At 63.7% G+C, this 162,620-nt stretch carries 152 protein-coding genes, 2 tRNA genes, 1 other RNA gene and 2 pseudogenes; 94 read left to right on the top strand and 63 right to left on the bottom strand.

All coding sequences use genetic code 11. The features are described 5' to 3' along the window. Window positions 1–49: 49 nt before the first annotated feature. Both ACIQ3Q_RS00785 and ACIQ3Q_RS00780 read right to left on the bottom strand, forming a co-directional pair. Complete coding sequence (locus ACIQ3Q_RS00785) at window positions 50–232, bottom strand: hypothetical protein (protein WP_396267040.1); 183 nt, start codon at window positions 230–232, stop codon at window positions 50–52. Further along, window positions 232–1,809: a benzoate-CoA ligase family protein gene (locus tag ACIQ3Q_RS00780; RefSeq protein WP_396267038.1), complete on the bottom strand. Its 1,578-nt coding sequence runs from the start codon at window positions 1,807–1,809 to the stop codon at window positions 232–234. Before ACIQ3Q_RS00780 ends, ACIQ3Q_RS00785 begins: the two co-directional genes overlap by 1 nt. A gap of 135 nt (window positions 1,810–1,944) precedes the next feature. Between ACIQ3Q_RS00780 and ACIQ3Q_RS00775 the strand changes: the two genes are divergently transcribed. The 4 genes from ACIQ3Q_RS00775 (at window position 1,945) to boxA (ending at window position 7,578) form a co-directional block, all read left to right on the top strand. Further along, window positions 1,945–2,907, top strand: coding sequence for a helix-turn-helix transcriptional regulator (locus ACIQ3Q_RS00775; protein ID WP_396267037.1), 963 nt, complete (start codon window positions 1,945–1,947; stop codon window positions 2,905–2,907). Window positions 2,908–3,027: 120 nt separating this feature from the next. Further along, entirely contained in the window at window positions 3,028–4,710 is a 1,683-nt protein-coding gene (gene boxC, locus ACIQ3Q_RS00770) for a 2,3-epoxybenzoyl-CoA dihydrolase (RefSeq protein WP_396267036.1), read from the top strand. Between the two features lie 27 nt (window positions 4,711–4,737). After that, window positions 4,738–6,165, top strand: coding sequence for a benzoyl-CoA 2,3-epoxidase subunit BoxB (boxB, locus tag ACIQ3Q_RS00765; RefSeq protein ID WP_396267035.1), 1,428 nt, complete (start codon window positions 4,738–4,740; stop codon window positions 6,163–6,165). A 123-nt stretch (window positions 6,166–6,288) separates the two neighbouring features. Then, on the top strand, window positions 6,289–7,578 hold the full coding sequence (gene boxA, locus ACIQ3Q_RS00760; protein WP_396267034.1) for a benzoyl-CoA 2,3-epoxidase subunit BoxA: 1,290 nt from the start codon (window positions 6,289–6,291) through the stop codon (window positions 7,576–7,578). Here boxA and ACIQ3Q_RS00755 read toward each other — a convergent pair. After that, window positions 7,575–8,120, bottom strand: a complete 546-nt coding sequence (locus tag ACIQ3Q_RS00755) for a carboxymuconolactone decarboxylase family protein (RefSeq protein WP_396267033.1) — start codon at window positions 8,118–8,120, stop codon at window positions 7,575–7,577. The genes boxA and ACIQ3Q_RS00755 overlap by 4 nt on opposite strands. Before the next feature lie 133 nt (window positions 8,121–8,253). On the opposite strand from ACIQ3Q_RS00755, the gene ACIQ3Q_RS00750 reads away from it, so the two are divergent. The 7 genes from ACIQ3Q_RS00750 to ACIQ3Q_RS00720 are packed head-to-tail and all read left to right on the top strand — an operon-like array spanning window position 8,254 to window position 13,238. Further along, window positions 8,254–9,111, top strand: a complete 858-nt coding sequence (locus ACIQ3Q_RS00750) for an AraC family transcriptional regulator (RefSeq protein ID WP_396267032.1) — start codon at window positions 8,254–8,256, stop codon at window positions 9,109–9,111. 60 nt (window positions 9,112–9,171) lie between these two features. Continuing rightward, complete coding sequence (locus ACIQ3Q_RS00745; protein ID WP_396267031.1) at window positions 9,172–9,966, top strand: enoyl-CoA hydratase-related protein; 795 nt, start codon at window positions 9,172–9,174, stop codon at window positions 9,964–9,966. Between the two features lie 16 nt (window positions 9,967–9,982). Next, complete coding sequence (locus tag ACIQ3Q_RS00740) at window positions 9,983–11,515, top strand: 3-hydroxyacyl-CoA dehydrogenase (RefSeq protein ID WP_396267030.1); 1,533 nt, start codon at window positions 9,983–9,985, stop codon at window positions 11,513–11,515. 9 nt (window positions 11,516–11,524) lie between these two features. After that, entirely contained in the window at window positions 11,525–12,088 is a 564-nt protein-coding gene (locus ACIQ3Q_RS00735) for a GNAT family N-acetyltransferase (RefSeq protein WP_396267029.1), read from the top strand. Window positions 12,089–12,101: 13 nt separating this feature from the next. Continuing rightward, window positions 12,102–12,359, top strand: a complete 258-nt coding sequence (locus ACIQ3Q_RS00730; protein ID WP_396267028.1) for a DUF2007 domain-containing protein — start codon at window positions 12,102–12,104, stop codon at window positions 12,357–12,359. 13 nt (window positions 12,360–12,372) lie between these two features. After that, window positions 12,373–12,972, top strand: coding sequence for a GNAT family N-acetyltransferase (locus ACIQ3Q_RS00725; protein ID WP_396267027.1), 600 nt, complete (start codon window positions 12,373–12,375; stop codon window positions 12,970–12,972). Next, entirely contained in the window at window positions 12,969–13,238 is a 270-nt protein-coding gene (locus tag ACIQ3Q_RS00720; protein ID WP_396267026.1) for a cysteine-rich CWC family protein, read from the top strand. Before ACIQ3Q_RS00725 ends, ACIQ3Q_RS00720 begins: the two co-directional genes overlap by 4 nt. Here the strand turns inward: ACIQ3Q_RS00720 and ACIQ3Q_RS00715 are convergent. The 8 genes and pseudogenes from ACIQ3Q_RS00715 to ACIQ3Q_RS00680 all read right to left on the bottom strand — a co-directional run bounded on the left by ACIQ3Q_RS00715 (window position 13,129) and on the right by ACIQ3Q_RS00680 (window position 22,003). Beyond that, complete coding sequence (locus ACIQ3Q_RS00715; protein ID WP_396267024.1) at window positions 13,129–13,659, bottom strand: MaoC family dehydratase; 531 nt, start codon at window positions 13,657–13,659, stop codon at window positions 13,129–13,131. The genes ACIQ3Q_RS00720 and ACIQ3Q_RS00715 overlap by 110 nt on opposite strands. A 58-nt stretch (window positions 13,660–13,717) precedes the next feature. Beyond that, window positions 13,718–15,502 (bottom strand): acyl-CoA dehydrogenase family protein, encoded by a 1,785-nt coding sequence (locus tag ACIQ3Q_RS00710; protein WP_396267023.1) that lies wholly within the window; start codon window positions 15,500–15,502, stop codon window positions 13,718–13,720. Between the two features lie 16 nt (window positions 15,503–15,518). Next, a complete protein-coding gene (locus tag ACIQ3Q_RS00705) occupies window positions 15,519–16,283 on the bottom strand; it encodes an SDR family NAD(P)-dependent oxidoreductase (protein WP_396267021.1) in 765 nt (254 codons plus the stop codon). Between the two features lie 148 nt (window positions 16,284–16,431). Further along, a complete protein-coding gene (locus tag ACIQ3Q_RS00700; RefSeq protein ID WP_396267020.1) occupies window positions 16,432–17,571 on the bottom strand; it encodes an ABC transporter substrate-binding protein in 1,140 nt (379 codons plus the stop codon). A gap of 77 nt (window positions 17,572–17,648) precedes the next feature. Beyond that, window positions 17,649–18,068 (bottom strand): annotated as a pseudogene (locus ACIQ3Q_RS00695) (acyl-CoA thioesterase). Beyond that, window positions 18,065–19,333 (bottom strand): thiolase family protein, encoded by a 1,269-nt coding sequence (locus tag ACIQ3Q_RS00690; protein ID WP_396267019.1) that lies wholly within the window; start codon window positions 19,331–19,333, stop codon window positions 18,065–18,067. The pseudogene ACIQ3Q_RS00695 and the gene ACIQ3Q_RS00690 overlap by 4 nt, the downstream one beginning before the upstream one ends. Further along, a complete protein-coding gene (locus tag ACIQ3Q_RS00685) occupies window positions 19,330–20,154 on the bottom strand; it encodes a crotonase/enoyl-CoA hydratase family protein (protein ID WP_396267018.1) in 825 nt (274 codons plus the stop codon). Before ACIQ3Q_RS00685 ends, ACIQ3Q_RS00690 begins: the two co-directional genes overlap by 4 nt. A 25-nt stretch (window positions 20,155–20,179) precedes the next feature. Beyond that, window positions 20,180–22,003 (bottom strand): feruloyl-CoA synthase, encoded by a 1,824-nt coding sequence (locus ACIQ3Q_RS00680; RefSeq protein ID WP_396267017.1) that lies wholly within the window; start codon window positions 22,001–22,003, stop codon window positions 20,180–20,182. Between the two features lie 135 nt (window positions 22,004–22,138). Here ACIQ3Q_RS00680 and ACIQ3Q_RS00675 point away from each other — a divergent pair, with 135 nt between their 5' ends. The 7 genes from ACIQ3Q_RS00675 to ACIQ3Q_RS00645 all read left to right on the top strand — a co-directional run bounded on the left by ACIQ3Q_RS00675 (window position 22,139) and on the right by ACIQ3Q_RS00645 (window position 27,675). Then, window positions 22,139–22,777 (top strand): TetR/AcrR family transcriptional regulator, encoded by a 639-nt coding sequence (locus tag ACIQ3Q_RS00675; RefSeq protein WP_396267016.1) that lies wholly within the window; start codon window positions 22,139–22,141, stop codon window positions 22,775–22,777. A 32-nt stretch (window positions 22,778–22,809) separates the two neighbouring features. Then, window positions 22,810–22,886 (top strand) — tRNA-Met (locus ACIQ3Q_RS00670). Between the two features lie 160 nt (window positions 22,887–23,046). Beyond that, entirely contained in the window at window positions 23,047–23,301 is a 255-nt protein-coding gene (locus ACIQ3Q_RS00665; protein WP_396267014.1) for a helix-turn-helix transcriptional regulator, read from the top strand. An 18-nt stretch (window positions 23,302–23,319) separates the two neighbouring features. Beyond that, entirely contained in the window at window positions 23,320–24,519 is a 1,200-nt protein-coding gene (locus ACIQ3Q_RS00660) for a type II toxin-antitoxin system HipA family toxin (protein ID WP_396267013.1), read from the top strand. Between the two features lie 243 nt (window positions 24,520–24,762). Further along, window positions 24,763–25,200, top strand: coding sequence for a hypothetical protein (locus ACIQ3Q_RS00655; protein WP_396267012.1), 438 nt, complete (start codon window positions 24,763–24,765; stop codon window positions 25,198–25,200). 13 nt (window positions 25,201–25,213) lie between these two features. Further along, window positions 25,214–26,566, top strand: coding sequence for a tRNA (N6-isopentenyl adenosine(37)-C2)-methylthiotransferase MiaB (gene miaB / locus ACIQ3Q_RS00650; RefSeq protein WP_396267011.1), 1,353 nt, complete (start codon window positions 25,214–25,216; stop codon window positions 26,564–26,566). A 161-nt stretch (window positions 26,567–26,727) separates the two neighbouring features. Beyond that, window positions 26,728–27,675: a hypothetical protein gene (locus tag ACIQ3Q_RS00645; RefSeq protein ID WP_396267010.1), complete on the top strand. Its 948-nt coding sequence runs from the start codon at window positions 26,728–26,730 to the stop codon at window positions 27,673–27,675. Window positions 27,676–27,691: 16 nt separating this feature from the next. Here the strand turns inward: ACIQ3Q_RS00645 and ACIQ3Q_RS00640 are convergent, their stop codons facing one another. Next, window positions 27,692–27,979 (bottom strand): hypothetical protein, encoded by a 288-nt coding sequence (locus ACIQ3Q_RS00640; protein ID WP_396267009.1) that lies wholly within the window; start codon window positions 27,977–27,979, stop codon window positions 27,692–27,694. Between the two features lie 142 nt (window positions 27,980–28,121). On the opposite strand from ACIQ3Q_RS00640, the gene hemA reads away from it, so the two are divergent. From hemA to ACIQ3Q_RS00610, 6 genes are all read left to right on the top strand, one after another. Next, entirely contained in the window at window positions 28,122–29,450 is a 1,329-nt protein-coding gene (gene hemA, locus ACIQ3Q_RS00635; protein ID WP_396267008.1) for a glutamyl-tRNA reductase, read from the top strand. 149 nt (window positions 29,451–29,599) lie between these two features. Then, window positions 29,600–30,682 (top strand): peptide chain release factor 1, encoded by a 1,083-nt coding sequence (gene prfA, locus ACIQ3Q_RS00630; RefSeq protein ID WP_396267006.1) that lies wholly within the window; start codon window positions 29,600–29,602, stop codon window positions 30,680–30,682. A 5-nt stretch (window positions 30,683–30,687) separates the two neighbouring features. Then, window positions 30,688–31,533, top strand: a complete 846-nt coding sequence (gene prmC / locus ACIQ3Q_RS00625; protein ID WP_396267044.1) for a peptide chain release factor N(5)-glutamine methyltransferase — start codon at window positions 30,688–30,690, stop codon at window positions 31,531–31,533. Window positions 31,534–31,694: 161 nt separating this feature from the next. After that, window positions 31,695–32,276 (top strand): hypothetical protein, encoded by a 582-nt coding sequence (locus ACIQ3Q_RS00620; RefSeq protein WP_396267005.1) that lies wholly within the window; start codon window positions 31,695–31,697, stop codon window positions 32,274–32,276. A gap of 119 nt (window positions 32,277–32,395) precedes the next feature. Next, window positions 32,396–32,707, top strand: coding sequence for a Grx4 family monothiol glutaredoxin (gene grxD / locus ACIQ3Q_RS00615; protein ID WP_396267004.1), 312 nt, complete (start codon window positions 32,396–32,398; stop codon window positions 32,705–32,707). A gap of 30 nt (window positions 32,708–32,737) precedes the next feature. After that, entirely contained in the window at window positions 32,738–33,313 is a 576-nt protein-coding gene (locus ACIQ3Q_RS00610) for a UbiX family flavin prenyltransferase (RefSeq protein WP_396267003.1), read from the top strand. 1 nt (window position 33,314) lies between these two features. On the opposite strand, the gene ACIQ3Q_RS00605 is transcribed toward ACIQ3Q_RS00610, so the two are convergent. Both ACIQ3Q_RS00605 and ACIQ3Q_RS00600 read right to left on the bottom strand, forming a co-directional pair. Next, window positions 33,315–33,983, bottom strand: coding sequence for a lytic transglycosylase domain-containing protein (locus ACIQ3Q_RS00605; RefSeq protein WP_396267002.1), 669 nt, complete (start codon window positions 33,981–33,983; stop codon window positions 33,315–33,317). Beyond that, the gene (locus ACIQ3Q_RS00600; RefSeq protein WP_396267001.1) at window positions 33,980–35,725 is read right to left on the bottom strand and encodes a proline--tRNA ligase; all 1,746 of its coding nucleotides are present in this window, start codon (window positions 35,723–35,725) and stop codon (window positions 33,980–33,982) included. Before ACIQ3Q_RS00600 ends, ACIQ3Q_RS00605 begins: the two co-directional genes overlap by 4 nt. Window positions 35,726–35,842: 117 nt before the next feature. On the opposite strand from ACIQ3Q_RS00600, the gene ACIQ3Q_RS00595 reads away from it, so the two are divergent. Continuing rightward, complete coding sequence (locus ACIQ3Q_RS00595) at window positions 35,843–36,436, top strand: RNA pyrophosphohydrolase (protein ID WP_396267043.1); 594 nt, start codon at window positions 35,843–35,845, stop codon at window positions 36,434–36,436. Here ACIQ3Q_RS00595 and proB read toward each other — a convergent pair. From proB to rplU, 4 genes are all read right to left on the bottom strand, one after another. Further along, window positions 36,402–37,547: a glutamate 5-kinase gene (gene proB, locus ACIQ3Q_RS00590; protein ID WP_396267000.1), complete on the bottom strand. Its 1,146-nt coding sequence runs from the start codon at window positions 37,545–37,547 to the stop codon at window positions 36,402–36,404. The two genes, ACIQ3Q_RS00595 and proB, sit on opposite strands and share 35 nt — an antisense overlap. 7 nt (window positions 37,548–37,554) lie before the next feature. Continuing rightward, window positions 37,555–38,652: an Obg family GTPase CgtA gene (gene cgtA / locus ACIQ3Q_RS00585; protein ID WP_396266999.1), complete on the bottom strand. Its 1,098-nt coding sequence runs from the start codon at window positions 38,650–38,652 to the stop codon at window positions 37,555–37,557. Between the two features lie 88 nt (window positions 38,653–38,740). Beyond that, window positions 38,741–38,998: a 50S ribosomal protein L27 gene (gene rpmA, locus ACIQ3Q_RS00580; RefSeq protein ID WP_210808415.1), complete on the bottom strand. Its 258-nt coding sequence runs from the start codon at window positions 38,996–38,998 to the stop codon at window positions 38,741–38,743. An 18-nt stretch (window positions 38,999–39,016) separates the two neighbouring features. Beyond that, complete coding sequence (gene rplU, locus ACIQ3Q_RS00575; protein ID WP_210808413.1) at window positions 39,017–39,328, bottom strand: 50S ribosomal protein L21; 312 nt, start codon at window positions 39,326–39,328, stop codon at window positions 39,017–39,019. Window positions 39,329–39,549: 221 nt separating this feature from the next. On the opposite strand from rplU, the gene ACIQ3Q_RS00570 reads away from it, so the two are divergent. The 11 genes from ACIQ3Q_RS00570 to ACIQ3Q_RS00520 all read left to right on the top strand — a co-directional run bounded on the left by ACIQ3Q_RS00570 (window position 39,550) and on the right by ACIQ3Q_RS00520 (window position 51,040). Further along, window positions 39,550–40,542 (top strand): polyprenyl synthetase family protein, encoded by a 993-nt coding sequence (locus ACIQ3Q_RS00570; RefSeq protein ID WP_396266998.1) that lies wholly within the window; start codon window positions 39,550–39,552, stop codon window positions 40,540–40,542. A 21-nt stretch (window positions 40,543–40,563) separates the two neighbouring features. Further along, a tRNA-Pro gene (locus ACIQ3Q_RS00565) sits at window positions 40,564–40,640 on the top strand. Between the two features lie 199 nt (window positions 40,641–40,839). After that, complete coding sequence (gene pilB, locus ACIQ3Q_RS00560) at window positions 40,840–42,558, top strand: type IV-A pilus assembly ATPase PilB (protein WP_396266997.1); 1,719 nt, start codon at window positions 40,840–40,842, stop codon at window positions 42,556–42,558. A 56-nt stretch (window positions 42,559–42,614) separates the two neighbouring features. Continuing rightward, entirely contained in the window at window positions 42,615–43,835 is a 1,221-nt protein-coding gene (locus ACIQ3Q_RS00555) for a type II secretion system F family protein (protein WP_396266996.1), read from the top strand. 6 nt (window positions 43,836–43,841) lie between these two features. Next, window positions 43,842–44,780, top strand: coding sequence for a prepilin peptidase (locus tag ACIQ3Q_RS00550; protein WP_396266995.1), 939 nt, complete (start codon window positions 43,842–43,844; stop codon window positions 44,778–44,780). A 7-nt stretch (window positions 44,781–44,787) separates the two neighbouring features. After that, window positions 44,788–45,405, top strand: a complete 618-nt coding sequence (gene coaE, locus ACIQ3Q_RS00545) for a dephospho-CoA kinase (protein ID WP_396266994.1) — start codon at window positions 44,788–44,790, stop codon at window positions 45,403–45,405. Window positions 45,406–45,460: 55 nt separating this feature from the next. Next, window positions 45,461–46,216 (top strand): cell division protein ZapD, encoded by a 756-nt coding sequence (gene zapD, locus ACIQ3Q_RS00540; RefSeq protein ID WP_396267042.1) that lies wholly within the window; start codon window positions 45,461–45,463, stop codon window positions 46,214–46,216. Between the two features lie 24 nt (window positions 46,217–46,240). After that, a complete protein-coding gene (locus ACIQ3Q_RS00535) occupies window positions 46,241–46,444 on the top strand; it encodes a DNA gyrase inhibitor YacG (protein ID WP_396266993.1) in 204 nt (67 codons plus the stop codon). Between the two features lie 214 nt (window positions 46,445–46,658). After that, entirely contained in the window at window positions 46,659–46,949 is a 291-nt protein-coding gene (gene groES, locus ACIQ3Q_RS00530) for a co-chaperone GroES (RefSeq protein WP_396266992.1), read from the top strand. A 122-nt stretch (window positions 46,950–47,071) separates the two neighbouring features. Next, window positions 47,072–48,715 (top strand): chaperonin GroEL, encoded by a 1,644-nt coding sequence (gene groL / locus ACIQ3Q_RS00525; RefSeq protein WP_396266991.1) that lies wholly within the window; start codon window positions 47,072–47,074, stop codon window positions 48,713–48,715. Between the two features lie 87 nt (window positions 48,716–48,802). Next, on the top strand, window positions 48,803–51,040 hold the full coding sequence (locus tag ACIQ3Q_RS00520) for a patatin-like phospholipase family protein (RefSeq protein WP_396266990.1): 2,238 nt from the start codon (window positions 48,803–48,805) through the stop codon (window positions 51,038–51,040). Between the two features lie 8 nt (window positions 51,041–51,048). Here the strand turns inward: ACIQ3Q_RS00520 and ACIQ3Q_RS00515 are convergent, their stop codons facing one another. Then, window positions 51,049–51,930, bottom strand: coding sequence for an alpha/beta fold hydrolase (locus ACIQ3Q_RS00515; protein ID WP_396266989.1), 882 nt, complete (start codon window positions 51,928–51,930; stop codon window positions 51,049–51,051). A 68-nt stretch (window positions 51,931–51,998) separates the two neighbouring features. After that, window positions 51,999–52,727: a ribosome biogenesis GTP-binding protein YihA/YsxC gene (gene yihA, locus ACIQ3Q_RS00510; protein WP_396266988.1), complete on the bottom strand. Its 729-nt coding sequence runs from the start codon at window positions 52,725–52,727 to the stop codon at window positions 51,999–52,001. A gap of 115 nt (window positions 52,728–52,842) precedes the next feature. Between yihA and ACIQ3Q_RS00505 the strand changes: the two genes are divergently transcribed. The 8 genes from ACIQ3Q_RS00505 (at window position 52,843) to ACIQ3Q_RS00470 (ending at window position 62,741) form a co-directional block, all read left to right on the top strand. After that, a complete protein-coding gene (locus ACIQ3Q_RS00505; protein WP_396266987.1) occupies window positions 52,843–53,496 on the top strand; it encodes a c-type cytochrome in 654 nt (217 codons plus the stop codon). Between the two features lie 117 nt (window positions 53,497–53,613). Continuing rightward, window positions 53,614–55,749 carry a cytochrome c biogenesis protein ResB gene (locus tag ACIQ3Q_RS00500; protein ID WP_396266986.1) on the top strand — a complete coding sequence of 712 codons (2,136 nt, stop codon included), beginning with the start codon at window positions 53,614–53,616 and terminating at the stop codon, window positions 55,747–55,749. Next, on the top strand, window positions 55,746–57,098 hold the full coding sequence (gene ccsB, locus ACIQ3Q_RS00495) for a c-type cytochrome biogenesis protein CcsB (protein WP_396266985.1): 1,353 nt from the start codon (window positions 55,746–55,748) through the stop codon (window positions 57,096–57,098). Before ACIQ3Q_RS00500 ends, ccsB begins: the two co-directional genes overlap by 4 nt. An 85-nt stretch (window positions 57,099–57,183) precedes the next feature. Continuing rightward, window positions 57,184–57,531, top strand: coding sequence for a hypothetical protein (locus ACIQ3Q_RS00490; RefSeq protein WP_396266984.1), 348 nt, complete (start codon window positions 57,184–57,186; stop codon window positions 57,529–57,531). Window positions 57,532–57,674: 143 nt separating this feature from the next. Then, complete coding sequence (gene msrP, locus ACIQ3Q_RS00485) at window positions 57,675–58,667, top strand: protein-methionine-sulfoxide reductase catalytic subunit MsrP (protein WP_396266983.1); 993 nt, start codon at window positions 57,675–57,677, stop codon at window positions 58,665–58,667. Between the two features lie 85 nt (window positions 58,668–58,752). Then, window positions 58,753–59,349: a sulfite oxidase heme-binding subunit YedZ gene (locus ACIQ3Q_RS00480; protein ID WP_396266982.1), complete on the top strand. Its 597-nt coding sequence runs from the start codon at window positions 58,753–58,755 to the stop codon at window positions 59,347–59,349. A gap of 132 nt (window positions 59,350–59,481) precedes the next feature. Further along, on the top strand, window positions 59,482–60,384 hold the full coding sequence (locus ACIQ3Q_RS00475; RefSeq protein WP_396266981.1) for an Ig-like domain-containing protein: 903 nt from the start codon (window positions 59,482–59,484) through the stop codon (window positions 60,382–60,384). Then, a complete protein-coding gene (locus tag ACIQ3Q_RS00470; protein WP_396266980.1) occupies window positions 60,342–62,741 on the top strand; it encodes an Ig-like domain-containing protein in 2,400 nt (799 codons plus the stop codon). The genes ACIQ3Q_RS00475 and ACIQ3Q_RS00470 overlap by 43 nt, the downstream gene beginning before the upstream one ends. An 18-nt stretch (window positions 62,742–62,759) precedes the next feature. Here ACIQ3Q_RS00470 and ACIQ3Q_RS00465 read toward each other — a convergent pair whose 3' ends face one another. Then, window positions 62,760–63,305 (bottom strand): adenine phosphoribosyltransferase, encoded by a 546-nt coding sequence (locus ACIQ3Q_RS00465; RefSeq protein WP_396266979.1) that lies wholly within the window; start codon window positions 63,303–63,305, stop codon window positions 62,760–62,762. Between the two features lie 252 nt (window positions 63,306–63,557). After that, window positions 63,558–69,209 (bottom strand): excinuclease ABC subunit UvrA, encoded by a 5,652-nt coding sequence (uvrA, locus tag ACIQ3Q_RS00460; protein WP_396266978.1) that lies wholly within the window; start codon window positions 69,207–69,209, stop codon window positions 63,558–63,560. A 149-nt stretch (window positions 69,210–69,358) separates the two neighbouring features. Here uvrA and ACIQ3Q_RS00455 point away from each other — a divergent pair, with 149 nt between their 5' ends. The 5 genes from ACIQ3Q_RS00455 (at window position 69,359) to ACIQ3Q_RS00435 (ending at window position 74,035) form a co-directional block, all read left to right on the top strand. Beyond that, window positions 69,359–69,919, top strand: coding sequence for a lipocalin family protein (locus tag ACIQ3Q_RS00455; protein WP_396266977.1), 561 nt, complete (start codon window positions 69,359–69,361; stop codon window positions 69,917–69,919). A 5-nt stretch (window positions 69,920–69,924) separates the two neighbouring features. Then, complete coding sequence (locus tag ACIQ3Q_RS00450; RefSeq protein ID WP_396266976.1) at window positions 69,925–70,620, top strand: SDR family NAD(P)-dependent oxidoreductase; 696 nt, start codon at window positions 69,925–69,927, stop codon at window positions 70,618–70,620. Window positions 70,621–70,629: 9 nt separating this feature from the next. Then, window positions 70,630–72,222 (top strand): deoxyribodipyrimidine photo-lyase/cryptochrome family protein, encoded by a 1,593-nt coding sequence (locus ACIQ3Q_RS00445; protein WP_396266975.1) that lies wholly within the window; start codon window positions 70,630–70,632, stop codon window positions 72,220–72,222. 104 nt (window positions 72,223–72,326) lie between these two features. Further along, window positions 72,327–72,485 (top strand): DUF2256 domain-containing protein, encoded by a 159-nt coding sequence (locus tag ACIQ3Q_RS00440; RefSeq protein WP_396266974.1) that lies wholly within the window; start codon window positions 72,327–72,329, stop codon window positions 72,483–72,485. Further along, the gene (locus ACIQ3Q_RS00435; RefSeq protein WP_396266973.1) at window positions 72,482–74,035 is read left to right on the top strand and encodes a cryptochrome/photolyase family protein; all 1,554 of its coding nucleotides are present in this window, start codon (window positions 72,482–72,484) and stop codon (window positions 74,033–74,035) included. The genes ACIQ3Q_RS00440 and ACIQ3Q_RS00435 overlap by 4 nt, the downstream gene beginning before the upstream one ends. 28 nt (window positions 74,036–74,063) lie before the next feature. Here ACIQ3Q_RS00435 and ACIQ3Q_RS00430 read toward each other — a convergent pair. The 6 genes and pseudogenes from ACIQ3Q_RS00430 to yiaA form a co-directional block, all read right to left on the bottom strand. Then, window positions 74,064–75,062: pseudogene (locus ACIQ3Q_RS00430) on the bottom strand (GNAT family N-acetyltransferase); the annotation flags it as partial. A gap of 8 nt (window positions 75,063–75,070) precedes the next feature. After that, window positions 75,071–75,469, bottom strand: a complete 399-nt coding sequence (locus ACIQ3Q_RS00425) for a VOC family protein (protein ID WP_396266972.1) — start codon at window positions 75,467–75,469, stop codon at window positions 75,071–75,073. 222 nt (window positions 75,470–75,691) lie between these two features. Then, on the bottom strand, window positions 75,692–76,798 hold the full coding sequence (gene fic, locus ACIQ3Q_RS00420; protein ID WP_396266971.1) for a protein adenylyltransferase Fic: 1,107 nt from the start codon (window positions 76,796–76,798) through the stop codon (window positions 75,692–75,694). A 399-nt stretch (window positions 76,799–77,197) separates the two neighbouring features. Next, on the bottom strand, window positions 77,198–78,052 hold the full coding sequence (locus tag ACIQ3Q_RS00415) for a hypothetical protein (protein WP_396266970.1): 855 nt from the start codon (window positions 78,050–78,052) through the stop codon (window positions 77,198–77,200). A 93-nt stretch (window positions 78,053–78,145) separates the two neighbouring features. Then, window positions 78,146–80,308 (bottom strand): 3-hydroxybutyrate oligomer hydrolase family protein, encoded by a 2,163-nt coding sequence (locus tag ACIQ3Q_RS00410; RefSeq protein WP_396266969.1) that lies wholly within the window; start codon window positions 80,306–80,308, stop codon window positions 78,146–78,148. A 103-nt stretch (window positions 80,309–80,411) separates the two neighbouring features. After that, the gene (yiaA, locus tag ACIQ3Q_RS00405; protein WP_396266968.1) at window positions 80,412–80,840 is read right to left on the bottom strand and encodes an inner membrane protein YiaA; all 429 of its coding nucleotides are present in this window, start codon (window positions 80,838–80,840) and stop codon (window positions 80,412–80,414) included. Window positions 80,841–81,295: 455 nt separating this feature from the next. Between yiaA and ACIQ3Q_RS00400 the strand changes: the two genes are divergently transcribed. The 7 genes from ACIQ3Q_RS00400 to ACIQ3Q_RS00370 all read left to right on the top strand — a co-directional run bounded on the left by ACIQ3Q_RS00400 (window position 81,296) and on the right by ACIQ3Q_RS00370 (window position 89,354). Beyond that, window positions 81,296–81,982, top strand: a complete 687-nt coding sequence (locus ACIQ3Q_RS00400) for a GntR family transcriptional regulator (protein ID WP_396266967.1) — start codon at window positions 81,296–81,298, stop codon at window positions 81,980–81,982. Continuing rightward, on the top strand, window positions 81,972–83,303 hold the full coding sequence (locus tag ACIQ3Q_RS00395) for a malonyl-CoA decarboxylase (RefSeq protein WP_396266966.1): 1,332 nt from the start codon (window positions 81,972–81,974) through the stop codon (window positions 83,301–83,303). The genes ACIQ3Q_RS00400 and ACIQ3Q_RS00395 overlap by 11 nt, the downstream gene beginning before the upstream one ends. Window positions 83,304–83,325: 22 nt before the next feature. Next, a complete protein-coding gene (locus ACIQ3Q_RS00390) occupies window positions 83,326–84,306 on the top strand; it encodes a Bug family tripartite tricarboxylate transporter substrate binding protein (protein WP_396266965.1) in 981 nt (326 codons plus the stop codon). 14 nt (window positions 84,307–84,320) lie between these two features. Then, a complete protein-coding gene (locus ACIQ3Q_RS00385; RefSeq protein ID WP_396266964.1) occupies window positions 84,321–85,097 on the top strand; it encodes an enoyl-CoA hydratase/isomerase family protein in 777 nt (258 codons plus the stop codon). 27 nt (window positions 85,098–85,124) lie between these two features. Then, a complete protein-coding gene (locus tag ACIQ3Q_RS00380) occupies window positions 85,125–86,663 on the top strand; it encodes a malonyl-CoA synthase (protein WP_396266962.1) in 1,539 nt (512 codons plus the stop codon). A gap of 152 nt (window positions 86,664–86,815) precedes the next feature. Next, on the top strand, window positions 86,816–88,570 hold the full coding sequence (locus tag ACIQ3Q_RS00375; RefSeq protein ID WP_396266959.1) for a M14 family metallopeptidase: 1,755 nt from the start codon (window positions 86,816–86,818) through the stop codon (window positions 88,568–88,570). Window positions 88,571–88,661: 91 nt separating this feature from the next. After that, the gene (locus ACIQ3Q_RS00370; RefSeq protein ID WP_396266958.1) at window positions 88,662–89,354 is read left to right on the top strand and encodes a hypothetical protein; all 693 of its coding nucleotides are present in this window, start codon (window positions 88,662–88,664) and stop codon (window positions 89,352–89,354) included. 12 nt (window positions 89,355–89,366) lie between these two features. Here ACIQ3Q_RS00370 and ACIQ3Q_RS00365 read toward each other — a convergent pair whose 3' ends face one another. Further along, a complete protein-coding gene (locus ACIQ3Q_RS00365; RefSeq protein ID WP_396266957.1) occupies window positions 89,367–89,891 on the bottom strand; it encodes a hypothetical protein in 525 nt (174 codons plus the stop codon). Between the two features lie 162 nt (window positions 89,892–90,053). Here ACIQ3Q_RS00365 and gspG point away from each other — a divergent pair, with 162 nt between their 5' ends. The 14 genes from gspG (at window position 90,054) to ACIQ3Q_RS00295 (ending at window position 103,109) form a co-directional block, all read left to right on the top strand. Next, the gene (gene gspG / locus ACIQ3Q_RS00360; protein ID WP_396266956.1) at window positions 90,054–90,497 is read left to right on the top strand and encodes a type II secretion system major pseudopilin GspG; all 444 of its coding nucleotides are present in this window, start codon (window positions 90,054–90,056) and stop codon (window positions 90,495–90,497) included. An 11-nt stretch (window positions 90,498–90,508) separates the two neighbouring features. After that, a complete protein-coding gene (locus ACIQ3Q_RS00355; RefSeq protein WP_396266955.1) occupies window positions 90,509–90,991 on the top strand; it encodes a Tfp pilus assembly protein FimT/FimU in 483 nt (160 codons plus the stop codon). Then, the gene (gene gspI / locus ACIQ3Q_RS00350) at window positions 90,988–91,362 is read left to right on the top strand and encodes a type II secretion system minor pseudopilin GspI (protein ID WP_396266954.1); all 375 of its coding nucleotides are present in this window, start codon (window positions 90,988–90,990) and stop codon (window positions 91,360–91,362) included. Before ACIQ3Q_RS00355 ends, gspI begins: the two co-directional genes overlap by 4 nt. Then, window positions 91,362–92,105: a type II secretion system protein J gene (locus ACIQ3Q_RS00345; protein ID WP_396266953.1), complete on the top strand. Its 744-nt coding sequence runs from the start codon at window positions 91,362–91,364 to the stop codon at window positions 92,103–92,105. The genes gspI and ACIQ3Q_RS00345 overlap by 1 nt, the downstream gene beginning before the upstream one ends. Window positions 92,106–92,116: 11 nt before the next feature. Further along, entirely contained in the window at window positions 92,117–93,067 is a 951-nt protein-coding gene (gspK, locus tag ACIQ3Q_RS00340) for a type II secretion system minor pseudopilin GspK (protein ID WP_396266952.1), read from the top strand. Between the two features lie 89 nt (window positions 93,068–93,156). Beyond that, window positions 93,157–94,629, top strand: coding sequence for a type II secretion system protein GspL (gene gspL / locus ACIQ3Q_RS00335; protein ID WP_396266951.1), 1,473 nt, complete (start codon window positions 93,157–93,159; stop codon window positions 94,627–94,629). Then, complete coding sequence (gene gspM / locus ACIQ3Q_RS00330) at window positions 94,626–95,117, top strand: type II secretion system protein GspM (protein ID WP_396266950.1); 492 nt, start codon at window positions 94,626–94,628, stop codon at window positions 95,115–95,117. The genes gspL and gspM overlap by 4 nt, the downstream gene beginning before the upstream one ends. Then, window positions 95,117–95,926 (top strand): type II secretion system protein N, encoded by an 810-nt coding sequence (gspN, locus tag ACIQ3Q_RS00325; RefSeq protein ID WP_396266949.1) that lies wholly within the window; start codon window positions 95,117–95,119, stop codon window positions 95,924–95,926. Before gspM ends, gspN begins: the two co-directional genes overlap by 1 nt. A gap of 2 nt (window positions 95,927–95,928) precedes the next feature. Then, entirely contained in the window at window positions 95,929–98,121 is a 2,193-nt protein-coding gene (gene gspD / locus ACIQ3Q_RS00320; RefSeq protein ID WP_396266948.1) for a type II secretion system secretin GspD, read from the top strand. 4 nt (window positions 98,122–98,125) lie between these two features. Continuing rightward, window positions 98,126–99,559 (top strand): type II secretion system ATPase GspE, encoded by a 1,434-nt coding sequence (gene gspE / locus ACIQ3Q_RS00315; RefSeq protein WP_396266947.1) that lies wholly within the window; start codon window positions 98,126–98,128, stop codon window positions 99,557–99,559. 1 nt (window position 99,560) lies between these two features. Beyond that, window positions 99,561–99,830: a DUF2164 domain-containing protein gene (locus tag ACIQ3Q_RS00310; RefSeq protein ID WP_396266946.1), complete on the top strand. Its 270-nt coding sequence runs from the start codon at window positions 99,561–99,563 to the stop codon at window positions 99,828–99,830. 6 nt (window positions 99,831–99,836) lie between these two features. After that, window positions 99,837–101,051, top strand: a complete 1,215-nt coding sequence (gspF, locus tag ACIQ3Q_RS00305; protein ID WP_396266945.1) for a type II secretion system inner membrane protein GspF — start codon at window positions 99,837–99,839, stop codon at window positions 101,049–101,051. 165 nt (window positions 101,052–101,216) lie between these two features. Further along, a complete protein-coding gene (locus tag ACIQ3Q_RS00300) occupies window positions 101,217–102,410 on the top strand; it encodes an SGNH/GDSL hydrolase family protein (protein ID WP_396266944.1) in 1,194 nt (397 codons plus the stop codon). Window positions 102,411–102,434: 24 nt separating this feature from the next. Next, a complete protein-coding gene (locus ACIQ3Q_RS00295; protein ID WP_396266943.1) occupies window positions 102,435–103,109 on the top strand; it encodes an OmpW family protein in 675 nt (224 codons plus the stop codon). Window positions 103,110–103,182: 73 nt separating this feature from the next. Here ACIQ3Q_RS00295 and ACIQ3Q_RS00290 read toward each other — a convergent pair whose 3' ends face one another. Continuing rightward, window positions 103,183–103,758, bottom strand: a complete 576-nt coding sequence (locus ACIQ3Q_RS00290) for a DUF3299 domain-containing protein (RefSeq protein ID WP_396266942.1) — start codon at window positions 103,756–103,758, stop codon at window positions 103,183–103,185. Between the two features lie 86 nt (window positions 103,759–103,844). On the opposite strand from ACIQ3Q_RS00290, the gene ACIQ3Q_RS00285 reads away from it, so the two are divergent. From ACIQ3Q_RS00285 to ACIQ3Q_RS00265, 5 genes are read left to right on the top strand one after another with little or no spacing between them, the layout of a single operon-like run. After that, the gene (locus tag ACIQ3Q_RS00285; protein WP_396266941.1) at window positions 103,845–105,071 is read left to right on the top strand and encodes a GTP-binding protein; all 1,227 of its coding nucleotides are present in this window, start codon (window positions 103,845–103,847) and stop codon (window positions 105,069–105,071) included. Window positions 105,072–105,093: 22 nt separating this feature from the next. Next, the gene (locus ACIQ3Q_RS00280; protein ID WP_396266939.1) at window positions 105,094–106,401 is read left to right on the top strand and encodes a hypothetical protein; all 1,308 of its coding nucleotides are present in this window, start codon (window positions 105,094–105,096) and stop codon (window positions 106,399–106,401) included. Between the two features lie 10 nt (window positions 106,402–106,411). Next, entirely contained in the window at window positions 106,412–107,551 is a 1,140-nt protein-coding gene (locus tag ACIQ3Q_RS00275) for a hypothetical protein (protein WP_396266938.1), read from the top strand. Further along, window positions 107,532–108,422, top strand: a complete 891-nt coding sequence (locus ACIQ3Q_RS00270; RefSeq protein ID WP_396266937.1) for a metal ABC transporter substrate-binding protein — start codon at window positions 107,532–107,534, stop codon at window positions 108,420–108,422. Before ACIQ3Q_RS00275 ends, ACIQ3Q_RS00270 begins: the two co-directional genes overlap by 20 nt. Continuing rightward, window positions 108,419–109,177 (top strand): metal ABC transporter permease, encoded by a 759-nt coding sequence (locus ACIQ3Q_RS00265; protein ID WP_396266936.1) that lies wholly within the window; start codon window positions 108,419–108,421, stop codon window positions 109,175–109,177. Before ACIQ3Q_RS00270 ends, ACIQ3Q_RS00265 begins: the two co-directional genes overlap by 4 nt. On the opposite strand, the gene ACIQ3Q_RS00260 is transcribed toward ACIQ3Q_RS00265, so the two are convergent. The 11 genes from ACIQ3Q_RS00260 to ACIQ3Q_RS00210 form a co-directional block, all read right to left on the bottom strand. Continuing rightward, window positions 109,135–110,397 (bottom strand): ABC transporter permease, encoded by a 1,263-nt coding sequence (locus ACIQ3Q_RS00260; protein ID WP_396266935.1) that lies wholly within the window; start codon window positions 110,395–110,397, stop codon window positions 109,135–109,137. The two genes, ACIQ3Q_RS00265 and ACIQ3Q_RS00260, sit on opposite strands and share 43 nt — an antisense overlap. Beyond that, a complete protein-coding gene (locus tag ACIQ3Q_RS00255) occupies window positions 110,388–111,122 on the bottom strand; it encodes an ATP-binding cassette domain-containing protein (protein ID WP_396266934.1) in 735 nt (244 codons plus the stop codon). Before ACIQ3Q_RS00255 ends, ACIQ3Q_RS00260 begins: the two co-directional genes overlap by 10 nt. Window positions 111,123–111,126: 4 nt before the next feature. Further along, window positions 111,127–111,651 (bottom strand): DUF2796 domain-containing protein, encoded by a 525-nt coding sequence (locus ACIQ3Q_RS00250; protein ID WP_396266932.1) that lies wholly within the window; start codon window positions 111,649–111,651, stop codon window positions 111,127–111,129. Between the two features lie 20 nt (window positions 111,652–111,671). Continuing rightward, on the bottom strand, window positions 111,672–112,568 hold the full coding sequence (locus ACIQ3Q_RS00245; RefSeq protein ID WP_396266930.1) for a metal ABC transporter solute-binding protein, Zn/Mn family: 897 nt from the start codon (window positions 112,566–112,568) through the stop codon (window positions 111,672–111,674). 14 nt (window positions 112,569–112,582) lie between these two features. Continuing rightward, on the bottom strand, window positions 112,583–113,440 hold the full coding sequence (locus tag ACIQ3Q_RS00240; protein ID WP_396266929.1) for a metal ABC transporter permease: 858 nt from the start codon (window positions 113,438–113,440) through the stop codon (window positions 112,583–112,585). Then, window positions 113,440–114,195 carry a metal ABC transporter ATP-binding protein gene (locus tag ACIQ3Q_RS00235; RefSeq protein WP_396266928.1) on the bottom strand — a complete coding sequence of 252 codons (756 nt, stop codon included), beginning with the start codon at window positions 114,193–114,195 and terminating at the stop codon, window positions 113,440–113,442. Before ACIQ3Q_RS00235 ends, ACIQ3Q_RS00240 begins: the two co-directional genes overlap by 1 nt. Before the next feature lie 156 nt (window positions 114,196–114,351). After that, window positions 114,352–114,732, bottom strand: coding sequence for a Fur family transcriptional regulator (locus ACIQ3Q_RS00230; RefSeq protein ID WP_396266927.1), 381 nt, complete (start codon window positions 114,730–114,732; stop codon window positions 114,352–114,354). A gap of 122 nt (window positions 114,733–114,854) precedes the next feature. Then, window positions 114,855–117,179, bottom strand: coding sequence for a penicillin-binding protein 1C (pbpC, locus tag ACIQ3Q_RS00225; protein WP_396266926.1), 2,325 nt, complete (start codon window positions 117,177–117,179; stop codon window positions 114,855–114,857). A 74-nt stretch (window positions 117,180–117,253) separates the two neighbouring features. Then, entirely contained in the window at window positions 117,254–117,895 is a 642-nt protein-coding gene (locus tag ACIQ3Q_RS00220) for a hypothetical protein (protein WP_396266924.1), read from the bottom strand. 65 nt (window positions 117,896–117,960) lie between these two features. Continuing rightward, window positions 117,961–118,569, bottom strand: a complete 609-nt coding sequence (locus tag ACIQ3Q_RS00215; protein WP_396266923.1) for a PH domain-containing protein — start codon at window positions 118,567–118,569, stop codon at window positions 117,961–117,963. A 67-nt stretch (window positions 118,570–118,636) separates the two neighbouring features. Beyond that, on the bottom strand, window positions 118,637–124,573 hold the full coding sequence (locus ACIQ3Q_RS00210; protein WP_396266921.1) for an alpha-2-macroglobulin family protein: 5,937 nt from the start codon (window positions 124,571–124,573) through the stop codon (window positions 118,637–118,639). Between the two features lie 202 nt (window positions 124,574–124,775). Between ACIQ3Q_RS00210 and ACIQ3Q_RS00205 the strand changes: the two genes are divergently transcribed. Genes ACIQ3Q_RS00205 through ACIQ3Q_RS00185 form a run of 5 tightly spaced genes read left to right on the top strand, consistent with a single transcriptional unit; the run spans window position 124,776 to window position 129,136 of the window. After that, window positions 124,776–125,771 carry an AAA family ATPase gene (locus ACIQ3Q_RS00205; protein WP_396266919.1) on the top strand — a complete coding sequence of 332 codons (996 nt, stop codon included), beginning with the start codon at window positions 124,776–124,778 and terminating at the stop codon, window positions 125,769–125,771. 32 nt (window positions 125,772–125,803) lie between these two features. Further along, a complete protein-coding gene (locus ACIQ3Q_RS00200) occupies window positions 125,804–126,697 on the top strand; it encodes a 5'-nucleotidase (protein WP_396266917.1) in 894 nt (297 codons plus the stop codon). A gap of 6 nt (window positions 126,698–126,703) precedes the next feature. Then, entirely contained in the window at window positions 126,704–127,273 is a 570-nt protein-coding gene (locus tag ACIQ3Q_RS00195; RefSeq protein WP_396266915.1) for a GNAT family N-acetyltransferase, read from the top strand. A 37-nt stretch (window positions 127,274–127,310) separates the two neighbouring features. Beyond that, window positions 127,311–128,354 carry a dihydroorotase gene (pyrC, locus tag ACIQ3Q_RS00190; protein ID WP_396266913.1) on the top strand — a complete coding sequence of 348 codons (1,044 nt, stop codon included), beginning with the start codon at window positions 127,311–127,313 and terminating at the stop codon, window positions 128,352–128,354. After that, window positions 128,336–129,136 carry a DUF3025 domain-containing protein gene (locus ACIQ3Q_RS00185; protein WP_396266911.1) on the top strand — a complete coding sequence of 267 codons (801 nt, stop codon included), beginning with the start codon at window positions 128,336–128,338 and terminating at the stop codon, window positions 129,134–129,136. Before pyrC ends, ACIQ3Q_RS00185 begins: the two co-directional genes overlap by 19 nt. Here the strand turns inward: ACIQ3Q_RS00185 and cysK are convergent. Further along, window positions 129,078–129,998 (bottom strand): cysteine synthase A, encoded by a 921-nt coding sequence (gene cysK / locus ACIQ3Q_RS00180; protein ID WP_396266909.1) that lies wholly within the window; start codon window positions 129,996–129,998, stop codon window positions 129,078–129,080. The two genes, ACIQ3Q_RS00185 and cysK, sit on opposite strands and share 59 nt — an antisense overlap. A gap of 173 nt (window positions 129,999–130,171) precedes the next feature. On the opposite strand from cysK, the gene ACIQ3Q_RS00175 reads away from it, so the two are divergent. The 3 genes from ACIQ3Q_RS00175 (at window position 130,172) to ACIQ3Q_RS00165 (ending at window position 133,105) form a co-directional block, all read left to right on the top strand. Next, window positions 130,172–131,374: an MFS transporter gene (locus ACIQ3Q_RS00175; RefSeq protein ID WP_396266907.1), complete on the top strand. Its 1,203-nt coding sequence runs from the start codon at window positions 130,172–130,174 to the stop codon at window positions 131,372–131,374. Between the two features lie 30 nt (window positions 131,375–131,404). Continuing rightward, an RNA gene (gene rnpB / locus ACIQ3Q_RS00170) (RNase P RNA component class A) lies at window positions 131,405–131,735 on the top strand. Window positions 131,736–131,896: 161 nt separating this feature from the next. Continuing rightward, window positions 131,897–133,105: a multidrug effflux MFS transporter gene (locus tag ACIQ3Q_RS00165; protein WP_396266905.1), complete on the top strand. Its 1,209-nt coding sequence runs from the start codon at window positions 131,897–131,899 to the stop codon at window positions 133,103–133,105. A gap of 14 nt (window positions 133,106–133,119) precedes the next feature. On the opposite strand, the gene ACIQ3Q_RS00160 is transcribed toward ACIQ3Q_RS00165, so the two are convergent. After that, the gene (locus ACIQ3Q_RS00160) at window positions 133,120–133,740 is read right to left on the bottom strand and encodes a GNAT family N-acetyltransferase (RefSeq protein ID WP_396266903.1); all 621 of its coding nucleotides are present in this window, start codon (window positions 133,738–133,740) and stop codon (window positions 133,120–133,122) included. Window positions 133,741–134,201: 461 nt separating this feature from the next. On the opposite strand from ACIQ3Q_RS00160, the gene rplM reads away from it, so the two are divergent. The 5 genes from rplM to erpA all read left to right on the top strand — a co-directional run bounded on the left by rplM (window position 134,202) and on the right by erpA (window position 136,726). Next, a complete protein-coding gene (rplM, locus tag ACIQ3Q_RS00155) occupies window positions 134,202–134,630 on the top strand; it encodes a 50S ribosomal protein L13 (protein ID WP_210808278.1) in 429 nt (142 codons plus the stop codon). Between the two features lie 11 nt (window positions 134,631–134,641). After that, window positions 134,642–135,034: a 30S ribosomal protein S9 gene (gene rpsI, locus ACIQ3Q_RS00150; protein ID WP_396266901.1), complete on the top strand. Its 393-nt coding sequence runs from the start codon at window positions 134,642–134,644 to the stop codon at window positions 135,032–135,034. 110 nt (window positions 135,035–135,144) lie between these two features. Next, window positions 135,145–135,858 (top strand): DUF6776 family protein, encoded by a 714-nt coding sequence (locus tag ACIQ3Q_RS00145; RefSeq protein ID WP_396266900.1) that lies wholly within the window; start codon window positions 135,145–135,147, stop codon window positions 135,856–135,858. A 66-nt stretch (window positions 135,859–135,924) separates the two neighbouring features. Next, window positions 135,925–136,326, top strand: coding sequence for a polymer-forming cytoskeletal protein (locus ACIQ3Q_RS00140; RefSeq protein ID WP_396266898.1), 402 nt, complete (start codon window positions 135,925–135,927; stop codon window positions 136,324–136,326). A gap of 25 nt (window positions 136,327–136,351) precedes the next feature. Then, entirely contained in the window at window positions 136,352–136,726 is a 375-nt protein-coding gene (erpA, locus tag ACIQ3Q_RS00135; RefSeq protein ID WP_396266897.1) for an iron-sulfur cluster insertion protein ErpA, read from the top strand. 72 nt (window positions 136,727–136,798) lie between these two features. Here erpA and ACIQ3Q_RS00130 read toward each other — a convergent pair whose 3' ends face one another. Further along, window positions 136,799–137,932, bottom strand: a complete 1,134-nt coding sequence (locus ACIQ3Q_RS00130; RefSeq protein WP_396266896.1) for an anhydro-N-acetylmuramic acid kinase — start codon at window positions 137,930–137,932, stop codon at window positions 136,799–136,801. A gap of 29 nt (window positions 137,933–137,961) precedes the next feature. Further along, the gene (locus ACIQ3Q_RS00125; RefSeq protein ID WP_396267041.1) at window positions 137,962–139,320 is read right to left on the bottom strand and encodes a peptidoglycan DD-metalloendopeptidase family protein; all 1,359 of its coding nucleotides are present in this window, start codon (window positions 139,318–139,320) and stop codon (window positions 137,962–137,964) included. Window positions 139,321–139,676: 356 nt separating this feature from the next. Here ACIQ3Q_RS00125 and tyrS point away from each other — a divergent pair, with 356 nt between their 5' ends. From tyrS to dtd, 3 genes are read left to right on the top strand one after another with little or no spacing between them, the layout of a single operon-like run. Beyond that, complete coding sequence (gene tyrS, locus ACIQ3Q_RS00120; protein ID WP_396266895.1) at window positions 139,677–140,927, top strand: tyrosine--tRNA ligase; 1,251 nt, start codon at window positions 139,677–139,679, stop codon at window positions 140,925–140,927. A gap of 22 nt (window positions 140,928–140,949) precedes the next feature. After that, window positions 140,950–141,393, top strand: a complete 444-nt coding sequence (locus ACIQ3Q_RS00115) for an FKBP-type peptidyl-prolyl cis-trans isomerase (protein ID WP_396266894.1) — start codon at window positions 140,950–140,952, stop codon at window positions 141,391–141,393. 6 nt (window positions 141,394–141,399) lie between these two features. After that, a complete protein-coding gene (dtd, locus tag ACIQ3Q_RS00110; RefSeq protein WP_396266893.1) occupies window positions 141,400–141,855 on the top strand; it encodes a D-aminoacyl-tRNA deacylase in 456 nt (151 codons plus the stop codon). Window positions 141,856–142,015: 160 nt separating this feature from the next. On the opposite strand, the gene ACIQ3Q_RS00105 is transcribed toward dtd, so the two are convergent. Next, complete coding sequence (locus ACIQ3Q_RS00105) at window positions 142,016–142,996, bottom strand: tripartite tricarboxylate transporter substrate-binding protein (RefSeq protein ID WP_396266892.1); 981 nt, start codon at window positions 142,994–142,996, stop codon at window positions 142,016–142,018. 143 nt (window positions 142,997–143,139) lie between these two features. On the opposite strand from ACIQ3Q_RS00105, the gene ACIQ3Q_RS00100 reads away from it, so the two are divergent. Next, window positions 143,140–143,487, top strand: a complete 348-nt coding sequence (locus ACIQ3Q_RS00100; RefSeq protein WP_396266891.1) for a cupin domain-containing protein — start codon at window positions 143,140–143,142, stop codon at window positions 143,485–143,487. Here the strand turns inward: ACIQ3Q_RS00100 and ACIQ3Q_RS00095 are convergent. The 8 genes from ACIQ3Q_RS00095 to ACIQ3Q_RS00060 form a co-directional block, all read right to left on the bottom strand. Next, window positions 143,481–144,749: a phenylacetate--CoA ligase family protein gene (locus ACIQ3Q_RS00095; protein WP_396266890.1), complete on the bottom strand. Its 1,269-nt coding sequence runs from the start codon at window positions 144,747–144,749 to the stop codon at window positions 143,481–143,483. The genes ACIQ3Q_RS00100 and ACIQ3Q_RS00095 overlap by 7 nt on opposite strands. Beyond that, complete coding sequence (locus ACIQ3Q_RS00090) at window positions 144,742–145,041, bottom strand: hypothetical protein (RefSeq protein WP_396266889.1); 300 nt, start codon at window positions 145,039–145,041, stop codon at window positions 144,742–144,744. Before ACIQ3Q_RS00090 ends, ACIQ3Q_RS00095 begins: the two co-directional genes overlap by 8 nt. 33 nt (window positions 145,042–145,074) lie before the next feature. After that, window positions 145,075–145,884, bottom strand: a complete 810-nt coding sequence (locus ACIQ3Q_RS00085; RefSeq protein WP_396266888.1) for an ABC transporter ATP-binding protein — start codon at window positions 145,882–145,884, stop codon at window positions 145,075–145,077. Window positions 145,885–146,081: 197 nt separating this feature from the next. Then, window positions 146,082–147,419, bottom strand: a complete 1,338-nt coding sequence (locus ACIQ3Q_RS00080) for an ABC transporter substrate-binding protein (protein WP_396266887.1) — start codon at window positions 147,417–147,419, stop codon at window positions 146,082–146,084. Window positions 147,420–147,533: 114 nt separating this feature from the next. Next, complete coding sequence (locus ACIQ3Q_RS00075) at window positions 147,534–148,610, bottom strand: branched-chain amino acid ABC transporter permease (protein WP_396266886.1); 1,077 nt, start codon at window positions 148,608–148,610, stop codon at window positions 147,534–147,536. A gap of 95 nt (window positions 148,611–148,705) precedes the next feature. Beyond that, window positions 148,706–149,635, bottom strand: coding sequence for a branched-chain amino acid ABC transporter permease (locus ACIQ3Q_RS00070; protein ID WP_396266885.1), 930 nt, complete (start codon window positions 149,633–149,635; stop codon window positions 148,706–148,708). 16 nt (window positions 149,636–149,651) lie between these two features. Beyond that, window positions 149,652–150,434, bottom strand: a complete 783-nt coding sequence (locus tag ACIQ3Q_RS00065; protein ID WP_396266884.1) for an ABC transporter ATP-binding protein — start codon at window positions 150,432–150,434, stop codon at window positions 149,652–149,654. A 1-nt stretch (window position 150,435) separates the two neighbouring features. After that, window positions 150,436–152,385 carry an AMP-dependent synthetase/ligase gene (locus tag ACIQ3Q_RS00060; protein WP_396266883.1) on the bottom strand — a complete coding sequence of 650 codons (1,950 nt, stop codon included), beginning with the start codon at window positions 152,383–152,385 and terminating at the stop codon, window positions 150,436–150,438. A 168-nt stretch (window positions 152,386–152,553) separates the two neighbouring features. Between ACIQ3Q_RS00060 and ACIQ3Q_RS00055 the strand changes: the two genes are divergently transcribed. Then, entirely contained in the window at window positions 152,554–153,285 is a 732-nt protein-coding gene (locus ACIQ3Q_RS00055) for a Crp/Fnr family transcriptional regulator (RefSeq protein ID WP_396266882.1), read from the top strand. A 343-nt stretch (window positions 153,286–153,628) separates the two neighbouring features. On the opposite strand, the gene ACIQ3Q_RS00050 is transcribed toward ACIQ3Q_RS00055, so the two are convergent. The 6 genes from ACIQ3Q_RS00050 to ACIQ3Q_RS00025 all read right to left on the bottom strand — a co-directional run bounded on the left by ACIQ3Q_RS00050 (window position 153,629) and on the right by ACIQ3Q_RS00025 (window position 159,791). After that, window positions 153,629–154,363, bottom strand: coding sequence for an amino acid ABC transporter ATP-binding protein (locus ACIQ3Q_RS00050; RefSeq protein WP_396266881.1), 735 nt, complete (start codon window positions 154,361–154,363; stop codon window positions 153,629–153,631). A gap of 12 nt (window positions 154,364–154,375) precedes the next feature. Further along, window positions 154,376–155,041 (bottom strand): amino acid ABC transporter permease, encoded by a 666-nt coding sequence (locus tag ACIQ3Q_RS00045; protein ID WP_396266880.1) that lies wholly within the window; start codon window positions 155,039–155,041, stop codon window positions 154,376–154,378. Beyond that, window positions 155,038–155,781, bottom strand: coding sequence for an amino acid ABC transporter permease (locus ACIQ3Q_RS00040; protein ID WP_396266879.1), 744 nt, complete (start codon window positions 155,779–155,781; stop codon window positions 155,038–155,040). Before ACIQ3Q_RS00040 ends, ACIQ3Q_RS00045 begins: the two co-directional genes overlap by 4 nt. A gap of 114 nt (window positions 155,782–155,895) precedes the next feature. Next, window positions 155,896–156,795 (bottom strand): amino acid ABC transporter substrate-binding protein, encoded by a 900-nt coding sequence (locus ACIQ3Q_RS00035; RefSeq protein ID WP_396266878.1) that lies wholly within the window; start codon window positions 156,793–156,795, stop codon window positions 155,896–155,898. A gap of 233 nt (window positions 156,796–157,028) precedes the next feature. Further along, a complete protein-coding gene (locus tag ACIQ3Q_RS00030) occupies window positions 157,029–157,946 on the bottom strand; it encodes a LysR substrate-binding domain-containing protein (RefSeq protein ID WP_396266877.1) in 918 nt (305 codons plus the stop codon). A 3-nt stretch (window positions 157,947–157,949) separates the two neighbouring features. Beyond that, the gene (locus tag ACIQ3Q_RS00025; RefSeq protein ID WP_396266876.1) at window positions 157,950–159,791 is read right to left on the bottom strand and encodes an ABCB family ABC transporter ATP-binding protein/permease; all 1,842 of its coding nucleotides are present in this window, start codon (window positions 159,789–159,791) and stop codon (window positions 157,950–157,952) included. A gap of 75 nt (window positions 159,792–159,866) precedes the next feature. On the opposite strand from ACIQ3Q_RS00025, the gene ACIQ3Q_RS00020 reads away from it, so the two are divergent. Then, the gene (locus ACIQ3Q_RS00020) at window positions 159,867–160,322 is read left to right on the top strand and encodes an acyl-CoA thioesterase (protein ID WP_396266875.1); all 456 of its coding nucleotides are present in this window, start codon (window positions 159,867–159,869) and stop codon (window positions 160,320–160,322) included. A 235-nt stretch (window positions 160,323–160,557) separates the two neighbouring features. On the opposite strand, the gene ACIQ3Q_RS00015 is transcribed toward ACIQ3Q_RS00020, so the two are convergent. The 3 genes from ACIQ3Q_RS00015 to ACIQ3Q_RS00005 all read right to left on the bottom strand — a co-directional run bounded on the left by ACIQ3Q_RS00015 (window position 160,558) and on the right by ACIQ3Q_RS00005 (window position 162,437). Then, a complete protein-coding gene (locus tag ACIQ3Q_RS00015; RefSeq protein ID WP_396266874.1) occupies window positions 160,558–161,115 on the bottom strand; it encodes a hypothetical protein in 558 nt (185 codons plus the stop codon). Window positions 161,116–161,273: 158 nt separating this feature from the next. Then, on the bottom strand, window positions 161,274–161,537 hold the full coding sequence (locus tag ACIQ3Q_RS00010; protein WP_396266873.1) for a hypothetical protein: 264 nt from the start codon (window positions 161,535–161,537) through the stop codon (window positions 161,274–161,276). Between the two features lie 456 nt (window positions 161,538–161,993). Then, the gene (locus tag ACIQ3Q_RS00005) at window positions 161,994–162,437 is read right to left on the bottom strand and encodes a DUF2784 domain-containing protein (protein ID WP_396266872.1); all 444 of its coding nucleotides are present in this window, start codon (window positions 162,435–162,437) and stop codon (window positions 161,994–161,996) included. Window positions 162,438–162,620 lie beyond the last annotated feature (183 nt).

Raw genomic sequence — 162,620 nt, 5'->3', positions numbered from 1 at the left:
CGCCCTCAACCACCAGACCCCCATCGAGGCCCTGAAAAAATGGCACGCCTCACACCCCAAGCTCTTCACAAAACGTGTGAATGATCTCCCGGGGCTTGACAGCCAGCGAGCCCAGGCCCTCGTGCAGAAACACCATCAGCGGGGCGGCGGGGTCGTCTTGCACGCCCACCCAGGCCAGCTCGATCTGCAGGGGCGCGCCAGCGATGTCCAGCGTGCAGAACTCAGCTGCCATCAGCCTGCGGCCTTTTCTTGGTCGCGCAGCTTGAAGCGCTGGATCTTGCCAGTGGCGGTCTTGGGCAGGTCAGGCACAAAGCTGATCTGCCGGGGGTATTTGTAGGGCGCCAGGCGGTCTTTGACAAAGGCCTTGAGCTCGTCTTCGGTGGCCTGTCCACCGGCCTTCAACACCACAAAGGCCTTGGTCTTGGTCAGTCCCTCGGCGTCGGGCACACCAATGACAGCGGCCTCCAACACGGCCGGGTGTTGCACCAGCGTGGCTTCCACCTCAAAGGGGCTGACGTAGATACCGCTGACCTTGAGCATGTCGTCGCTGCGGCCGCCGTAGGTGTAGCTGCCGTCGCTGTTGCGGATGTATTTATCGCCGCTCTTGGTCCAGCCGCCCTGGAAGGTCTCACGCGTCTTGGCTTGGTTGGCCCAGTACATCATGGCCGCCGACGGGCCTTGGATGTAGAGGTCGCCCGGTTCGCCATCGGGCACCGGCAGGCCATCGTCGCCGCGCAGCTCCACCACGTAGCCCGGCACCGGCCAGCCGGTGGTGCCATAGCGCACGCGCTCAGGCCGGTTGCTCAAGAAGATGTGCAGCATCTCGGTGGAGCCAATGCCGTCGACGATGTCCACGCCAAAGTGCGCCTTGAAACGCTCACCCAACTCGGCCGGCAGGGCCTCACCCGCTGAAGACACCAAGCGCAGAGACACCTCTTGCCGCGCAGGCAGATGGGGGTGGGCCAACATGCCGGCAAAGCCGGTGGGAGCGCCATAGAACACGGTGGGCTTGTGCCCTTGAACCTCGCCTCGCCAGCGCTTGAAGGTGGCGTCCGGTGTGGGCCGCTCGCCCATCAGCAACACGGTGGCCCCCACACTGAGCGGGAAGCTCAGCGCATTGCCCAGGCCATAGGCAAAGAAGAGTTTGGCGGCCGAGAAACAGACATCGTCTTCGCGCAGTTGCAGCACGGCCCGGCCATACAGCTCCGCCGTCCAATACGGGTTGGCGTGGGAATGCACCGTGCCTTTGGGGCGGCCGGTGGAACCGGAGGAGTAGAGCCAAAAGCCGACATCGTCGCCGCGTGTGGGCGCGGGCCTGTCCAGAGGTGCTTGGGCCGCACAGAAAGCTTGGAACTCGACCTCGGCCGGATGCAAAGGAGCGACGGGGCGGGACACCACCACCTTCTGCACCTCATGGTCAGACTTGACCAAGGCTGCATTCAGGACCGGCAACAGCGCCCCCGAGCACAGCACGGCCTGCGCCCGCGAGTGTTCCAGCATGTAGGCATAGTCGTCGGCCGTCAGCAAGGTGTTGACGGCCACCGGCACCACGCCGGCATACATCGCGCCCAAAAAGGCCACAGGCCAATCCAGGCTGTCGAGCATCAGCAGCAGCACCCGCTCTTCGCGCTTCACACCGGCCGCCTTCAGCGCAGCGGCCATGCGGCGGACTTGCTCGTCCAGTTGGCCGTAGGTCAACACGCCCAGTTCATCGACAAAGGCCGCCTTGTCGGCGCGGCCGGTGTTGAGGCTCAGCAGGTGCTGGGCAAAGTTGAAGGATTCAGGGGGCGGCAAAGGGCTCAAGGTCATCTCCAAACGCACTGGATTTCTTGATTAACCCCAAGCAACACCGCTTGTGGAAATCTAGTGCATGGCCGAAACTTAGCCCTCGGCGCCACCAGCGTCAAGCAATATAGTGCATATCTACGGGAAACCACGGACTTCATGAGCGCCCTTGATGAACCCGCCGCCAATGCGGCCTTGCCCCCCGCCGCCGATGCGGCCGATGCAGCCACAGAGGACGACACCCCCGCCCCAGCCGCCGACCCGCGCGATCCTTTTTTGACGGCGTTGGGCGAGCGCGTGCGCTCTTTGCGTGCGCGCCGAGGCATGACCCGCCGGGTGTTAGCGCGGGCCTCTGAGGTCTCTGAGCGGCACCTCGCCAACCTGGAGTTGGGCGTGGGCAATGCCTCGGTGCTAGTGCTGCGCCAAGTCAGCCGTGCACTGGATTGCCCGCTGACCGAGCTGCTGGGCGACGAGAGCAGCCAGTCGCCGGAATGGATGCTGATCCGCAACCTGCTGCAGGGCCGCAGCGAGGCGGAAATGCGCAAAGGCCGCGAGGCGCTGTCGCAGTTGTTTGGCGCCCCGGCGCCCGATGCCCGCCTGCAGCGCATCGCGCTGATCGGCCTGCGCGGCGCAGGCAAATCCACCCTGGGCCGCCGCTTGGCCGAGCATTTGAATGTGCCCTTTGTCGAGCTGAACCAAGAGATCGAGCGCGTGGCCGGCTGCTCCTTGGGCGAAATCCACAACCTGCTGGGCTCGGCCGCCTACCGCCGCTATGAGCGCCGAGCCCTGGAAGAGACGATTCAGCTCTACCCCGATGCCGTGATCGCCACACCGGGTGGCGTGGTGGCCGACCCGGCCAACTTCAATCTGCTGCTGACGCATTGCTACACCGTCTGGCTGCAGGCCACGCCCGAGGAGCACATGGCGCGCGTCATGGCCCAGGGCGACTTGCGGCCCATGGCTGGCAACCGCGAAGCTATGGACGATCTCAAGCGCATCCTGGCCGAGCGGGCTGCCTTTTATGGCAAGGCCGACGCCCAGGTCCACACCGGCGGCTTGAGCCTGGAAGAAGCTTGGCGGCAGCTTCGCCAAGTCTGCCCTCAAAGCCGCAGCCTGGGATAAACCCGCAAACGAGCACTAAACTGCATCTTTTCGTTGACAGGTCAAGTTGATGCACGATAATGCAAACCAAGTCACCCACCCTCATGGGCACCATGTTGCATCTGATCGACGGAGACTGGCATGAACGCACCGCAACCCCAAGGCAGCTTGGCCCCCGCACTGGTGGACTACCGTACCTCTCCCGAGGCCTATCAGCACTGGACCTTGAGTGTGGACGGCGCCATCGCCACGCTGACCATGAATGTCAACGAAGACGCAGGCCTGCGCCCGGGCTACAAGCTCAAGCTCAACAGCTATGACCTGGGCGTGGATGTGGAACTGCACGACGCCATCAACCGCATCCGCTTCGAGCACCCCACCGTCAAGACCGTGGTGTTGACCTCCAGCCGCGACCGCATCTTCTGCTCGGGCGCCAACATCTTCATGCTGGGTGTCTCCAGCCATGCTTGGAAGGTCAACTTCTGCAAGTTCACGAACGAGACGCGCAACGGCTTTGAGGACTCCTCCACCCACAGCGGGCTGAAGTTCCTGGCCGCCGTCAACGGGGCCTGTGCAGGCGGCGGCTATGAGCTGGCCTTGGCCTGTGATGAGATCCTGCTGATCGACGACCGCAGCTCGGCCGTCAGCCTGCCCGAAGTGCCCCTGCTTGGCGTGCTGCCCGGCACCGGCGGCCTGACCCGCGTGACCGACAAGCGCAAAGTGCGCCATGACCTGGCGGACATCTTCTGCACCACCACCGAAGGCGTGCGCGGCCAAAAGGCCAAGGACTGGCGCTTGGTGGACGAGGTTGCCAAGCCCGCCGTCTTTGCACAAAAAGTGCAAGAGCGTGCCCAGGCCCTGGCCGCCACCAGCATCCGGCCCGCCCAAGCCCAAGGCGTCGCCCTGAGCCGCCTGGAGCGTCAATTTGAGGGCGACCACCTGCGCTGGGAGCATGTGCAGGTGCAGATCGACCGCGCCCGCCGCCAAGCCCAGATCACCGTGCAGGCCCCGCAAGGCAGCCAGCCCAACACCGTGGCCGACATTGAAGCCGCCGGTGCCCACTGGTACCCGCTGGCCATGGCACGCCAATTGGAAGACGCCATCCTGCACCTGCGCACCAACGAGCTGGACATCGGCACCTGGGTGCTGCGCACCGCCGGTGACGCGGCGGGTGTGCTGGCCCTGGACGCCACCTTGCTGGCCCACGCCGACCACTGGCTGGTGCGCGAAACCGTGGGCCTGCTGCGCCGCACCTTCTCGCGTCTGGATGTGTCCTCGCGCTCGCTGTTTGCGCTGCTGGACCAAGGCACTTGCTTTGCGGGCACTCTGGCCGAGTTGGCCCTGGCCTGCGACCGCAGCTACCACTTGGCCCTGCCGGACGACGAAGCCGCAGCGCCCAAGCTGACGCTGACGGAAGCCAACTTCGGCCTCTACCCCATGGCCACCGGCCAGTCGCGCCTGGGCCGCCGCTTCTATGACGAAGCCGCCCCGCTGGCCGCCGTGCGCGAAGCCTTGGGTCAGCCGCTGGATGCAGACGCCGCCTATGCGCTGGGCCTGGTCACCGCCAACCCCGACGACATCGACTGGGCCGATGAGGTGCGGATGGCCCTGGAAGAGCGCGCCGCCATGTCGCCCGACGCCCTGACCGGCATGGAAGCCAATCTGCGCTTCAACGGCCCCGAGAACATGTTCACCCGCGTCTTCGGCCGCCTGACCGCTTGGCAGAACTGGATCTTCCAGCGCCCCAATGCCGTCGGCGAAAAGGGAGCTTTGAAGCTCTACGGCAAGGGCGAAAAAGCTGCCTTCGACTTTAATCGTGTCTGATCAATAGTGAGCGACCAGGAGACTCCCATGTCCAGCATCAACTACAGCGAAAAGATCCCCAATAACGTCAACCTGAGTGAAGACCGCACGCTGCAGCGCGCGTTGGAGCACTGGCAGCCCAACTATCTGAACTGGTGGCAGGACATGGGGCCGGATGGCTCGCATGGCTTTGATGTCTACCTGCGCACCGCCGTGAGCGTGGAGGCCGATGGCTGGGCGCAGTTTGGCCATGTGAAGATGCCCGACTACCGCTGGGGCATCTTCATGAACCCCAAGGAAGAAGGCCGCCAGGTCAACTTTGGTGAGCACAAGGGCGAGGCTGCTTGGCAAGACGTGCCTGGCGAACACCGCGCCAACCTGCGCCGCATCATCGTCACCCAGGGCGACACCGAACCCGCCAGCGTGGAGCAGCAGCGCCACCTGGGCCTGACCTGCCCCAGCCAGTACGATCTACGCAACCTCTTCCAAGTGAATGTGGAAGAAGGCCGCCACCTCTGGGCCATGGTCTATCTGCTGCACAAGCATTTTGGCCGCGACGGCCGTGAAGAAGCCGAAGCCCTGCTGGACCGCCGCTCGGGCGACCAAGACAACCCGCGCATCTTGCAGGCCTTCAATGAGAAGACGCCCGACTGGCTGTCCTTCTACATGTTCACCTACTTCACCGACCGTGACGGCAAGTTCCAGTTGTGCGCCCTGGCCGAAAGCGGCTTTGACCCGCTGGCCCGCACCACCAAGTTCATGCTGACCGAAGAGGCCCACCATATGTTTGTGGGCGAGTCGGGCGTGAGCCGCGTGATCCAGCGCACCTGCCAGGTGATGAATGAGTTGAAGACCGATGATCCGGCCAAGATCCGTGCCGCCGGTGTGATTGATTTGCCCACGCTGCAGCGCTATCTGAACTTCCACTTCTCGGTCACCATCGACCTGTTTGGTGCCGATGAGTCCAGCAACGCGGCCATCTTCTACAACAGCGGCTTGAAAGGCCGCTATGAAGAAGCCAAGCGCGGCGACGACCACCGCCTGCAAGGCCAGCATTACACCGTGCTGGGCCTGAAGGACGGTCAGTTGATCGAGCGCCAAGTGCCCATGCTCAATGCCCTGAACGAAGTGCTGCGCGATGACTACATCAAGGACAGCATTGGCGGCGTCGGGCGCTGGAACAAGGTGATTGAGAAGGCCGGCATTCCGTTGCGCCTGACCACGCCGCACAAGGCCTTCAACCGCAAGATCGGCACGCTGGCCAATGCCCACATCACGCCGGAGGGCCGCGCTGTGAGTGCGGCAGAGTTTGCCGCGCGTGAGAACGAGTGGCTGCCCAGCGCCGAAGACCGGGCCTTTGTAGCATCGCTGATGGGCCGGGTCACCGATGCGGGCCAATTCGCCAATTGGATTGCGCCGCCGGTGATGGGCATCAACCGCCAGCCCGTCGACTTCGACTACGTCCGGTTTAACTGACGCCAAGGTGGACGCCCGCAGGGCGCCGCCTTGGCGCCGGCGGGTTCGAGTCGACGGGTTTCACCCGCGACACAAGCCGCCGCAATGCTTCGATACTTCGCATCTCTCTTCGAGGCTTTTTCAATGAACGCTGCGCTGCCCCAGTTGCTCAAGCAACATCTCATCGACCCCGAGATCTGCATCCGCTGCAACACCTGCGAGGCCACCTGCCCGCAGAACGCCATCACCCACGACTCGCGCAACTACGTGGTGGATGTGAGCCTGTGCAACTGGTGCAATGCCTGCATCTCGCCCTGCCCCACCGGCTCCATCGACAACTACCGCACCGTCACACGGGCCAAGCCCTACACGCTGGAGGAGCAGCTCAGTTGGGATGAACTGCCGGCTGAGCTGAGCCGAGACCAACTGGCGGCCTCCGCCCCAGACGCTGCCCCCGCTGCTGAGCCCGAAGCCGCAGCCGCTGCCCCCACCGACCCCACCGGCGAGCAGCCCTTCCGCAGTGCCGACTGGGGCGCCACGCTGCCGCCTTGGTCGGCCGCGCATGCCTATGTCAACCTGTACGGCCCCAGCGCCAAGAATTCGGCCACGCAGAAGTTCATCACCGCCACCGTGGTGGGCAATGTGCGGGTGACGGAAGTGGGCAAGGAGTACGACACCCACCATGTGATGCTGGACTTCGGTGCCATGCCCTTCCCCGTGCTGGAGGGCCAGAGCATAGGCATCATCCCGCCCGGGGTGGACGAACACGGCAAGCCCCACCATGCCCGCCAATACAGCATTGCCAGCCCACGCAATGGCGAGCGCCCCGGCTACAACAACCTGTCGCTGACCATCAAACGCGTGCTGGAAGACCACCAAGGCCGCCCGGTTCGCGGCGTGGCCAGCAACCACATGTGCGACCTGCAGGTGGGTGACAGGTGCCAAGTGATCGGGCCCTTTGGCAGCAGCTTCCTGATGCCTAACCACCCGCGTTCGAACATCATCATGATCTGCACCGGCACCGGCAGCGCGCCGATGCGGGCGATGACGGAGTGGCGCCGCCGCTTGCGCGCCTCCGGAAAATTCGAAGGCGGCAAGCTGATGCTGTTCTTCGGGGCACGCACACCCGAAGAACTGCCCTACTTCGGCCCCTTGATGAACCTGCCCAAGGACTTCATCGACATCAACTTCGCGTTCTCGCGCGTGGCGGGCCAGCCCAAGAAGTATGTGCAAGACGCCCTCAAAGAGCGGGCCAGCGACCTGGTGCCCTTGCTCAAGGACGCCAACACCTATGTGTACGTCTGCGGGCTCAAGGCCATGGAAGAAGGCGTGGTGATGACCTTGCGCGACTTGGTCGAGCAAGTTGGCGGAGACTGGACCCAACTCGGAGCCCAGCTCAAGTCAGAGGGGCGGCTGCACCTGGAGACTTGTTAATGCGCAGTGCGCAACGCCACCTTGGGGAAGTCCAGCGGTACGTCGAACACCACGTTGACGTAGTTGGTGAACAGGTTCAGCGCCACATGGGCGAGCAGCTCCATCATGGCTTCATCGCTGAAGCCTGCCGCGCGCAGGGCCTCCAGATGGGCGGGTTGCACCTGTCCTCGGCCTTCCACCACAGCCAGCGCAAAGCCCAGTGCGGCCAAGGTCTTCGGGTCTTCCGACTGTGCCACCTGGGCGGCCGACATCGCCTCTGCGCTGGCCCCGACCTTGCGGCCCAAGGCGGTGTGGGCGGCCAGGCAGTAATGGCAGCTGTTGCGGTTGGCCACCACCACGGCGACTTGCTCGGTCAACTGGGCCGGCAGCGTGCCTTGACCCAGCGCCTTGAAGGCGCCCCACATGCTTTGAAGGGCGGCGGGCGAATTGGCCACGGCCTTGAACATATTGGGCGTGGCGCCAAAGGCGCCGTGAATCTCGGCCAAGAGACTGGCGGCTGGGCCACGAGCTTGTTCGGCAGAGACGAGGGGCAGATGAGACATGGTGAGCTCCGGGTGAGCGCCTGGCGGCGCGGTGATAAGGACGTTGGAATGCGAGCCAACACCCACACAGTGCGCGAATGATTCGAATGATTGGGACCATAATCGCCACTAAACATATCTATTCGTACAAGCTATGACCCCGTCGCTGGACCGCCTGTCACCGCTGTTGGAACGCTTCCGCGTGCAGGCGCAGCTCTTCCACCAGGGGCCGCTGTGCGGCATCACCCACTTTGATGCCCGCCCGGGGCGTGCCTTTTTGCATGTGCTGCGGCAAGGCGATGTGGAGATTCGCCATCCCGCACGCAGCGGCCTGCCACGCCGCCAGCGGGTGACCGAACCCACGCTCATTTTTTACCCCCAGCCCTGGGTGCATGACTTTCACAATGCCCCAGCCGAGGGTTCAGACTTTCTGTGTGCCACCGTTGAGTTTGAAGGCGGAGGTGACCATCCCTTGGTGCGGGCCCTGCCGCCACTGGTCTTGCTGCCCCTGCACGAGGTCGAGGGCTTGAGCGACACCCTGAACCTGCTGTTCCGAGAAGCCGAACAGGTGCGCTGCGGTCAACGCCTAGTGGCCAATCGCCTGTTCGAGGTGGTGTTGATGCAACTGCTGCGCTGGATGATCCAACACCCCGAACGCCTCGGCCTGAAGGTCGGCCTGCTGTGCGGCCTGGCCGACCCCAAACTCGCCCCTGCCCTGGTGGCCCTGCATGAGCGGCCCGGCGAGGCCTGGCGGGTCGAGGCCATGGCCGAGCTGGCCCATTTGTCGCGCAGCGCCTTCATGACGCGCTTCAAAGCGGTGCTGGGAGAATCACCCGCTGAATACCTGACCCAATGGCGCTTGGCCATTGCTCGCCAGCGTTTACGGCAGGGCGATGCCGTCAAGCGCATCTCGGATGAGCTGGGCTATGCCAACCCTTCAGCGTTTTCACGGGTGTTTGCCCAAAAGGTCGGAGCTTCCCCCCGCGATTGGTTGGGCCAGCAAGGCGAATAGACTTCAGCCCATCCATCGACAGAATCAAGAATCTAAGTCCACGAGCACATCAACATGACCATGAACTTCAGTACCCTGGAGGTTTCCAGCGGCCCGGTGGCCCGCGTGCGCATGAACCGCCCGCAGGTGTTCAATGCCTTTGACGAGGCCATGATTGGCGAGCTGGATGCCGCTTTTGCGCAACTGGCCGACGACGATCAGGTGCGTGTCATCGTGCTGGAAGGCGCAGGCAAGGCCTTCAGTGCCGGGGCTGACTTGCAGTGGATGCAACGCGCAAGCCAAGCTTCACTGGAATGGAACCAAGCCGATGCGCGCCGCTTTGCGGGCATGCTGCACCGCATTGCCCATTGCCCCAAGCCCACCATCGCCCGTGTGCAAGGCGTGGCCTTGGGCGGCGGTGTGGGCCTGACCTGTGCCTGCGACATTGCCGTGGCGGCCGAGACCGCCAGCTTTGCCGTCAGCGAGGCCAAGTTCGGCATCCTGCCCTCCGTCATTGGGCCTTACCTGACCAACGCTGTGGGCAAGCGCCAAGCGCTGCGCCTGGCCCTGACCACCGAGCGCATCTCCGCTGCCCAGGCGTTGGACATGGGCATGGTGCATGAGGTCGTGGCTGCCGATCAATTGGATGCCGCCGTGCAAGGCTGGGTGGACGAGCTGCTGGTCGGTGGCCCGCAAGCCCTGCGCGAAATCAAAGCCCTGTTTGCACAATTGGCGGTAGGCCCTGTCACCCCCGAGGTGCAGGCCTTGACCGCCAACACCATTGCCCGCGTGCGCGGCACCGACGAAGCCCGCGAAGGCTTTGCCGCCTTTTTGGCCAAGCGCCCTGCCGCTTGGATCGCCCCGAATAACGACTGACTGAAGAGACTTGATGATGAGTATAGTGAATCTCCAGAACGCCAATGTCTTGGTGGTGGGCGCGGGCATCATGGGTGCCGGCATTGCGCAGGTCGCCGCCTTGGCCGGTCATCATGTGTTCTTGCACGACGCCCGTGAAGGCGCGGCCCAAGAAGCCAAAGACCAGCTCTCGGTGGCCCTGCATGTGCTGGTCAGCAAAGGCAAGCTGAGCCACGAGGTGGTGGAAGCCGCGCTGACGCGCATCACCCCTTTGAGCGCGCTGCGCTACGGCAAGACCGCCACGCTGGTGGTGGAAGCCATCGTTGAGAACCTCGACGTCAAGCGCAAATTGTTTGCTGAACTGGAAGCCCTGCTGCCCGAAGACGCGGTGCTGGCCACCAACACCTCGTCCATCTCGGTGACAGCCTTGGCCAACGGCCTGAAGCGGCCCGAGCGCCTGGTGGGCATGCACTTCTTCAACCCCGTGCCCTTGATGAAGCTGGTGGAAGTGGTGTCGGGCCTGCACACCGCGCCCGAGGTGGCCGAGGCCATCTTCAGCCTGGCGCAAGCCTGGGGCAAGACGGCGGTACATGCCAAGTCCACACCGGGCTTCATCGTCAACCGCATTGCCCGCCCCTACTATGCCGAGACCCTGGCCCTGTTGGCCGAACAAGCGGTGAGCCCCCCCGTGGCCGACGCCTGCCTGCGCAGCGTGGGCTTTCGCATGGGGCCGTGCGAGCTGATGGACCTGATCGGCCACGACACCAACTTTGCCGTGACCCGCTCAGTCTATGAAGCCAACTTCTATGACAAGCGCTATGTGCCCAGCGGCGTGCAGCGCGACCTGGTCGACGGTGGCCTGCTAGGCCGCAAGAGCGGCCGTGGTTTCTACCGCTACCCCCAGAGCGAGGCCGACAAGGCCTTGCCCGCCGCCGCCCCGCAAAGCGCAGTGGCCGCACTCACGGTGAGCGGCCAGGGCGACCTGGCCCAGCGCCTGGCCGACGCCTTGACGGCCCAAGGCGTGAGCGTGGCCCGTGACACGGGCACGGCCGCCGTCGGCCTGCACTGGAGTGGAGACGCGGCAGGCCGCCTGCTGCTGACAGATGGCCGCACTGCCCTGCAACAGGCGCTGCAAGACGGCCAGCCTCAAACCGCCGTGTTCGACTGGAGCGTGACGGCCACCGTGGCCCCCGACACGCCCTTGGCGTTTGCCGTGGCGGAAGGCGCCTCTGAAGCCTTTGCCCAAGCCGCCGCCGGTGTGCTGGCCCGTGCAGGCTTTCACCCCCTGCGCATGGCCGACGCGCCCGGCTTGGTGGTGGCCCGCAGCATCGCCATGCTGATCAACGAAGGCGCCGACGCCGTGCAGCAAGGCGTGTGCAACCCCGAGGGTGCCGACGCCGCCATGAAGCTGGGCGTCAACTACCCCGCCGGCCCCTTCGAGTGGCTGCAGCGCGTGGGCGTGAGCGCCGTGGTGACCCTGCTGGACGCCCTGGACGCCCACTACCGAGGTGAGCGCTACCGCGTCAGCCCGTGGCTGCGGGTGCGGGCCGGAACACGGGTGGTGGGCTGAGGGCCGCGCATGCTGTTCACCCAACGCCCTGTGCTGCAGCACCCACAGGCGGTGCTCAGACAGTTGCGTGAGGCTGACCTGCCCCACTGGCTGGCGGCGCTGCGCTCACCTGCCGTGTTTGAGCACACCAGTTGGAACCTGCCTGCAGAAGACGCGGACGCGCTTGAACGGCTCGCGGTGTATGTGTGGGACGAGGCGCGTTTCACGTCGTCTTCCTTGCTTCGCTTCGTGATTGCTGACCGCGACACCGACCGCTTCTTGGGCACCGCTGGGTTCCACACCGTCCAACCCGACAACCGCAGTGCCGAGCTGGCCTATGACCTCTGCCCCGAAGCCTGGGGCCGGGGCTTGGCCAGCGCAGCAACACGCAGCTTGACGGACTGGGCGCACACGCATGTGGGGCTAGTCCGCGTTCAAGCCACCGTCATGGACAGCAACGCACGCTCATTGCAAGTGCTGACGCGCTGTGGGTTCGAGCGCGAGGGTTTGCTGCGCAGCTACCGACAAGTCCGGGGGGTGGCCCGGGACTTTTGGATGCATAGTCATGTGAGCGACACCGCCACCCAAGACTAAGCGAGCCCCATCCATGCAAACCGCCTATCACGCCGCCCATCTTGCCGATGCTCAAATGGTGTGCGACGTGCTGCGCCAAGAAGGGGTGGAGTGCCACATCCTTGGCGAGTATTTGCAAGGCGGCATGGGGGAGTTGCCTGCGCATGCCATGGTGAGGGTGCAAGTTCCTGCAGAGCAACTCAGCCAAGCGCGGGCCTTGATTGCCGCCTGGGAGGCGGCCGCCCCGATGCTGGATGAGTCGTTTGATGTGAGTGGCAACGCTGCTCCGTGACGGAAGCCTTGCCATGCCACTCATTCCCATCACCCCGCTGCACACGCCGCGCCTGACGGTGCGCGGCGTCACCGCGGCTGACTTATCCCAACTGCTGCCCATCAACGCCGACGACCGTGTCACGCATCATCTGCCTTATGCCTCTTGGCAGAGCATGGCCGATGCCGAGGCATGGCTCGCTCGCATTGAAGGGCTGCAAGCGGCAGGCGGCACTCAGCAGTGGGTCTTGACGCTGTGCGAGACCGAGGCGGTGATCGGTGCTGCCGTGATCTTCAAGCATGACGAAGCCAGTGCGCGCGCCGAACTGGGCTACCTGATGAGCCCGGCCTGCTGGGGCCAAGGCCTGATGCGTGAAGCTGTAACCGCCCTGCTCGACCACGCCTTCGGATTCAACGCTGGCATTGAGCGCACCGACGGCCTGAGGCGCATGGAAGCCGAGGTGAACCCCCTCAATGCCCCCTCCAACGCACTGCTGCAAGGCCTGGGCTTTACGCTGGAAGGCACTTTGCGCCAGCGCTGGACCGCCAAAGGGCGGACCTATGACACCCACCTCTGGGGCCTGCTTCGCGACGAGTGGCTGGATAGGGCGCAGACACCAATCAACGTACCATGACACCTCCACCAGACCCCAGCGCAGCCGCGTGCACAGCGCAGCCCTCTGACGCATTGCAGCCCACCTGCGCCCCCACCTGCCCCTTGTGCGGCCAGCCCAACCGCTGCGCCCCGGCCGCTGCGGGCAGCTTTGAGGTGCTGTGCTGGTGCACCAGCGTCAAGATCGCGCCAGAGGTGTTGGAGAGGGTTCCGGTGGAGAGCCGGGGGAAAGCGTGTTTGTGTGCGGCGTGTGCGGCGGGCGGTGCAGGCCCTCCACCACCAACTTGAACAAACTCGTCGCCTCCAAGTCCAGCACCTCGACCTCATGCTGGTTGTAGAGCTGCCAGCGCCAGCGCAAGATGCCGAGGTCCGGCTTGCTGGCTGAGCTGCGGGTTTGCAGCACGGTGGCTTTAACGCTCAGCGCATCACCCGGGCGCACGGGGTGCAGCCATTTGACGTAGGCCAAACCCGGCGAGGCAAAGGACTCGGAGTCTTGCAGCGCGGCTTGGGCCACCAAGCGCATGGCAATGCCGCAGGTCTGCCAGCCGCTGGCGATCAGGCCGCCGTGGATGCCTTGGGCAGCGGCCTCCGGGTCGGTGTGGAACCACTGCGGGTCGTAGGTGTTAGCGAACTGCAGCACCTCGTCTTGGCTGAGGTGGTAGGGGCCGGCGGTGATGACCTGGCCTTGGTGGAAGTCGGCGAATTTCATGGGTGCGCAAGCTTTTGGGGTGGCACGTGGGCAAGCCTTGGGCCCAACCGTGCGGAGATCACTCCGGCTGAGCCAAAGCAGGCAAGGGCAAGGAAGCCGCCGTGACCCGGTGCCAGTGCACCTGGGCCATGGGCAGCAGCCAGTCCACACCATAGCGCATGCGCTCGGTCTTGGCTTGGGCCCAGGCGGCATCGGGCTCTTGCAGCGCGGCGCGGGCGCTGGCGGCAAAGGCCCAGGCGTAGAGGGTGTGGGTCAGGCCCCAGAGGTAGTCGTCGGCCACACGCAAGGCGGCTTCGGGGTCGGCTGCGGTGGCGGTGCTCTCCATCAGGGCGGCGGTGGCCGCGCGGGCCTGTTGTGTGTGTTGGCGCAGGGCTTGGGCAAAGGCAGTCAAGGTGGGAGCAGCGTCACAGCGCTGAGCTTCGGCGTCTAGGTCGTCGAGCAGCAGGCCTAGGCCCAAGCCACCGTCAGCCAACACTTTGCGTTGCAGCAGGTCGATGGCCTGGATCTCGTTGGTGCCCTCATAAATCATGGCGATGCGGGCGTCGCGCAACGACTGCTCCACGCCCGTCTCCACCACAAAGCCGTAGCCGCCAAAGACTTGCAGCGCGTCGCTGGTGCCGTGAAAGCCGTTGTGCGTGAGCGCGGCTTTGACCACCGGCGTCAACAAGGCCGCCACTTTGAGGGCCCGGTCACGCACGGTGGCGTCGGGGTGGTGGTGGCCTTCGTCAATGCACTGGGCTGCGCGGTAGGCAATCACGCGCTGGGCTTCGGTCAAAGCCTGTACCTTGAGCAAGGCATGGCGCATGGCGGGGTGCAGGGCGATGGGGTCGGCGGCAGCCTTGGCACCCTCTGGCCGGATGGCCGCCCGCATTTGCAGGCGCTCAAAGGCATAGCGCAGCGCGTTCTGGCCGGCCATCTCCAGATGCGCCAAGCCTTGCAGGCCCACATGCAGGCGTGCTGAGTTCATCATCAAGAACATCGCGCCCAAGCCCTTGTGCGGCGCGCCCACCAGCCAGCCCTGTGCGCCTTCATATCGCATGGCGCAGGTGGCACTGCCGTGGATGCCCATTTTGTGCTCTAGGCCGGTGCAGCTCAGGGTGTTGGGCTGGCCGTCGGGCAGCAGCTTGGGCACCAAGGCCAGCGAGATGCCACGAGTGCCAGGCGGCGCATCAGGCAGGCGGCACAGCACCAGGTGGATGATGTTGTCGCTCAGGTCGTGGTCGCCACCCGAGATGAAGATTTTGTCGCCCGTCACGCGCAGCGCGCCGTCAGCCTCGAAGCTGGCCTCAGGCACGGCGCGGGTGCTGAGCAGGCCCAAGTCGCTGCCCGCCTGGGGCTCGGTCAGGGCCATGGCGGCCAGCCACTCGCCGCTGACGAGCTTGGCCAAGCACCAGTCTTGCTGGGCCGGGCGGGCATGGCCTTTGATGGTTTCATAAGCGCCATGCAGCAGGTCGGGGTACATCTCCCAAGCTTGGTTGCAGGCGATGAGCATTTCGCGCACGGCTGCGTCCAGCAGCAGCGGCAGGCCTTGGCCGCCCCATTCGGGCGCGCAGGGCAAGGCGGGCCAGCCACCTTCTACAAACGCACGGTAGGCGGCCGGGAAGCCCTGGGGCGTGCGTACACAGCCATCAGCCTCGCGGGTGCAGCCTTGCGCGTCGCCGCTGGCGTTGAGGGGCAGCAAGACCTCGCGCGCAAAACGGGCGCCTTCTTGCAGGATGGCACTCGCGGTGTCTGCATCCAGCTCTTGCCATTCGGGGCAGGCCTGCCAGCCCTGGGGGGCTTGCAGCACCTGCTCCATCACAAAGCGCATGTCGCGCAGCGGCGCACGGTAGTCCCAGCTCATATGGTGGTGTAGTCGTTCAGCGAGGGGCCAAGCGCACGGCGCCGTCCAGGCGAATGGTTTCGCCGTTCAGGTGCACATTGCTCACGATGTGGGTGGCCAAGGCTGCAAATTCTTCCGGGTGGCCCAAGCGCTTGGGGAAGGGAATAGAGGCGCCCAAGGCGTCTTGAATGTCTTGCGGCAGACTCTTCATCAGCGGGGTGCTGAAGAGGCCGGGCGCCACCGTCATGACCCGAATGCCGTGCTGGGCCAAGTCGCGCGCCAGCGGCAGGGTCATGGCGGTGATGCCGCCTTTCGAGGCGCTGTAGGCCTCTTGCCCGACCTGGCCGTCAAAGGCAGCCACCGAGGCCGTCATCAACATCACACCGCGCTCGCCGTCTTGCAGCGGCGCCAGCTTGGCGATGCGGGCCGCCGTGAGGCGGATGACGTTGTAGGTGCCGATGAGGTTGATACGGATGACGCGCTCAAAATCTTCCAGCGGCGCGGGCTCGCCATCGCGGCCGATCACGCGCTTGGCCGTGCCAATGCCCGCGATGTTCATCACGATGCGGGCCGGGCCGTGCGTGGCCTCCGCCGCATCCAGTGCGGCCGTCAGGCTGGCGGTGTCGGCAATGTCGGCCGTGGCGGCAAAGCCGCCAATGTCGGCCGCCACGCGTTGGGCACCCGCCGTGTTCACGTCCAGCACGGTCACGCGCGCGCCTGCGGCGGCCAAAGCACGCGCGACGGCTTCACCCAGCCCAGAGCCACCGCCGGTGACCAGGGCATGTTGTCCATCAATTTGCATCTCACTCTCCAAGGGGGCGTGGCCCACCGGCCAATTCACGGCGACAGGCGGGTGGGGGAGGCGCTCCACCCACCCGCTTGCTTCTCCCACAAGCTCTCTGTGCCTCTGTGTCTCTGTGGCGGTCTTCACCAACTGCCACAGGCGCCATTCAGTTCTCCAACTTCCACTCGCCGTTGACCACCTTCATCACCACGCCGGTGTCGGGGCGGAAGCCCCAGTGGTCGGTGGGCGTGTAGTCCAGCACGCCATGGGTCACGGCCAAGCCCTTGGCGGTCTCCAGCGCTTCCTTCAGCGCAGCGCGGAACTCGGGCGTGCCGGGCTTGCCTTTCTTCAGGGCCACGGGCACCACTTGCTCCAGCATCAGGTAGCCGTCATAGGAGTGCGCGGCAAACTGGTTGCGGCTGCCCGGGCCATGGATCTGCTCATAAGCCGCGTTGAACTTCATGCCCAATTCGCGCGAGGGATGGCCTGCGGGCAGTTGCTCTGCCACGACCACCGGGCCGGCGGTCACAAAGGTGCCTTCGACGGCTTTGCCACCCACGCGCATCAGGTCTTTAGACGCAGCCGCATGGGTTTGGTAGATGCGGCCCTTGAAGCCGCGCTCCAGCACGGCCAATTGCGGCATGGCCGCGCCGCTTCCCGAGGCCACCACCACCACCGCATCGGGGTTGGCGCCGGCCACCTTCAGGGCTTGGGCGGTGACGCTGGTGTCGGCACGATTGAAGCGCTCGGTCACCAACAGTTTGATGCCGGCCTTTTCTAGGCGCGGCGCCAACTCTTGGAGCCAGCCTTCACCATAGGCGTCGGCATAGCCAATGAAGGCCACGGTCTTGACACCGCCCTTGAGCATGTGGCTCACCATGGCGTTAGCCATCACACCGTTGGACTGCGGCAGGCGGAAAGACCAGGTGTCTTTGCCCGGCGGCAACTGGATGGGCGAGAGGGCCAACTGCGGTGTGCTGGTCTCTGCCGCCACGGCCGCCATGGCAATCGCCACCGGGGTGGCGCCTGAGCCCATGATCAGGTCGACCTTGTCTTCGGTGGTCAGGCGCCGCACGTTCTGCACGCCCTTGGAAGGGTCGGTCGCGTCGTCCAGGATCACCAGCTTGATCTTCTCGCCTGCCACGGTGGCCGGCCACATCTTCAGGCCGTTGTTCATCGGGATGCCCAGGCCCGACGCTGGGCCGGTCATGGGGATGCTGACGCCCACCGTGATCTCGGCCAAGGCCTGGGTGGTGACGAGCACAGCGGCCGAGGCCAGCAGGGTCTTGAGGAAAGCAGTCTTCACGGTTTGTCTCCTGAAATGCGGGGTGACGGGGAGGAAGGAATGAAGCGGCCCGATGCATCGGGCTCTGTGGAATGGGGTCAGCTGCACAGCGCCTTGATGTCCTCGGGCACTGGGATGGCCTGCAAGCGGTTCGGGTCTTCGGGGTGCTTTTGCACAAAGGCGCGCACCTCGGTGCCCTCGCACAGCAAGGTGTCACCGCGCATCACACGGTGGCGGTGGGTAAAGGTCTTGCCGGCCCAGCTCTCCACCGTGGTGTGCACCTGGATGCGCTCGCCATAGGTGGCTGATTTTTTGAACTGGGTGTGGATCTCCAGCAGCGGCGTGCCGACGATGCCGCGCTTCTTGACCAACTCGCGCTAGGGCGGCACGCCGCAGGCCATGAAGAAGGCCAGCGAGGAGCAATCCATCCACTTCAGAAAGTTGGGAAAGAAAACGATGCCTGCCGGGTCGCAGTCACCGAACTGGATGTCGATCTCCCAGATGTGGGTCCGGCTCATGCAGCGCTCCCCAAGCCTTCGCCCTGCGGGTTCTCAATCAGCAGCGCAATGCCTTGGCCGCCACCCACGCAGGCCGAGGCAATGCCCCAGCGGGCGCCGATGGCTTTGAGCTGGCGCGCCACCGTCAGCGTCAGCCGCACGCCGGTGGCGGCCAACGGGTGGCCCAGGGCAATGGCGCCGCCATGCACGTTCAAGCGGTTCACATCCAGACCCAGCTCGCGCTGCACGGCCAGGGTTTGTGCGCCTTGGGCTTCGTTGATCTCGAAGCGGGCAATGTCGGCCAGCGTCAGGCCTGCGCGCTCCAGCAATAAGCGGATAGCCGGCGCCGGGCCAATGCCCATGATCTCGGGCGGCACGCCCACCACGGCGGCCGCCGCCACGCGGCCCAGCGGCGCTTGGCTCCAGCGCTTGGCATACGCACCGCTGGCCACCAAGGCGGCGCCTGCGCCGTCTGTCAGGGCCGAGCTGTTGCCGCCCGTTTGCACCCCTTGCGCAAACACGGTGCGCAGCTTGGCCAGCACCTCCACCGGCGTGGGGCGCGGGTGGGTGTCTTTGTCGGCCACGGTGGCTTTGCCGCTGAGGCGCAGGTGGCGCGGCTTGTAGCCGCTCAATTCAAAGGTTTCGGTGCTGACGGGCACGATCTCACCGGCCAGCCAGCCGCCCTCTTGGGCGGTCACGGCACGCTCAAACGACAGCGCCGCAAAGGCGTCCACGTCTTCACGGCGGATGTCATAGCGCTGGGCCAGGTTCTCGGCCGTCTGGATCATGTTGATCCCCGCCGCGCAGTCCGTCAGTGCCTCCCACATATAGTCTTTGAAGCCCAGCGGCGCACCCAGGCGGAAGCCCTGGCGGTGATCAAAGGCGGCGATGGGGTTGCGGGTCATGGACTCGGTGCCCACCACCAGCGCCAGCTCGGCCGCACCGCTGCTGATCTGCTCACCCGCTTGGCGGAAGAGCTCAAAGCCCGTGCCGCAAATGCGCTGGGCCATTTGCGCCGGCACCTCGGTAGGCACCCCGGCATAGAGGCCAATGTGGCGCGGCACGTAGAACTGGTCAAAGCCACCGGGCGCCATGTTCCCGGCGATCACAGTGTCCACATCCTCAGGCGCAATGCCCGTGCGGGCCAGCACCGAACGTGCGACCTTGATGCCCATGTCAATCGGGTTGGCATCGGCCAAGGCGCCCATGTAGTCCACCTGCGGCGTGCGTACGCCGTCTAGCATCCACACATCCTCAAAGCGGTTGAACAAACCTTTGGCCATCATGCGGCTCCTGACCCTGTCTCTTGTTTCTTGACCTTGCCTGCGCGCTTTTCCAAGAAGGCGCGCACGCGTTCTTTGGCGGCCTCGTCGCCTTGCGCGATGGAAGAAATGAGCGACTCCATGAACAGGCCGTCGCTGTGCGACAGGTCGGCAATGCGGGGCAGCGCCTGGGTGATGGCGTAGTTGGACAGCGGCGCATTGGCCGCGATCTTGACGGCCAGCTCATAAGCCTTTTCCAAACCCTGCTGGGGCTCGACCAAGTAGTTCGAAAAGCCCATGGTGTAGCCCTCGGTGGCGTCAAACACGCGGCCGGTGAGCATCATGTCCGTCATGCGCGAGGTGCCCACCAGGCGCGAGATGCGCACCGAGCCGCCACCGCCCACAAAAATGCCACGCGTACCTTCAGGGAGCGCATAGAAGCTGCTGCGCTCGGCCACCCGCAAGTGGGCGGATGAGGCCAGCTCCAGCCCGCCACCCACCACGGCGCCGTGCAGCACCGCGATGACCGGCACCGGGCCAAACTGAATCGCGTCAAAGGCCGCATGCCAGGCGCGCGAGTGGCTCATGCCCTCGGTGACATTGCGCTCGGTGACTTCTGTCAGGTCCAGCCCCGCACAAAAATGGTCGCCGGCGCCGCTGAGCACCGCCACGCGGATGTCTTTGGGCATGTTGACAAAGACGGTGTGCAACTGGGCTAGCAGCTCGTCGCTGATGGAGTTGCGCTTGGCGGGGCGGTTGAGGTGGATGTGCAGCACCGGCCCGTCGGTCTCGACGCGCAGCAGTGGCAACTGGCCCAGCAGGCCGGTAGCAGCTTGAAAATTCATGAGGCCTTGTCCCTGAATGAATGCGTTAAATCGTGATGCGTTGAGTAGCGGGCTCGCTGCCATAGAGCGCGGCCACCGCGTCGGCGCGCAGGCTCAGCACCGCACGCTGGTTGATGTAGCCCTTGTCGGTGATCTCGCCTTGGGCCATATTGGGTGAATCGGGCAAGACCCAGGCCCGCGTGGGCGACTGCGAGCTGGACGCCCCGGCATGGGCCTTGAGATCGGCCAGCGCCTCGCGCAAGCGGGTCTGCAGGGCCTCGGGCGTGGCCCTGCGTCCGTCTTCGCTCAAGAACACCAGTGCGCCCACTTCGGCGCGGTCGTGCCCGGTGATGACCACGTCTTGCGCATAGGGCGCCATGGCCGCCACCACCTTGACCCGCAGCGTGCCCACCGACACCCAGGTGCCGGTGGTGAGCTTGAAGTCCTCGGCCACGCGGCCGTTGAAGACCACGCCTTGGGCTGGGTCGGACTCGTCCAGCAAATAGCCGGCGTCACCGATCTTGTAGTAGCCCTCGTCATCAAAGGCGTCGCGTGTGGCCTGCTCATTGCCCCGATAGCCGGGGAAGACATTGGGCCCGCGCACCCGCATCTCCAGCTTGCCCGCGTTGGGTGTGAACTTGAGGTCGATGCCGGGCAGGGGCACGCCGATCACACCGGCGCGGTCCAGCGCCCAGTTGGGCAGGGTGATGGCGGGGGCGGTCTCGGTGGCGCCCCAAGACGTCGTCATCCACAGGCGCTCGGTGCGCACGGTGGCCGCCACTTTCTCCAGGCGCTCCCAGGTGGTTTGGGGCATGCCCGCACCGGCGTAAAAAAGCATCTTCAAGCGGCCAAAGAAGTTGCGAGCCAGCGTCTCATCCGCCTCCAAGTAGGGCAAGAGCATGTCGTAGCCCTTGGGCACATTGAAGTAGGCGGTGGGCTGCACCTCGCGCAGGTTGGCCACGGTGGCTTCAATGGCGCCGGGCAGGGGCTTGCCGGTGTCGATCACCATCTGCCCACGATTGCGCATGACGATGCCGATGTTGTGGTTGCCGCCAAAGGTGTGGCTCCAAGGCAGCCAGTCCACCAACACCGGCGGCTCGGCTTCAAAAAAGCGGCAGACCTGGGCCAACTGTTGCTGGTTGGCGCACAGCATGCGCTGGGTGTTGATGACCACCTTGGGCGTGCCCGTCGAGCCGCTGGTCAGCAGGTACTTGGCATGGGTGTCGGGCGTGATGGCGGCAAAGGCCTGCATCACGGCCGGGGTCTCCACGGCGCTGCTGAGCTGGGTGAAGCTGAGCGCCCCGGGCACACTCTCGGCCCCCTTCGAAAACACGACCTTGGGGTGCAGGCCCAGGCGCTCCAACGCCGGGGCATAGACGGTGGCATCCGACGCATAAACCAAGGCCGGGTCCAAGGCATGCAAGATGCCGTGGATGCGGCTGAAGTCGCCTTGCGCCAAGCGGCAATAGCCGCTGGACACCGTGCAAACCGGGCGGCCAATGTGTTGGGCCGCCAGCACCAAGATGAGGTGATCCAGCGCGTTGTCAGACAGGATCACCACCGGCTTGCCCGGCGGCAGGTTCAAGTCCAGCAGGCCTTGGGCCACTGCACCCACCAGGGTGCGGGTTTGCTGCCAAGTCAGACGCTGCCAGCCACCGGCAGCGGCAGGGTCACGCTCAGCAAAGGCCGGAGCGTCGGGGGTCTCATGCGCCCAGCGCTCCAGCCATTCGCCACTGCAACGGGCAAAGGGCGCCAGCGGCTCGGGCGAGCGCAGCACAAAACCGCTGCCGTCCAAGTCTGCCTTGGTGGTGGCGCGTGGGGCCAGCATGCGCGGGTCGTCGAAGAAGTTCGTCGTCACCGTTGTATCCATACATATGTGTATGTTGTGTGCGCTGATGCTAAGAGTCCTAAGCGGCAAGAGCATCGGTACTTACACCATGAACCGTACACAACTGTCTGTTTGGAACCTTGATGAGCGCACCACCGGCCTTGATACAGTTGCACCATGACTGCAGACGTGGCCCCCCTCGCCCCCAAGCGCCGCACTGCCAAGGCCAAAGCGCCCGCCGCAGAAGCCCCAGTGCGCACCCCCCTGACCCCTGAGACCTGGATTGACGCGGCCACCGACGTGTTGGTGAGCCACGGCATCGACAGCGTGCGCGTGGATGTATTGGCCAAGCGCTTGCAGGTCACACGCGGCAGCTTCTACTGGCACTTCAAAGACCGCAACGACCTGCTGGCCCAAGTGCTGCAAACCTGGCGCCGCAAGTCGACCGAAGAGCTGACCCGCCGCCTGGAAACCGCCCACACCGACCCGGCCGAGCAGGTGCGCGATGTGCTCTCCCTGCCCTTCCGGGGCCGCTCGGCCGTGCGCGCCGCGCAGATCGAGCTAGCCCTGCGCGACTGGGCCCGCCGCGACCCGGTGGCCCGCCAAGTGATGGACGAGTCCGACGCCAGCCGCCTGGCCTATATCTCCCAGATCTTTTCTTCCCTGGGCTTTGGCGTGATGGAAGCGCGCAGCCGCGCCTTTCTGCTCTACAGCCACGTGGTAGCCGCCTCACAGATGACCGGCGCCGAAGCCGCCCTGCCCCGCGAAGAGCGCAACCGCTTTGTCGAACAACTGATTCAGACACCTTTGCGCTGAACGCAAAATTTCGGTTATAGTAGCGGGCTCAAGGCGCTTTAGCTCAGCCGGTTAGAGCGACGGAATCATAATCCGCAGGTCCGGGGTTCGAATCCCTGAAGCGCCACCAAAATCAATAGCCCTTGTAGGTCAACGACCTACAAGGGCTTTTTGTCGTTTGGGGCCGCGCGCGAGGTCTGCATCGCTTGGCGGACCTACATTTCGGCGTCAGACTGGCGCCATAGTCACGTTTGCGATACATTATATTCAAAAGGTATCGTAAACGTGACATGGACAATCAAACCATCCTCTGTCGCATCGGCAGCGCTCTGCAGCAAGCCAGGGCTCAGCGCGGGCTGACCCAAGGCCAGTTGGCTAGCCGCGCCGGGGTCACTCGGCAGAAGGTCGTTCAGGTCGAAGCGGGTTTGGGCACGGTGGGCGCGGAGTACTACGCCAAGCTTGCTGGCGCCATGGGCTTGGAGTTTTCGCTGACGCCAGCGCGCAAACCAACGCTGGATGAACTCCAAAGCATGGATCTCACCTGACGCGATGGGCTCACCACCATGATGCGCGTCCACACCCCTGAGGGCATCTCTGGCCTGCTGGCCAAGGAAGAGGTTTACCGCTTTGCCTACAGTGCGCAGCGCCCTCCCAACACAGACATCTCGCTGACGATGCCTGGCCGACTGCAGTCCTACGACAGCCCGCAGTTGCACCCCATCTTTCAGATGAACATGCCCGAGGGCTATCTGCTGGAGCGGCTGCGCCATCGGCTGGCCAAGCTCACAGGCACTGACCCACTGCAGTTGATCTCGGCCATGGCGTGCGAGACATCGATTGGCCGCGTGCGGCTGACACCCGCAGAGCGCGACCAGCCTGAGCCCAGCAGCCCGCCGATGCGCCTGGACGCCATCCTCACCTACCGGGGGGCGGAGGGCCTGTTTCAAGACCTGATGGACCGCTACATGATGCGCGCGCCACTGAGCGGCGTGCAGCCCAAGGTGTTGGTGCCAGAGGCTGTGACGGCTGACACTATGGCCGCACCGGCCCCGAAGGCTGCCGCGCTGACACCCGACTTGATCGTCAAGTCTGGCCTGTCGGACTTCCCTGGCCTCGCCATCAATGAGTTTGTGTGCATGTCCATCGCCCGCGCTGCGGGCATGCCGGGGCCAGAGTTCTATCTGTCTGACGACAGGCAAATCTTTGTGATTCGTCGGTTTGACCGAGACGAGGCCGGGGCTCCCTTGGGCTTCGAAGACATGGCCGTGCTGAGCGGCCGAGGCGCCGACCAGAAGTACACCGGGAGCTACGAAATGCTCGCCAAGCTGGTGCGCATGTTTGCATCGGAAGAGCGGGTGGAGCAGTCATTGCGCGAGCTGTTCGACATCGTGGCACTCTCTTGCATCGTCGGCAACGGCGACGCCCACCTGAAGAACTTCGGCATGCTCCATTCGGCGGGCGGCACGGACGTGCGGCTAGCACCCGCCTATGACATCGTCTGCACCACCTGCTACCTACCAGACGATGCCCTGGCCTTAAACCTGGACGGCAACAAGTCCATCTTCGCAGCTCGCTTGGGGCTGTTGAAGTACATGGAGACCTGCGGCCTGACCCGCAAGCAAGGGGCTCTGCGCATTGGTGAGATTGCCGATGCCGCATTGAAGACCCTGTCACTGCATGGAGACCTGGCCGGTGAGGTCTCTGGGCTTGCCAAGCGTATCAAGAGCAGCGCAGAGACTTACCGCATGGCCTTTGCGAAGTAGGCCCAGGCAGACCGAAGCGTCGTTTCACGTGATGCCTGGGTGAGGCTGAATGAGGTGCCGAAGCACTGACGTGCAAGTGACGGCTCCAAGCTGAGCATTCCGCCCCACCCCTGGGCGTGCACTTCGGCCTACTACGCAGCCCCGCCTTTCTGGAGACGCTAAACTCACGCCTTAGCTTCCTCCAAGGCCCAGGTGCCCCGGCATCTCGGCCTTTTCGTTTTCCACAGCCCCTGGAGACATACCATGAACCGCTGTGCGCCTTTGGCCCAGACCTCCCGCCGCGCTGTAATGCGCGCGCTGGCCATCAGTACCTTCGCCCTCCCGCTCGTCGCCACCTTGCTGCCCCTTGAAGCGCAAGCGCAGGTCCAGCGCAACTTCCCCGCCAAGGCCTTGCGTGGCGAGGTCACTTTTGGTGAGCCGCCGCAGGCGCAACTGAACCGCAAAGCCACGCAGTTGGCGCCGGGTGCGCGCATTCGCGACACCAACAACATGATGGTGGTGTCAGGCAGCTTGGTGGGCCAGCGCGTGGTGGTGAACTACACGCTGGACTCGCTGGGTCAGCTGCATGAGATCTGGATTTTGCGCGAGGAAGAGACGCGCAGGCTGCCCTGGCCGCGCACAACGGCCGAGGCGCAGAGCTGGGTCTTCGACCCTGTCGCCCAGACCTGGACCAAGCCTTGAGCGAGCACGCACGATGACCACCGCAACCACGAAGAAAGTATTCATCCGCACCTTTGGCTGCCAGATGAACGAGTACGACTCGGACAAGATGGCCGACGTGCTGAATGCCGCCGAAGGCTATGAGCCGACCGACGATGTGGAGCAAGCTGATCTTGTGCTGTTCAACACCTGCTCGGTGCGTGAGAAGGCGGCCGAGAAAGTGTTTTCAGACCTGGGCCGCATCAAGCACCTGAAGCAAAAGGGCGTGATCATCGGCGTGGGCGGCTGCGTGGCCAGCCAAGAGGGCGCCGCCATTGTGGACCGCGCGCCCTATGTGGACATTGTGTTTGGGCCGCAAACCCTGCACCGCTTGCCGCAGATGATTGCGCAGCGCCGCGCGCTGAATAAGCCGCAGGTGGACATCAGCTTCCCCGAGATCGAAAAGTTCGACCACCTGCCGCCGGCGCGGGTAGAGGGCGGCAGCGCGTTTGTCTCCATCATGGAAGGCTGCTCCAAGTACTGCACCTATTGCGTGGTGCCTTACACCCGGGGTGAAGAGGTTTCGCGGCCATTTGAAGACGTGCTGACCGAAGTGGCTAACTTGGCTGACCAGGGCGTGAAAGAAGTGACGCTGCTGGGCCAGAACGTGAACGCCTATCGCGGCAAGATGGGCGACACCGCCGAGGTTGCCGACTTTGCGCTGCTGCTGGAATATGTGGGCGAGATCCCGGGCATTGAGCGCATCCGCTACACCACCAGCCACCCGAATGAGTTCACCCAGCGGCTGATTGATGTGTACGCCCGCGTGCCGCAATTGGTGAACCACCTGCACCTGCCGGTGCAGCACGGCTCGGACCGCATTCTGTCGGCCATGAAGCGCGGCTACACCGCGCTGCAGTTCAAGAGCATCATCCGCAAGCTCCGCGCCGTGCGGCCCACCATCAGCTTGTCCTCTGACTTCATCGTGGGCTTCCCCGGTGAGACGGACGATGACTTCGCCAAGATGATGCAACTGGTGCAGGACGTGGGGTTTGATGCCTCGTTCAGCTTCATCTTCAGCCCCCGGCCGGGCACCCCCGCCGCCGCGCTGCACGATGACACGCCTTATGAAGTGAAGCTGGCGCGCTTGCAAACTTTGCAGGCCCACCTGGAAGACAACGTCAAGCGCTTTTCAGACGCCATGGTTGGCAGCACCCAACGCATCTTGGTGGAAGGCCACGCCCGCAAAGACGCCAGCGAGCTGATGGGCCGTACCGAGTGCAACCGCATCGTTAACTTCCCCGGGCCTGCGCGCCTGATCGGGCAGATGATTGATGTGGACATCACCTTGGCCTACCCGCATTCGCTGCGGGCGGCAGTGCGCACGCAGGACAGCGTTCTGGCTTAACGCTGAAATTGTGTGAGTGCCCCTGCAGCGCAGCAGGACCAACACCAGGGCAGAGGCGAGGTATCCGGTAGAGCAGCCGCTGTGTGCGGCGCCAGACCGACACAGGCGCGCGGCGCAGGCTGAATAGGGCGACACCACCGCCACAGCCTGAAGGATTCGCCATGCCCAGCTTGCCCACCTTGGGGTCCATCGCCACATCATGGGGCCGGCGCGCGTTTCCCGCGTCCAGGCCACCCACCATGACGGTGGTGCCGTGGATGGGCTTGGCAGTGTTGGTGGGCCTGTTGCTGCCCGCTTCCGCCGACGCGCAGATCTCGGTGTTGATCAAGCTGGCGCCACCGCCGCTGCTGGTCTATGCCCAGCCGCAGGTGCCGGGGGATGACTACATCTGGACGCCCGGCTACTGGACATGGAGTGCCGAGCAAAACGCTTACTTTTGGGTGCCGGGGACTTGGGTGATGGCACCCAACAAGGGCTATTTGTGGACGCCCGGCTATTGGGCGTTTGAACGCGTGGGCTACCGCTGGCATAGCGGCTACTGGGGCGTGCGGATCGGCTTTTATGGGGGCATCAACTACGGCTTCGGCTATCACGGCTCAGGCTACGACGGCGGGCGCTGGGACCGCGGGGTCTTTCGCTACAACCGTGCGGTGAGTAACGTCAACCGGCAAACCGTTCACCTGACCTACAACGCCCCGGTCATGGTCCACAAGCAGGTCACCCGGGTCAGCTTCAACGGGGGTCGGGAAGGCACTGCGGCACGGCCTACCGTCAGCGAACGGCGCCTTCAAGCTGCAGAGCACACCGCGCCGCGCGCCGAGCAGGTGCAGCACGAGACCGCCGCACGCGGCATGGTCACGCAGCGTCACACGGGGGCCCATGAAGCACCCCAAGTGGCCGCCACGCCCAAGCCCTCGGAGTTTGTGGCGTCGGCCGTGGAGCGGGTGAGACCCGCGCCAGACGTGCGGCCCAAACATGATCGAGCCAAACCGGACAAAGCCACGCCTGTACAGGCTGCGGCGAGTGCGCCACACCGACCCGACAAGAAAGCCTCCGAGGCACACCCCGAGAAACCTCGACGGGAGGACCCGCCACGCAAGGACCGCTGAGGGCTGGGACAGCCGTTCAGGCGGCGCGCCGGGACGCCCTCAGCAGTTGCCACCACAGGCTTGAGGCGACCGCCAACACCAACAAGGCATAGGTGGCCATGCGCCCGTCTCGCTGCCACAGCCACAAGCCCAGTAGCAAAGCAGCGGCGCCGCCCAGCGCCGCCCGGTAGAACAGCCGCCACCATGGTGTGGAGCGCAGGTCGGCCCGCCAGAAGAGCTTGGCCAACCCACTGGCCAAAGCGGCCACGCCCAGCGCGGGGGCGACAAAGTTCACAAGGTGCCAGAAGGCGTCGAAAGGTCCCACAGGGGCTCCGGAAGTGGGCAAGGCGGTGGGGCATGGGGTAGGCCCAGCCGCCATCGAAGCTTGACATTGATCAATCAGCGCGGTGTTGCAAGCGCAGTTTATTCAGCGCCAGCCCAGGGATGCAATTTTATAATCGCGGCCCATGACTGTTTTCTCGCTGGGTTTGAACCACACCTCGGCACCGCTGGATTTGCGGGGCCGGTTTGCGTTCGCCCCCGAGCAGCTCACTCCAGCCCTGCGCGCTTTGCACGAGCAACTTCGCCGCGCTGCGCCCGAAGCCGCCATTCTCTCCACCTGCAATCGCACCGAGCTGTATGTGGCGGCCCAGGTGCCGCGCCCACAAGAAATTGTGCGCCCCGCCTTGGAGTGGCTGGCCGCCCATGGTGGGGTGAGCAGCGAGCAACTGCTGGCCCACACCTATGTGCGCGAGGACCGCGAGGCCGCCCGCCATGCCTTCCGCGTGGCCTCAGGTCTGGACTCCATGGTGCTGGGCGAGCCGCAGATCTTGGGCCAAATGAAGCAGGCGGTGCGCGGCGCTGATGAAGCCGGCACTTTGGGCACCACCCTGCACCAGTTGTTCCAGCGCTCGTTTTCGGTGGCCAAAGAGGTGCGCACCAGCACCGAGATTGGCGCGCACTCCATCAGCATGGCGGCCGCCGCGGTGCGCCTGGCTTCGCAGTTGTTTGAAGACCTGCGGGAGATCAAAGTGCTGTTTGTGGGCGCGGGCGAGATGATTGAGCTCGTGGCCACGCACTTTGCCGCACGCGAGCCCAAGAGCATGACGCTGGCCAACCGCACCCTAGAGCGCGGTGAAAAGCTGGCCAGCCGCTTTGGCGCTCAAGCCATCCGCCTGGCTGACCTGCCCACGCGCCTGCATGAGTTTGACGCAGTGATCTCCTGCACCGCCAGCACCTTGCCCATCATTGGCTTGGGCGCTGTGGAGCGAGCTTTGAAGGCACGGCGCCGCAAACCCATGTTCATGGTCGACTTGGCCGTGCCGCGCGACATTGAGCCCGAGGTGGGCCAACTCAGCGATGTGTATCTCTACACCGTGGATGACCTCACCGAGGTGGTGCAAACCGCCGGTGAAAAGCGCCAAGCGGCCGTAGAGCAAGCCGAAGCCATCATCGACGCCGGGGTGCAAAGCTTCAGCCATTGGCTGGACCAGCGGGCCAGCGTGCCCTTGATCCAAGCCCTGCACAAACAGGCCGACACCTGGCGTGAGGCCGAGTTGGCCCGTGCCCGCAAAGCCTTGGCCAAAGGGGCTGACCTGGACAAGGTGATGGACGCCCTGACCCGCGGCCTGACGCAAAAAATGCTGCATGGCGCGATGGCTGAGCTGCATGCCAGCGAAGGCCCGCAGCGCCAGCATTTGGCCGAGACCGTCTCGCGCCTGTTCTTGCGCCAAGCACCGCTGGACCCCGCAGGCGAGGCCGCTTCGCCACCTAGCCCTGAGCCCGGCTCGCGCTAGCGACGCTGCTTGTTGCAGGCGCTGCAGGCCGATGGCCCAGAGCGCGGCAAACCTGACGTCAGGGCGTTTTGGCGCCCTCACCTTTTGCACTCACAGGCCGCGGCCCGCCCCCTTCTCAGCCGCCGCCTCAAACGCCCGACGGAGCCCCCATGAAAGACGCCATGCGCGTGCAATTGCAGCGGCTGGAGATGCGCCTCTCTGAGCTGGATGCCAGCCTCGCCGACCCGCGCTTGGCGGCCGATATGCAGCGCTTTCGCGCCCTGGCGCGCGAGCAGGCCGAAGCGGCCGAGGTGGTGGGCCTGTTCAGGCGCTATGAGCAGCGCGAGCGCGACCGGGCTGCGGCCCAAGAGATGCTGGACGACGCCGACATGGGTGAGATGGCGCGAGAAGAAATCAAAGAAGCCGACGCCGACATGGTGGACTTGCTGGAGGCCTTGCAAACCGCGCTGCTACCCCGCGACCCGGACGACGACCGCAATGCCTTTGTGGAAATCCGTGCGGGCACGGGGGGTGATGAGTCCGCCTTGTTTGCCGCCGACCTGACGCGCATGTACCTGCGCTATGCCGAAGGCCAAGGCTGGCGGGTCGAGGTGATGAGCGAGAACGCCTCGGACCTGGGCGGCTACAAAGAAATCGTGTTGCGCTTTGAAGGCAGCCGGGTCTATGAGCGCATGAAGTTTGAGTCCGGCGGCCACCGCGTTCAGCGCGTGCCGCAGACCGAAAGCCAGGGGCGCATCCACACCAGCGCTTGCACCGTGGCGGTGATGCCCGAGCCCGACGAAGCCGCCGAGGTCACCCTGAACCCGGCCGATCTGCGCATCGACACCTTCCGCGCCAGCGGCGCGGGCGGCCAGCACATCAACAAGACCGACAGCGCGATCCGCGTGACCCACCTGCCCACCGGCTTGGTGGCCGAGTGCCAAGACGACCGTTCGCAGCACCGCAACAAAGCCAAAGCCTTGGCGGTGCTGCAGGCCCGTCTGCAAGACAAAGAGCGCAGCGAACGCCAGGCCAAAGAGGCCGCCACCCGGCGGGAGCTGGTGGGCTCGGGCGACCGAAGTGACCGCATCCGCACCTACAACTTCCCGCAAGGGCGGCTGACCGACCACCGCATCAACCTGACGCTCTACAAGCTGGACCAGATCATGAACGGCGATCTCAGCGACGTGATGGCGGCTCTGCAAGCGGCCCGGGCCCAGCAGCAATTGGCGGCCTTGGAGAGCGGGCAGTGAGCGGGATCAGCATCGCCCAGGCGCTGAAGCAAGCGATGAGCGCGGCACCCGGGCCCGCGCTGGACCGGGTCGATGCCTTTGCGCTGCTAGGGCATGTTGTGCAGCGCGAGCGGGCTTGGCTGATCACCCATGACGAGCAAACCCTGACGCCCCAGGCAGCGGCTCAGTTTGAACAGCTCTGTGCGCGCCGCCAGCGCGGCGAGCCGGTGGCTTACCTCGTGGGGGAGCGCGAGTTCCATGGCCTGCGGCTGGCGGTCAACCCCGCTGTGCTGGTGCCCCGCCCGGACACCGAGACCCTGGTGGACTGGGCCCTGGAGTGGCTGGCGCAGGCCGATGCGGCGCGTCCAGCCCAGGTGCTGGACCTGGGCACCGGCAGCGGCGCCATCGCGCTAGCCGTGCGCCAGGCCTGCCCCCACTGCCACATGACGGCCGTGGACCTCAGCCTAGCTGCGCTGGCCCAAGCTCAAACCAACGGAGAGCGCCTGGGCTTGCCGGTGCACTGGCGCCAAGGTTCATGGTGGGACGCCGTAGCCGGGCAGCGCTTTGACCTGGTGCTCTCCAACCCGCCCTACATCGCCGAAGGTGACCCCCATTTGGCGGCCCTGCAGCATGAACCGAAGATGGCCTTAACCTCGGGTGCCGACGGCCTGGACGACCTGCGGCGCATCATCGCTCAGGCGCCTTCGCACCTGAACCTGGGCGGCAGTCTGCTGCTGGAGCATGGCTGGGACCAGGCTGATGCCGTGCAAGACCTGCTGCGCCAAGCGGGCTTTGAGAACATCAGCAGCCGGGCTGATTTGGGCGGACAGTGGCGTTGCACGGGTGGGCAGAATTTAAGGGTTAACACTTAAATCCGCGAGTGAAGCTGTGGGATAGAGGGTACTTTGCCGCGTTGTTAACACCCTGTTTCGAGAGCATCGCAGTAGGATGCGCTTCAGGGACGGTGAACTGCCGATATCCAGACAGTGTCGTCCAAGGGCTGAACTGCCCTGCCAATCTTGGGAGAGTCATCATGCGCCCCTCTAGCCTCACAGCCGCTGTACTTTGCGCCCTGCTGGTGCTTGTGCCCGCTGCTCAGGCGGCGGGGGAAGGGCTGCGCCCGGACCCTCAACGCGATCCTTGGCCACAGTGGCAGAACCGGCTGGCGAATTTGAATAGCCCAGCAGCGACGGCTGGCCTGGGCTTGGGCAATCACCTCCCGCTGGGGTCGGCCCGCTGGAGCGGAGACCATTATTTCAGCTGGGGTCGCTTGAGCGACGCTGGCGGCCTGCGTGCCACCGGGGCTTTGCTGTGGCCGAGTGCCAAGTCGCAGCTCGACAGCAACCCCTTCAGCAGCCCATGGTGGCGGCAGGCCACAGCCAGTGGCACCGCCTGGGCAGCGCATGACCCAGACGCCCCCAGCACGCCCGCAGCCTATGTGGGCTTGGGCTACAGCGCCTACTGGGCCAAGCTGGGTATCGGCCTAAGTGCTGACCTGGGCATGGTCTCTCAGCGCCCCAGCCAATTGCTGCAAATGGGCCGCGGCAATGAGAGCCTGTGGCGCAGCCTGCAGGTCTCGCCCATGCTGCAAGTGAACCTCTCCTACGCGTTCTAGCGCCTGTTCACGGCATACTCAGCACTACAAACCAGCGGGGTTTGAGACGCTCGGCGAGCGCTCCAACCCCGCTTTGCCGTATAAACCCGGCTTCACTTCTTGAATTTGCAGAGCATTCCATGGACGACGTACAGCAACGCATCGATCAACTCGTGAAGAGCAACAAAGTGGTGCTCTTCATGAAGGGTACCGCGCAGTTCCCCCAGTGCGGCTTTTCGGGCCGTGCGGTCCAGGTGCTCAAAGCCTGCGGCGTGAGCAATCTGGTGACCTTCAATGTGCTGGAAGACGAAGGCGTGCGCCAGGGCATCAAGGACTATGCCAATTGGCCCACCATTCCCCAGCTCTACATCAATGGGGAGTTCGTTGGCGGCTCGGACATCATGATGGAGATGTACCAGTCGGGCGAGTTGCAGCAAACGCTGTCTGCCTGAGCCTTCTGACCCTACCTGCGTTAGCGCACCATGGCGACCCCCAGCGCACCGCGCATCATTGTCGGGATCACGGGGGCCTCCGGTGCGCTGTATGGCGTGCAACTGCTGCAGCGCCTGCGCGAGGTGGGCGCGCACACACACTTGGTGGCCACACCGGCCGGCATCTTGAATGTGCACCATGAGCTGGGGCTGGACCGCGCCGGGCTGGAAGCCCTGGCCAGCGAAAGCCATTCGCCGGGCGACATCGGTGCCTGCATTGCCAGCGGCAGCCACCGCACCCAGGCCATGGTGGTGGCGCCTTGCACCATGAAGACCTTGGCCGCCCTTGCGCATGGCTTTGGCGACAACCTGCTGACGCGTGCCGCCGATGTCACGCTCAAGGAGCGGCGTAGGTTGATCCTGATGGTGCGTGAAACGCCCTTCAACCTGGCGCACCTGCGCAATATGACGGCGGTGACTGAGATGGGCGGTGTGATCTTCCCGCCGCTGCCCGCCTTCTATCACCGCCCTCAAACCATCGAAGCGCTAGTGGCCGACACGGTGGAGCGGGTGATGGAAATGCTGGGCGTGGCTGAGGCCCAGCCGCAGCGCTGGACGGGGCTTTGACTCAGTCCGGCGGCAGCCACAGCCGCCGCGAGGCCATCACCGCATTCGGATATTCGGCCCTGCCCCGGCTGCCGTTGTAGCGGCCCAGGCCCATGAAGAGATCGCCCTTTTCGCGATCTAAGTAATGGCGCAGGATCACGCAGCCAAATCGCATATTGGTCTGCATGTGAAACAGCTTGGCGGGGTCGCCATCACCAATCAGTCGAGCCCAAAAAGGCATGACTTGCATATAGCCGCGCGCGCCCGCCACGCTAATGGCGTACTTGCGAAAGCCGCTTTCCACCTGCACCAGGCCCAGCACCAGCGCCGGCTCCAGGCCTGCACGCTTGCTTTCGTACCAAAGCGTCTCCAAAAACTCCAAGCGGGTTTGGGTTTCTGATTTGCGGCGCTTGAGCCGGTCGCTCATGGCGCCCAGCCATTTCAGGTAGACCAAGCGGTCTTCCACCCGGTCGAACTGAACCTTGGGCGGCGAGCCATCGGCCACCGCAGCCGCCAAAGCACCCCGCACGGAGTCTGCCAAAGGCTCTTCCGCTTGGCGGCCGGCCCAAGCCGGAGCGCCCAAGCCCATGCCCGCCAGCCCCGCCGCCGAGGCCAGCACACTGCGCCGAGACAGGCCAAGCTGCGCAGCACGGCTGTGCAGTGGCAGGGAGTCAGGCGCAGCCAGCGTCATGCGGCCAAACGCGTGCGAACCAGGGCCAGCACATCCGCCACGGCCACTTTGCTGGCCTCTGCATCCCGGCGGCCTTGCAGCTCCAGCTGGCCTTCCTTCAAGCCACGGTCGGAGATGACCACGCGCAGCGGCACGCCGATCAACTCCCAGTCGGCAAACATGGCACCGGGGCGCTCGCCACGGTCATCCAAGATGACATCCACGCCGGCGGCTTGCAGCTCGGCATACAAGCTGTGCGCCGCTGCCTTGACCTCTTCGGAGCGGTCCATGCCGATGGGGCACAGCGCCACTTCAAAGGGGGCAATGGTGGAAGGCCAGACGATGCCACGCGCGTCATGGTTTTGCTCAATGGCCGCGCCCAAGATGCGGGTGACGCCAATGCCGTAGCAGCCCATCACAAAATGCTGGGGCTTGCCGTTCTCGTCCAGGAAGGTGGCGTTCATGTCCTTGGAGTATTTGGTCCCCAGCAAGAACACATGGCCCACTTCGATACCGCGCTGAATGGCCAGCACGCCTTGGCCATCCGGTGAAGGGTCACCCTCCACCACGTTGCGTAGGTCGGCCACGGCATCGGGTTCGGGCAGGTCACGACCCCAGTTCACGCCAGTCAGGTGGAAGTCCACCTCATTGGCGCCGCAAACGAAGTCACTCATCAAGGCCACGGTACGGTCTGCGACCACCTTGACGGGTTTCTTCAAGCTCACAGGGCCTAGGTAGCCTGGCTTGCAGCCGAAGTGGTCTTCGATCTCCGCCAAGGTGGCAAATCGGAAACCAGCCTTGAGGCCCTCGACCTTGCTGGCCTTGACTTCGTTCAAGTCATGGTCGCCGCGCAGCAGCAGTAACCAGACGGTGGACTTGGCGATCTCGCCGTGCTCATTGAGTTCATCCGTGGCAAGAGCCAAGGACTTCACCGTCTGAGCCAAAGGCAAGGCCAGCAACTCAGCCACGTCAGCGCAGGTGCTCTTGCCAGGTGTCGGCGTCTTGGCCAGCGCTTGTGAGGCTGCGCCACGCGCCGGTAGCAGAGCCACGCCTTCAGCCAACTCGATGTTGGCGGCGTAGTCACTGGTCGGGCAGTAGACGATGGCGTCTTCACCCGTGTCTGCGATCACTTGAAACTCATGCGAGATTTCGCCACCGATGGCGCCGGTGTCCGCCGCCACGGCACGGTACTGCAGACCAAAGCGGTCGAAGATGCGCTTGTAGGCATCGAACATGCCTTGATAGCTGACGGTGGCGGCTGCCACATCGCGGTCGAAGGAGTAAGCGTCCTTCATGGTGAACTCGCGTCCACGCATCACGCCAAACCGGGGGCGACGCTCATCGCGAAACTTAGTTTGGATGTGATAGAAATTCTTGGGCAACTGCTTGTAGCTGCGCAGCTCTTGGCGCGCCACATCGGTGATGACCTCTTCCGAGGTGGGCTGGATGATGAAGTCACGACCATGGCGGTCTTTGACGCGCAGCAGCTCCGGCCCCATCTTGTCAAAGCGGCCGGTCTCCTGCCACAGCTCGGCCGGCTGGACCACCGGCATCAGCATCTCCAACGCACCCGCGCGGTTCATCTCTTCGCGGATGATGGCTTCGACCTTGCGAATGACCCGCAGGCCCATGGGCATGTAGTTGTAGATGCCGGCGCCCAAGCGCTTGATCATGCCGGCCCGCATCATCAGCTTGTGGCTGACCACTTCGGCGTCGGCGGGGGCTTCTTTGAGGGTGGAGATGAAGAACTGGGAGGCTTTCATGGGCGCAGCTTTGGGAAGGCAACTGAACAGCAGAGGCCCTGTTCGGGTAAGCGAGAGACTGCTCACCCTGGCCTCGCGGTGCTATATTGGTTTCAGTTCAAAAATTGGGGTTTGATTATGCTCGACCGCGAAGGCTACCGGCCTAACGTCGGCATCATCCTGCTCAACTCGCGCAACCAGGTTTTCTGGGGTAAGCGCTTGCGTACCCACTCCTGGCAGTTCCCGCAAGGGGGCATCAAGTATGGCGAGTCGCCTGAGCAGGCGATGTTCCGCGAATTGCATGAAGAAGTCGGCCTGCACCCGGAGCACGTCCAAATCTTGGCGCGCACCCGCGACTGGCTGCGCTACAACGTGCCCGATCACTTCATCCGCAAGGATGCGCGCGGCCACTACAAAGGCCAAAAGCAGATTTGGTTTTTGTTGCGGCTGCTGGGCCGCGACAGTGACATGAACCTGCGTGCCACCAGCCACCCAGAGTTCGACGCTTGGCGTTGGAACGATTATTGGGTACCGCTGGACGTGGTGATCGAGTTCAAGCGCGGGGTCTATGAAATGGCGCTGACCGAGTTGGCGCGCTATCTACCGCGCCCGCACCATCACAACCGCTATCTGCGCAGCGGCATGCGCAGCGGTGAGCGACGCGAGCCCCATGACGAGGCCCCACCCATTGCAGAGGTCAGCCCTGAGATGACGGGGCAGCCGCCCCCGTGATGACTAGGTTGTCGCGGTGAATCAGCTCGGGCTCGTTGGTAAAGCCCAGCAGCGCTTCAATCTGCGATGAAGGCTTGCGGGCAATGAGCCGAGCCTCGGTGCTGGCGTAGTTGGCCAGGCCTCGGGCAATCTCAACCCCACCGCCGGAGCGCACGGCGATCACATCCCCGCGGTGGAAGTCACCCTCCACGCCCACCACGCCGATGGGCAGCAGGCTCTTGCCCTCGTCGCGCAGCTTGATGACGGCACCGTCGTCTACCGTAACGGCGCCGCGCAGTTGCAAGTGATCGGCCATCCATTGCTTGCGGGCCGCCAGTTTGGCGGTACCTGCCAGCAGCGCGGTGCCAATGGATTCGCCTTGGGTCAGGCGCAGCAGCACATCCGGCTCGCGGCCCCAGGCGATGACGGTGCTGGCACCACTGCCAGCGGCGCGCTTGGCCGCCAAAATCTTGGTGATCATGCCGCCCGTGCCCACGCCGGAGCCGGCACCACCGGCCATTTGCTCTAGCACCGGGTCGCCGGCCTGTGCCACGTCGATGAAGCGGGCGTCGGGGTTCTTGCGGGGGTCGGCGCTGTAGAGGCCACGCTGATCGGTCAGGATGACCAGCGCGTCGGCTTCCACCAAATTGGCCACGAGTGCGCCCAAGGTGTCGTTGTCGCCAAACTTGATTTCATCGTTGACGACAGTGTCGTTCTCGTTGATCACCGGAATGACATGCAGACCCAGCAGCGTCAACAAGGTGGAGCGGGCATTGAGGTAGCGCTCTCTGTCGGCCAAGTCGGCGTGGGTGAGCAAGACTTGCGCGCTGCCAATACCGTGCTCGGACAGCTTGCTTTCGTACATCTGCACCAAGCCCATTTGACCCACGGCCGCAGCGGCTTGCAGCTCGTGCAACTCTTTGGGGCGGCTGGCCCAGCCCAGGCGCTTCATGCCTTCGGCAATCGCACCGCTGGAGACCATGATGACCTCTTTGCCTTGGCTGGCCAGTGCCGCCAACTGACGGCACCAGGTGCCAATGGCTTCAGCGTCCACCCCCCGGCCCTCGTTGGTGACCAGGCTGGAGCCCACCTTCACGACAATGCGGCGGGCGTTCTTGAGGGCGTCAGTCATCCGAGGCTCACTGGTCAGCAGAGCGATCAAAGCGGGGGTCGAGGTCGACATCGGTGCGGTCGAAGCGCGGATCAGGCTCGGGCGGTGGCGGGGTTTGCTCGGCCGCCACATGCGCCCAAATGGCGTGAATCAAGGGCTGCAGGCCTTCACGCGCCAGGGCCGAGATCTCGAACACCGGGCCCTTCCATTTGTAGCGCTTCACAAAATCTTTAATGCGCTTGACCCGCTCGTCCTCAGGCACCATGTCGAGCTTGTTGAGCACCAACCAGCGCGGCTTGCTGTGCAGCTCTTCGTCGTACTTTTTCAGCTCGGCTACGATGGCTTTGGCCTGCGCAACCGGGTCGACCGCATCATCAAACGGTGCCAAGTCCACGATGTGCAGCAACAAGCGCGTGCGCTGCAAGTGGCGCAAGAAGCGATGGCCCAAGCCAGCACCTTCCGAGGCGCCTTCGATCAAGCCCGGAATGTCGGCGACGACAAAGCTTTTTTCGGGGCCGACACGCACCACCCCCAGGTTGGGGTGCAAGGTGGTGAAGGGGTAATCCGCAATCTTGGGCCGGGCATTGGAGATGGCCGAAATCAAGGTGGACTTGCCTGCATTGGGCATGCCCAGCAGGCCCACGTCGGCCAGCACGCGCAGCTCCAGCTTAACCTTGAAGCCCTCACCAGGCCAGCCTGGGGTGTGCTGACGTGGCGCCCGGTTGGTCGCCGTCTTGTAGTGCAGGTTGCCAAAGCCGCCGTCACCGCCCTTGGCCAGCAAGGTGGGGGTTTCCGGGTCCAGCAACTCGGCCATCACGCGGCCGGTTTCGACGTCGGTGATGATGGTGCCCACCGGCATGCGCAAAATGATGTCGTCGGCGGCAGCACCAAAGCAGTCCGCGCCGCGACCCGACTCGCCGTTGCGCGCTTCGTGGCGGCGCGCATAGCGATAGTCGATCAGGGTGTTGAGGTTGCGGTCTGCCACAGCGTAAACACTGCCGCCACGCCCGCCATCACCCCCATCGGGGCCGCCGAACGGGATGAATTTTTCGCGGCGAAAGCTCGCGCAGCCCGCGCCGCCGTTCCCGGCAGCGATGTCGATGGTGGCTTCGTCAACGAATTTCATGATGTTCAGCGCCAAAAAGGAAAAGCCCCGGATGGCCGGGGCTTTGAGCCGCCCCCGAGTTTGGGGAGCGAATCGGGACCTGCTGGGATTACAGCGGAGTCACGATGACGGTGTGGCGATTCAGCTCGCCCTGCACCTTGAAGGACACGGTGCCATCAACCAGTGCAAACAGCGTGTGGTCACGGCCCATGCCGACATTGGTGCCAGCGTGGAACTTGGTGCCGCGCTGACGCACGATGATGGACCCTGCCGAGATGGCCTGGCCACCGAAGGCCTTCACACCCAGCATCTTTGGTTTGGAGTCGCGGCCGTTACGCGTTGAGCCGCCGCCCTTTTTCTGTGCCATGGATCAGTACTCCTTGGATCAGCCGTTGACCGCGCTGATTTCCAGCTCGGTGTAGTTCTGGCGATGACCGCCATGCTTCTGGTAGTGCTTACGGCGACGCATCTTGAAGATGCGAACCTTGTCATGACGACCATGCGCCACGATAGTGGCCTTCACGCTTGCACCGCTCACCAGGGGAGTCCCGACCTTCAGTTCAGCGCCGTTTCCGACAGCCAACACCTGATCAATCACGATTTCCTGGCCAACGTCCGCAGCAATCTGTTCTACCTTGATCTTTTCGCCGGCTGCAACTTTGTATTGCTTGCCACCGGTTTTTATGACCGCGTACATATATGACCTCTCAAGAACAATGCTCTGAAACCTGTTTCCAGAGCTTCTTTACCTCGCACCTCCAAAGCCCACCACTCCCGGCAGACCCATTACGGGCGAGCCAAAGATTCTAGCACGACCTACAACTGACCGCAAACACCCCAAGATAGCCAGGCGTAGCGCCGTGCGACAGGCTTCTTATAATCAGCCGCTTTGCCGCCCGCCCGCCTGCGCACATCATCATGTCGTCCGCCACCACCACTGCTACAGCCGCCCCCCGCCCGCAGGACCCCATGGCGGCCCAGATGGCGAAAGTGGATGACGTTATTCGCGCGCGCCTATCTTCCGATGTGGCGCTGATCGAGCAGATTTCGCACTACATCATCGGCGCAGGGGGTAAGCGCATTCGCCCGCGCTTGGTGCTGCTGTTTGCGCAAGCACTGGGTTATGAAGGAGAGCACCAGTACGAGTTGGCCGCCATCGTGGAGTTCATCCACACCGCCACCTTGCTGCATGACGATGTGGTGGATGAGTCCTCGCTGCGCCGCGGACGTGAAACTGCCAACGCCTTGTTCGGCAATGCTGCGTCGGTGCTGGTGGGCGACTTCCTGTATTCCCGCGCCTTCCAGATGATGGTGTCGGTGAACCGCATGCGGGTGCTCGAGGTCTTGGCCGACGCCACCAATGTGATCGCTGAAGGCGAAGTGCTGCAATTGCTGAACATGCACGACCCTGACATTGCGGTTGAGCAATATTTGCGGGTGATTCGCTTCAAGACAGCCAAGCTGTTTGAAGCCAGCGCGCGCTTGGGCGCCGTGATCGCCGATGCCTCCAAAGAAGTGGAGGACGCCTGCGCCGCCTATGGCCGCTCACTCGGTACAGCCTTCCAGTTGGTGGACGATCTGCTGGACTACGAAGGCCACACTGAAGCACTGGGCAAGAACGTGGGCGATGACCTTCGTGAAGGCAAACCCACGCTGCCACTGCTGGTGGCGATGGAGCGCGGCAGCGCCGAAGAGCGACAGCTCATTCGCCACGCTATCGAGCATGGCGAGGTTGAGCGCCTGGCCGAGATTGTGGAACTAGTACGGCGCACAGGCGCTCTGGACGCCACTCGCGACGCCGCCCGTCTGGAGGCTCAGGAGGCCAGCGCCTGCATTTCCACTTTGCCCCCCTCAGCGGCTTCGCGGGCTCTGCTAGAATTATCGGCTCGATCGGTTGAGCGCTCGTCCTGAGCGCTGGCAACTTTGGTCGCACGGGGTGTAGCTTAGCCTGGTAGAGCGCTACGTTCGGGACGTAGAGGCCGGAGGTTCGAATCCTCTCACCCCGACCACTTTGGAGTTGGGTGACTGCAATGGTCACCAGTTTGATGCCTGCTCCTCCCTCCCCTTTCTCCGACGCTCAAGTCCTCAGTTAATGGCACTGTGTGCGCAGTCTGTCACTGCACAGGGTCACTCGTGTTTACAGGCCCGAGCGCATCGGCGATGATGCTCCATTGTGGATTTTTTGCGCGCTGAACTAGCTGCCCTGCCGTGGATACGCTGAACGAACTCCCCTCCGCTGCCCTCTCTGGCGTTGCCCGAGTCTTGGTGCATGGCGGTCGCCTCACGGCCAAAGCTGCAGAGGAACTGACGCTTCAAGCCAAAGATCGCAAGGTCAGCTTTGTGGAGGCGCTGATCAGCTCCAACACCATGACGCCGGTGTCCTTGGCGCACTCTCTGGCTCATGCCTTGTCAGTACCCCTGCTGGACTTGGACGCGATTGACGCCCAGAGAATCCCTCGTGGTTTTTTGGATAGCAAGCTGATTGCGCAGTACAAGGTGCTGCCTCTTGGCAAGCGTGGCAGCCGCCTGTTTTTGGCCTGCGCCGACCCCACCGACCAAGAAGCCAGTGAGCGCATCAAGTTTGCGACGCAGCTTTCACCAGAATGGATTCTGGTGGAGCATGACAAGCTCAGCATGCGCCTTCAGGAGCAAAGTGCCAGTGCCGCTCAGGCGCTTGAGGCCATCTCCACCACCGATTTCGACTTTGAAGTCTCAGCCGAAGAAGAGGCCGCCCCCGCCAATGCAGAGGCCGTGGCCGAGGTGGAAGACGCACCGGTCGTGCGCTTTCTTCAGAAGATGCTGGTAGACGCCATCAATATGCGGGCCTCGGACTTGCACTTCGAGCCTTATGAGTTCAATTACCGGGTTCGCTTCCGTGTGGACGGCGAGCTCAGAGAAATTACCCAGCCACCGATTGCCATCAAGGACAAGCTGGCCTCGCGCATCAAGGTGATTTCGCGCTTGGATATTTCCGAGAAGCGTGTTCCCCAAGACGGCCGGATGAAGCTGCGTTTCGGCACCAAGTCCATCGATTTTCGGGTCAGCACACTGCCAACGCTGTTTGGCGAGAAGATCGTGATCCGTATCCTGGATTCGTCCAGCGCCCGGCTGGGCATTGAGGCACTGGGCTATGAGCCGGTCGAAAAAGAGCGGCTGATGCACGCCATCCGCAGACCTTACGGCATGGTGCTGGTGACTGGCCCCACAGGTAGCGGCAAAACGGTGTCGCTCTATACCTGCCTGAATATCCTGAACCAGCCAGGCGTCAACATCTCGACCGTGGAAGACCCGGCTGAAATCAACTTGCCCGGTATCAACCAAGTCAATGTCAATGACAAGGCAGGGCTGAATTTTGCCTCTGCACTGAAAGCCTTCCTGCGGCAAGATCCAGACGTGATCATGGTCGGCGAAATCCGAGACTTGGAAACTGCGGACATTGCGATCAAGGCCGCGCAAACCGGGCACTTGGTGCTGTCCACCTTGCACACCAACGATGCGCCCTCAACCCTGAATCGTTTGTTGAACATGGGCGTAGCGCCCTTCAATATCGCCGCCAGTGTGCTGTTGATCACGGCCCAGCGCTTGGTTCGCAAGCTTTGTGAAAACTGCAAGTCCCCTACTGAATATCCTCGCGAAGCCTTGCTCAAGGCTGGTTTTCGGGAAGAAGAGTTGGATGGCACCTGGAAGCCGTACAAGGCTGTGGGCTGCTCGTCTTGCAACAATGGTTACAGAGGTCGGCTTGGGATTTACCAAGCCATGCCGATATCGGATGAGATAGAACGCCTGATCATCACGCAGGGCACCGTGGCAGAGATCGCCGCCCAAGCCCAGCGGGAAGGCGTTCGCGATCTGCGTCAGTCGGGTCTGGTCAAGGTCACGCTCGGGGCAACCACCCTGGAAGAGGTGATCTCCGCCACCAATGAATGAGATCTGCAGCACTGTTGCAGATCAGTTAAATCACCGTGGGAGCGCTTGGAGGCTCAATGGCAACAGCAACAGCGGTTAAAGGCATCAAAGATTACATCTTTGAATGGGAAGGTAAGGACCGCAACGGCAAGATTGTGCGGGGCGAGCAGCGCGCCGGTGGCGAAGCGGCCGTCACGGCCAGCTTGCGTCGTCAAGGCGTGCTGGTCACCAAGATTCGCAAGCGCCGCACCTCGGGCGGGCGCTCGATCGGTGGCAAAGACATTGCCATTTTCACCCGCCAGTTGGCGACCATGATGAAGGCTGGCGTGCCCTTGCTGCAGGCTTTTGACATCGTGGCGCGCGGGAGCGCCAACCCTCGGATGACGCGCCTCTTGACCGAGATTCGGTCCGAAGTGGAAACCGGCACCAGTTTGTCAGCCGCCTTCAGGCGTCATCCCAAATACTTCGATACGCTTTACTGCAATTTGGTGGAAGCCGGTGAGGCCGGCGGTATCTTGGAGGAGTTGCTGAGCCGCTTGGCGGTCTACCAAGAAAAGACCTTGGCCATCAAGCAAAAGGTCAAGTCGGCACTGATGTACCCCACCGCAGTGTTGGTGGTGGCCTTCATCGTCGTGGTCGTGATCATGCTGTTTGTGGTGCCAGCCTTCGAGAGCGTGTTCAGCAGCTTCGGTGCGCAATTGCCCACCCCCACCCTCATGGTCATCGCCATGAGCAAGTTCTTTGTCAATTACTGGTGGGCCATGTTGCTCGTGCTGGGCGGCGGCGGCTATATGTTCGTCCAGACGTGGCGGCGCTCAGAGCACATGCAGTTGGTCATGGACCGCTTCATGTTGAACATGCCCATTTTTGGCGACTTGGTCCGTAAGTCCGTCATTGCGCGCTGGACGCGCACCCTGTCCACCATGTTCGCAGCCGGCGTTCCCTTGGTCGAAGCCCTGGATTCGGTGGGGGGCACGTCGGGCAATGTGGTGTATGCCAAAGCCACTGAACAGATCCAGCGTGATGTGGCAGCTGGTGGCGGCTTGACACTGTCCATGAATGCTTCGGGCGTGTTTCCGAGCATGGTGCTTCAAATGGCGGGCATCGGCGAAGAGTCTGGCGCCTTGGACGATATGTTGGGACGCGCTGCCGAGTTCTATGAAGAGGAAGTCGACGAGATCGTCAAGGGTCTTTCCAGCCTGATGGAGCCCATCATCATTGTGGTCTTGGGTACCATCATTGGCGGCATCGTGGTCGCCATGTACCTGCCCATCTTCAAGCTCGGCCAAGTGGTCTAAGCAGCGATGTTCGACCTGACCGCCCTGCAGTGGCTGATCGCCCCTGCACCACTGCTGGTGCTGGGCCTGTTGATTGGCAGCTTCTTGAATGTGGTGATCCACCGCATGCCGCTCATGCTGGAGCGTGGCTGGCTGGGTGACATTGCCGATTTTCTGCAAGACCGCAAGACGCTGGATCGCGTGTTGGGAGATCAAGCGGTCAAGCGCTTGGGCGACCCTGCCGGCCAAGGCCAACGCTTGGCGGCAGAACTGGCGCAACTCCCGCGCCTGGGTCTCTCAAAGCCTCGTTCACGCTGCCCGCATTGTGGGCATCAGATCACCTGGCACGAGAACATTCCCCTGCTGAGCTGGCTGATGCTCAAAGGCCGTTGCTCGGCGTGCAAGGCCCCCATCTCGGTGCGCTATCCGCTCATTGAGCTGCTCACTGGCCTGCTGTTTGGCGCAGTGGCTTGGCGCTTTGGCGCCAGTGCTGCCACCATCGTGTATTGCACCGCCACCGCCGTCATGGTGGCAGCCGCCTTCATTGACCTGGATACCACCCTGCTGCCCGACAACCTGACCTTGCCGCTGATCGCGCTCGGCCTGATTGCCGCCTGGCTGAAATGGACTCCCGTCTCCCTGCCCGATGCAGCACTGGGTGCGGTATTTGGCTACCTCTCGCTTTGGTCCGTGTCCACCGTCTACGGCTTGATCAAAGGCCAAGTCGGCATGGCCGAAGGCGACTTCAAGCTCTTGGCGGGTCTGGGCGCCTTGTTGGGTTGGCAGGCCTTGCTGCCCATCATCCTGATGTCCTCGGTGGTGGGGGCAGCGATCGGCATTTTTCTGATCGTGGCCAAGGGGCATAACCGCGAGGTCCCGATCCCCTTCGGCCCTTATCTGGCCGGCGGTGGCATGGTCGTAATCTTGATGGGGCATCAGGCCGTGATGAGCCTCATCAACATTTGAGACCAAGATGCCGGCAGCCCTGCGCATCGGCCTGACCGGCGGCATCGGCAGTGGCAAAAGCACCGTCGCCGCTCTGCTGGCTAGCCGAGGCGCACTGGTGGTCGATACCGACGCCATCGCACGCAGCCTGACAGCCCCGGGCGGTGCAGCGCTCCCGGCCATCGCTCAAGCCTTCGGACAAGACGCCATCGGCCCAGATGGCGCACTGGATCGCGCGAAGATGCGCGAGCGCGTTTTTGGCAATGTCGAGGCGCTCAAGCAGCTAGAAGCCATCTTGCACCCCCTCATCCAGGCACAGGCGCAAGCCCAGGCCCAGGCGGCGCGGGCGGGTCAAACCGTGGTGTTTGATGTACCGCTGTTGGTCGAATCTGGCCACTGGGTCAGCCGAGTCGACAAAGTGTTGGTGGTGGACTGCAGCACCGAAGAACAAGTGCGCCGCGTGATGGCGCGCAGCGGCTGGACCGAGGCCGAGACCCAACGGGTGATCGCCAAGCAAGCCAGCCGCCAAGCACGCGCTGCTGTGGCCGATGCGGTGATCCTTAACGACGGCATCAGCCTGTCAGCCTTGGCGCAGGAGGTAGATGCCGTGTGGGATCGTTGGCATCCACCTGATTCAACAGATTGAAACCTCCGCGCTGTGGAACAATCCACGCTCACCGCACTTGGGTCTGGACATCATCTTGGTTCTCTACGAATACCCGTTCAACGAAGGCATCCGCACCATGCTGCGGCTCGAACACCTGTTCGGGCGCCTGGAGATGCTGGTGGCCCGGGACGATGCGGTCGACCACCACTTTGCCTTGGTCACGCTGTTCGAGATCATGGATGTGGCCTCGCGAGCGGACTTGAAGTCCGACGTACTCAAAGAGTTGGAACGCCATCGCAACCAGTTGCAGAGCTACCGCGGCCATCCCGGTGTGTCCGAGAAGGCCCTGGATGAGGTCATTGACCGCATCGACCACACCCACGGTGCGCTCAATCAAGTTTCCGGCAAGGCTGGGCAGGCCCTGACCACCAACGAATGGCTGATGAGCATCCGCAGCCGCATCAGCATTCCGGCCGGCACTTGCGAGTTTGACTTGCCCGCCTACTTTGCTTGGCAGCAGCACCCGGCCACGGCCCGGCGTGCCGACTTGGGCAAGTGGATCGCCTCGCTGGTGCCTTTGGCCCAAGCCCTGCAGTTATTGCTGCGCCTGCTGCGCGATGCCGGCGTGCCCCACCGTGTGGTGGCCAAGGGCGGGCAGTATCAACAAAGCTTGCCCCAAGGCAAGACCTACCAACTCTTGCGCGTTCGCATCGACCCGAATTGCGGTTTGGTGCCGGAGATCACCGGCCATCGCCTGATGGTGTCCGTGCGTCTGATGCGCCCCGATGCCGACGGCCGCCTGCGCCCCGCCACCGAAGAAACGGCGCTGGACCTGGCGCTGTGCGCCTGATAGCGCCCTTGATCTGTTGCGACGATGACCGCCCCCACCCCTACGCCCGCCTTGACCAAGGCCATTGAAGTGGCTTGCCCCGGCTGCGGCGAAGCCACGTGGTATTCGGCCCAAAACCCCTACCGGCCTTTTTGCAGTGCGCGCTGCCAGGGCCATGATTTCGGCGCCTGGGCGAGCGAGCACTACCGCGTCAACGCCGCCCCCACAGCAGCACAAGACGAAGAGTAAGTAGCCACTCTCTGTAGTGGGTACAGCATGGGCTATGTCTGCCCTCTTGAAACCGCACAAGCCGCCCCTATAATGCTTGTTAGCACTCGATTGAGTGGAGTGCTAACAAGCATTCGTCACCGCTGCTGAGGTGGTGACTCCCAAGGTGAATGGGTGGCGTGCACTGCGCAACCCCACCCTCTTTGTCTGACCCTTATCCGTCTTAGGAGACGCAATGAAACTCCGTCCGTTGCATGATCGCGTGATCGTCAAGCGCCTGGAACTTGAAACCAAGACCGCTTCCGGCATCGTCATCCCCGACAACGCCGCAGAGAAGCCTGACCAGGGCGAAGTCTTGGCTGTGGGCCCCGGCAAGCGCAACGACAAGGGCGATTTCGTGGCCCTGAACATCAAGGTCGGTGACCGCGTGCTGTTCGGCAAATACTCTGGCCAGACCGTCAAGGTCGACGGCGAAGAGCTGCTGGTCATGAAAGAAGACGACCTGTTTGCCGTGGTGGAAAAGTGAGTCGCCCAGCGATTTACTTTCGTCAAAGGCTCTCTGGGCAGCGCCGAGAGATCGGGCTGAAGCCCCGCCTAAGACAGCCGCCGCACACTTCACATTGAACACCTGAATTCGGAGAAATCAACATGGCAGCAAAAGACGTCATCTTTGGCGCAGACGCCCGTCACCGCATGGTCGAAGGCGTGAACATCTTGGCCAACGCGGTCAAGGTCACCCTGGGCCCGAAGGGCCGCAACGTGGTGCTCGAGCGCTCCTTCGGCGCCCCCACCGTGACCAAGGACGGTGTGTCCGTGGCCAAAGAAATCGAGCTGAAAGACAAGCTCCAGAACATGGGCGCACAGATGGTCAAGGAAGTTGCTTCCAAGACCTCTGACAACGCTGGCGACGGCACCACCACCGCGACCGTGCTGGCTCAGGCCATCGTGCGCGAAGGCATGAAGTACGTGGCCGCCGGCATGAACCCGATGGACCTGAAGCGCGGCATCGACAAGGCGGTCACCGCCTTGGTGGCTGAGCTGAAGAAGGCCTCCAAGGCCACCACCACCTCCAAGGAAATCGCGCAAGTCGGCACCATCTCTGCCAACAGCGACGACTCCATCGGTGAAATCATCGCCTCGGCGATGGACAAGGTGGGCAAGGAAGGCGTCATCACCGTTGAAGACGGCAAGAGCCTGAACAACGAGCTGGACGTCGTCGAAGGCATGCAGTTCGACCGCGGCTACCTGTCGCCCTACTTCATCAACAACCAAGAAAAGCAATCCGCGATTCTGGACAACCCCTTCGTGCTGCTGTACGACAAGAAGGTGTCCAACATCCGTGACCTGCTGCCCACGCTGGAAGCCGTGGCCAAGGCTGGCCGTCCGCTGCTTATCATCGCTGAAGAAGTCGAAGGCGAAGCCCTGGCGACTCTGGTGGTCAACACCATCCGTGGCATCCTGAAGGTCGTGGCTGTCAAGGCTCCGGGCTTTGGCGACCGCCGCAAGGCCATGCTGGAAGACATCGCCATCCTGACCGGTGGCAAGGTCATCGCTGAAGAAGTCGGCCTGTCCCTGGAGAAGGTCACCCTGGCCGATCTGGGCCAAGCCAAGCGCGTCGAAGTGGGCAAGGAAAACACCATCATCATCGATGGCCATGGTGCTGCTGCCGACATCGAAGCCCGCGTCAAGCAAGTTCGCGTGCAAATCGAAGAAGCCACCTCTGACTACGACCGCGAAAAGCTGCAAGAGCGCGTGGCCAAGTTGGCTGGCGGTGTGGCCGTCATCAAGGTCGGTGCTGCCACCGAAGTCGAGATGAAGGAAAAGAAGGCCCGCGTTGAAGACGCCCTGCACGCCACGCGCGCTGCTGTGGAAGAAGGCATTGTGGCTGGTGGTGGCGTGGCGCTGCTGCGCGCCCGTCAAGCCGCTGGCCACATCAAGGGTGACAACGCTGACCAAGACGCCGGCATCAAGCTGGTGTTGAAGGCCATCGAAGCCCCCTTGCGTGAGATCGTGGCCAACGCCGGTGGCGAGCCTTCGGTGGTGGTCAACGCCATCCTGGCGGGCTCGGGCAACTACGGCTTCAATGCGGCCAACGACACCTATGGCGACATGATCGACATGGGCATTCTGGACCCCACCAAGGTGACCCGTACAGCCCTGCAAAACGCTGCTTCGGTCTCCAGCCTGATGCTGACCACCGAGTGCATGATTGCCGAAGCGCCTAAGGATGACGCTCCCTCTATGCCCGGCGGCGGCATGGGTGGCATGGGCGGCATGGGCATGGACATGTAATTTGTCTGGCCCAGGCTTCACAGCCTTCAGCCAAAAGGCCACCTTCGGGTGGCCTTTTTTCGTTCCAGCCCATGGACAATGCATCGCATGTTCGCGCGACTGATTTATCTGTTATCTGGCCTGCTGCTGGCTCTGCCCCCCCTGTATGCGGCTGACGTGGCCGCCGCTACCCAAGCCCATACCCGGCCGCGCATTGGCCTGGTCTTGTCAGGTGGCGGCGCCCGAGGCTTTGCCCACATCGGGGTGCTCAAGGCCTTGGAGCGCCAAGGCATCGTCATCGACGCCATTGCCGGCACCTCCATGGGCGCTATCGTCGGTGGGCTCTATGCCAGCGGCATGTCCGCCGATGAGATTGAGCGCGAACTGCTGTGGGTGAACTGGAACCTGCTGTTCGCCCCTCGCGTCAGCCGTCAGCAGTTGTCCCAGCGCCGCAAAGAAGAAGACTTTGAGATCGCCACCGCCGTCGAGCTGGGCTTTCGCGACGGCGAATTCCGAGCCCCGCAAGGCACCGTCTCCAGCCGTGGCCTGGAAACCCTGCTGCGGCGCTACACCCTGCCCGTTCGCGCGGTGCAGCACTTCGATCAACTGCCCATCCCCTACCGTGCCGTGGCCACGGACATGGAGACCGGTGACGCCGTGATCCTCGACAAGGGCGACCTCGCCACCGCCATGCGCTCCAGCATGAGTGTGCCCGGCGTGTTCCCACCCATTGAGGTCGATGGCCGCGTTTTGGGCGATGGCGGTTTGGTCAACAACCTGCCCGTCGATGTGGTGCGCGCCATGGGCGTGGACGTGGTGATCGCCGTCAACATCGGCACGCCGCTCTCTGGCCGAGACACTTTGAACTCCGTCATCGGCCTGACCGCTCAAATGGTCAACATCCTGACCGAGCAAAACGTCAAGCGCAGCCTGGCGACCTTGGGCGCCTACGACGTGTTGATCGCCCCGGACCTGGGCAGCTTGACCGCCGCAGACTTTGACCGCACCAAGGACTTCATCGCCGCTGGCGAGCAAGGCGCGCAGGCCCACCAGGCGCGCTTAGCGGCACTGGGGCGCCCTTCTGCACAGTATGCTCAATGGCGCCAGGCACGCAAAGTGCCTGAGCCTCCGCCCGTGGTCTTGGACTTCGTGGCCTTTGAAGGCACGGAACTCACCAACCCCGCACGCTTTGCCAACCAAATGCAGTCTCGCCCCGGCGAGCTGTTTGACCCCGCCGCTGCCGCCCGCGATGTGCGGGCCTTGGCCGCCACGGGTGACTATGTGCGCGTGGACTACCACCTGGCCCACACCACGGATGGCCACGGCCTGGTGTTGGACATGGAAGACAAGCACTGGGGGCCTAACTACCTGCGGGTGGGCCTGGACTTGTCCACCGACTTCAGCGGCCGCAGCGCCTTCAACATCAAATTGAGCCACAACCGCCACTGGCTCACGGCCAATGGCACGGAGTGGCGCAACCGCGTGCAGATCGGCGAGACACCCCAGGTGTTCAGCGAGATTTATCACCCTTTAACCCGCACCATTGGCACCACCAACGACTGGTTTGTGTCTGGCCATGTGCTGGGCGAGAGGCGCCTGCAAACGCTGTTTGATGCGCAGGGCGTAGCGTCCAGCGAATGGCGCCGCAGCAGTGGCCGCCTGGGGCTGGATGTCGGCCAACCCTGGGGCAGCTTCGGAGAGTTCCGCCTGGGCCTGATGCTGCAAGGCGGGCACAACAGCCCCTTGCTCTTGGGCGCCAACTTCAAGGGTTCAGCTCAAAGCGACTCCTGGCGCGAGACCGGCCTGCGCCTGCGTGCCGTGGTCGATCAACTCGACTTTGCCAACTTTCCCCAAAGTGGCTATCGCCTAGAAGGCGAAGCCGTGCTGGGCCGCCGCACCACCGAGCAAAGCAGCCGCATGGCCCGCCTGGAAGGACAGGCCACGCTAGCTTGGACACGGGGGGCCCACACCCTCAACCTGCATGGCGTGATCAAGGCAGCCGATGCTCAATCTGACAGCCTCGTCGGGCCCTATACGCTTGGGGGCTTCCAACAGCTCTCCGGCTACCGACCTGGACAGGTCGCGGGCAACGCCCTGATGCTCGGTCGTTTAGGTTGGTACATGCGCGTCGCCCAACCCCCCATCTTTGCCCGCGCCTTGTTTGTCGGGGCATCGGCCGAGTTGGGGCAAGCCTGGGCCAGCCGCCGCGACATGACATTCAGCGGGCTGCGCGGTGGTGGGAGCCTTTACCTCGGCGCCGACACCGGCATCGGCCCCATGTACCTGGGCCTGACCTGGGCGCCAGACGGTGAGCCGGGCTTAGCCTTGTTCATCGGCAGACCCTGAGCTCCGGGTCAGTCAAGCAGAGCAGAGATCTCCGCCACGATCAACTCGGGCTGCTCATGAATGATCCAGTGGCTGGCGCCCGCCACGCGCCGCAGAGACATCTGCGGCACGAAGCGCTCCAGGCCCTGCAGCAGGCCCACCGGCAAGGCCGCATCGGCCTCGCCCCAGACCACACGCGTGGGGCAGCGCACCGTCACCGCCTCGTCAGGCAATTGCACCTGCCAAATGGGGTCTTGCTCGGACAAAGGTGGCCGCAGCGGCGAGGCGCGGTACCAGTGCAGAGAGGTCTCCAAACTCTGCGACCACACGGCCCGGTACTGCTGGCGCATCGTTGGCGTCAACCAGTCGCTGCACGAGGGGCTCATGCCCTCAAAAAAGTCCCACAGTCCCTGGAAGTCGTGGGCCGCTAGGCGGGCCGCCATATCGGGCTCACACAGACGGTTCATGTAGGCGCTGGCGGCCTGCTGAGCCGGGTCGTGCTTGAGGGCGTGCAAGAACACCCTAGGGTGCGGTGAGTTGATGATGAGCAGGCGCTTCAACAGATCAGGCCGTTGGGCCGCCAAATTCCAGGCCAAGGCGCCGCCCCAGTCGTGGGCCACCAGCAGGTCCAGCGAGCCGCCCATGGCCTCGATCAGCGCCGCCACGTCGGCCACCAAAGCACGGGGTCGATAGGCGGCAAGCTCGGTAGGCGCGCTGGAGTCGGCAAAACCCCGCAAATTGGGGGCCCACAGCAGCGCCCGGTCCGCTAAACGCTGCTGGACGGGCTGCCAAATGAATCCGGCTTCTGGGAAGCCATGCAAGAGCAGCACGCGGGGCTGGCCCACCGAGCCCGCCTGATGGCAGGTCAGCGTGATGCCATGGGGTAAAGCCACTGGCTGGGTGCTGATCATGCGGGGCTCCTGCTCACCACGCCACGCGGCGCGGGGTGAGTATCAGCCGCCCCACATGCAGCCTGATGTCAAGTGGGGGACACGGGGTCCGCCGCGGCCGGCTCGGGCGCCGCCGCAGCCGGGTGCGTCCAGTCATACAGCGTGGTGGCCATGTCGTCCAAGCCAATCCGCTTGGGGGCCGAGAACAACAGCATGCTCACATCTGCCGCCTCGGTGGTCAGCTCACCCAACACCGTAGAAGCTCCCTCCAAAGAGGCCTGCTGCTCCTTGCGGTTGAGCTTGTCGGCCTTGGTCAGTGCGACCAGCAACTTGACCTCGCCATTGGCCACGCGCGGTGCCACAAACTCCAGCAGTTGGCGGTCCAGCGGTGTGAAGCCCAGGCGGCTGTCCACCAGCAAAACCACGCCACCCAGATTGCGGCGGATCAGCAAATAGTCCGCCATCACCTGCTGCCAGCGCAACTTGGCATTGCGTTCCACCGTGGCATAGCCGTAGCCGGGCAAGTCAGCCAAATAGGCATCCGGCTCGTCTTTAGGCCCTAAGGCAAACAGGTTGATGTGCTGGGTGCGCCCGGGCGTCTTGGAGGCGAACGCCAACTGGCGACGCTGCGCCAAAGCATTGATGGCAGTGGATTTACCGGCGTTACTGCGGCCCACAAAGGCAATTTCCACCAGGTCGCCCTGGGGGAGTTGGTCCAGCTTGCTGGCCGTGGTGAGGAAGCGGGCGTTGTGCGCCCAAGCGAGGGCTGTGCGGGCGTCTTGCGACACGGCGGCAGCATTGCGAGAAGATTCGGCCATGGAGCATTGTAAAATCTGTCGGTTAAGCGAAATGCAGGGCCATCCGTCTATTTGCAGATGGCCGCACAAATCCCGCGCTGTTTCACGCACCCACTTACGCTGAAGGCCCTTCGAGATGACGTCTCTTGCCACCCGCGCACCCCGCTCCCTGATCGGCGCAAGCACGGTCGCTTTGCTCGCCAGCCTGACCATGGCCCAAGCCTTTGCGGCCGATGCCAAGGCTCCAGCCAAGCCTGATCTGGCCCGTGGCCAAGAGATTGCAACCCAAGCGTGTGTGGCCTGCCACACCGCCGACGGCTCGCGCGGCAGCCCAGCCAATCCCATTTTGGCCGGCCAGCACGCTGATTACCTGACCAAGCAATTGCTGGAGTTCAAGTCAGGCAAGCGCGCCAACCCCGTGATGAGCGGCTTGGCCGCCCCGTTGACAGAAGCGGACATGAAGAACGTGGCCGCTTTTTACGCGTCCAAGACCGCCAAACCCGGCGCCGCCAAGAACAAAGACACCGTTTTGTTGGGCGAAAAGATCTACCGCGGCGGCATCGCTGCCAAGCAAGTGCCAGCCTGCGCAGGTTGCCACAGCCCCAATGGCTCAGGCATTCCGGCTCAATATCCCCGCCTGAGCGGCCAGCATGGTGACTACGTAGAGGCCCAAATGGTGGCATTCCGCCAAGGCACTCGCAACAACAGCACTCAAATGACCACTATTGCGGCCAAGATGAGCGACAAAGAAATCAAGGCTGTGTCGGACTACATCGCCGGCTTGCGCTGACCCTGCCACCGGCGGGCCTCCTGACCGGGGCTGAAGCCGGACTTAACACACCTCAAAGGGCTGGTCATTGACCAGCCCTTTTCCATGTTGGGCCACTTGGCCCGGATAATCCGCGCCATGACGACTGCGACATCGACCCCGACCCACCCAGAATCCCGCCTTGGCCGAGATGTGCTGGAGCTGCTGGCCTCGATGCGCTTTGCCATCTCGCTGCTGTGCATCATCTGCATTGCCTCGGTGATCGGTACCGTGGTGCGGCAAAACGAGCCCTACAACAACTATGTCAACCAGTTCGGGCCGTTCTGGGCGGAGGTGTTCGCCAAGTTCGACCTCTACACGGTCTACAGCGCCACCTGGTTCTTGGTGATCTTGGCTTTCTTGGTGATCTCCACCAGCCTGTGCATCGTCCGCAACGCGCCCAAGATCCTGGCCGATCTGCGCAGCTACAAAGAACACATCCGGGAACAATCCCTGCGCGCCTTCCACCACCGCGCCGAAGGCAGTGTGCCGCTCGACCGCGCGGGCACCCTGGCCCACCTGACGGGCGTCTTGGCCGCCCGCGGCTGGCAGGCCAAAGCCCAGGTGCGCGACACCGGCACCATGGTGGCCGCACGCAAAGGCAGCGCCAACAAACTGGGCTATCTGGCCGCACACTCGGCCATTGTCTTGATTTGCTTGGGCGGCCTGCTGGACGGCAACCTGATCGTCCAAGCCCAAATGTGGTGGCAGGGCAAGAGCGTGTTTGAAGGCGGCGGCATGATCCGCGATGTGCCGGACAAGCACCGCCTCTCCGAGAACAACCCCACCTTCCGAGGCAATCTGTTCGTGTCGGAGGGCACACGCGCCGGCATCGCGGTGCTGTCCACCCCAGACGGCTCGGTGCTGCAAGACTTGCCCTTTGATGTCGAGCTGAAGAAGTTCAAGGTGGAGTATTACGACACCGGCATGCCCAAGCTGTTTGCCAGCGACGTGATCATCCACGACCGCGACACGGGCGCCAGCACCCCGGCGACCATCAAGGTCAACGAGCCCACCCACCATCGCGGCATCGCCATCTACCAAAGCAGCTTTGACGACGGCGGCTCCTTGGTCAAGCTCAAGGGCTTGCCGCTCAATGGCAGCACTGAGCCCTTGGCGCTGGAGTTGCGCGTCGGCGAGAGCACCCAACTGAGCAAAGGCGCGGAGACCTTGGGGCTGGAACTTACCGGCCTGAAGGTCATCAACGTCGAGAACATGAGCGCGACGGGCTCGGCCACTGAGAGCACCGATGTGCGCAAGGTCGACCTGACAGACAGCCTCAACAAGCACCTGGGCTCGGGTGCCAAGGGCGACCGCAACAAGACCCTGCGCAATGTCGGGCCTGCCGTGACCTACAAGCTGGTGGACGCCGCCGGCCAGCGCCGTGAGTTCCACAACTACATGGTGCCGGTGGAGTTGGACGGCCAGCGCCTTTATCTCTTTGGCGTGCGCGAAAACGTCAACGAGGCCTTCCGCTACTTGCGCATCCCGGTGGATGAGCAAGGCGACATCGCGGGCTGGGTGCGCCTGCGTCAGGCCTTGATGGACCCGGCCCTGCGCGACAAAGCCGCCCAGCGCTTTGCCGCCATCGCCACACCGCCCAACAACCCGCAAATGGCTGAGCAACTGCGCCAAAGCTCGCGCCGCGCCCTGGCCTTGTTTGCGGGCCAAGATGCCTCGGTCAAGAAAGACGCGCCCGGCGGCTTGGCAGCCTTGAGCCAATACATAGAAGCCACCGTGCCTGAGGCCGAGCGCTCGAAGTTCTCGGAGGTGCTGCTGCGCATCCTCAACAGCTCGCTGTTCGAGCTGAACCAAACTGCACGCGAGCGTGACGGCCTCAAGCCCCTGGAAGCCAGCGACGACACCTCCCGCTTCATGACCCAGGCGGTGATGTCCATCTCGGACAGCTTCTTCTACCCCGCGCCCATGGTTCTGCAGCTCGACAACTTCGAGCAAGTGCAGGCCAGCGTCTTCCAAGTGGCCCGCGCACCGGGCAAGACCCTGGTCTACCTGGGCGCCATTTTGCTGATCGTCGGCGTCATCATGATGCTGTATGTGCGTGAGCGCCGCTTGTGGATCTGGCTCACCGACACCCCTGACAAAGCCACCCAGGTGCTGACCGCGCTGTCCACGCCGCGCCGCACCCTGGACGCTGATGCTGAATTCGAGGCCCTGCGCCAAGAGATTTTGGCCCCCGGTCTGAAGACCCAAGCTGCACACGGAGACTCTGCATGACCACCACCACCATGACCCTCGGGCGGCCCAGTCCCTGGGCTCGCATCGGCCTGTCAGAGGCCTTGTTTGCGCTGCTGATCATTGGCGGCGCCGGCTATGCCTTCAGCCGCTATGGCAAATCCATGGACGGCTATGAGCTGGGCATTCTGGCCTGCGCCGTGCCCAGCTTGATTGCGCTGGGTTGGTTCTGGAAGCCCTTGCGCGCCTTGACCGTGGTGGTCGGCGCTGCCAGCCTCTTGGCCATCAACCTGTATGTGCGCCAGACCGACAGTTTTGGCGCCGACCTGGCCGCCGCAGAAAACGTCTTCCTCCTGAAGTACATGCTCTCCAGCCAGAGTGCGATTCTCTGGATGGGCGTGCTGTTCTACATGAGCACCATCTCGTACTGGATCGGCTTTGCACGGTCTGGTCCCAAGGCCGATGGTGCCGCCCTGCGCATTGGCTCCGGCTTGGCCTGGGGTGCGGTGATCATGGCCCTGATCGGCACCTTTGTGCGCTGGTTTGAAAGCCATCAAATTGCCCCGGACATCGGGCACATTCCCGTCAGCAATCTCTACGAAGTCTTCGTCATGTTTTGCTGGATGACCACCCTGTTCTACCTCTACTACGAGCAGCGCTACCAGCAGCGCAGCTTGGGCGCCTTTGTGATGCTCATCATCAGCGCCGCCGTGTCCTTTTTGCTCTGGTACACGGTCACCCGCGGCGCGCAAGAAATCCAGCCCCTGGTGCCCGCGCTGCAAAGCTGGTGGATGAAGATCCACGTGCCGGCTAACTTTGTGGGCTATGGCACTTTTGCCGTGGCCGCGATGGTGGGCCTGGCCTATGTGCTCAAGAGCGCCAGCCGCAACGCCCTGCTGACGGGCTTGGTCTATGTCCCGGGCAGCATTCTGCTGGCCCTGGGCGCGTACTGGCTGCTGGGCAGCCCAGACGCGGGCATGCAGACGGCTGTGGTCAAAACCGCCCGCCTGCTGGGTGGCCTGATCGTCATGTTTGGCCTGATGATTGCGCTGCGCGGCCCCATCAATGCCCGTTCGCCCTCCTTGGAGCTGATGGACGACCTGATGTACCGCGCCATCGCCGTGGGCTTTGCCTTCTTCACCATCGCCACGGTGTTGGGCGCCTTTTGGGCCGCTGAGGCCTGGGGCGGCTACTGGAGCTGGGACCCCAAAGAAACCTGGGCCCTGATCGTCTGGCTGAACTACGCCGCCTGGCTGCACATGCGGCTCATGAAGGGCCTGCGCGGCGCGGCTTCGGCCTGGTGGGCCTTGGTCGGCTTGGTCATCACCACATTTGCCTTCCTGGGGGTCAACATGTTCCTCTCAGGCTTGCACTCCTACGGCGAGCTCTGAGGCAACGCCGCAAACTGAAAAACAGCCCGGCCCCTGCTGGGCTGTTTTGCTTTTCAGCCTGGCACTTTGGGCCTACAGTCTGGCCATGCCCTACATCAGCCGTGACTCCAGTGGCGCCATCGCCAGCCTGCACCGAGACGCCCCCGAGCCCTCGGCCGAGTTTCTGCCTGACAGGGCGCCCGAAGTGCGCGCCTTCCTGGGCATTGACGATGAGGCCGAAGAGTTCGCCAAGCTGGACGCAGGCTTTGTGCGCGTGCTGGAAGACGTGATCGACACGCTCATCGCCAAGCACATCATCAACATCACCGACCTGCCCTCAGAGGCCCAGGCCAAGCTCTTCTCGCGCAAGAGCTTCCGCGAGCGCCGGGGCAGCCAGGCCCTCAGCCTGTTTGGTGATTTCGACCCCACCTTCCCCTCGGGCAACAGCGAGTAAACCTCGCCTTTGGGCCTGCCCTTCGGGCGCTAAGGCCCGAAGACGCGTAAGGTTTTGCCGGATGGATCGACTCACTGTTACGCTGAGTCGAAAGAGCGCATGCGCCCGCACGCTCAGCACCTTTGCCTCCACCGGACCTTGCCATGCACCTGCTGAAATCGCACCGCTTCAACCACACCCCAAGCTCTGAGATCACGCCGCCCGAGGTCTACCACGGCCGCCGAGAGTGGCTGCAGCATCTGGCCCTGGGGGCGGCAGGCACCGCACTGGCGGGATGGGCCGCGCGTGAGGCCCATGCCCAAGTCGCCGCGCCGGGCAAGCTGGCACGCTTGCCCGCTGCCCGCAGCGCCGTGGCCGGCGCCCAGGTGATGGACAAACCCACCGCCTATGGCGACGTCACCAGCTACAACAACTTCTATGAATTCGGCACCGACAAAGCCGACCCCGCCCGCAACGCCCACACGCTGAAACCTCGGCCCTGGACGGTGACGGTCGAAGGCGAATGCAAGCGCCCCCAAACCTTTGACCTCGACGCTCTGCTCAAGCTGGCGCCCATGGAAGAGCGGATCTACCGCCTGCGCTGTGTGGAGGGCTGGTCCATGGTCATCCCCTGGGTGGGTTGGTCCCTGGCCGAGCTGATCAAAAAAATCGAGCCTACCGGCAATGCCAAGTATGTGCAGTTCATCACCTTGGCTGATAAGGCGCAGATGCCCGGCATCCGCTCCAGCGTGCTGGACTGGCCCTACACCGAAGGCCTGCGCCTAGACGAAGCCCTGCACCCCCTGACCCTGCTGGCCTTTGGCCTCTACGGCGAGGTGCTGCCCAACCAAAACGGCGCGCCCGTGCGTCTGGTGGTGCCCTGGAAGTACGGCTTCAAGAGCGCCAAGTCCATTGTCAAGATCCGCCTGGTCGAGAAGCAACCCCTCAGCAGTTGGGAGCGGGCGGCCGCGCAAGAGTACGGCTTCTTCTCCAACGTCAACCCCGCCGTGGACCACCCGCGCTGGAGCCAAGCCTCAGAGCGCCGCATTGGTGAAGACGGCTTGTTCGCCAAAAAGCGTCCGACCCTGATGTTCAATGGCTACGAGGCCCAAGTCGGCCAGCTGTATGCCGGCATGGACCTGAAAAAGTTCTATTGAAATGACCGCCCGCAGCGCGCTGAAGGCCAGGCCTCACGGCGGCGGGCCTGCGCCCACTCGCCCACCGGCGTCGCCCTTCTTGTCCATGAACAAACTCCTGCTCCACCCCCTGGCCAAGCCCGTGCTGTGGCTGGCCCTGGCCTCGCCCTTGGCGTGGCTGGTCTGGGGCGCGGCGCAAAACACCCTGGGCGCCAACCCCGCCGAGGCCCTGATCCGCGCCCTAGGCGACTGGACCTTGCGCCTCCTGGTGCTGACCCTGGCCATCACCCCGGTGCGGCACTGGACGGGCTGGCACGCGCTGGCACGCTTTCGGCGCAATCTGGGCGTGGCCGCCTTTCTCTACGCCACCCTGCACTGGCTGGCTTATGCCTGGCTAGACCAAGGGCTCGATGTCGCCGCACTCTGGCAAGACGTGCTCAAGCGCCCCTTCATCCTGGTGGGCACCCTGGCTTGGCTGATGCTTGTGCCCCTGGCCGCCACCTCCTTCAATGCAGCCATGAAGGCCCTCGGCGGCCGCGCCTGGCAACGCCTGCACCAACTCAGCTACGCCATCATCCTCTTGGGCCTGCTGCACTTCTTCTGGATGCGCGCCGGCAAGCAAGACTTTGCCGAAGTTGCGGTGTATGCGGCGGTGGTGGCGGTGCTGCTGGGGTGGCGGCTGAAGCGGTCACAAAGCCGCTGAGTGAACATCAGCCATTCGTGCGACTTCATTGAGGGGAAGCCACCGCCTTGACATCTGAATAGCCGCTCTCGCCTGATAGAGTTCTGGCACCGCAAAAAGGTGATCAAAACAATGAACTCAGGAGAGAGAACCATGGCCGTCCCACGTGTCAGCGACGAGTACGTGACCCTCGTCACCGGAACCACCGTCTTCGGCACCTTGGCCATGTTGCTGGCCAATGATGCCGACCCAGAGGGTGGTCTGCTGGAGGTAGTGCAAATCGGGCCAGCCACTCATGGCATCTTGAGCCAAGACTCCGCCGGCAACCTCAGCTACACCCCGGTACCAGGCTATACCGGCGCCGACGAATTCACCTACCTCGTCCGAAATGAGCGTGGCGAATTGAGCCAGGGCAAGGTCCACTTGACCATCGTGGCTGCCACTGATGCACCGCCAGTCGTCCAGGATGAGCAGGTCTCCGTGCTGGCCGGCACACCCGTGTCCGGCCACGAGAACGATTTGCTGGCCAACGACGTCGACCCCCAAGGCGGCGCGCTCAAGATCGTGAGCATCGGCGAGGCCCAACATGGCACCTTGACCCGCGACTCCACCGGGCAGCTGACCTACGTGGCCGGCAAGGATTTCGTCGGCCAAGAAGTCATCAGCTACACCGTCGAAAATGCCCAAGGCCTGCGCTCGGAAGGCAAGCTGATCATCAATGTGGCGGCGCCCGTCAACTCAGCTCCGGTTGTGCAAGATGAGTGGATCACCATTGAAACGGGGACGACCGTCACCGGAACGGTGGACCAACTTCTCGCCAACGACACGGACCCGGACGGTGAATCCCTGACGGTTGAATTGGGCAGCTTATTGTCGGCGGGCATCCTCACGCAACTGCCCGATGGCCGCATCCAGTTCACGGCACCTGAGCGCTTTGGCGGTGACACCGGCTCACCTACACCGTCAGCGATGGCAAGGGGGGCACGGCCACCGCAACGGTTCACATCCATGTGGTGGACTCATCCAACACCGCCCCCGTGGCGCAAGATGATGTGATCCACGTGTATGCGGGACAGGCCATAGGTTCACTGGTGCTCAACAACGATCGAGACGCCGATGGGGATCTCATTTCCGTCATGAGCTTGGGGAAGCCCGCCCTTGGAACGGCCTCCATCGCCACCAACGGCGGTATGTGGATTGATTACCGCGCCCCGGAAAAGGTCGATGACCGAACGATCACGGGATTCAGCTACACCATCTCGGACGGCCGTGGCGGCACCAGTGAGGCTTGGTGCCAAGTCATCATCGAACCCCACCCTACACAGCCATTGATCTTGCTGCCAAGCAGCGATACCGGGGACTCAGACGATGACGGCGTGACCGCCGACAACAGGCCCAAATTGCAACTCCCGGTGGATGCGTTCATCACTGGCCAGTCGGTGTTGCTGATCGTCAACGGCGTGCTTGTCGGCTTTGACTGGGTGGACGTGAAGCAAGGCATTGTTCAGGTTCGGGCTCCCTTGCCAGATGGTGAATGCCAGATTGCCTACGGTTTCAGCACTTGGCACGGTTCGTTTCCAAGCGTCATTTCGCCTGTCCTCACCATCCAGGTCGACACTGGCGCAGAACCTCCCGGGCCTGCTCCCGTACTCCTGCCTGAATTTGATGATGGCGGCCAGGGCAGCGCGCTGATCATTGGCCAAAGTGCTCGACCGGTGTTCGACATCGGCCGCTTGGGCACGGATGAAACCGCCCGCCTCTATGTCGATGGCAAGCTGGTGAGCTCCAGCTACAACGCCCAAACGGGCCAGCTCCAAATGGAGCAGGCTTTCAGTCCCAACCTTCAGAACCACGCTTGCCAAGACCACCAAGTTGCTTGGACGCGGGTCAATCAGCACGGGGTGGAGTCTGCGTTGTCGGCCAGCACGGTGGTCGGTGTGGTGGCCTCTTGGCGGCCTGAACGACTGGACCTCTTGGACCGAGATGATGAAGGCATCAGCAACACCGATGGCCTGACCCGAGTCAACACCCCTCGCTTTTTTGTGGGGCACCCTCCGCTGCCAGATGGTTACAGCCTCGGATTGATGGTGGATGGTCAAGTCGTAGCCAGCCAATGGGACGCCGCCTCGGGCTTGATTCAAGTCTCCACGCCATTGAGCGACGGTGAGCATCGCATCGTGGTGGGCGCCGTGAAGGGCAATGAATTCGCACCGATGCTGTACGAGGAGCGCCTGACCATCGACACCCAGGGTCCGGTTCAGTTCCCACTGCCGCCACTACGCTTAGACGCGGCTTCAGATCTGGGCTATCAGGGTGACAACCTGACCTGCATCAACAAGCCCTCGATGTTCCATCCGGAATTGATCGTCGGTGGCAGGGGTCACGCGTCGGCACAGTTGTTCGTGGACGGCGTGGCTGTGGACTCGGTGTGGGACAAACAAAAGGGCACCTTAACTCCGGTGAACCCACTCACCGATGGGCGGCATTCCTTCAACTTCTACGTGAGCGACTCGGCAGGTAACAACAGCGCAAAGGCCTGGGCGAATTTGGAAGTTGACATCGACACACGGGTTCCTGATGTGATCCCTCCAAAGCCTCAACTCGGCGCCTTCAGCGACAGCGGTCCTACATGGGTCGCCTCCCCTGCCCACTCCGACTACCCTCGCGGATGGTCGGACGACAATGTCACAAACTCCCATTCACAACTCGAGTTTGTCGTTTCACCTTCCAACACCTCGAGCGCGGAATTGGTGATTGACGGACAGATGGTCGCATCGATGCGCAGCTATTGGGACCTTGAGGGCACACGGCTTTCACCCCTCATCGACCTGCAGGATGGCTGGCACGATGTGGCCGTTCGGTACCGTAGTGCTTCAGGCGCTTTGTCAGAGGCCTCAGAGAGCCTGCGCATCTTGATCGACAACACCCGGCCTGATGCACCGACTGCGGCCCCTTCGCTCCGGGCCATCGATGACGACGGCATCCGTTCTGACGATGGCATCACCAGCATCAAGCGGCCAGAGTTTCTCTTTGCAGCGCCGCCGGAGGGCCACTTTGTGAGTCTATGGGTCGATGGGGTACCGGTCGTATCCACGCTCAGCGCCGATGGCAGCACCGTCAAACCCTACTACGAATTGAGCCTCGGTCGGCACGAGGTGATGATCACCTACAGCGACCTCGCGGGGAACGAGTCGCCACTTTCCAAGGCCATCAGCATCTCAATCGTGGAACCTGTGGCCTTGAATGACTTGATCCAAGACACCAACCTGTTTGCCCAGGCCGACACCTCAACCCAGCTTGAGGCCGCCGCCACGCTACCAGGCCAAAGCTCGCTTGAGCTGCTGAGCTTTGCGGCAGCAGAGAAAGTTCATGTCTGGCGGGGCGTCGAGGACGCTGTGTGGCTGGCGGCCTGACGTCCCCCACAGGGCCGCTCAGTGGCCCGCAAAGTCCAACAGCGTGAACAGCGGCAAGCCCGCCGCCTTGAGGCGGGCTGAGCCGCCCAGTTCGGGCAAATCGACAATGGCGGCACCTTCGGTGACGATGGCGCCCAGCTTCTCCAGCAGCTTTTTGCCGGCCATCATGGTGCCACCGGTGGCGATGAGGTCGTCGATCAGCAGCACGCGGTCGCCGGGCTTGACGGCGTCGGTGTGCAGCTCGACGGTGGCGCTTCCGTATTCCAGCTCGTAGGTCTCTTCCACGGTGGTGAAGGGCAGCTTGCCTTTCTTGCGGATGGGCACAAAGCCCAGCGCCAGCTCATAGGCCAGCACCGAGCCGATGATGAAGCCGCGCGCGTCCAGCCCGGCCACCACCGTGGGGCGCAGGGCCGGGTCCATGTAGCGGTGCACAAAGCTGTCGATCAGCACCCTGAACACTTTCGGGTCCTGCAGCAGCGGGGTGATGTCGCGAAACTGGATGCCCGGCTCGGGCCAATCCGGCACGGTGCGGATGTGGTCACGCAAATAACGTTCGATGTCCATGTCTTGATCCTTTCAACCTAGATCCGGCAGTTGGGCGTGGCCGAGGGGCTGCCGAGGCAGGGTTCTGGCTAGGCGAGAGCGCCTGCTGGACTCTCTGTCCAGCAGGTGGGAGCAACGACGCCGGGAGCCTGAAGCGGCAGCCCAGCGGCCACGCAGCGTGGTCACCTCATGGGTGACAGACGTCGTGAGCACAAGCGGTTGATGCCACAGAGATTTCATGCGGAACAGAGCGGTCAACTGCCGGATCTAGGTTCAACGCGCCAGCACTGGCTTCAACGCCACGCCCGTGTGGGTGCCCAGCTTCACCAAGGTCTCAGGCGTGCCCGCGCACACCACCCGGCCACCGCCGGTGCCACCCTCGGGCCCCAGGTCCAGTACCCAGTCGGCCTCGGCGATCACGTCTAAATCATGCTCGATCACCACCACGCTGTGGCCGCCATCGACCAAGCGGTGCAGCACATGGATGAGCCGCTCCACGTCGGCCATGTGCAGGCCCACGGTGGGCTCGTCCAGCACATAAAGCGTGTGCGGCGGCTTCTGGCCGCGCCTTGTGATGTCGTCCCTCACCTTGGAGAGTTCGGTCACTAATTTAATGCGTTGCGCCTCGCCGCCACTCAGCGTGGGGCTGGGCTGGCCCAGCGTCAAATAACCCAGGCCCACGTCCTTGAGCAATTGCAGCGGGTGGGCGATGGTGGGCATGGAGGCAAAGAAGTCCACCGCCTCGTCCACCTCCATGTTCAGCACGTCGCCAATGCTTTTGCCACGCCAGGTGACGGCCAGAGTCTCGGCATTGAAGCGCTGGCCGTGGCAGACATCGCAAGGCACTTTCACATCGGGCAAAAAGCTCATCTCGATGGTGCGCATGCCTTGCCCCTCGCAGGCCGGGCAGCGGCCCTGGCCGGTGTTGAAGGAGAAGCGCGCGGCCGTGTAACCCCGGGCCTTGGCCTCCAGGGTTTCGGTGAAGAGCTTGCGGATGGTGTCCCAAAACCCGATGTAGGTGGCGGGGCAAGAGCGCGGAGTTTTGCCAATCGGCGTTTGGTCCACCTCCAGCACCCGGTCCACCGTGCCCCAGCCCGTCAGGCTGCTGCAGCCGCTCAGCAGCACCGAGGCTGCGGCGCTCTCGTCCGGCTTGCGGCCCTTGGCCGCCACCAACGCGGCCACATTGGCCAGCAGCACATCCCGCGCCAAGGTCGATTTGCCCGAGCCCGACACGCCCGTCACCACGACCAGGCGTTGCAGCGGCACGGCCACGTCCACCTGCTGCAGGTTGTGCAAGTGGGCGCCGCTGAGTTGCATGGCCGGCGTCTCGGTGCTCACCTCGCGCCGTGCATGCAAAGGGTGTTTGAGCGGATGCTGCAAGAAGCGCCCGGTCAGCGACGCAGGGTTGGCGGCCACTTCGACGGGGCTGCCTTGGGCCACCACTTCGCCACCCCGGCGGCCCGCGCCGGGGCCAATGTCGATGAGATGGTCGGCACGGCGAATGGTGTCTTCGTCGTGCTCCACCACCACCAGGGTGTTGCCCTGGTCGCTCAGGCGCTGCAAGGCCTTGAGCAAGATGGTGTTGTCACGCGCATGCAAGCCAATGGTGGGCTCGTCCAGCACATAGCAAACGCCCTGCAAATTGCTGCCCAACTGCGCGGCCAGGCGGATGCGCTGCGCCTCGCCACCCGACAAGGTGGGCGCGGCGCGGTCCAGCGTCAAATAGCTCAGGCCCACTTCTTCGAGGAACTCCAAGCGCCCTTGGATCTCGGTGATCACATCCCGCGCAATGCCCGCGTCTCGGCCTTCCAAGTGAAGAGACGCCACCCAGGCGCGGGCTTCTTGCACCGACCAGGCCGCCACTTCATGGATGCCTTTGCCATTGAAGCTCACGCCCCGCGCCGCAGGGTTCAGGCGGGCGCCGTGGCAGTCGGGGCAGGGTTCGCCGGCAATGCCTTCGACTTCGGGCTCTTCGGCCGCAAAGCTTTGTTCCCGACCTTTGTTGTCGTCGTCGCGCACGCTGTCGTCAAAGGCCTTGCGTTGTTCCCGCGTCAGCGCCAAGCCGGTGCCCACGCAGGTGCCACACCAACCGTGCTTGGAGTTGTAGCTGAACATGCGCGGGTCCAGCTCGGGGTAGCTGGTGCCGCACTGCGGGCAGGCCCGCTTGGTGGAGAAGACCTTGACCTCGCCCAAGCCCGCCGTGCTGGCCCCTGCGGCCAGCTTGCCCGCCAAGCCATCCAGCGGCGAGAGCAGGTGCATCACGCCCTTGCCCACATCCAGCGCCAGTGCCAGCAGATGGCGCAACTCGGCCTCGTTCTCGGAGCGCACTTGCAGGTCGCCCACGGGCAGCTCCAGCGTGTGCTCCTTGAAGCGGTCCAGCTTGGGCCAAGGCGCCACCGCGGTGAACTCGCCATCCACGCGCAAATGCGTGTAGCCCTTGCCCTTGGCCCATTTGGCCAGGTCGGTGTAGAGGCCCTTGCGGTTGACCACCAGGGGTGCGAGCAAGCCGATGTGCTGGCCTTTGTGGTCGCGCAGGATCTGCGCCGCAATGCTCTCCACCGACTGCGGGCGCACGGGTGCGCCGTCATGCACGCAGTGTTGCAGGCCCAGCTTGACCCAGAGCAGGCGCAAGAAGTGCCAGACCTCGGTGGTGGTAGCCACCGTGCTCTTGCGGCCCCCGCGTGAGAGCCTCTGCTCAATGGCCACCGTGGGCGGGATGCCCCAGACCGCGTCCACCTCGGGCCGCCCAGCCGGCTGCACGATGGAGCGGGCATAGGCGTTCAGGCTTTCCAGATAGCGGCGCTGGCCCTCGTTGAACAGGATGTCAAACGCCAAGGTCGATTTGCCCGACCCCGACACGCCCGTGACCACCGTGAACTTGCCGCGCGGGATGTCCACGTTCAGGGCTTTGAGGTTGTGCTCGCGGGCGTTGACGATGCGGATCGCGTCGTCGGCCACCGCACGCTCGCGCACCACGGCGCCCAGGTAGGCGCCCTCCGGCGTTTTCTCGGCCGCGTGGAGTGCGCCGTCGTACTCTCGCAGCGCCTTGCCGGTGTGCGAGGTGGGGTGCTCGCGCATGGCCTCGGGCGTGCCTTCAGCCACCAGGGCGCCGCCTTCGTCACCGCCCTCAGGCCCCAGGTCGATCAGCCAGTCAGCCGCGCGGATCACGTCCAGGTTGTGCTCAATCACCAGCAGCGAATGCCCCGCCTCCAGCAGCTTGCGCAGCGCGCGCATCAACTTGGCAATGTCGTCAAAGTGCAGGCCGGTGGTGGGCTCGTCAAACACATAGAGCACGCCCTTCTTGGCCACGGCTTGGCGCGGCCAAGCTGCCGCCTCGGCCAAGAAGCCGGCCAGCTTCAGCCGCTGGGCTTCACCGCCCGACAGCGTGGGCACGGGCTGCCCCAGGCGCACATAGTCCAGGCCCACATCCACAATGGGTTGCAGGGTGCGCAGCACTTCGCGGTCGGCCGCAAAGGCCTTCACCGCTTCAGAGACCGTCAGGTCCAACACATCGGCGATAGACAGGCTGCGATCCCCGCGCTCGATCTTGACCTCCAGCAGCTCCGCCCGATAGCGGCGGCCGTCGCAGTCGGGGCAGCGCAGGTAGACGTCGGAGAGGAACTGCATCTCCACATGCTCAAAGCCCGAGCCCCCGCAGGTGGGGCAGCGGCCATCGCCCGCATTGAAGCTGAACATGCCGGCCGTGTAGTTGCGCTCTTGGGCCAGCGGTGCCACGGCAAAGAGCTTGCGGATCTCGTCAAACGCGCCCACATAGCTGGCCGGGTTGGAGCGGGCCGTCTTGCCAATCGGGCTTTGGTCCACAAACACCGCATCCGCCAGGTGGTCGGCACCCAGCAATTGGTCAAAGCTGCCCGGCGTTTCGGTGGCATGACCAAAGTGGCGGAACAGCGCGGGCACCAGCACGTCTTGCACCAAGGTGCTCTTGCCCGAGCCGGACACGCCCGTCACCACCGTCAGCCGCTGCAGCGGGAAGGCCACGTTCAAGTTGCGCAGGTTGTTTTGGCGCGCGCCCTGCAAGATCAGCTTGGGCGTGGCCTCATCGACAAAGCGCTTGAAACCCAAACCCACCACCTTGCGCGCGCCCAGGTAGGCGCCGGTCAGGGTGTCGGCATCGCGGGCAGCTTCGGGGCTGCCGTCAAACACAATCTGGCCGCCCTTCTCGCCCGGGCCTGGGCCCATGTCGATCAGGCGGTCGCCGGCCAGCATCACGGCCGGGTCGTGCTCCACCACCACCAAGGTATTGCCGGCATCGCGCAGGCGGTGCATGGCCTGCACGATGCGGCTCATGTCGCGCGGGTGCAGGCCAATGCTGGGCTCGTCCAGCACAAACAAGGTGTTGACCAGCGAGGTGCCCAAGGCCGTGGTCAGGTTGATGCGCTGCACCTCGCCGCCGCTCAGGGTGCGGCTTTGGCGGTCCAGTGTCAGATAGCCCAGGCCCACGTCGCAGAGGTATTTGATGCGGGTGCGCACCTCTTCTAACAACAACTTCAGGGCCTCGTCGCGCAACACATCGGGCAGCGTCAATTCATCGAAGAAGCGACGCAGGCGGCTGATGGGCAGCAGCATCAAGTCGTGCAGGTTCAAGCCGGGCAAGGCCTGCAACTGCTCCGCAGTCCAGGTGGCGCCCAGCGGCAGCTTGCGCTGCTCGGGCGGCAGCACCGCGTCGGCATTGGCTTTGGAGCCCAAGCGCCACAGCAAGGCTTCGAGCTTGAGCCGTGCCCCGCCACAACTGCCACAGGGCGTGTAGCTGCGGTACTTGGACAGCAGCACCCGGATGTGCATCTTGTAGGCCTTGCTCTCCAGGTACTCGAAGAAGCGGCGCACGCCGTACCACTGCTTGTTCCAGTTGCCTGTCCAGTTGGGCGAGCCTTCCAGCACCCACTCGCGCTGGGCGGCCGTGAGCTGGGCCCAAGGCGTATCGCGCGGAATGCCGGCCTCGCCCGCGTACTTCACCAGGTCGTCCTGGCACTCCTTCCAGGCCGGGGTTTGCAGGGGCTTGATGGCGCCGTTGCGCAGGGTCTTGCGCGCGTCGGGGATCACCAGGCCAAAGTCCACCCCGATCACCCGGCCAAAGCCCCGGCAGGTCTCGCAGGCGCCATAGGCCGAGTTGAAGCTGAACAAGGCGGGTTGCGGCTCGCCGTAGCGCAGGTCGCTCTCGGGGCAGTGCAGGCCGGTGGAGTAACGCCAGAGATCGGTGGCATCGCCTTCACCCAAGGCATAGACGGTGAGGCGGCCCTGGCCGCGCTTCAGGCACAGCTCAATGGCCTCCATCACCCGCACGCGCTCGGCATTGCCAAGGCGGAAGCGATCCGCCACCACGTCCAGCACTTTTTTGTCCCCCACCACGCGCTCAGCCTGCACCCGCGCAAAGCCGCTGGCCTGCAGCCATTGCTCCAATTGCTCGGCCGTGGTGTTGGCGGGCAGCTCCACCGCAAAGGTGAAGATCAAACGCGGATCTTGCGCTTCTGAAGCACGCGCCTGCAGATCCGCATAAATGGTTTCCGGCGTGTCATGCCGCACCGGCAAGGCGGTTTTCTGATCAAACAACTGTGCCGCCCGCGCAAACAGCAGCTTGAGGTGGTCGTTCAGCTCCGTCATCGTGCCCACGGTGGAGCGGCTGGTGCGCACCGGGTTGGTCTGGTCGATGGCAATCGCCGGGGGCACGCCGTCCACCTTGTCCACCGCCGGGCGGTCCATGCGGTCCAAGAACTGCCGCGCATAGGCCGAGAAGGTCTCGACATAGCGCCGCTGGCCCTCGGCATACAGGGTGTCAAACACCAGGCTAGACTTGCCCGAGCCGCTGGGGCCGGTGACCACGGTCATCTCACCCGTGCGGATGTCCAGGTCCAGGTTCTTCAGGTTGTGCTGACGAGCACCACGTATACAGATCAGGCCAGAGGACATAGCAGGGGTTTTGGCGGAGTGGAACTTGCTATGTTGACACGTTCCTGCAGGCCTTCGCCACGGGCTGGCCGGATTCCCTTTGGCCCCTGCCAGCAAGCTTGACAAGCTACTGATACTATGTGGTTTATTTTGTGACTGCACAGTTCAATATGCCCAACACGCTGCTCAAACGCCTCTCAACCCTGTGGGCCCTGGCGTCGGCCCTCTGGCTGGTGGGTTGTGCCTCCACCACCCCGCCCGAAGGCATTGCGGCAGTCACGCCGTTTGAGTTGGCGCGCTACCAAGGCCGCTGGCATGAAGCGGCCCGGCTGGACCACAGTTTTGAGCGCGGCATGACGGACGTCAGCGCCACCTATACCCCCCAGCCCGACGGCAGCGTGCGGGTGCTAAACCGGGGCTTTGACGCAGCCAAAGGCGGCTGGCGCGAGGCCGAAGGCCGGGCTGTCTTCATCGGCGCGCCCACCACGGGCTCTTTGAAGGTTTCGTTCTTTGGCCCCTTCTACGGCGGCTACCACGTGGCCGCCCTGGACCCGGACTACCGCTGGTCCATCGTGGTGGGGCCGGACCGCAGCTATGCCTGGATCTTGACGCGCGACCCGCGCATCAGCCCTGCGCTCAAGCAAGACCTGACCAACCGCATCAAAGCCCTGGGCATTGCGCCCGAGGCGCTGATCTGGGTCAGCCACGATAGGCAAGACCCCAAGCCCTGAGCGCCATGAAGTCCTTACCCGACGGCTACCGAGCCCTCGTCATCGGCGCCAGCGGAGCTATTGGCAGCGCCTTTGTGGCGGCCCTGCAAGCCGACCCCCGCTGCGGCCAGGTCATCGGCCTGCACCGGCGCTCTGAGCCCGCGCTGGACCTGGACGACGAAGCCAGCGTGGCCCGGGCCGCGCAGCGGCTTCAAGCCCAAGGGCCTATTCATCTCATCGTGCATGCGGCCGGTGTGCTGCACACCGCAGCGGGCATGCCTGAAAAGCGCCTGGCCCAACTGAACTACCGCCAGATGAGCGAGGTGTTTCGCATCAACACTTTCGGCCCCGGCCTGGTGCTGGCGCACTTTGCGCCGCTGCTGTGCCGCGAGCGCGGTGTGATGGCCCTGCTCTCGGCCAAGGTCGGCAGCATTGGCGACAACCGGCTGGGCGGCTGGTACAGCTACCGCGCGTCCAAGGCGGCGCTGAACATGCTCGTCAAGACGGCCGCCATTGAGGTGCAACGCAGCCAGCCCCAGGCCGTGCTGGTGGCGGTGCACCCCGGCACCGTCAGCTCGGGCCTCTCGGCCCCCTTCAAGGGCGGTGAGATCGGCCGCCCGGCCACAGCCGCCGTGGCCGACATGCTGGCGGTGCTGGATGGCCTGCGGCCTGAGCAATCCGGCGGCTTCTTCGCCTATGACGGCCAGGCCCTGCCCTGGTGAGGCTGCGCCATGAGCTACAGCGTGGTGTGGTTCAAGCGCGACCTGCGGGTGCACGACCACGCCCCCTTGCTGCAGGCTGCCGCCCAAGGCCCGGTGCTGTGCCTGGCGGTGGTGGAGCCTGAACTCTGGGCCCAAGAGGACGCGGCCCTGCAGCACCATGTGTTTTGGCAAGAGTCTGTGATGGACTTGAGCCGCCAGTTGGCACGCTGCGGCGTCAGCCTGCAAGTGGCCGTGGGCGACGTGGTGGAGGTGCTGGGCCGGCTGCGTGCTGCGCAGCCCTTCAGCGCTTTGTATGCGCATGAAGAAACCGGCAATGCCTTCACCTACGCCCGAGACCGCGCCGTGGCCCGCTGGTGCCGCGCCATGGGCGTGGCCTGGCATGAGATGCCCCAGCACGGGGTGGTGCGCGCACTTCGAGACCGCAACACCTGGGCCGCCCGCTGGCAACAGCATATGGGCCAGCCCACTTTGCCCGCCCCCGCACCCGGCAGCTTGCGCGGCCCTGGCCTGCCCTGGGGCAGCAGCGCTTGGCCCGCGCCCGAAGCCTTGGGCCTGGCCCCCACTCTGCCGCCTGCGCGACAGTTGGGCGGGCGGCGAGAGGCGCTCAAGGTCTTAACTGAATTTTTAAGTGATCGCTGTGGTGAATATCGCGGCGGCATCTCCTCGCCCCTGTCTGCTCCCAGCGCTTGCTCGCGCCTCTCGCCCTATTTGGCGCAGGGCTGCCTGGGCATGCGCGAGGTGGTGCAAGCCACGCACCGGCGCATGACCCAACTAGCGCTGACCAGCGGACCAGAGGCCGCCCGGGCCCAGCGCCAGCAGCGCGGTTTGCAGGGCTTCATCAGCCGGCTGCACTGGCATTGCCACTTCATCCAAAAATTGGAGTCTGAGCCGGAGCTGGAATGGCGCAACCTGCACCGAGGCTATGACGGCCTGCGCGAGGAGCAGGCCGACCCCGCACGCTTGCACGCGCTGATGAACGGCCGCACCGGCTGGCCCCTGGTGGATGCCTGCGTGGCCATGCTGCACCATACCGGCTGGCTGAACTTTCGGATGCGGGCAATGCTGGTGTCGGTGGCCAGCTACCCGCTGTGGCTGCACTGGCGCCCCGTCGGCCTGTGGCTGGCGCGCGAGTTCTTGGATTACGAACCCGGCATCCACTGGAGCCAAATGCAAATGCAGGCCGGCACCACCGGCATCAACACCACGCGCGTCTACAACCCCATCAAGCAAGCGCAAGACCACGACCCCCACGGCCACTTTGTGCGGCGCTGGCTACCTGCCCTGCGCCGCGTGCCCGACACCTGGCTGCTAGAGCCCTGGCGCATGCCAGAGGCCGTGCAAGCCCACTGCGGCGTGCGCGTGGGCGTGGACATCCCCGTGCCGCTGGTCGACCTGGCCCAAGCCACCCGCGAGGCCAAAGCCCGCGTGCATGCCTTGCGGGCCCAGCCCGCCGTGCGTGCAGCACGCAGCGCCATCGTCGACAAACACGGCTCGCGCGGCCCGCTGCGCGACCGCCTAGACGCCGCGCCAGGCACCCGCCGCCGTCGCAGCAAAAGCAGCCCGTCGCCTGCGGAGCCGACTCAACAGACCCTAGATCTATGACTACGCTTCCAAATCATTCGGGTCCAGGCGCGAAGCCGAAGACAGTGCAGTAGCACGGCGAGGCGAAGCAACAACGACACGGATGATTTAGAAGTGGAATGAACATGAGCATGAGGAAGAAGGCTGATTTGCCGCAAAAGCCCTGCGCCCACTGCGGCCTGCCCATGGTCTGGCGTAAAAAGTGGGCGCAGGTGTGGGCCGAAGTGAAGTTCTGCTCTGAGCGCTGCCGCCGAGCCCGCCGCAGCACCGAGCCGCAGCCATGAGCCCGCGCCGCCCCAACCCCGCCCACACCCTGCGCTTGGTGCTGGGCGACCAGCTCAACCCCTTGCACTCGTGGTTCGAGCAGGTCGATGCGGGCGTGGTCTATGTGCTGATGGAAGTGCGCCAAGAGACCGACTATGTGCGCCACCACGCGCAAAAAGTGCTGGCCATCTTGGCTGCCATGCGCGACTTTGCCCAGCAGCTGCGCACCGCAGGCCACCGCGTTCGCTATGTGGCCCTGGACGACCCCAGCAACCGCCAGACCCTGCCCGACAACCTGGCCGCGCTGATGCAGGCCTACGCCGCCAGCCACTTTGAGTATCAGGCCCCGGATGAATGGCGGCTGGACGCCCAACTCAAGGCCTGGTGCGCAGCACAAACGCACACCAGCGCCATGGTCAGCAGCGAGCACTTTTACACCGAACGTGAGGACGTGTCCGCACTGTTCAAAGGCCGCCAGCGCTGGCTGATGGAGACCTTCTACCGCCAGATGCGACAGCGGCACGGCGTGCTGTTGGATGCCCAGCGCCAGCCCGAGGGCGGCCGCTGGAACTTTGACCACGACAACCGCAAACCCTGGCCCGGCCACCCCAGCCCGCCGCCCGACAGCCGCCCCAACCACGACCACAGTGCGCTGTGGCAGACCGTGGTGCAAGCCGGTGTGCAGACCCTGGGCCAGGCCCAGGCCGAGGCCCTGCGCTGGCCCCTGAACCGCACCGAAGCCCTGGCCCAACTGCAGGCCTTCATCACCCACACCCTGCCCCACTTTGGCGACTATGAAGACGCCATGAGCAGCCAGAGCCCGAGGCTCTTTCATTCCCTGCTGTCCTTCGCGCTCAACACCAAAATGATGAACCCGCGCGAGGTGGTGCAAGCCGCCGAAGCCGCGTGGCGCGCCGGGGCCGCCCCCCTGGCCGCCACCGAAGGTTTCATCCGCCAAGTGCTGGGCTGGCGCGAGTTTGTGCGCGGCCTCTACTGGGCCCACATGCCGGGCTACGAGCAGCGCAACGCCCTGGGCCACCACACCGCCCTGCCCGACTGGTTTTGGACCGGCCACACCCAGATGCGCTGCCTGCGCATCGCCATCAGCCAGTCGCTAGAAACCGCCTACGCCCACCACATCCAGCGCCTGATGGTGATCGGCAACTTCTGCCTGCTCGCGGGCATAGACCCTGCGGCCGTGCACCAGTGGTACCTGGGCATCTACATCGACGCCTTCGAGTGGGTGGAGCTGCCCAACACCGTGGGCATGAGCCAGTTTGCCGACGGCGGCCTGCTGGCCACCAAGCCCTATGTCGCCAGCGCCGCCTACATCCACCGCATGAGCGACTACTGCCAAGGCTGCGCCTACCAGCGCCAAGCCCGCACCGGCGACAAAGCCTGCCCCTTCAACGCGCTGTATTGGGACTTTTTTGAGCAGCACCGCGAGCGGTTTGCCCACAATCCGCGCTTGAGCATGGTGCTGCGGCAGTGGGAGAAGTTTGGGGCGGAGGAGCGGGTGGCGATTTCGGAGCGGGCTGAAAGGCTGCGGGCGGGTCTGAGCGAGCTGTAGGGGCTTGGGCAGGTCGGCTCATCGGCACACAACGAAAACCACTGATGACAGTGGCAGGCCCCATCGGCACAAAGCCAAACCGGCGATAGACAGGCTCTGCACCCAAGCTGGAGTACACAGTGAACTCACCTTCTTCGCCACGAAGGGTTTGAGCATGCGCCAGGGCTGCCGCCCACAAGGCACTGCCGATCCCTCTGCCTTGGCTGGCGGCATGCACAAAGAACTGGCCGATGTAGCTCAGGTCTTTCACCATGAGCATGCCGCGCACCTCGTCCTCCACCTCGGCCAGCATGTAAAAGCGGTCTGAACGGGCCATGACTTGCGCAAACGCTGCCGGCTCCATGCTCTGATAGAAGGCCACCGCGTCGTCCCCCTGAGGGTCCACCAAGAGCGCATCGGCGAGCCCACAAACCAGCGCAGAAATCTCTGGCGCATCCGTAGGGTCGGCCAAGCGAATATGGACCTCCGGGCGACTTTGGACTGAGGCGGCGGCGACCTGCGCAGGCTTGCCTGCTCCACCTCTTAGCTCCAATGCCTCCAGCACCCGCCCGAGCCGCGCCTCAACCGACTGATCGCCCTCCAATCGCAGCACCGGGCAAGTGCGGGTTTCCAGCCACGCAAGATGTTTAGCCAAGCTGCGCCCCTCAGAAGGGCCTGTGTCATAGGCTGCCGCCCAGGCCAGAAAGGCCGGGTCTGCGTGGCCGAACCGCGCTGTCTCGCGCTGTCGCAAACGTTCAATGCGCAGCGCAGTGGGCAAGGTCAAGAACACCACCAAATCGAAGGCGTCTTCGACCTCCGCACCCCAGCCGACCACCGAGCCGCTCATCACCACAGGGCCAGGGCCACTCAAGGCCTCTCTGACCCTATCCAGCCGTTCAGAGGCTGGCCGTTTGCTCACAAAAGGAGGTGTGGTGGGCAACCAATAGCAGTCATCACCATCCAGATGACGCGCGGACAAGGCCTTTGCCAAGGCTGTGCCCAAGGTGGTGGTGCCACTGCCCGAGGCGCCGGTGATGAGGATTCGCATGGAGGCCGTCAGTTCGAATCTAAGGATTCACTGGATGCATCGCCGGGGCCGCGTAGACCGATACAGTTTCCCCAAGGGTCACGTACCTGGCACATGTAAAGGCCACCTTCTATCTGCATGGGGCCACGATACAAGGTGGCGCCCAAGCTTTGCATACGGGCCAGCGCAACAGGGAGGGATTCGACCTGCCAGTACACCACCGAGCCAGCCGCTCCAGAAGATACCTTGACATCGGCTGGCACGACCTCAATGCATACAGCCCCCACCATGAGGTACTCGACATCGAACTCGGCGACATGATGTCGCTTCGCACCCGGAAAGGCGCGTTCATACCAAGCAAGGCCGACCTTGGGATCGGACACATGCACCATGATTGCAACAACGGTTGGCGGCGAGATGGACTTCATGCGATTTAACGTATGACTTTAGTCTGCGTGGTATAGAAACCACCTAGGCTCGGGCCAGCGGCACTGCGAGATGCCCGATTGCTTGAGGAGGCTCTCGGCCTACTGCGCACGGTGCGCGGCTTCATGGAGGATGCCCCATTCGGCCTGCAGGAACGCGAAGTTGCTCGTTGTTTGTTTCCCCTGATGCATGCATCTGCAGGCCCGTGCCGTGGTCGGCCCACGCTATTCGTATCGTTCGTAGTCGTGTGCTTCGTTCCCCAGCAGCCGCAGCAGGCGAGGGTGGACGAAGAGCTTTTCCTTGCCCAGTACTTTTTCTTCCAGCACACCCAGTTCGGCCAACGCATGCAGGTAGCGTGATGCCGCCTGACGCTGGGCAATGCCACGGTCTACCAAATTGGCGATGCGGCAATAAGGTTGCTCGAAAATCACATCGACCAATTCCCGGCTGTACAGCTTGGGCAGGCGCTGGCGCACATGCAGGGCCGTGTGATCCGCCAGTTGCTTGATGGCCAGAATCTTGGCGGTGGTCCACTGCGCGGTTTCTTCCACACCCTGCAGCATGAACACCACCCACGGCTCCCATGCGGCGGTCTGGGTCACCTCGCGCAGCAGCCGGTAGTAGTCCGCCTTGCGGCGCAGGATGGCGCGACTCAAGTACAGGATGGGTAGGTCCAGTAGGCCCTCCTGCACGAGGAACAACAGATTCAGTACTCGGCCGGTACGGCCATTGCCGTCCACAAAGGGGTGGATGGCTTCGAACTGGTAGTGCGCCGCTGCCATGCGCACCAGCGGGTCGATGTCGCGGGCGTTGTGCAGGAAGGCTTCCCAGTTGGCCAGCAGTTCACGCAGCCGAGCCTCACCTTGTGGCGGGGTGTAGACCACCTCGCCCGTGCGGTCGTTGACCAGTTGCGTGCCGGGTGTGCGCCGCACATCCAAGGCCACCGCCTTGATTCGCCGGCACACCTCCACCGCCGTGGCCGTGGACAAGGGGCGCTGGGTCAGCGAGGCCGCACCCCAGTACAGGGCACCCCGGTAACGCAGCGCTTCCTTGGTGGCCGGGTCGGCCTGTTGATCGGCAGCATCTGCGTACTGGAACAGCCGGTCGGCCGTGGTGACGATGTTCTCGATCTCCGAACTGTCCCGCGCTTCCAGCATGGGCAGGGTGTTCACCAGCATGGCCGGGTTGGGCATCAGGGCGGCCGCCTGATTCATCGCCGCCAAGGCCGCCCGTGCCGGGATACAGGCCTTCAACACCGCGCGCGTTTCCAGCTCCAGCATGGGTGGCAGGGGCGGCAAGGCGTTGTAGGGTTGTTCGGGCACCCATGTCATGGTGGCATTTTCTGGTTTTAACGACAGGTGTTCATCTTATGTCGTCGCCAGCGACATGTCACGCCAACGCGTAGTCATTCTTCAATTTTTGCGACACGTTCTATTCTCATGGCTCCATCAACGACGCGAGCTGGGTCTCCAGCGCCGTTGTCGGGTAAAGCGAGTAGCCCATCAGCATGATGGACAGCGCGGGCAAATCGCGAGTCTCCATGCCACGGAGCTTGCCGACGGGCTTGCCTGCATGTCGGATGCCCGGATAGTCCGACAAGAAGCTATACAGCTGTCGGCATGGTCGCGAGTAGATGCGATGCGAATCGGGGATTCACCCCTTCGACTGCCCTCAAGACCTTGGCACCACCTGATTCGGCACCAAGCTCAGCAAGGCACATATTCAATGGGTCAACGCGATGGGAACACCATAGCAAGCTCAGCCTCCAGCCAGGGGCCAAAGTCGTCGAGAAACTGGGTCAGCATCTTCTTGTCGTGGATGGGCTCAATCGCCCACTGCAGTGCCTGCCGCATCTGCAGCGCATGCTCAGGATAGTGGCGAGCAAAGGCGGCATAGCAGGGGTAGAGGTCGCGGGTATAGGTTCTCTCTCGCGCCATGGTCAACTCAAAGCCAGTGCGGACCACGCGCTTCATGATCCATTGGCACCAGTCTTGGCCGTCTCGGGCATCACCTGCCTCAGGGCAGTGCGCCCGGAACTCTTGCAGGTCGCTTGCCAGGGTCAGCGCATGGCCCGCCAAGGCAGGGCCTGGTTTGAAGCCGGGCAAAGTGGAGGCCAAGTCTTGGCCCCACACGCAAACGGATTGGGTCTTGATCAGAAAAGGCCAAACCCATGCCGCTGTGTCTTCGCGCACTGTGCGGAGAGACACCATCGCCAACTCGACGCCGGTTTGAAACGGAAAGTCTTGTGCCAAGCGGGCGTGCAAAGACTCGGCCCAAGACCTGTCTGCGTCCTCGGGTTCACCGTGCAGCACAGTAAACGTGTCGATGTCTGACACATCCAGCATGGCCGTCCCCTTGGCCACCGACCCGCGCACATAGACGCTGTGCAAGCGCGCGCCGAAATGGGCGCGATAGGCCTCCACGACGGCCGTGACTGCGTCTGACCACGGCGGCGCAATCAGGTCGCGGCGGCAAGGGTTGATGAGAAAGCCCTCTGCATCTACAGAGAGCACATCACCGATGGGAAGTATGGGGTTCAAGGTGGTAGTGCCACTGCCTGGCGCAGCGGTGCGGAGAGCGCTCATGGGCGCATTCTGCCCGCCCCCTCAACCCGCAAAGAACCCACTCAGCCTCTCTTGGCGAGAGGTGAGGTGGGGGCTCAGGGCGGTGGGGTTCACTCAGTCTGGGATGCGCAGGGTGTTGCCTTCACGCAGGATCAGGTCGCCCGCTGCGGGGCTGACGGCCAGCGTGGGCACGTTGGCGGCCGTGAGCGGGGTTGCGCTGCTGGCGCGCGGCGTGGTGCGCACCACCTGGCTGGGCGGCAGTGGCGTGCCCTCGGTCAGGCGGGCCCACACGGCGTCCATGGCGCGGTTGAAGTACACATGCAGCGGCACATAGCGGGTGTCATAGCCCAGCAGGGGGCCAAAGGAGATGAAGCTGTCGAAGTGCTGGGCATTCGTCACCTCCACGTAGCTGGCTTGGCTAGGCTTGCCGTCTTTGAGCAAATGGCGGCCGTAGTAGGCCCGTGCGGTGTGGTTGACGGGCAGCAGTGCATCATTGCGGCCCGCCACGATCATCACCGGGCGGCCCCTCAACTTGGCCGTTTGGCGCACCTCCGACAAGCCCGCCCGCACCCGGTCGCTCTGGGTCTTGAGCAGGCCCGTCAAAGGCTGGCGGGTGACCGGGTCGCGGCCCGTCACCAGGCTGCGCAGGCACAGCGCACCGTCCAGGGCAAAGTCCGCCGTGCCGCTGGAAGGCGAAGTGGCCAGGAAGTCCAGCTTGGCACCGCCCACGGACGAATTCCAGACCACGTTGATACCGCTGGTCGGCGGCACGCCGTTACCGCTGGCAAACAAGCCCGCCTGCACCGCAGCAAACTGCGGCACCACAGCGCCGGTGGCGTCGGTGTTGGCAAAGCTGTAGCCGCAGACGCTGTCGGTCACGCTGAATCGGCCCCAGGCATTGGTGTAGGTCACCGCGATGGCATTGGTGGCGAAGCGGAAGTGCGAGGCCAGTAAGAAGTCGCTCTCCACCTGCCCGCCAAAGGCCCGCATGTAGGAGAGCGCAGCATTGGCTTTGTCGGTCAGCGTTTCACCTTGGATCAAGCCCTTGGCAGCCAGGGCATTGCAGCGGGCCTCGGCACTGGCTGTGTAGGCGGCGGGCCAGAACAACGGGCTGACGCCAATGCCCGCTTGCGGCGAGAGCACCGCACAGGCTTGATAGACATTGGCATGGGTGAAGTAGTCCAGCAGGGCGCGGCTATGGCGGGCCACGACCTGCTCGCCTTGCTGGATCACCAGTTCGGGCGTGCCATGCGGCTGAGCATTGGGCTCGCTGACGGCGACGCCGTCGATCAGCCGCTCGGTGTCTTGCTCCAACGCCGAGAGTGCAGCGCCACCACCGTTGGACACGCTGGACGCGATCACCACCGTGTTGTTGGTGCGGTAGAAGGGCTTGCTTGCACTCTTGGGCAAGGCCACCGGCGTGTGATAAGTGTTGAGCACATGCAGAGCAAAGCGCACGGCGTCTAGCGTGTTGCGGCCCCAGGCTCTATCGGGCATTTGCTGCGAGTGCGCATGCTTGTAGGCCACACGGTTGGGCGTGGCCGCATTGAAGGCGGCCAGGTCCTCTGCGCTGACCGCCGCTTTGAACTGCGCCTCGGTGCCAGCGGTGGCGGCGCTCAGCAAGGTACCGTCGCGGGCGGTGACGGCACCGGTCATCAGGTCATGAAAGCCGTTACCGCTGCCTTTGTCGGTGTAGGCCACGGCGCAGCCGCGCTTCAAGCCCCATTCGCCAGAAGTGGCGATGGCGCCATAGATACCGCGCGAGCCCGAGGAGGTGCCGGTGATGATGCAGGGCTTGGCCGGGTTGAAGCTGGTGGGCACCTGCACCATCAGCGTGACGTTTTGGGCGCCGCTGCCGTCATCGGCCCAGACGATGTACTCGGTGCCTGCGATCTTGCCTTCGCCCAAGGTGTCCGCACCCTGGGTGTCGATGTTGGGACCGTAGAGCACGCCCATGCCACCCAGAGCGGTAATGTCCACCAGGGCGCGATAGTTGGTGTAGATGGCGTTGCGGCGCAGCTCAGCCGCGGTGGGAGCCAGCGGGTTGGCATAGGCCGGGGCCGCGCCCATCAGGCCGGTTTTTCCCAAGCCGGCGGTGAGCAGGTCGTTGCTGATGCCATCGTAGTTGGCCATGGCAATCGGCCCACGCCACGGCGTGCTTGGCGTGCTGGCCGCTAAGGCTGGCACGGTTTGGGCGAATAGCGCCGCCAAGCAGGCGAAGCGCAGCAAAGGCTGCTGAAGCGTGTGTGGAAGGCGGCGATGCGATGAGCTAGACATGGTTCCTCCTTAAAGCCAACGTTGGCTGATAGGGGACCATGTTGCTACGTTTTCGTGGCCTCAGGCCCAGGGGAATGCCCGAAATGCCTGAACAAACAGAGGCTCAAGCTTCAGCAGCTGTGTCGACGGGGTCTTTGAACAAGGCGAGGTCGCGCACGTTTTTCTGCACGGCCACAGCGCCGAACAAGCTCAGCAAAAACGACATGGCGTAAAAGCCCTTCTCGCTGCTGTTGAGCGTGGCGTTCCAGAGACCCACCGTCAGCAGGCTCAGTGCCATGATCAACGCCACCCAGCACAGGCTGAAGTACATGCTGGTGACGGGGATGCCTTCAAGCCGATCACGCACCGACTTTTGCAGCGACACCGCCGCAAACAGCCCGAACATCAGCAAGGTGAAGTAATAGCCCTTCTCATTGAGCTGCATGGCATTGGCGTTCCAGAGGCCCATCAGATAGACCACTGCGCCTATAAGCAAGGCGGCCCAGGAGGCGCCGACAAATGCCGAGGTCGGCCGTGAGAGTGTGGGTTTCATGCGTGCTCCTCAAATCGTGCTGTTTGCAGTGACCAGCCAGCGCGCAAGCGCACATGACCACTGGCTCCCATCTCAGGAGCAGGCGCAATTGTGTCAGGCTCAGCAGACCGCCCCTTGGGCAGCAACACTGCTTGAGGCTGTATCGATGAGCGAGCTGCAGTGACAAAAATCCAAGCCAAGGTGGCAATCACCGTCAGCCAAAACAGGATCAGCAACCCTGTCGTTAAATTCACCATGGTCTGCCTCCCCGGCTCATTTTTGTGGTGATGGGCGGATGCTATGCCGACTCCACAATTTGTAGCAATTCCCGCTTAGGGGGGTGGCAACCCTGAAGTTTTGTGTTTAGGACTTGCTCAGTACCTTTGTCGCCGCCTGCGCGCGCGCCGGAGCATGCGGCGCTAACACCCCGGGAAAACCCGTCTGTAATTCTGTAATTACAGAATTATTCTTCGCTCATGTCTCTGACTTCACCCCTGCGCGGCACTTCTCTGCATGACTCCGTGGCCGACCGGCTGCGCGCCATGGTCTTCGAGCGCCATCTGGAGCCTGGCGCTTGGATCGACGAGCTGGCCCTGGCCAGCGCCTGGCAGATCAGCCGTACGCCCCTGCGCGAAGCGCTCAAGGTCTTGGCCGCAGAGGGTTTGGTCGAGTTGGTGCCCCGGCGCGGCTGCCGAGTGATGGAGCTGACTGACGCTGATGCCGAGCAGCTGTTCCCCGTGATGGCCATGCTGGAAGGCCGCTGCGCCCACGAGGCCACTGCACGCGCCACTGCGGCGGACCTGGCTGAGCTGAAGCGCCTGCATCAAGTGCTGGAGCAACACGCCGCCGCCAACGACCGCGAAGGCTACTACGCCGCCAACCACGTCTTCCACAGCCAGGTGCAAGCTCTGGCGGCCAACCGATGGCTGGACCGGGTGTGTGGCGATCTGCGCAAATTCCTGCGCTTGTGGCGCGGTCGCCAATTGGCCTTGCCCGGCCGCATGGAGGCCTCGATCAATGAACACCGCGTGCTGCTGGACGCCATCGTGCAGGGCGACGCCCCGCGCGCCGAGCGCGCCATGCACGACCACCTGATGGCCCAATGGGCGGCCCTGAAAGCCCTGCAACGCTTGGAAGCAAAGGGCGCGTCTCATGCTGCCTGAACTCACCCGTATGGCGCGGCGCCTGTCGCCGCAACACCCCAGCGCCCGGGGCCGAGACCGAGCGCTAACGGCCCTCTTGCGTGAGTGCCACCGCCTGCTTTCCGAGCAGGGCGTGGCCAACGGTGTGGCCTTGGCGCAAGGCTTGTTGCAGCGCTTGAGCAGCTTGGCGGACGAGCAGGCTCCGGCCTTTTTCCAAGCGCTGGCTGAGGACTTCAACCCCAACCCTGCAGAAGTGCTGACGCGAGCCCAAGCCTACGCGGACAGCGCCACAGCGTCGAACTTGATGGCCCTGTCTGAGGCGGCCGAGCCGCCGCGCCAAGAGCTGCTGCGACGCCTGAACAAAGCGCCGGGCGGCACGGCCGCCATCGTGCGCCTGCGCCAACGCCTGCTCAAGCTGCTGCCCAAGCACCCAGAGTTGCAAGCGGTAGAAGCCGACTTACTGCACCTGCTGTCGAGCTGGTTCAACCCCGGCTTTTTGCAACTGGTGCGGGTGGACTGGAACACCCCGGCGCAGCTTTTGGAGCAAGTGATCCGCCACGAAGCCGTGCACGAGATCGACGGCTGGGACGACCTGCGCCGCCGCCTGCAACCCGACCGCCGCTGCTTTGCCTTCTTCCACCCGCAGTTGCCGGACGAGCCGCTCATCTTTGTAGAAGTAGCCCTGCTGCCAGAAATGCCTGGCGCCATAGCACCGCTGATTGAAAAGGCCTGCCCTACGCTGGCGCCCTCGCAGTTCAAGGTGGCCACCTTCTACTCCATCAGCAACTGCCAGCCGGGCTTGCGCGGGGTGTCGCTGGGCAATTTCTTGATCAAGCGCGTAGCGCAGGAGTTGCAACGCGAGTTGCCTCAGCTCAAGACCTTTTGCACGCTGTCGCCCATTCCTGGCTTCATGGGCTGGCTGCAACAAGGCCGCTTGGACGAGAGCGTGGCGCCACTGGGCAAATCTTTGGCCCAGCGGCTGCGCCAAGCCCATCATCGGGTGCAAGAGGCCTGTGACGGCCAGCTCTCGCGACTGACCCAGTCCGACACAGGGCCAACCATGCCGGCCGATCTGCAAGACGCGCTGCACCGCCTGTGTGCTCACTATCTGGTGCACATCAGCCCCCAAGCTCACGGCGACCCGGTGGCGCGCTTTCATCTGGACAACGGCGCCCGGCTCGAACGCATCAACCCCCAGGGAAACCTATCAGCCCGCGGCCGCGCACAAGCGGCCGGGATGATGGTCAACTATTTGTACGATCTCGCGCACATCGAAGCGCGCCATCAAGCCTTCACCCAAGGTGAGGTGGCTCATGCCCGTGCGGTGAGCCGCTTGCTGTAACAACGACCACACCGGAGACACCATGACCAAGACCCTTGCCTTCACCCGCCGTGCCTTGCTTGCGGCCGCTGGCCTGAGCATGGCCGCACTGGCCCAAGCGCAAGCCTGGCCCAACAAGCCCGTTACGTTTGTCGTACCCTTCCCCGCCGGTGGTGGCACCGACGCCTTTGCGCGCCCGCTGACCGCCGTGCTGAGTAAGCAGATGGGCAAGCAGGTGATCATCGACAACAAAGGCGGCGCAGGCGGCACGCTGGGCGCTTCTTTGGCGGCCAAAGCAGCTCCTGACGGCTACACCTTTTTCATGGGCGCCGTGCACCATGCGATTGCGCCCTCCATGTACCCCAAGCTGGACTACAACATCGAGTCCGACTTCATCCCGGTGGGCCTGATCTCCAGCGTGCCCCAGGTGATTGTGGTCAACCCGCAGCGCGTGCCGGCCACCGACCTGAAAGGCTTTTTGGACTACGTGCGCAAGAACCCGGGCAAGCTGAACTACGGCTCGGCGGGCAATGGCACTTCGCACCACTTGGCGGGCGAGCTGTTCAAGCTGCAGACCCAGACCTTCATCACCCACATCCCCTATCGGGGTGCAGGCCCGGCGCTGCAAGACCTGATCGGCGGCCAGGTCGATGTGATGTTCGACGGCCTGGGCTCTTCGGCTACCCACATCAAGAACGGCCGGATCAAGGCCATTGCCGTGGGCAGCGAGAAACGCGCCCCCGGCTTCCCCGATGTGCCCACTGCGGCCGAAGGTGGCGTGCCCACCTACCAAGTGGCCACCTGGTATGGCCTGTGGGCGCCCAAAGGCACGCCCAAGGAGGTGATCGCCCAAATGCAGGCCGAGCTGAAAAAGGCCTTGAACTCGGACGAGTTGAAGACCACCTGGACGGGCTTAGGCACCAGCACGCCCAACCTGTGGGGCGATGACTTCGGCAAGTTTGTGGGCAGCGAAATCAAGCGCTGGGCCACCGTGGTCAAGGCGTCGGGCGCCAAGCTGGACTGAGCAACGGAGAAGGCATGGCTGGTTCGGTCACCCTGAGTGCGGTGGATGCGCAAGGCATTCGTCGCCTCACCCTCTCCAACCCAGGCAAGCTCAATGCGCTGGATGTGCAGATGTGGCGCCAGTTGCGCGACGCCGCCCAATCGCTGCAGCAAGACGCCCTCACCCGGGTGGTCATCGTCTGCGGCGAAGGCGGTACGTTTGTGGCGGGCGGCGACATCGAAGAGTTCCCGCAGTTCCGGTTCGACCCGGCCACGCTGGCGCACTTTCATGAGGACATCGTCGCCCCCGCCTTGTGGGCCTTGGCCGACTGCGATGTGCCACTGATCGCCCAGATCGACGGTGCCTGTGTGGGCGGCGGCTTAGAGATTGCGGCTTGCTGCGACTTGCGCCTGTGCGGCACCAGCAGCCGCTTTGGCGTGCCGATTGCCAAGCTGGGCTTTCCCATGGCGCCGGCCGAGATCGAGATCGTGGCCCGCGTGGTGGGTGCCACCGTGCTGCGCGAGTTGCTGCTCGAAGCCCGCGTGCTGAGTGCCGCCGAAGCGCAGAGCAAAGGGCTGGTCACCCGCGTGGTGGCCGACGACGCCGTGGCCGCCGAGGCCCTGCGCAGCGCCCAGTCTATGGCCGCGCTCTCGCCCCAAGCCATGCGGCTGAACAAGCGCGCCTTGCGCCGCTTTGCCCACGGCGAGCCCAGCACCCGTGCCGACCGCGAGCCCCACTTTGCCTATGCCCCCAGTGCCGAGCACCGCGAGGGCTTGGCCGCTTTCAACGAGAAGCGCCCGGCGCGCTTCTAACCGCTTATTTGAGTAGGCTGAACTGACATGAACGCCAATCTGTTTTGCGCCCTGCGCGCCGCTTTCCCCAAAGACCTGAACACCACCGCGATTGAAACCGGCGATGGCCCAGGCGCCCCGCTTTACTACACCTGGGGCGACCTGGAACGCGCCACGGCACGCATGGCCAATCTGCTGGACTCGCTGGGCCTGCCCGCTGGCAGCCGCATTGCCGTGCAAACAGAAAAGAGCGTCGAAGCCTTGATGCTGTATCTGGCCGTGCTGCGCGCCGGCCATGTGTTCTTGCCGCTCAATACTGCCTACCAGGCCGCTGAGATCGAGTACTTCATCGGCAATGCCGAACCCGCCGTGGTGGTGTGCTCGCCGCACAACTTCACCTGGATCAGCCGCCTGGCCTTCAAGGCCGGCACGCAGCATGTCTACACCCTGGATGAGCAGCGCGGCGGCACCTTGCTGGACCGCGCCAGCTTCCACGCTGACACTCACACCCCGGCCGTGAAGCAAGCGGACGACCTGGCGGCCATCCTCTACACCAGCGGCACCACCGGGCGCAGCAAGGGCGCGATGCTCAGCCACCGCAACCTCTTGTCCAACGCCCAGGTGCTCAAAGACTACTGGGGCTGGCGCGGTGACGATGTGCTGATCCATGCCCTGCCTATCTTCCATGTGCATGGCCTGTTTGTGGCGTCGCACGGGGCCTTGCTGGCCGGGGCCAAGATGATTTGGTTTGCCAAGTACGACCCCAAGGCCGTGCTGGCCCGCCTGCCGGAAGCCAGCGTGTTCATGGGCGTGCCCACCCTCTACGTGCGCTTGTTGGGCGAGAAGGGCTTGAACAAGACCTCCTGCGCCAAGATGCGGCTCTTCATCAGCGGCTCGGCGCCCTTGTTGATCGAGACCTTCCAAGCCTGGCAGCAGCGCACCGGCCACACCATTTTGGAGCGTTACGGCATGAGCGAAACCGTGATGCTCACCTCCAACCCCTACCGCGAGCAAGACGGCCCGCGCAAAGGCGGCACGGTCGGCTTCCCCCTGCCCGGTGTGGGCCTGCGGGTGCAAGACGAAGCGGGCCAAGCGCTGCCCGCCGGTGAGATTGGCGGCATCCAGGTCCAAGGCCCAAATGTCTTTGGCGGCTACTGGCGCATGCCTGAGAAGACCAAAGAAGAGTTCACGGCCGATGGTTGGTTCAAGACCGGCGATGTGGGCCGGGTAGATGCGCAGGGCTATGTGACCATCGTCGGCCGCAGCAAAGACCTGATCATCACCGGCGGCTACAACGTCTACCCGGCGGAAGTGGAAGGCTTTATCAACGACATGGCCGGTGTGGCGGAGAGCGCAGTCATCGGCGTGCCCCACCCCGACTTCGGCGAAGCCGTGGTGGCCGTGCTGATTGCCAAGCCCGGTGCGGCCCTGGACAGCGCCGCCATCGTGGCCGCCCTGAAATCTCAGATCGCCAACTTCAAAGTGCCGAAAAAGGTGTTTGTACTGGACGAGTTGCCCCGCAACACCATGGGCAAGGTACAAAAGAACCTGCTGCGGGAGCAGTACAAGGCACTTTTCACGGCCTGAGCTCCGCGAGATTAGGGGGCCACGGTCCCTAGGGATATAGCCATAGGCGTGGCGGCCAACATAATCCGCCGGCGCCTACCCTTGACGGTAGGCCACCCAAAGCCGCCCCGCCCACAAGACGGGGCCTCGGTCCCGACCTGCTGGAGACGCCCATGAAAAAAACTGTTTTGCTCAGCGCCTTGCTGAGCGCCTTCTTCGCCCTGAGCCCCACAATGGCCTTGGCCCACGGTGACACCGATCACCTGATGTCGCAAGAAATGGCGGCAGACAATATCTTCCGCGTGCACTTCCCGGATGAAGCCACCGGCCGCAAAGCCGCGATCACCTTCCACAACCAGATGCTGGAGTCGCATTGGAAGGCCGGCTACCTGGTGATGCAGTTGGATGCAGAAGACATCGCCAAGCTCAAGACCTTCAATTTCCGCATCGAGCGCGACGCCGCCTTTATCGCCAAGCGCAATGACTTCTTGAGTCGCCTGCGTGCCGCAGGCTCCCCCAGCCTGCTGGGCAGCGCCGCTGCGCAACGCATGGCGTCCGGCGATGTGAGCATCCAGTCCATCCCAGGCTATGCCTGCTATGAGACCGTGGAGGAAACCTTTGCTGCCGCTCAGGGCTTTACCACCACCTACCCCACCCTGGCCGAATGGAAGGATGTTGGCGATAGTTGGCAGAAGACACAGGGCCAGGGTGGCTACGACATCAAGGTGCTGAAGCTCACCAACAAGAACACCACCGGCCCCAATGGCGCCGCCAAGCCGATCTTGTTTGTGAACTCGGCCATCCACGCTCGCGAATACACCACGGCGGCACTGACCCTGGCCTTTGCCCGGCAACTGGTGGAGGGCTACGGCACCAATGCCGACGCCACCTGGGTGCTTGACCACCATGAAGTGCACCTGATGCTGCACACCAACCCGGACGGCCGCAAAAAGGCCGAAACCGGCCTGTCCTGGCGCAAGAACACCAACCAAAACTATTGTGGCGCCACCAGCAACAGCCGCGGTGCCGACCTGAACCGCAACTTCACCTTCAGCTGGAACAGCACCGGTGGCTCGGGCTCCAGCGGCAATGGTTGTGACGTAACCTACCGTGGCCCCTCTGCAGGCTCCGAGCCTGAAACCCAGGCCATTGAAGGCTATGTGCGCAGCCTGTGGCCCGACCGCCGTGGCCCTGCCAAAACCGACGCCGCCCCGGCCGACACCAGCGGCATCCATCTGGACATCCACAGCTACAGCGAGTTGGTGCTGTGGCCCTGGGGTGACACCCGGACAGTAGCCCCGAACGGCATGGCGTTGCAGACCTTGGGCCGTAAGTTCGCCTTCTTCAACGGCTATATGCCGCAGCAGTCGATTGGTCTGTACGCCACCGACGGCACCTCGGACAGCGTGTCCTACGGTGAGTTGGGTGTAGCGGCCTTCACGTTCGAGTTGGGGACTTCGTTCTTCCAAAGCTGCACCAGCTATGAGAGCACGGTCAAGCCCAAGAACCTGCCCGCCCTGATGTATGCCGCCAAAGTGGTGCGTACGCCCTATCTGACGCCCGCCGGCCCGGACATCACCGTGCTGAAGCTGAGCAACAAGGCGGCCACCACAGGCGTCATCGCAGGCACCTCCGTGACCGTGACGGCCACCGCTGTGGATACGCGCTACAGCACGCGCAAGGGAACAGAGCCGACGCAGCCCATTGCCGCGGCCGAGGTCTACATTGACACACCGCCCTGGATGCCTGGTGCCACTCCCGTGGCCCTGAGTGCCAAGGACGGCAGCTTCAATGCCAGCACCGAGGTCACCACCGGCTCGATCAGCACCACGGGCTTGGCCAAGGGCAAGCACATGGTCTTTGTGCGCGGCAGGGATGCCGCTGGCAACTGGGGTCCAATCACGGCCTCTTTCCTCGTCATCCGGTAAACGCGCTGACTTGAACGCTGAAAGGCGTTCTGACCCACAATGGGGCCGAACGATGCGAATCGTTCGGCCCTTTTTTTGAGCTGGAGTCTGAATGCCCTGGTGTGCGCGAGCGCTGTGCTGCATGACCAGCCTGGTCTGGGCTCAGGCAGCTTGGAGCCTGAGCGCCGAGAATCTGGCCGACGTGCTGAGGCAATGCCCGGCCAAGCCTGACCACGCTTGTCATGCGCTGGTCGAAGGCCAGGTCTTGGCGCGCGCGCCGCAAGGCCAGGTGAGTCGTCAAGGGCCACGCCTGACCCTGCTTCAGCGGCGCGGCAAAGCCCTGGTGCTGGACGATGCGCTGAGTGACCCTGCCCATGCGCTGCGGCACGTGTACCTGGGCGAGTTGGGCATCACCGACCTGAAATTGGTGCGCACCGTCGGCCCCGCCGCTCCCCAGGCGCTGCTGCTGGTGGCCGAAAGTGGCCAGCCCCCGATGGCTGCGGACGATGTACCTTGGCCGGCCCCGGGGGGCCGCTTGGTGGTGGTGGTCGCCCCCAACAGCGTGACGCTCTGGCTGCGCACCGCTTTGCGATGGACCCAGGCGTTTCGCTATGAGCCGCCCGCCGGTGTGCGCCTGAGTTTCAAAGGCTGGCGGGGCGATGGCGGTGCGGTACGGGTGGCTTGGCAGTGGCAGCGCGGTGGCTCACCCTGCACGCCCATCGGCGCAGCCTCAGGCCAAGTGCAATTGCGTGACGGGCCTTACGGCTGGGAAATCACCCCCGAGTTGCCTTTGCGCTGCCCATGATGGGCGGGCGGCTCACTCTTCCTCTTCGTCGTCGCTATTGACTTGCGCTTGCGGCTGGCCGGGTACTTGGCCAGGCTGCAGGGGCAGGCCCGGCCGAGGGACACCTTGAGCACCCGGTTGGCCAGGAAAACCGCCTTGCATACCCATGGGCCGACCCATCGGCATGTTGGCGCCGCCCGCTCCGGCTGCGGCCATCTGCTCAGGTTCAGGCAGGCTCAACTCCATGGAAGACGGCCCGCCCTTGGGGCCTAAGCGCACCAGGCGCTTTTCCACAGCCAACAGAGTCAGGTCATCCACCACCACGGAGCCGGTCTTGAAGGCTTTGGCCGGTTGGCCGTCAATGGCAATCAGCGCCACACCTTGAGAGGACATAGCCGCGCCACGAGGCGCCACCACCCCCAGCAGGGCAAAGCGTTCGCTGCCCGCAGGCGCGGGTTCAGCGTCGCCATCATCATCCGCTGCCGACGCCCCCAGCAGGCGAGCCAAATCGCCCACCTGCAGCACTGGGCGGGTGGGGAGCTGAACTTGATCGGGCAACGAAGGCGCCTGAGCAAAGAGCTTCACCCCCCAGAACAAGGCGCTCGCTGACACCAGAGCCCAAACAGCGAAGCTTAATAATCTAGAAGCCATGCGGCGATTATGATGGAAGCCACCTGCGGCACACTGCAAGAACTCACCTCTTTACCCCCCCAAAACATCATGCGAGACCTCCGCCCCACCCGATTGGCCCATGCCGTGCAGCGCGGCTTTACCTTGATTGAGTTGATGGTGGTGCTGGTCATCATTGGCGTGCTGGCCGCCTTGATCGTGCCGAATGTGCTGGACCGCGCCGACGATGCCCGCGTGACCGCCGCCAAGACCGATGTGGGCAACCTGATGCAGGCGCTCAAGCTTTATAAGCTGGACAACCAACGCTACCCCACCGCAGAGCAAGGCCTAGAGGCCCTGAAAGCCAAGCCCACGGCCGGCCCCATTCCGGGCAACTGGAAGCCCTATGTGGAAAAGCTGCCCACCGACCCGTGGGGCCGTGCCTATCAATTCGCCAACCCCGGCGTGAATGCCGAGATCGACGTGTTCAGCTATGGCGCCGACGGCCAACCCGGTGGCGAAGGCAAAGACGCCGATATTGGCTCTTGGCAGTAAGCCGGTTTCCCTTGATATTGGCCCACCGACCACCACGCACACGCGGCTTCACCTTGTTGGAGCTGATGATGGTGGTCGCCATGTTGGCCGTGGTCGCCAGCATGGCCACCTTGGCCTTGCGCGACGGTAACGCCAGCAAGCTGGAAGAAGAAGCCGCCCGCTTATCCGCGCTGCTCGAAGGCGCGCGGGCCCACTCGCGCACCCAGGGCTCGGAGGTGCGCTGGCAGCCCCGGGCGGCAGACGCCGACCAAGCGGCCGGGTTCGTCTTCACCGGCCTCTCAGACAAAACCCAAATGCCCAAGACGTGGTTGGACACGCGCACCCAGGCGCAGGTGATCGGCGCCCCGCTGCTGCGTTTGGGGCCAGAGCCCTTCATCGGCGCGCAGCGCGTGCTGCTGCGCCTGGAAGACCGCCAACTGCTGCTGGCCACGGATGGCATGGGCCCGTTTGCGGTCTTGATCGAACCTGAGCCGGGCAAGTTGCTGCAGCCATGAGTGCCCTCAAACCCTTGCACCGCAACGGCTTTTCCTTGGTCGAAGTGCTGGTGGCAGTCGCCATCGTGGCCATCGCCTTGGCCGCGGGCGGCCGGGCGGCCGGGGCCTTGCTCGACAACTCGCAGCGCTTGAGCGACGTCACCGCCGCCCAGTGGTGCGCCGAGAACCACTTGGTCAACCTGAAGCTAACCCGCTTCTTTCCCGACGTGGGCGAGAGCAACAGCACCTGCCCCCAACTGGGCCGCGAGTACAAGCTCAAAGTCTTGGTGCGGCCCAGCTTCAACCCGAACTTCCGCATTGTCGATGCGGGCGTGGCCGATGCCCAGGGCGTGCCCTTGGTGCGGCTGTCGGCCATCATTCCGCGCTACTGATGGCCCGCCCTCCATCCGTTCGACCCTCACGCGGCTTCACCTTGGTGGAGGTGCTGGTGGCCCTGTTCATCATGGCCGTGCTGGCTGGCATGGCCTGGCAGGGCATTGACGGCCTGGTGCGCACCCGAGATGGCGCGCAGGCCAATTCTGAAGCCAGCCTGCGCCTGGGCAATGTGTTGGCGCAGTGGGAACAAGACCTGGCTCACCTGCAACCCGGCCCGGCGGCTCCGGCCCTGAAGTTTGATGGTGCCGCCCTGCGCATGACACGGCGCTATGGCGAAGGCGTGCAGTTGGTGATGTGGACGTTGCAAGACCAAAAGCTCTACCGCTGGACCTCGGCCCCATCCAACCGGGTGGGCGAGTTGCAAGAGTGGTGGATCCGCAGCCAGCAGTGGACCGCAATCCAAAAGGACGCCCTGGTGATGCTGCCCCAGGCCAGCGCCTGGCAGGTCTATTTCTTCCAGCAAGGCGATAACAACTGGAGCAATGCGCAGTCCAGCGGCAATGTGAGCAAACCCGCCAACCCGCCCCCCCCTGGGCCAGGCACCAACCCCAATGGCAGATCGACCGATCCGCAAAACCCCACACCACCTAATCCCGGTAGCCCAGGTCAACAGAACAACCCTGACCCCAAAGACAACACCGACAGCGATGACGAAGCCCTGCCCATCGGCGTGCGGCTGCTGCTGACCGTGCCCCAGGGCACGCTGACACGCGACATTCAGGTTCGCCCCGCCGGATGATGCGCCGCCCCATGCCCCAGCGCCAACGCGGCGCCGCCTTGCTGATGGCCATGCTCATCGTCACCTTGGTCACCACCTTAGCCGCCGGCATGGTGTGGCAGCAGTGGCGCGCCATCGAGGTCGAAGGCGCCGAACGCGCCCGCTCCCAGGCCAGTTGGCTGATTGAAGGCACCACCGATTGGGCCCGCCTGATCCTGCGGGAAGACTCGCGCGGCAGCGGCGGCAAGGCCAATGTGGACAGCCCGGACGAGAACTGGGGCATTCCGCTACGCGACGTGAAGCTGTCCGACTTTTTGGCTGCCGACAAAAACAATGTGGCCGACTCCAGCGGGGTCGAAGCCCTGCTCTCCGGCCAGATCACCGACGCTCAGGGTCGCTTCAATTTGCGAAACCTGATTACCGATGACGAGGATGCGGCAGCGGTACAGGTGCGCGCCTTCAAGCGCCTGTGCGATGCCCTGGGCCTGCCCGGCGACACGGCGCTCAAGGTGGCCGAAGGCCTGAACGGGGCCAGTGCCGAGGAAGACGGTGGCAGCGCCGCCTCCCCCGACACCCCCTTGCCGCCGCACCGCATTGAGCAACTGGCCTGGCTGGGGGTGGACCCGGAAGCCATCAAGCGGCTGGCGCCCTTTGTGGTCTTGCTGCCCACCGCCACGCCGGTCAATGTCAACAGCGCCAGCCCCGAGGTCTTGGTCGCCGCCATCGAAGGACTGGACAGAGGAACGGCGGACAGACTGCTGCGCGCCCGCCCCGCAGGCGGCTATGACACTGTAGAAGCGGTTCAGAAACAACTGCCTGAGAAAATCAAGCTCAACCCGCAGCAGGTCAGCGTCGCATCCACCCATTTTGAGATTGACGGCGAGCTGCGCTATGACCAATACGTGCTGCGTGAGCGCAGCTTGGTACAACGCCGTGGTTTGGAGGTCACCGTGCTTCGTAGGGAAAGACTCCCCCCAGAATAAGCCCTGCCCAGCGCCTTAGGCCCTCGGTCACAGGCCACAATACCGCGTCTCCCGACGGCCGCATGCCCTGCGGCCCTGCTGTCATCCTCATGTCCACACTGATCGTCCTGCTGCCCGAACAGCCCCGCCTCCAGGCTTCACAGGCGGATGCACCCTTGTCCAAGGCCGATTCAGCCCTGCACTTTGTCTTGACGGCTGATGGTCAGCAGGTGCTGCAACGCGGCCTGGCGGCGGTGGCCGACTGGCCAAAAGCCGATGCCTTGGTGGCCGTGGTGCCGATTGGCGACGTCGCCTGGCACCGCCTCAGCGCCCCCAAAGCCCCGGCTGGCAAGCTGCGCGCCGCCGTCATCAGCATGCTGGAAGAAGCCGTGCTGGACGACGAAGCCGACCTGCATGTGGCGCTCTCGCCGCAGTTCAAGGCTGGCGAACCCAGTTGGGTGGCCTTGCTGAACAAGCCCTGGCTCAAATCCCAACTCGATGCGATTGAAGCCACTGGCCTGAGTGTGGACCGCGTGGTGCCGGCCTGGACGCCCGAGGGCCCTCCGGCCGCCCATGTCTGGCGCCGCGACGCTGACGCCGGCCAAGCCTGGCTGGCTTGGCGCGACGACGACGGCGCCCTGCATCTGCCGCTGGCCAGCGAGGCCGTGCGCTTGCTGCTGGCCCGCCAACCCGCAGATCAAAGCGTGGCCTGGACGGCCAGCCCCGACGGCGCCGAAGAAGCCGCCCGCTGGGCCGGCGATGCCCTGGCCACGCAATCGGCCGACCAACAACTGCTGGCCGCTGCGCGTAGCGACTGGAACCTGCGCCAGTTCGACCTGACCGCCCGCCACCGCGGCAGCCGCATGGCCACCGAAGGCTGGCGTCTGTTTTGGCATGGCGATAACTGGCGCTGGGTGCGTTGGGGCCTGATCGGCCTGGTCGCCGTGCAATTGCTGGGGGGCCGCCTGTGGGCTTGGCAGCAAGAAAAGGCCTTGGCGCAGAAAAGCGCGGCCCGCACGCAAATCGTGCAGAAGACCTTCCCGCAGATTCGAGCGGTGCGTGAGCCCCTGGCGCAAATGCAACGCGAAGTCGAGCAAATGCGCAGCGCCGCCGGTCGCCCCGGAGACGCTGACCTCGAACCCCTGCTGCAAGCCGCCGACACCGCGTGGCCACCGTCGCGGGGCGCGGCCGACAACCTGATGTTCGAGCCAGGCAAGCTGGTCATCGTGAGTGCAGGCTGGACACCCCAAGAGGTCGACGGCTTCCGCGAGCGCTTGCGGCCGCTGGGCTATCAAGTGGATGACACCCAAGGCCGCTTGACCTTGACCCCCGCCAAATTCAAGCCCAACCCCGCGACAGCGGGCGCGCTGGGCGCTCCCCCGGCCAGCCCCAGGGCCGCAGCTGTTGGCAACCCCAGCCCGGTGACGCCGCCTGCGACGGTGCCTGGCGCGCGGCCACCGCCCTCCCCGGCGGCCGGGCCTGCGCCTGGCATGGCACCGCCACCGCCTGCGCCTGAGCCCCTGCCAGTGCAACCCCAACAGCAGCCGCCCTATGGGTCGGGCGTGCCCAAGGCAACGATATGAGTGAGCCTACCTCCAACGGCGCAGGCCTGGCCCAACGCTGGCAGGCGCTGAACGACCGCGAACGGAACTTGGTGCTCTTAGCCGCCGCTGCCGTGAGCTTGCTGGTCGTGTGGCTTCTGGTGCTCAAGCCCGTCTGGACGGTTTGGCGCGACCTGCCCGCCAAGACCCGCCAGGTCGAGGGCGAGTTGCTGCAATTGCAGCTGCTGGCCAGCGATGCCAAAGACCTCAAAGGCCAGCCCGCCATCAGCCCAGCCCAGGCTCAAGAGGCCATCAAGGCCGCCACAGAACGCCTGGGCGCCCATGGCAAGCTGGCCATTGTGGGCGACCGTGCCACCCTCACGCTGACCGACGCTTCGCCCACCGAATGGCGCACTTGGCTGGCAGAGGCACGCGCTGGTGCGCGGGCACGGCCCATCTCGGCACAAATCCAGCGGGGCAGCAACGGCTTGCAAGGCCAGGTTGTCGTCTCCCTGCCCACCGCCCCGTGATGACGCGCTTGAGCCCCTCCCGTCGCCACCGTGCCAGCCTCTGGGCGCTGAGCGGCGCGCTGTTGGGCGCCTTGCTGGGTGCCGTAGCTTTTGCACCTGCAGCTTGGTTGGCCCAAGGGGTGCAGAGCGCCAGCAAAGGCCGTTTGCTCTTGGCCGATGCCCAAGGCACGGTCTGGAATGGCCACGCCTTGATGGTGCTGACCGGCGGACCCGGCAGCCGCGACGCTGCGGTGCTGCCCTCACGCTTGGAGTGGCGCTTGGGGGCCTCTGGCCAAGGCCTCAAGCTAGATCTAGCCCAGGCCTGCTGCATGGCACCCGGGGTCTCGTTGACCCTTTCACCGGGGTGGGGCCAATGGCGCGTGGGCATACAGACCAGCGCCTCTAAAGAAATTGGCCAATGGCCCGCGGGCTGGCTGGAAGGCTTGGGCGCGCCGCTCAATACCTTGCGCCCGGCCGGCCACCTGCGCCTGAGCGCGCATGACGCCAGCATGGTGCGCAAAGGCGCCGGCGCGGCGCTGAGCGGGCGGCTGGAGTTGGACCTGCTGCAGACCTCCTCGCGCCTGTCCACTCTCGACCCGCTGGGCAGCTACCGGCTGACGCTGACCGGCGACGCCAAGGGCGCCACGCTGGTGAACTTGCTGACCTTGGACGGCGCGCTGCAACTCAGCGGCCAAGGCCAAGTCGATGCCAAAGGCTTGCATTTGCGCGGTGAGGCGCGCGCCAGCAGCGGCCAAGAAGCCGCTTTGAACAATTTGCTGAATATCATCGGGCGACGCAACGGCGCTGCCTCGGTACTTTCGATCGGGTGATCATGACTTCCATCTCTCGCTTCTCACCGTCTGCTGTGGCCCGCGCTGTGGCGTTCAGCCTGGCGCTTCCGCTGGTCAGCCCCGCACTGCAAGCCGCTGAAGACATGCCCCTGCCCGCCACCCGGGCCCGCGCCCCGGTGACGCTGAACTTTGCCAATGCTGAGATCGAAATGGTCTCGCGGGCTATGGGCACCATGCTGGATCGGCAAATCTTGGTCGACCCGCGTGTGCGAGGCCAGATCAACCTGACCAGCGACAAGGCCGTGCCGCCGGCCGAAGCCTGGCGCCAGTATCTGGCCGCGCTGCGCGGCCTGGGCTTCACGGTGGTGGAGAACGCCGGCTTGCTGAAGGTGGTGCCCGAGGCTGAAGCCAAGTTGCAAGCGGGCACGGTGCAGATCGGCCAGCCCCAAGCGCGGGGCGACCAGATCCTGACGCAGATCTTCAGGCTCAACCACGAGAACCCTAACAACTTGGTGCCGGTGCTGCGCCCCTTGATCAGCGCCAACAACACCATCAATGCGAATGCCGGCAACAGCACGCTGATCATCACCGACTATGCGGACAACCTGCAGCGCATGGCCAAGATCATTGCCGCGCTGGACCAACCCGCTGTATCGGATGTGGAAGTCGTGCCGCTCAAGCATGCGGTGGCGGCCGACATCGCCCCACTGGTGCAGCGCCTGAGCGAAGGCGGCAGCGGTATGGTGGTGCCCGGAGCCGCGCCCAGTGCGGCCGGTGGCACGCAGATCTTGATCGAGTCCCGCAGCAATTCGCTGATCGTGCGGGCGGCCAATGCCGCCAAGATGGGCCAGATCAAAGCCCTGATTGAGAAGCTTGACCGCCCCACCGAAGGCGGCGGACCGGCGGGCAAGATCTGGGTGGTCTATCTCAAAAATGCTGATGCGGTGAAGCTGGCCGAAGTGCTGCGTGCCGCCATGAGCAGCGGCACGGGCGCGGCAGGTGGCGCCAGCAGCTCCGGCCTAGGCAACACCGCCAACCGCCCCGCCAACCCGGGCCTCCCAACAGGGCTGCCACAAGGCGCGAACACAAGCCAATCCACCGGCCTCAGCGCCGCAGCGACCAGCCCAGTCACGCCATCCGCCGGGCCGTCCACCGGCGGGCAAATTCAAGCTGACCCGTCCACCAATTCGCTGATCATCTCGGCGTCTGAACCGGTCTATCGCCAACTGCGCCAAGTGATCGAGCAGTTGGACACCCGCCGTGCCCAGGTCTATGTCGAGTCGCTGATCGTCAAGGTCGATGCCAACAAGGCGGCCGAGTTTGGGGTGCAGTGGCAAAACCTGTTTGGCGACAAAGGCGACAGCACCATCGCGGGCTTAGGCACCAATTTTGGCAACTCGGGCAACAACATCCTCGACTTGTCGGCGGCCGCCGCCAGTGGCCGCACCGGCGTGGGCACCTTGCTCTCTAGCGCCAACCGTCCAGCGCAAGGTTTGAACATCGGAGTGCTCAAGAAGATCAGCACGTTCTACTCTTTGGGCGCCTTGGCCCGCTTCCTGGAAACCAATACCGGCGCCAATATCCTCTCCACGCCTAACCTGGTGTCGCTGGACAACGAAGAGGCGAAGATCGTGATCGGCCAGAACGTGCCCTTCACCACCGGCTCCTTCACCAATACGGGCACTGGCAATGGCGCCGTCAACCCCTTCCAGACGATTGAGCGCAAAGACGTGGGCATCACCTTGCGCATCAAGAGCCAGATCGGCGAAGGCGGCACGGTACGCATGACCATCTTCCAAGAGAACTCCTCGCTGCAACCCAATAGCCAGATCACCGACAAGAGCTCTATCGAGACCAATGTGGTGATCGATAACGGCCAGATCATGGTGCTGGGCGGTTTACTCAAAGACGAATACGGTGACAGTGAAGGCAAGGTGCCCGGCCTGGGCAGCCTGCCCATCATCGGCAATCTCTTCCGCAATGAAACCCGCAACCGGGTCAAGAGCAATTTGCTGCTCTTCCTGCGCCCGGTGGTGCTGCGCAGCCAGGCCGACGCTGATCGCCTGACGGTGGACCGCTACGACGCGATTCGCGCCATTCAGGAAGCCCGCCAACCCGAGCCCAGCGTGTTGGTGCCTGTCAACGAAGCCCCGGTGCTGCCCGCACTGCAGCCGGGCCAGAACACGGCGCCTCTGGTCAATGTCGTGCCGCCTGCTCAGGCCGGAGCGAACTGAGACCATGGCAGCGCGTCACCCCCTGCCTTATGGCTTTGCCAAGGCCAACACCTTACTGTTGGAAGACGACGGCCAGCAACTGGTGCTGCGCCTGACCGACGGCACGCCACGCAGCGCTCTGGGCGAGGTCATGCGTCTCTATGCTGTGGACCGCTTTGAGAGCGAAGACAGCGCCGCGCTGACCGAGCGCATCTCGCGCGTCTATGCCGGCGGCGAAGCCAGTGCCGCCGCCGTGGTGGGCGAGGTCGAAAGCGCCGTCGATCTCTCGCGCATGATGCAAGAGCTGCCCGCAGTGGAAGACCTGCTGGAGGCGGCGGACGATGCGCCCATCATCCGCATGCTCAATGCGCTGCTGACCCAAGCCGCCAAAGACGGCGCCAGCGACATTCACATCGAGCCCTATGAGCGCAGCTCCAGCGTGCGTTTTCGGGTGGACGGCACGCTGCGTGAAGTGGTGCAGCCCAACCGCGCCCTGCATGCCGCGCTGATCAGCCGCCTGAAGATCATGGCCGAGCTGGATATCTCCGAGAAGCGCTTGCCGCAAGACGGCCGCATCTCGCTGCGCATTGGTGGCCGCGCGATTGATGTGCGGGTCTCCACCCTGCCCTCGGCCCACGGCGAGCGCGCGGTGCTGCGCTTGCTGGACAAGAGCGAGTCCCGCTTCACCCTAGAAGGCTTAGGGATGGACGGCGAGGTGCTCAAGGCCTTTGACCGCTTGGTGCAGCAGCCTCACGGCATCGTGCTGGTCACCGGCCCCACGGGCTCGGGCAAAACCACCACGCTCTATGCCTCGCTGGGCCGCCTGGACACCTCCACCACCAATGTGCTGACGGTGGAAGACCCGGTGGAGTATGAGCTGCCGGGCATCAGCCAGACCCAGGTCAATGCCAAGATCGACCTGACCTTTGCCAAGGCGCTGCGCGCGTTTTTGCGCCAGGACCCCGACGTCATCATGGTCGGCGAAATCCGTGACGGCGAGACCGCGCAAATCGCCATTCAAGCCTCGCTGACCGGCCACTTGGTGCTGGCCACGGTGCACACCAATGACGCGCCCTCCACCGTCGCCCGTTTGATCGACATGGGCGTCGAGCCCTTCTTGCTCTCCAGCTCGCTGCTGGGCGTGCTGGCCCAGCGCTTGGTGCGCAAGCTCTGCAAACACTGCAAGCGCCGGGGTGAGGACATTGACGGCCAGCCGCGCTGGCACGCCGTGGGCTGCCCCGAATGCAGCCACACCGGCTACAAGGGCCGTACTGGCGTTTATGAGCTGATGACGGTGACCGACGAAGTGCAAAACATGATCCACAGCCGCGCCAGCGATTCCGAGATCGTGGCAGCGGCCGAGCGCGGCGGTTTGCGCTCCATGCGCGCCGATGGCGAGCGCTTGGTGGCCGAAGGCATCACCTCCTTGGAAGAAGTGCTGCGGGTCACCCGCGAGTGATATGGCCATCGAGATCAACAAGCAAGCCCGCCAGCAGGCCATTGAGTCCATCCAGCGCTACTTTGAAGCGCACATGGACGAGCCCATCGGCAATGTGGCCGCCGGCGGCTTGCTGGGCTTCTTCTTGCAAGAGATCGGCCCCACGGTCTACAACCAAGGCGTGGCCGATGCCCAAGAGCGCCTGCAAGCGCGGGTGGCCGAGTTGGACATCGAAGTCCATGAGGACGAGTTCACTTACTGGGCGGCGCATCAACGCGCAGCCAAGCGCTAAGAAGCCATGCCCGCCTTTAAATACGACGCACTAGACGCCGCTGGCAAATCCAAGACCGGCTTGGTCGATGCCGACCATGCCAAGGCCGCTCGCGCCCAAGTGCGGGCTTTGGGGCTGGTGCCGCTTGAAGTCACGCCCATCGCCCAAGCCGACGCGCAGAGTGGCCAGATGCAGTTCAAGCGCCGGGCGTTTTCAGCCTCGGGGCTGACGGTGTGGACGCGGCAATTGGCGGGCTTGGTGGGTTCGGGCTTGCCGCTGGAACGTGCGCTGACGGCCTTGGCCGACGAGGCTGAGGAGCCCCGCCAGCGCGAACTGGTGGCCCACCTCAAGAGCGAGGTCAATGCCGGCAGCCCCTTTGCCCGCGCCCTGGCCACGGCGCCCAAAGAGTTTGACGATGTCTACCGCGCCGTGGTGGCCGCCGGTGAGCAAAGCGGCGCCTTGGGCGCGGTGCTGGAGCGCCTGGCCGACGACCTGGAGGAACGCCAGGCCCTGAAGGCCAAGCTGATGGGCGCCATGCTCTATCCGGCCATCGTTTCTTTGATCGCCATTGTCATCGTCGTGTTCTTGGTCACCTACGTGGTGCCGCAAGTGGCCAGCGTGTTCAGCAATGGCAAACGCGCCCTGCCCGGCCTGACCGTGGCCATGTTGGCCTTGAGCGCTTTTGTGCGCAGCTATGGCTGGCTGGTCTTGGCGTTCTTGGTGTTTGGCGGCATCGGCTTGAGCTTTGCACTCAAAGGCGAGCAGTTCCGCCAACGCTTTGATGCCAGCATGCTGACCTTGCCGCTGATTGGCCGTTTGGCGCGGGGCTATAACGCCGCCCGCTTTGCCGGCACCCTGGCCATGCTGGCCAGCGCCGGCGTGCCCATCTTGAAGGCGCTGCAGGCTGCGGCCGAAACGCTGTCCAACCGCGCCATGCGGGCCGACGCCATGGACGCCCTGGTGCAGGTGCGCGAAGGCGCACCGCTGGCCTCGGCCCTGGCCGCCAAAAAGCGCTTCCCCGGCCTCTTGGCCATGTTTGCCCGCCTGGGTGAACAAACCGGCCAATTGCCCACCATGCTGGACCGTGCCGCCCGCCAACTGGGCGGTGAAGTGCAACGCCGCGCCCTGGCCGTGGCCACCATCTTGGAGCCCTTGCTGATCGTGGTGATGGGTGTCGTGGTGATGCTGATCGTGCTGGCGGTCTTGCTGCCCATCATCCAACTCAACACCTGGGTCAAATGAGCCGATAGGGCGGCGTCGTCAAGGTTTCGCCCTCTGTTCACTGGAGAAACCTCCTCTGCATCAGGGTTTGTCCAAGCGGCGGCAGCGGTGCTTTGCACCTACAGTGTTGACTGTTTAATCGAACGGTCGTGCTTTTTGGCGCGCCCATGCCCTCTAGGAGCTCCCATGATCCTGAATCGAACCGGACACCTCGCGCTGGCCAGCTTGGCGCTGGCCGCAATCCTCTCGGCCTGTGGCGGCGGCGGTGCCGACACCACCCCCCGCGCGCCCATCAGCAGCCTCAAGGTGATGGGCGACAGCCTGGCCGACGTGGGCACGTTTGGCATCAAGTTCACTATTCAGGGCAACGACATCTACCCTGAGCGCATCGCACAAAGCTATGGTCTGAGCAAGGGTTGCAGCTTCTTCAAGTTCACGGGCACGACCTTCATCCCGAACGCCACGACAGGCTGCACCAACTACGCAGTGGGCGGTGGTGTGATCAATCCGGTCGGCTCCGGACTGACCACGGCCGATCCTCGCGGCCTGCCCGTGCAAATGGCCACAGCAACTGCTGCGGGTAACTTCAGTGCCAATGATTTGCTGCTGATCGACGGCGGGGGCAATGACGCCTCCACTTTGGTCGGCGCCTATCTGGCAGCGGCCAGGGATGGTGGCGTGGCATACACCACAGTGTTGGGTACGGTGCTGACACCAGAGCAAGTGGCGGCCGCTGCTGCCAACGGTGGCGCGGGCTTTCCTGCCGCAGGTGCCACCTACATGACGGCATTGGCCGACAACTTCTACAACCTGATCAAGACCGGCGCGCTCGACAAGGGTGCGCAGCGTGTGGCCCTGCTGAACATGCCGGGCATCACCAACACCCCGCGCTTCCAGTTGGTGCTCGACAGCGTGGCTGCCGCCACTACAGCCGGTGCCAAAGCTCAAGGGGCGACGGATGCTGCCGCCGCCGCCGCAGGCGCTGCGGCACGCGCCTCCAGCGAGACCTTGTTCAAGGGCTGGGTCGAGACCTTCAACGCTCGCTTGGCCAGCAAGTTCTCGGGTGATTCGCGGGTGGCCGTGGTGGACTTCTACACTGAGTTCAACAACCAGATTGCCTCTCCGGCGCAGTTCGGCCTGACCAACGTCAAGACCCCCGCCTGCCCCGCCACCGGTGTCGGCACCGATGGTCTGCCTGTCTATGACTTCTTGAATTGCACCGACGCATCATTGACGGCCAAGCCACCCGCGGGCTCTGGCAACAACCCCAGCTGGTACAAGACCTACGCCTTCTCGGACGGCTTCCATCCGACACCTTATGGTCATCAGCTCTTGGCCCAACTCATCTCCCGCACGCTAGCCCAAGCGGGCTGGCTCTGAAGCCCAAACTAAGGAGTTTCATTCATGGGAACACGACTCAAGCTTTCCGTTTTGGCTGCGGCCGCCCTGTTGTCTGCCACGGCTGCACAGGCTCAATATGCCGGCACATTGCTGGCGCGCATTGGCGTCACACAAATCAGCCCAGACGTCACCAGCGGTGACCTCAGCGCCCCGGCATTTGCAGGCACCAAGGCAGACATCAAGTCCGATGTGCAGCCCACCGGCGGCGTCACCTGGATGTGGAGCGACAACGTCTCGGTGGACATTCCCTTGGCCCTGGGCTTCACCCACGAGATCGTGGGCGACGGCGCCATTGCCGGCGTGGGCAAGATCGGTGAGGTCAAGGCCCTGCCCATCACCTTGCTGATGCAATATCGCTTTGGCGATGCGCGCAGCACCGTGCGCCCCTACATCGGCTTTGGACCAACCTATGCCAAGTTCTACAAGGCGCGCAGCACAGCTGCACTCTCGGGCCTCACGGGCGGCAGCCCGACCACGCCCACCACCCTGAGCGTGGAATCCAAGTGGGCTGCCACCGTGCAGTTGGGGGTCAGCGTGGCCATCAACAGCAAGTGGTCGGTCGATGCCGCTGTGCTCAAAACCAAGCTGAGCACCCGCACCACCTTGTCCACCGGCCAGACCCTGGACGCCAAGCTGGACCCGACCTCGTTCACCATCGGTGTCAATTACGCGTACTGACCCAGCCAGACGTTCACCCCAACAGCCCGCGCTTCAGCCAGAAGCGCGGGCTTTTTTGTGGGGGTCTGCGGCCTCATGGCGAGGCCGCGTTCTTTTTGTCTGCGACATAGGCCTCGATGTTCAAACCGTCCAGGCTATAGCCACTGGCACCCCAGCGCGAGTGTTGCCGAGTGGTGCTGAGCAAACCTGACACCCACACCGCATCCATGCTGCGCAAGGCCACGGGCTTTCTGAGCACGACATGAATCATCTGGTTGGCAGGCGGTGGTGGGCTGTGGACACAGGCGCCGAAGTAGGGCACCAGCAAGAACTCTTTCATGTCGTCCAGCACGTATTCCAAGGGCACCACGTAACCCGGTAGTCGAACGTGAGCATCTTCGAGATCCGAACGTGTCGGAGCGCGATCCCAGATCTCACGCATCTCCAGCATCAGCGCGTCCTCCTTGGCATCGCCCTCTGGCAGCTGATCCACACCACGCTCTTTCAAAAGCTTGTCAGGATCCCAGCCTTCAGGCATGAGCGCTTCCCACTTCAGCGTGCGTGCCGCCTCGGTCGGCGCGGTTTGAGGGCGTGAGAACCCCCACAGCGCCGCCACGGCTAGACCGATGCAGGCCAGGCCAAGTCGTATCCAGAATGTTCTTTGGTTCATATGCGTTTGCCTCTCCCCATGTGCGGAGGAGTGTTGATGAAACAAGAAGGCTATACTATTGATATTGCATTATCATTCTCAAAGCGATGCGAACACTTCCCGTCACCGTACTTTCAGGTTTTTTGGGCGCGGGCAAAACCACCTTGCTCAACCACATTTTGGCGAACCGCGACGGACTCAAGGTCGCGGTCATCGTCAACGACATGAGCGAAGTCAATGTAGACGCCTTGCTCGTAAGCAAGAGCACTGAAAAGGCTGGGGTTGCACTGCACAGGTCAGAGGAAAAGCTGGTCGAAATGAGCAATGGCTGCATCTGCTGTACCTTGCGCGAAGACCTGTTGCTTCAAGTCCGGCAACTCGCCGAAGAAGGCCGCTTTGACTATTTGCTGATCGAAAGCACGGGCATCGGCGAACCCTTGCCCGTGGCGGCGACCTTTGACTTCCGCGATGAGCATGGAAACTCCCTCAGTGATGTCGCCACCATTGACACCATGGTCACCGTCGTCGACGGTCACCATTTGCTGCAGGACTTCAGCAGCCAAGACTTGCTGGCACAACGAGGCCAAGTCGCTGAGGATGCAGACAACCGCTCTCTGGCCTGCCTGTTGACCGAGCAAATTGAGTTTGCCAATGTCTTGGTGCTCAACAAACTGGACCTGGTCAGCCCCGACCAACGCGAAGCCCTGCTGGGCCTGCTCAAGGCGCTCAATCCGGGGGCAGAGATTGTGGAGTGTGCACAGGGCCAGGTACCGCTTCATCGGATTCTGGGCACGGGCCTGTTCAACATCGAAACTGCCAGTGAACAACCCGGCTGGGCCAGAGCCTTGGAAGGCGATCATCTGCCGGAAACCGAGGCCTACGGCATCAACAGCTTTGTCCTGAGCAGTCGCGAGCCCTTGCATCCCCAACGCTTTGCGGCCTTCATGGAGATGCCCTTTGAAGGCCTGCTCAGAGCCAAGGGCTATGTCTGGCTGGCCAGCCGATCTGATTGGGTCATGGTCTACAGCCGCGCGGGCCAAGTCGCCACACACGAAGCCATGGGCCGCTGGTGGAGCGCCGTGCCCCGCGAGCGCTGGCCAGCCCTCGGCAGCCCAGAGCGTGCCGCCATCGAAGCCAATTGGCGCGAGCCTTATGGCGACCGCCTCAATGAGGTGGTTTTCATTGGCCGCAACCTCGACCGCAGCGCCATCGAGGCGGCTTGGAAGGGCGCACATCTGACGTTCACCGAAACCCGCAAGGGACAGACCCACTGGGCGAGCTTGCCCGACCCTTTTCCGCAATGGGCCGCTCTCCCTGCAGCCAGCCCCGCATGACTTTCCCCCTGACCGCCACACCATGAAGACATCACTCCTCAACCCCAAGCTCTGGACCCTCAGTCTGATGACCGCCGCCTTCTTGGCAGGCTGCGGTGGCGGCGTCGATGAAGACGACCCCCATGACGACGACACCGTTCTCATCGATACCTTCGGACGTCTGAGCGTGGCCGAGAAGGACAGCAAGACGATCCGCGTTCATGACTTAGACGCTAACGCAGCAGTGCTGCTGTCGCACAGCTTGGACAACGTCCCCTCTGCGCTCTACGCCAGCCCGCAGGGCCGGTATGCCGTGGTCATGCAACGCCTGCAAGACCGCGTGCAATTTCTGGACGGTGGCGTCTGGCAAGAGGACCATGTCAGCCACCTCCATGACTACAAAGCCGCCCCGGCACCCTTGAACTTCGCCCTGTCTGGCGCGCGCCCCACGCACTATGACTTGCAGGCGGGCAAGCAAGCGGCCATCTTCATGGACGGTGATGCCACGGCCTCTCCGGCCAAGATGGCCAGCGTTCGCTTGATCACCGACGCGTCCATTGCCTCGGCCAGTCTTGTGGCCAGCCTAGACCTGAACACCGCCCTGCACGGGCTGGCAGAGCCAGTGGACAACAAGCTCTTGCTCGTCAGCCGCGCACCTGATGCTACCGACAGCTTGCCGACCCATCTCAACCTCTATCAGCGCAGCGGTTCAAGCTGGGCACCGGATCGCGCCCTGCCGACCCGATGCGATGGCATGCATGGCTCCTTCAGCAGCGGTCAAAACACCGTTGCGGGCTGCAAGAACGGCATGCTCTTGGTCAAGCATGTCAGCAGCACAGCTGTCGACGATGGCCAGTTGATCAGCACGCCGCTGCGCGTCGGAACGGTAGCGGGGCACCCTCGCCTACCCGATCACTTCATCGGCATAGCCGCTGACGGCGTCGCACCCAGCCCCGTGACCACGCGCTTCTACACCCTCGATGCTGGCACCGGCGTGGTCACCAACTTCGAGCCTGAAGGCTGGCAAACCGGCCGCGTTAGGCGCGCCCATGGTTTCGACCGCACCGGGCAACGCTTTTTCGTCTTGGATGACCAAGGAAGCTTGATCGTGTCGCAGCGCAGCAATGGCGTGTGGAGCCACCTGAGTCGCGTGACGGCTGCCGTGCCGCGCATGCCGACGGCAGCGCCTTGGCCCGCCATCGTGGCCAATGGCGCGAAGGACGAGATCTACCTGACCGACCCCGAAGCCCGCCAACTCGTGGTGATCAATAGCAACACCGGCGCTGTGATCACTCGACATGAGTTGGGATACACCCCGAGCTATGCGGCATGGCTGGGCATCACCCGCTAGAGGACGACACATGAAACAAATCACTGCGCTGCTCCTGGCTCTACTGAGCTGTGGGGCTCAGGCCCAATCTGAGAAGTCTTGGGAGTTTGGTGCTGTGCTGGACTTGACGCACACCTCGCGTGCCTTGGCCTTAGGGATGCGGGACAAAGGTCTGCAACTCGGCCACAGCGATGTGACGGCCAGTGGCCCCTTAGGCGTGCACTTCCGAGGTCATGTTGGGGCCGTCTTCGCCACGCATGATGGCAAGCTGGAGAAAGGCATTGAAGACGCCTATGTAGAAACCACTTCTCTGCCCTACGGACTGCAGATGCGTCTTGGCCGATTTGCATCCCAAGTGGGCCATCTCAACCAGCAGCACATGCATGCTGACGACTTCACCGAAAGGCCTTTGCTTTACCGAGGTCTGTTTGGTGGCCACTGGAACGACGACGGCCTGCGCCTGAACGTGACCTTGCCCACCTCCTTTTACTGGATGGTCGGCGCCGAGGGCTTTCACGGCAAGAAGCTGGTCGCAGACAGCGTCTACCAAGGCAAGGCCCCTGGTGCCATGACATTGGTGACCAAGCTGGGGGCAGACCTCAACCGCTCGCACAGTTGGCAAATGGGTGTGTCTTACATCCACAACCGGCGTGAGGCACTGGCGCAAGAGGCGCATGAGGGCGAGGAAGAACACAGCCATACCGATGAAGATCATCATGGTCATGAACATGCGCATGGCGCCGAGTTCAGTGACCGCCACACTTGGATGCTCGACGCCACCTGGAAGTGGGCACCAGGGGGCAACAACCGCGAGCAACAGCTGAGGGTCAACTTTGAGGCTGCGCGCGTCACCGACTTGAACCGCTTCGCCAGCAACAAAGACAAACACGAAGCCAATGCCGTGTCTGTGGTGTATCGCTTTCATCCCAGTTGGGAAGTGGGCGCGCGCGCGGATTGGTTGAGGGTCTCGGTGCCGCATGGTGAGCACTTCCATCAGGCCTTGCTGCGCGAACGCTCTGTGATGTTGGCATGGAAGCCCACCCACATGCAGAGCTTGCGCCTGCAGGTCAGCCAGCAGCACGATGCGGTCAAGTTTGAAGCCCCCAGCTCCAGAACCGTGCAACTGCAATACGTGCTGGCTTTTGGAGCGCATGGTGCGCACGGCTTCTAAATGGCTGACGGCAGGCCTGATGAGCCTGAGCAGCGCCGCCCAGGCCTTCACCGTCTTCGCCTGCGAACCAGAATGGGCGGCACTGACCCGCATTTTGATGCCTCAGGCCACGGTGCATGTGGCCACCCATGCGGCACAAGACCCGCACCACATCGAAGCGCGCCCCAGCCTGATCGCGCAACTGCGCTCCAGCGATCTAGCGGTTTGTACAGGCGCAGGCCTTGAGGCCGGCTGGTTGCCCTTGCTACAACAGCGAGCAGGCCGGGCAGCCCCGTTGTTCGAGGCGGCGGATCATGTGGTGTTGATCGACGCACGCCCAGGCGCAGTGGCCCACCCTTGGGCTGGCGATGTCCATGCCGAAGGCAACCCTCACCTTCACACAGACCCTCACAAGCTGCTGGAGGTCAGCCAAGCGCTGGCTGAAGAGTTGGCCACGATGCGCCCTGCTGAACGGGCCGCGATCACCCAAAGAGCCGCGCACTTTGCAGCCCAGTGGCGCTCCTCCATCACGCGCTGGGAACAGCGGGCCGCGGCCCTCAAAGGTCGGCGTGTGGTCGTGCAGCATGCCAGTTTTGCTTACCTGTGGCGCTGGCTGGGCATGATTCCGCAGGTCGACCTGGAGCCTAAACCGGGCATGGCCCCCACCCCTGGCCATCTCCAACATTTGCTCAACAGCTTGCGATCCACACCCCCTTCAGCCATTGTCCTGGCCTCCTACCAAGACCCGCGCGCCGGCCGATGGCTGCAGCGCCAACTGCAGGTGCCTGTCCCGCTGCTGATCTTGCCTGCCACCGTCGAAGAAACTGCTGGCCAAGAAGGGCTGGTGAAGTGGATGGACACGGTCATCAACGAACTGTCGAAACTTGAATGATCCTCGCCGAGTTTTGGTTCATGGCGCCGCTGCTGGCCTTGCTGGCCGGTTTGTGGGCACTTGCGCCCTTGGGCCGTCAAGTCTTGCTGCGTGGCGTGGTCTTCATTGACCTGGCGGTCGCGCAGTCTGCGGCTGCCGCTGCCCTGCTCATCAGCGTATGGCTGGATCATCCAGAGACATGGTCGACGCAACTCGCAGCGCTGATCGGGGCCCTGGCGGCAGCAGGCTTAGTCGCTTGGCTGTCTCGGCGGGTGCCCACCCAGCGCGAAGCCTTGATCGGTCTGGTCTATGTGGCTGCAGCCTGTGTCGCCATGCTCAGCGCACGCGCTGATCCGCATGGCCGAGAGCGCATGGCCGAGTTGCTGGCCGCAGACGTCCTGTGGGTCACCTGGTCCCAAGCCTCTCTGTTGGCCGCATGCGCTGTGTTGGTCTGGCTGTTGCGGGGCCGCTGTTCAAGGGATACCTGGTTTTACCCCCTCTTTGCACTTGTGGCGAGCGTGGCCGTGCCGATACTGGGCTTGTTTGTTGTGTTCGCCTTGTTGATAGCACCGGCACTGTGGTGGCCTCAGGGCGCAGGCAGGGCCATGCTCGCTGCAGGCTGCACCTTGACGATGGGTCTGGGCATCAGTGGGTGGCTGGATGCGCCCAGTGGGGTGTGTGTGGCTTTGAGCTTAGCCGCCCTGGGTCTCGTGCGTGGCTTCGCCACTGGGGGTCAGGCCTTCGGCGACAGCCCATCAGCCAATGACCAGCGGTAGGCCCGCCACCCTGGCCACACGCTGGCTAAACCACCGGCCAGCACCACACTGAGCAAGAGTTGCACCTCGGTCGCTGAGGGTCGTCTGGCACTCAGGGCGAGGCCCCACTCGGCCTGCAACCAGGGTGCCAAGGTCAGCAAAGCGACGGCGCACAGTACGGCGCCCATCACCGCCCCGCATGCGGTGACGAGCAGCCCCTCCAGCACCAATAGCGAGAAGATGTGGCTGGGCCTGGCTCCAATGGAGCGCAGCACCGCTAACTCCCGGCGTCGCTGCTCCAGGCTGGTGGCAATCACGGCCACCAAGCCCGCCAGACTGACCACCCCCACCAACGCACTCATGGCCTTGAGCGCACGCTCACCCACGCCCATCAAGGACCACAGCTCATCCAGGGCCACCCCTGGCAGCACCGCCATCAAAGGCTCGGCCTTGAAGTCGGCGACGCGGCGCTGAACCCGAAACACGGCGGCCCGGGACTTGAGCCCCACCAAAGCGGCCGTCACGCTCTTGGGTCGGAGGTCATGCTGCAAGGCTTGCTCGGCTGAAACCGCGCGTCCTGGCAGCGGCACCCCCGCCACCCAGTCGAGATGAATAGCCTCCATGCCTTGCAGGCTGATGTGCAAAGAGCGGTCCACCGGCGTTGCTGTGGGGGCCAATATGCCCACCACCCGGAACGGCTTGTCGGTATGAGCCAGCTCTTCAATATCGCCACTGCCATGGTTGAGTGTCAGCGTTTGACCCAGGCTATAGCCCAGACGTGCAGCCACCTCCGCGCCCAACACCACATCGAACACCCCCTCAAAGCGCTGCCCTTGGGCGAGCTGCAAGGCCTGGTTTTGACCATAGCGAAAGTGCTCGAAATAGGCGGTAGAGGTCGCCACCACGGGGTAGCCCCGGTGGGAGTCCCCCAAGGAGATCGGCACCACCCAGGCGACGGCCTCATCGGCCTCTAAGGCCTCGACGCTGCTGTAGGCGATGTTCTGAGTGGCATCACCCACTCGGAACACGGCATACAGCATCAACTGCACAGAGCCGGATCGCGCCCCCACGATCAAATCGGTGCCAGAGACAGACAGGGCAAAGTTCTGCCGCACATCGTGCCGCAGCCGCTCTAGCCCCAAGAGCAAGAAAGTAGACAAGGCCACACTGACCAGCACCAAGGACAGGCCGAAGCGACGATGCCACGCACTGCGCCAGGCCAGAGACCAAATCAAGCGCATGAGTCGACCTCGACGCCTTCAGTGGGCGCTTGCAGTTGAGGCCACTCCAAGACTCGATCAAAGTGGCGCGCCAAGTGTCGGTCATGGCTGACGAACAGCACCGCACTGCCAGCCTGCTGACAGACCTGCATCAGCAAGCCCATGAAGGCATCGCGGCGCTGTTCATCCAAGGCCGACGTGGGCTCATCGGCCAGCACCACCTCAGGCTGCCCGATCAGGGCTCGGGCGGCCGCCACCCGCTGTTGCTGCCCCACCGACAAGGACACGGCCTCCCTGCCCCACAGTTCAGGGGCCATCTGCAAGGCGGCCAAAAGGCCCTCGGCCGCAACACGCTGTTGCTGGGCATCGCGCCCGGCACGTCGCGCCCGGCTGGGCGAGAGGCGACACGGCAGCAGCACGTTGTCCAGTACCGAGAGATAAGGCAGCAAATTGAACTGCTGGAACAGATAGCCCAGGTGATCAGCCCTGAACCGGTCGCGCTGCGCGGCACTCAAGGCCTGCCAGTCTTGACCCAAGCAGTGGACACGGCCAGCACTGGGCAAGGCCACACCGCTGAGCAAAGACAGCAAGCTGCTCTTGCCGCAGCCGCTCTCGCCTCTCAAGAACACCCGCTCGCCAAGCGCCACCTCCAAGTGGGGAATGTGGAACACATCGCTGCCAGCGCCCGGCCAGCGCAAGCGCACCCCACGCAGCGATAAGGCCACCGATCGCGTCTCTTGACTCATGCTGTCAACGGCTCAGCGACACCGTTTGGCGCGGGCGCTTGAGCACCGTCTTGTGTTGCCCTTTGGGCCCGGCCACCAGCACTTCAATGCGGCTGACCCGAGGATAGGCCGCCCACAAAGCTACCTCCAGGCTGGCCAAGGCCGCGGGCGATTGGCAAGTCCAGGTATAGCTGGCTTCTAGTTCCGCATGTTCCGCCTGAGCTGCGGCCCCCGCAGGGCCCTGCAGAACAGGCGCCATCACTTTGGCCTGCGACACACTGCATTGCGCCTGTGGTGAAGGCGCCAACAAGGCCGGGGCCTTGACAGGGTCTTGCCAGCGGGCCAAGACCGCCGCTGCGGCCTGTCTTTCAGCCTCGCTGCGGGGAGCCCGCTCAAAGCCCAAAAGATTGTCCAATGGCACTTCAGCGCTGACGCTCAACTGCGCGCCTTCTACCGTCACCAGCAGCTTCATCTCGCCGTGAACATGCGCCTTGTGCGCACTGGCCGCTGACACCCCCAGCGCCAGCGCCGATGCCAAACACCACTTCATGCCCTTGACCATATGCGCTCCTATGCGGTGAAGGCCGCCACCAGGGTGCGGGCATTGTGTTCCATCATGGCCAGATAGCTGCTGGCCGGGCCGCCTGGGCCCGACAAAGCGTCGGAGTACAAGGTACCGCCCACCCGAGAGCCAGACTCTTTGGCAATGCGCTCGATCAAGCGCGGATCGCTGATGTTTTCCAGGAACAAGGCCTTCACGCCGGATTGCTTGATTTGCCGGATCAGTCGCCCCACCGCTGCAGCCGAGGGCTCGCTGTGGGTGGTCCAGGCCTGAGGGGACAGAAAGGTCACGCCATAGGCCGCACCGAAGTAGGCAAATGCGTCATGCGATGTGATGGCTTTGCGCTGAGCGGCGGGAATGGCCGCCAAGTCTCGCCGAATGCGCTGATCGAGGTCTTGCACCTTCTGCCGATACTGCGCACTGCGCTGCTCGATCTGCGCCCGCTGAGCGGGCCACCGCTGCACAAAGGCCGCGCTGATGTTGTCCACATAGGTCAAGGCCAGCCCGAGATCCTGCCAGGCGTGAGGGTCTTCCCCGTGATGCCCGCCGCCGCGCGGCTTGATGCCACGGCTGGCGACCACCACCGGGCCACCATAGCCCGCAGCTTTCACCATGCGGTCTATCCAGCCTTCAAAGCCCAGCCCATTGACGACCACCACGTCGGCACGGGCCAGCCGTTTGGCATCTGCAGGCTTTGGCGCATAGACATGCGCGTCCGAATCCGCCCCCACCAACGCGGTCACCTCGCTGCCCAGCGGCGCGATCTCGCGCGCCATATCGGCCAACAAGGAGAAGCTGGCCACCACCGGGCCAGCGCCGCCGCTTTGCGCGGCTGCGGGCCAAAGCGCCCCGGCAGCCACCACCCCTAGCCCGCACTGCAGAGCCTGCCGTCTATCCATCAACATCCTGAACCTCACCGTTAACTTGACCGATCGGCAGGTCGGCGCATCAGCAAGCCCTCTCGCCGCCCGAATAACACCGACAAGACATAGACCCCACCGCACACGAGCACCACACTGGGCCCAGAAGGCAGCTCCAGGTGATAACTCAGCAACAAACCCAGGCCACCGGCGAACACCCCGATGACCGCCGACAAGACAAACATGGCCCCTAGGCCGGCCACCCAGAAGCGGGCCGCCAAGCCCGGCAACATCATCAAGCCCACGCCCATCAGCGTGCCCATGGCTTGAAAGGCGCTCACCAAATTCAGCACCAATAACACCATCAGCGCCATGTGGGCCCAAGCGCCTGGGCCTTGGAGGCTGCGCAAGAAGCCAGGGTCAAAACTCTCCAGCAGCAAGGGCCTGTACATCACCGCCAGGCTCAACAGCGTGACCGTCGCCACCAGCGCCATTTGCAGCAAAGCCGCATCGTCCACCGCCAACACGCTGCCAAACAGCAGGTGCATCACATCCACCGGGCTGCCCTTGAGGGACACCAGCAAGACCCCCAAGGCCAGGGCGATGATGTAGAACGCAGCCACACTGGCGTCCTCGCGCTGCGGCGTGCGCCGGCTCACCACCCCCGAGGCCAGCACCACCAGCAGGGCAGCCACCAAACCGCCCAAGCTCATGGCCACCAAAGACATGCCTGCCAGCAAATAGCCCGCAGCAGCTCCCGGCAAGACGGCATGCGCCATGGCATCGCCCACCAAGCTCATGCGTCGCAATATCAGCAAGCAGCCAATGGGCGTGGCCCCCAGTGACATGGCCAAGGTCGCCACCAGTGCGCGGCGCATGAACTCAAACTCCACGAAGGGGCCGAACAAGGCATCCATCATGCGGCGCGGCAGAGCATCTGCGAGGCCTCCCAGGCCTCGGCCTTGTGGCGCGCACGCTCCAAGTGCTCGGGCGTCAGCACTGACGCAGTCGCGCCCCACGCCACCCCTTCACGGGCCAAGATCAGCACCTCATCAAAGTGTTGCCGCACTTGCTCTAAGTCATGCAACACCGCCACAACGGTGCGCCCCTCATCCTTCCAACGGGCCAGCAACGCCAGCAGGTCCGCCGTGGTGCGTGCGTCCATCGCGTTGAAGGGTTCATCCAGCAGAATCAGTTGGGCGTCCTGCACCATCAGCCTGGCAAACAGCACACGCTGCACCTGCCCGGCCGACAACTCACTCATCCAACGCCACTCGAAGCCAGCCAGCCCCACAGCAGCCAATGCTTGCTGAAGGACTTGCTCATGCTCAGCCTTCACGCCAGCAAAGCAACCGATGCGTCGCCACAGCCCCATGGCCACGGTGTCACGCACCTGGATGGGGAAGCTGCGGTCCAAGGTAGAGACCTGGGACAAAGAGGCCACCCGTAGGCCCGACCGAAGCAGCACCTCGCCTTCGACACCCTTCAGCAGCCCCCCCACAGCCGCTAGCAGGCTACTCTTGCCGGCGCCATTGGGCCCTATCACGGCGGTCGCTTGGCCCGCGCGAAACTGGCCACTGAGGCGATGCACCGCGACCCGCCCCCGGTAGGAGACCGTCAGCTCGCGCAACACGACCGCAGCCTCGTCTGGCCCCATGAGTGCTGCCCTCATGACAAAGCCCAGATCACCGCCAGCCACAGGCACAGCAGCGGAACACTGACCCAGCACAGCCGCTGCCAGACACTGGCCGTCAGCATGGGCAAACCGCCCACTCAGGGGCCCAGCGCGTGGTTGGCAGCCCTGCTAGGCCCAGCAAGGCGCTGCGTTCTAGCCGGCTGTCGTCACGCAGGTCTGGCAGCGGCCGTACAGCGTCAGGTCGTGGTCTTCCACCACAAACCCGCTGGGCGCGAGGCGCGCCAGATTGCCAGGGCAAGCCATTACGTCGAACACGCGCTGGCAGTGCCGACACAAAAAATGATGGTGGTGTGCATGCCCCACCGTCTCGTAGCGCGGGTTCTCTCCCGGCAGGTGAACGCCCTGAATCACGCCCTCTTCGGCCAGCGCCTTCAGGCTGCGGTACACCGTGGCGATGCCCAGCCCAGGCACCTGCGTCTGTGCAGCCTCCAAGACCTCCTGGGGCAGCAAGGGTCGGCTGGCCTGTTGAATGACCTCTCGAATCGCGTTGCGCTGGCGAGTATTGCGTTCCATGCATGGAGTGTGCCGCAGCTTGATGGCTGAATAATGATAATGCCCTCTCATTATCGCCCATCGCAGCAGCCAGGCCCACCGCGCTGAAACTCGTCGCCGTGCGCCATGCCGAAGTGCGGGTCCTACGACGCCCTCTTGGCCACCCTCGCGCCGGGCTTCAGCGTCGCGCCACGCACCTCAAACCTCAGGCTTTGAATCTCCCGCCCATCGGCAGCGCGCAGCACCAAACTGTGCCGCCCCGGCCAAGGCGCCCAGGCCAAGGTGGGCTGGGCGGCGGTGGTGCGGCCCAGGCGTTGGCCGTTGAGCCACCACTCGCCCGGCTCACCATCCAAGACAATGCGCTGCACGTCGGGCGGCATGTCCGGGTCCAGCGCATAGATGCTGCCGCCCACCGGGCTCTTGATGCCAAAGCGCGGTGCGGCCGCCCCCGTACGCGCGGCGGCTTGGCTGCTGAGCGCTGCAACACCTTCTGGCTCTGAGCCAGGCAGGAACCACTCACTGCGCAGGGCTTGGCCGGGCTGTTGCACGGCCACCTGCACCACACCGCTGGGCGGCACGGGCGGTACAGAGGGCTGGCCCTCTCGCAGGCGCTGCACCACGGCATTCCAAATGGGCGCCGCGCCGGTGGTGCCGCTGACCCGCTGCATAGGCGTGCCTTGCGCATTGCCCACCCAAACGCCCACGGTGTAGTGGCTGGTGAAACCGACGCACCAGTTGTCGCGCATGTCTTTGCTGGTGCCGGTCTTCACCGCCGCAAAGCCGCGCGTGACCAAGGGGCTGTCCAGGCCAAAGGTGGGCGCACGGGCCGCGTTGTCGGCCAGCATGTCTCCCACCATAAAGGCCACCTCCGGGCTGAAGACGGCCTGCGTGGCAGGTGTGCGCGGCTGGGGCTTGCTGGGCGCCGAGGGTACCTGGCCAGCCGCTGCCGTCCAGGGTGACCATCGTCCTTGCTGGGCCAGGCTGCGATAAGCGTTGGTGAGATCCATCAGGCTGAGCTCAGCGCTACCCAGCGCCAACGCATAGCCATGAAAGCCGCCGCTGTGGCTGAGCTTCAAGCCCAGGGCATTGAGGCGGTCAAACAAGGCATCAGGCCCGACCATGGCGCCCACCTGCACCGCCGGGATGTTGAGGCTGCTGGCCAGCGCCTCGCGCACCGGCACCCAGCCGCGATAGCGGTGGTTGTAGTTCTGCGGCAGGTAAAGCCCAGCGCCGGCCGCCAACTGGGTGGGCGCGTCATGCAAAAGGCTGGCGGGGGTGATGAGCCGCCGCTCCAGCGCCAAGCCATAGACAAAGGGTTTGAGCGTGGAGCCGGGTTGGCGGCGCGCCAGTGCGGCGTCGACGTCAGGTGCGCCAACGGTGGCTTTAGGGCCTGCACCGCTGACAGGTGCCTGGCTCATCAGACCGGGAGAGCCGACCCAGGCCCGGACCTCGCCAGTCGCGTTGTCCAACACCACCACCGCGCCATCGGTCACCTGGCGCTGCTGCAACTCCCCCAATTGATCGCGCAGCGCGCGCAAGGCCAGGCGTTGAAGGCGTGCATCCAGCGTACTGGGAATCTGCGCGGGCCAGGCCTGAGCCAGGGCGCCCACCGTGGTCTCGGCCAGGGCCTCGTCCGCTAGAGCCATGCTGGGGCTGCCCGACTTGGCTCGCTGCTGCGCCACCGTCTGGGCCCAGAGCCAGCGTGCCGCATGGGGTGCCACCTGCTCGCCCAGCGGCCGCACACCCGGCCGCGCAAAGGCATTGGCCGTCAACAGCGGCAGGCCGTGACAGCGGGGGTCTTGCAAGGCTTGGGCCGCTGCTTGCTCGGCCTGGCCCGCCAGCGAGCGCAGCAGGCCACAGGCGCGGGCCGACACCAGCTCAGCATTGGCGTTAGGCGCACGCACCAGCGCCGCCAAGATGGCCCCCTCTTGCGCATCCAAGCCGCTGGGGTGTTTGCCGAACATGGTTTGCGAGGCGGCCGCCACGCCCACCATCTCGCCACGCAAGGGCACCAGGTTGAGATAGGCCTCCAGAATCTCGCTCTTGCGCCAGCGCGCTTCCAGCTCCCGCGCGGCCGACATTTGCGAGACCTTGCCCAACACCGAACGCCCACCGGCAGGCCGTGCCAGATCCGCATCCAACAAACCCGCCAACTGCATGGTCAGCGTGGAGCCGCCTTGAGTGCGCTGGTTCAGGGTGTTTTGCCAGGCACTGCGGGCCAAGCCCGTCCAATCGACCCCGCTGTGCTGCCAAAAGCGCTTGTCCTCGCCATGCACCAGGGCGGCCATCAGCGCGGGCGAGACCTCCGTCAGCGGCACCCAGCCCAAACGCCGTGCGCTGCCATCCACCCGCACCGTTTGAAGCACCACACCGTGGCGGTCGAGCACGGGCAGGTCGGAGGGCCGCCAGGCTTGGCGTACGGCGCTGAAGCCGGGCACGGCCGCAGCAGCGCTACAGAAAGCAGCCAAGAGAGCGGCAGCAATGCAACAGCGCTCTCGGCGATGCCTCCTCATGATGCTCATCCAAAATCTCTGGGAGTGAATCAGCGAACGATGGGCACGAAGATGGGAATCTGAATCCGCCCATCACTTGCCCCACCCAGCGACTCGACTTTGGTACCTTCAGCAATGGCCTGACTGATGGGATTCGTCGCAAGGACCGGGAACTTCGACTTGAGAAACGGAATATCACGTCCAGCGTTCTCACTCAGAGTCACCTCGGCTGCAGTGGTGAGCTTTCCTACCTTTGCCTTCTCAACGAAATGAAAGCTGCCCAGATAGACTGACTGCCCTGCGGCCACAGAGAACTCAATACCCGTAGGCTTTGTGGACCACACATTGCCAGCACCTTGGCTGATCTGCCAAGACCTGATGATGTAAGTGCCTGCCGGCAGTTCGATCGCAAAGGCCGACCCCTTTTGCTTGAGATCAGCATCGAGAGGCTCGCCTTTGAACACATAGCTCAGATTCATGGTTTGTGATTCACCATGCTGAACTTGATAGCGCTCGCGCCCACTTTTCTCTTCGATATGGACGCGATATGCGCCATAACCGCCTTGATAAGTGATCGTTCCGGCCGCTATGCCCTTGCCAGACTTTTGATCCAGCACGTGCCCGGGCTGAATGTTCGGCGTAGCGCAGGCCGACAACAACACAGTAACCAAAGACAATACCAGCCATCTCATCACGTCATCTCCTTGGAAACAGTTTTGGTCGCTTGGGGCCAGAGCCGGCCGCTCGCACCACCACCTCAGGCGTGGATGTATTTGGCGAACACATCGCCAAAGTCACGCTTGGTGTAGCTCACCAACACGGCCGTGTTCAGGCTCTTGAGCAGGTCTTGGAACTGGGCCGAGATGGCTTCTGGGCTCGCCACTTCATTGAGCTTGTAGAGCGATGACACCGCCCCCAAGGCCAGCGGTGCGTTGTCGCGGCAGGTTTCGTCGGCACGCTGGCGTTTGCCAATGCTGATCAGGGCTTTGTAGATGTCTTTGAGCTGCTCGATGAAGGTCTTGCGCACATCGATGCTGAAGACTTCGCCGCCGATGGCGAACTTCAACTCAACGTCCATGTCGATGGTGCCGGCGGTCTCCAACGTCACGTGCTCGATCTGCTCGGTGGCGTATTCATAGCGCTTGATCGAGCGCTTGGAAGACACGGCCGAGTCGCCGTCCACATGGATCAATGCAAAGTTGGTGAAGCAGTACTCGTCCTTCTTGGACTTGATGAGGAAGAAGATCTTCTCGCCGTCTTCATGGAACAGGTAGTCGTCGGCGTCCACGCTGCCGAAATCTTTGGGTTCGACGATGACGCCGATATCGCTCAGGCCCAGGGCCTCGGATGCAAGTCTCTTAAACACAGTTGTCGCTCCTAGAAGAGTTGGAAGTGATCAGGGCATGGATCTCGCCCTTGGGGAAATGGTGACCTTAGGGGGTCACCTTGAACACAGCGTTAGGCCGCTCGGCAAAGCTATCGGGCGCATACATGCCCTCGATGCGGGTGGGCGGCAGGTTGAAGCTGCCGCTTTGGTTCAGGCGCACGGTGTACTCCACCACATGCTGGCCTTGCGGCAGCCATTGCCACACGCCGCGCCAAGCGTCTGCACCGCGCTCCACATAGGTCGGGGCCCAGCCCTCTGCCTTTTTGCCTTCGCCTTGGGTGGCGATTTGCGAGTCCCCGCCCAAGCCGCTAGCCAAAACGGTGGCCCCGGTGGGAATTGGGTCGCTCAGCGCCGCCCAAGCCATGTCGGCGCGGGCGTTGATGGTCAGGCGAATGCGCATCACATCGCCCTTGCTCCATTGGCCGCTGGTCTTTTGGCTCACGGCCTCCACACTGCGCTGCAAGCTGTAGCCCGCCTCCAGCGGGGCCTTCGGCGGCACGGCGGCCAAGGTCTGCACGGTCAGCCAGGGCTTGCCCGTACCTTGCTGCTGGGCTTGCAGGGCCGCTGGGCTGGTTGCGGGCCAGGGCAGCATTTGCGTGCTGCCTTTGGGCTCGGCCGCCCAGTCGGCGGTTTTGCTGGTGGCACCCAAGGTCAGCAAGGTGGTGCCGGCCACGGGCGTGCGCTCAAACAGGCTGCTGAAGCGGCGCATGGCCAAGGTGCCCCAGGCGTTGGCCGTGGTGGTGAGCCAGGCGCCGCGCTGCTGGCGGCCCAAGGCCCCCAGCACCAAGCGTGGCATGTCGGCCTGCCAGTCCGCCTGGTCAGCAAAGGCCAGCACCAAGCGGTTGGCATTGCTGTCTGGGCTGTCCATCAACCACCACCAGTAGTCGCTGCCCTCGGTGGTGAAGCGCAACGCCGTACCGCTGACATCCAGGCGGCTACGCAGCAGGTTGCTGGCCTCTTGCAGCAGGCGCGCGCGGTCCGGAATGGTGCCCACGCGGCGCAGCACCAAGGCCCAGTCGATCAGCGCCGCCGTGGGCCACTGCGCGGGGTTGATCTGCAAGGACCCCAGGTGCTTGGCTTGGGCTCGGCCATGGCGCGATAGGGCCTCCAAAGCGGCCAGCTTGCGAACATCCAGGTCGGCCTTGGGCGCGTTGAAGCGGCGCTCCAAGCGGCCTTCCACAAAGGCCTGCAGGCCATCGAGCATGCGGCTGCGCGCAGCATCAGGCAGCGGCCAGGCACTCTCGTCCGACAGCGCCAGCAGATAAGCCGTGAGGCGGTCGCTGCCGCCTGACGCATCGCTGCTGCTAGGCGGGTAGTAATGGGCCAAGCCGTCGATGTCCAAGTAGCCGGGCAGGTCGGCCATCACCGCTGTCCAAGCCGCTTTGTCGAGCAGGCCCACGGCGCGCGAGCTGCGTTGCTCCAAGCAAGTGTAGGGGTACTGCTCAAAGTAGCGACGCACGCCCGGCATGGCCCCCGCCAGCGTCGGCTGCAAGCTGGCCTGCACACCGCCGCGCTTGGGCGCGCCCGGCTGGTCCGTCACACCCAGGGCATCCGCCGGTGCGGCCACGGCCACGCTGGTGGGCGCCGCCGCTTGAACCTGTTGGATGCTGGCCGACCAGATGCGCAAGGGCACGGCAGGCAGCAGGGTTTGGGTCACCGCCAGTTGGTCTTTGGCCGAGCCTTGGCTGTCGCGGGCACTGCCCACCCAGCGCACAGTGGCTGGCCCCTCACCCAAGCCATGCCCCACCGTGGGCAAGGTCACCGGCCACGTCACTTCCACGGCCGCCCCAGCGGCCAAGTTCACCGTCTTGGCGGGCAGAGCCAAGGGCTCGCCGCCGCTAACCTCGCCGCGCAGCGTAGCCTCCACCGTCATGGCCTTGGCTGTGGTGTTGCGCAGCGTGAAGCCGGCATCGAACTGGTCGCCCTCACGCCCCACCAAGGGCAGGCCGGCCAGCATCTGAAGGTCTTGGCTGACGCTGATGGTGGTGTGGCCGGTGCCAAACACATCATGCAGCGTTTCACCACCGCGCTTCACAGTGGCATCAGCCACGGCCACCAAGCGGAACTTGGTAAGCGAATCATTGAGCGGCACCTCCAACTGCGCTTGGCCGTTGGCGTCCAAGGTCACGTCGGCCCGCCACAGCAGCAGGGTGTCGAACAACTCTCGCGTCGGGTTGCGCCCACCGCCACCGCCCGCGGGCACAGCCTTTTTGCCGTAGTGGCGCCGGCCGATGATCTCGCCCTGCGCGGTAGAGGTCTCTACCCCCCAGCCCCGCTGCTGCATCATCGCGTCCAGCAAGTTCCAAGAGTCATTGGCTTTGAGCGACAAGAGGCTTTCGTCCACCGCCGCAAAGGCCACGCTGGCACCTGCTGCAGGCTGGCCACCGCGCGTCACCCGCACCGTGACCTTGGCCTTGTCGCGCACGGCGTAGCTGGCTTTGTCGGCCGTGACGCTGACGTCCAGTTGGTGCTCGGCCAAGCCAATGCGCAGGGCCGCCACACCCAGCTTGAAACTGGGCTTGGAGAGGTCCACCATCGCGGTCGGCGCTTGGTAGTCCACGCCTTCATGGCGCCAAGCCTGCCACCATTCACTGGGCGACTGCCAGCCCCAGGTGAAGAAGGAGTACCAGGGCACATCCCGCACGCGGCCGCGCAGCACCATCACGCTGACATAGACATTCGGCGCCCAGCTCTGCTCGCCCGTCGCTTTAGGAATGGGCAGCTCGATGATGGGTTTGTCGCCGCGCAACTGAACAATGCGGGTGTCCAAAATGCCCTCGCGCTCAATCGACACCAGGGCCGTGGCCTCGCGGTAGGGCATGCGCACTTGCAGGCGGGCGGTTTGGCCGGGTTGCAATTCGGCTTGCTCGGCCAGCACGTCGATGCGGTCATCGTTATCTTGGGCAAACCAGTTGTCGCCCTGGCCCGTCAGCCAAATCGACAGCCCGGCTTTGGCCACACGCTTGGCCTCGTCTTTGGCCTCCACCACCAGTTGGATCTCACCGGGCTCTTGGCCCAGGTCGGCATCACAGGCGGCCAAGCCCTTCTCGTCGGTCTTGGCCTCGCAGACCACGCCTAGGTCTTTGCTGTTCTCGTGGTGCTCATAGGCATAGAAGCCCCCCACCAGGCGCTTGCGGGTAGAGACCATCTTCATCAGCTTGGCCCGCACTTGCACGGCTTGGCCTGCCAGGGGCTTGCCCTCGGTGTTCAGCACCACCGCCTGCAGCGCGGTGGAGCCACCCTTGGTGACCCAACTGCGCGAGCGCAAGCCCGCCACCACACTGCTGGGCCACAAGGCCACGGTTTGGCGCACGGTTTGCACTTCGCCACTCGGGTCGTTGAAGCTGACCTCGGTCAGCAGCTCGGCCGGACGTTCGGTCTTGGGCAGGTTCTTGACCTGCACCTTGGCCGCGCCGTTGGCGTCGGTGCTCAAGGGCTGTTGGGCCAGCAGAATGCGTGCGCCCTCGTCTTGCTCAGGCGTCTCGGCGCTGTCGTCATCCATCTCCTGGCCCACACGGCCCGCGCGCGGCAGGTCAAAGCTGAAGTCGCTGTAGCCCGCAAAGCTGGGCGTGCGGTCGCGCAGCAGGGCCGACACCGCCGTGCGGGCCTGGGCCATCACGCCCCCGGCAAAGACATTGAGCTGCAACTCCAAGGCGGTCTCGGCCACCGCCACTTGCGGGGTCTTGGGCCCGCTCAAGCGCGCATCAATGACCGGCAGGCGGAAGGCCTCCACCCGGAATTGGCCCGAAGACCAGCGCTCATTGCCATAGGCCAGGGCCACGTCATAGACCCCCAACTTGGCCGTGGCCGGAATGGCCCACTGCCCAGCAGCGTGGCCTTTGCCGGTGGGCCAATTCAGCGGCAGCTCGGTCTCTTCACCGCTGCCTGCGTGGGTCAGCACCACCTTGGTGGGCGCACCCACCGCCAGGGGCAACTTCAGGCCGCGCGCCGTTTGCTGGCGCACGTAATGCTTCATGTGCACCGTCTCGCCCACGCGGAACAAGCTGCGGTCCATCACGGTGTGAGCGACGGTGTCAGGGGTGGAGCCCGAAGCCAGAGGTTGGTTGAAGCGCCAGGGGTCAATGCCGCCCATCCAGTCGCTGAAGGTGAAGGCCATGTCGGGCCGGCCGGCTGCGTCCGGCGCACGGGCGCTGACAAACCAGGCTTGACGCGCCAAGCATTGCTCATGCTGATCATTAGAAAAACCACGCGGGATGCGGGCCAAGCCTTTGTCGTCCGTTTTGCCTGCCCACACTTCTTTGCCTCGGCAATCGCTGACGGCCACGGCGGCGTTCGCCACCGGCTTGGCACGGTCTAGCGTGGTCACCCAGACCAGCGAGTTCTCACGCCCGCGCTTGAAGTGCACGCCCAGGTTGGTGACCAGCGCGCCGGTGCGCACATACATAGGCGCAGGGTTGGCCAGCAAGGCCTTGCCGAGCAGGCGCGACTCGACCTCCACCAAGTGATAGCCTGGCTGGGGCAAGGGGATGCCCAGCACCTCAAACGGCCGCACCTCGCCCGCTTTGCCATCCAACATCGGCAGCTTGGCGGTTTGAACGCCGGTTTCGCTGAGCAGCAGGCTGGCTTCGCGGGTGCCGATCTCGCGCTCGCGGCGCACTTTTTTCTCGCGGCCTTGGCCGTCGGTGACGGTCTCCATGACTGTCCATTGGTCGGCTGGCCAGCCAGCATCTTTGGCAGTGATGGTGTTCTCGTGGAAACGATCCACCCGGCCCAGCCAGCGCAGGATCTCAAAGTCTGAGGCCGCCGCGTCGATGCGCTTGATGCGCACCTGGCCCGACCCCGTCAGCCCGCTCAAGTCAGACTGCACATGCCTCACCGTGACGGGCAGCATGGCGATCTCGCCGCCCTTTTGGTCAGATTCCAGAATGCCAAAAGGTGCGGCCGCAAACTTGGCCAGCGGCGGCATGGCGCCCGTGGCCGTGGCCAGCGGGAAGCTGGCCGCATTGGCCAGCGCGCGCCCGGACTGGTCCTTCAAGTTCGCGGGCATCACCACGCTGAGCTTGGCGTTCACCGGCAGCGGTGCGGCAAAGCTCACCTCGCTGACGGTCTGGGCGTCGCCGTCTTTCTCCAACTGAGCCTTCAGGGCGGAGCCGCCTTGCACCTCCACGGTCAATTTGGCCGCCACCTCGCGCGGCACGGGGCTGCTGAAGCGCACCACCAGCGGCCGCAGCGGCATGCAGGGCGCCTGGGCCCGCTCGCGCTCGCAAGAGAACTCGGCCTCAAAGCGCTGGCGCACCGTCCACTCCAAACGCTGAATGGTCTTGGTGGCCACGGCGCCTTGGGTGCCCACAATGCCCGCACCCCAGACTAGGCGCACTTTGGCGTCGGCGGCAAACGGGCGCTGGCAGGCTAGGAGCAGCACGCGGTCGGCCACGTCCTTGAGCTGATAGCGCTTGAGCAACTCATCTCTGAGCGCCCCCGTGATGGTCTTGACGCTCAGTCGCTCTCCCAGGCCGTCCACCTCGCACCAGGTGTTCTTGGCCAGGCTCGCGGGCTGCACCGGGCCGGTGAGTTGCACCAAGAAGTGCTGCTCTTCCTCAATGCGCGCCCAGGCTGACGGCCACACCTGGGCAATGGCGGGGCCACTGGTGCTGAAGGTATGGGCCACCGCAGCCGGGGCCGTCGCGCCGCTCAGGCCGGGCTTCCAACCAGGGGCCAAGGCCACCTCGCAGCGCTGGCCTGCGGCCAAGGGCTGGGGCAGGTCCAGCACCCATTCTTTGCCGGCCAACCAGCGGGAGTTGCCCTCCACCACTTTGCCTTCGCAGCGCAGCACGGCGGGCGCGGGCAAGCGCGGGTCGCCCTGGGGCACCACATCGGTATCAAAGCGCCAGCGCACTTGCTTGACCACCGGAGTTTCGCCCTGCGGCGTCAGCGTGGTGACTTTGGCGGCCTGCGCCGCCAAGGGCAAGACCGCGCCCAACACTCCCCCCATCCACCAAACCCAGCGTGCTGCTTTTTTCATCGTTGTGCTCCTCAGATGGGTCAGGAGTGTAGAAGGCGCCTGTTTCGCCTTGATGCCACGTTGCGACGCGCGGTGTGCGATCTTGCAGATGCAGGCGCATCACCCCCTAATTCATCAGTTCGCTCCCCCACGCTTTTGCTGGAATAAGGGCGTGGCCTGCCCAGCCCGGTGTGGGCCCCCACGATCTGGATGGAGGTGTCCCATGTCCACATCGAACGCCCTGGCGCTGAGCGCGCCACCCGCACTGCCCGTGGCCCGCATGCGCAATGTCTACCGCGAGGAAGACGTGGCCCGCAAAATGGCCAAGCTGCCTTCGCAAGAACACGAAGCCCTGCGCGCCATCTACGAGCGCATGCTGGACAAAGGCGCCCAGCGCTTTCAGGTCAAGCCCTCAGGCTTGCCGGCCATGCAACACCTCTACGACGAGCTACCCAACTTCCATGAGGTGCTCGATGACGTGAAGCGCCAACTGGCGCTGTGCGACGGCAGCGGCGACGCGCTGGAGTTCACCCCCATGCTGCTGCTGGGCCCACCCGGCATTGGCAAAACCCATTTCGCCCGCGAGTTGGCGCAGTTGCTGGGCACGGGCATGGGCTTCTTGTCGATGAGCGCCCTGACCGCCGGCTGGTTGCTTTCAGGCGCGTCTAGCCAATGGAAGGGCGCCAAGCCCGGCAAAGTGTTTGAAACCCTGGTGGATGGCGACTATGCCAACCCGGTGATGGTGGTGGACGAGATCGACAAGACCCGCGCCGAGCAGGCCTATGACCCGCTGGGCTCGCTCTACAGCCTGCTGGAGCATGACACGGCCAAGGCCTTCATCGACGAGTTTGCCGAAGTCGCCGTGGATGCCTCCCAAGTGATCTGGGTGGCCACCGCCAATGACGCGCGCAGCATCCCCGAGCCCATCTTGAACCGCATGAATGTGTTTGAGGTCGAGATGCCCGACTTCGCCGCCGCCCGCAGCATTGCCCAGCGCCTTTACGAAGGCATCCGCAGCGAGCACGACTGGGGCAAGCGCTTTGAAGACCATGCCCGCGACGACGTGCTGGACGCCCTGGCCGCCATGCCCCCGCGCGAGATGCGCCGCGCCTGGATGACCGCCTTTGGCAACGCCCGCCTGGCCGGGCGCGAGCAGGTGCAGGTGGCGGATTTGCCGGTGGCGCATGGGCGCAAGCGGCAGATCGGGTTTGTGCACTGAGCCTGGAACGCGCGGGGACTATCATCCCCGCCATGCCCGCCTCCCTTGATAACCGCCTGGTGGTCGCGCTCTCCTCGCGCGCCTTGTTCGACTTTGAAGAAGAAAACCGCGTCTTCGAGGCCGGGGATGACCGGGCCTATATGCGCTTGCAGTTGGAGCGCCTGGAAGTGCCGGCCAAACCTGGCGTGGCTTTCTCGCTGGTGCGCAAGCTGCTGGCCTTCAATGCCGAGACGCCGCAGGTTGAGGTGGTGATCCTGTCGCGCAATGACCCAGCCTCGGGCTTGCGGGTGTTTCGTTCGGCCCAGCACTATGGGCTGCCGATTGAGCGTGGAGTCTTCACCCGCGGCGAATCGCCATGGCGCTACCTGCGGCCCCTGAAGGCGCATTTATTCCTCTCCACCAACGAGCCCGATGTGCGCGAGGCCTTGGCGGCCGGGGTGCCGGCTGCGCGGGTCTATCCCCACTCTGCACGCGCCTCGGAGGCCCACCCTCAAGAAGTGCGTATCGCCTTTGACGGCGACGCCGTGCTGTTCTCGGACGAGGCCGAGCGCGTCTTCCAAGCGGCGGGCCTGCAGGCCTTTCAGCAGCACGAAACCCGCCAGGCCCTGACGCCTCTGCCCCCCGGCCCTTTCAAGCCCCTGCTCGACGCCCTGCACCGCCTGCGCGGTGACGCCAACAGCGGCATGCGCCTGCGCACCGCCCTGGTCACGGCCCGCAGCGCCCCGGCCCACGAGCGCGCCATTCGCACCCTGATGGGCTGGGAAGTCGAGGTCGACCAAGCCCTGTTCCTGGGCGGCCTGCCCAAGGGCGAATTCCTGCGCGAGTTCGAGCCCGACTTCTTCTTCGACGACCAAACCGGCCACTGCGATAGCGCCGCACCCCATGTACCGGCGGGGCATGTGGCGGCGGGGGTGAGTAATGCCTGAGCTGCGATGCCGAACCTCCACATCACCGCCTTGACGCTTGAGACACAGGCGGGCGCACGAGACTTGATACGCCGTGTCTGGCGCGAGCACTTTGGCGACCATCCCGACCCTTTGGTGCGGGAGTACATGGAGGATGAGCGGGTGATGGACGCCGTGTCACCCGACCACTATTCGGCGCAACATGGCTTGTTCTTGGTGGCTTGTGAGCGACCCCAGGGCCGGGCTGCGCCCAGCCCGCCACCGGCAGGGGTCGAGAAAGCTGGGGGCAGCCCGTCACTTTTTTGTGAAGCGGGCACCGTGGTCGGCTGCGGCGGGGTACGGCTGATGACCGACGGTCGGCATGAGTTCCAGCGCCTGTACGTGGCCGCCACGCACCGCCGCTTAGGGCTTGCCGCCCGCATCATGTCCGACTGCACCGCGTTTGCGCGTCAGCAAGGGGGCCACACCCTATGCCTCAGCTCCAACAAAGCGCTGACGACCTCGCATCAGTTTTATCGGCAACTGGGCTTCGAGCCTACCGCCGCTTGGGACCCAGAGATCGAGCCCTATGCCTACTTCTTCCAACGATCGATCTGAGTCTGAGTTGGCCCGCTGATGCGGGACAATACGGGGCATGACTGCTGCCCCCACCTCCCTCACCCTCATCCGCCCCGACGACTGGCACCTGCATCTGCGTGATGGTGCCGCCCTGGCGGCCGTGCTGCCCGGCACAGCGCGCCAGTTTGGCCGTGCCATCGTGATGCCCAATTTGCGCCCGCCGGTGACCACCACCGAACAGGCGATGGCCTACAAGGCGCGCATCTTGGCGGCGTTGCCTGCGGGCCTGAACTTTGAGCCGCTGATGACGCTGTATCTGACGGACAACACGCCGCCGGAAGAGATCGCCCGGGCCAAGGCGGCCGGGGTGGTGGCGCTCAAGCTCTACCCGGCCGGGGCCACCACCAACAGCGATGCGGGCGTGACGGACATCCGCAAGACCTACAAGACGCTAGAGGCCATGCAGCGCGAAGGCGTGCTGCTCTTGGTGCATGGTGAAGTGACCGACTCGGCCATTGACTTGTTCGACCGCGAGGCGGTGTTCATTGACGAGGTGATGATCCCGCTGCGGCGCGACTTCCCTGAGTTGAAAGTGGTGTTCGAGCACATCACCACCAAAGAGGCGGCACAGTACGTGGCCCAGGCCGGTGCCCACACCGCCGCCACGCTGACGGCGCACCACTTGCTCTACAACCGCAATGCCATCTTCATGGGCGGTTTGCGGCCCCACTATTACTGCCTGCCGGTGCTCAAGCGCGAGGTGCATCGCCAAGCTTTGGTGGCAGCCGCCACCAGTGGCTCCGACCGCTTTTTCTTGGGCACCGACAGTGCGCCGCATGCGTCGGTGATGAAGGAGGCGTCGGTCTGCGGCGCGGGCTGCTTCACCGCGCTGTCGGCCCTGGAGTTGTATGCCGAGGCCTTTGAGGCCGCCGGGGCCTTGGACAAGCTCGAAGGCTTTGCCAGCCTGCACGGCCCGGCCTTCTACGGCCTGCCCGTCAACACTGGCACCGTGACCCTGTTGCGCCAACCTTGGACGCTGCCCGAGAGCATTCCCTTTGGCGAGGCCAGCCTCAAGCCCCTGCGCGGCGGCGAAACCCTGGCGTGGCAGTTGAATGCCTGAACCAGGTCGACTGGCAAGCCCCCTGGCTCGCGCCACTGGCCAAGCTGGGCGCGCCCGTGGCGCAGGCTTGGGGCCAGGGCCAGCCAGTGGCCGAAGCCCTGAATGCCGCCCTGGCGACGCAGTCTGCCCCGGCTCAGGCCAGTGCAGACGCCCTGCCCAGCCCCAACGGCCTGCCGCTGTGCGTGCCGCAAAGCAGCCTGCCGCCCGGTGAGGCCTACGAGGCCTTCATACGCCGCACGGGGCATCTGCCCACGCGGGACAACCGGCATGATTTTTTCAATGGCCTGATGTGGCTGCACCAGCCCGCCTGGAAGCTGCGGCTCAACCGCCTGCAGGCCGAAGCCATCGCCGCCCAGGGCGCGCCCACCACCCGCGGCCCGCTGCGCGACGCACTGACGCTGTTTGATGAAAACGGTGCCGTACTGCAAGTCCCGGCACCGCTGCTGGCGGCCTTGCGCGAGCGGCGCTGGCACGATCTTTTTGTGACCCACCGTGCGCTCTGGCGCGAAGCCCGCTTCACCCTGGTGGGCCATGCCCTGCTGGACAGCTTGTGCACCGCCCCGCGGAAAGGCCTGACGGCCCATGTGCTGCTGGCCGACCCACTGAGCTTGAGTACCCAGGACTGGGCCCAAAAGCCCTTTTGCCCACTGCCGGTGATGGGCTTACCGGGCTGGTGGACGGACGGTCCGCAGGACGCGGCGTTTTACGCGGATGCAGGCGTGTTCAGGCCGTCGGCAAGAAGCCTTCCACCGACAGGTAACGCTCACCCGTGTCGTAGTTGAAGCCCAGCACGCGGCTGCCTGCAGGCAGCTCGGGCAGCTTTTGCGCAATGGCGGCCAGGGTGGCGCCGCTGGAGATGCCCACCAGCAAGCCTTCTTCGCGGGCGCTACGGCGGGCGTACTCCCGCGCGGCCTCGGCCTCGACCTGGATCACGCCGTCCAGCAGTTCGGTCTTCAGGTTCTTGGGCACAAAGCCTGCGCCAATGCCCTGGATGGGGTGCGGGCTGGGCTGGCCGCCCGAGATGACGGGCGAGGCGCTGGGCTCCACCGCAAACACTTTGAGCTGAGGCCACTTTGCCTTGAGCGCCTGGGCCACGCCCGAGAGGTGGCCACCGGTGCCAACGCCAGTGATGATGACGTCCAGGCCTTCGGGAAAGTCCGCCAGGATCTCTTGCGCGGTGGTGCGCACATGCACCTCAATGTTGGCGGGGTTTTCAAATTGCTGCGGGATCCAGGCGCCGGGCGTGCTGGCGGCCAGCTCTTCCGCCTTAGCAATGGCGCCCTTCATGCCCTTTTCGCGCGGGGTCAGCTCAAAGCTGGCGCCATATGCCAGCATCAGGCGGCGGCGCTCGATGCTCATGCTGTCGGGCATCACCAAAATCAGCTTGTAGCCCTTGACGGCGGCCACCAAGGCCAGGCCCACACCGGTATTGCCCGAGGTGGGCTCGCTGATGGTGCCACCGGCCTTCAGCTGCCCACTGGCCTCGGCTGCCTCGACCATGGCCAAGGCGATGCGGTCTTTGATAGACCCACCCGGGTTGCCGCGCTCGGACTTGACCCACACCTCGGCGGCATCGCCAAACAGGCGGTTGATGCGGATGTGCGGGGTATTGCCAATGGTGGCAAGAACGTTGGAGGCTTTCATGGGCGGGGTCTCGATGCAAAACGACAAGAGGCGCTGATGATGCCGGATCAGCCGGCGCTTGTCGCCCATGAGCTTCTGCCCAAAAGGCATAAGGCAGTGAGAATCCTGAGACTGAACAACCAAACAATCCCATTGCGCCACTTGCGCGCCTGGGATGCCCAAGCCACATCCACATGAACCGAGCACTGAAGGCCTTGCTCACGGCCCAGGCGCTGTCCATCTTCGGTAGCGCCATAGCGGCCATCGCCATTCCTTGGTTGCTGCTTGAGGGCCAGGTGAGTCCGCTGCAGATGTCGTGGATTTTCATGGCGCAGTCTGGGGCTGCGCTGCTGGCTGCCTTGATAGGCACCTCGCTCATGAACAAGTTTGATAGGCGGGATCTTTATGTCGGCTGCGATGTGTTTTTGGCGGCTGCTTCAGCCTGCTTGATCGCGATGATTGCCGCAGACTGGCTCAATCCGGTCGTGATCGCGATCGTGTTGGCCAGTGTGGCGGTGATCTCGGCATTTTCAGAGGCCGCAGGCTTGGCCATCGTCCCGGCGCTATTGCCGGGCAGCAGCGTCAGCCCTCATCGCGTCAACGGCATGATCGGAAGTTTTCACAATTTCGGCGACCTTGCCGGGCCGGCCATTGGAGGTTGGGTGGTCGCCTTGCTGGGCTGTGCAGGGGCGCTGGCCTTGGATGCAGCAAGCTTTGTGCTCTCGGCTGTGCTTTTCATGCTGTTTGTGCCCCGACTGGGCCTGCCCACTGCTGGCCAAGCACACAGAGCACCGAACAGCTGGACAGATCAATGGTCAGGCGTCCGTGCAATCGCTGCGTCAAGGCTGTGGCGCAGCGTCACCGTCGTCAGCGCGGTGGTCAATATGGTGGCCACGCCACTCTTGGTGCTGCTGCTGCCAGTCATTGTCAAGGGCGAGGGTGGCAGCGCTCAAGGCCTGGGAAGCCTGCTCTCATGCTTTGGCGCTGGCACCTTGCTGTCTTCAGTGCTCTTCTCCGCTTTGCGTGTCGCCCCGAGGCCGTGGTTGGGCTTGATGGGCTCGTTGCTGTTGGCCGCCTCAGCCTTACTTGCGCTGCCCTGGCTGACGGGCCTTGGGATGTACGCCTCGATGCTCGCACTGGGGCTGGCCATAGGCTATCTAGGCCCTCTGGAGCAAACCTTGATGCAAGTTCACGCCGACCCGCAAAACACTGGCAGCATCTTGCTCGCCTATTCAGCGCTGCGAACACTGCTGGTGCCCATAGGGTTCTTCGCCGTGGGTCTTGCAGTCACGCACTTCGGCATCGATGCTGCTTGCTGGATGCTGGGTTCCGCACTTTTTGTGACACTGGCCTCACTGCTTCTTTCTTCAGTGAAGCGTCCCATCGAGTCCGTCTAAGGTCTGCTTGCATGGGACAATCCCGCTCGTGGAGCAGGCCAGACCGCCGCCTGTGCAAGTGCCGAAAGGCCGCATGGGAGGAAGGTCCGGACTGCATAGAGCAGCGTAGCGGGTAACGCCCGTCCACCGTAAGGTGCGGATTAGAGCCACAGAGACGAGCCGGTTAAGTCCGGGTGAAACGCGGCAATCTCTACGCGCAGCAACACCAAATAGGCCAGCATTGAAGCGGCTCGCTGAGCTGGCGGGTAGGTGGCATTGAGCAGGGGTGGCAACACCCCAGCCCAGAGGAATGGCGGTCACGCGGCGGGCTTCGCAAGAGGCCTGTCGTGCACAGAATCCGGCCTATCGGCTTGCTCCACACTTTTTTCTTCGGCGTCGCGGCGTCCCCTTGGTGACCCGCAAGGCCACAACAGCCCGCTACACTGGCCCAACAGCGCCCTCCAGGGCCTGGGCTTGGCCCTCTGAGCCCCCAAAAGGGGCGTTTGAAACCTTGGGGCGGCGCTGCGTTGTCCTGCGAGCCGCATGAACCCACAAGCTTCTACCCTCTGGCCCCACCCGCGCTGGGCTCTCGCTGCCCTGTTAGCCACCTTGGGCATGTTGGGGCCGTTTTCTATTGACACATATTTGCCCGCCTTCACAGGCATCGCGGCGTCGATTGGTGCCACGCCGGTGGAGATGCAGCAAACGCTGTCTGCCTATCTGCTGGGCTTTGCGGCGATGAACCTCTTTCATGGGGCGCTGGCCGACAGCTTTGGCCGCAAGCCCGTGGTGTTGGCCGGGGTGGCGATGTTCACGCTGGCCTCGGTGGGGTGTGCGCTGTCCAACAGCATTGGCTGGCTGGTGGCGTTTCGGGCGCTGCAAGGCATGTCGGCCGGCGCGGGCATGGTGGTGTCGCGCGCCATCATCCGCGACATGTACCCGACGGATGAGGCGCAGAAGGTGATGTCGCAGGTCACCATCTTCTTTGGCATCGCGCCGGCCATCGCGCCCATGATTGGCGGCTTTTTGTTTGTGTATGCCGACTGGCATTCGATCTTTTGGTTTTTGGCCTTCATCGGCGTGAGCCTGTGGCTGGCCATTTGGCGCCTGCTGCCCGAGACCTTGCATGTCGACCAAGTGCAGCCCTTTGGCGTCAAGCCGCTGATGCGCGGCTACCGGGAGATGATCTCTAACCCGACGTTTGCGGCGCTGGCTTTTGCCTCAGGCATCCCGTTTAACGGTGTTTTTCTGTATGTGCTGTCAGCCCCCGTGTTTCTGGGTGAGCATTTGAAGTTCGCACCGCAGCAGTTTTTCTGGCTGTTTTTGCTGACCATCATCGGCATCATGGGCGGCGCCTGGGTGTCGGGGCGGCTGGCCGGCAAGCTGCCGCCGCACCGGCAGATTCGTCGCGGCTTTCGCATCATGGTGGCGGTGTCACTGGCCAATGTGGCGGCCAATTTGTGGCTGCCTCTGCACGCGTGGTGGGCCATCCCACTGATCGCGCTGTTTGCCTTTGGCTGGGCGATGATGGTGCCGGTGGTGACGCTGATGGTGCTGGATCAGGCGCCAGACCGGCGCGGCATGGCGTCGTCTCTGCAGGCGTGCTTGGGCAGTGTGGCCAATGCGCTGGTGGCGGGGGTGATTGCACCGCTGGTGATGCACTCCGCCTTGCTCTTGGCCTGCACTTCGATGGGGCTGATGCTCATCGGCATCAGCGCCTGGCTGTGGGTGCGACCCAGGCTGGCGCGTTAGCGCCTAGCCTTGCCTCACTCGATGGTGGACTTGCGCACCTTGGCCACTCCGTCGCGGATCTCAGCGATCATGGACAGCAGGGTGTCCACATGGTGGGCCCCTGATTTGAGCTGGTAGTCCAACTCGGCGGCTTGGCCTTCGACCAAGGCTTCGATATGGGAGACAAGGGTCTCGGGCGGCAGCTTCAGGCGAGCTTCGGAGTCACCGCCTTCGCGCACCACGGTGGCGCCGGCATTGCGGGCAATGCGCAGCATGGCGCTGTTTTCAGACAGCGCGTGGATGATCATGGTGTCCACATGGCGGTTGCGCGCGTGCAGCACGGCATGGTCAAAGAGGCGGGCGCCATAACCGCGGCCGCGAGCTTTGGTGATGACCGACACACCGAACTCGGCCATATTGCGCTCGGCCGGGATGTCCGTCATATAGGCCAGATGGGCCATGGCGATCAGCTCTAGGCGGCGGTTGAAGACACCGAAGACCTCATCGCGATGGAAGTCCAACAGGTCGACATAGCGGCCGATCTGGGTGTCGCTGGCCGCATAGCCAAAGCGCAGATAGCGGTCGTGCGGCTCCAGCGACAACAAATGCGCCAGAACGCGGGGACGATGGCGCTCTGACAGCGAGCGGATAGGCACCCAGCGAAAAACTTCTTTGGTCGCTTCCGGGGGTGTGGAAACGGCTTGGGATGCCTCCGAAACCGGCAGTGTGCGGGCGGCGGATGGAGTGGCATCGACAACGGAATGTGCACCGGGGTGACCCATGTGACCTCCTATAGGGTGGTGAGAATCTAGTACAAACCCTAGGTTACACGCTTTCGGATTGTTGCGCTGCACCATTTGACTGGTGAGTGTGGTCAAAGTTCTCGACACCGTTGCTGAAACTTTAGGCTATACTCGCGGGCTTTCCTGCAATCGGCGGGGAGACCGGGCTATGCTCGGGCCGTGTTGGGTGGGCTTGTTCAGCCGCTTTTCACGCCCCGAGCAAGCGCCCAAGTGACCTGAGAGGCTGCGAGTGCTGCAAAGCGCTTTTAACAACAGTTCCGATGGTGCTTGGCTGACCGGTCACACAGCCGTGTTTATTTTTTGACATACCTCTCATGAAGACCTTCAGCGCCAAGCCGGCCGAGGTGACGCACGAGTGGCTTGTGATTGACGCCACCGACAAGGTGCTCGGACGTGTTGCCAGCGAAGTGGCACTCCGTTTGCGCGGCAAGCACAAGGCCATCTACACGCCTCACGTGGACACCGGTGATTTCATCATCATCCTGAACGCCGACAAGATCCGCGTCACTGGCAACAAAGCCAATGACAAGGTGTACTACCGCCACTCCGGTTTCCCCGGTGGCATCTACGGCACCAAGTTCAAGGACATGCAAGCCAAGCATCCAGGCCGCGCCCTGGAGAAGGCCGTCAAGGGCATGCTGCCCAAGGGTCCGCTGGGCTACGCCATGATCAAGAAGCTGAAGGTTTATGCAGGGAGCGAGCATCCGCACGCCGCCCAGCAGCCTAAGGTGCTGGAAATCTAAGGAGCGGATTGATGATCGGTAACTGGAACTATGGCACCGGGCGTCGTAAGTCGTCTGTGGCCCGCGTCTTCATCAAGAAGGGCACCGGCCAGATCGTTGTCAACGGCAAGACCGTTGATGAGTATTTTGGTCGTCAAACTTCGATCATGGTCGTCAAGCAGCCTTTGCTGTTGACCGGCAATGCTGAGACCTTCGACATTCAAGTGAATGTCCACGGTGGCGGCGAGTCCGGCCAAGCAGGTGCTGTGCGCCACGGTATCACCCGTGCCCTGATCGACTACGATGCAGCATTGAAGCCTGATCTGAGCCGTGCCGGCTTCGTGACGCGTGATGCGCGTGAAGTCGAACGTAAGAAGGTCGGTCTGCACGGCGCTCGTCGCCGGAAGCAGTTCAGCAAGCGCTGATCGAAGACAGACCACGGGTCTGTCTTCACCGAGATTGCACGTGCAATCCTCTCAAAGGCCGCTACTCAGCGGCCTTTGCTGTCTCTAGGCCCCGTGGTTGGAGCACCTGAATGCGTTGGAAACTACTTCGCCGTCGCCTCTCCATCACCGCACCGCGCATGACGGTGCGCAGCCACCTGCCCTGGCCGCTGCGCTGGGCCGTGGCGGCCGTGGCCTTGGGCTTTTCGGCCGCCATTGGCCTGTGGGCCTTTGAGTTTGGCAAAAGCATTGCCGGCTTGGACAGAGGCGCCAAAGAAGAACTAGCCCAGTTGCGCACCGAGGTGGCCGAGTTGCGCGCCGAGCGCGAAAAGGCACAAAGCATTGCCAACACGGCAGAGAGCCTGCTCAAGACTGAGAAAGCGACCCAAGAACGACTGGCCTCGCAACTGCGGCAAGCCGAGTCCGAGAACTTGTCGCTCAAGGCCGACCTGGGCTTTTTTGAGCGCCTGCTGCCCGCGGCTGGTGGCCTAGAAGGCCTGTCGGTACGCAGTATTCAGGCCGAGCCACAAGCGCCCGGCCAGATGCGCTACCAAGTGCTCCTCATGCAAAGCGGCAAGCAGGTCAACCCCTTCAATGGCCGCTATGAGCTGACCTTGATGGGCACGCTGGATAACAAACCCTGGACCCAAGCCATGCCAGGCGGGCCTCAGCCGGTTCAGGTGAAACAGTACTCACGACTGGAGGGTCTCATCGACCATCCGCCGCAGGCCGTGGTAAAAACGGTGCAGCTTCGGATTCTCGATGGCGGAGGTGCCGTGCGCGCCACGCAAACGCTGAAGCTCTAACAAAAGCGTCCACCACCTCGTTTGGACACCCTGCCGTTGAACACGGCAATTCACTGGAGAAGCAGTATGTGGCCAGGAAAGAAAAAGCAGCCCCCGATCCGCAGTTTGGTGGGCGAAGGCACCTCCGTTCACGGCGAGCTTCGGTTCTCCGAGGGCTTGCGCATTGACGGCGAAGTCCAGGGCGATGTGGTGGCGGCCGGCAGTGGCCCCAGCCTGTTGGTGCTCAGCGAGAATGCCCGCATCCATGGCAAGGTGATCGCTGGGCATGTGATCATCAACGGTGAGGTGCGGGGCCCAGTGCATTCCACGGATCTGCTGGAGTTGCAGCCCAAAGCCCGCATCATTGGTGACGTGTTGTATGAAGCCCTGGAAATGCACCAGGGCGCCAAGATTGACGGCGAGCTGAAGCACACCGCAGCCGCCTCCGAGGAAAAGCCCGCGCTGAAGCTGGCGGCCTCGCAGAACTGATTTTTGACCTGAAGGATTCCTCATCATGAACGCAGTGGCTGAAAACCTGTCCCCCGCAATGGGCGAGATGCCCGTCCCCCTGGTCTTCACGGACAGCGCTGCTGCAAAGGTGGCCGACTTGGTGGCCGAGGAAGGCAACCCCGAACTGAAGCTGCGCGTGTTTGTGCAAGGCGGCGGCTGCTCGGGCTTCCAATACGGCTTCACCTTTGATGAAGTCGTCAACGAAGACGACACCCAGATGAGCAAGAACGGCGTCACCCTGCTGATCGACGCCATGAGCCTGCAGTACTTGGCCGGCGCTGAGATCGACTACAAGGAAGACCTGCAAGGCGCTCAGTTCGTGATCAAGAACCCCAACGCCAGCACCACCTGCGGTTGCGGCTCCAGCTTCTCGGTCTGACGAGCGCTCAAAACCACTGAGGCCAAGCTAGGCCTCTCCGCATCACGCCTCCTTCAGGGAGGCGTTTTGCTTTCAGGCCGGATAGAGAGCACCTAGAACGCGCAGGCCCCGCGCGCCCGTCACTTCGGTGCGCTGCCCCGGCTCGCGGCAGCAATGGGCGCGCGCCAGCCACGCAAACGCCGCAGCTTCGACCTGCATGGGCGGCAAGCCCAAGGCCTCGGTGCTGCCTACCTGCACGCCGGGCAAATGTGCCTGCAAGCGGCGCATCAGGTCCAGGTTGAACACACCACCGCCGCAGACATAAAGGGCCTTTGTCTCAGGGGCGCTGGCTCGCAGCGCTGAGGCGGCTGCGCGAGCCGTGAACTCAGCCAAACTGGCCTGGATATCGACCGGGCGCAAGCCCGCAAACGGCGCCAAGCGCTGCGCCAACCAAACCGGATTGAAGAGATCGCGCCCGGTACTCTTGGGGGGCGGCAGGCGCAAAAAGGGCTCAGCCATCAAGGCCTGGAGCAGCGCCTCGTCCACCTGGCCACTGGCGCCCCACTCTCCGCCCGCGTCATAGGCTTGGCCCAAATGCACCGCAGCCCCATGGTCCAAGAGCGCATTGCCGGGGCCACAGTCAAAACCACGCACGGGCTGGGTGCGGTCTGCAGGCAGCAAGGTCAGGTTGGAAATGCCGCCGATGTTCAAGACGGCACGCGCCTGCCCGGCTTGAGCAAACACCTGGGCATGAAAGGCTGGCACCAAGGGCGCGCCCTGCCCGCCCGCCGCCACGTCGCGGCTGCGGAAATCGGCCACCACATCGATGCCGCACAGCTCAGCCAGCAAGGCGGGCTGGTTCAACTGCAGGGTGTAGCCGATGCCATCAAACTCGCCGGGCCGGTGGCGCACGGTCTGGCCATGCGAGCCCACAGCGTGGATCTGCGCTGGCGCCAAGCCCGAGGCCTGGAGCACTGCATCGACGGCCCCGGCTTGCACACGGGAAAGCTGGTTGGCGGCCAGTGCGGCCCGATGCAATTCGTTCTCGCCGGGCGCGTTCAGCGCCAGCAGTTCAGCACGCAGCGCGGCGGGAAAGGACAGATGCTGATGGGCAGCCACCTCTACGGCGGCGCGACCAGCCCCAAACCGGGCCACGACCGCATCCACACCGTCGAGCGAGGTGCCCGACATCAGGCCGATGTACCAGGCTTCTGCGGGCTGCGTCATCCCAACAGCCCTCAAGGACTCAGGGCCGCTCAATCCACCCTGCCGGCCAAGCCGCGCAGGTCATCCGCCACATCGAGCTTGGTTTGATAGCGCTGGGCCAACTGCGCAAACTTGGGGCGCTGGCTTGAATCCAACTCCAGCGTCTCGGAGGCTTTGGCAATGCGCAATGGATCTTGGTGCGCACCGTTGATGCGGAACTCAAAGTGCAAATGCGGCCCCGTGGCCCAACCGGTGGCACCCACCGCGCCGATGCGCTGGCCTTGCTCCACGCGCTGGCCTTTGCGCACATCCATGCGGCTCAGGTGGGCATACACCGTCATGCGGTCGCCTGAGTGCTTCACCTGCACCACATTGCCGTAGCCACCCTGCACGCCGGCAAAGTCGACCACGCCATCACCGACCACACGCACTGGCGTGCCCACAGGCGCACCGTAGTCCGTGCCGAGGTGGGCGCGCCAAGTCCGCAAGATGGGATGGAAGCGCATGGCAAAGCCAGACGTCACACGCGAGAACTCCAGCGGGCTGGCCAGGAACGCGCGTTTCTTGCTCTTGCCGTTGGCGTCGAAGTAACCGCCCTTGCCTTCGTTGAACCAGAAAGCTTGGTGGGTCTTGCTGGCGTTGACGAACTCTGCGGCCAAGACACGGCCCACACCTTCGTTCCAGGCTACGGGCTCGCCATCGGCCATCAGTGTTTCGTATACCACGCTGAAGTTATCGCCCTTGCGCAGCTCGCGGTGGAAATCGACCTCCGTCGAGAACATCTCGGTCATCTGCACCGCCACGGCATCGGGCACGCCCGCATCGTCGGTAGCGGCAAACAGCGAGGAGCGGATGGTGCCGCTGGCCAGGCGCACATGGCTTTCGAGCGGCGCCGCGATGATAGAAGAGCGCAAGCCGGCGGGGCTGTCTTCGACCGTCAGGCGCCAGAAGTGCGACATCTGGCCACTGCCTTCCGCATCCACCGGGAAGCGAGCCACCAAGCGCTGCATCTGCCCTTGGCCGTCGAGACTGACGCTGACCATCTTGCCGGGCCGGCCACTGAAGAGTCGCTTAGCAATGCTGTCGGTGCGCAGCCAGGCCGCCACGGCCGGGTCACGCAGGCCTAAGCGGCGCAGTAGGCTGTCTGCGGTGTCATTGGCGCGAGTCACTTCGCTGCGCTCCAGCTTCAGCTCGTGCCCAGCCAAGGCTTCCAGTTGGGGCGCAATGGCTTCGGGCTCGACCACTTCAGTGACCAAGCGGCGGGGCAGGTCAGCAGCATCAGGCGCCAAAGGCGCAATAGCGATGGCTGTGACGCCAAAACCGGCCAGCACCGTCAGCACGGTCGCAGCAATACGGCGGGGATGGCGAGCGGCCATGGCAGCGGCTTCGGCCACAGCCGTGCGCACCATCGCCAAACCTTGTTCAAGTTCGAGACGCAAATCAAATCCTCTGCGCAGCACCTGAGCGCTGCGACGAAACGCACGGAACCGTGCACAGGAATGATGGGGACAACACGCTCTAGCGCGGCCACGCATCACGCGAGGGACTCTGACGCACCGCGGTCGCGGGAGGCCCGTAGAATTGGGCGCCGCCACACTGCGGGCTTGGGCGAGAACATCCTGGCAGCGCATGAAGAGCACTGGCGGGGCAATCTTAGCCACCTTGTAAGTTTACCGCAGGCCAGCCCCGCTCGAAGCCCGGGCTAGCCCTGAACGACATCACCCCCGCCTTCTTCGTGAAGGCCCTCACATCCTCCCCGTCTGCCATGTCCTCCAACACGCCCGCCGCCGCCGAACAGCCCTCCAGCCCCGCCCTGAGCGACGGCGTGCGCCATGCGCTGGAAGTGAGCCTGCGCGGCTGCTCTGAATTGCTGCCGCAAGGCGATTGGATCAAGAAGCTGCAACGCGCCGAAGCGACCGGCCAGCCGCTGCGCATCAAGCTGGGTCTGGACCCGACCGCGCCCGACCTGCATCTGGGCCATACCGTGGTGATGAACAAGATGCGCCAACTGCAGGACTTGGGCCACACGGTCATCTTCTTGGTGGGCGACTTCACTTCCATGATCGGCGACCCGTCTGGCCGCAACAGCACCCGCCCGCCCCTCACCCGCGAACAGATCGAAGCCAACGCCCAGACCTACTACGCCCAAGCCAGGCTGGTGCTGGATGAGAGCAAGACCGAGGTGCGCTACAACAGCGAATGGAGCGACCCGCTGGGTGCCCGCGGCCTGATCCAACTGGCCAGCCGCTACACCGTGGCCCGGATGCTGGAGCGCGACGACTTCACCAAGCGCTATGCCTCGCAGACGCCCATCTCGGTGCATGAGTTCCTCTACCCGCTGATGCAGGGCTACGACTCCGTCGCGCTGAAGAGCGACATCGAGTTGGGCGGCACCGACCAAAAATTCAACTTGCTGATGGGGCGCCATCTGCAGCAAGAGTATGGACAAGAGCCGCAGTGCATCTTGACCATGCCGCTGCTCGAAGGCTTGGACGGCGTCGAGAAGATGTCCAAGTCCAAGAACAACTACATTGCCATCACCGAGCCGGCCAACAGCATGTTTGCCAAGGTGCTGTCCATCAGCGACGAGCAGATGTGGAAATGGTTCGAGCTGCTGAGCTTCCGCCCCTTGAGCGAGATTGCCCAACTGAAAGCCGAGGTGGCTGGTGGCCGCAACCCCAAGGACGCCAAGGTCCTGTTGGCCAAGGAGATCACCACCCGCTTCCACAGTGCCGCTGCGGCTGAAGCGGCCGAGGCCGACTTCAACAACCGCGCGCGCGGCGGCATCCCCGACGACATCCCCGAGCTGGCCCTCAGCGGCGCACCCATGCCCATTGGCAACCTGCTCAAAGCCGCAGGCTTGGTGGCCAGCACGGGCGAAGGCCTGCGCATGGTGGACGGCGGTGGCGTGCGCATCGACGGCACCGTGGTGTCTGACCGCGGCCTCAAGGTGGAAGCCGCTACCATGGTGCTGCAAGTGGGCAAGCGCAAGTTCGCGCGCGTGACCCTGTCCTGACCCTCCCACATTGGAGACCTGCATGTTTTTGATTCGCCAATTGGCCCTCACCGCCTTGATCGCGGCCTTGCCCCTGGGGCAGGCTTGGGCCAACGACGCAGCCGCTCAAGCGGCCAAAGAGCCCGGTGCCGAAGTCACGCCCAGCGGCTTGGTCTATCGCTCGCTGACCGAGGGCAAAGGCGCCAACCCTGGTGCGACCGACACGGTGCGCGTGCACTACAAAGGCACCCTACCCGGCGGCAAAGAATTCGACAGCTCCTACAGCCGTGGCCAGCCCGCCGAATTCCCCCTGAACCGCGTGATCCCCTGCTGGACCGAGGGCGTGCAAAAAATGAAGCCCGGCGGCAAAGCCAAGCTGACCTGCCCACCGGACATCGCCTACGGCGCACGCGGTGCGGGCGGCGTGATCCCCCCCAATGCCACCTTGCACTTTGAGGTCGAACTGCTGGGCATCTCCAAGCGCTAAACCAAAGTGTTGGCCCTTGTTCAGCGCGTGCGCGAGGCACGCGTCGACGTGGCTGGAGAGGTGGTGGGCCAGATCGGCCCCGGCCTGCTGGTCTTGGTGTGTGCCGAGCCCACCGACACCCCCACTCATGCCCAAAAGCTGGTGGCCAAGCTGCTGAAGCTGCGCATCTTCAGCGATGACGCGGGCAAGATGAACCGCAGCGTGCAAGACCTGGACGGCTCAGGCAAGCCCGGGGGCTTGCTGATCGTCTCGCAATTCACCTTGGCCGCAGACACATCCAGCGGCAACCGCCCGAGCTTCACCGGGGCGGCGCCAGCCGTCTTGGGAGAAGCGCTCTATGAGGCCGTGCTGCGTGAAGCACGTGCGGCACACCCGCAGGTGGCCTGCGGGCGTTTCGGGGCGGACATGCAAGTCCACCTCATCAACGACGGGCCGGTGACTATTCCGATCACCTTGCGCTGAGGCTGCAAAGAAAAAGGGCACCTCACGGTACCCTTTTTTTTGACCGCCCGCAGTGGGCTGCCCTCAGTCCTTAGTTACCTTGCAGGCCGCGCCAGTCGCACGAGATGCGCTTGGCTCCTCCTAAGGCATCGGACAGTCCGCAGTGGGCTGTCCTCAGTCCTTAGTCGGCATATTGGCCAGCGGCTTTGATGACGGGGCCCCACTTGTTGATTTCGGCCTCGACGAACTTCTTGTGATCAGCACCGTTGACGCGGGCGTCAGTCACCAGAGCAGCGCCCAGCGCTTCCTGACGCTTGATGAACTCAGGGTCCTTGAGTGCCACCTTCAATGCTGCGTTGACTTTGTCCAACACGGCCTTGGGCGTGCCCTTGGGCGCGTACATACCGTGCCAGATGGAGACATTGAAGCCCTTGATGCCCGACTCATCCAGGGTCGGCAACTTGGCCAGCGAGGGCGTGCTCAGGCGCTTGCTGGTGGTGACGGCAAAGGCCTTGACCTTGCCACCTTCAATTTGGTTGGTGGTGTTGGTCGTTTGGTCGCACATCAAATCGACTTGGCCGCCCAGCAAATCGGTCATGGCCGGTGCCGTGCCCTTGTAAGGCACAGTAGTCATGTCGATCTTCAGGCTTTGCTGGAACAGCAGACCGCACAGATGCGACGCTGACCCCAGGCCGGCATTGGCCAAGTTGATCTTGCCCTTGTTGGCATCCAACCACTTGGCCAGTTCAGCATAGTTGTTGGCCGGCAGGGTGGATCGGCCAATCAGTGTCATGGGCACTTCATTGACCATGCCCATGTACTCAAAGTCCTCCAGCGTCTTGTATTGCATATTGCGGTACAGCGCAGGGGCAGTGGCCATGCCAATGTGGTGCAGCAAGAAGGTGTAGCCATCAGGCGCGGCCTTGGCCACCTTGGCCGCACCCAGGGTGCCACCCGCGCCGCCGACGTTCTCGATCACGATGGTCTGGCCGCCCATGGGCTTACGCAGGGCTTCTGCCAGGTCACGTGCGACCTTGTCGGTCGGGCCACCTGCGGCAAACGGCACCACCACGGTGATGGGCTTTTCAGGATACTCAGCCGCCGCAGAAAACGCCGCGAAAGACAAAGCCGCTGCGACAGCGGTGAGAGAGAAACGCTTCATGAAAAACTCCTTGGTGGAAAGTCGAAACACCCGTCATGCCATCGTAGTGGCTAGGCCAAGCCTGCGAAACTCGGAAACTACGTATCTACGCTAGGCACAGCTAGCCGAGAACGCCCGCACTCACTTGAAGGATGACAAGCACCATGATCCGCGTTGACTTACCCTCAAATCCCCCCGAAGTGGACTACCCCCGCGAAGAACGCCGTGAAGAGGGCTGCCCAGAGCGCCGCACCTGGGTGCTGCACGAAGACACCAGCACAGGCCTGTGTGTGGGGATTTGGGAGTGCGAGCCAGGCCGCTGGCGCATTGAGTTCGGGGCGAACGAGCACGAGTACTTCATCGTGCTCTCGGGTCGCTGCCGCGTTCACCGCGCCGAGGGCGGACATGAAGAATTTGGCCCAGGCCAGGCTGTGGTGCTGCCGCCGCTGTTCAGGGGCTCATTCGAAGTGCTCGAGACGATGCGCAAGCACTTCGTGATCGTGGATCACTGATACGAACGCGCGTCCTCGATCACCTTGCCGTCGTTGGGCAGGCTGCCCAGCGCAAGCAGCTCGACCTCGCCGCGCAGCTTGGTGACATCGCGCACCGTGTCGGCAATGCGCGCGGCCAGACCGTCGGCGTGCGTCGCAGCCTCCAGCTTCAGTGTCATGCGGTCCGACGCCATTTCGCCCTGCACCACCAAGCGGGCCCGGCTGACTTCCGGGTGGCGCTTGACGATCTCGGCCACTTGGCCAGGGTGAACGAACATGCCGCGCACTTTGACGGTTTGGTCGGCTCGACCCATCCAGCCCTTGATGCGGGTGTTGGTACGGCCCGTGGGGCAGGTGCCGGGCAAGACGGCAGAGAGATCCCCGGTACCAAACCGCACCAAGGGGTAGTCGCGGTTCAGGGTGGTGACCACGACCTCACCGACCTCGCCGTCGGGCACCGGGTCGCCAGTGCCAGGGCGCACGATCTCGACGATCACCCCCTCGTCCAGCACCAGGCCTTCTCGGGCCGAAGTTTCATAGGCCAACAGACCCAGGTCGGCCGTGGCATAGCACTGATAGGTTGCAATGCCTTGGCTCGCAAACCAGTCTCGCAGCGAAGGCGGGCAAGCTTCTCCACTGACCATGGCCTTGCTGAGGCTGCGAATGTCGGCACCGGTTTCCTGGGCCTTCTCGACCATGATCTTCAAAAAGCTAGGCGTGCCGATATAGCCATTCGGCTTCAGCTCTGCCACCGCTTGAAGTTGCATCTCGGTATTGCCCACGCCGCCTGGGAAGGTGGTGCAGCCCACTGCATGGGCTCCCGTTTCCATCATGGAGCCCGCTGGCGTGAGGTGGTAGCTGAAGCTGCAATGGGCCAAGTCGCCCGCCCTAAAGCCCGCAGCATAGATCGCGCGGCCCATTCGCCAGTAGTCCGCACCCTGGCCTTCAGGCTCATAGATCGGGCCAGGAGACTGAAACACCCGCTTGGCGCCCGAGGTGGCTGCCAGGCCGCGCCAGCCAATGGCGGAGAAGCCACCGAAGGGGTCGCCCCCCGCAGCACGGCTGGCCTGTTGACGCGCCAACAACTCCGATTTACGCACCACGGGCAGTGTGGCCAGAGCCACCCGGCTGTTGATGCGGCTGGCATCCACGCCATTGAGCGACTCGCCGAAAGCGTCAGTGCGAGATTGTGCATGGGCCACCAGGGCCGGCAATGCGGCCATCAGGGCCGCCTCACGCTCGACGGGCGAGCGGGTTTCAAGGGCGTCGAAATAGTCACTCATCGTGGTCGCTCCAGGCGGAGAGCTTTTTCTTCAGCTCCGCCGAAAAGTCGCGCACTTCGGCGCCGGATTTCAATGTCTTGCTCAGCCACTCAGGCCCGCTGCGTTGGGGCCTTTTGACCATGGCTGCCGTCAGCGCACCGTCACTCAGCACGACCTTGGCAATGGCTAAGCCTTTGCGTTCAAACACACCGCCGCGTTCCGTCAAGCCCAGCTCGCGGGCATCGCGGCGCAAGCGCTGCAAAGCGTCTTCTGCATTGAAGGGTGGCGGCGCAAAGCCCCAATCTTCGCTCATGGCTTGCTCCTCGGCTGTGGCTGTGGCTCTAGGTCAGGCCAGCCAACGCTTTCTGCGCTTGTACGATTTCACGTCCTTGAACGACTTGCGCTCGCCGCCGCCCATGCCGAGGTAGAACTCTTTGACGTCTTCGTTGTTGCGCAGGTCTGAAGCCAGACCGTCCATGACGATGCGGCCGCTCTCCATGATGTAGCCGTAGTCGGCGTACTTCAGCGCCATATTGGTGTTCTGTTCGGCCAGCAGGAAGGTGACCTTCTCCTTCTGGTTCAGATCCTTCACGATCTCGAACACCTCTTCGACGATCTGCGGGGCCAGGCCCATCGACGGCTCGTCCAGCAGCATGACGCTGGGGTTGGTCATCAGCGCGCGGCCGATCGCGCACATCTGCTGCTCGCCGCCCGAGGTGTAGGCCGCCTGCGAGGTGCGGCGGGTCTTCAGGCGCGGGAAGTAGTTGTAGACCTTCTCCAGATTGCGCGCGATCTCCGCCTTGTCCTTGCGCGTGTAGGAGCCGGTCATCAGGTTTTCTTCAATGGTCAGGTGGGCGAAACAGTGGCGGCCTTCCATCACCTGCACCACCCCCCGGTTCACCAGATCGGCCGGCGTCAGGTTCTCGATGCGCTCACCGCGCAACTCGATGCTGCCCTTGGTGACCTCGCCGCGCTCGGCCTTGAGCAGGTTGGAGACGGCGCGCAGCGTGGTGGTTTTGCCCGCACCGTTGCCACCCAACACGGCCGCGATCTTGCCTTCCGGCACATTGAGCGAAACGCCCTTGAGCACCAGGATCACATGGTTGTAGATGACCTCGATGCCGTTGACGTTGAGAACGATGTTGGGAGTTGTCATGGTGTGTTCCTCGGGAGCCATTTGAAAGGCCGAGCGAGCCGACCTTTCGAATGGCGGCTGGCGAACCAGCCGCGATCACGGTTCAATCCATCCGCCGCGAACGAGGTGACGCCATCAAGGGGCACTGCGGAACCGGCTTTGCCGGGCCGCTGGTGTCGCCCCCTTGAGGAGGTCGCGCGAAGCGCAGCGGGGGTGGATCAAGACTGGCAGTCAGAAGGCGGGCGACGCGTCAGCTTCTTGTCGGTTGCGTACTTGTCGGCGGCGGCCTTCACCATGGGCTTGAGGATCTGCTCATCGCCTTGGTACCAGTCGCTGGAGAAGTTCCACTTGCTGCCATCCCAAGTGTGGATCCGGGCCCAGGCGGCGCCCATGTGGTCGTTGCAGCTGGTGGAGATGGGGCGCAGCACACCCTTGAAGCCCAGGGCGTCGAGTTTGGCCTGAGTCAGGTTCAGGTTTTCATAGCCCCAGCGGGCCTGTTCACCCGACATGACCTTGCCTTTGCCGTACCGCTCTTGCGCCTGGCGAACGCCTTCCACCGCGAACATCGCGCTGATCAGGCCGCGCATGTACAGCACCTCGCCCACTTCGTCCTTGGGTCCCGTGCCCTGGCCCTTGTCGTGCAGCTTGGCGATCACCTCTTTGGCGATGGCCGAGCCTTTCTCTGTGCCATGCTGCATGGTGATGGCGCTGTAGCCCTTCGCGCCTTCGCCGATGTCCTTAACGTCCGGCTCGGCACCTGCCCACCACACACCGTAGATCTTGTCGCGCGGGTAGCCTGTGGCCTGGGCTTCCTTGAGCAAGGTGGAGTTCATCACGCCCCAACCCCAGTTCAACACATAGTCAGGTCGGTCGCGGCGGATCTGCAGCCAAGTGGCCTTTTGCTCCACGCCGGGGTGGGTCACAGGCAGAAGACTGAGCTGGAAGCCGTGCATGGCAGCGCGCTCCTGCAGCAGCGGAATCGGCTCCTTGCCAAACGGGCTGTCGTGGTAGACCAGCGCGATCTTCTTGCCTTTCAGCTTGTCGTAGCCACCTTCTTTTTTGGCCAAGTGCTGTATCAAGACATCAGCGGCCACCCAGTAGGTGCCGGCCAGCGGGAAGTTCCACTTGAAGACCCCCCCGTCGGCGGACTCGCTGCGGCCATACCCGGCGGTGATCAGCGGGATTTTGTCGATGGGCGCCTTCTCGGTCAGTGCGAAGGTGATGCCGGTGGACAGCGGCTGGAACACGGTGGCGCCGCCGTTCTTGCCCTTGAGGCGTTCATAACACTCCACGCCCCGGTCGGTCGCGTAGCCGGTTTCGCACTCTTCGAACGACACCTTCACGCCATTGATGCCACCGCGCGCGTTCGTGAGCTTGAGGTAGTCGGCATAGCCGTTGGCGAAGGGCACGCCGTTGGGTGCATAGGCTCCGGTGCGGTACACCAGCAAGGGGAAGAACTGCTCTTTGGCCTGAGCCATGGCAGCCGTCGAGACCAGTGCACCCGAGAGGGCAACACAAGCCAGCGAAGCAGAGAGAACCAGGTTACGCACTTTCATCACTTGTCTCCTATAGGGAAGTCAACCACACACAAAACCACACTCAGCTAACACGGAAGCCACTGGAGCGCGACCCTTCGTCGGGGCGCAAAGCGGCGCAGGGGGTAGTCATCCTCAATGAGGGAAGGGCCACAGACGCAGTTTCTGTTTCGCAATGCTCCAGAGTTTGGCCAGACCGTGGGGTTCCACGATCAGAAACCACACGATCAAGGCACCGAAAATCATGAACTCGGTATGCGACACCGCAGCGGTGGAGATCGTCAGGCCGAACAGCGAGCCCGCCCAGGGAAGGAACTGGTTCAGAACAATGGGCAGGATCACGATGAAAGCGGCGCCGAAGAAGCTGCCCATGATGGAACCCATGCCACCGATGATCACCATGAACAACAACTGGAAGGAGCGGTCGATCGAGAACGCCGCTGGCTCCCAGGAGCTCAGGTGCACAAAGCCCCACAACGCGCCCGCCACACCGATGATGAAGGAGCTGACCGCAAAGGCCGACAGCTTGGCGTACATGGGGCGAATGCCGATGACCGATGCGGCCACATCCATGTCGCGGATGGCCATCCACTCGCGGCCAATGGCCGAGCGCACCAGGTTCTTGGCCAGCAGAGCAAAGACCACCAAGAAGGCCAGGCAGAACAGGTATTTCTCCAGCGGGGTGTTGATGGTCCAGCCCAGCACCGACAGGTTGGACACCGACACCGAACCCGAGGCGGTGTTGCCGGTGAACCAGCCGATGCGCAGGAAGGCCCAGTCACAGAAGAACTGCGCCGCCAGCGTGGCCACGGCGAGGTACAGGCCCTTGACCCGCAGGCTGGGAATGCCAAAGAACATGCCCACCAGCGTGGCAAAGAAGCCGCCCGAGAGCAGAGCCACGATCAGCGGCATGCCCTCGATGCGCACATAGGTGTTGTAGGCCATGTAGGCGCCCACCGCCATGAAGGCGCCTGAGCCCAACGAGATCTGCCCGCAGTAACCCACCAGGATGTTCACCCCGATGGCGGCCAGGGCCAGGATCAGGAACGGGATCAGGATGGCCCGGAACATGTACTCGTCGGCCAACATCGGCACGCCGACGCTGGCGAACGCGATCAGCGCGAGCAGGGCCCAGCGATCCTGTGCGATCGGGAAGATCTGCTGGTCGGCGCGGTAGGAGGTCTTGAACTGACCGTTTTCGCGATAGAACATTTGTAGTCCTCTAACAATCTTTTAGCTACGACACGCTTCGCTTAACTTCGCTTTGCGAAGTTAGTCTTCGCTGAAAGAACATTGATGTGGGTGTTTCACACCCGATCAATGATCTTTTCGCCGAACAAGCCTTGGGGTCTGAACAGCAGGAACACCAGCGCCAGCACATACGCAAACCAGATCTCGATACCGCCCCCCACATAGGGGCCAAGGTAGACCTCGGACAGCTTCTCACCGACGCCGATGATCAGGCCGCCGATGATGGCGCCAGGCACCGAAGTCAGGCCGCCCAGAATGATCACCGGCAGGGCGCGCAGGGCCACGGTGGTCAGCGAGAACTGCACCCCCAGCTTGGAGCCCCAGATGATCCCGGCCACCAGGGCGGTCAGACCAGCCACGAACCAAACGATGACCCAGATGCGGTTGAGCGGAATGCCGATGGACTGCGCCGCCTGGTGGTCATCGGCCACCGCGCGCAGGGCGCGGCCGGTACCTGTCTTCTGGAAAAACAGCGAGAGCACCATCACCAGCAGGGCCGCCACCATGGCGGCGTACACGTCTTCGAGGTTCAGCAACACGCCGCCCTCGAACACACCCTCAAACAGAAACACCGGATCCTTGGGCATGCCGACGTCGATCTTGTAGATGTCAGACCCGAAAATGGTCTGACCCAAGCCGTCGAGGAAGTAGGTGATGCCCAGCGTGGCCATGAGCAGCGTCACGCCCTCTTGGTTCACCAAGTGGCGCAGCACCAAGCGCTCGATCAGCCAGGCCAGCGCAAACATGCAGGCCGCCGCGATGATGAATGCGATCACGTTGCCCAGCAGCTTGCTCTCCAGCCCCAGCCATTCCGGGATCCATTGCGAGAAGCGGGCCATGGCCAGGGCCGCAAACAGCACCATTGCGCCCTGCGCGAAGTTGAACACGCCCGAGGCCTTGTAGATCAGCACAAAGCCAAGTGCCACCAGCGAATACAGCATGCCGGCCATCAGGCCGCCCATCAATGCTTCGATAAAGAAACCCATCTTGATGTCTCCGCGCTCAGTGGCTGGTACCGAGGTAGGCGCTGATGACCTCCTCGTTGTTACGCACCTCGTTGGGGGTGCCGTCGCCGATCTTCTTGCCGTAGTCCAGCACCACCACGCGATCGGAGATATCCATCACCACGCCCATATCGTGCTCAATCAGCACGATGGTGGTGCCGAACTCGTCGTTCACATCCAAGATGAAGCGGCTCATGTCCTGCTTCTCTTCCAGGTTCATGCCGGCCATGGGCTCATCCAGCAGCAACACCTGCGGCTCCATCGCAAGGGCGCGGCCCAGGTCTACGCGCTTTTGCAGGCCATAGGGCAAAGTGCCCACAGGGGTTTTTCGGTAGGCCTGGATCTCCAGGAAGTCGATGATGTGCTCCACGAAGGCGCGGTGCTCTTCTTCTTCCCTTTGTGCTGGGCCGATGCGAAGCGCCTGCATGAACAAGTTGCTCTTGATGCGCAGGTTGCGCCCGGTCATGATGTTGTCAATGACGCTCATGCCCTTGAACAAAGCCAGGTTCTGAAAGGTACGGGCGACGCCCATCTCAGCCACCTGGCGGGAGTTCATGTGGCTAAAGCTCTGCCCCCGAAAGGTGATCTTGCCGTCTTGAGGGGTGTACACGCCATTGATGCAATTCAGCATCGAGCTCTTGCCCGCCCCGTTGGGGCCGATGATGGCGCGGATCTCATGCTCGCGCACATTGAAGCTGATGTCGGTCAGCGCCTTGACACCACCGAAACGCAGGCTGATGTTCTCGACGTCGAGAATGACGTCACCGATTTTCTTGCTCATGTCAGGCCACCTTTTTGGTCTGAGCCGGGAATGTCTTGGCGTCCATGATCTTCAGAGTCGCCGACACGCTGCCGGTGCGGCCATCCTCAAACTTCACCGCCGTTTCAATGAACTGCTCGCTCTTACCGCCGTACATGGCGTCGACCAGCACCTGATATTTGTCGTTGATGAAGCCACGCTTGACCTTGCGGGTACGGGTCATCTCGCCGTCATCAGCATCCAGCTCTTTGTGCAGCACCAAGAAGCGGTGGATCTGCGTACCCGCCAACAGCTCATCGCGGGCCAAGTCGGCGTTGACTTGCTCCACACACTCCTTGATCAGCGACAGGATCTCAGGCTTGGCGGCCAAGTCGGTGTAGCCCGCATACGGCAGGTTGCGGCGCTCGGCCCAGTTGCCGGCCGCTTCAAAGTCGATGTTGATGAAAGCGCAAACCTTTTCGCGCTTGTCGCCAAAGGCCACCGCCTCTTTGATGTGCGGGAAGAACTTCAGCTTGTTTTCCACATACTTGGGCGCAAACATCGCGCCGTCATTCGCACCGCCGGCCAAGCGGCCCACGTCCTTGACGCGGTCAATGATCTTCAAGTGCCCTTCAGCGTCAATGAAGCCCGCGTCGCTGGTGTGATACCAGCCGTCGGCCGTCAGCACCTCGGCCGTAGCGGCGGGGTTCTTGTAATACTCCTTGAGCAAGCCCGGTGACTTGACCAGCACCTCACCGCTCTCTGAGAGCTTGATCTCCACGCCGTCGCAAGGCACACCGACGGTGTCGGCACGCGCTTCGTGGTCAGGCTGCAGGCAGACAAACACCGCCGTCTCGGTCGAGCCGTAGAGCTGCTTCAGGTTGATGCCAATCGAGCGGTAGAAGGTGAATAGGTCGGGGCCGATCGCCTCGCCCGCCGTGTAGGCCACTCGCACCCGACTCAGACCCAAGGTGTTGCGCAGCGGGCCATAGATAAAGAAGTTGCCCAAGGCATAGTTCAGCTTGTCCATCAAGCCCACTGGCTTGCCGTCCATCAGCGCGGGACCGACGCGCTTGGCCACGGCCATGAAGTGATGGAACAGCTTGCGCTTGATCGGGCTCGCGTCTTCCATGCGGATCATCACCGTCGTCAGCATGCCCTCAAAAATCCGGGGTGGCGCAAAGTAGTAGGTCGGGCCGATCTCTTTGAGGTCGATGTTCACCGTCGCTGCCGACTCGGGGCAGTTGACGATGTAGCCGCAAGCCAGCCACTGCGCATAGCTGAAGATGTTCTGGCCAATCCAGGCGGGTGGCAGATAAGCCAAGACCTCCTCGCTCTCGGTCAGCTTGTCAAAGTTCTTGCCGGCCACCGCACGGTCCAGCAATGAGCCGTGGGTATGCACCACGCCCTTGGGGTTGCCCGTGGTGCCGGAGGTGAAGAACATGGCGGCCACATCGGAAGGCTGACATTTAGCCACTTCGGCGTCGTAAAAGCCCGGGTGTGCGGCGTCATAGGCGCGGCCGGCCTCGATCAAAGCGTTGACCGCCTCCAGACCCGGTTCGTCGTACTTGCGCAGACCACGGTCGTCGTCAAACCAAATGCGGCTCAACGCCGGCACTTGCTCACGCACCTCCAGCATCTTGTCGACCTGCTCTTGGTCCTCAACCACCGCAAAGCTCACCTCGGCATTGGTGATAGGGAAGACGCAGTCGGCTGCAGGGGCATCTTGGTAAAGCGGCACCGGCACAGCACCCAGCGCCTGAGCGGCCAGCATGGCAGCCGATAAGCGGGGGCGGTTATCACCCACGACGACGATGTGATCGCCGCGCTTGAGCCCCGCGGCTGCCAGGCCGCAGGCCAAGGCCCGCACCTCTTGCGCCAACTCGCTCCAGGTCGTGGTTTGCCAGATGCCGTATTCCTTCTCACGCAAGGCAGCTCCCTGGGGGCGCTTGGCGGCATGGTCGAGCATCAATTGCACGAAGGTGGTCTGCACGGACAGGTTCTCCTGTGAGTCTGGCCCCGGGGGAGCCACGACGAAACGCTGTTCAATGCCTGCATCGTAGGCAGAAGTTTGACGCCATGTTGTCGGTTGGACGACAATTTAGGGGTCTGCCCGGAGCGGACTTTCCCGCCCCCTCCCGTTTTTAGGATGAGCGCCCGAATGAGCCCCGCCAGCGACACCCCCCGCGCCCTGCGAGACCGTGCACGACAGCCCAGCGCTGATGAGCTGAACAACATCCCGTGGTTGGCCGTGCTGGATGGTGCAGACCGCGACATGGCCCTGCGCAGCATTGCGATTGCCACGGCCGAAGTGGGCGACCTGATCTGCCGCATTGGCCGCCCGGCCACCTTTTGGTTCGGTGTGGTTGACGGCTTGCTCAAGATGAGTAACGACCAAAGTCAGGGACCCGCCATCACCTTTACCGGTGTACCCCCTGGCGCCTGGTTTGGCGAAGGCACCTTGCTCAAGCGTGAGCCCTATCGCTACAACATCGAAGCCTTGCGGCGCTCGGAAGTAGCGGGGCTGCCGGTGGACACTTTTCACGACCTACTGGGTCGCTCCATTCCCTTCAACCGCTTTGTGCTCAACCAGTTGAACGAACGTTTGGGTCAGTTCATCGCCGCCCGCGAGACCGATCGCCTGGGCGACCCCGACACCCGCGTGGCCCGCAATCTGGCCGCCCTCTTCCACCCCGTGCTCTACCCAGGGGTGGGGCAGATGCTGCGCATCACGCAGCAGGAGTTGGCTTACTTGGTGGGCCTGTCACGCCAGCGCGTGAACGAGGCTTTGAAGGTGCTGCAAGCCCGCGAGTTGATTCGCATCGAATACGGCGGATTGCGCGTGCTGGACTTGCAAGGGCTGCGGGGGTTTTCGGCGGGTCAGCCGGATTGAGCTTGCGAAGCACCGCACCGTTGCGGCAAGCTGGGTGACCGGCTCCGCTCATGTCCCCCGCCCAACCATTCGGTTGGGCTCCTCCTTTACTTCGCTTCGCCGGTCACCCACCCTGCCGCAATTTCACCGGTCTTGGCTGGTCGTGGCCCACAGGCAGCCGACGCATCGCCTTGAGGGAGATGGGGTGCTCTGCGTAGTGAAGTAAAGGAGGAACCCAAGGCCGCTGGCCTTGGCATGAGCGGAGCAGAGCCAGCCACCTCGAAGCACCGCGAAGACCTGTGCAGGCAAAAAAACGGCCCCTGTTCGGGGCCGCTCTGCGGTCAACGCGCAAGAAAAGCATCCATCAATGCTGCAGGATCTTGGACAAGAACTCTTTGGCACGCGGTGAGCGCTCGTCGGGCTTGCCGAAGAAATCGTCCTTCTTGCAGTCTTCGATGATCTTGCCGGCGTCCATGAAGATCACGCGGTTGGACACCTTGCGTGCAAAGCCCATTTCGTGGGTCACGCACATCATGGTCATGCCTTCATTGGCCAACTGCACCATCACGTCCAGCACTTCGCCCACCATCTCTGGGTCGAGGGCCGAGGTGGGCTCGTCGAACAGCATCACGATCGGGTCCATGCTCAGGGCACGGGCAATCGCCACACGCTGCTGCTGACCGCCCGAGAGCTGGCCTGGGAATTTGTCTTTGTGCGCCGTCAAGCCCACGCGCTCCAGCATCTTCAGGCCGCGGGTCTTGGCGTCGTCGGCGCTGCGGCCCAAGACCTTGATCTGCGCAAGCGTCAGGTTCTCGGTCACCGACAGGTGGGGGAACAATTCAAAGTGTTGGAACACCATGCCCACGCGGCTGCGCAGCTTGGGCAGGTCGGTCTTGGGGTCGGCAATTGACACGCCATCGACCACGATGTCGCCCTTTTGGAAAGGCTCCAGCGCGTTGACGGTTTTGATCAGCGTGGACTTGCCCGAGCCCGAAGGGCCGCACACCACCACCACCTCACCTTTTTGGATGTTGGTCGTGCAATCGGTCAGCACTTGAAAGCTGCCGTACCACTTGGAGATGTTCTTGATATCGATCATGGTGAGTGCTCCTTATCGAATGATCTGGATCTTCTTCTGCAGACGGCGCACCAGCATCGACAGCGAGAAGCAAATGACAAAGTAAACCACGGCCGCGACCACATAAGTCTCAACGGGGCGGTTGAAGTTCTTGCCCGCCACCTCAAAGCCCTTGAGCAGGTCATAGGCGCCGATGGCATAAACCAAGGAGGTGTCCTGGAACAAGATGATGGTTTGGGTCATCAAGACCGGCAGCATATTGCGGAACGCCTGCGGCAAAACCACCAGTTGCATGGTCTGGCGATAGGTCATGCCGGTGGCGTAGCCAGCCTGGACCTGCCCGCGCGACACGCTCTGAATGCCGGCCCGCATGATCTCCGAGAAGTAGGCCGCTTCAAACACCGTGAAGGTGATGACGGCGGACAACTCAGCCCCCATCGGGCGCCCCGTCAGCATGGGGATCAGCAGGAAGAACCACAAGATCACCATCACCAGCGGGATGGAGCGCAGCGTGTTGACATACGCTGCCGCCGGCACGGCCAACCATGCTTTGCCAGAGAGCCGCATGAGGGCCAGCACGGTGCCCAGCGCAATGCCGCCCAAGGTTGCCACAATGGTCAACTGGATCGAAAACCACAGACCCTTGAGGACGAAGCTCGACACCACGTCCCAGGTTAAGAATGCGAAATCAAATGTCATTTGGACGCTCCCGACGTGCCGGGGATGCGCACGCGGTTTTCAATGAACAGCGCGATCCGATTGACCAAAAAGGCCGAGGCAAAGTAGAGGCCGGTCACAGCCAGGTAGATCTCAATGCCCTTGGAAGTTTCTTCTTGGGCCTGCATCGCAAACTGGGTCAACTCGGCAATGCTCACCGCAAAGGCCACCGACGAGTTCTTGATGATGTTCATGCTCTCGCTGGTCAGCGGCGGGATCACCACCCGGAAGGCATTGGGCAGGATCACATAGCGGTAGGTTTGCGCCAAGGTCAGGCCCATGGCCAAGCCCGCATACCGCTGGCCCTTGGGCAAGCTCTGAATGCCCGCGCGCACCTGCTCAGCGATACGCGCTGACGTGAAAAAGCCCAAGCCCAGCACCACCAGCACAAAGCTGGGCACGCTCTTGAGCGACGGGATCAAGGCAGGTACCACGTGGTACCACAGAAAAATCTGCACCAATAACGGGACGTTGCGGAACAGCTCAGTCCATGCATCGCCCACAAACACCCACGCTTTGTTGGGGAGGGTGCGCAAAATGCCCATCATGGAGCCCACGAACAGCGCCACCACCAGGGCCAGCAAAGCCACGCTGAGCGTCCAGCCCCAGGCCGACATCAGCCAATCCAAATAAGTGATGGAGCCGCCGCTGCCGAAGCAGCGTTCAACAACCTCACCTTCAATGGTGTCCTTACAGAACACCTGCCAGTCGAAATCCGACACTCAAGTCTCCCAACTCAAAAAACGCGGCGCGGGCCGTTTGTCGCGGCACCGCGCCGTCAGCGCATGCACAGCCTGTGCCAGGGCTCACGCCCTGGGTCACGGCTGCTGTGCGGCTTACTTCTTGACGTAAGCCTCAGCCGGGTTGTCGTTGGGGTTGGCCAACGCGGCCTTGAGGTTGTCGCTCATGGGCAAGCCCACCTTGGCATTGGCCGGGGGGATGGGCTGCATCAGCCACTTGTCATAGAGCTTGCCAATGTCGCCCGACTTGATCATGGCCTTGATGCTGTTGTCCACGGCCGTCTTGAAGGCCGGGTCATCCTTGCGGATCATGATGGCGATGGGTTCCACCGACAGCACTTCGCCGACGATCTTGTAGTCAGCGGGGTTCTTAGACTTGGCGATCAAACCTGCCAGCAGGGAGCCGTCCATCACGAAGACATCTGCACGGCCCGACTCCAGCAGCAAGAAGCTGTCTGCGTGGTCTTTGCCGAACACTTCCTTGAAGTCCACACCGGTGGCGCGCTCGTTGCGGCGCAGAGTCTGCACGGAAGTGGTACCGGTGGTGGTGGCCACGCTGCGGCCGTTCAGGTCACCGATTTTGGTGATGCCGGAGTTGGCCTTCACCGCAATGCGCACTTCTTCCACAAAGGTGGTCACTGCGAAGGACACGTCCTTCTGACGGGTAGCGTTGTTGGTGGTGGAGCCGCACTCGATGTCCACCGTGCCGTTTTGCACCAGGGGGATACGGTTTTGCGAGGTGACGGGTTGGTACTTGACGCTCATGCTGCTCAAGCCCAATTGCTTGCGCACATCGGACAGCACCTTCTCGCAGATTTCAACGTGGTAGCCAGTGAACTTGCCATCACCCAAGGTGTATGACAGTGCGCCCGAGGACTCACGCACGCCCATAGTGACGCTGCCGCTGTCCTTGATCTTCTTCAGGGTATCCGCTTGGGCCGCGCCCACAGCCAACATCGCCACTGCTGCTACGGAGGCCAGCAAAGTCTTCTTCATAAAAACTCCTAGAAAGAAAAGGAAGGAACTCCAACAACGGAATTCTAGGGATAAGCGCAGACAAGACGGGCCGGTAAAACCCGTCCTGCGACGTGAACTCGCCGAGCTCGATGCACAAGCACACACGTTCGGCGCGGACTGTAGCGGGCAGGCCTATACACCGCAAATGCCGTTTGCCTGATGGCCTATGCATTATTTGCATAGCCTATGAGGGTCAACCCTAGGGTCTGGCTTCAGGCCCGGCTTTGCTGCAAAAAATCCCAGAGTTCTTGCACCGCCGGCTTGCCGTGGCGCGCCGATTCGGGGCGCTCGCGGTAGATGCGCACCTCCATGGTGATTTCATAGTCGCTGCTGCCTGCCGCCACCAGGCGCTTGGCGCGCAATTCTTTACGCACCGAGCTGGCGGGCAAAAAGGCCAGGCCGTGGCCTTCCAGGGCCATGGCCTTCAGGCCTTCGGCCATGTCGGTCTCATAGATCGGGTCCAGGTGCGGCGGCGTGGCGGCGTGCTTGATGATCTGCTCCACCAGCCGCGCCATATACGCCCCCGAGGCATAGCTCAGCAGCGGCACCGGCGCCCGCGGGCTGCCCGGCAGCCTGAACATGGGCTGGCCCGACGTATCGGCCTTGGTATAGGGCGCCAGCGTCTCTTGGCCCAGGGTCAGCATCTCGTAGCGGTCGGGCGAGAGCTGCAGCGGGTGCGTGGCATGGTGATAGGCAATCAGCAGGTCGCAGCCGCCTTCGGTCAGGCGCATCACGGCGTCGTGCACATTCAGTGCGATCAAGCGGGTTTTGACCTCGCCAAACTTTTGCCGCAGGTCCATCAGCCAATGCGGGAAGAAGGTGAAGGCCAGGGTGTGCGGCACCGCAAATTCGATCATGTCTTGCCCGCCCACCTGGTGGCTGCGCATCATGTTGCGGGTGGCCTGCAAGCTGCCCAGGATCTCCAGCGCCTGGGCGTGAAAGGTCTCACCGGCCGCCGTCAAGCGGGTGGGGTAAGACGAGCGATCCACCAAGTCGATGCCTGCCCAGGCCTCTAGCGCCTGGATGCGGCGTGAGAACGCCGGCTGGGTGACATGCCGCAACTGGGCCGACCGAGAAAAGCTCCGCGTCTCAGCCAGGCTCACAAAGTCTTCAAGCCATTTGGTATCCATTGCTCAGCGTCCTTCAACAGGGTGCGGGCCTGCGTCCTCGTCGGCAGCGCTGTTTTGCAGCTGCCACATGCGAGCATAGCGCCCGCCTTGGGCCAGCAGGCTGGCATGCGCTCCACGCTCCACGATCTCGCCGGCGTCCATCACCAAAATTTCATGCGCCTCCACCACGGTGGAAAGCCGGTGCGCGATCACCAGCGTGGTCTTGCCCACCGAGGCACTGCGCAGCTCGGCCTGAATGGCGCGCTCGTTGGCCGAGTCGAGTGCCGAGGTGGCTTCGTCAAAAATCAGAATGGGCGGGTTCTTCAACAGCGTGCGGGCTATCGCCACGCGCTGCTTTTCTCCGCCAGAGAGCTTCAACCCCCGCTCGCCCACCGTCGTGTCATAGCCCTTGGGCTGGGCGACGATGAAGGCGTGGATGCGCGCGGCCTGGGCCGCCGCCTCAATCTCGGCTTGGCTGGCCCCGGTGCGGCCGTAGCCAATGTTGTAGGCCACGCTGTCGTTGAATAGCACGGTGTCTTGCGGGACGATGCCAATGCTGCGCCGCAAGCTGTCTTGGGTGACGCTGCGAATGTCTTGCCCATCAATGCTGATGCGCCCGCCGCTCACGTCATAAAAGCGGTAGAGCAGGCGCGCCAGCGTGCTCTTGCCCGCACCACTGGCCCCCACCACGGCCACGGTCTTGCCGGCTGGCACCTCAAAGCTCAGGCCCTGCAAAATCGGCCGGGCCGGGTCGTAGGCAAAGCGCACGTCTTCAAAGCGCACGGTGCCGCCTTGCACCTGCAGCGCGGGGGCGCCGGGCTTATCGGCCACTTCGCGCTCGCGCTCCAGCAGGCCAAACATCTTGTCCAAGTCAGCCAGGCTTTGTTTGATCTCGCGGTAGAGCACGCCCAAGAAGTTCATGGGGATGTAGAGCTGGATCAACAGCGCGTTGATCATCACAAAATCGCCCAAGGTCAGCCGCCCTTCTGCGACGCCGCTGGTCGCGCGCCACAGCATGGCCAACAGGGAGGTGGCAATGATCAACTGCTGCCCCGTGTTGAGCAGCGACAGCGAGGTTTGCGACTGGATCTGCGCCTTGCGGTAGGCATCCAGCCCCTGGTCATAGCGCTGGGCTTCAAAGCCTTCGTTGTTGAAGTACTTGACCGTCTCGTAGTTCAGCAGCGCGTCAATGGCCCGGCTGTGCGCTTTCGAATCCAGCTCGTTCATGCGGCGCCTGAACTGCGTGCGCCACTCCGTCACCGTGATGGTGAAGGCCACATAGGCGGCCAGCGCCGCCAGCGTGATCCACACAAAACCCATGTCGTAAGCCACGCCCAAGAGCACCAGGGCCAACACCAGCTCCACCGCCGTGGGCACGATGGTGTAGAGCGAATAAGACACCAGCGACTGCAGCGCCCGCGTGCCGCGCTCGATGTCGCGCGTCATGCCGCCGGTTTGCCGCTCTAGATGAAAGCGCAGGCTCAGGCCATGCAGGTGCTGAAACACCTCCAGCGCGATCTGCCGCGCCGCACCATGCGTGGCCTTGGCAAACACCAACTCGCGCAGCTCGGTGAACACCGAGGTGCCCAGACGCAGCGCCGCATAAGCCACCAGCAAACCCGCTGGCACCACCAACAAAGCCTTGGGGTCGGTGGCCGGGATGCTGAGGCTGTCCACCAACTGCTTGAGCAGCAGCGGCACGCCCAGATTGGTGAGCTTGGCCGCCACCAAGAACGTCAGCGCTGCTGCCACCCGCCAGCGATAAGGCCACAGATAAGGCAGCAGCCGCTTCAGCGTGGCCGCATCCGAGCGGGGTTCAGGGCTGCTCTGGGCCTCTGCCGGTGTCTCGGCCGGGGCCGCACTCATTGGTCGCATCGTGAAAGAATCCTGCTCATTCATTCGGCGCAGTGCTTGCGCCTTCTCTCTTTTCAGGAAGCCGCCATGAGCCCCAACAGCCCCGACACACATCCCACTGCGGCCAGTGTGCCTCAAGCCGCCCCAGGCCCGCTGGCCCTGCCCACCGACCGCGAGCTGGTGCTGCGCGTGATGCCCATGCCGGCGGACGCCAACGGCAACGGCGACATCTTCGGCGGCTGGATCATGGCCCAGGTGGACTTGGCCGGCGCCGTGCTGCCCATGCGCATCAGCCGCGGCCGCGTGGCCACCGTGGCCGTCAACCAGTTCATCTTCAAGCAGGCCGTCTCGGTGGGCGACCTGCTCAGCTTCTATGCCAACGTCACGCGGGTGGGCAACACCTCCGTCTCGGTGCATGTGGAAGTCTTTGCCGAGCGCAACCCGGCTGACCCGCACATCGTCAAAGTCACCGACGCCGACCTGACCTACGTGGCCATTGACCGCGAGGGCAAGCCGCGGCCGGTGCCCAAAGCGGTAGGCTGATCCAGGAGCTGAAGTCCAACCTCACCGCCCCCCCAAGAGCGCCAAGACGGCGACCAACAAGGGCGTGACAATGAGGCCCGCGAGAGGCGCTGAATCAGCTCACTAAACGCCCTCAGGTGCGATTTCGATGCCCACTACGCCCAAACTTCACCGCTCCCAAGTTCCCAATCACCTCGTGACAATCAGGAAGACTTGGGCCCGCGAAGATTGGGTTTTTTGACTGCTTCGTTAGACGTTAGTGCGCCCGGCGCCATGCGGTTGCCAGACTCCATAGGGGACCGAAAAAGAACCACAGCACGATGCAGCCAAAGGCATGCCTTTGCCAGGCAAGCAATGGCTGAACTGCTTCGCTTCTGCCAATGAACTCTACAAGTGCTTCGACCAGCACCATCGTGATGAGACAGGCTGCTATGCACCGTCCCCACAGCTTGAAGTCGTAGCGGACAAGTTCCCACCCGCGCGACGGCGCCGTCGCCGGCGCTGTGCCTCCAGCGAACCTGTGGGCAAAGTGCGCGTCTGCCCACTTGACTGCCATGCCCCCAAAAGCGACGGTGAAGCCGATGTAGGCAGCAGCCAGGCCATGTGCAAACGTGGCTGTCGTGCCTCTGCGCAGATCCGTTGCTGTGAAGACCAGGAGCAGAAGATCTATCAGCGGCAGGCAGACCAAGAGCGCTCGACTCAGTTGTTCCTTCCGGGCCAGATAGCGGACTGCGAGTGCGCCAAGTAGGACGACCCAAAAGCCAACCTCACACGCGACGATGAGCGCGTAGAGCAAGTAGGACTCATTCAGCATGGTTGGCAACTCGTTTCTGACGCCTAATCGGGATAGAAGAAAGCCTCGCGGCCTTCCCCTCCCACACCACCGGACGCACGGGTCACGTATCCGGCGATTCGGGTTGTTGAATGCATGCTGCCATTATGCTCAGCACTGCGGCAATGCCGAAGTACGCTTTAGCTGCGCCGAGGTACGCTTTGGCTGCGCCAAGGTACGCTTTGGCTGCGCCAAGGTACGCTTTGGCTGCGCCAGGGTACGCTTTGGCTGCGCCGAAACTTCGTTTTCCAGCCAAGCAGGGTTTCTCTCAGCTCTTCGCTGATCGCCTCAAGGCGGTGGCATCTTGTGCGGCGGCTCAGCTCGCGCAGCTTGCCCTTGAGTTTGTCGATGGCCACTGCGGCCACCTTCAATCCCTTGGTGCAGCGGGTGAGCGTGAAGCCCATAAACTTGCGATTCCAGGGCCTGTCCACTGCGCTCTTTCTCGCATTCACTGTGATCCTCAGTGACTCTTCAATCAAGCGCGTCACGCTGTCTATCACGCGTTGCCCGGCTCGTTCTGACGACACCAAGATCTGGCAGTCGTCTGCGTGACCTGCTCCCCCCTTTCCCCGCGCTTCGATGCCTTCGGGCGTCCACACCCCAGCCTTGACGATGCGCCGGATCAGTGGCTCCACAGGAGCGCATCTGTCCGGGCTCAGCCTGATATTCGGTTTCTGTGCGTCGTCCCGCGATTTCGTCTTGGACTTTCTCCCCACCCCGCCTAGCGACGACGCAGTTGCCCTTTGACTAACCTTCGGCTCTGCTGATACAGGGTGCCAGGGCTTTCACCCAGCTGGATTCTTGCCATGCACAGCACACACGTTTGACATGGGCGGTGACCGACCGGCGCAGCCGGTTGGTCATCCGCTCGATGGAGGGGTTGCGCCACTCGCTTGGTCATGGCGTGACCTCATGCGTGGTGGATAGCGCCACCAGGCTGCAACCACGAGCAACCCAAAAGCTACGTAGACAGCTGTGAACACCCAGAACGGTGCCTCGTAGAAAAGAACTTGCTGAACCCAGTGTTCAATGAAGCTTGCTGTGTATGCAGACTCCCCTGCTCTTTCACGTAACCACGACTCCAAAACGGTGAGTGGACACAGCTTGCCAAGTAGGGACTGAACAACGACAACACCGATTGCAGCTAGGTGCGCGAGCCGAAACCACAGGCTATTAACCCACGCCCATGCTCGCAGGTTCCCGACGACGATTCCGATCAAGCCTCCGACGACGAACACCACGACGCCGAAATGCAGCAGAAGCACTGCATCCGCAAGGAGTTGGTAGGACCGCGGAATGTCCATATGCGGTGCCTAAGGAGGTTGTAAAAAACTGCCGCACCTACACCGTGCGGCCATTTCGAGGGGTACTTGAACCCTTGCTAGGACTCAGTTCGTGGCGAATACGCCGTTCTGAGGACTCGACTTTTCTGAGGCCTCATGATGAGGGACAGGTCAGAGGTTTTATACAGCCACAACGTTTGAATT

Source organism: Ideonella sp. (assembly GCF_044358605.1).
In the GTDB taxonomy this organism is placed as follows: Bacteria; Pseudomonadota; Gammaproteobacteria; order Burkholderiales; family Burkholderiaceae_C; genus Ideonella.
Note: the sequence above shows the minus strand (reverse complement) of the source record. Positions and strands in the feature narration are given on the sequence as shown.

Excerpts from the sequence above, each read along its gene's own strand:
- boxC (WP_396267036.1), top strand. The coding sequence starts at position 3,028 with ATGAACGCACCGCAACCCCAAGGCAGCTTGGCCCCCGCACTGGTGGAC.
- boxB (WP_396267035.1), top strand. The coding sequence starts at position 4,738 with ATGTCCAGCATCAACTACAGCGAAAAGATCCCCAATAACGTCAACCTG.
- ACIQ3Q_RS00735 (WP_396267029.1), top strand. The coding sequence starts at position 11,525 with ATGCTGTTCACCCAACGCCCTGTGCTGCAGCACCCACAGGCGGTGCTC.
- ACIQ3Q_RS00595 (WP_396267043.1), top strand. The coding sequence starts at position 35,843 with ATGCTCGACCGCGAAGGCTACCGGCCTAACGTCGGCATCATCCTGCTC.
- ACIQ3Q_RS00660 (WP_396267013.1), top strand. The coding sequence starts at position 23,320 with ATGATGCGCGTCCACACCCCTGAGGGCATCTCTGGCCTGCTGGCCAAG.
- gspF (WP_396266945.1), top strand. The coding sequence starts at position 99,837 with ATGCCCGCCTTTAAATACGACGCACTAGACGCCGCTGGCAAATCCAAG.
- ACIQ3Q_RS00005 (WP_396266872.1), bottom strand. The coding sequence starts at position 162,437 with ATGGACATTCCGCGGTCCTACCAACTCCTTGCGGATGCAGTGCTTCTG.
- ACIQ3Q_RS00435 (WP_396266973.1), top strand. The coding sequence starts at position 72,482 with ATGAGCCCGCGCCGCCCCAACCCCGCCCACACCCTGCGCTTGGTGCTG.
- groL (WP_396266991.1), top strand. The coding sequence starts at position 47,072 with ATGGCAGCAAAAGACGTCATCTTTGGCGCAGACGCCCGTCACCGCATG.
- ACIQ3Q_RS00390 (WP_396266965.1), top strand. The coding sequence starts at position 83,326 with ATGACCAAGACCCTTGCCTTCACCCGCCGTGCCTTGCTTGCGGCCGCT.
- erpA (WP_396266897.1), top strand. The coding sequence starts at position 136,352 with ATGAACGCAGTGGCTGAAAACCTGTCCCCCGCAATGGGCGAGATGCCC.
- ACIQ3Q_RS00775 (WP_396267037.1), top strand. The coding sequence starts at position 1,945 with ATGAGCGCCCTTGATGAACCCGCCGCCAATGCGGCCTTGCCCCCCGCC.
- ACIQ3Q_RS00255 (WP_396266934.1), bottom strand. The coding sequence starts at position 111,122 with ATGAGTCAAGAGACGCGATCGGTGGCCTTATCGCTGCGTGGGGTGCGC.
- proB (WP_396267000.1), bottom strand. The coding sequence starts at position 37,547 with ATGACTGACGCCCTCAAGAACGCCCGCCGCATTGTCGTGAAGGTGGGC.
- ACIQ3Q_RS00750 (WP_396267032.1), top strand. The coding sequence starts at position 8,254 with ATGACCCCGTCGCTGGACCGCCTGTCACCGCTGTTGGAACGCTTCCGC.
- ACIQ3Q_RS00555 (WP_396266996.1), top strand. The coding sequence starts at position 42,615 with ATGGCAACAGCAACAGCGGTTAAAGGCATCAAAGATTACATCTTTGAA.
- ACIQ3Q_RS00200 (WP_396266917.1), top strand. The coding sequence starts at position 125,804 with ATGCCCGCCTCCCTTGATAACCGCCTGGTGGTCGCGCTCTCCTCGCGC.
- ACIQ3Q_RS00310 (WP_396266946.1), top strand. The coding sequence starts at position 99,561 with ATGGCCATCGAGATCAACAAGCAAGCCCGCCAGCAGGCCATTGAGTCC.
- ACIQ3Q_RS00045 (WP_396266880.1), bottom strand. The coding sequence starts at position 155,041 with ATGACATTTGATTTCGCATTCTTAACCTGGGACGTGGTGTCGAGCTTC.
- ACIQ3Q_RS00465 (WP_396266979.1), bottom strand. The coding sequence starts at position 63,305 with ATGGACATCGAACGTTATTTGCGTGACCACATCCGCACCGTGCCGGAT.
- ACIQ3Q_RS00080 (WP_396266887.1), bottom strand. The coding sequence starts at position 147,419 with ATGAAAGTGCGTAACCTGGTTCTCTCTGCTTCGCTGGCTTGTGTTGCC.
- ACIQ3Q_RS00130 (WP_396266896.1), bottom strand. The coding sequence starts at position 137,932 with ATGACGCAGCCCGCAGAAGCCTGGTACATCGGCCTGATGTCGGGCACC.
- ACIQ3Q_RS00755 (WP_396267033.1), bottom strand. The coding sequence starts at position 8,120 with ATGTCTCATCTGCCCCTCGTCTCTGCCGAACAAGCTCGTGGCCCAGCC.
- rplM (WP_210808278.1), top strand. The coding sequence starts at position 134,202 with ATGAAGACCTTCAGCGCCAAGCCGGCCGAGGTGACGCACGAGTGGCTT.
- ACIQ3Q_RS00030 (WP_396266877.1), bottom strand. The coding sequence starts at position 157,946 with ATGGATACCAAATGGCTTGAAGACTTTGTGAGCCTGGCTGAGACGCGG.
- ACIQ3Q_RS00520 (WP_396266990.1), top strand. The coding sequence starts at position 48,803 with ATGTTCGCGCGACTGATTTATCTGTTATCTGGCCTGCTGCTGGCTCTG.
- gspM (WP_396266950.1), top strand. The coding sequence starts at position 94,626 with ATGAGTGAGCCTACCTCCAACGGCGCAGGCCTGGCCCAACGCTGGCAG.
- ACIQ3Q_RS00370 (WP_396266958.1), top strand. The coding sequence starts at position 88,662 with ATGCCCTGGTGTGCGCGAGCGCTGTGCTGCATGACCAGCCTGGTCTGG.
- ACIQ3Q_RS00015 (WP_396266874.1), bottom strand. The coding sequence starts at position 161,115 with ATGCTGAATGAGTCCTACTTGCTCTACGCGCTCATCGTCGCGTGTGAG.
- ACIQ3Q_RS00710 (WP_396267023.1), bottom strand. The coding sequence starts at position 15,502 with ATGAGCTGGGACTACCGTGCGCCGCTGCGCGACATGCGCTTTGTGATG.
- ACIQ3Q_RS00600 (WP_396267001.1), bottom strand. The coding sequence starts at position 35,725 with ATGAAAGCCTCCCAGTTCTTCATCTCCACCCTCAAAGAAGCCCCCGCC.
- ACIQ3Q_RS00295 (WP_396266943.1), top strand. The coding sequence starts at position 102,435 with ATGGGAACACGACTCAAGCTTTCCGTTTTGGCTGCGGCCGCCCTGTTG.
- ACIQ3Q_RS00220 (WP_396266924.1), bottom strand. The coding sequence starts at position 117,895 with ATGAGATGGCTGGTATTGTCTTTGGTTACTGTGTTGTTGTCGGCCTGC.
- ACIQ3Q_RS00490 (WP_396266984.1), top strand. The coding sequence starts at position 57,184 with ATGCCCTACATCAGCCGTGACTCCAGTGGCGCCATCGCCAGCCTGCAC.
- ACIQ3Q_RS00165 (WP_396266905.1), top strand. The coding sequence starts at position 131,897 with ATGAACCCACAAGCTTCTACCCTCTGGCCCCACCCGCGCTGGGCTCTC.
- ACIQ3Q_RS00410 (WP_396266969.1), bottom strand. The coding sequence starts at position 80,308 with ATGTCTAGCTCATCGCATCGCCGCCTTCCACACACGCTTCAGCAGCCT.
- ACIQ3Q_RS00475 (WP_396266981.1), top strand. The coding sequence starts at position 59,482 with ATGGCCGTCCCACGTGTCAGCGACGAGTACGTGACCCTCGTCACCGGA.
- ACIQ3Q_RS00720 (WP_396267026.1), top strand. The coding sequence starts at position 12,969 with ATGACACCTCCACCAGACCCCAGCGCAGCCGCGTGCACAGCGCAGCCC.
- ACIQ3Q_RS00085 (WP_396266888.1), bottom strand. The coding sequence starts at position 145,884 with ATGACAACTCCCAACATCGTTCTCAACGTCAACGGCATCGAGGTCATC.
- ACIQ3Q_RS00690 (WP_396267019.1), bottom strand. The coding sequence starts at position 19,333 with ATGATGGCCAAAGGTTTGTTCAACCGCTTTGAGGATGTGTGGATGCTA.
- ACIQ3Q_RS00145 (WP_396266900.1), top strand. The coding sequence starts at position 135,145 with ATGCGTTGGAAACTACTTCGCCGTCGCCTCTCCATCACCGCACCGCGC.
- ACIQ3Q_RS00105 (WP_396266892.1), bottom strand. The coding sequence starts at position 142,996 with ATGAAGCGTTTCTCTCTCACCGCTGTCGCAGCGGCTTTGTCTTTCGCG.
- ACIQ3Q_RS00455 (WP_396266977.1), top strand. The coding sequence starts at position 69,359 with ATGCCCAACACGCTGCTCAAACGCCTCTCAACCCTGTGGGCCCTGGCG.
- ACIQ3Q_RS00025 (WP_396266876.1), bottom strand. The coding sequence starts at position 159,791 with ATGAGTGCGGCCCCGGCCGAGACACCGGCAGAGGCCCAGAGCAGCCCT.
- ACIQ3Q_RS00095 (WP_396266890.1), bottom strand. The coding sequence starts at position 144,749 with ATGAGTGACTATTTCGACGCCCTTGAAACCCGCTCGCCCGTCGAGCGT.
- ACIQ3Q_RS00655 (WP_396267012.1), top strand. The coding sequence starts at position 24,763 with ATGAACCGCTGTGCGCCTTTGGCCCAGACCTCCCGCCGCGCTGTAATG.
- msrP (WP_396266983.1), top strand. The coding sequence starts at position 57,675 with ATGCACCTGCTGAAATCGCACCGCTTCAACCACACCCCAAGCTCTGAG.
- ACIQ3Q_RS00280 (WP_396266939.1), top strand. The coding sequence starts at position 105,094 with ATGAAGACATCACTCCTCAACCCCAAGCTCTGGACCCTCAGTCTGATG.
- gspE (WP_396266947.1), top strand. The coding sequence starts at position 98,126 with ATGGCAGCGCGTCACCCCCTGCCTTATGGCTTTGCCAAGGCCAACACC.
- ACIQ3Q_RS00570 (WP_396266998.1), top strand. The coding sequence starts at position 39,550 with ATGTCGTCCGCCACCACCACTGCTACAGCCGCCCCCCGCCCGCAGGAC.
- ACIQ3Q_RS00100 (WP_396266891.1), top strand. The coding sequence starts at position 143,140 with ATGATCCGCGTTGACTTACCCTCAAATCCCCCCGAAGTGGACTACCCC.
- ACIQ3Q_RS00050 (WP_396266881.1), bottom strand. The coding sequence starts at position 154,363 with ATGATCGATATCAAGAACATCTCCAAGTGGTACGGCAGCTTTCAAGTG.
- ACIQ3Q_RS00230 (WP_396266927.1), bottom strand. The coding sequence starts at position 114,732 with ATGGAACGCAATACTCGCCAGCGCAACGCGATTCGAGAGGTCATTCAA.
- groES (WP_396266992.1), top strand. The coding sequence starts at position 46,659 with ATGAAACTCCGTCCGTTGCATGATCGCGTGATCGTCAAGCGCCTGGAA.
- ACIQ3Q_RS00380 (WP_396266962.1), top strand. The coding sequence starts at position 85,125 with ATGAACGCCAATCTGTTTTGCGCCCTGCGCGCCGCTTTCCCCAAAGAC.
- ACIQ3Q_RS00785 (WP_396267040.1), bottom strand. The coding sequence starts at position 232 with ATGGCAGCTGAGTTCTGCACGCTGGACATCGCTGGCGCGCCCCTGCAG.
- ACIQ3Q_RS00020 (WP_396266875.1), top strand. The coding sequence starts at position 159,867 with ATGAGCCCCAACAGCCCCGACACACATCCCACTGCGGCCAGTGTGCCT.
- rplU (WP_210808413.1), bottom strand. The coding sequence starts at position 39,328 with ATGTACGCGGTCATAAAAACCGGTGGCAAGCAATACAAAGTTGCAGCC.
- ACIQ3Q_RS00235 (WP_396266928.1), bottom strand. The coding sequence starts at position 114,195 with ATGAGGGCAGCACTCATGGGGCCAGACGAGGCTGCGGTCGTGTTGCGC.
- ACIQ3Q_RS00070 (WP_396266885.1), bottom strand. The coding sequence starts at position 149,635 with ATGGGTTTCTTTATCGAAGCATTGATGGGCGGCCTGATGGCCGGCATG.
- ACIQ3Q_RS00745 (WP_396267031.1), top strand. The coding sequence starts at position 9,172 with ATGAACTTCAGTACCCTGGAGGTTTCCAGCGGCCCGGTGGCCCGCGTG.
- ACIQ3Q_RS00395 (WP_396266966.1), top strand. The coding sequence starts at position 81,972 with ATGCTGCCTGAACTCACCCGTATGGCGCGGCGCCTGTCGCCGCAACAC.
- ACIQ3Q_RS00375 (WP_396266959.1), top strand. The coding sequence starts at position 86,816 with ATGAAAAAAACTGTTTTGCTCAGCGCCTTGCTGAGCGCCTTCTTCGCC.
- ACIQ3Q_RS00450 (WP_396266976.1), top strand. The coding sequence starts at position 69,925 with ATGAAGTCCTTACCCGACGGCTACCGAGCCCTCGTCATCGGCGCCAGC.
- rpmA (WP_210808415.1), bottom strand. The coding sequence starts at position 38,998 with ATGGCACAGAAAAAGGGCGGCGGCTCAACGCGTAACGGCCGCGACTCC.
- ACIQ3Q_RS00535 (WP_396266993.1), top strand. The coding sequence starts at position 46,241 with ATGACCGCCCCCACCCCTACGCCCGCCTTGACCAAGGCCATTGAAGTG.
- ACIQ3Q_RS00205 (WP_396266919.1), top strand. The coding sequence starts at position 124,776 with ATGTCCACATCGAACGCCCTGGCGCTGAGCGCGCCACCCGCACTGCCC.
- ACIQ3Q_RS00500 (WP_396266986.1), top strand. The coding sequence starts at position 53,614 with ATGACGACTGCGACATCGACCCCGACCCACCCAGAATCCCGCCTTGGC.
- ACIQ3Q_RS00035 (WP_396266878.1), bottom strand. The coding sequence starts at position 156,795 with ATGAAGAAGACTTTGCTGGCCTCCGTAGCAGCAGTGGCGATGTTGGCT.
- ACIQ3Q_RS00240 (WP_396266929.1), bottom strand. The coding sequence starts at position 113,440 with ATGGATGCCTTGTTCGGCCCCTTCGTGGAGTTTGAGTTCATGCGCCGC.
- miaB (WP_396267011.1), top strand. The coding sequence starts at position 25,214 with ATGACCACCGCAACCACGAAGAAAGTATTCATCCGCACCTTTGGCTGC.
- ACIQ3Q_RS00275 (WP_396266938.1), top strand. The coding sequence starts at position 106,412 with ATGAAACAAATCACTGCGCTGCTCCTGGCTCTACTGAGCTGTGGGGCT.
- ACIQ3Q_RS00415 (WP_396266970.1), bottom strand. The coding sequence starts at position 78,052 with ATGAGCGCTCTCCGCACCGCTGCGCCAGGCAGTGGCACTACCACCTTG.
- ACIQ3Q_RS00620 (WP_396267005.1), top strand. The coding sequence starts at position 31,695 with ATGCGCCCCTCTAGCCTCACAGCCGCTGTACTTTGCGCCCTGCTGGTG.
- gspK (WP_396266952.1), top strand. The coding sequence starts at position 92,117 with ATGCCCCAGCGCCAACGCGGCGCCGCCTTGCTGATGGCCATGCTCATC.
- ACIQ3Q_RS00345 (WP_396266953.1), top strand. The coding sequence starts at position 91,362 with ATGGCCCGCCCTCCATCCGTTCGACCCTCACGCGGCTTCACCTTGGTG.
- ACIQ3Q_RS00515 (WP_396266989.1), bottom strand. The coding sequence starts at position 51,930 with ATGATCAGCACCCAGCCAGTGGCTTTACCCCATGGCATCACGCTGACC.
- uvrA (WP_396266978.1), bottom strand. The coding sequence starts at position 69,209 with ATGTCCTCTGGCCTGATCTGTATACGTGGTGCTCGTCAGCACAACCTG.
- ACIQ3Q_RS00265 (WP_396266936.1), top strand. The coding sequence starts at position 108,419 with ATGATCCTCGCCGAGTTTTGGTTCATGGCGCCGCTGCTGGCCTTGCTG.
- ACIQ3Q_RS00115 (WP_396266894.1), top strand. The coding sequence starts at position 140,950 with ATGTTTTTGATTCGCCAATTGGCCCTCACCGCCTTGATCGCGGCCTTG.
- gspG (WP_396266956.1), top strand. The coding sequence starts at position 90,054 with ATGCGAGACCTCCGCCCCACCCGATTGGCCCATGCCGTGCAGCGCGGC.
- ACIQ3Q_RS00125 (WP_396267041.1), bottom strand. The coding sequence starts at position 139,320 with ATGGTGCGCACGGCTGTGGCCGAAGCCGCTGCCATGGCCGCTCGCCAT.
- ACIQ3Q_RS00715 (WP_396267024.1), bottom strand. The coding sequence starts at position 13,659 with ATGAAATTCGCCGACTTCCACCAAGGCCAGGTCATCACCGCCGGCCCC.
- ACIQ3Q_RS00605 (WP_396267002.1), bottom strand. The coding sequence starts at position 33,983 with ATGACGCTGGCTGCGCCTGACTCCCTGCCACTGCACAGCCGTGCTGCG.
- ACIQ3Q_RS00385 (WP_396266964.1), top strand. The coding sequence starts at position 84,321 with ATGGCTGGTTCGGTCACCCTGAGTGCGGTGGATGCGCAAGGCATTCGT.
- pyrC (WP_396266913.1), top strand. The coding sequence starts at position 127,311 with ATGACTGCTGCCCCCACCTCCCTCACCCTCATCCGCCCCGACGACTGG.
- ACIQ3Q_RS00290 (WP_396266942.1), bottom strand. The coding sequence starts at position 103,758 with ATGAACCAAAGAACATTCTGGATACGACTTGGCCTGGCCTGCATCGGT.
- ACIQ3Q_RS00480 (WP_396266982.1), top strand. The coding sequence starts at position 58,753 with ATGAACAAACTCCTGCTCCACCCCCTGGCCAAGCCCGTGCTGTGGCTG.
- cysK (WP_396266909.1), bottom strand. The coding sequence starts at position 129,998 with ATGAAAGCCTCCAACGTTCTTGCCACCATTGGCAATACCCCGCACATC.
- ACIQ3Q_RS00440 (WP_396266974.1), top strand. The coding sequence starts at position 72,327 with ATGAGCATGAGGAAGAAGGCTGATTTGCCGCAAAAGCCCTGCGCCCAC.
- ACIQ3Q_RS00740 (WP_396267030.1), top strand. The coding sequence starts at position 9,983 with ATGAGTATAGTGAATCTCCAGAACGCCAATGTCTTGGTGGTGGGCGCG.
- prfA (WP_396267006.1), top strand. The coding sequence starts at position 29,600 with ATGAAAGACGCCATGCGCGTGCAATTGCAGCGGCTGGAGATGCGCCTC.
- gspD (WP_396266948.1), top strand. The coding sequence starts at position 95,929 with ATGACTTCCATCTCTCGCTTCTCACCGTCTGCTGTGGCCCGCGCTGTG.
- cgtA (WP_396266999.1), bottom strand. The coding sequence starts at position 38,652 with ATGAAATTCGTTGACGAAGCCACCATCGACATCGCTGCCGGGAACGGC.
- ACIQ3Q_RS00780 (WP_396267038.1), bottom strand. The coding sequence starts at position 1,809 with ATGACCTTGAGCCCTTTGCCGCCCCCTGAATCCTTCAACTTTGCCCAG.
- rpsI (WP_396266901.1), top strand. The coding sequence starts at position 134,642 with ATGATCGGTAACTGGAACTATGGCACCGGGCGTCGTAAGTCGTCTGTG.
- ACIQ3Q_RS00270 (WP_396266937.1), top strand. The coding sequence starts at position 107,532 with ATGGTGCGCACGGCTTCTAAATGGCTGACGGCAGGCCTGATGAGCCTG.
- ACIQ3Q_RS00675 (WP_396267016.1), top strand. The coding sequence starts at position 22,139 with ATGACTGCAGACGTGGCCCCCCTCGCCCCCAAGCGCCGCACTGCCAAG.
- grxD (WP_396267004.1), top strand. The coding sequence starts at position 32,396 with ATGGACGACGTACAGCAACGCATCGATCAACTCGTGAAGAGCAACAAA.
- ACIQ3Q_RS00725 (WP_396267027.1), top strand. The coding sequence starts at position 12,373 with ATGCCACTCATTCCCATCACCCCGCTGCACACGCCGCGCCTGACGGTG.
- ACIQ3Q_RS00705 (WP_396267021.1), bottom strand. The coding sequence starts at position 16,283 with ATGCAAATTGATGGACAACATGCCCTGGTCACCGGCGGTGGCTCTGGG.
- ccsB (WP_396266985.1), top strand. The coding sequence starts at position 55,746 with ATGACCACCACCACCATGACCCTCGGGCGGCCCAGTCCCTGGGCTCGC.
- ACIQ3Q_RS00075 (WP_396266886.1), bottom strand. The coding sequence starts at position 148,610 with ATGTTCTATCGCGAAAACGGTCAGTTCAAGACCTCCTACCGCGCCGAC.
- ACIQ3Q_RS00055 (WP_396266882.1), top strand. The coding sequence starts at position 152,554 with ATGAGCCCCGCCAGCGACACCCCCCGCGCCCTGCGAGACCGTGCACGA.
- ACIQ3Q_RS00260 (WP_396266935.1), bottom strand. The coding sequence starts at position 110,397 with ATGCGCTTGATTTGGTCTCTGGCCTGGCGCAGTGCGTGGCATCGTCGC.
- ACIQ3Q_RS00550 (WP_396266995.1), top strand. The coding sequence starts at position 43,842 with ATGTTCGACCTGACCGCCCTGCAGTGGCTGATCGCCCCTGCACCACTG.
- ACIQ3Q_RS00610 (WP_396267003.1), top strand. The coding sequence starts at position 32,738 with ATGGCGACCCCCAGCGCACCGCGCATCATTGTCGGGATCACGGGGGCC.
- ACIQ3Q_RS00680 (WP_396267017.1), bottom strand. The coding sequence starts at position 22,003 with ATGGATACAACGGTGACGACGAACTTCTTCGACGACCCGCGCATGCTG.
- ACIQ3Q_RS00425 (WP_396266972.1), bottom strand. The coding sequence starts at position 75,469 with ATGAAGTCCATCTCGCCGCCAACCGTTGTTGCAATCATGGTGCATGTG.
- ACIQ3Q_RS00010 (WP_396266873.1), bottom strand. The coding sequence starts at position 161,537 with ATGGGCTTCACGCTCACCCGCTGCACCAAGGGATTGAAGGTGGCCGCA.
- ACIQ3Q_RS00285 (WP_396266941.1), top strand. The coding sequence starts at position 103,845 with ATGCGAACACTTCCCGTCACCGTACTTTCAGGTTTTTTGGGCGCGGGC.
- fic (WP_396266971.1), bottom strand. The coding sequence starts at position 76,798 with ATGACATGGGTGCCCGAACAACCCTACAACGCCTTGCCGCCCCTGCCA.
- ACIQ3Q_RS00400 (WP_396266967.1), top strand. The coding sequence starts at position 81,296 with ATGTCTCTGACTTCACCCCTGCGCGGCACTTCTCTGCATGACTCCGTG.
- ACIQ3Q_RS00090 (WP_396266889.1), bottom strand. The coding sequence starts at position 145,041 with ATGAGCGAAGATTGGGGCTTTGCGCCGCCACCCTTCAATGCAGAAGAC.
- ACIQ3Q_RS00250 (WP_396266932.1), bottom strand. The coding sequence starts at position 111,651 with ATGAAGTGGTGTTTGGCATCGGCGCTGGCGCTGGGGGTGTCAGCGGCC.
- ACIQ3Q_RS00300 (WP_396266944.1), top strand. The coding sequence starts at position 101,217 with ATGATCCTGAATCGAACCGGACACCTCGCGCTGGCCAGCTTGGCGCTG.
- gspI (WP_396266954.1), top strand. The coding sequence starts at position 90,988 with ATGAGTGCCCTCAAACCCTTGCACCGCAACGGCTTTTCCTTGGTCGAA.
- ACIQ3Q_RS00665 (WP_396267014.1), top strand. The coding sequence starts at position 23,047 with ATGGACAATCAAACCATCCTCTGTCGCATCGGCAGCGCTCTGCAGCAA.
- yiaA (WP_396266968.1), bottom strand. The coding sequence starts at position 80,840 with ATGAAACCCACACTCTCACGGCCGACCTCGGCATTTGTCGGCGCCTCC.
- ACIQ3Q_RS00730 (WP_396267028.1), top strand. The coding sequence starts at position 12,102 with ATGCAAACCGCCTATCACGCCGCCCATCTTGCCGATGCTCAAATGGTG.
- ACIQ3Q_RS00175 (WP_396266907.1), top strand. The coding sequence starts at position 130,172 with ATGAACCGAGCACTGAAGGCCTTGCTCACGGCCCAGGCGCTGTCCATC.
- hemA (WP_396267008.1), top strand. The coding sequence starts at position 28,122 with ATGACTGTTTTCTCGCTGGGTTTGAACCACACCTCGGCACCGCTGGAT.
- ACIQ3Q_RS00245 (WP_396266930.1), bottom strand. The coding sequence starts at position 112,568 with ATGTTGATGGATAGACGGCAGGCTCTGCAGTGCGGGCTAGGGGTGGTG.
- gspL (WP_396266951.1), top strand. The coding sequence starts at position 93,157 with ATGTCCACACTGATCGTCCTGCTGCCCGAACAGCCCCGCCTCCAGGCT.
- tyrS (WP_396266895.1), top strand. The coding sequence starts at position 139,677 with ATGTCCTCCAACACGCCCGCCGCCGCCGAACAGCCCTCCAGCCCCGCC.
- boxA (WP_396267034.1), top strand. The coding sequence starts at position 6,289 with ATGAACGCTGCGCTGCCCCAGTTGCTCAAGCAACATCTCATCGACCCC.
- coaE (WP_396266994.1), top strand. The coding sequence starts at position 44,788 with ATGCCGGCAGCCCTGCGCATCGGCCTGACCGGCGGCATCGGCAGTGGC.
- ACIQ3Q_RS00645 (WP_396267010.1), top strand. The coding sequence starts at position 26,728 with ATGCCCAGCTTGCCCACCTTGGGGTCCATCGCCACATCATGGGGCCGG.
- yihA (WP_396266988.1), bottom strand. The coding sequence starts at position 52,727 with ATGGCCGAATCTTCTCGCAATGCTGCCGCCGTGTCGCAAGACGCCCGC.
- ACIQ3Q_RS00505 (WP_396266987.1), top strand. The coding sequence starts at position 52,843 with ATGACGTCTCTTGCCACCCGCGCACCCCGCTCCCTGATCGGCGCAAGC.
- ACIQ3Q_RS00210 (WP_396266921.1), bottom strand. The coding sequence starts at position 124,573 with ATGAAAAAAGCAGCACGCTGGGTTTGGTGGATGGGGGGAGTGTTGGGC.
- ACIQ3Q_RS00140 (WP_396266898.1), top strand. The coding sequence starts at position 135,925 with ATGTGGCCAGGAAAGAAAAAGCAGCCCCCGATCCGCAGTTTGGTGGGC.
- ACIQ3Q_RS00445 (WP_396266975.1), top strand. The coding sequence starts at position 70,630 with ATGAGCTACAGCGTGGTGTGGTTCAAGCGCGACCTGCGGGTGCACGAC.
- ACIQ3Q_RS00065 (WP_396266884.1), bottom strand. The coding sequence starts at position 150,434 with ATGAGCAAGAAAATCGGTGACGTCATTCTCGACGTCGAGAACATCAGC.
- gspN (WP_396266949.1), top strand. The coding sequence starts at position 95,117 with ATGACGCGCTTGAGCCCCTCCCGTCGCCACCGTGCCAGCCTCTGGGCG.
- ACIQ3Q_RS00195 (WP_396266915.1), top strand. The coding sequence starts at position 126,704 with ATGCCGAACCTCCACATCACCGCCTTGACGCTTGAGACACAGGCGGGC.
- ACIQ3Q_RS00685 (WP_396267018.1), bottom strand. The coding sequence starts at position 20,154 with ATGAATTTTCAAGCTGCTACCGGCCTGCTGGGCCAGTTGCCACTGCTG.